The organism is Paenibacillus sp. MAHUQ-63, assembly GCF_028765165.1.
In the GTDB taxonomy this organism is placed as follows: domain Bacteria; phylum Bacillota; class Bacilli; order Paenibacillales; family NBRC-103111; genus Paenibacillus_E.
In genome coordinates, this window is sequence record NZ_JARADB010000005.1 from 1 (window position 1) to 230,686 (window position 230,686).

Consider the following 230,686-nt stretch of genomic DNA (forward strand, 5'->3'; position numbering starts at 1 on the left):
ACAGGCAGGTTACCTACGTGTTACTCACCCGTCCGCCGCTAAGCACCGAAGTGCTCCGCTCGACTTGCATGTATTAGGCACGCCGCCAGCGTTCGTCCTGAGCCAGGATCAAACTCTCCATAATAGTGGACGATTGCTCGTCCTTATTGAAAGCTGAATAGCTCAATTGACTTGCTAGCGAGATTATCAATCTCATGTTTGAACGATTGCTCGTTCTGTTTACTCACTCGTTGTTCAGTTTTCAAAGATCAATGTCTTGCACTCACTACCGCGTTTCCGAAGCAGCGAAAAGTAATATACCACACTAACAAATCTTTTGCAACTTGTTTTTCTCAAGTTACTCGTTATTCCCGCATGTCTCAGCGGCAACTTTTATAAGATACCACAGATCTCACGAACGAGTCAACCCGCATGAACGAAAAACTTTTACCAGCTAGATCAGCACCAATTTCAACCCGACAAGCAAAAGTACACCCGGGACACCCAAGAACGTCACCGTCCCTAGCGTGGCCGTATTGATCGGCAATTCAACGTGCGTATAGTCGCTTAGCAGATTCAATCCATAGAGAAGAAAGGCGGCCACAACAACATTCAGGCATAATGCCGATAACAGCCTGCCGCCGCTGCGGTTGCGCAGCACGACGATAAGCAGCATTAGCGAAGAAAGGATAAGCACTCCCCATACCGCATATTGCGTATACACAAGCTACACCTCCAATAATCGATCCGTGTCGATCATGCTCAAATTCAGCTTCTTGGCTTGCTTGATGAGCATCTCGAATCTTTTCTCCGCAGCTTCCATTGCATAGATGGCATAGTCGATCTGGTCCTTGTCCAACGCAAATTCAAAATGTGCCTGAGCAGCCACCCAGTTCGCGTGAGCCGCACGAATTTCTTGAAGCAGCAACTGCTTGTCCTTCAGTTGTTCCTCTTTGATACTTTTCGGTTGCAGGTTCTTCCTTCCATGCATACCCAATAAAGCCAGTTTCACAAGCATGCCTCCATTCCTCCCAATTGCGGGTTAATCTATCCCTATGCATATGGGAGAAACGTAGCAAATAGAACCACAAAAAAAGAGAGCCTCACGGCTCCCTTCTCGTATCTATTATAATTCCCTGCGGCCTTCCATGGCTTTGGACAATGTCACTTCATCCGCATATTCCAAATCCCCGCCCACTGGCAGCCCATGCGCAATTCGCGTTACACGCAATCCGAACGGTTTGACAAGTCGGGATAAGTACATGGCCGTCGCTTCCCCTTCGATATTCGGGTTGGTAGCCAAGATTAACTCCTGCACGGTCTCATCGCCCAACCGCTTAAGGAGCTCCGCGATATGAATCTGATCCGGTCCGATTCCCTCCATCGGCGATATCGCGCCGTGGAGCACGTGGTAGTAGCCCTCGAACTCTTTGGTACGCTCCAGAGCGACCAAATCCTTGGGCTCCTGCACGACACATATGACGGACCCGTCCCTGCTCTTATCCTGGCAGATCCGGCAAGGGTCGACGTCCGTAATGTTGCAGCATACGGAGCAGTAGTGCAGGTTTCTTTTCACATTAACAAGCGCCTTCGCGAAATCGATCACGTCTTCTTCCTTCATCCGAAGCACATGAAAAGCGAGCCTTCCCGCCGTCTTGGGACCTACCCCGGGCAGGCGGGAAAAAGCATCGATTAATTTGGAAATCGGTTCAGGGTAATGCATTAGAACAATCCAGGGATATTCATTCCGCCTGTGAATTTGCCCATATCCTTATTGGCAACTTCCTCCGCCTTGGCCATCGCATCATTAACGGCTGTAAGTACCAGGTCTTGCAGCATTTCTACATCGTCCGGATCAACCGCTTCAGGCTTGATGGTGATGCTTTGCACTTTCTTGTGGCCGTTCACGACACAAGTCACAACACCGCCTCCGGCTGTGCCTTCGATGATTTTGGTGCCAAGCTCCTCTTGAGCCTTCATCATTTGCTCCTGCATTTTCTTCACTTGCTTCATCATTTGGTTCATGTTATTCATGGTTTGGTATGCTCCTTTGTATTTAGTCTTCTTTGATGGTCACTAGCTCCTCGCCAAACAGTTGAATGGCTTCGGAAATCCATTCTTCCTTCGGCGGCGCTGCGGCTCCGGGATGCCCCTCATCCGCCACAAGCTCCATGACTTCAGGCGTCGAGCTGGTCGCCTCGTTCTTGGCGTCGTCCCACTCCTTGCGCATAATCGTAAGCAATCGCATGGGCTTACCGAATACGGAGGCCAGCACTTGCTCGATAATGAGCTTGTTTTCCGGCTTCTCGGTCGTGTTACGGTGCATATCATTCTTGAATGCAACGAGAACGACATCATCCAGCACGGAAACCAGATCGCCATTCACGAACCAGGCGTGAACCGTTATCTTCCTTTCCTTCACAAGGCCCAGAACCTGACTCCACTTCATGAGCCCCGCCTTCGTCTCCGGCCCCTCCGAAGCTTTCAAGTAGCCGTCCAGTTTAATTCCGGACTTCTTCGAAGGCGCGGAGGCCGACATAATCTTGGCAGCCGGCTTCGCTTGCGGTACAGCCGCGCCCGTTACTCCCGATTTTACCAGTCCGGCTATCTGCTCTTCAAGTTGTTTGAGCCTCTGGGTCATCTGAGCCATGAGATCGCCCTGCGGCATCCGCTGACCGGCATCCGCCGAGCTGCTGACCGCCGCTTGGCCGCCCCCGCCGCGGTGGCCACCGCACATCTTCATGATGGAGATTTCGAGCAAGGTTTGGGGCTGGACGGAATATTTCATTTCGCTCTGGTAATGATTGAGCGTTTCGATCATGCCCATCATTTCAGCCGGTGTGAAGTGACTGGCAATCTCACTAAGCTCTCGCATATCGAACACACGTTCCGTGATGACCGGTGAATTCGGCACCATGCGGACCATGAGCAAATCGCGGAAGTAGTTAATCAAATTTTCTATGCATTTGTCGGCGCTCTTGCCTTCTTGCATGAATGTATCGATCAATTCGAGCGCAGCTCCGAGATTCTTGTCCTTAATATAAAGCACGAGCTTCTTGAATTGATCGGAAGCTACGCCGCCGGTGATGGACAAGATGTCGGACAGCTGAACCTCGCCGGTGGCGAAGGAGGTCGCCTGATCCAGCAAGCTTAACGCATCGCGCATCCCGCCGTCGGATAGTCGGGCGATATAATGCAGAGCTTCCTCGCTGATCGAGATTCCCTCTTGATCACAAATATATTGCAGCCGCTGCACCTGATCGTCCATGGAAACCCGCCGGAAGTCAAAACGCTGACACCGGGAAATGATGGTCGCCGGAATCTTGTGCGGCTCTGTCGTAGCCAATACAAACATCACATGAGCCGGCGGCTCCTCAAGCGTCTTCAAGAGCGCATTGAAGGCTTCTGTCGTCAGCATGTGCACTTCATCAATAATATAAACCTTCTGCCTGACTTCAGTCGGGGCGTACTTGACCTTATCCCGGATATCGCGAATTTCCTCCACCCCGCGATTGGAGGCGGCATCGATCTCGACGACGTCCATGACAGCGCCTTCCGTAATCCGCTCGCAGGCCGAGCAGGCGTTACAAGGCTCCTCCGCCGGTCCGTTCAGACAGTTCACGGCTTTGGCCAATATTTTGGCAGTACTCGTCTTGCCTGTTCCCCTTGGACCGTTGAATAAATAAGCATGCGTCAGGCGATTTTCCCGCAAAGAATTCTGCAGCGTCTGTGTGATATGCGTCTGACCGACCACATCGCGAAACGTCTGAGACCTCCACGTTCGATATAGAGCAATATGTGCCATAGCGTTCCTCTCCAATAATCCCTCCGTGGAATGACTGAATCCATTATACTATAACCCCTCTGGGGATGAAATAGAGGATCACTCACAAGGGCCATTCGTCCCTCAAAATGGGCAAAATAAAAACGCCTCGTAAGAAGGCGTTCTAGTCATTATCGATATATAAACCGTGCACCTGTTATTGATAAAGTGATACAAGCGAACTCTTATCGTTAGCTCAAGTCAGGCAGCCCTTCGGCACATGGAACCTCTCACTTACGGCTGCTTCCTTCCGGACCTGACCGGGTTCATGAGCATCCATTGCGAAGGACCCAACTCTCAACACCACGTGTAAGAGCCAGACCTCACATCACAGTACCGCTAACAGGAATTCAACCTCGCTACAGCGGATTGCGAGTTACAGGGCACCGCTACCTCCCCGTCTAGCACAGTAAAGTTAGTATAGCCGATTCACATGCAAATAGCAACCGAGGGGCAAAATCTACCTCTTAGGGCGTCATTTTCACCACAATGTCGTAACGCGGCATGTTGGTGTCCAGAGCATTCTGCACGAGAGAGCGAAGCTCCTCTACTTGTGCCGGCGTCAGGTAAGCCTTAGGCTTTACTTTCACCCGTACAGTCGTACCGTTCATAGCGATATTACTCTTCTCAATCTCCGGGAACTGGGCAAGCACGGCTTTCATTAGATTGGAATCATCCTCGTAGTGGTGATACGTAGGGTTGAGCGGATTATTCGGATTGACGCTGGTCAAACCCATGTAGCCGTCCTTCTTGTACTGCTGCGCTTTGTACTGGGCATTGGAGTTATCCGGCGGATTCTTGTCGCCCGCATTCATCGCGCAGCCGGCCAAGCTTGCCGTCAGCAAGATCGCTCCTGTCCATCTAAGCATTCCCCTGAACATAAAAACACCTCCCATTGGACTCTAAGCCTAAGCTTAGGATGACCAAGGGAGGACGTCTTATGCTGATTGGCAGCACAACAAATGATGCCAATTAGATTCCGTATTTCTTTTTGAACTTGTCGACACGGCCGCCTACATCGATAAACTTTTGTTTACCTGTGTAGAAAGGATGGCAATTCGAGCAAATCTCCACGCGAAGATTTTGCTTGATTGAACCCGTTTCGAACACGTTACCACAAGCGCAAGTCACTGTGGTTGCATGATAAGTAGGATGAATACCTGCTTTCATGTTGGTTCACCTCTTTCCGCCCTGAATCATGTGCTGAATCAGAGTTAATGGACGTACTTTTGCATTGTAGCACACTCGCAAGTTCGATTGCAACGGGAAATCTTCTCGATTAGAGGATCATGGCCGCATTGCGATCGCTGGTATAAAACTTCGGCGTATGCGAGTAGGAGCCGAGTACGACATCCGGCAATTCTTGTTCGAAAATCTCGATCATCTGCTTCATGCCCAGCAGCTCGCCGCGAGCTTTGGGAATAATGCCGAGATAACTTTCCGGATCAATATTCAGGTTGCGCAGCTGAATCAATTTCAATCCGGTTCTGCGTACGAATTCGATCATCGCTTCAATCTCTTCCTCCCGGTCGGTAACGCCCGGAAATACGAGATAGTTGATCGAGGTAATAACCCCTTTGTCCGTGGCATAGCGAAGCGACTTCTCTACGTTCTTCAGCGTATAGGCCCGCGGCTTATAGTAGGCGTTGTAGTGATCGTCAAGCGCACTGATCGTGCTTACGCGCATCAGATCAAGTCCGGCGTCTACAATGCCGCGGATATGGTCGGTCAAGCCCGCATTCGTATTGATATTGATGTACCCCATCTTGGTGATCTCGCGCACTTGCTTGATCGCCGGAATAATGAGCGCCGCCTGCGTGCTCGGCTCTCCCTCGCAGCCTTGGCCGAACGAGATGATACTATCCGGCGTACGCAGATGCTCCAGCATAATTTGCGTGATCTCGTCGACCCGCGGCTTGAAATTCATCCGGGTCTGCGGAGCCACGAAGCCACTCTCATCCGGTTGTTCCGAGATACAGCCGAAGCATCCGGCATTGCAGGAATAGGATACCGGTACGGCTCCCTCCCACCGCTGCAGGAACGTATTCGAAGCTGTCAGACACTCGTAGCCGAGAGCACAGTTGGACAGATGCGCATACAAGCGGTTCTCCGGGTATTTGGCGGTTAACGACTTGACTTGGGATTCCAGCTCATTGACATCGCAATGAATGGGATTCCAGAAGTACGGGTTATCCGTCAAACGGGCGGCGACGTAGAAGGCGTCGTCCTTCCATACAACGGCCGTGTAACCAAAAAGCGGCAATGCCTTGCTCTTGTCCGATTTCACATAGCCCGGCAGCAGCAGCCGTGTGAACCCCTGCGGGAGCAGCGCTCCAACAGCATGATAATCGCCGGGGACCAGCTTCATCTCTCCCGTCTCGGCATCAATGCCGACCGGCCGTGTGAACGGCAGACTGACGAGCGTTGCCCCCTCGGGCAGAGGGATCAGCTCGTCCTCCATAATTTCGGTGATCATTTCGGCATTCCGGCCAAGCGCCAGGAAATCCGGATGATCAAAGACGTTTCCTTGTGAGTCTGAATAAACCAAATTCATAACGGTACTCCTCTTTATGCGTTAAGACATCTTCGGCAGCCGCTTAGGATGCTGAGTTTTTCACTTTCCCTTTGCTGGCTCCTGACGGACCGCCCGCGGATGGTGAAGCCAAAGAGTCCAAGAACTCTTGATTCGTTTTTGCTTCGGCAAGCTTCTTGATGAAGGATTCCGTATATTCATGGGAATCGTTCATGCCTTTGCGCAGCGCCCATATTTTCTCAAGCTCATCCTTGCTCAAGAGAGCCTCTTCGCGGCGCGTTCCGGACCGGCGAATGTCGATGGCCGGGAATATGCGGCGTTCCGCCATTCTACGGTCAAGGTGAAGCTCGAGATTCCCCGTACCTTTAAATTCTTCATAAATGACGTCATCCATACGCGAACCCGTCTCCACGAGCGCCGTCGCCAGAATGGTCAGGCTGCCGCCTTCTTCGATGTTGCGGGCAGCTCCAAAGAAACGCTTGGGACGATGGAAGGCCCCCGGGTCGATCCCCCCGGATAATGTCCGTCCGGTAGGAGGCACCACGAGGTTGTACGCCCTGGCCAAACGGGTAATGCTATCTAACAGGATGACAACATCCTTCTTGTGTTCAACGAGACGCATCGCGCGCTCCAGCACAAGCTCAGCGACTTTGATATGATTCTCAGGCAATTCATCGAAGGTGGATGCAACGACTTCCCCTTTGACGGAGCGCTGCATGTCCGTGACCTCCTCCGGACGCTCATCGATCAGCAGAACGAAAAGCTCGATATCCGGATAGTTCGTAGAAATACTGTTCGCTATTTCCTTAAGCAGCAGCGTTTTCCCCGCTTTGGGCGGAGCTACGATCAGACCGCGCTGTCCAAGACCGACAGGGGCCAGCAGATCCATGATCCGCATGGAGATCTTCTGGGGCTCGGTTTCAAGTGTAATGCGCTTGTCCGGATACAGCGGCGTCAGCGCAGGGAAATGCAGCCGTTCCGCGGCTGTTTCCGGCTTCTCGCCGTTGACGGCTTCAACCTGAAGCAGTCCGAAATAGCGCTCGTTCTCCTTCGGCGGACGGCACTTGCCCGATACGATGTCCCCTGAGCGCAAATCGAATTTGCGAATCTGGGAAGCGGAAATATAAATGTCTTCAGAACTTGGAAGATAGTTAATGGGACGCAAGAATCCGAAGCCCTCTTGCAGGATCTCCAGAACGCCTTGCATGAACAATAAGCCACTTTCGGCAGCTTGTGCACGTAAAATTGCAAAGATGAGTTCTTTTTTCTTCAGCGTACCGTAGTATGGAATCTGATGTTTCTTAGCTAGTTTATATAATTCAGTAAGCTTGAGTACTTCAAGCTCAGCAAGCTGCATGCTCATGTTTCAACCACCAAACTATTAAATTTTCAATTGGATTCTAGCATTGCCTGTTGTTTGGAACTTTATTCCTCTAGTCTTCGCTCTCCCGCCAAACCTCGGCGCCCAGCGAAGAAAGATTAAACACAAGGTTCTCATACCCACGGTCAATAAATTCGACCCCAGATACTTCCGTGACGCCGCCCGTTCTTACGCTAAGTCCGGCAAGCACAAGCGAGGCTCCGGCACGCAAATCGGTTGCGCGCACTTTGGCCGAGCTAAGCTGCGAACCTTCGATAATCGCGGAGCGTCCTTCGACTTTCATCTTGGCTCCCATCCGCACAAGCTCCGGAATGTGCTTGAAACGGTTGCTGTACACATGATCCGTCAAAATGCTGACGCCTCTTGCCTGGCACAGGAGACTGGCCATCGGAGACTGTAAATCCGTTGCAAAGCCGGGATAAATCAACGCTTTGACATCCACGCTCGAATATTCCGGCTGGCCGACAACCCGAATGGACTCATCCATTTCGTAAATATGTACGCCCATCTCTTGAAGCTTCGCTGTCAAGGCCTCCAAATGCTTCGGAATGACGTTATCGACGGTAACATCGCCTCGCGTAGCCGCGGCTGCGATCATATAGGTACCGGCCTGAATCCGGTCAGGAATGATGGAATGCCGGCAGCCGTGCATTTCCTGAACCCCTTCGATCCGAATGGTATCGGTGCCTGCTCCTTTAATTTTCGCCCCCATCGAGTTTAACAAGGTTGCTACATCTATAATTTCAGGCTCTTTCGCCGCATTTTCGATAATTGTGTTGCCCTTGGCCCGTGAGGCCGCCAGCATGATGTTGATAGTCGCACCTACGCTCGCCATATCCAAGTAAATTTTCGCCCCGCGCAGCTCTTTGGCACGGATTCTCAATGCGCCGTTCTCATTGCTCACTTCAGCGCCCAGCGCTTCGAAGCCTTTGATATGCAAATCAATCGGACGCGGCTCGAAATTGCAACCTCCAGGCAGACCGATCGTCGCCTCGCCGAATCTTCCAAGCAGCGCTCCCATCAAATAGTAGGACGCCCTTAACTTCTTAACTTTCCCGTTAGGCATCGGAAGCGACTTCATTCGACTGGGGTCGATCGTCATCCGGTCTTCGTTCCAATCAATGCTGGCTCCTAAATCCGTTAAAATTTCTGTATATGTAGCCACATCGCTAAGATGCGGCAGATTATCCAACGTTACCGGCGTTTCAGCAAGAATCGCAGCCGGAATGAGTGCAACCGCACTATTCTTAGCTCCGCTAATTTGAACCGTCCCCCGCAGCGGACGTCCCCCGACCACCATTAATTTCTCCAATATGATTCTCCCCCTAAATCCAGGTGCCTTCCTGCAAGCGCAATCCTTCTACCGCCAACCAAATCATAAATAGATTTATGAAAACGACAACATCTCATGAAAATGCATCACGAATAATCTTCCTGCGCCTTCTGAGCGCATAAGATTAAGAAATAGAAAGAGGAAACGCCCGCAAGAACACAAACGGGCGACATCTTCCGTCATCCGTTTGCGCCTTGCCGCATTTCCTGCCTTGTCTATACAATTGTTATTAAGCTTGGTTGCTGCTTCCGAACAATTCAATTTTGGATTTTACTACTTCGACCATTGCGTTGCGAGCTGGGGTGAGATATTTACGAGGATCATAAATTTTAGCGTCCTTGTTCAGAACCGCGCGGATCGTGTCTGTGCAAGCAACTTGGTTCTCTGTGTTCACGTTGATTTTGCCAACGCCTGCTGCGATCGATTTACGAATCATTTCGTCCGGTACGCCGGATCCACCATGCAATACAACCGGTACTGGGATCGCTTTGGACACTGCTTCGATGATGTCGAAGTGAATGTTAGGCTCACCAGCGTACATACCGTGTGCCGTACCTACAGCGATTGCCAAGCAGTCAACGCCTGTTTCTTCGTAGAAACGGATTGCTTCTTCCGGCTTAGCCAGGTTAGCGTGCTCTTCGTCAACGGAGATATCGTCTTCCACGCCGCCGATTGTTCCGAGCTCACCTTCAACGGATACGCCCATTGCGCGAGCGGCTTTCACAACTTCTTTCGTCAAACGGATGTTTTCTTCGAAAGAGTAGTGGGAACCGTCGAACATAACGGAGCTGAATCCTGCACGGATACATTTCATTGCCACTTCGAAGGAACTGCCGTGATCCAGGTGCAATGCGATCGGCAGACCGGATTTCTTCGCTGCCGCTTCTGCGATAGCTACTGTGAATTCAATACCCATATATTTCAGTGCGCCTTCGCTAACACCATAAATGAACGGGGATTTCAGTTCCATTGCCGCTTCCACAATCGCTTGAGCGAACTCAAGGTTGTTCATGTTAAATTGACCCACCGCGTATTTGTTCGCTTTTGCCTTAGGTAAAAACTCATTCATTGAAACCAATGCCATGTTTCTCTTCCTCCTAGAACCTGTAGTTTTGCGTAGACCGCTCTTGTCATACCTGAGTTATTATAGCACATATATATTCAAATGATAACCAAGCCCTCTATTCTCTGCCACAAAAAAAAAGACCCTAATTCTAGGATCCTATTGCATAGCCACTGCTTGATTCATTGTTTAACTGCATATTGACTGCCATGCGCAGTTCGTCAATATCAAACGGCTTCGTGAAATGCATGATCGCACCCAGATCCGTCGCTTCTTTGATCATGTCAAGCTCGCCATAAGCGGTCATCATAATGACTTTGATAGATGCATCGATCGCTTTCACATGCTTTAAAATATCGAGGCCGTCCATACCGGGAATTTTCATATCCAGCAATAAAAGGTCAGGCGAAGAATTTCTGACGATCTCTAAAGCCAATTTACCATTAGAGGCTTGATAAGTATCGTATCCTTCGTTACTGAAAACCTCCATTAGCAGTACGCGAATCCCATTTTGATCATCGACAATCAGTACCTTTTTCTTCATCAGCCTAGCTCCCTCCCGAAAACGAATAACAAATTCCCTATACTTCAGAATACATAGGTATTCGCTATTCGTTTCCATTTTCCTTCCGAGGTCAGGGGCTAATTGAAAACTTTTACAAAAAAGATGTTTGTCAGGAAGCAACCTTACATGAAACGTTAACGTTCGATCCCTTGCGCCGCTTTCACGAACTCACGGAACAACGGCTGCGGACGGTTCGGACGGGACGTGAATTCCGGATGGAATTGCACTGCCAAGAACCAAGGATGGCTTGGAAGCTCAACCATCTCGACCAAACGGCCGTCCGGCGATGTACCGGAAATACGCAATCCTGCGGACTCGATCAGCTCGCGGTACTCATTGTTGAACTCATACCGGTGACGGTGTCTCTCATACACCAGCTCATCGTTGTAGCATTTCTCCGCCAGGGAGCCCGGCACGACTTTGCAAGGATACAGGCCGAGACGCATGGTACCGCCCAGGTTCTCGATATCCTTCTGCTCCGGCAACAAATCGATAACCGGATAAGCCGTCGTCGGATTAATCTCGGAGGAGTTCGCTCCATCCAAACCGCAAACGGAACGCGCATACTCGATAACCGCTACCTGCATGCCCAAGCAAATGCCGAAGAACGGAATTTTCTTCTCGCGGGCATAGCGAATGGCGGATACTTTCCCTTCGATACCGCGGTCCCCGAATCCGCCCGGCACAAGAATCCCCTGCACGCCGGAAAGCAGCTCGTCGACGTTATTGTCATAAATATCTTCGGCATTAACCCAGCGAATCTCGATTTCGGAATCGTTATCGATACCGGCATGTCCGAGGGCTTCTACAATACTCAAATAAGCATCGTGCAGCGCTACATATTTACCGACAATTGCGATCTCCGTCTTCTTCGTCAAGGACTTCACTTTGCGGACCAGATTCTCCCACTCGGTCATGTCCGGTTCGCTCGTTTTCAGCTTCAGGTGATTACAAACGTAATCATCCAATCCCTGCTCGCGCAGCATCATCGGCACTTCATACAGCGTTTCCGCGTCTTTGCATTCGATAACCGCAGCCGGATCGATGTCGCAGAACAAGGCAAGCTTGCGCTTCATGTCTTCGGTCAAGGAATGCTCCGTACGGCATACGATCACGCTCGGTTGAATGCCCAGGCCGCGCAATTCTTTGACGCTGTGCTGAGTCGGCTTCGTCTTGACTTCGCCGGCCGCTTTGATATAAGGAATCAGCGTAACGTGAATGTACATGACGTTCTCGCGGCCGATATCATTTTTCATTTGACGGATCGCTTCCAAGAAAGGCAAGCTCTCGATGTCACCCACCGTACCGCCGATTTCCGTGATGACCACGTCGGATTGCGCCTCGCGGCCCGCACGCAGAACACGGTCTTTGATCTCATTCGTAATATGCGGAATAACTTGAACCGTTCCTCCGAGGTATTCGCCTCTGCGCTCCTTTGTAATAACCGAGGAGTACACTTTGCCGGACGTAACGTTCGAAGCTTTGGACAAATTAATGTCGATGAAGCGCTCGTAATGGCCTAAGTCCAGATCCGTCTCCGCCCCGTCATCGGTTACGAAAACTTCACCGTGCTGATAAGGACTCATCGTCCCCGGATCCACGTTAATATATGGATCGAACTTTTGAATTGTAACTTTCAGCCCTCTGTTCTTCAACAGTCTACCTAAGGAAGCTGCCGTTATTCCTTTGCCAAGGGAAGATACTACGCCTCCCGTAACGAAAATATATTTTGTCACTATGTACGCCTCCTATTGGTTATTTGGTTTGAAAAACGCAGCTCGTACATTTACGCTTCGTTTCCCGCCAGGCTCGCTGGCCTCGGTCTTTCTATGCAAAAGGCTTACACCGTAAGCATTCGCTATCAGGGTCGTTGCTGTCACTGCTCTAATTGTAGTGTCTACCAAACAAGGCTTTTCATGAAACCCATAGTGAAAAACAGTCCAAAAAAACAAAAAAAGTGACACCCGCAGTGACGGGGCACTTTTTGAACGCTTGCGCGATTTGTTAAGATTCTTTTAAAGCCCATGCAATAGTTTACTCTGAACGGACAGTGGCTGTCAAGACAAGTTATTTGTCGTCGTCGTCCTCTTCATCCAATGAATCCTCATCGTCATCCAGATCCTCATCTTCGTCCAGGCTGTCTTCTTCGTCTTCGTCCGTCTCGTCGATACCTTCTTCGCCGAGATCCTCTTCGATCTCCTCATCCTCGAAGAACTCCGTATCTTCATCCGACTCTTCTTCTTCGGCATCTGTACCGAATGCATCGTAGTCGTCTTCTTCTGCGTATGTATCTTCTTCCTCCGCGTAAATGTCCTCATCCAGATCATCGTCTTCATCGTTGATGATTCTAGGACGCTTTGCATTTCCAACCGCATCGTCCGACTTCTCGACCGGATACCAGCGTTTCAGCCCCCAAAGGTTCGTGCCAACGCAAGCAAAACGCCCGTCGATGTTGATTTCCGTATATAGTTGGGCAATCACTTGCATGACGTGCTGCTCAGATAACCCCTTAATTTTTGCAATTTCCGCCATCAGGTCACGGTAATAAAACGGCGTATTCGCCGACTTCAATAATTCAAACGCCAAATCCACCATCGGCATTTCGCGAGCTTGTTCTGTGGTGATTTTGAGAGTGTATTCGCTACTCATTCAGGCACATCCCTTTCGACCGTCTTCTTCACTTCTGTACTTCTTCTATCTACCTTATCCAATATCTTAGTTAAGTAAAACCTATTTTTTCTAAAAATGCAACTACCCCGCCCCCAAAATGAATACAAGCGAAGGTCCCCCTCCGCTTGCGACTGTATCCAGAGGAAACGGTATGAGCGAATCAATGCCGCTTCCTGAACCTGAGGAAGAGACACTCCTGCCTGCGCCTCTCTATTTATCCTATGTAAAACCTGCACATCTGACACGGGTTCGCACCCAATTATTTCTATAAAGGCAATCACACGGTCATCAGGGGTGACCTGTACATATGATAGGGGAGACTCGATTCTAAGCTGTCATGGGGGGATGGCACGTATGGACATAGCCACCTTTCTTTATTTGCTTCATGAGGAAATCGCACTCACCAAGCACTCTGGCAAGAAGCATATGATTCGCTTCTCATCGGCTAAAGACTATTACGCCTACAAGGCTGAGCTTAGGCGGCTGCGCCCCCGCCTCGCGAATCTCGCTAAAGTCCGCGTTCTAGACATCATTCATGCCTTCTCCTGCACGCTTCGCCCCGATTCAAAACTCAAGTACGCCGCTGGCGGCCCGACGATCGTCGAAGACTCCAAAATAACCGTCCATCAGATCATCGGGAACAAAACCATCGCCAAACGCGCAACCACTTTATCCGGTTCCGGCTCCCATGCAATCCCATGGGGTGTCGATCAGATCGGCGCTCCCGAAGTTTGGAACAAGTCGTTAGGCCAAAACATCCGGATTGGGGTCATTGACACCGGCATTGATTACAATCACCCGGACTTGCGAAACTCCATCTCGCGGGGAATCAACTTATTGAACCACAGCATGCTGCCCTATGACGACAACGGCCATGGCACGCATATTGCGGGAACGATCGCAGCTACAGGACGCAACTCCGGCATCATCGGCGTAGCGCCGAGGGCCATCATCCATCCGGTCAAAGCTTTCGACCATAGCGGAAGCGCCTATGTGTCGGATATTATCGCCGGGATCGATTGGTGTGTGAGTAACGATCTCGACATTATCAATATGAGCTTCGGCATGAAATCGTACAACCGAGCGCTCGAGCAAGCGGTTCTGAACGCCTATTATCGCGGGAAGGTCATCGTGGCCTCATCCGGCAATGACGGCAAAAGGAAGACGGTCGATTACCCCGCCCGCTTCCCGCAGGTCGTCTCCGTCGGCGCTACGACCCGGCAGGGACGGATCGCCCCCTTCAGCAACCGCGGCAAGCAAATCGATATCTATGCGCCAGGGGAACGGGTCTACTCTTCCTGGCTGCACGGCAAATACAACGAGCTCAGCGGCACCTCGATGGCTACCGCGCATGTCAGCGGCGTCATTGCGCTGATGCTGGCTATTAAGCCGATGGCGCCGCAGCAGATCAAAACGGCTATCCGCCGCTGCGCCATCAGCCTGAACAGGCGTGAGAACACGCGCTGGCAGCCTGGGCATCTCAATGCCCGGCGGGCCTTGCGCGCGGCGAAGCAGCTCTGATAACAGCAACAAGGGCTGTCCCGAAAGGCGGGTAAAGACCTTTCGGGACAGCCCTTGTGTGTATGGATCGAGGCTTACATGCGCTCCGGAGCGGATACGCCGACCACGCGCAGCGTATTGGCCAGCGTCGTGCGGAGCGCGCCGAGCAGCGCAAGGCGCGCTTGGGTCAAAGCCGCGTCATCCGTGATGACGTAGTGGCCTCTGTAGTAGCTATGGAACTGGCTCGCCAGTTCGTAGACATAGCGGATCATGCGGTGCGGCGCATACTGGTCGGCCGCAATGGCGATCTCCTCCGGGAGCTCGCCGATCTTGCGCAGCAAGTCGAACTCAGCTTCCGACGAGAGCTGGTTCAGATCGACCTGCTCCAGCGGCAGCACCTGGATGCCCTGCTCTTCCGCCTGGCGGAAGATGGAGCAGATGCGGGCATGCGCGTACTGTACGTAGTACACGGGATTCTCATTGGACTGGGAAACCGCCAGATCCATGTCGAAATCCAGATGCGAGTCCATGCTGCGCATCGCGAAGAAATATCGGATCGGGTCCACGCCGACCTCGTCCATCAAATCCTCCATCGTGACCGCTTTGCCGGTCCGCTTGGACATCTTCACCTTTTCCCCGTTCTGGAAAAGGCTCACCATCTGGGCGATCAGCACGACAAGGCGGTCCGCCTCGAAGCCCAGCGCCGTCATGGCCGCCTTCATCCGCGGGATGTAGCCGTGGTGGTCGGCGCCCCAGATGTTGATCAGGCGATCGAAACCGCGCCCGAATTTGTTGCGGTGGTAGGCGATATCCGGCGTCAGATACGTAAAGGATCCGTCATTCTTGATCAGCACGCGATTCTTGTCGTCGCCAAGAGGCGTGGTATTCAGCCAAGTTGCGCCATCTTCCTCATAAATATGGCCGTTATCGCGCAGTTCCTGCAGAACCGGCGGAATCAGGTTATCTTCATAAATCGACGTTTCGGAGAACCAGTTGTCGAACCGAACCCCGAAGCGGCCGAGGTCGCGCTTGATTTTGTCGAGCTCCTTCTTAAGCCCGTAAGAACGGAAATACGCCCGTCGCTCATCCTCCGGCAAGCTCAGCAGGCGATCTCCCTCTTCCGCTGCCAGCTCTGCCGCGAAGCCCTTGATATCATCGCCGAAGTACCCATCTTCCGGCATGACGGCATCTTGGCCGAGCGCTTGCAAATAGCGGGCCTCGATGGACTTGGCCAGGTTCACGACCTGGTTGCCCGCGTCATTAATGTAATACTCCCGGGATACGTCATAGCCGGCCAGATCAAGCACGTTGCACAGCACGTCGCCTACGGCAGCTCCGCGGGCATGTCCCAAATGCAGGGAGCCTGTCGGATTCGCGCTTACGAACTCCACTTGCACTTTCAGCCCTTGACCTACGTTTCTAGCCCCGTAACGTTCGCCTTGCTTCTGCACGTCCGCAATGACGGCGTAGAGGTACACTCTGTTCATTCGGAAATTAATGAAGCCCGGGCCGGCAATTTCCGCCTCGGCGATATTCGCCTTCTCCTTCTGGAGGTTCGCGATGATCTTCTCAGCAATCTGCCTTGGGTTCGTCTTCGCAATCCGGGTTAGCTGCATCGCGATGTTCGTGGCGAAATCGCCATGCGACTTCTCCTTCGGCACCTCCAGAATAATCTCCGGCACCTGCTCGGCCTCCACGATGCCCGCAGCCGCAACGGCTTCTGCGATGGCTTGTTTGACGATGATTTTGACTTCGTTTAGTACGTCCATTCCTCTTACTCCTCCTGAATTAGCAACTTAATTCTGTATGTTCCCGCGTGCGTGCCTGATGCGTACAAATCATATTTCCATCTCGTGATGCCGATGCCGTGCACAGCCTCGCTCTTCAGCTCGTGCGTGTCGACTTCCAGCTCCAGACGGCCTTGCGGCGTATGATAAAATCCGATGCGTTTCTCGCCGGGCACAAACGTTTGCTCCGCTTGCACGTCTCCCTGGCGGACGATGCGGATCTGATTCTCTTCCAGCTTGATGAGCGTCACTGTGCGTCCAAGCTCATTCGGTTCTTCTTCATAGCGGATGTAGGTGTGATCGCCTTTGCGGTACAGATCTCCCCGCGCCTTCTGCACGTTCGTCTCACTCCCGCTCCGGCTCTCAATGCGAATGCGCACTCGCGTTTTATCCGTCATGATTCGTCATTCTCCTATTCTCCATGTCCTAATGCGCCTCATGCCAAGATCAGGCAAATAAGGCAAGTCAGCTATTAGTTTATATGAAAGAACCAATGAATTCAATGTATGTCGTCGATCTCTGTCGGTAAAGACCCCTTTAGGTGCTGTATATAAGCAGCACCGATAGGAAGACGGCGATGCATGACCGGTTGGTCTGCCTGCCGGGGTCCTCCGCAGATGGGAAGCAGAAAGAGGATGTCCCTGCCATCCATGGCTAAGAACATCCTCTAGATCGATCAAGCTAAATCGCCGGTATCGGCATTCCGATGCTTGCCCACTGTTCTTTCGCGGGGCCGTAGGCGCCGATCACGGGTACACCGGCCTGGCGCATAAGAATCGTGAGCTGGCCCCGATGGTGGATCTCATGCTTCAGATAGGCGAACAGTGTCTCGCCGATCGTCCACTGCTGGCCGAACATATTCACCTGTTCCTGCAGCTTCGCATCTGTCAGCTGCGTTCGGACAGCTTCCAAGATCCCTTTCGTCGTGGCGCGATACGCATCCGCGATAGCCGCCGCTTGTTTCGGCGGTGTGGCAGCGGCTGACGGGGCCTCGAACTTCAGGCCGGCTCCGAGCAGCATGCCCCGATCGTTATGGACCAGGTGCCACGCTATGAAACCTAGCGGTCTGTAGCCTTCGGCTTGCGGCTGCTGCAAAGACGCATCGCTCAGTGCGTCCAGCAGCTGCTGGGTTGTTGCGGATTCTTGCCCGTATCCGGTAAGAAAGCTTTGTACGGTAGTAAACATTGTTCTTTTCCCTCCGAGGTTTCGTTTCTGCACAGCTCTTGGAATTAGTGTAACACGGGACAACTGACAGCAGTATGGCAGTGTGGGGAAAATTTCATGCTGGCGAAGAGCGGCCCAGCCCCCGGCTCCGGCTAACGGACACAGCGGCGCTTATTCGCCGTTTTGGGCCCGCCTCGCGGCGCCAACGGACACACATGACGCTATTTGCGCATTTCAAGCGAGATTTCGCCTGGAAATCGGCAAATAAGCGCGCTGGTGTCCGTTAGATTGCCGACGGGGCCGTAGCCGCCGAAATAACGGCCGTGGTGTCCGTTAGCGAGCCCGCGCCCGGCGAGACACGGCGGCGGCGAAGCGCCGACTCGGCCGAGTCGCATGCTGGCGGCGCCACGGCGAAGACCGGCCGGAGTCCAGGAGCCTCGGCCGAGCCCCCGGCTCCGGCTAACGGACACAGCGGCGCTTATTCGCCGTTTTGGGCCCGCCTCGCGGCGCTAACGGACACATGTGACGCTATTTGCGCATTTTCGGCGAGATTTCGCCTGGAAATCGGCAAATAAGCGCGCTGGTGTCCGTTAGATTGCCGACGGGGCCGTAGCCGCCGAAATAACGGCCGTGGTGTCCGTTAGCGAGCCCGCGCCCGGCGAGTCCCGTCTCCGACCATGCCGCCTGCACGGCCGAGTCGCACGCTGGCGGCGCCAACGCCAGCCGCGCATGCGGTCCACGGCGGACGCACTCGCCAATGCGCCAACCGCCGACGCCTTGCCGGCGAGCGCAAAAAAACCGCCAATTCCCCTTGTCTCCAAGAAGGCGCTGGCGGCTTAATCTTTTTATTTGATCAAATCTTCGACAAATTTAGGAAGAACGAACGCTGCTTTGTGCAGGCGTGCCGTGTAATACTTCGTCGGGAACTCCGGAATGGAAGCTTCCTCGACTTGCAGCGGATCGTGCTTTTTGCTGCCCATGGTGAACGTCCACAGCCCGCTTGGGTAGGTAGGAATGTTCGCGCTGTATACGCGTACGATCGGGAAGATTTCCTTCACATCGCGGTTCACCGTTTGGATCAGGTCCGCTTTGAACCAAGGGTTGTCCGTTTGGGCAACGAAAATGCCGTCTTCTTTCAACGCATCATAAATGCCTTGGTAGAAGCCTTTGGTGAACAGCTCGACCGCCGGACCAACCGGCTCCGTGGAGTCGACCATGATGACGTCGTATGTATTCTTGTGGTCATGAATGTGCATATAGCCGTCGTTCACGATAACTTCGACGCGCGGATTGTCCAACTCACCGGCAATCGTCGGCAAATATTTCTTGGAGTACTCGATAACTTTGCCGTCGATATCGACCAGCACCGCTTTCTTCACCTTCGGATGCTTCATGATTTCACGAATCACGCCGCCGTCGCCGCCGCCCACAACAAGCACTTGCTCAGGGTTCGGGTGCGTCACGAGCGCAGGGTGCGCAACCATTTCATGGTACACGAACTCGTCTCTGACCGTTGTCATAACCATGCCGTCCAGCGTCAGCATCGTGCCCCACTCTTCGGTTTCAATCATAGCCAGATCCTGGAAATCCGTTTGTTCTCTTACATAAGTCTCTTTCACTTTGGCTGTAATGCCGAAGCTGTCCGTTTGTTTCTCTGTGTACCACAAATCCATGTTCATTCCTTCTTTCGCCTCTATATTGGATGAATAATGACTGACATTCGTTATCTCTAATCAGTGTTCCACCGGCCTCAAAAGTCATGCAAAATCCGCTCAACTTTCCCGACCCTTCATACGCACAAATTGTATTATAGTTCATTACCCCCAAAATGCAATATTTTCCTAGGTCTTTTACCGATTTCACAAAAAATATTTACAATTTGTTGAATACGGACTGCCATGCTTTTCCATACTGGTTAATACGGCCTAAACCGGCATGAAAGGAGGCAGGATACGATGTCCGATAACGAAAACAACCGTCAACCCGATACAGGCACACCCCCGAAAGCAAGGGAGAAAGAGGTCCCCGCGTCCATGCGCTGGATGCGCCGCATTAAGAAAATGTTTTCCTTCTTCTTCACCTCCTGCGTGCTTCTGCTCATCGCTGCGGCCGTCTTCTTCGTTTATTTGCGCGCTCAGACCCTCCCTGTCACCAAGATGCTGCAAACCTCCCAAATGTTCGATACGCATGGCGAGCTGATCGATACGTTTTATTCGGGGCAGAACCGGCAGGTCGTCACGTTGAACGACATTTCGCCGTACCTCATTAAAGCTACGCTCGCTGTGGAGGACCAGCATTTCTACGATCACTTCGGCGTTGATGTGAAAGCGGTGGCCCGCGCGGCGATCGTGAACGTGCAGGCGATGGCCAAGGTTCAAGGTGCAGGCACGATCACCCAACAGCTGGCCCGGAATTTATATTTGAATCATGACCGAACATGGACGCGGAAAATCAAAGAAACGATCTATGCGGTTCAATTGGAAATGCAGCTGAGCAAGGATGAAATTCTCGCCGATTATTTAAATCAAATATACTACGGTCATTCGACCTACGGCATCGAGACGGCTTCCGAGCTGTTCTTCGGCAAGCACGCCAGCGAGCTGACATTGGCCGAAAGCGCCATGATCGCCGGTGTTCCGAAAGGACCGCGATACTACTCGCCATACTATGATTTGCAAAATGCGATGGACCGGCAGAAGGTCGTTCTGCAAACGATGGTGCGCAGCGGCTTCATCACGCAGGAGGCAGCGGACGCCGCCGCCAAAGAGAAGCTGACAATTCAGCCGTTAACGAAGAAGAAGCCCGCAGCAGCCCCCTATTTCCGGGATTATGTGCGGACGCTCGCAACAGAACAGCTGGGCATTTCGGAGGAGCAATTCGACGAAGGCGGCATTCGCATCTATACCACGCTCGATAAGAAAGCGCAGGATATCGCCGAGAACGTGGTGGCCAAGCAATTGAACGGCAAAACCGAGCTGCAAGCAGCCCTCGTCGCCATTGACCCGCGATCCGGAGAAATCAAGGCGATGGTAGGCGGACGAGACTACTCGGAGAACCAGTTCAACCGGGCGCTCTCGAATACGAGACAGCCTGGGTCATCGTTCAAACCGATCGTTTATATGGTCGCTTTGGAGAATGGGTATACCCCTGTCACACAGGTGAAAAGCGAACCGACGGTCTTCACCTACGACGAGGGCCGGCAGCGCTATACGCCGAGGAACTTCAACGACCAATACGCTAACGCCAACATTGATATGCGGCAGGCGATCTCGAAGTCGGACAATATTTATGCCGTGCATACGATTCTGGATGTCGGACCCCAGAAGGTCATTGATCTGGCCCGCAAGCTGGGCATCGATTCACCGATGAAGCCACTGCCGTCGCTGGCGCTCGGCTCCTTCCCGGTCAGCCCGCTCGAGATGGCTTCCGCCTTCGGCACGATTGCGAACCAAGGCATTCATAAGGAAACGACGGCGATTGTGCGGATTGAGGATGCCGGCGGCAAGATTTTATATGAAGCGAAGCCGAAGGAAGAGCAAGTGCTCAATCCGGCCGTCGCCTATGTGATGACGAATCTGATGGAGAGCGTATTCGAGGAAGGCGGTACGGGCAATCGGGTTGCCGGGACAATCAAGCGGCCGATTGCGGGCAAAACCGGAACGACCGACACTGACGCATGGCTCGTCGGCTTCACGCCTGAGCTCGCTACCGCCGTATGGGTCGGCTATGATAAAAGCCGGGACATCTCAACCGTCGAGTCCCACCTGGCCTCGCCGATCTTCGCGGAATTTACGGAGCAGACGCTGGAGGCGATACCGCCGAAGCTGTTCCCAACTCCGGAAGGCGTCACCAGCGTCTATATCGACCCCGCGAGCGGCAAGCTGTCCAATGAGGACTGCCCGAATGCCCATCTGGAAGCTTTCCTTGCCGGCACGGAGCCGACGACGTACTGCACGGGCAAGCCCGCCAAGCCGGCCGCCGGCGAGGACGGCAAGAACCCGGCCAAGGGCCAAAACGGTTCTTGGTGGAACGACCTCAAGCGCTGGTGGAACGACTGACCGCGCGGTTTCGGAAAACACAAAAAGGCAGAACTAAGCGCGTCTTAGTCTGCCTTTTTGCTGTCCTAGTATATGAGGTAACATACACTAGGGTCTAGTATACCCGGTTCACAAGTGCGTAACAATGGATGACACATAATGTTCATAATCTCTATGAAGCCTTGCTGCGATTAGGAAAGGGCATCTTTCAACGCTTGGTCCGAGCGGTTCCACCATTCCACATTATGGGCGATAAGCCGATCTTTGAGCAGGGCGCGCTCGTTATCGGACAAGCCTTCGAGGATGAATTTGCGCTTCATGGCCGCATCCATTTTGTTCACGTGGTCGGCAAGAATTTTCCATCCTTTGCGCGCTTCCGTATCCACCAGCATTTCGCAGGCCGACATGCCGGCATAGTAAGCACCCTCCTCGGTGCGGTCTACCGCCACCCACACGATCCAGGCTTTACGACCGTTCGGCACGTCGTCCTTGTTCGTCGAGAATTTGATCCCTTTCTCGATTTTACTCTTCGCATGAAGCGTCCCCTCATCCAGATACGCCTCATCGCCGTCAATAATAATTCCCGAAACGTTGCTAAGATCGATCGCTCCGGCACCGAAGCCTTTGTGATTCACTTTGGAGCTTACTATATTCAAGGCCAGCTTCTTTTTGTCCGCTTCCATGAGAACACCTTCCACTCTTCGTAATGTTAAAATGACGCTTTGCTTTCATTGTAGCTAAAGTCCATCTCCAGAACAAGAGCCGTGCATCCTGCCCCCGCCAGGCCGTGCCGGCATGCTTGCCAACAATTCTTTTCAGCTCATAGAAATAATCCCCAGGTTGTCTACATATACATGCTGTAGATGCTTGTTAGGCGGGGTGAATCTATTGAGTGTTCTGTTCAAAAACCGCAAGGTACAATGGTTCGTGGTTATGCTCCTTGCAGCAGGCGCCGTCCTGCTGTCTGAAACTTTGCTCCCATCCGCAAGTAAACCGGTACTGCCCGTCGTCTCGCGGGACGAACCTTCAGCTCCGGCACCGGACATGCAGCCCGCGGATCGCGGCAAGCCCCCGGAGAAGCAAACGCCGGAACCGCTCAGTTACCGGATTGCGGAATATCACATGAACGTTGCCTATACGCCGGAGACAAGGCAGCTCCAAGGGCAGCAGACCTTTACATGGGAGAACCCCGGCACCGTTCCTGTGCAGGAAATTTACCTTCATTTGTATCCGAACGCTTTCGCTTCTAAGAAAACGACATTTATGCGCGAATCCGGCGGCAAGCTGCGCCAAGATGAAGCAACGGACGATAGCACCGGACGAATGGACTTGCTTTCCGTGAAATCGTCCGAAGGTGAGGATCTGACGCCGCGTATGGCGTTCGTGCAGCCCGATGACGGCAATAAAGACGACCAGACGCTGCTCAAAATCCCGCTGTCGAAACCGGTTGGAGCCGGAGAACGCGTCACCCTCAAGACGGAGTTCCTCGTCAAGCTGCCCGCAGCTTTCGCCAGAATGGGCTATGTGGATGACTTCGTCATGGCCGGGCAGTGGTTCCCGAAAGTGGCGGCTTATGAGCGCGCAGGCACAAGGGGCCGTGCCGAGCCGGGCTGGAATCTCCATCAATACCACGGAAATTCCGAGTTTTACGCCAATTTCGGCCTTTATGATGTGAAGATTCAAGTACCGGCCAATTACACCGTAGCGGCTACCGGATTCCCGGTGAAGCCTGCCGTGACGGAGAACGGTACGAAGACGTACCAATTCTACGCCGATGACGTGCATGATTTCGCCTGGTCGGCATCGCCGCATTTCGTGTATGTGGAAGAGCCCTTCTCTACACCGCAAATCCCCGGCGTCAAGATTAAGCTTTACCTCGATCCGAATCATCAAGAATTGAAGGACCGCTATATGATCGCCGCCAAAAAGGCGCTGTCCCGGTACAGCCAGTGGTACGGAACTTATCCCTACTCCACGCTCTCGATCGTCGTTCCCCCTCCGGGCGGCAACGGCGCAGGCGGTATGGAGTATCCGACCTTGATAACCGCATGGGGAGCCAGCGATAAGAATCCGGACCTCGATCTGGAACGCGTCGTCGTTCATGAGATCGGACATCAATACTTCTATGGACTCGTAGCCACCAATGAATTCGAGGAGGCGTGGCTGGACGAAGGATTCACCTCCTATGCCGAGGACAAAGTAATGGAAGCTGACTTCGGGCAAGCCCCTAATCTGCCTGTGGAATCAAGCTACATCACTTCCCCCCTTGCCCTGCAAAAAAATGCGTGGACGTACGGAGGCCACGATCAATATGCGGAAAATGTTTATACGAGAGGCAAGCTTGTGCTGAAAGCAATTGAAAAGCAGGTTGGCGCGAAGACGATGGACCGCATCATGCGCACTTATTTCCAGCGATGGGAATTCAAGCATCCATCCACCCGCGACTTCCAGGCGGTCGTCGAAGAAGTGACGAAGACGAAGTGGGACGAATTCTTCAACGCTTACGTCTACGGTTCGATGATGATGGACTACACCGTCGAGAGCATTCGTGTGAAAGCCACCGGCAGCAAAGGAACGGGACCTTATGAGAGCTCCGTCCTCATCTCCAAGCGCGGCGGCAACTCGCCCGAGGTGCCGATTCAATTCCATTTCGCCGACGGGACGATGCTGGACAAAACGTGGGACGGCAAGGAGAGCAGCATCGAGTTCAAATTAACGCACACCACGCCGGTCGACTGGGTCCGCATAGACCCGAACTATACGCTCATCCTGGAGAACAAACATATCAATAATTTCATGCAAACTGAAGTGGACACCAAGTGGAAAATCCGCTGGAACCTCGGCATCATCCAATTCCTGCAGGCTATCTTTGGGTGGGTCGCCTGGTAGGCGCCCCACTCTCAATTAACGCTTACGAGGCAAGTTTTCCTTAGGAGGGAACCCCGTGAAAACCTATCTCAACTATGGCTTCAGGGAGGCATTGCGGCAGCCCTTCGCCACCATTGTCTTGTTCATCTATCAGATGGGCTGGGGCATCCTGCTCTATAAGCTGGTGCAGGGGGTGCTCGTCCCGCTTATGCACCGCTATCCCGGCGGCGACCAGCCGAAGGAATCGCTGCACCTCTTTCTCGCGGAGAGCCAGTTCCAGCTGATCAAAACTGACCTCAGCCACTCCTACCTCTGGTGGCTAGCCGTGCTGCTCCTGATTCGCATGCTGCTCACCCCTGTGCTGAACAGCGGCGTCTACTATTCGCTCACGCATACGGATCAAAACGCCGGTTACCGCTTCTTTCGCGGCATCAAGGAGCTGACCTTGCCCTTCTTCATCGCCTATTTGACTCGCCTGGCGCTGTCCCTGCTCCCGCTGATCTGGCTGCTGCCCAAAGCGCAGCGCCTATTCGCGCACAGCACCTCCTACGAAGAGGCCGTCCTCCACTTGCTGCCTTGGCTTGCAGGCATGCTCGTTTACGGCTTCCTCCTGCATCTGCTGTTTATGTATGTCCAGTTCGCCATCGCAGCCCATATGGGCATTATATCCACCTTAATGACCTTCATGCGGCATTCGCTGCCGATTATCGGTTTGTCGCTCATTCTTCTGCTGAGCTCAGGGCTTCTGACGGGGATTACCGTCACGGCAACCTATCTGTGGGCAGGGCTTGCGGCGCTGATGATCTACCAGCTCTTCCCGTTATTCAACATCTTCCTGCAAATGTGGGCGATTTCGTCACAATACCAGCTGCTTACAGCGAAAAGCGAAGGGTGAAGCTCCCCGCTGGTATGCAAGGTTATCCGCCAGGTCCGTTCGGATCTTGGCAGATAACCTTTTTCCACTTTTTTCGCTTCTTTTCTTGCTTCCTCTCCCTCTCCGGCATTCCTCCGGCGCATGGATATCATGAACAAGACACTCATCTCCATGCACAAAGCCGCATAAACCCAATACACGCTTTAAAATATGACACGAATCGACGGAATATGCGCGATCCAACCCCACAGCAAACCACGAACCCTCTATTTTTTCGGTTTAATTCGCCGATGAAATCGTTTACTTCCTTGAAAATTTGGTTTTATTTGTCTGGAAAACGAACGAATTCACTTTTTTTGCCCAAAAATGCCCCGAATAAGGAGGAATTTCGATATTTATGACGAATTACAGTGACTAGCATCATAAAACCAAATATTTCATGCCGAATTCCCCGTCCTTATTGGGGAAACGGGGGAACCATTCCGGGTGAATTGATCTTGCAAGACAGGGATCATAGGGAACCTTCAACCGAACCCTCCAGCTAACCTCGTAGGCACCGGAAGGAGACAAGCAGTTGAAAAAGGTTGTTGCTCTTGCTTTCAGTCTTGTTTTGTTTTTGAGTGTAGCTTTAGGAAGCGCGTCTGCGTCAGAATCCACATTGGACTCAACGGTTGACGGATTGCTTGGAACACCGTACAAAGATGCCGGTACGACAACCAGAGGTTTTGATTGCTCCGGGTTCACCGCATACGTGTTCAACCAATTCGGCATTGACCTTCCTCATAGTTCGGCTGCTCAAAATAAAGAAGGCTACTGGATTGACAAAAGTGATCTTCGCAAAGGCGATCTTGTGTTCTTCAACACAGGAGGCCAAGGTGTTTCTCACGTAGGCATTTACCTTGGAAACGGTGAATTCGTTCATTCGGCATCCAACGAGGGCGTCGTGATTAATAAGCTTAGCCAATCCTATTACGCGAAGAGATATGTATCCGCCAGACGCGTTCTGTGGGATGATATCTACAATCAGCTAACTGCTGAATCCAAGTAATTCTCTAGCTTTACACGAATAAAGCCCGGATAGCTTCAGCTCCCTAGAGCCGCTTTCAGGGCTTTTATTCATTTCGGACCTTAAGAAAGGATACCCGCCATGTCGCAAACAAGCTACTCCGGCAACCCGCCTTTCCCCGGTATCATCCAGTCTCTTGAAGAGCTAAGACCGCGTGTAGGCGAACCACACCTGGCCGTGCAGCACAAGGTCGTCTCGAGCATGGATGATCACATTCGTGCCTTCGTGGCCAAATCACCGTTATTCTTCCTGTCCACTTCCAACCAGTCCGGTCTGTGCGACGTCTCTCCGCGCGGGGATGAGCCCGGTTTCGTCCGCATCCTCGATGATAAGCGCCTGATCTATCCGGAAAGACTCGGGAACCGGCGCATTGACTCCTTGCAAAATCTGCTCACTAATCCGCAAGTCGGCATGGTGTTCCTTATTCCTGGCGTGGAAACCGTCCTGCGGATTAACGGCCGGGCATGGCTGACGCAGGACGAGGAGCTGCTTGCCGGTATGCAGCTTAACGGCAAGCAGCCTGTTGTCGGCGTCGGCGTCGAAGTGCAGGAATGCTTCATTCACTGCAGCCGGGCTCTCAAGCTGGCCCGCGTCTGGCAGCAGGATACGTGGCTGCCTGAGCAGGAGCATCCGGATTCGATGTCCATGTTCCGCGCTCACGTGGCGCGCAACGGCATCGAGCTGAAAGAATAACTTGACATAGCATGTAAGCCGTCCTATAATAGCGGCATCGGTTTTCTAGGGTTCCGTGACGCTGCAGCGCCAGTCTGGTCCGAGAGAAAACACACAGCGAATACGCTGTGAACACGGAGGGAGAAAAGCCCGGGAGTCATATCGCGCAGCGATAGTGCTTCCAGGCTTTTTTCTTTGTGTCCGGGTTAGGATGACCCGCAATGAAGGAGGGATTCAACATGGCATGGCTGTATCTTGTCATAGCAGGCGTTTTCGAGGTGGTATGGGCCATCTCCTTGAAATTTTCCAACGGTTTCACGCGTTTGGTGCCGTCCGTTATCACGGTTACCGGCATGATCATCAGCTTTTATTTCCTGGCCGTCGCCACCAAGACGCTCCCCATCGGCACCGCCTATGCGGCATGGACAGGGATCGGCGCCGTAGGGGCGATCATTGTCGGCACCCTTTTCCTGAACGAGCCGGCCAGTTTGACGCGTATTTTGTTCATGATCCTTATTCTTGTCGGGGTTCTCGGACTGAAGTTCACATCCGGACACTGATCGATCCCCAAGCGGGCCGATGAGATAAGGGGTTAGGCCACCGTATAACTCACATACCAGAAGGAGCTGCCGACATAGATCCGCAAGTTCTCGGACAGAGGCTTAAAGATCTCGTTCAATTCCTCATACGTGTAGTAATTTTTGAGGATTTCATGCTTGGAGCCGTCGGCCAGCTCCCTTCTTTTGTACGTATCCTCGCTGTGCTCGCTCGCGATCAGCTCCCCGCCCCTGCCGGGAACGTATACATTATCGGCGATCAAGACGTGCGCTCCTTGGCCTAGACGTTCATGGAAGCCTTGCAGGAAGGCGTCCAGGCGGTTTTTGGGAATATGCGAGAACCAGAAATTGGCCAGTCCGCAATCGAAGTCCCCTTCGATATCCCCAAGCCGGTAAGCATCCCCTTGAACAAAGGCTGCGTTGCGCTTCGGCCACGGCTTGGACTTCGCAATCTGCAAGACCTCGGGCCGAATGTCCACGCCCACGATGCGCTCAGCCGCTTCGGCGGCATACTGCGTCCAGTACCCGGTGCCGCAAGCAATCTCCAGAACGCTCCTCCCCGCTGTCAGCTTCCTTACCACAGCCGCAATGAGCTCAAGCTCCTGCCGGTAATCCGCATCCTCCCGCGCATAGATATGCTCATACTCCGCCGCTCGCGCCCCATAGTATTCCTGCATGCTTGCCTTCTCATCATGAAGCTGCTGCTGCTTCTCCTTCACCTCGTGCAGCATTCTTCCTCTGGATGCCAGCAAGTCGCCGAAAATAGCTCCGCCCTGTTCCGCATAATTGGCGAGCAAACCATGCGTTGCCATCACAATAAGCTGTGTCATCGACAAGCCCGTTTCTTCCGCCATGCGCTCCAGATCTTCCTTGACCTTCTCCGGCAGGTAGACGGAGAGCCTCTTTGTTTTATCGGCTTTATCCTCCATTGGTCATTACCCCCTCATTTTTATTGTTATTTTAACATATATTATGTGTTATAAAAATATATATTTTGTGCTTTCCACTCACGAAATTAAATTAGGCTTCCTGAAATAACCTTCCCTAGCCATTAACCCTCGCAGTTCGCTCTATCAGACATAGAATACTAAGCAAGTATATTCATATGTTGATAGGAGATGGCGACATGATGCAAAAACGTATTGCCGGCAAGCCGAGCCGTATTGTCCGGCTCCCCAAGAGCGCAGGGCTGCCTAGAGCCAAAGCGATGCAGCTCTACCGTACCCAACTGAGAAAGTTTCATAAACCTGGATCAGGGCGCTTTATTAGCCAAACGACGGTATCGATCGGTACCGACAACTCATGGTTCAATGCCCAGATTATCCCCCGCGATCCTGCATGGGTGCAGGTACCCAACGCCAATTATGTTTGGTATTCCGGCAATCTGAACAGTGAGAATGCAATCATCTCAACGCGTTTCACACTTTCGCAGCGCAGAGCTATCCTCAGCGCTTCACTCTTCCTGTCCGTCGACAACTACGCGGTCGTTATCATTAACGGGGTACCGCTGCTCTTTGACGGCCCGCAGAATACACCTTCGTTCTACAACCCGGGACGCACGTTCGACGTTCGGCGTTTCCTGCGCCGCGGGCGCAACGATGTCGTCATCATCGCCTTCAACTTCGGCGGACCGCGCAGCGCCACCATGCCGGCCGGTGTCGCCGCCAGATTCGACATCCGTCTGAGCTCCTTGCAGTAGCACCACAAAAAAACCGGGCCTCCATCCGTCGGATGGGTCCCGGTTTCTTTATGCCAGCGGCATTTTACATCAGCTGTCTCTCGCGGCCATAGCGCTTTTTGAGCATGTTCAGGAAAAATTGCAGCGACAGGAACAGCAGCGCGAAGCTCGTGCCTGCACTCAAAATAATCCACGGATGCAGCCTGATATACCTGGATCCGTAAGCGATCATGGACAGCCATTCGCCCGAAGTGGTGATGGTGATCGAATAGCCCGCGTCGCTGTCGCCGATCGTTTCCGTACCGCCCAGTACGAGATTGAACACCGCAAGCTGTCCCAGCAAGAAGAGGACCTGCATGAACTCGCTAAGGAAGATGAACATCATTTCGCTTCTCATACAAGGAATCAAGTGCCGGACCGTCCGATGCACGACGGAGCCGCCCATCAAGCGTGAAGCTTCTATAAATAGCTTGTCATTATAGTAGCGAGCCCGCTCTGCGATTTGATGAGCTAGAGGGAATATGCCGATGAAGGTGACCAGAAGAATGAACGTTGCCGAGAAAAGCAGCCTGTAGTCCGGATCGGCTTTCGCCCATTGATCCAACCGAAGACCGAAGTACATACCGGCCAGCGGAGGAAACAGGAAAACAAATGCAGGCACCGCTGCGACAACCCACTGCATCGCATGGAGCACGCCGCGGCCTCTTCCGGTCGTCCCGCTCCACATGCCCCAAGGCAGCGCGAAGGCGAACCGCAGCAGCGTTAGAGCCAGCGCGGTACCCAGCGTGTATTTAAGCCCGTTGAGCAGCAGACTCAGCACATCGAAGCCCCGGTGGTCCGTCCCCAGCAGGAACGTACCGTTCGGGGAGAACGGCGGAATGCTGTAGCGCGTCTTGCCGTCCTGCTCATATTGAATCATGTTGATTTTATCCTCGGGCGATATCCCGTGCGGCTTCAGCCACGTCCCGAAGACCGCGAGAAGAAGGATCAGGACGATCAAGCCGGCCGAGAGGTAGAACGCAGCGGATGAACGCTTCATCATGAGGACGGCACCTCCCCCGTGCGTACGAGCCATCTCTTGCGGAGCAGCGCATACAGCGCATGGAATGCCAGCGCAACGAGAGCCAGCGCGATGCAGATGACGGACATGGAGGAGACATTTTGCAGGGCAGGCGAGATAATGAAGCCCCCCAGGCCAAGGATTCCGCAGATCGCCTCGGCAACCGCCATGCTGGCCAGTGCCAAGGTCGTCGCCTTCGGCAGAATGCCCAGCAAATCAGCCATCACATTGCGCACCACGTGGCTGAACAGCACCTCGCCGCGGGTCAGCCCCTTGGCTTGCGCCGTGACGACGTAGTCCTGCGCCAGCTCCCGGGCGATCGCGATGCGAAGCGTACCGTAAATCGTAACCGACGGGATGAGCGCGATGGTGAGGAACGGGATCATGAACGGCGTTTTGTCGCCGACCTGGACGATCAGCAGCACGAAATGCCCCAGAAATTTCGTGGCATAGACCGCGCCTAATTGTATGAGTACGATTAGGAAGAAGTCGGGCAAGCCCACAAGCAGGGCATGCACACCGTCAAGCACTGCGCCTAACCGGCGCCACATCGAGGCCGCCAGCGCCGTAAGCATGCTTAGGGCAATAGCCAAGAGCAAGCCCGGAATGAAATAGGTGCATGTGCGAAGCAGCATGACGGGCAGCTCCCCCAGCACGGACAATTCCTTGCGGTTGTATGGATTGCGGAACTTGCCGAGATCGCCATGCAGGAAGCCTTGGAGCTGGTCTTTCACCGTATACGCGTAGTACTTCCAGGAGATCACGGGCGTCTCCAATGGCACGCTGCTTGCGCGAAAAATCCCTTTAATCGCCGCTGTCTTGCCGATATAGTCCCACGTCGTGCCGTAGGGGACCGACAGCAGACCGGCCTTCTCGTTCAGCACCCGGCTGCCCGGCAGTTGGCTGCTGATCGCGTGGATGCTCGTATCGGGGCCGATCGCAATCCGAATCTGATCCGGCTCCGTAGACATGAACGCGTTTCGAATGTTGCTTAGGAAGAAGATACACAGGAGCGTAAACAGCCCCAGCAACAGCCACCGAATGATCGACTTCAACTCTGGTCACCTCGTCCTATTATTTACCGCTGGTAGATAACTATTTTCATAGTTTACCACGATTCATTTGGGAGTACTATCCATTTATTGATGGCAAAAAGTGGCCCCGCAAGGAGAAGCTGCCGACGCCCGTAGTTAGGTTGGCGTCTGTCAGCAGCGATGCGCTTGATCAAGCGCGCACAATGCCAAAAAAACCTGGCGCAAGATCCAATGATCCTGCGCCAGGTCCCCTTTAAGAGCTAAACTGCGCTTGATGCAGCCGGCTGTATACACCGCCCACCGCAATAAGCTCCTCATGTCCGCCTTGCTCGGTAATGCCCTGCTCCGTCACGACGACGATACGGTCGGCGTTCTTGATCGTCGCCAAGCGGTGAGCGATGACCAGCGTCGTCCGGCCCTGCGACAGCTCAGCCAGCGACTGCTGGATGGCCGCCTCCGTCTCCGTATCCAGCGCCGATGTCGCCTCATCGAGGATGAGGATCGGCGGATTCTTCAAAAACATCCGCGCGATCGCAAGCCGCTGCTTCTGCCCCCCGGACAGCTTGACGCCGCGATCGCCGACAACGGTATCCAGCCCCTTCGGCTGGGACTGGATGTAGCCCTCAAGCTGCGCCCGTCGAGCCGCCTCCCAGATCTCGGCGTCCGTCGCATTCAGCTTGCCGTAGGCGATGTTCTCCCGCAAGGTGCCGGAGAACAAGAACACATCCTGCTGCACGATGCCGATCTGGCGGCGCAGCGATTGAAGCTCGATGTCGCGGATGTCCATGCCATCGATCGAGATGCTGCCTTCGTTCACGTCGTAGAATCTCGGCAGCAAGCTGCAGATCGTCGTCTTCCCCGCTCCGGACGGACCGACGAACGCGACCGTCTCCCCTGCCCGTATGGTCAGGGAGATATCGTTCAGCACGCGCGCTTCGCCGCCATACCCGAAGGCAACGGAGTCGAACGTGATCTGGCCCTGGAGATGGTCTACCTTCACGGCGTCAGGCCGATCCGACACCTCCGGCTCCGTGTCCATCACTTCGCAATACCGTTTGAATCCGGCAATCCCTTTGGGATAGCTCTCGATAACGTTATTAATCTTCTGAATCGGCCCCAGGAACACATTCGTGAGCAGGACGAAGGCGATAAATTCCCCGTAGGAAATTTGTTTGTCGATCACGAACCAGGTGCCGCAAATCAAGACGAACACGGTCACAAGACGCATGAGAATATAGCTAAGGGAGATGTTCCACGCCATGATTTTATAGGATAGCAGCTTCGTGATTCGGAAACGCCCGTTATTGTCCTCGAACAGCTTCTTCTCGTAGGACTCATTGGCGAAAGCCTGCACGACTCGAATACCGCCGATGTTGTCTTCGACACGGGCATTAATATCCGCTAAGTCCCCCATCATCCGGCGGAACGTCTTCGTCATTTTCTGATTGAAGTACACCGCAATCCAGAGCAGCACAGGCACAATAACGAAGGTTAACAGCGCCAGCTTCACATTAATGCTCATCATCAGTATGAATGCGCCGATCAGCGTCATTACGGCGATGAACAAATCCTCGGGACCATGGTGGGCCACTTCGCCGATCTCCAGCAAATCGTTGGCCATGCGCGACATCAATTGACCGGTCTTGTTATTGTCGTAGAACCGGAACGATAGCTTCTGGAGATGATCGAACATTTTCTTGCGCATGTCCGTCTCGATGTTAATCCCCAGCTTATGCCCCCAATATGTAACTACGAAGTTCAGCACGGTGTTGAGTCCATAAACGGCAAGCAGGCCGGCGCAAGCCCACAGAATCCAGCTCCAGTTCCCGGCAGGCAGCAATTTGTCGACAACCTGATTCACGGCGAGCGGGAAGCCCAGCTCCAACAATCCGGCCACAACAGCGCAGGTAAAATCCAAAATAAATAGATGCTTATAAGGCCTATAGTATGAGAAAAACCGCTTTAACACGAAATTCCACCTCCTTCGCCTAGTATACATGAAACCAAAATGAAAGACCAAAAATAGGCAATTGCCCGAGGACAGCTGTCCACTATTCTCATATATATAGTTCAAAGGCAATCTGTGCGCGGAGGGACTGACATGCTTATCAACTCGTTGGATACGCGAACCGCTATTTTCCTGGCAGCGATGTGCAGCCAGAGTTATGAACTGTTTCAACATGGTCCGGACAGCGTTATTTTACCGCAAAATTACCAAATGGTCTCCTCCTTCACAGCCACCTCCTTTCTTAGTGACAAAGAAGCCTACGGCTTCATCGCCCAGTCCGACGGACAGATTATAATTGTATTTCGGGGAACGAATACAGCCTCCGATTGGGTATCCGATGTTATCGCGAGGCAAAGTACTTACCCGTACGCCAAGGACGGCGGACTTGTGCACAAAGGCTTCCTCGACATCTATAACAGCGCCCGCAGGCAGATTATGGCCACGATCGTCAAGCTGAATCCCCGCAAGACGCTTTACCTGACAGGCCACAGCCTCGGAGGGGCGCTCGCTGCGCTATGCGCCGTCGATCTCGCAACGGTTACCAAATTCAGAGAGCCTTCCATCTATACGTATGGTTCGCCGAGAGTCGGTAATCCCGCTTTCGCCAGCTTGTTCAACCGCAGAACCGGGCCTCACTACCGGATTTATAACACGAATGATATCGTTCCGGAACTTCCGCCTTTCCTCTACAAATCGCCGCGAACCGATCAAACCTACCACTATCTGCATGTCAAGAAAGGGGTCGAACTCACCTACCAGGCAGGGTCCGTCTCCGCGAATCACGCCATCAGCGGCTATTATCACGAGCTGGCGAAGCTGGATCCCCGTTACGCGGAGCAGCTGCAAAGCCGAACGCCCGGATTCTGCCCCTAAGGAGGCTGGTGGATGGTTGAAACCACCTGATAAAGGCAAAGATAAAGGTTGATATGTATTTCATACGGAAAGGGAGCTCGACCTTGGTCCTCGTCATTAACCTCATGTTCGTCTGGCTCAGCATCCATGTATTAGCAGGGCTTCCCAACAAGCTGCCGCTTGTCTTCAATGTCCTGCTGTACATGCTGCTTTCAATCGTAGATATCAATAAATTAACGTTTATGAGTGACGTCTGGGACCTGTTCCTCATCAGCAATGAAGTTCCGGCGCATTTGTCCGTCATTGGTTATCGGGACTTCACCTTCTCACTTACGCTGCTTGCGTATGCCAACGTCTTTTTCACAGCCGTTAAGCCCCTTACGAAACTCGGGATCTCTCTGTACACGTTCCTTTTTTTGTATCTGAGCGCCTCAGCCTTGAGGTGGACCGGCGCCATTACCGATTTGTCCTGGAATGGCTTCTATGAAACCGCCTGCCTGGCGATCATGATGCTGCTCACCTATGGGTTCTCCCGTTTGCTGCTCCGGCTCATGCGGAAGGAGATGTCCCCATGAGTGACGTCATCATCTATGATTCCTCCTTCGATGCCAACGAATGGTTTGTCCTTGCCATCCTTGCCGCAGGAGTGGTTGCCATTTGGCTCCTGCCCAGGAGGTTCACGATGGAGCAAGCCCTGTTCAACTTACTGACAGGGATCGTACTGGGCCTTATGCTCGATCATACACTGGCTCTACCTCCCTTCGATCTCTACGATGTCGGGGATGAATCTACTTACTCCCTGTTCGATATGTTCTCCTATGCCATGTATGCTCCTTATGGCTATCTATTTATTTATATATATAAAAGGTGGCGGATTAAAGGCCTCTACACCATCCCTTATATTCTGGTTTGGAGCCTCGTAAGTGTCGGCATCGAGTGGCTGAGCGTGAAGGTCGGCGTCTTTCATTACAAGAACGGGTACCATTTAAACTTTTCCTTCCCGATTTACTTGTTTTTGCAGTCCATGCACGTCCTGCTGTTCCGATCCTTTTTCCCCGATAGCTTTAAAAAAAAAATGAAGAACGCACCGTAACCCTGACAATCTCTTGTCAGGGTTGTTTGTTTATAATTCGGATATATCCTGCAATCGAACAAAGAAAGGAAATGATAACATGAAACGAAAAAACCAAACCGGCTTTGTCATTGCCGGACTTTTACTGGCCATTCTTATGGCCTCCATGGACAATACCATCGTTGCCACGGCGATGGGCTCCATTATCGCAGACCTCGGAGGACTGGATAAATTCGTTTGGGTGACCTCGGCCTATATGGTTGCCGAAATGGCAGGGATGCCGATCTTCGGCAAGCTCTCGGATATGTATGGACGCAAGCGCTTCTTCGTCTTCGGCATTCTCGTCTTCATGCTGGGCTCCGCCTTGTGCGGAACGGCAACTTCGATCGTACAGTTGAGCATTTACCGCGCCATCCAAGGGATCGGCGGCGGAGCTCTGGTCCCCGTCGCTTTCACAATCATGTTCGATGCCGTCGCACCGGAAAGCCGCGGCAAGCTGATGGGACTGTTCGGCGCCGTTTTCGGCATGTCCAGCATTTTCGGACCGCTGCTTGGCGCTTATATGACCGATTATGTGAAGTGGGAATGGATTTTCTACATTAACCTTCCGTTAGGCCTCATTGCCTTCCTCATGGTGGCGGCAGGCTATAAGGAATCGCTGCAGCATGCCAAACAGCGGATCGACTGGGCCGGCGCGCTGACGCTGGTAGGCGCGATCGTCTGTCTCATGTTTGCTCTGGAGCTTGGCGGCAAGCAGTTCGCATGGAACTCCGCTCCTATCAGCGGATTATTCGCCGGCTTTATCTTGCTAGCTGCTGCTTTCATCTACGCGGAGACGAAAGCCGAAGAACCGATTATCTCTTTCCGCATGTTCCGTGACCGCCTCTATGCTTCCAGCAATGCGATCGCCATGTTAAGCGGTGCCGCTTTCATCACAGCATCGGTTTATATACCAATCTTCATTCAGGGTGTGCTCGGCGGCAGCGCTACAAATTCCGGCCTTGTCCTGCTTCCCATGATGCTCGGTACGGTCGTTACGGCAACCGCCGGGGGCTTTCTGATCAGCAAATTTACGTACCGCGCGATTCTCATCCCGACGCTGATCCTGCTTGTCGCGGGGATGGCCCTCCTGCTGACATTAACGCCGGATTCCTCCCGTCTGCAGGTCACACTGTTCATGATTCTAGTCGGTCTTGGCATCGGCGCATCCTTCTCCGTGCTCAGCAACGCAGCCATTCATTCCGTACCGGCCAACCGCCGCGGAGCCGCCTCTTCGACGCTGAACTTTCTACGTTCGCTCGGCATGACGATCGGCATCACGATCTTCGGTATTATCCAAAGCCACTCGCTGACCAGGCACTTGACAGATGCCTTCAACGTAAGCGGCAGCTCCGCACTGCCGCAGGGGCTGGATTTTAAAGATCCGCATGCGCTCCTCGATCCGGTCACCCGCGCGCAAATACCAGAAGGAGTACTGAGTCAGACATCAGCAAGTCTCTCCTCGTCCATCGTGGCAACCTTCGCCTGGGGACTTATCCCAGCCGTTCTTGCTCTGGCGGCCGCATGCGTCATGAGCAGAGAGAAGTTCGACATTCCCACCGATTCGGAAACCGCACTCGCCGCTGCTTCGCATTAATATCAACGTCCTTTTCCATGACGCCGACATGGAAAAGGGCGTTTTTCATTTCCCGCTGATTTTGCCAAAGGTTTACAAAAATCCCGTTTTAACTTACAATTTTCAACAGGAACAATGATCGTTCGACAATATCCTACAGTTGATAGACTTTGATAGGGGCTTACAGTATGGATCTCTTAATAAGCGAGAACCGCGGTCAGTGCAATGGCACCGCGCTGCGGATGCTGCTGCTTAACTTCACAATAGTCACGATGGGTCTATCTTTCTCTTATACTCGTCTAGGGCTAAGCACTCCCCATTTTCTGTATATGATGACGGCCAATATCATCATGGTTACCGCCTATGTCTGGTTGTATTGCTATCGCAAGGATGCGGGCTGGATCGGTTATATCCCGATATTCGGGCAGTTTCTGAACACACTGTTGCTGATTAGCTTTATACCCACCTTCATGAATGCGCTCAGCAGCCTATATATCGTTATCCTAGCAGCCATCTTCATGCGCAAGAGCGTGATGATGATCGCGATTTGCCTCGCTGTATTGGCGAATGTGTATTTTATCGCCGTCACGTATACGAGCCGTGTCGCGCCGACGCCGCAAATGCTGATCAGCCTCCTGACTTGGTCGCTGCTGATCGTCATCAGCATGCTCTTGCTGACTCGCAACAACCGGGAGCTCATGGCCCGCTTCTATACGCTGCAGAAGGAAACGGTAGATAAAGCCGAGCAAATCAAGCATTTGGCGACCACCGATCCGTTAACTCATTTGCCTAACCGGGTATCCGCGTATGAGCATCTGGATAATGCCATTCAGAAAGCGGCCGCTTGGAACAGCCGTGTCTGCGTACTATGGGTCAATGTGGATAACTTCCAAATGATCAATGATTCGGTTGGGTATGCAACAGGGGATCAATATCTGCGCTCTTTTGCCCGTAAGATGGTGCATACCTTCTCGCCTGACATGCATATCTCCCGCTCTGGTGGCGATGAATTCAATCTCATTGTAGAGATCGGTTCTGATGACGAATCCTTCACGAACACCGTGCATGAGATCTGGGAGGCGTGCCATTCGCCATTCCATGTCGCAGGCGTTTCTTATCCGCTCCGGGTGAGTATGGGGGTTGCCTTATACCCGGATCATGCCCAGACGGCCGAGCAGCTGCTCATTTGCGCAGATGTCGCGATGCGGAAGGCGAAGGCGGAAGGCAAGCATCAATTCCGCATTTTCGATGAAACGATGAGACTCGATCTGCTGCAGAAGCGCAAGCTGGAAGATGCCCTGCAGGACGCCCTGGCGCAGAATCAGTTCACGCTGCACTTCCAGAAGCAAGTCCATGTGCCCAGCGGCAATGTCAAAGGGTACGAAGCCTTGCTGCGTTGGCAGCAGCCGGAGGGCACCTACATCCCGCCGGGCGAATGGATCCAGCTTGCCGAAGAGACAGGGCTCATCGTGCCGATCGGCCACTGGGTGCTGCGAACGGCGTGCCGCACGGCTAAGAAGTGGCAGGACGCCACGCGCTCGCAATTTTCGATATCGGTCAATATTTCCGCTCTTCAGTTAATGCAGCATGATTTCGCCGATCAGGTTCTCGCCGTATTGGCCGAGACGGGGCTGGATCCCCGCCACTTAGTGCTGGAGCTGACCGAGACTCTGCTCATTCAATCGATCGAAACTTCGACGACTCACTTGAATTACTTGAGAAACCAAGGGGTGAGAATTGCCCTGGACGATTTCGGGAAAGGGTTCTCATCACTCAGCTATATCAAGCAGCTGCCTGCGGACATTATTAAAATTGATAAATCATTCATCGATCACATTGACGACAGCTCCGTAGACCGGGTCATTATGGAATCCATCATCTCGCTGGTGCAGCGAATCCATATGGAAGTTATCGCCGAAGGCGTCGAGAAGCAGGAACAGCTTCGAATCCTGCAGGGAATCGGCTGCGAATATGTTCAGGGCTACTATTTCAGCAAGCCGCTGCCTGAAAATCTCGCTTTCCCGGTACCGGTTCATACATAAAGAAACCGCTCCTCTTTGAAATAATCCCAGTCGTTCGTGCAGCTAACACGCGGGATGAAGTTCATTTGGGGGCGGTTTTCGCATTTATTCGTCAAAAAGCGGCGTAGACAAGTAACGCTCGCCGGTATCCGGCAGGATGACGACGATCGTCTTCCCTTTGTTCTCCGGTCTTCTCGCCAATAGCGTCGCGGCGTAGGCTGCCGCTCCCGACGAAATGCCGACGAGCAGCCCTTCCGTCCTGGCCAGTTCGCGGGCTGTCGCAAACGCATCCTCATCGGATACGGCAATAATCTCATCGACGACGGAACGGTGGAAATTATCCGGCTCGAACCCGGCGCCGATGCCTTGGATCTGGTGCGCGCCCCGCGTGCCGCCCGAGAGGATTGCGGAGTTCGCCGGCTCGACGGCGATCACTTGCGCAGACGGGTTTCTTCGCTTTAGAATCTCTCCCACCCCAGTGATCGTGCCCCCTGTGCCCACGCCTGCTACGAAGAGGTCGACATTCCCATCCGTATCCCGCCATATTTCTTCCGCCGTCGTTCTCCGGTGCACCTCCGGGTTGGCCGGGTTGCTGAATTGCTGCGGAATGAAGCTGTCCGGCAGCCCGGCTGCCAGCTCCTGCGCCTTCTTGATCGCCCCCATCATCCCATCGGCGGCAGGGGTCAGCACAATCTCCGCCCCCAATGCCTTAAGCAGCTTTCTCCGCTCGATGCTGAACGATTCCGGTATCGTAATGATAAGCTTATATCCTAACGCCGCAGCGGCAAAGGCAAGTCCGATGCCGGTATTGCCGCTGGTAGGCTCAATGATGACAGTGTCTTTCGTTATTTTGCCGGCTTTCTCCGCCTCTTGAATCATGGCGAAACCGATACGGTCTTTGACACTGCCGGCCGGATTGAAATACTCCAGTTTCGCCATCACTTTCGCCTGCAGCCCCTGCCGTGTATTGTAATTCCATAGCTCGAGCAGCGGCGTATTGCCGATTAACTCCGTCAGATTATTGTAAATGGTCGCCATCCCGTATGACCTCGCTCTCCTCTTCATTAAACCCATTAACTTACTGGGTTATGTTGAGTATAGCTTGATTCTACGGAAAACTGAAATCAATATTCCTGATAAGAGGGGGTGATTTTCTTATATATGGAGGATCAAACTTGTGCCGCATAAGCGCACTTATGTTACACTGGGATGAGAAAATTATTGTGATAAGCAAGGAGAATGGGAAGAATGAAACTGGTTTCGTGGAATGTGAACGGGTTAAGGGCCTGTGTGAATAAAGGCTTCCTGAGCTACGTCGAGCAGACGGACGCCGACATCGTGTGTGTGCAGGAGACGAAATTGCAGGAAGGACAAATTAGCCTGGCGTTGGACGAGTCCTACCGGCAATATTGGAACTACGCCGTCAAGAAAGGCTACTCCGGCACCGCCGTATTCTCCAGAATCGAGCCGCTTTCCGTCCGGTACGGCATCGAAGAAAATGAAGAGCCCGAAGGCCGGATCATTACGCTCGAGTTCGAGGACTTTTATCTGGTGACGGTGTATACGCCGAACGCCAAGCGGGATCTCTCCAGACTGGAGTACCGCCTGGAATGGGAGGACCGCTTCCGCAGCTATCTCCTGCAGCTCGACGCGCAGAAGCCGGTGATCGCCTGCGGAGATTTGAACGTCGCTCACCAGGAGATCGACTTGAAGAATGCCAAAGGCAACCACGGCAACTCCGGATTCACGGCCGAGGAGCGCGGGAAAATGACAGAGCTGCTCGATGCCGGCTTCCTCGATACGTTCCGGCACCTGTATCCCGACCGTACGGATGTCTACAGCTGGTGGTCGAATATGCCCGGCGTGCGGGCCCGGAATGTCGGGTGGCGCATCGACTACTTCATCGCCTCGGCCCGGATCGCACCTAACATCGTTAGCGCCGATATCGATTGCGAAATCCTGGGCAGCGATCATTGCCCGGTTCGATTGGAAGTGGACTTGAGCCGGGAGAACGGCTAAACCGGCTAGAAGCTAGAACCTGCTAAAGCAGCAGTCCCAAAAGCAGGAGCAGGTTGGAACCGCCCTAAAAAGCCTACCGGACCCTCCTGCTCCAATTATCTCAATAAACTTAGTAAGGCTTCGCTAAACGGTTTATAGATGACAATGACGGCTTCCAGCGGATTAGGGATGTCGATTCGCAGGAATAGCGCGATGTTCAGTCCCGCGCCAAGGAGCAGCAGCACACTGAAGCTCCATGCTTCCTTATGCATTCGTTCACGCGTTAACGTCCGCAGTTCAAATACAGCTATACAAGCGGATACGACCCCTATTGTTGCAATTGCCCACCACATTGGTTTACTCCTTAATTTCCTGTAGGAACGAATTTCCCGTGGTGCCAAGGCGCCTAATTTTAATTTCCGCCTTTACGTCCAAATCGAGATCGGCTAAGTGCTGCTCCCAATCGTCCTTTACCTCCGCCCAGCCCTTCGGATCGTTCCGGTGAATGACATCGCCGAACCCGAATATGTCGAATTTCACCTTCTCCTGCATCCTGCCGGCCGAATCCATTATCGTCTCTTCCATCTGCTTGCTTGCCGCTTTCTCTAACATGTCTATCGTTGCTAGATCCAGTAAATCGAGATCACATTCTACGTTTCCGACATTCGCTTCGGTGTGAATCTCAACTTGGATTTGCGGCTTCCCCTTCACCACTCTCCCTTGCAGTTCGGTCTTGGAGCGAACAACCTCCAAAGCGATCTGTCCGCCTCCCGGGCAGCTTATGGTGCCAACGGTGTTTTTGACGTTATCCCTCAAATAGTTGTACACCTTGCTCTCGTCTTCGTTCATCCAGCCAACCAACTTATCTCTATGGAAATAAGCCAAACCCGCATAATGCAATTTCGAAGGCGGATCTATGTAGTCCGTATTTGCTTTGTTTTCCTCGATCTCTTCGCGTCCCTTCAATTCGATAGCGGTTAAGGCGAGACTCTTCCCTTCCGTGATAAGATCCTGAATGACTTCATCCAACGTGACCATACTCGTAGGTGCCCACACACGCTCAGAAGTATATAGCGAGAAATACATTCGGTTTGCGGGAATTTTTTCGAGCGAGGTTATTACCTTCAGCACATCTTCTGCATGCAGATGTTTGGCGACAACGATGAAGAAATCGGTCCGTGGCTCATGATCCCTCGAGAGGAATTCAATAGGACCCGTGACCCCTTCCTTCGCCAATTCCTCTCCCAATACCAACACGCGCAAATGAGCCAAATATATTTTCCGCGGAGAGGAAGTTGTCATACGCCGGAGAGCCTCAAACACCGTTTTCCCTTCCGCTTTAAACATCGTGACGGCAACGCCCTCCCCTTTGCTGCTGCTCGCTACATTACTCGGCACAACCACTTGGGCGGAGACCAGATACCGGTCACCTACTTTATCGATACCCAAGCCAACCGCCAACGCCAAACTGTTTAATTCCCGGCTGTTCCAACAACCGGTTAACAGAACGAGCAGCAGGATGGGAAGCACGCACCCAATCAGCTTTCTAGGCATAATGATTTCACCCCTTTAATGAAGGCTTTCCGATTCCGGGAAGTCATGCGGCCTGACCTTGCGGTTTACCGCATTGGTGCGGGGTGACATGATCCAGCGGGGAAGTCTGAACAACGTATCTTTTTGCTCAGGAAGATGAAATGGTGCTAACGAACTCATGTATGGAACCCCGAACGACTTCAAACCGCATAAATGAAGCACGATGGCAATCATCCCTACGATGATACCGAACAACCCGAACGTGGCCCCCAGCGCCATCAAAGGAAAACGAAGCATGCGAATGGAGATGGACATATTGTAGTAAGGAGAAACGAAGCTGGCCATGGCGGTAATGGACACGACAATAACCATCGCTGCAGAGACAATACCGGCTTCAACCGCCGCTTGCCCGATTACGAGGGTCCCGACGATTGAAATGGCGGAGCCTACAGCTCTAGGCATTCGAATACCGGCCTCCCGCAAAATTTCGAAGGTAACCTCCATCATCAGCGCCTCGAAAAAGGCCGGAAAAGGCACGCCTTCCCGTTGGGCTACCAAGCTAATCAACAAGTTGGTCGGAATCATTTCTTGATGAAACGTAGTGATCGCGACATACAGGGAAGGTCCGCTCAACGCAATGAAGAAGCATAAATAGCGGATTAAACGAATCAGTGTGCTAATATCCCAACGGTGGTAATAATCCTCCGCCGATTGGAAGTATTGAACGAACAGCGCGGGCACCATGAGGACAAATGGCGTACCGTCAACTAGTATCGCAACCCGCCCTTCCAGCAACCCCGCCGCAATGGTATCCGGTCTTTCGGAATTTATGACTGTTGGAAAAGGGCTCCATGTGGCATCTTGAATATATTCTTCGATATAACCGCTTTCCAGGATGCCGTCAATATTAATGCGGTCCAAACGCTGCCGCACTTCGGCAACGACACTGTCATCCGCAATTCCTTCGAGATACATGAACGCTACTTGCGTTCGCGTTACACTGCCGATTTCTCTAGACTCCAGCCATAGGCGGGGATCTTTGATTTTACGGCGGATCATCGCCGTGTTCACCTTTAGTGATTCCGTGAACCCTTCGCGAGGGCCGCGGATCAGCGATTGAGCAGACGGCTCTTCAACGCTCCTGTGCTCCCAACCGCGCGTGGAGGCAACCATTGCCCGATCCATATTGTCCATGAGAATAACGCTATCTCCGGACAGAATGGCCAATAGTAACGTTTCGAAATCATGTGCATCGGATAGACTTTTAACCGTCAGCACGCTTTCTTGCAAGAAGCTAATCGGATCGGGGTGAGTACGCAGCTTAGCGGTGAGCTCGGTCGATTCCCGGACTCCCACCATCAGCGGGATCAGCACAGCATCATCCAACACCTTCTTATCCGTCAAACCATCCGTATACACAACCGCCATCCGGATGGAATCTTCTGCAATTCGGAATTGCTTGATAACCAGATCGCTGCTATTTCCGACGATCTCTTTTATTTTATTTATATTTTGCTGCAAGTCGTTGGTCAAGGTTACTCGAACTTGCTGGATTTCTTTTATTGGGGCCGCCTTTTTCCCTTTTTCCCCATGATGTACGGATAATAATCTTTTTATAAACCTCAATGGACTCCCCCCTTTCGCGATCCCGTCAACCGTTCTCTCCCTGTAATTCGTCTTGCATAGGCTACTACCAAAAGGACTAACGGGATCACGAACCCGATAGGCAGGAAATGAGCAAATGCCGTTTGAACAATGGCAATCGTGAAAGCGACTGACGGGTAAATAATGATAGCTAATACGACCAGGATGAGCCCCAACGGAAGGAGTAAGGGTTTGGCCTCCGTTATTTTGAAGGTATTGGCATAAAATCGAATAGATGCGTAAAAGCATAGGGACAGCTTGAAGAAAATGCACAAGAGCCAAAGAATGGCCATCATGGACTCCACCCTTTGAAAGATCTCGCCGATATGAATTTGCATCGCTAGCGCATAACTGGGATATGCTTTGGAGGCTGTAAGTCCCACCCCCATAACCAACAGGCAGAAGGTTGTAAAAAGAACCAGAAACAAAGCGCCCGATAACGTTCCAAGCACTAAGGCTCTCCCCGCTTCCTTCGCTTGGGTCACGGCCGGCATGATAACCAGGAAAACGGATAATTGCAAAAAAGGTACGGCTATAAACGGGAGAGATGCCCTCACGATCGGCTTGTACCCGAATTCCAGTACAGGCAATATATGTTCGATGTGCATTTTGGGTAAAAGTCCCACGAAAAGCACGAGTACCAGTAAGACTAATAGAGGGAAAAAGACTTCCACCGCCCGGGCAATCGTTTCCAGTCCCGAATGTATAGCAAGTAGGACAACGGCTAGAAAAAGAAGAAGAATAGCATACAGAGGTGTTTCCGGCATGATTTGAGCTAACATGAAGTCCCCGACATCCCGAAGCAATTGAGCGGATAATAGGAAAAAGTATAAAAAGAAGATGGCGGAAACGGCTCTCCCCAACCATATGCCTAGAATCTTCTCGCTATATTCGGGCAGTGATAGATTCGGGAATCTTGCAGCCAATGTCTTGAGTAAGAAAGCGATCAGTACGCCAACTCCCGATCCGAATAACGCCGATAGCCAAGCATCCTGCTTAGCCTCGCCCGCCAGCAGACCGGGAACGTAAAGTATGGCACTGCCCACTGTAAACAGGACGACAAGCAGCGTAAATTGCCTAACCGTTATTTTGGAAAATTCCATCATAAATAGGACCCCTGTTACGAGTTGATAAATATAGTATTTCCAACCCGTGATAGGGAAATACTAGTGGAATGATATTTTAATAGAGAGGGCACCTTGCATCGCCAACGGGATACACAGCGCCACGGCCTGCTCCAGTTCAAGAGGAAATTCCGTTTGCAGATCAATGGTTCCAACTAGATCTTGCCCTCCCCCGCCATGTTGTGCCACAATATGGATGTCAAACAAATAGCAGCCAAGCGGCAAAGAATGCCCCGCTTCCTTTCCAAAACCGGAATGGAGTCGGGGTTTTTTATGTTGTTTGGCCCATGATGATAGGGAGGAATGGTGTAAGGAGAATGAGTTATCAAATGGAGCACGATAATGGATAAGCGTTCATTTTAGTCGAAGGAGGGGAGGGCGACTCGATGCCCTAAAACGCGGACATGGTTACGGCAACCGGAAGTTCGTTGAAGAAATCTGGTGGCCGCTTGTCGGACATTTTTGCGGGCTGCATCCAGAATACGAAGTGAAGGACTGGCGAGGGAGATCATACTTTGTCGATTTCATGTGGATTGTAGGAGCCGTACGGATTGGTTTTGAGATCATGGACTTTGGCTCGCATGGCACGGACCGTACCAAGTACCGGATGGATTTGAACCGTGGACTTTTTCTTCAGGCCCAAGACTGTACACTCTTCTATATCTCTCTGGATGAGTTGAAAGAGAATCCTGCATTCATCCTCTCCGCCTTGCGAAGCAGCCTGTCCTCGTACCTGCCGGCTGGGGAGGGCGTTCAAATTAAAGCCGCAAATCACTATTCAAGGATCGAACGAGACTTGATGCGTTCGGCTATTCGTCATAACCGGATTATTCGTCCGACTCAGGCGGCCAAGGAATTGGAGCTGCATACAATGACCGTTATCAAATACTGCCGCAAGTTAGTGGAAAAAGGGAAATTCCGAGCTGTGGCAAGAGGCATGTCCGGACGAGTCATCTACTATGAGCACATGGGTCCAATCCAAAGTCCGGATTTGGTTTGACAGCTGGATTATCGAATCTGTATGAAAAATCATATAGAATTTATCCCATGATGGTGAAAATCGTTAAATCTATATGAAAAATCGTATACAATTTGGATTTTCGCGCTTATTTTCGCTATTGTATTCGAAATATCATATAGATTACTGAATTACGCGGGTGAACCAGCCGTATCCAGGCATTAGATCAAAACGAAGCAAAAAAAGCCGCAACAAGCCGCCTTGCAGCAGCTGTCACAGCCCTCTCCTCTGCATCTAACGCAGGATCCAGCCTATTCTTCCTTCCCCGTCGCAATTGGGTTGTCTCCCCAAGAGATCCAGTCGCTCCAGCTTCCGCTATAGAGCTTCACATTGTCAAATCCCGCTTCGCTCAAGCCAAGCACGTTCGGGCATGCCGTCACGCCGGAGCCGCAATAGACGATAATTTCGTCGGCATTGCGCAAGCCGGCGAAATGCTGCTCCTGCTTCGCCGCAGGCAGCCAAGCGCCGGTCTCATCGAGGACGCCTTTCCAGAAGTAGTTCCGCGCACCGGGAATGTGGCCCGCCACCCGGTCGATCGGCTCCTCGAGCCCCAGATAGCGGCGCTCCTCGCGCGAGTCGACCAACACGACGCCGGGACGGCCGAGCTTGTCCTTGACCTCGTCCATAGAAGCGAGCATGGTGCGCTGCACTTTCGGCGAGAACGTCCGCGGCTGAACAGCAGGCACTTCCGCCGTTACCGGGTAACCCGCTGATTGCCATGCGGCGTATCCCTGATCCAGTACATACACCTCGGAATGACCGAGGAATTTCAGCATCCACCATAGCCGCGAAGCCATGGCTCCGCCTTGGTCGTCATAGGCGACGACGGTCTTGGTGCTGTCGATCCCCAGACTGCCCACGCGGATAGAGAATGCCCCGAGGTCGGGGAGCGGATGTCTGCCGCCGTGCGCCATGAGCGCACCGGACAAATCCTTTTCCAAATCCACATAGACGGCTCCCGGTATATGGTCTTGCTCATAGCTTTGCCGGCCTGACTCAGGCTTGCCAAGCGCAAAACGACAATCAGCGATCACAATGTTCGCATCGCCCAGCCGTTCGAGCAGCCAAGCTTGACTTACGATATTTTCCATGGATGATGCCACCTTCCTTGCCTGCAATGAATAGCCCCCCGATGAGAGGAGCAGGTTATGTTTGCCAAGCTGTATGATCTTCCCCCATTTTATCGCAAAAGCGCCGCGTTCGCTATGGCGGGCTCATGTAAACTCCGCACAGGCCGAGTGCACAAAGACCGTCCCAACCTATTGGCCGAGACGGTCTGTACTATTAACCCCGCTTCGCTGCAGGCGCACGTGCCGCCGATAGCGCAGAAGCTTCATCAGCCGCATCCTCCTGCGGCTTCACCTTGCGGATGAAGAAAGCCAATACCAGCGCCGCAACGCTTAGCCATGTAGCGATCACGAAGGAATGGTTAATTCCATAGATCGTAGCCGCTTGCGTGACCTCCGCCATTTGGGCTTTGTTGCTCGGATCGACTTTGCCTGAAATAATAAGCTCCTTCGCGTGGGAAGCCGCTTTGTTGGTCATGAACGTCACCAGCAGAGCGGTTCCGAGTGCACCGGAGACGTTCCGCAGCGTCTGCGACATCCCGGAGCCATGAGCATTCAAGCGCCGCGGCAGCTGATTCATCCCGGCCGTTTGAATCGGCATCATGAGCATCGACATCCCGAACATCCGCAGCGTATACACCAGCATCAGATGGTTGTATGTCGAATCCGCGGTAAGCTGACTGAATTGGTATGTCGTAAGTGTCGTAATCAGCAGGCCGATGACAGCCAGCCAGCGAGCCCCGACCTTATCGAAAATCATGCCCGTGATCGGGGACATGATCCCCATCAAGATCGCACCCGGCAGCAGCAGCAAGCCGGACTCCAGCGGTGTGAAACCGCGGATGTTCTGCAGGAAGATCGGCAGCAGAATCATGCCTGAGAACATGGCCATCGTAATAATCGCATTGATCAATGTCGTTAGCGAGAACATGGAATATTTGAACACCCGGAACTCCAGCAGCGGTGTTGCTACCATGAGGGAACGGATCACGAAGATCAGCAGCGCGCCCCCCCCTACAATGAGACAGGTCAGAACGTCTACGCTTCCCCAACCGTCCGTACCGGCGTCGCTGAATCCGTACAAAATTCCGCCGAAGCCGATCGTGGACAGGATAACGCCTAGAACGTCAAGGTTAGGCTTGGATGTCTGGATCACATCCTTCATGGCATAAGCGCCAAAAACGACGGCGAAGACCGCTAGAGGCAGAACAATATAAAACAGCACATGCCAATGGTAGTGCTCGACGATCCAACCGGACATCGTCGGCCCGATGGCCGGAGCGAAGATCATGGCGATCCCCATCATGCCCATCGCTTTGCCGCGCTCAGCCACAGGGAAGATCGTCAGCACGACGACCGACATCAGCGGCATCAGAATGCCGGCGCCCACCGCCTGCACGAGACGACCGCTCAGCAGCAAGCCGAAAGTGCTGGAAATGGCGCAAATGACCGTGCCGACGGCGAATAAAGACGAGGCGACCAGGAACAATTTGCGGGTGGTGAACCTGTTGATTAGGTAGGCGGAGATCGGCACGAGAACCCCGTTCACGAGCATATATCCGTTGGACAGCCACTGAATCGTGCTTTCGTTCACGTTCAGGTCGGTCATCATTTTGGGCAGGGCGACATTCAATACGGTCTGACTTAATAGTGCCACGAATGCGGCAATCAGCAGGGAAGCCATGATGGGCCCTTTGCGCATCGCTGTATGAACCATGCTAGTCATGAAGATCATCCTCACTTATGTTCTTTAGAATCTGAATCATCCGATGCTGAATGCGAAGCAAATGCTCTTGATCCTCATCGGACAAACTCATCAAAGGCCGAAGCAGCTTCGTTCGTGTCATATTCGATTCCTCCCATAGCGCCAATCCCTTCTCTGAGAGTCTAAGCATCATAGCACGTCGATCGTTCTCGGCCCGCTCCCGTATAACGAGACCTGCTTTGGTCATCCGGTCCACAATACCGCTAGCGGTACTGTTTCCCAGATTCAGCTTCTCGGAAAGTTCAGCCAGCCGAATGTCCGGAAACTCCTCCAAAATACGGAGCACAATAAGCTGGAGCGGGGTAAGACCATGCCGCTGAGCAACTTTGGCCACAACATGATAGAAAGCTTGGTTCACTTCCCGATAAGTATAAAAAATTTGCAAAAAGCGTTGTTCTCTATCCAAATGGAGCCCCCTAAATTATTTCGCATACGAAACAATATTATGTTCCTTTCTCGCTGATATGTCAATATTTATATATAGTTTACTAGAGCCCTCTATAGTATTTGTGATTACGCCAGCATTATGATAATGATTTAAAACTTGGCTGCTCCAACTCGTACAGGCAAATGCAAAAACCCCCAATCCCGCTTAGTCGGCAAGATTGGAGGTTGAATTGAAATGGCGGGCGGCGGCTCCCGCTACAGCTCGTCCATCTCCTTACGGTATAGAAGATAAAGCATCCACGCCAACATGATGCAGAACCCCGCAGCCCAGTAGAAAATGGACGTCAAGTGCTTGGATACCCCATAATAAGCGGAAGAGTACATGAAGAATGCCGTCACAAAGACGGGGTATATCCGCTGATTTCGGCGCTGATGCAAGCTCTTGTTCCCCAGCACCAAACGAAGCGTAAAGCCTAGCCGATTCCGCTGTAAGTACAGAGCAAAGTACAACGTGATTATGGCGGCTGCAATTTTCAAAAGCCGATACGAGACATCGGGACTATCGAAATAAATGTACATCGGAACGCTCGTGATCACCGCCACCACGAACAATACGACGGCTAGAAGCATGGTATACCCCACTGCGCCAAGAAGCACGATCATAAGCGCATGCAGCTTCCGCAAACGAAACATATAGTGAATCCCCAGGGCTTCGATGATAATAGCCAGCATAGGGGATAACGATTTGGTTCCCAAAACATAAATGAATAATTCGGATAAACAAGCGGTCAAGATGCTGAGGATTACCGTGAGAGGCCATTTTCTTTTCGTGGAGATTCGAAAGGCGTGCAGTCCTAATAAAAGCATCGAAAATAAAATACATGTACCAACCGAGATATGTAAAAGCGAAGCCATGCCAACCTCCAGCCACAAATGAAAGGGTGATCAACATGCAGAATGTCAGCTTACAATGGAAAATCGTCCCCTTAACTGACGCACATTGCATAACGTTATGTACTTGGAAATACCCTGAACCTTACGAATTGTACAACTGGCCTCCGTGGGAAACCATGCTTCAAGAGCAGGCTGAATTCGCGGACGCATCCATTCGGGCCGAACAATACCGGGCTGTCGTGGACGCTGAGGGCATCCTCGTCGGCTTTGTTCAGTTTTTCCCCATCGTCGGGGTCACCCGCTTAGGCCTCGGCCTGCGCCCGGACCTCTGCGGACAAGGCAGCGGACTCGGCACGCAGTTCGTCCGGCTCCTGACACAAGCCGCGCTGCTCCAGACTCCCGGGAACGAAGTCGATCTCGAAGTGCTTGTCTGGAACGAGCGGGCCATCCGCACCTATCAGCGTGCCGGCTTCGTCATCACGGATACGTATGAACGGCTGACGCCCTCCGGTCCCGCCATGTTCCACTGCATGGTGTACGAAGAAACCGCGCCTGACCAGGACTAGACGCCGGTTTCCCCGGCCGTCACAGCCGTATAAGCCTCATCGTATTTGGCCGCCGAGCGGAAATCGAGCTCGGTCAAGCCGCCCGCATGCCAAGAGGTCAGGCGCAAAGTCACCATTTTGTAATCGACGGCGATCATCGGGTGATGGTTGTCCGCTTCGGCAATACCGGCAATCCGGTTGACAAAGTCTATCCCCTGCATGAATGCCGCAAATCGGTATTTACGCATCATCCATTTGTGATCATCCGTCGTCCAGCCGGAGAGCCGCTCCAACCTCTCGGTAATCTCAGTTTGCCCAAGCTTCATGCGTCAGCACTCTCCTTCCGGCATCACTCATATTCGTAAACGGGCTCATGGGCTTCATTGTCTCCCGCATAGGTGCGAAGAAGCTCCAGGAAAGGCTTCCCGTAGTTGCGGTATTTGACCTCACCGACACCTTTGATCCGCAGCATCGCCGCCTCCGTCGTCGGACAGCTCTCGCTCATCTCACGAAGCGTACTGTCGGAGAAAATGATATACGGCGGCACCTTCTCCCGCGCCGCCATTTCCCGGCGCAGCAGCCGCAGCTGCTCGAACAGCGTATTGTCGATCGCCGCTGCCGCTCTGACCTGCTGCCGGCGCACCTTCTGGAATACTTGCTGCTTGCCTTGAAGCACTTCAGCCGCCGGCTGCATAAGCCGAACCACCGGATACTGGCCGTCGGACAACTGCAGGTACCCCTCCGAAATCAGCACATTGATGAGATCCGATATCTCTTTCTCCGGCAAATCCCGCATGATGCCGTGCGTCGGCAGGCGGTCGAACCGGTAATCGACGATTTTCTTGGCCTTGGAGCCTTTGAGCACGGAGGCCACCATCGAAATCCCGAAGCGCTCGCCCATCCGCCGGATGCAGGAGAAAATTTTCTGCGCTTCGACGGTAATATCCACCGTATCCCGGTCATCCTTACAGGAGCTGCAGTTGCCGCATGTATCTTTGATATTCCGTTCGTCAAAGTAATGCAGGATCACGTTGCGCAAACAGCGCGGCGAGTAGCAGTAATCGATCATCGTCTGCAGCTTCTTGTATTCGTTCGCTTTGCGCTCCGGCGTCAGCTGGTTCTGCTCGATGAGAAACTTCTGCGTCATAATATCCTGCGCGCTGAACAGCAGAATGCATTCGCTCGGCTCCCCGTCACGCCCTGCACGGCCCGCCTCCTGGTAATAGGCTTCCATATTTTTGGGCATGTTGTAGTGGATCACGTAGCGCACATTCGATTTATCGATGCCCATCCCGAACGCATTCGTCGCGATCATGACGCGAATGTCGTCATAAATAAACGCTTCCTGCATATAGGAGCGCTCATCGTCCGTTAAACCGGCGTGGTACTTGCCCGCGGCATAGCCTTTTTTGCGCAGCTGCTCGTACAGGTCCTCTACATCTTTGCGCGTTGCGGCATAAATAATGCCCGGCTGATGCGTATGCTCTTTCACATAATTCATAATGTAATCCCGCTTATTCTCTCCCCGAAGAATCGTCAGTTCGAGATTGTCCCGCGAGAAGCCGTTCACGAAAATGCCCGCATCCGTCAGCTCCAGCAATCTGGCGATGTCCGCCGTTACCTCCGCTGTCGCCGTAGCGGTGAAGGCCGCCACGATCGGCCGGTTGGGGAGCTCGCGAATGAACGGAGCAATCCCGACGTAGCTGGGCCGGAAATCATGCCCCCACTGGGAGACGCAGTGCGCCTCATCGATCGCCACGAACGGCAGATTCAGCGCTGCCATTCGCGCGCGAAAGCGCTCCGATTCCAGCCGCTCGGGCGCAATATACAGCAGCTTGTATTTGCCCTGCATCGCGCCCTGCATCCGCTGCTCGACTTCCCTGGCTTCCAGCGTGCTGTTAATGAATGTGGACGGAACGCCCAGCGCATTCAGAGCATCCACCTGGTCTTTCATCAAAGAGATCAGCGGAGAAATGACGAGGGTTACCCCCTCCATCAGCAGCGCGGGAACTTGATAGCAGATGGATTTCCCTCCGCCCGTCGGCATAATGCCGAGCGTATCATTTCCTTGGAGCAGGTTGGAAATAATATTTTTCTGCCCTTCGCGAAACTCCGGGTACCCGTAGACTTGTTGTAAAACTTTCCTTGCCCCATCCAGCATAGCTTATATACACCTTTCTTTAATTCAGTCCAAACTCACGAGCCCGAAGCCTATCAGACTAGATAGATGACGGATACCAGCTTCTCCCCATCGTGAACCTTCAGAACGTGATTGCCCGGATCATGACGGACCGAACCTACGCCGATCTGCATGACGGGGCTGCTCCCTAATCCATAGAAAATATCGTCAGCCAACGTACGCAGGCATTCTTCCTGCTCATTGGGCTCCAGCTGCTCCCAATCGTCCGCGCTCATATCCAGCAGCTCGTAAAACCCATTCACCATCTCAATGCCGCGCACGAAATCAGTCACAATATCCTTGTACTCTCTTCCGAATTTAATACCCATCCTTCAGTCTCCCTTCGGTAGCTATCCTTCTAGCTTCACTTTATCATATTATTAGATGGAATGCAGGGTTAACCGCTTACGACCCCGGATAAAAAATTCCCCTTTGGCATACACTGTGGAAATGGGCAATTTCGGAAAAAATCTGTTACTATGGAAGAAGGAATGTACCGCTCGGAGGGTAGGAAAGCACACATGCTGAAACTGCAGATTCCCAAAAATCGAATGAACTACCTAATCAAGCAAATCCCGCTGCATTTCGACGCTGCCGTTCTGGAGCAAGGGTGGGAGTATTATCACAAAGGCCGTGTGGCCGATGTCGATCTGAAGGGCACCAGCATTCAATCGACTGTAGCGGGCAAGAGACTGCACCAGACGACGGTCAATCTGGAACATTTTCCGGACAGCTCGTGCAGCTGCTCGTATGACGGCTTCTGCCAACATATCGGCGCTACCTTCTTCAGCCTGTATGCCCCTTATGGTCGGCCTGAGCTTTTGCTGCAGCAGTTGAAACAACAAATACACGCACGGAAAAAGCCCTTGCGCGGCGCCGCTCCGGCACAGGAGCGCAAAGAAGCGGCCAAGGCGAATACGCCGGTCGAAGAGGCGATGCCTGCCGACTGGCACCGTTTCTTCGAAGGGCGGTTTCACGGGTTTTCGATTTCGCACCAGCATTCGATCGAAACCTTCTATGAGTCCGCCCTGGAGTCGCTGCCCGGCTTCGCCGCCGAATGGAGAAGCACGGTGCGCGGCATCTACATGCTTCACATCGTGCTGTTCATGATGCGCAAAATCGAACAATTTTATCAGGATACGAAGAGCTCCTACTTGTCTTATTATCATGAGAACGGGTGCAAAATCGCCGCCAAAAATTGCGAGGATAAGCTCGTTGCCTTCGTCGAGGACATGGATCTGAACGCCGCCTTCGAGGCGGAACCCAAGCATCTGCTGGCAACGCTCAGGATGCTCGGCGAATTCGCGCTGCAAGGCAAGGACAGTCCCATTGACTGGCTGTTCGTCTACCGGTTCATCTGGTGGAAGCTGGCCGGCCAGACCGCAGCGCAGCAGGAGGAGAGCGAGCGGCTAGACACTCTTCTGGCCAAGAAAGAGCAGGTATCACGGAAGAAGGATACGCTGCTGACGGCCCGGGCGCATTTCCATATGATTCAGGGGGATCCCGAGAGCGCCTTCCAGCTGCTCAACCAGCTTGCCCACCCGCAAGCGAAGGATTATTTCTTATACCTGAATCATTACTACAACAACCGGGACTGGGATCTCATGCTGGTCTGGCTCCGCTGGTTATTCAAGTCCATTGCGCAGGCGAATCACGATGATTTCCGGACATTTTGCCAGTATTGGCTGGATACGACCAAGCATTTGGACTCCGACAGTGAATGGGTGCAGGTGATGGAGTCCCTGCTGCCCCGGTCTTACTACTATTACACGGCGTATTTGCTGCAGACGAAGAGGTACCGCCAATGGGTGGACTTGCAGCTGGCGAACCGCATTTCACCGCTGAATTTGTACGCCTTGGAGCTCAAGGCCATCGAAGAGCACGATGCGGCCCTGCTTCTTCCTCTGTATCACCAAGCCGCCGAACGGGCGGTTTTGGAGAAGAACCGTGCTTCCTATAAGACGGCGGTCCGGCTTCTGAAGAAGCTTCATGCCCTATACAAGCAATTAGGCCAGAACGATCGCTGGGAGCACTATGTGTATCGTTTGGCGGATAAATTCTCGCGCCTGCGTGCCTTCCAGGAAGAGCTGAAGAAAGGAAAATGGATTCGATGATCGAAACCAGCACGCTAACGGTACATGTAAGCTCCCTCCCCGCCGGTTCCCTGTTTCTGTGGGGTTCCCGTGCCAATGGGGGCATCTGGGATGCGCTCGATTTGAAAAATATGCTGTTCGCCTGGCATCGCGCCTCCTTCTACGGCACCTTCATGGAGCCGAGCGAATGGCAGAACCGCGAAGGCATCGAGCTGCAGCCGCTGGAGGCGCTCGACTATTTCAGCGATCCGCAGCCTGTCCAGCATCTGCAGCTTAACTGGCATCAGGACTGTGCGGATTTCATCCGCCTGGCCCCTGCGGTTCGCGAGGCGCTGGCCTCCGGCAGCTTCATGCCGGACTACGAGAAGTGGAAAGCCGGCGAAATCGGCTGGAAGCTGCAGCTGCCGGAAGAGCTGCAAGCGCTGGAGTCCCCCGCCGTCTCCCGCTGGATTCATGCGCTCATTCCCGAGTGGGTGGAGGCGGACGGCCTCATGAAGGATACGCTGCGCAAGCTCGAATCCGCATACCCGCTCATGCGCCGGGGCGAGCTCGCCGCCGATCTCTGGCTCGACGAGGAGGATTGGCTCGTCGCCATCGGCTGGCGCCAGGACCGGTCGCCGATGCGCACGTGCCTGCAGCTCGCGGAGCCCGATCTGGCGCACGGCGCAGGCTGGCAGCTGCGCGTGCTGCTGCAGGACCGGCTTACGCCGGAGGTGCTGCGCACCGTGACGCCGGCCGGCGAGCCGGTGCCGGGCGAGCTGCCGCTGCCGGAGGCGTGGCAGGCCGAGCTGAGCCGCGTCACCCGCGACGCGGCCAAATGGGTCCGCATCCTGCCATGGCTGGATGCGGGGGAAGGCGTCCTCCGCCAGACGCTCACGGAGGAGGAGGCTTGGCGCTTCCTCGCAGAGGGAAGCGTGCGGCTTGTGGAGGCCGGGACGAGCGTATTCCTCCCGGCCTGGTGGGAGCGCATCCGCAAGATGAAGCCGAAGCTGCGCGCGAAGATCAAATCTTCCGTCGGTTCGGGACGGGAGACGATGTTCGGGCTGACCCAGCTGATGCAGTTCGACTGGAAGCTGGCTGTGGGGGATCTGGAGCTGACGGAAGAGGAGTTCCGTTTGCTGCTGGAAGAGAAACGCAAGCTGATCCAGATTCGCGGCAACTGGATTCAGCTCGACCCGCAATTCATGGCCCAGGTCGAACAGATTATGAAGCAGGTGCAGAAGAAGCAAGGCTTGTCCTTCCGCGACGTGCTGGAGCTGCACTTCGCCGGCGACGCCGGCGGGCTGCTGCCTGCGGAGGATGACCCCGATGCGATGCGCTACATCGAGATGGAGGTCGAGCTGAACGAGCAGCTGCGCCACATGGTCGATCAGCTGACGCAGACTGCAGCGATACCTACGGTGGAGCCGCCGGCGAGCTTCCATGGCTCGCTGCGCCACTATCAGGTGGACGGCATCTCATGGCTGCTCTTCCTGCGGCGCTTCGGCCTTGGCGGCTGTCTGGCCGACGATATGGGACTGGGGAAGACGATCCAGTGGATTACCTACTTGCTCACAGTCAAGGAGAACGAACAGCCGGAGGCTCCCTCCCTGCTGATCTGCCCGACCTCCGTGCTCGGGAACTGGCAGATGGAGCTGAAGCGTTTCGCCCCTTCGCTCAAGGTGCATTTGCATTACGGTCCGCAGCGGCTGAAAGGCCCGGCTTTTGAGGACGCCGTAAGTAAAGTCGATTTGGTGCTTACCTCTTATACACTTTCGCATCTGGACGAAACGGAGCTGGGCAGTGTCGCCTGGAACTCCATCTGTCTGGACGAAGCGCAAAATATTAAGAACGCTTATACGAAGCAAGCCTCGGCAATCCGCCGGTTGAACGGCTATCATCGCATTGCCCTGACGGGTACCCCGATTGAGAACCGGCTCACGGAGCTGTGGTCGATCTTCGATTTCGTGAACCCGGGGTATTTGGGTACCGTGCGCGAATTTACGCACCGGTACGTGAATGCGATCGAGAAGACGCGCGACAGCGAGATGATCGGCAAGGTGCAGAAGCTGATTCGACCGTTCCTGCTGCGCCGCGAGAAGAAGGACCCTGCGATTCAGTTGGATTTGCCGGAGAAGAACGAGTCCAAAACGTTCATCTCGTTAACCGCCGAGCAGGGCTCGCTATACGAGAACTATATTCAAGACATGTTCGACCGGCTGGATAAGCTCTCGGCGATGGAGCGCCGCGGGCTCATACTCGCCGCGCTGACGAAGCTCAAGCAGGTGTGCAACCACCCGGCCTTGCTGCTCAAGGAAGGGCTGTCCGCCCCTTGGAGCGGACGTTCGAACAAGCTGGAACGGTTGCTGGAGATGGTGCAGGAGCTGCGCCAGGAAGGGGACAAATGCTTGATTTTCACGCAGTTTGTGGAGACGGGCAACCTGCTGCAGCACGTGCTGCAGCAGGAGCTTGGCGAACCCGTATTGTTCCTGCACGGCGGCACATCCAAGGCCGGGCGCGATGAGATGATCGCGCATTTCCAAGACGCCAGCGTGCCGGCTGCGGAACAGCGCAATGTGTTTATTTTATCGCTGAAGGCCGGGGGCATCGGACTGAATCTGACGGCGGCGAATCATGTGTTCCATTATGATCGCTGGTGGAATCCCGCCGTCGAGAATCAGGCGACGGACCGGGCTTTCCGCATCGGGCAGACGCGCCATGTGCAGGTGCACAAGTTCGTCACGCTCGGCACGCTGGAGGAACGGATCGACGAGATGATCGAGCGCAAGCTCGGCCTAAGCCAGCAGATCGTCGGCTCCGGCGAGAACTGGATCACCGAGCTGTCGACCGACGAGCTGCGCGACTTGTTCTCGCTGCGCCGCGAGTGGGTCGAGGCTTAGACGGATGCTTGAACGGCGCCGCCGTACATGCCTTTCCGCGTGCCGGGCACGCGGGTTGCTCCGCCATACTCTGAAGACCTGCGTATTCTGCAGGTCTTTTCTTATATAAAAAACCTGCAGAGCGCACAGGAATTTACCCGGAATGGGCTGAATGGTCCCATTTCTACCGAATTTCCTGTCCGTCTTGCAGGTTATCCCGTCCCAAGCTCCCTCTAAATCAGCAAATCCAAAAACAAATAAAAGCCTTCCCCCAACGCACAAGAGTAGGTCTGAATCTGCTGCGACGTATCCAAGTCCGTATACACTTGGGATAGCATCCCTTGCTTCTGCAAGTTCATCATGAGAATGTTGGAGATGAAATAGGGACGCCACGTCCAATTGGCCCCCCGGTAGCTGACATCCTTGCTCCAGATCTCGGCTTTGCGGATGTAGTTGGAGGAGATTTGATAGCCGTCCTCCCGGCATATGTACATACGGATACAATTATCCGTCACGGATTGCAGGGTACGCTCAATAACCTGATCCGCATCTTCAGCCGTAGCAATGGAGACTGCTGTATGGATCAACGCATCCAAACGATGGTGAACGGCCAACAGACGGCTGTAGCGATCGAACTCCTCTTGGCCGAAGAGGCTCATTTCCTCCTTCAGCAGCGGCTTGAATGCATCCTTGTGCTGGAAGTAAGGCTCCGCCTTCGAGAATAAATACCCTTGCACATAACGGGCTCCGGTTTGCAGCGCATGGTGCAGCTCCTGCTTCGTTTCCACCCCTTCGACAAGCAAGGACGCGCCTATCTGCCCGGCCAGAATGGAAAACGACTGCATCAACGCTTTGTATCCGGCATGAACGGCGCTTTTCTTCAACAGGTTAAGGTCGATTTTCAATATTTTCGGCTCGAGACTGGCGATGCGGTCGAAATTGCTAAACCCGCTTCCGACATCGTCAATCGCAACGGTACAACCGAATTCCCGGTACAATTCCACAATTTGCGTAAGCTCCTGCAGCTTCCCCGTGAATTCCTCCTCGGTAATTTCGATCACAATCTGTGCAGGATCGATGCGATATTTCCGCAGAAGTTCAAGGGTCGGCAGCACACCTGTGCGCTTGTAGGTCCTGTAGATCCACGAAGGCTTCAAGTTGATAAACAAGGCACTTGGGACGTTCGCAGCGTTAAGCTGTTCGATCGCCCGCTCTCTGAGGTGCCGGTCAACGAGCAGATGCATATCTTCGGGGATGTCCGGATCATTGAAGAAAGGTCCCAAACTTTCGATCTGCCCGTCCCTCATCCGCCTGCCCAACGTTTCGTAACCGATGATTTCCTGCGTCTGAAGCGAAAGGATAGGCTGAAAGAATGGACGGACTTCATGCCGCAGCGGAATCCTGCTGTCTTTAACCCTCACGGTCTGCGCCCCCTCAAAATTAGCCTCCATGTTCTCATACATAACACGGGAATAAGTATGAATAGTATTTTAAACGACATTGTCGGATCTTGCAACGAATTCATGACAGGAAACTTGACACGATTGTTTTTTGAAGGAATTTTGTTGGGCGTTGTCGAATTTTATGTAAATTCAATTTATTCTATGTAGAATTTAGGTGACCCATGGCCATAAAAGCATTCACGCGATCGCGAATATCCATGCTGTATGTCATTCTGATCGTCGCACTGCTCGCTACTGTCGGCATATCGAACTACATCGCGTCCCGCCATATGGAGCACGAAAACGACGCCATCGTGAACGATTCGATTCCGATCTCCAAGACGACGAACAGTTTGCTGACCGATCTGATCAATCAGGAAACGGGGATTCGCGGTTTTGAACTCACCGGCAACGACCAATATTTGGAACCTTATCTCACGGGCAAAAAGCAATTGGAAGCGGATCTCCAAGCTATCCGTGTATATGATGCCAAATACCCGACCCTGCAGCTGGTTATGGATACGCAGGCTATTCCGGCTATAACGAACTTGCAGCGGTTTTTCGATACGCAGCTGGAGCTGATCCGTGCGGGCAAAATCGAAGAAGCCCGAACCCGGGTCGCCTCCGGCAAAACGATGATGGACCGTTACCGGGTCATCCATACCAGTATTGAGAAGACCATTAATCAAATCACCTCGGACGCTTACAACGCTTCTTCGCGAGCGGGCAAAACCTCCCGGTTGATCACGCTGATTGGCGGAATCATCGCTTTGGCGGCAGGGGCCATGTCGCTCTTCATCTCCTTTCGGGCGATCCATGCGGAAGAGGAGCTTCGCAAGAGCGAGGAAACGTACCGCTACATGGCCGAGAGCCTGGAGACGCAGAACGAGGAAATCATTGCCCAGCAGGAAGAGCAGCAGATTACTTTAGCCAAGCTATCCGAACGGGAGCGCGACTTGGAATTGATCTCCTCCTATCAGGAGAAACTGACGGGCTATGTGGAGCTGAAGGATTTCCTCAAACACACGCTGCCTGCGCTCCTTAATTCTCTCATGCAGGATGCGGCGCTTGTCGTTATGAGAAGGGAGTCGGCGCATGGCGATACCTTCTATGAGGTGATTCATTCCATCGGCTACCCGAAAGAACATATTCGGGAGCACCAAACGGAATTATTCGGCCCGGCCAAGCGCGTTTTCGACGAAAACACGTCCATCATCCACACTCGTGATGTTGCCGGACACGAAAAGGGCATTCATAGCGGCATGACGCACGCCGTCGATCATTACGTGCCGCTCATAGACGACAAGCAAGAGGTCATCGGCTTCCTGCTGCTAACGAGCTATCAGAGCTCCGTATTCCACGACAACGATCAGCGCCTGACCAAGGGCTTGGTCCATCAGTTCGGCTTAGCGTTCTACGCTCAAGTTATGAATGACGAGCGAGTGAAGCAAGCGGCTCACTTGGCCGAGTTGAACGATGAACTGATCGCCGAGAAGCAGCTGATCGAAGGCCAACGCGACCTGATTCAAAATATTTTGGAATCGGCGCATGAAGGTATGATGATGTGCGACTCCGAGGGCATCATCCTCTTCTCGAATCACCGGATGAGCCGTTACTTCGGCTTGGATGCGCATATCGGCGACAATTTGGCGGAACGCTGTCACGCGATCGCCAGAGAAACGCCGAGCTTCATAAGCGCAGCGTCCTCCATAGAAGCGTTAATTAACGGCACGCATAATCATTTGACACAGCGCTTCGGCTTCCTCCTCGACGATCAGCCGCAGCATGCGGAACTCTATGCGACCGTCGTCAGCGAAGATACGGAGCAGAAAGGCTATTTATTCGTATTCCGTGACCGGACCGAAGAAGAGCGCGTCGACGAGATGAAGAACGAATTCATTTCGATTGTTTCCCACGAGCTGCGCACTCCGCTGGCCAGCGTACTTGGCTTCATTGAAATTCTGCTGCACCGGGAGCTCCCGCAGGATAAGCAGAAGAAATACATGGAAACGATCTATAAAGAAGCGCATCGCTTATCGAATTTGATCAACGATTTCCTCGACCTGCAGCGGATGGAGTCCGGCCGGCAGTTATACCACTTCTCGCCGATCAACCTGCTGCCAACCGTGCAGGATATCGTGGACCAGTGGCAGGACAAGCAAAATCATAGCATCGTCGTACACTATCAAGAGCCCGAATTATGGATAAGAGCTGACGCAGACCGCATCCGTCAAGTGCTGCACAACCTGATCTCCAACGCGATCAAATATTCACCGGGCACAGACCGCGTCGACATCTACCTGTCGCAAGCGAATGGCCGCATTATCGCCGATGTGCAGGATTACGGTCTTGGCATTCCCGAGGAAGCTCATGACCAAATGTTCTCGAAGTTTTTCCGAGTCGACAATTCCGACCGCCGCCAAATCGGGGGTACCGGCCTCGGGCTCGCCATTGTGAAGGAAATTGTCGAAGGGCACAACGGACACATATCCTATCAATCGCAAATGGGCGTTGGCACCACCTTCCGCATCGAATTCGACCAGTACAAGCTTTCCTCGATGGACGGCAAAATTGTCATTTTCGAAGATGACGACGATCTGGCCAAGCTGATTCAAATTGCGTTGAACAAGCTCGATCTGCCATCCATTCAGCTTCGCTCCGCCGAAGAGGGCATTATTGCATTGAGCCGCTGCAAAGGCGAGCCGGTCCTGTTCATCGTCGACATTTTGCTCGAAGGCGTCAAGACGGGCTGGGACTTCATCGCCGACTTGTCCAGGCATCCGATGTACTACCAGACGCCGGTCATCGTCTCGACAGCGCTCGACCAGCCGCATGATTTCCATGAAAGGGATATTCAGAAGTATCTCAAAAAGCCGTTCACCATGGAACGCCTCGTTCAAGTGGCTAAGAATCTGGTTGATAACAAGAAGAACAATGCCTATGTTTTCCCGGCCCAAGACAAGGATTCGCTCTCTGACACGCTGCAGCGCAACGGCATCGATGTGGTGGAGATGAAAGAGAATCAGGATATGATCGAGGTCGAGATCAAAAGGCCGAATGCAGGCGCATAATGCAGCCTTCTCTCCTTCCCATGACTTGTGGAGGGAGAGATTTTTTTATTGTAAACCGCAGGGATTTCCTTGCCCGGCAGCCAATATACTAGAGAAAAACCATTTCATATGTTAGAGAGGGTGACCCCGGTGGCAAAGCTTGAATCCGCTTCCAACCCGATACCTGCACGCCGAATGTGGACCTTGTTCTTCTCCTTGCCGATCTTCGCATGGGCGATGTACGACTTCGCGAATACAATTTTCTCCTCCAATATCGTGACTGTCTTTTATCCTTTTTATTTAAAAGAAACCCTCGGAAAAAGCGAAGAGCTCAATCAGATCGCCAGCACCTTCATCACTTATTCCAATGCGGTCTCCAGCTTCTTTCTCGTCCTTCTCTCTCCCCTGTTCGGGGTGTGGATCGACCGTACAGGACGGAAGAAAGCCTACCTCGTCCCCTTCACCTTGGTGGCGATCCTGTCCACGCTGCTCATGGGCGCTTCGGCGCTGTGGGATACGGATAAGCAATGGCTCGGGCTTAACGCCTCGCTGCTGGGCGTCATTTTCTTCTTCATGGTCGCCAAATTCTTTTACAATTCCAGCTTGGTCTTCTACGATTCCATGATCTCGGATCTGGGCAGCGCACGAGAAATTCCGATTATTTCCGGGATCGGCGTAGCCGTCGGCTACGTTGGCACATTAGTCGGTCTGATTGTATATCCTTTAATTAATGGCAATCATTTCGAGAATACATTCATTCCCAGCGCGCTGATGTTCCTGTTGTTCTCTCTGCCTATCCTGTTCCTCTACAAGGAAAAACCGGCGAAGCCCGTTAGCGGGAAGAAATCCCTGTGGAGCGGTTACCGGGAGATATGGGATACGTTCAAGGAAGCGCGCAAGTACCGCCCGGCCTTCCTGTTCATGATCGCCTACTTTTTCTTCAATGACGCTATCGCTACTGCCATTGCGGTTATGGCGGTCTACGCGAATACGGTGATGGGCTTCACGACAGGGCAATTCATTCTCCTGTACCTTGTCTCAACGGTATCGAGCATCATCGGCTCCTTCATCTTCGGCTATGTGGCCCGAAACATCGGCGCTAAGCATGCCGTGACCATCGTTGCCTGTATCCTTATCTTGGCAATTGCCACCGCATCGCTTACGACCAGCCAAAGCTTGTTCTGGGTTGCCGGCTCCCTGTACGGCGTCTCCATGGGTGCGATGTGGGTCACATCCCGGACTCTGATCGTCCAATTGACGCCCGAGGAGAAACGCGGCCAATTTTTCGGTTTATTCGCTTTCTCCGGCAAAGTCTCCTCTATTGTCGGGCCTGCGCTGTACGGATCGATTACTTTGGCGCTCGCTTCCGCCGGCAACACGGCCAGCCGCGTCGCGCTGGGCTCCCTGCTGCTGCTCGTCGTCGTCGGATTGATCGTGCATATGCGGTTGCCGCAGAAATTGCAATCAGCTTCCTAGTTCGTGTACAATAATTTTTAATCATAAGCGAAAGGTGTGAGAAGGATGAAGAGAGTTCGGATCGGACAGACCGGGAAGAAGCGTCTTTTCCTATTTCTCATTCACATGAAACACTAAAGCATTCATTGCTTTAGTGTTTTTTTTCGCACATATACACACACTCATTCTTTCAGGGACCGTCAAACTTTGTGAAAACCGAGAGGAGAGATCGATATGCGATATAAACGGGTACTCATTAAATTAAGCGGCGGTGCCGTAGCCGGGGAAAGCGAGTTCGGGTTCGACCCCAAGCAGTTGGATCATATTGCGAACGAAATCATGACCGTCGTAGCGTTGGGGGTCGAAGTGTGCCTAGTTATCGGCGGAGGCAATATTTTCCGCGGGAATATGGGGGAAAGCTGGGGCATCGAGAAAGCCGAAGCCGATAATATCGGGACGCTCGCTACGGTGATTAACAGCTTAATGCTGCGCGGCGTGCTGAAAGCGAAGACGGATGCGGAGGTGCGCGTCATGACCGCCATTCCGATCGCCTCGGTAGCGGAGCCTTTCATTCGGCTGCGGGCCATTCATCATCTGGAGAAAGGCTATATCGTCATTTTCGCCGGCGGCAACGGGCAGCCTTTCGTCACGACCGATTATCCGTCGGTCCAGCGCGCAATTGAAGTGAACTGCGAAGCGATTCTCGTTGCCAAGCAAGGGGTTGACGGCGTGTTCGACAAGGACCCCAAACACCACGAAGAGGCGATGCAGTACAAATCGCTTCACTATAACGACGTGATCCGGAACAATTTGAAGGTGTTGGATCAGTCCGCCTTTATTTTGGCCCGGGATTATCATATTCCGATTCACGTTTTCAATTTCGACAAGCCCGGCTCCATGAAGGACATCTGCGCAGGGCATAATACGGGCACGATTATCAGCTCCTCATCCAATCTGGTGTATCATTAAGCCCAGCCAATAAAGAGGCTGCCGCCGGCAGCCTCTCTCCTATGAGCTATTGCTTCATCAGTTTGCGAATCTCGGCAACCGGAACCTCAATGGTCTCGGCCACTTTTTCCGGGGAGAAGCCTTTTTGCAGAAATTTGCGTATGACTTCTTCCTTGCCTTTTTCAATCCCTTTCTCGATACCTTTCTCTAATCCCTCTTCCATTCCTTCCTCATACCCCCACCGTTTCCAAGCGGGCATGAAATCCATAATCGCTTCACCTTCCTCCGGATATTGTTCGCTTAGTTCTTTCAGTATCGCTTCTTCCTCTTCTTCATTATTGGGTTTGAAATATAAATCAGTATTATATGCCATTTTGGCCAGCAACGCAGCAGCGACCGGATTATCGGATTCGATAAATGTCCGCCAAGGCTTGCTCCGCAGTTCAACTTTGAGAAACTGAAACCGTAAAATATCGTACTCCGGAATCGCCATCGCTAAGAAGTCAGGCTCTATGTCCAGCAGCTGATCCAAGCGGGGGAAGAACAATTCGATAAACTCTTTGAAGAATGATTCCAGAAGCTTCTTAAAAGCCTCATCGTGGGGTACCGCCGCCCTTTTGTCCGGGCCGGATATTTCAACTTCCTCCATCATTTCATCCTCTCTATGTTAAAATTTGTGTGTTACACCTATAAGTATACAACAAAAAACCAGCCTGAGGGCTAGTTTATCTGCACGGGTAACCCGCGATTAAATCATCATCACATAGTAATCGTTCGCATTCTTCGTTCTGAAACCGCAGGATTCGTACAAGCCCAAAGCCCGTTCATTCTCGACGGCAACCTCCAGCCGGATGTCGCCCGCTCCCTTCTGCTGCTTGAGCTTATCGATGGTTTGGCTTAAAATCTGGCGTCCGTACCCTTTGCCGCGATGTTCCGGCAGCACGCAGAAGCCGTAGATGAAGCCGCCGCCATCCGTTCCTACCATAGCGCCTGTCTTACCGATCGGCTCTCTCTGGTCACCGAGCTCGGCTATCCATGTCCGCTCCTTCTCGCCGTTCATCGTTTGCGTCACATAACTTCTCGCCTCGTCCTCCGGCATGGAGAAGCCTGTCACATTCAGCTTCACGAGCAGCTCCGTATCCTGGGCACCGGCCGGGCGAATCGATATCGACTCGGCATCCAACGTCTTGGCAGCATCCTCCTGCAGCTCCATGACGTATTCCGAGAAGCTGTATACCGCCCCAAGCTGCAGTAAGAAAGCTTTGCCGCTTGCCGATCCCCGCTCATTGATGAAAATCACTTTCGGCACTTCCCTGCGCTTGCATTCGTTCAGAGCGGTTTGCACCAACTGGCCGAATATCCCCCGATTGCGCGCCTCCGGATGCACCATCCCGCTGATTTCCACTTCCGTAGACAGAAAGCTGTATATCGCCAAGAAACCGACAACCCGGTCATCTTGATAAAATAAAAAGTCATTCGTCACACCGGCCGGGCGGTCCGCAAGGGTGCTCCAGTTCAGCTTGATGTCAATATGGTCATGGCGGTTGCAAGTTTCCCAGAGCTTGCGAACGTCCTCCAGCTCCTGCGGCGACAGTCCTGCGCGTGATACAATTCCCTGTTTCACAATGTTGTCCTCCATATGATATAAAAGTAATTGCCTGAATTCGATTATACCTGCACAAGCTAAGACCTGGTTAGTTAATAAATCATTTTACATAAAGTTTCGTCAGTCTTTGAACGATTATTAGCATCCGGTCGTACTATTTAGGAATTCACACAGAGAGGGTGTCCGCCTTATTGTGGAAGAGCACGAATCGATTCGTCTGGCTATGCGGGGAGATCGCACCGCTCTGTCCCGGCTGCTGCAGCAGCATTATGACTTCGTTTACAAGTATTTGCTGAAAATAACGCTGAATCCGACCCGGGCGGAAGACCTCACGCAGGATACGATGATCCGCTGTATCGAGAAAATAAAACTGTATAACGGCACCTCCAAATTCTCCTCCTGGCTTATCACAATGGCTACGCGGCTGATGATCGACCAGAGCAGGCGCAGCAAGCGCGAGAAGCTGTGGCAGGAAGAGCAGCAAGCGCTGTCCCTGCGCCAGGTGCAGTGGCAAGCCGCAAGCCGGAACGAGGCGTGGCCCGATGTGCTGAACGCCTTGGCCGAGTTGCCCCAGGACAGCCGGATTCCAGTCATTCTCAAGCATTATTATGGCTACACGTATGAGGAAATCGGCGAGATGCTCGACATTGCGGAGGGCACCGCCAAATCGCGCGTGCATCACGCCTTGAAACAATTGCGAAAGGAGCTGACGTAGATGGACGACAAACACATAATGCCGCATAAGAGCGGCCAGAACTTGGACATGGACGACCGTCTTGACAAGGAGGCCGTTCAGCGGCTCCAAGAAGGACTTGACGCACTGGATCATCTGTTTCCAGCCCATCAGCCTCATGCCGCATGGTTTGACGAGCAGATTGCAGCAACACAGTCGAAGCAGCGTTCACAGCTGCTTGGCGATCTGCTCAAGCTGTGGGTCGCTGCGCTCGTGCTGCTTGCTCTGCTGTTCCTGACCGCAGCCTCGCTGCCGGCAGCCTTCCTTACCATTCAGCTGCTCGCAGTAGTCGTGCCCGTCGCATGGCTGATCCTCCGAAAGCGGGTGAGCTCGCATGAAGCATGAAGAATGGGATAAGCTGCCCCTATGGGCTTGGATCGGCATCGCTCTGATTCTGCTCACGCAGAGCACCTGGCTGTTCGTCGATGCGCGCAGGCGCGGCGCCCGCTATCCGTGGTTTTGGGGCATCTGGGGCATCCTTCAAGCGCCGACGCCGCTGATCGTTTATTTATTTGCGGTGCGGAAGATTCACCGCTGGTTCAAGCGCACGGGACGATGAGGAACCTTCGCCAATAACGATGCAAAGCCAGCCCCTACAACGGAGCTGGCTTTTATCATAGCGCATGACGGGCATATTCTTCGGGTGTCTGGCCGATGATGGATTTGAAATCTTTGATGAAATGCGATTGGTCATGATAGCCTAGATCCGTCGAAAGCTGAGCCCAGTTCGGCTTCTCCCTCGTATCGCTCGTCTCGGCTGCATTCTGAATGCGAGCCAGCTTAATGACCCACTTGGGGCTGACCCCCACATAGTGATCGAATAGACGCTGCAGCGTCCTTTTATTCACTTGGAAGCGATCGCACAGCGTGTCCACCTTGGTGACATCGGGCTCTTGATTAATATAATCAATCACCTCGTTGATGAACGCCACCTGCACATCCCGCTCGGGAAGCTTCGGACGAATTACACGCTCCACCAGTGCAGCCATCCGCCTCTCGTCCTCTTGAGCGAAAACCTTCTCCTCCAGCGCAAACGGATCTGCACCGAATACCTCTTGCACGCTCAGCGGGCTGAGCTGCATACCGGAAACCGGCCGCTTCACGAACGGATAGAAACCGCCAGGCTTGAATTTGACGCCAATTACACACCCTTGTCCCTGCAGGACATGTCCGTACTTCTCTTTGCCCGGGCCGTAAATGGCGGATCGCCCTGGCTCCACGATCATATTGACGCAGGGGTTGGGAATCACATGCTGCGTATAGGGGTCTTCGCCTCTTAAATCCCAACGCACAATCCAGAAGTGGCGAATAAAATAAGCCAAATCGTCCGCGGGCTCCAGCCGGGAAAGCTGGAATTTGCGCACGCCTTGCTGCAGATTCATAATCCCAAGACTGGGCTTAATGAGATCCGACATAGTGCCATCCCTCCTTGTCGCGTTTTTACAATACAGGGGAACATACAATCCTATATGATAAGTACATTACCTCCATTACCTCATGAAGGAGTGACTTTCAGTTGGAACTGAGATATGAATTTTATATTGGCGCAACATGCAAAGAAGTATGGGATATTCTAATAACACCGGAGGGAACACGGAAAACTCTCTTCGGCAGCGTACTGGAGTCGACCTTCGAGATCGGTTCCGATTACCGCTATGTAGGGCCTGGCAATGACGGCGACGAAACCGTCCATGTCTACGGCAAGGTTCTGGCCTATGAGCCTGAGAAGCTGCTGTCCTGTACGGAGCACGCGGGTCCGTCCTACAATCCGAATCATGCGGATTTCCAGTCCCGGATCACCTTTACGCTCGAGACTGTCGGAACCTGCACGAAGATGACGCTCGTGAACGATGAATGGACGCCGAATCACCCAAGCTTCGAAAGTACGAAAGCAAGCTGGTGGATGATTCTGAGCAATATTAAGACGCTTGCGGAGACAGGGAAGACGTTAGACTTCGGTTGGTAAAAGGGGCAGTCCTTCGGTCAGCAGATCTGACTCGAAGGACTGTCCTTTCGCTATTATAACGGCAATAGAGCGAGCGAAGCTTTTCCTTCTAGCCCCTCCACCATCGCGTGCCAAGCCTGCGGCTTGTTCTCCAATACGGAATAATAGCGCTTCAGGAATTTCACGACAAGCGCCGCATCCAGCTCGGTCATCTCCTCATCGGTCGGCAGGAAACAAAGATCGAGCTCTTCGACCGCTTCGCCGTTGTTCTCCCAGGACGGGTGCACATACGGGAAGTCGATCCGCTTATAGCCCAAATGCGACAAGACCTCGCGCCGCACGTAAGGATCCATCGTTTTCACGCCGCCAAATTCATGGCCCTCGATCCGGTATGGATCATAGATTTCGGCGAACATGCCCACCATCCGCTTGCCGGATTCGGCAGCCAGCGCCTCCAGATCGCTCCAGCGCTTGCGCGCCAGGAAACGGCCGATCCCAAGCCCGGCTTGGCCGATGATCGTGAAATCCGTCATCGCGACCTGGAAATCGTCATAGTACCGATACTCCGTCGTGCCGACGACCTTCCCTTCGTGCACCGCAACGAACACCCGGATGCCGGGGTCTTCCAGCGGTTCTTTCCACAGGCTGAATTCCAGCACCTCTTCGGGCGGAAAAACTTCCTTCATCAAATTGTGCATCTCGCGAAATAAAGGGTTATCGATACTTGTTATCCGTATGTAGTCCATTGACGTGCTCAATCTCCTTCGATTTCAAATTTTCAATTTCAAAAACAGACGATCACTGCCAAAAAGGGTTTCGCCACTCCATCAGCAGCGCATAGTTCAGCGACTCCGCATCCTCCAAATAATCAGGTACCACCCGGACCGGCGTGCGGCCGCAGCGCAGGAGGAACGTAATGACTGGGTCCTTATACACCCCAGCTATGACAGCGTCGGCGTAGTCTTCCGCACTCATCGCCGCGGCATACCGGTGATATCCCGGCATCCGTCCGCCGCCGAGCAGCCTGCGCAGCCCCAGATGAACGACGACTTCGTACATGGACTGCATCATCCATTTCCCAAGACCGAATTTGCGGTACGCGGGCATGACACCAATATCGACGATATATAGCGTGTCCCCGTCCGGGCGGTGCGTGCGGATATAGCCGTCATCGGTCAGCGCCGACCAGCTGTGGTCGGCCGCATGCTCCTCATGGTAATCGACCAGCAGCCCTGTCAGCGAGCCGACGATCTGCCCCCCGACCTCCACGCAAAGCGCACCTTGGGGGAATCGGGTAATATGCTCCGTCAGCTGCTCCTCGTTCCACCACAGCTCGGACGGAAAGGGAGGGGGAAAGCTTTCCTGCTGCACCCGAATCAGCGCCTCGAAATCCGTTCGGCCGTAATGCCGGATGACCGCCTCGACCGGCCTGCTGCCGTCGAAAACGAACAGCTTTTTATAATACAGATTAGCGTCTTTCTCACCTGCTCCTGCATCCATCGCATGACACCTCCTTCTGACCCACTCATAGCCTGCCTATGCCCAGTCGGTGTATAGGTCCGTTCTGCGGTCGCGCCATGTCGTTACGGAGCCTCTCTCGCGGACAACGGTCAACAGGTCCAAATCCAAATCGGCCGTGACCACCATATCATTATTGATCTCGCCTTCGACCAGAATGCCCCGCGGAGGGAAAGGCACATCATTCGGGGTAATGACAGCGGCTTGTCCGAAATTCGCCCGCATGAAATCGACCGTCGGCAGCGCACCGACCGTGCCCGTCGTGACGACATAAATCTGGTTCTCAATCGTCCTCGCATGGCAAGTGTAACGAACCCTGTGGAAGCCGTGGCGATCGTCCGTGCAGGACGGTGCGAACAGCACGTCGGCCCCGCGCGCGCGGGCCATGCGGACAATTTCCGGGAATTCGACGTCGTAGCAGACGAGGATCGCAATGCGCCCTTTGTCCGTGTCGAACACCTGCAGCGAGTCCCCTGCCCCCATGTTCCATTCCTTCACCTCAGTCGGGGTGATATGCAGCTTCTTCTGCTCCGCGATGCGCCCGTCGGGATAAAAGAGGAAGGCCGTGTTATACAGCTTCCCCTCTTCGGAAGTAATGTGCGTACCGCCGATAATATGCATGCCGGACTGCTTCGCCAGCCCCTGGAACAGCTCCCGGTATTGCTCCGTGAACGCAGGCAGCGCCTCGATCGGCAGCGCCTGGCCCTGCTCATCGCCAATCGACATCAGCTGTGTCGTGAACAGCTCTGGGAACAGCACGAAGTCCGCCTCAAACTCCTGAGCCACTTTCACATAATGCTCTACCTGCGCCGCAAACTCATGAAAACTATGGATGGTATGTAAATGGTACTGAACCGCCGAAACGCGCATTTTCATCTCTTCATTCTCCTTCACTTGTGAACTTGTCACCGCCTTCCCGCTTAGGGCTGTAAGCGGATAAGTATTCTCCCGCGGACTTTCCCTGCCAGAACTTCCTGTGCTGCTCCGACAGCCTCGTCTAAGCCCACTTCCTTATAGACCATCCGCTCCAGCATAGCCGGTTTCAGACCGCCAGCTAGACGCTGCCAGATCGGTCCGCGAATTTCAGCCGGACAATAAGCCGAGTCGATACCTAATAAATTCACGCCGCGCAATATAAAAGGGTATACCGTGGCGCTGAAGTCGCCGCCTCCCGTTAACCCGCTGAGGGCAACGGAGCCGCCGTATTTCATCCGGCTCAGCACATAAGCCAGCGATTCGCCGCCGACGGGGTCGACACAGCCGGCCCAATATTCCTTGCCGATCGGCTTGACTACGGAAGGCGACAGATCTTCGCGCGGCACGACCCGCTTCGCCCCCAGATCCAGCAAGTACGCGTGATCGGCCGCCTTCCCTGTGCTTGCCTCCACCTCGTAGCCAAGCGCAGCCAGCATCGATACGCTGTTGCTGCCCACACCGCCGGTCGCTCCGCGAACGAGCACAGGTCCCTTCTCCTTGCTCAGCCCGTTCTCTTCCATGCGATGGATGGAGAGCGCAGCCGTAAAGCCTGCCGTTCCGAGGATCATCGCCTCCCGATGAGACAGGCCCTGCGGCAGAGGGACCACCCAATCGGCCGGAACGCGCGCATACTCGCTGAACCCGCCGAAGTGCCCCGTACCTAGCTCATAGCTGGTCACCAGCACCTCATCGCCCTCGCGGTAGCGCGGATCCGCCGAAGCGGCGACCGTCCCCGCCAGGTCAATGCCCGGCACCATCGGGTAGGTGCGTATGACGCGTCCGTTCGGACTGCAGGCCAGCGCATCTTTATAATTAATTCCTGAATATCGTACACGTATCGTCACTTCACCCTGCGGCAAATCCTCCATCCGCAGTTGTTTCACTTCGGCAGCAAACCGCTCCTCTGCCCGTTCCAGCATCAATGCCTTAAAGCTGTCCATCCGGCTTAGCCTCCCTGTTCATGAAGGATTGCATCAAGTGACTTGATTTTCCAACTTCCACCTAATTTAGTTTACTAGAATCGGGGTCGGGATTCAAAGGTGCGATTCGTTTAAATCCAAAAAAAGCCCCCGGCCCAAACCCGGACCGGGAGCTCCTTACTATTGCTGCTGCGCAAAGCCCGCAGCCGCCAAAAACCGTCCGAACGCCGCTTGACCGGCTTCGTCGCGTTTGAACACGCCGGCGTCGAGCAGCACGTCCATGAACTTGCTGCCGACCTCCGCCTGCAGTACCGCCTTGGCGGCGTCCGCCGTCAGCGAGGCGCCATACTGCGCGAGCATCGCCTCGATCCACGCCGCATGCTTATGCAGCGGATGCGCGGCATCGCTCTGAATCGCGCTGCCGTAATCGGCTGCGCCGGTGAGGATCTGCGCGATATCCGCCAGCTCCTCTTGCAGTCGGCCTGGCAGCACCGCCAGCCCCATAACCTCAATCAAGCCGATGTTCTCCTTCTTGATGTGGTGCAAGTGCTGATGCGGATGGAAGATGCCATCCGGGTGCTCTTCCGAGGTGCGGTTGTTCCGCAGCACCAGATCCAGCTCGTATTCGCCCCGCGCGTTATTGCGGGCGATTGGAGTGATCGTGTTATGCGGAACAGACTGTCCATCCTTCTCGCTGAAGGCGAGGATGTCCGCTTCCGCATCGCTGTACGCGCGCCAGTCGTCAAGCAGCTTGCTGGCCAGCTTGTAGATCGACTGCTTGCTGTGCCCGCTCAAGCGGATAACCGACATCGGCCACTTCACGATGGCAGCCTTCACGCCGGCATAATCCGCGTGTGTGAAGGTTTGCTCGCTCGGCGCCTTCTCCATCGGGAACTGATGGCGGCCGCCTTGGAAATGATCGTGATTCAGGATGGAGCCGCCTACGATCGGCAGATCCGCGTTGGAACCGATAAAGTAATGCGGGAACTGGTCGATGAAATCCAGCAGCCGGTAGAACGTGTTCGCTGTCGTTTTCATCGGGATATGCTTCTCATGGAAAATGATGCTGTGCTCGTTGTAATACACGTACGGCGAGTACTGGAAGTACCACTTCTCATTGTCGAGCTCCAGCGGGATAATCCGCAGGTTCTGCCTTGCCGGGTGATTCACCCGGCCTGCGTAGCCCAAGTTGTCCGCGCAGAGCAGACAAGCCGGGTAGCTGCTTTGGGGCAGCGTCTTGAGCAGGGCGATTTCCTTCGGATCCTTCTCCGGCTTGGACAGGTTCACCGTAATTTCGAGTTCGCCGTAAGCGGTACCCGCTAACCAGTACTCGTTCTTCTGAATACGATCCATTCGAATGTAATTGGAATCGATCGATTGTTTATAGAAGTAATCCGTCGCCGCCTCGACGCTGACCGTCTTGGCGGTATGCCAGAATTGATTGACGACTTCGGAAGGGCGCGGCATGAGCATCCCCATGATGCGGGCGTCCAGCAGATCGCGGTACGTCGTCGTGTTCTCTTCCAGCAGCCCTGCTTCGAAGGCAGCGTCGAGCAGTTCTTCCAGCAGCGCCACAGGGCTGCTTAGCCGCTCCTCCGGCACTTCCCCGGCATAAGGCTCTGCCAGTCTGAATAGATCGAGCAACGCATTGCGTGAAGTATAGACATCCAGCCCTTGAATCAACTCATTCTGGATCGCGAATTGAAGAAGTCTTTCGATCGTCAGCGCCGTGTGCGCTGGCGCTTTCACTGTCCGTTCCATGTGTCACTTTCCTTTCCTAAACCGGGCTATTCCGCATAACCATTCGGGTTATTCTGGTGCCACTGCCATGCGCTTGCGATGATCTCCTCCAAGGAATCGCGGGTCGGCTTCCAGCCAAGCTCCGCTCTCGCCCGCTCGGAAGAGGCAATCAGCGTAGCCGGATCGCCTGCCCGGCGCGGCTCAACGACGGCCGGAATCGGATGTCCCGTCACCTTGCGGGCGATGTCGATCACTTGCTTCACCGAGAAGCCAGTGCCATTACCGAGATTGTAAATGCTGCTGGGAGCTCCGCCGCGCAGCTTCTCCACCGCAAGCACGTGTGCGCTGGCCAAGTCGCTGACGTGAATATAGTCGCGCACACAGGTGCCGTCTTCCGTCGCGTAGTCATCGCCGTAGATAGAGATGTGAGCTCTTTGGCCCAACGCGACTTGCAAAATGATCGGAATAAGGTGCGTTTCCGGACTGTGATCTTCGCCGATTTTACCGCCCGCATGCGCGCCGGCCGCATTAAAGTAACGAAGGGAGACATATTTGATGTCATGGGCCGTGTCGAACCATTTCATCATTTTCTCCATCGCCAGCTTCGTCTCGCCATACGTGTTCGTCGGCAGCGTGCGGTCGCTCTCGAGGATCGGAATATTCTCAGGCTCGCCGTACGTGGCGGCCGTCGAGGAGAAGACGATATTCTTCACGCCGTATTGATTCATTTTCTCCAGCAGGCACAGCGTACCATACACATTGTTATGATAGTATTTACCCGGGTTCGTCATACTTTCACCGACTAACGAATTCGCGGCGAAATGGATGATCGCGTTGATGCTATTCTCTGTAAACACGCGGTCTAGAAATTCACCGTCACGCAGATCTCCAACATACAGCTTGCCGCCAAGAACGGCCTCCTTGTGCCCCTGCTGCAGATTATCGACAATTACGACTTCTTCTCCTTTATCCAACAGCTCAGCTACTGCATGCGAACCGATATACCCCGCTCCACCTGTGACTAGAATCGCCATTTACAACGCCTCCCCAATTTGTTCGACACCATTGCCAATATCGCAAACGTAGAAGCTCGGCGTCAAACCTGTAATTTCCGTATATTCCTTGCCGACTTGCTCGATAAATGTTTGAACGCTGTCTTCGTGAACCAACGAAACCGTACATCCGCCGAAGCCTGCACCTGTCATGCGAGCTCCGAGCACACCCGGAACCTTCAGCGCAGCCGCAACCATCGTATCCAGCTCCAAGCCGGTGACTTCATAAAGATCGCGCAGAGAATCATGCGAACCGATCATCAGCTTGCCGAAGGATTCGAGATCGTTCTTCTCCAGCACCTCGATCGATTTGAGCACACGATCGATTTCTTCGACAACGTGCTGCGCTCTGCGGCGAACCGTCTCGTCGGGGATCAGGTGCTTGTATTCGTTGAACTGTGCAAGGTTCAGTTGTCCCAGCAGGGTGATAGACGGGAACTGCTTCTGCAGATAAGCGACCGCCTGCTCGCATTGGCTTCTTCTCTCATTATAAGCGGAGTCCACAAGACCTCTGCGTTTGTTCGTGTTGCCGATCACCAGCTTGTAGCTGCCGCTCTGGAACGGCACGTGGCGGTATTCCAGCGTGTCGCACATCAGCAGGATCGCATGATCCTTCTTGCCGTTCGCTACAGCGAATTGGTCCATGATCCCGCAGTTGACGCCAACGAACTGGTTCTCTGTTTTTTGCGCCAACAGGGCTATTTTGACCGTATCAACCGGGTACTTCTCCAGCGTTTCCAAGGCGAAGGCTGTAACAACCTCGATTGAAGCCGAGGAGGACAGGCCGGCGCCGTTCGGGATTTCACCGTGGAACAACAGATCGTAGCCTTTCGTTACCGGAAAGCCCTCTTGAGCCAAGTGGACGAAGATGCCTTTCGGATAGTTGATCCAGTCGTCTTCTTCCCGATAAGCGAAATCGTCTATGGAAATTTGTTTGCGAAGTGCCAGATTGGTCGATGCAAATTGGACAACGCGGTCTTGTCTCGGACGAATGAGCAGGGTCGTTCCGAACGTTAACGCCGCCGGAAACACATAGCCGCCATTATAATCCGTGTGCTCGCCGATCAGATTGACCCGGCCCGGAGCATGAAACGCTGAAATTGCCGCCCCGGAATCTCCGTAAATTTCAATAAACGTGTCTTTTAATGCTTGCAAATCTGCCATTCGGGCACCGCCTTTAGTATTTAATAGGATTGCTGCAGGAGCAAGTTTGTAACTTCAGTATAAGAGAAACTGCAGCTATTGGCTATGGAGGCATGTAATTTCCACATGGATAAATGTGATTTCACACATGGTCCCTGTACGCCAAATATGGTACATTGAAAGGAAACCGAGGACCTCGCGATAGGAGTTGTGAGAAGCCATGCCTAACAAGGAAAGCTATTATGTCGTTTCCAATCCGCTGCCGCCCGGGGAAGGCGCTTTGACCGTCCTTTTTGCCGGAGAAAGCCAAACGAAGCCCGTCCACCGTCTGGGACCCAAAGTGTATGACTACTACCTGATCCATTATGTCATCTCGGGAAGAGGCGTCTTCTCCTCGCGGGGGGAGGAGTACGAGCTTGGTCCCGGGGACAGCTTCGTGATCGAGCCCGAGCAGCTGATCAGTTATGTATCGGACGAGCACGACCCGTGGCACTACTGCTGGATTGCCTTTACGGGCGAGCAAGCGTCCGAGCTGATCGCATCGGCAGGCATCAATCCCCTGCGGCCTATCATTCATAACACCCGCAATCGGCATATCCCCGTTATTTTCCGGCACATTCAGCGGGCGCTGCGCACTAGGCATACGAATGCGCAACTTAAGTCGATAGGTTACTTATACCAACTGCTAGGCGAATATTGTGAGGCTTTATCGGCCTCAACTGCCGCAGGATTTGTTGCTGAAGCCGAAAGCGACCGCGTTGTCCAACAAGCAATCCACTATCTCTCCACCCAGTACGCCGAACCGATCACCATCGAGATGATGGCCGAGAGCTTGGGCTATAACCGCGCCTACCTGTCCCGTCTCTTCAAACGGCATACGAAGGTGACCCCGGTGACGTTCCTGCTGAAGCTGCGGGTCGATAAAGCGCGCCAGCTGCTGCGCGAGCGGCTGGAATTGACGATTGAACAAATTTCATCGTCTGTCGGTTTTTATGATCCGCTATATTTCTCCAAACAATTCCGCCGCTTATACGGCGTCTCACCAAGCGAATATCGCAATCAAATCAAATCGCTGTAAGAACGGCAAAAAGAGCTGCTTCAGGATCGTCTTGATCCTGGGCAGCCCTTTCCTTTATTTCAGTTTAAACCGGCTGATCTGTTCTTGAAGGTCCACAGCCATAACGCTGAGCGACTCCGAAGATGCGGAAATCTCCTCCATCGACTGCAATTGCCCGCTTGAAAGCTTCGCTATCTCCTGCAGCTCCTGCAGCGCTTGCTTCACGACGCCTGCCGTTTCTTGCGCAGAGGCCGCCACTTCCTCCGTCCCTGCCGATATTTCCTCGGAGGCTGCCGACACCTCCTGAATCTCATCATTGACACTGCGAACCGATGTCAGAATGGATTGGAACACTCCGCCCGCCGTCCGCACCAGCTCCGCACCTTTCTCCACTTCGTCCAGTCCGGCGCGCATGGAGCCGGATGCTTCCTTGGTCGCCGCAATCGTCTCGCTAATAATTGCGGTGATGTTCACCGTCGCTGCGCTGGTCTGCTCCGCCAGCTTCTTCACCTCGTTGGCGACGACGGCGAAGCCGCGGCCATGCTCTCCAGCCCGTGCCGCTTCGATGGAAGCGTTCAAGGCTAGCAGGTTCGTTTGCCCGGCAATCCCCGCAATGAAGCCGGCAATTTGGCGAATTTGCTCGGATTTCTCCTCCAGGCCGAGCACCAAGGCTGCCGTATGCTCGACGACATGGCTGACCTCCTGCATTTGAACGATAGCCTGCTGAATGTCCCCGTTGCCTCTGTCTGCTTGCTGCACAACACCTTGCACCGTTTCCGACACGCCGGTTGAAGATTCCGCTATTTTTTGCACGCCGGACGACATTTCAACCATCGCCGTCGAAATTTGTTCGGAAGCCTGGTAATTCGCTTCCGAGCCTCCGACTACTTGCTTGACGGCAAGCGTGATATGCTCGGAGGATTTCGTCGACTCGTTCGCGATCGCCGTCAGCTCTTCGGAAGACGCCGCGGTATGGGCGACGGCATCCGATATTTTCCCGATGATTTGCGAGAACGAGTCGAGCATGACATTAATATTTTTGCGCATGGAAGCCAGCTCGTCTTCTCCGCGAACCGTCAATCGCCCGGACAAATCACCTCCCCCTACTTGCTGCATCAGCGAAGAGATCGTTGTAATCGGACGGACGACCGCTCTAGCGACGACGATGGCAAGTACAGTAACGAGAATGGCGGAAATCACCAGCATGATGAGCGCATTGTTCTGAAGCTGATCCACTTTCTGATACACTTCGGACTGCTCGCCTGTCAGAACGAGCTTCCACCCTGTAGCGCCAATCGTCTGATAGGCTGCGGACTTTAAGGTGCCGTCCGGCTCCTTGTACAAAATGTATCCGTTTGCCTCCTTAAGAACGGTGTTTTTGTATAGCTCCATTTTCTCAGATGTAGAGGACTCCTCCAGCTTTTGGCCTGATTTCGTAGGGTGTACGAGATAAGTACCGCCAGCCGATAACAGATAACCATAACCCGTTTCGCCGAACTTGGTGTGATTGATGATCGACAAGATCTGCTCAGGCAGGAGGAACGATTGGATGACGCCGCGGAATTCACCCTTAATATCAACGATCGGCAAATCGATAATAATGATGTTTTTTCCGCTGCTGGCCTCCGTAACAATTTCGGAAACCGCCAGCTTCTTATCGGTGGCAGCCTTCTTGAAATTGTCGAATTTCGATGCGTCCACCTTGCCTCCGCCAGTGTCCGTCGATTGGCCCTGCGGGTCCACGTACGCCATTTTGTAAATCTCCGGATCGCTCTCCGCCATCACCTTCAAGATCGGCATAATCGTACTTGATTTGGCATTGACGAAGTCAGGATGCGCTTTGACCACAGACTGCAGCGAAGTAATTTTCCCATTCAGCCATGCATTCACCTCATTGGCCGTTAAATCGGCGATGTGGATCTGCTGTTCTTTTGTTCCCGTTTCCACCATTTTCGAGGATTGGTTCGTAAGAATCTGCATAGAGACCAGCAGTGGAATCAGCGAGACAGTGAGGAGCAGCAGCAGCATTTTGACCCTAAGCGACTTCGCTCCCGTTAACGTTTTGAATATAGACATCTATAACTTTCTCCCCTTTTCATCTATTTCTATGCCGCAGCATGAGATAACTGAAGCAGTATTTTCGTCATCGTTCGACACAATTCCTCTTTTATTCGACATTCCGGGAACTTAGGTGGTTTTGTGAGAAATCTCGTGCTATACGCGTACATAACAAAGAGACCACATCACAACGTGTTGCGGTCTCTTTGGGCTTCAGCCCCCGATATCCTTCCTACTATGCAGCAAAAGAAGCCAACGCCCTGTAATCAGGGGGTTGGCTTCTTCCCAAGGTGGTGCTGATTTTACCGTTTGCCCGGATCGTAAGGCTCGCCAAGCGCCGACGGCGCTTTTGCCCGGCCTACAGCTCCCGCCAACACCAAGATCGTCAGCACGTACGGCAGCATGTAGAGAAACTCCTGCGGGATATTCTTGGAGAAATCGAACAGCCGCATGAAGTTATTCAGCGCCTGCGCCATCCCGAAGAAGACGGCTGCGCCAAGTGCGCCGAACGGATGCCATTTGCCGAAGATCATCGCGGCCATCGCGATAAAGCCCTGGCCGGAGATCGTGTTATGCGAGAACGCGCTCGTCGTCGTCAGCGTAATCGTCGCACCGCCAAGCCCGCCGAGCAGACCGCTGATGAGAACTGCGATATAACGAACGCGCTTAACTTTAATCCCCACCGTATCCGCAGCGCTCGGATGCTCGCCGACGGAGCGTAGGCGCAGACCGAAAGGTGTTTTGAACAGCACGTAGTACGTTAAAGCAACAAGAATTAAAGCGATATACGTTGTCGGATAAGCCGTGAAGATCGCGTACCCGATATACGGAATTTTCGATAATAGCGGGAATTCCCACTTGGTGAACACATCGTTCAACGTTTCCGTCTGACCGGCGCCTTCGAACAGCACCTTCACCAGAAACAGCGTAACGCCGGCGGCCAGGAAGTTGATGACTACGCCGCTGATGACTTGATTCGCCTTGAAGGTAATCGTCGCTACGGCATGAATGAGCGCGAAGATGAGCGCAAAGACCATAGCCGTCAGCAAGCCGATCCATGGCGACCATACGCCCATATTCGCTTCTTCGGCGTAATATGCCCCTACGGCGGAAGCGAAGGCGCCCGATACCATGAGCCCCTCGATCCCGATGTTGACCACACCGGAACGCTCTGAGAAGATACCGGCCATCGCGCCGAAGATCAGAGCCGTCGAATAAACGAGTGTCGTATTAATTAGTTCACTGAATTTCGTGAAAAACGCGTCAAGCATTGTGAGCAGGTCCATGTTACGACGCCCTCTCTTTCTTGCGTTTGCTATAGAACGGGATGAGCACCCATTTGACGATGCCTTGCGTAGCTACGAAGAATATAACCGAACCGATGACGATACGGATAATCTCCGGCGGCACATCGGCACCAAAGCTCATCCCCGCTGATCCGTAAGATAAACCGCCGAACAGCGCGGCTCCGAGGACAATCCCGAGCGGATTGTTAGCGCCTAACAAGGACACAGCGATGCCGTCAAACCCATAACCCGGGGAACCCGCGGCAACGACCTGATAGTGGAACACGCCGAGAATTTCGAAGACGCCGCCCAGCCCGGCGAAAATACCGGAAATGAACATCGCTTTGATAATGTTGCGATTCACGTTCATCCCCGCATACTTCGCGGCGTCGATGTTATGGCCGACGGCGCGCAGCTCGTAGCCCTGCTTCGTTTTCCATAGAATCACATAGAATACGACTGCTGCGAGGAGCGCCACCAGGATGCCCCAGTGAATCCGCGCATGATTCATCAAATCGGACAACCAACCGATGCTGAGTGAAGCCGTCTCTTGAATCATATAAGAGCGCTGCTGCTTAGGCTCTAATAGGAACGTATTCACGATATAATTGGACAGGAACAGTGCGATCCAGTTGAGCATAATCGTGGTAATAACTTCGTTAACGCCGCGTTTGGCTTTCAAATAGCCGGCGATAGCTCCCCAGAGACCACCAAGCAATGCACCCGCGATGACCGCTAACGGAGCATGAATGATCCAAGGAAGACCCGTCACTTTCACACCGATGAGGGTAGCCCCTGTCATGCCCATCACGAACTGCCCCTCGGCACCGATATTGAACAAGCCCGTTCGGAAAGCAAAGGCGACGGACAGCCCCGTCAGAATGAGCGGTGTAATCGCCCGGATCGTTTCCCCGATGTCGTACGAGTTGCCGAATACACGTGCGAACAGCGCCCCGTAAGCCGCTATCGGATTGTAGCCGCCGGCCAGCATGACGAGCGCTCCGAACAGGAGCCCGAGCACAATCGCAACGATCGGATTCACAGCGGATTCACTTGTAAAAATACGAGCAACCTTATTCATGAGCCGCTCCTTTCCCCGTGCGCTTGCTGCCGGCCATGAGAAGTCCGATTTCCTGATCGTTCGTCTCCTGCGGAAGCACCTCGCCCACAATCTGTCCTTCATAAATAACGGCAATGCGGTCCGATACGTTCATAATCTCATCCAGCTCGAAAGAAATCAGCAGCACCGCCTTGCCTTTGTTCCGCTGCTCGATCAACTGGCGATGCACGAATTCGATCGCACCGACATCCAATCCGCGCGTAGGCTGTGCGGCGATGAGCAGATTTGGATTCTTGTGTATTTCCCTGGCAATAATTGCTTTCTGTTGGTTGCCCCCCGATAAAGAACGGGCTTTATTGTAAATGCTCGGCGTCCGCACGTCGAACTGCTTGATCAGCGTTTCCGCATGGCGGTCAATCGCCTCATAATTGAGGAATCCTCCCTTGTTGTAAGCAGGGTGGAAGTACGTCTCCAATACCATGTTCTCGCTCATGGAGAAATCAAGGACAAGCCCGTGCTTGTGCCGATCCTCCGGAATATGCGACAAACCTGCCTCCGAGATTTGTCTCGGCGTCATATTCGTAATGTCGCTTCCGGCGAGCAGCACTTGTCCACGATCAACCGGGCGCAATCCCGTCAACGCTTCGATCAGCTCGCTCTGTCCATTGCCGTCCACGCCGGCGATGCCCAGCACTTCCCCTGCACGCACTTCGAAGTTAAGCTCCTTGAGCGCAGCCAGTCCCTGCTGATTCCGCACAACCAAGTTCTTGACCTGAAGAACGGGCTCTCCAACCTTGACCTCTTTCTTATCCACCTTGAAAGAGACATCCCGGCCGACCATTTTCTCGGCCAGAATTTGCGGATTCGCGGTGGCGCTAGCGATGGAATCAATCACTTTGCCCCGTCTGATAATCGTCACCGTATCTGCAATTTCCATAATTTCTTTCAGCTTATGTGTAATGAGAATGATGGATTTGCCCTCTTTCACGAGATTGCGCATAATCACCATCAATTCGCTAATTTCTTGCGGCGTCAGTACTGCTGTCGGTTCGTCAAAAATGAGAATATCGGCGCCGCGATACAGCGTTTTCAAGATTTCAACGCGCTGCTGCATGCCGACGGAAATGTCTTCGATCTTGGCTTTCGGATCCACGCGAAGCCCATACTGCTCAGAGAGCTTGCGCACTTTCTCTTGCGCAGTCTTGTAATCGACATTCAGCCCTTTTTTGGGCTCCATGCCCAAAATGATATTCTCCGTTACGGTAAACGGCTGAACTAATTTGAAATGCTGATGCACCATCCCGATGCCCAGCTCAATCGCCCGATTCGGGCTGTCAATCGCAACTTCCTTGCCTTGCACTTTAATGTGACCTTCGTCCGGCTGATACAGCCCGAACAAAATATTCATCAGCGTGGATTTACCCGCGCCGTTCTCACCAAGCAGAGCGTGAATCTCACCCTTCATCAGCTTCAGCGAGATGGCGTCATTCGCCACAATGCCCGGGAACCGCTTGGTTATGCCGTTAAGTTCAACAACAGGGACTACTTCACTCATCAGATCACCCTAGGATCAATTTTTTATTACCTTAAACTAAGAACAAGGCTAGTTAGTATAACTAGCCTTGTTTGAACATAAGCAAACCTATCGTTCGTAACCGTTATGCCTTGTATGCACCTATTATGGTTTCTCAGGAACTTTAATTTCGCCACTGATGATTTTTGCTTTGTACTCGTCAACTTTTTTCAAGATTTCGGCGGATACGTTTTTCTTGGAAGTTTCCGGAAGACCTACGCCGTCATCTTTCAGACCCAATGTCACGACTTTGCCGCCTTGGAATTTGTTGTCGATCAGGTCCTTGGACACACGTGCAACCGCATTGTCGACACGCTTCAACATGGACGTCAATGTCACTTCGTCGCCGAATTCAAGGGACTGGTCTTTATCTACACCGATAACCCATACTTTTTTACCGGATTTCACACGGTCTTTGGCTTCGTTAAATACGCCGTTACCTGTGGAGCCTGCAGCATGGAAAATGATATCCGCGCCGTCGTTGTAGATCGTAGCTGCCGCCGCTTTCCCAAGGTCAGGCTTGTCGAATGCGCCTGTGTAGTTGATTTTGATCGTGGCACTAGGGTTAACGGCCTTCACGCCGGCAACGAAACCAGCTTCGAAGCGTTTGATAACCGGAATGTCGATACCGCCGACGAAACCGATTTTGTTGGATTTTGTCGTAAGACCGGCTACAACCCCTACGAGGTAGGAACCTTCTTGCTCGGAGAACGTAACGGATTCCACGTTAGGAGCTTCCACAACGTTATCGATGATCGCCAACTTCGCGTTCGGATTTTGCGTTGCAACCGTTTTAAGCGCATCGCCCATCAAGAAGCCGATTCCCCAAGTCAAGTTGTAGTTATCCTTCACGAATTGGTTCAAGTTCGGCACATAATCCGCGTCGCTCTTACTTTCCAGGTTTTTCACTTTTGCGCCTGTTTGTTTCTCAAGCCCTTTCAGGCCTTCCCATGCGCTTTGGTTAAAAGATTTATCGTTTACGCCGCCGATGTCAGTAACCATGCCGATTTTGAAATCTTTACCGCTGTTGTTGCTCGGTGCTGCGGATGCCGCACTGCTAGCTGCCGGAGTCGCAGAGGCCGCCGGTTGCGTTTCTTCTTTTTTGCCGCAACCCGCCAAAGCAAGCGCGGAAACCGTTACTGCCATAAGCGCCGTTGTGAGTACTTTTTTCATCAATGTTACCCCCAAAAGATAAATTTAAAATTGTACCTTGAATCCCAAATTATAGTATGGCCAGATCAAGTTCAATTATGTAATGCTTACGATAGATTGAGTGTATCATTTTGGATGATGGGAGAAAAGAAATCCACGCGTAATTAAACATAATTCGTTATGTAAAACAAGTTGACATGATCTTTTTGTAAAGCCCCACAATATAGGTTCAAAGCCCCAATTACTGATTATACAACCATCGGTTAATAAAATCTAGATGACCCATTATAAAATCTAATCGGCCATTAAACGTAGGAAATCGCGCGGGGATAAAGGGGGATTGAACAACTGTCCTTGCACTTCCGAACACCGCAAAAACTTCAAATATTCGAGCTGCTCCTCGGTTTCGACACCTTTCGCAATCAGCTTCAGTCCCAAGCGCTCAGCCATGCGCGTGATGGCGACAGCCAGCTGCTTGTTCTCGTCGTCTTCGACCAAATCCCTGATCAACGTGCTGTCCAGCTTCACACTGTCGAATGGCAAGCCTTCCATACCGCTTCGCGTTAACAGCCCCGTGCTCAAGTCATCCATGGCGATGCGCACGCCCAGCCTCTTCAGCAGAATCAGCTTCTCGCTGGCTTCCTGCACGTTGGAAGATGTGATGCTCTCCGTCAGATCCAGCTCGACCAGCCCAGGATCAATGCCCGTTTCTTGCAGCAGCTGTGCGACTTCCATCGTGAAGCCTGCATCTCTGAACTGCGAAGCCGTAATCGGATGCGTCATTCTCAAGGGCTTATGCCCAGCATCCTGCCACGCTTGCAGCTGTCTGCACGCCGTCCGAATCGCCCATGTGCCGATCGGGACCATAAGGCCCAGCTCTTCGGCCGCCTTCCTCCAGTCCACCGGCGAGGAGAGCCGCTTGCCTGCTTGGTCCCAATGCAAGATGACTTCCATCCCGATGAGCCGGCGGCTCGCGATCTCATACTGCGGCTGATACAACAGTTCGAACTGCTGGCGCTCCAACGCAGTGCGCAGCTCACTTTCCATGTGAGCTTTACTTTTTACCATGACATCGATTTCGGAGGCGTAGAATTGGAAGCGGTTGTTACCAAGACTTTTGGCTGTATACATGGCATCGTCCGCATATTGCAGAAGCTGCTCGGGCTGGGTGCCGTCCAGCGGGTACAGGGCAATGCCCATGCTAGCCGTGATGATAACCGGCTTCCCGTCCAGTATGAACGGCTCATCCAATACCGCCTGGATACGCGAGGCCACCACTCTGACATCCTCCGGCTTGGCGAAAGCTTCAAGCAATATAATAAATTCGTCCCCGCCCTGCCGGTAGACCGTATCCGAACCGCGCAGACAGCCTAGCAATCTATCGGCTGCCTGACGAATCAGACGGTCCCCATAGGCGTGACCTAAGGAATCGTTCACTTCTTTGAACCGGTCCATATCCAGGAAGACGACCGCAGCCAGCTCTTCATTGCGCTGCGCATGCAGCAAGGCCCGCTTCAACCGGTCATCGAACAACCGGCGGTTAGGCAAACCCGTCAACGTATCATGATAGGCCAAATACGCAAGCTGTTTGCTCTTCTCTTCCTCTTGCCTCTGCGTCAGCCGCAGTTGGCGGATCCATATGGCAACCAAGAGGCAGACCAAGGCTTGAACCAGCAACCACAGTAACAGCAGCGGCGTAAATCTGAAAGAAGCGGCTGCAAGCAGATTGACGGTCAGTACAAAGAAGGCCAGAATGCCCACATAGCGCTGTTCCTGCACCTGTATCCGTTCAATCCACTTCAAGAGTAAGCTTCTCATCGGGGAACCTCCATTCAATCATCAAAAAAGGCTATTCCACTTGGAATAGCCGTAGGCGCACCTGTATCGGTAAACTGCATCCTCTCGGCAGCTCAGCCGTCATCGTTGCAAGGCAACCTAAGACCTGGAGCTTTGCGTCCTTACCTTTCGGCAAGTTTGCCTTTAACCATATTCAGGTAAAAAACGGGACTATATAACTATATCACAGAGGCTTTCATTTTGGCTATTTTTACTTAAATTAGTAAATTAAATAGTTTCGGGTCCTTATTGATTTCGATGTATCCATAGTCCTTGCGGGACAAGCGCTCAATGAGCCCCTCGTAGTCATCTTTGTTTTTCAGCTCAATGCCGACCAGAGCCGGCGCATCGTCACGGTTGTTCTTCTTCGTATACTCGAACCGGGTAATATCGTCCGTAGGTCCCAGTACCTCCTCCAGAAATTCGCGCAAGGCGCCTGCACGCTGCGGGAAGTTGAGGATAAAGTAATGCTTTAGGCCTTCATAGATAAGCGAACGCTCTTTGATTTGCTGCATCCGGTCAATATCGTTATTACCGCCGCTAATGATGCAGACGACGTTCTTGCCGCGAATTTGCTCCCGGTATGCATCAAGCGCCGCAACGGGCAGCGCACCCGCCGGCTCGATCACGATCGCATTGTTATTGTACAGCTCAAGGATTGTCGTGCACTCCTTACCGGACGGAATAATCACGATGTCATCCAGCTTCTCCTTGCAGATCTCGAACGTCAGTTCACCGACTTGTTTCACGGCCGCGCCGTCCACGAATTTCTCGATGGAATTCAAGGTCACAACCTTGCCTTGCTTCAGTGCCTCCTGCATGCTGGCAGCGCCCTCCGGCTCAACGCCGATAATCTTCGTGTACGGCGAAACGCTGTCCACATAAGTTGCAACGCCTGCCACAAGCCCGCCTCCGCCGATTGTTGCAAAGATAAAGTCCGGCGTATCCGACATTTGGTTCATAATTTCGAGACCGACCGTTCCTTGCCCCGCAATCGTGCGAATATCATCGAACGGATGAATGAACACCTTGTTCTCTTTCTCACAATAGGCCTTGGCCTGCGCCGAGGAATCGTCGAAGGAGTCCCCCGTCAGAATCACCTCGACGAAAGCCCCGCCGAACAGCTTCACCTGCGAAATCTTCTGTCGGGGCGTCGTTGTCGGCATGAAAATTTTGCCTTCGATGCCGAGCTGCTTGCAGGAGTACGCCACTCCCTGCGCGTGGTTGCCCGCGCTGGCGCACACGACACCCGCCTCGCGTTCCTCAGGCGTCAAGCTTTGAATGACATTGTACGCGCCGCGAATTTTGAACGACCGGACGACCTGCATATCTTCACGTTTCAAATAAACGTTGCATTCATACAAGTTAGAGAGCAGCTCATTGCGTTGTAAAGGCGACGGTTCGATCACCTTGCTGAGCATATGATTGGCCCTAATAATTTCTTCCAAACCTACTTTTCCGGAAACAACCATTCTTCTCTTACTTCCTTTCTCTCCAAAATATGCGAATGAAAAATTTAAAGATTATTGTAGCATATCTCAGAGCGGCTGTACGAGAATATTATTGGAAAGGTTCCGCAAGCTTCATAAAAGTCTCTGTTTCAGATCCCATCCCTGAGGGTATTAAAGAAACAAGAACCTGCAAAGGAGTGATCGCTATGTCGACTCAGCCATCACGCAACTATGAAATCGAAGAACGCCATGTGGAGAAGAAATCGGATTCCAGCTTAGTAGCATCGACTTTCATCAAGTATGCGGCTTACATCGTCATCACCTTCGGCATTCTGTACTTCCTCGTTCAATATGTATTTCCTTTGTTCTAAGATCGTTATACGGCAATAGAAAGGGGCTGCCTTAAGTAGTTACGACTACTTCCGGCAGCCCTCTTCACTTGCAGCGAATCGTTATCCTAGTAGTAGTAGCGAGGAGGCTCTTGCAGCTCGGCACGCTTCTGAAGGAAGCGATAGAAGGCGCTGGCTGCCTGCGCTTTGGAGACTTCTTGCTGCGGTGCGAACTTCCCGTCCGTAAGCGTCATAATGTTCAGCCCTAGCACGATGGCCGCCACGCCCACATCCTTAAGCTCTGCGGCGTCAGCGAACTGCGAATTGAACACGCCGTCGTATTGCGACAGGCTCTTGTAACCGAGCGCCTTCACGATCAGCTGCGCCATCTCTTCACGGTCGAGCGTCGCTTCCGGGTTGAACTCCGTACCCGCCTCGAGCAAGCCACGGTCCACGGCATTCTCCACATAAGCGAAATACGGCGAAGCGTTGCTCACATCGGCGAAGGACGCCTTGCGTTCAGCTCCGTAATAGATGCCGCCGTTGCCGCCGTTCATGGCAATGACCAGCATTTTGACCAGCTCGCCACGCTTAATCAGTTGATCCGGGGTCACTTTGCCATCCTGCACATCCAAAGCTTGATAATCGAGCATTAGCTGCAGCTCGTTCTTAGCCCAGTGATTATCAATATCGCTTACCGTCACTTTATCCAAGGACACCGTTTCGCCGGTTTGGCTGTTCCGCCATACGCCGGTTTGCGCATCCAACAGGAAGGGCTCGCGGTTGAATTTGGGGTTGAGCGTGTAGACCAGCTTAGCCTGCAGCTTCTCGTCCTTGTTCGCTGCAGCAGCGGTCGGAGGCATCTCTCCGGCTGCCACCATCACATTGTATTTCTCCAACGGGATCGGGCCATTGTAGCCGCCATCCTCCAGAACATAATTAAGTTTGATGTCAAATTGGGAGAGCCACAGATCCTTGGCTTTATCCAGCGCCAACACCTCTGGTTTCTGCTTCGGATACGGCATGTTGCTCAAACCGAACTGATAGCTGACCATCTCACCGGTCACGCGGTCAATGCTGACCGATACAGCTTCTTGGCCGGCGATCACGCCATCGATGACCCGGTTGAAGCTGATGTTCCAATTCCGCATATGCTTCAGCTGCTCAGCGGGAATATCTTTCTCCGCTTGAACGCTCAGCACCAGTTGATCGGTGTAAGCCGGAATCTGCTTTTTGACGAACTCCACGCTCTTCGCTACCGCATCGTCCAGGGAAATCTTCCCAACAATTTCCTTATCCCCCTCCGGTCCATATGGCATGTAGCTGTTGAAGCTCGTAATTGCTCCGGTTGTACTGTTCACTCCCGCCCATGCGCCTCTCGAACCGAGCTTGCCGGAAGGGTCCTTCTCGGAGGTGACCGTCCAGTTCAAATTCCAGTACGAGTCGGTCTGTCCGGTTTCCGGATTCGTCGATTCATTATAGCTAGCTTCCTGCAGCTTGTAGTCTGCCGGGAGGTTGAATGCTGCCGCTACCTTCTTCGCCGCTTCTTCCTTCGTTAGATTGAGCGTGGCTGCAGGCAGCTCAGCGAGCGGTTTGTCGGTGAGGGGCTTCCCTACCGCCAGCTGGGGACCCGGATTCCACGGCTCGCCTGTTTCCGCGTTCAGCGAGAATCCGCCCATTATATACGACAGAATGGGCAGCTTCTTCCCCTTGGCCCCGTATGGAATCTGATACAGCAGCGACATTGCCGCCTTGTCATGGAACAACTGCGCCGCCTTCTCCTGGGCAATCGGTTTCACGCCGGTCGGGAACGTGACGTTATCCATCCAATTGTAGTTATAATTCGTGACTTCGCCATCCCCGTTCACGCTTACCGAAACCCCGTTCATGGCGAAGAGGACCCCGTCTACGGAACGGTCGAACCGGATATTGTATTGATAATTGCCATTCAACGGCGTACGGAACGCCTTCTCTTCCGAATCGTTATACACAAGCTCATGCTGCTTGTCTGGATTTACTTTGGCAATGAAGGCGGAAGCGACAGCTTTGGCCCCTTGGAAATCTACCTTCGGCGGGTAGCTGGGCTTGCGGTCCGGGTCGTTGTCGTTCATGGAATAGGCGGTCAGCGAGCCGTCCAAACCGTTAATGGACACGTTCATGTACCCGTAGTTCTTCTCTTTCACTTTCTTCACATAGCTGATGTTCCACGTTGGGAAATTACGGCCGCCCATCCCCCAGTAAGCGTTCAGACTGATCGATTGCATCGTGTAGCCTTCGGGCAGGGCGATGTACGACTTCGCACGTTCCAGCGCTTGTTCCTTGGTGATTTTGGCATCGAGCACTTGGCCTTCGCCGCCGCCTGGATATGCCGGGATGCTGATAGTCTTGGCGTCGACGCTGACTTCATTAGCCCAGACAGCCGGAGCAGCCGTAAGCAGCAAGCTTGAAGCGAGCATAAGCGTACCTGCTTGTTTGACGATTTTCAAAGAAATCTTCCTCCTTCAGAGCGCAAATATTTCCATAATACTCCTTGACGCTGCGAACTGGAAAAAGGTTGCTGCAAATTCACAAAAAATAAAAATAAAAAAGCACATCCCCGCCCCCGGATCAACCGAAGTACGGACATGTGCCGTTATCACTTAGAGCGGCCTGGCGTTTCGCCTTGCCGGGAGCCTTCCTGACTGAGCGTTTGCATCAGTTCCTTCATTTCCCCCTGTGTCAAATCGCGCCACCGGCCCACCTTCAAATTGCCCAAATGGATATGCATAATCCGGACGCGCTGCAGCCGCACAACCCGGTATCCGAACGCTTCGCACATACGGCGAATTTGCCGGTTCAACCCCTGAGTCAGAATAATGCGGAACACCCGCTCACCAACCGGATAGATCTCACAAGGCTTCGTTACCGTACCGAGAATGCGGACACCGCCGGCCATCCCCTTCAGAAACATCGGAGTGATCGGACGGTTCACCGTCACGATATACTCTTTGTCATGATTATTTTCCGCGCGTAAAATCTGATTCACAATGTCTCCGTTATTCGTCAGGAGAATAAGCCCTTCGGAATCCTTGTCCAGCCGGCCGATAGGGAAGATCCGTTCTTTATGACCGACAAAATCAACGATGTTTCCTTTCACGTGGGCTTCCGTCGTGCTTGTAATCCCCACAGGCTTGTTCAGCGCTATGTAAACGTGCTCCTTCTTCTCGCCGATCGGCTTGCCGTCAACCCGAACCTCATCGCCCGGTCCTACCACGCTTCCGAGCGAGGCGACTTCACCGTTGATCGTAACGCGCTTCGCTTCCACCCACTTGTCCGCTTCCCGCCTGGAGCAGACGCCTGTTTCACTAATATACTTATTGATTCTCATCCTTGGGAGATCCCTTCTTTGCCGTAATCCTATTCGATAGATAACTCCTATTATGCTGGATTCGTTACTTCGGTTCAAGTTCGCTTGCTCTAAAAAAGAAAACCGCCCACAATCCGATGGATGAGGCGGTTCCTGCCGACCTATGACTTGGGCACAGCTTTAACGACGCGCACGTATTTGCGTTGTGCAGGCGTCAATGGCCGGACATATGAATAATTGCCACCAGGCGCAGGATTAATCGCCGCACCCGCTTTGTATGTGCCTGTTCTCGCCAGAACCGCAACGCGGATATTGAACGTATTCATCACACTGGCAATCGGCGTGGAGATGGAGCGCGGACCGCTTCCTGCAAAGTTGAGCGCTGCGGCGAACTGTCCTCGCATCCAGACGGAGCCGGAGTCCCCGGGCAGGGAGATGTTGGTCGAAGACGTAAGGACCGTCTGGTTGCGGAATTGCAAGTTAGCGCCTCCCAGTTCAGGGTACGGCCCAATTGTCGTTGTGACGCCGATACTTTCGACGGTACCGGTAACCAGACCTGTGGTGCGCCCCGACTTGAAGAAGCGGTCGCCTACTCGGTAGCTGAGCAAATGGCCGCGCGGGTTCACGAATTGGCCAGTACTGCTTACCAAATATCGCGGTGTCAGCAAGCCGTTGTTGAATGGAATAGCCGTTGCGGCATCCATAAAGTTAGGGCCTGTCAAATTAAACGGGACGAACCGGAACGTCGTGCCGACACGATCCGTTCCATTGACGCCTCCGTCCAGATTCCCCGGCTGAATAATGTTAGCGCCGAAACGGTTCTCCGTAATCAGCACGTGATTATTGCTGAGCATCAGGAGTTGGCCGTTCTGGATAACGATCAGTCCGCAGGTCCCCGTGCCCCGGTTTTCTCTGCCGATACTGACGCCGCCTGGAACCGGACGATGCTTGCCCCTGAACTGCGCCGCCCGGAACCGCTTCGCAGGCGACTTCATCGACCGGGCGATTTTCTTAGGCTCTACAACGGTATTCGGTTTGAAAAGACCGGATGCAATGAAACGCACGGGAATGCTGGGGCCGACCATCCTGGCGATGCTCTTGCCGATTGCCGTCGTTGCCGCGCCTTTGCGCGTGTAGACGATAATCGCCGCACCGCGCCCGGGGTTGCCCGGGTCCGCGAAGCCTACGCCTGTGCCGGTAACGTCCGGCATGCTCAACATAGGGTAAAGCCTCTCATTGTGCCTTAAAGCCTCGTAAAAAGTCGCCATATGCATTCTCCTTTTATAAGGGGATGTATCAGCGTATGACGCCTAGCGGCAGTTTGTCTCCTCTATTAACCTAGCACTGCAACAAATAGATGAATAGCCACGGTTGCTTGTACCTGTCATTTGGGCTGCAGCCGTAAGAAGCGTATAATAGAGTACAATGATAAGAATAAGGAGATTATATATGCATGTACTTATTTTGGGGGCTACCGGCCGAGTAGGAGCCCGCGTTCTGGAATTGGCCCTGGCGGATCGCCATCAGGTTACGGCGCTCGTTCGCAGCCCGGGCAGCGTGCGGCAGACCTCGGACGGGCTTACCTTGCTGCAAGGCGACGCCCGCAGCGCTGCGGACATCCGGCGATCCTTGCAGGGCGCAGACGCCGTTATCAGCTGCCTCAGCACCGATGGCGGCACAGTTCTCACGGAGGCGATCCCGCTGCTCATCGATGCGATGAAAGAGCGCGGCGTGAACCGCATCGTCTCCGTCGGCACAGCCGGTATTCTGCAGAGCGCCACGCATCCCGGGCTGCTCCGCTACGAGGCGCCGGACGCCAGACGCTCCTCCACGCGGGCCGCAGAGGAGCACCGCCGGGCGTGGGAGCGGCTCGCCGCATCCGGACTGGCATGGACGGTCGTCTGTCCGACCTATCTGCCGGACGGCGAGGCGCTCGGCACGTACCGCGCAGCACGCGATGTGCTGCCGGAGGGCGGCACGTCGATCTCGGTCGGCGATACGGCAGCTTTCACGTACAGGGTCGCCTGCCATGGGGAGTATGTCGGATGCCGGGTCGGCATCGCGTATTAAAAAAGGATGGAAGCCTGTAGAAGGCTTCCATCCTTTTTTAATAGCGTCTCGCTCTTTCCTTCGATAAGGCAGCGAGATTCAGCCCCGAAATGACGATACCTGCGATCCGGAACAAGTAGCCCACGACCGGAATGAAGCTTAAGAAAGACATGACGATATTAATAGCCGTCTTCATCGTGGTGCCGTTGTGAGTCAGAATCGCAAAGACCAGATTGGCGAACACGAGCGGAATGACCCATGCGCATGACCACAGGTACACGAATGGGATCAGTCCCAGCAAATACCCGACGGCAATAGCAATTTCGGACAGCAGCTGCAGCAGATTAAGCAAACGAATCGTATCTGAACGCATATAGCCCCTCCATTCTGCAAAGGAAATGATTTCTACCTTCATATTGTAGCATGCGCGAAAAAGGAAAAGTACCTTCTTTTCCGTCCATTTGCGTATGACGCGAAGCAACGAGCTTCGATGTGCGTAAGGGGAATATCTCCCACAAACGAGGCCCTGAATGCCCTTATCGCCGGCTCCGGTTCTATTTTCCGTTAATGGGACATACATTATTGGGATTATTCTGTGCTAAGGAGAAATCGCCCATGAGAAAATATGCGCCGTCATCGGATTTATTGAATCGCTGGGTTGAACTGGCAGTGACGACAGACCACGTGTTCAAATTTTTTCTTACGTACATGAATCCCTATTATTTGGGCGGTCATCTATCGCGGAGCTCCCTGCTTACGAACGATGCTTCCTCTCCGCCTCTTCGTTACAATCAGTGGAACTTCATCAAACTGCACAGCGGAGCCTCCGTCAACTTCTTTCTGACCGAAATCAACGATCACGATATAGCCGGACACCTCGTGCGCTCCGAAATTGCGAACATCGACTTCACGATCATCCGGTATCAGCAATTTTTCGAAGCGTATGCCTGCCGGTTCCGCCCTGCTCTAGCGGCCAATATCAGCCGCATCCCGCCGGAAGAAAGGCGCCGGCTGTGCGACCTCGTTCAGCGGGCCGAACAGACGCTGCAGGCCCGGGTTGCGCTGCGGGAGCTGGCTGCCAGATCGAAGCGCATTCCGCAGGCAGGCGAGCTGCCCGCCTTGGATGATCAGGATTTGAGGTACTTGTCGGACGCACAATTGGAGCTTTACTCGGAATTTCACGACCATGACGGGCAGCTGGATTATGAAGCCGTACAAACCGGCTTCGAGCTGTATGGAAACGGGGAGCTGCGCAGCAGCAAATATCCCGGACATTTGGAGCCGGATCCCGCCGTAGACTTCCTGTTCGCCGAATTTGCGCTGCACGCCATCGAGCGAGAGATTTCGCCGGATATCTGGTCCAAGCTGCTGATCCCGCTCGTGGAATTCCAGGAATTGTTCATCCAGACCTGCGCACCGACCGGCAAGAAGGACACGCAGCAGCCCGATCCCGGACGGATCGAGCATCTGCGCCGGAAATATGACGCAATGTCCGTACAGGAGCTGCAGCGCGCCTACGCCGATAATTTACTGAAAGCGTGCAGCCTCACCGTATGTCGGCGCGATAACGAGCAGCCTTGATCGGCAGCATGCGCCCAAAAAAAGACCGTCAAGCCCTCCTGAACCGCACCTCCAAGGTTAGACTCTGTCTAACAATTGGGGGACGGTTCATTCGGCCTGACGGTCTTTATGCTACAACCGCACTTCGCTATCGGCGGCTGTAGCGGTATCCGAATGTCCCTGCTGCAGCTGGTACATTTGATAATACCGGCCGTGGAGCGCCATCAGCTCCTCGTGGTTGCCCCGCTCGACGATCTCCCCGTGGTCGAGCACGAGAATTTGGTCGGCGCTCTTGATCGTCGACAGGCGGTGCGCGATGATGAAGGTGGTCCGACCCTTCGACAGCACCTCGAGCGCGGCCTGAATGACCGCCTCGGTTTCCGTGTCGATGGAGGCCGTCGCCTCATCGAGGATCAGGATCGCCGGGTCGAACGCCAGCGCCCTGGCGAACGAGATCAGCTGCCGCTGCCCGGCCGACAGCGTGCTGCCCTTCTCGATCACGGGCTCGTCGAAGCCGTGCGGCAGGCTTTGAAACATCTCCGCTGCGCCAACCTCGCGCAGCGCCTGCTCCACCCGTTCCCGGGTGATGGACGGATCGTCCAACGATACGTTGGAAGCGATCGTCCCTGTGAACAGGAACGGGTCTTGAAGCACGATGCCCATGTGCTGCCGGAGCAGCTGTTTGGGCATCTCGCGGACATCGCGGCCGTCGACGGTGATGCGGCCTTCATTCACATCGTAGAAGCGGAACAGCAGATTCAGGATGGAGCTTTTGCCTGACCCGGTATGCCCGACAAGCGCTACGGTCTGCCCCTGTTTCGCCTCGAAGGAGATGTTCTTCAGCACGTCTTCCCCTTCTTTGTAAGCGAACCGGACGCCCTCGAACTTCACGTTGCCCTGATAACGCTCCGCCTTCCCTTCTGCTACGGCCAAGCCGCGCTCATCCAGCAGCTCGAACACCCGGTCCGCCGATACGATGGCTCTCTCCAGGTTCGGCAGCTGGTTGACAATCCCGACCATGGGGTGGAACATGCGGTTCAAGTAATCCACGAATGCGTACAGCACGCCCACCGTGATCAGCGAGTGCAGCGAGCTGCCCCCGACGTACCAAATCAAGCCAAAGAAGAACAGATTCCGCACCACGTTCATCAGGTTATGTGACGTGAGCGAGTTCAAGCTCAGCAATTTGTTTTGATACTTCGTATACTCGTCGTTCAGCTGTTCGAATTCCTGCGTCGTTTCCTTCTGCCTGCGGAACGTCTGGATAATCGTCATCCCTTGGATCGCCTCATTGATCATTCCGTTAATGGACCCGATCCGTTCGCGAATCTCGTGATTATAGTGAGACGCGTACTTGCGGTACACAATGATCCAAGCATACAGCAGAGGAAGGATCGGCAGCGTAAATAACGCCAGGCGGTAGTCTAGAATAAATAAAGCAATAATGATGCCGACAATATAGATCGTACCCGTAAAAAAGTTCGCCAACACTTGCACGTATAGGTCCTTCACCGACTCGGTGTCGTTCGTAATCCGCGACACGATTTTACCCGCCGGCTGGTTGTCGAAATAGTTGATCGGCAGCCGCTGAATTTGGGCGAATACGTCGCTGCGCATGCGCTGGATAATCCGGTTCGCCGCCGATTGCAGCAGATACCGCTGGCCATACGTGAAACCCGCTCCGATCACGATAAGCCCAAAATAAAGGCCGGCGAGCTTCATCAAGCTAATAAATTCCGGCTTGTAGAACGTGTACAGCTCGGCAACGCTCAGCTTCTGGACATCGTACTTAGCCTGTTCCGTCCCTTGCCTGATCGCCAGCTTGCCATCTCCGGTCAGCGTTCGCGCTCCGTCGAAGGCAATCGGCCCGTTCACCCATACGAATTGGGTGCCCACTTGAAGAATGCGAACCTCCTGCCCGCGCAGCTCCCCTGCCGCGAAGTGGTCGCTCCGCTTATAGAAGCCTCCGCCTCTCGGCACCGCATGCTCCGTCTGCACCGCCGATGTCGTCTCGTACCACGGCTTCTCGATGCCGAGAATATGCGTATCGATCATTTTCTTAGCGATGAAGGGCCCCGCCAGCTCGGTCGCAACAGCGACGGATAAGCACAGCAGCGCGATGAGCAGCGGCTTCTTGAAGATCGCGGCGTATTGAAATAATCGTAATCCTGTTTGTTTCATTCCGGTTCTCACCTTCTTTTCCCCAGATATCTATCATCTAATCAAGCATAAAGTTATACCTTTGTTTGCTCCTCTAGCTGCTGACGGTCATACTGCTCATTATACCAGCCGCCGAGCGCCAGAAGCTGCTCATGCGTCCCTTCCTCGACGATATACCCCTCATCGAGCACAATAATCCAATCCGCATGCTGCACCGCCGACAAGCGATGCGTAGTAATCAAGGTCGTCTTGCCTGCGCGTTCCGAACGAATGCCGCGGATAATTTCCGCCTCTGTCTTGGCATCCACCGCGGAGAGCGCATCGTCCAGCATGAGAATCTCCGGATCGACATACAGCGCCCGCGCAATGGAGACCCGCTGCTTCTGACCGCCGGACAGGGCTACGCCCTTCTCCCCGACCATCGTCTCCAGCCCCTCCGGCAGGAATTCGACGTCCTTGCGGAAGGCGGCAAGCTCCAATGCTTGAATAAGCTGCTCCTCCGTACCTTCGCTGCGGCCGAACATGATGTTTTCTTTCACCGTTTTGGAGAAAAGTATCGGCTCCTGCGGCACATACCCGATCCAACCGTGGACGGTTTCGATGCTCAACTGCTCGACCGGCGTATCCGAGATCGTAATGGATCCCTGGCCTAGCGGATACTCGCGCAGCAGCTGCTTAAGCAGCGTCGTCTTCCCGCTGCCTGTGCGGCCCACGATGCCCAGCGTCTGCCCCCGCTCAAGATGGAAGGAGATCCGCACGAGATTATCGATGGACGATGACGGGTAGCGGAACGTTACATCTGTGAAGCGAATGGAGTTCGGCAGCAGCAGCGTCGTCGCATTCGGGGCGTCTTGAACGTCCGGCTTGTAGCCCAGCGTTTCATTCACCCGGTCAAGCGAGGCATTCCCGCGCTGCATAATGTTCATCAGCTCGCCGATCGCGAACATCGGCCAGATCAGCATGCCAAGGAACGTATTGAAGGAGACCAGCTCCCCAAGCGTTAATTCACTGTGAAAAACCATATACCCGCCATAGCAAAGCCCGATCAAATAGGAAATACCGACGAGAATTTTGACCGTTGGTTCAAAAAGAGCGTCGATCAGCGCCACCGCGATATTTTTGCGGAATACGTCGTCCGTCATCGCCTTGAAGCTTTGCTCACTGGCCTTCTCCTGAACGAAAGCGCGGATCACCCGCACCCCGGCGATCGTCTCCAGCACCCGGTCATTCATTTGGCCGAAAGCATCCTGAGCGCGAATGAATCTCTCATGAATGCGCCCCCCGTAAATCGTAATCGCGGCCGCCATGAAAGGCAGCGGCAGAATCGAGGCGAACGTCAGCTTCCAAGAGATGAAGAAGCCCATCATACTCAGAATAGTCAGCATGAACAGCGTAGAATCCACGAACGTCAGAATCCCGAACCCCGCTGTCGTCGAGACCGCCTGCAGGTCATTCGTCGCTCTGGCCATCAGATCGCCAGTGCGGTTGCGCTCATAGAAGGTTGGCGTCATGCGCAGCAAATGTCTCATCAGCCGGGAACGCAGCACGCGTTCCAGCACGAAGGCTCCTCCGAACAGCTGATACAACCAGATGTAGGACAACCCGTAACCGGCTACGATGAGCGCGCCCCAGAAAGCCAGCAGCTGGAACAGCTTGCTGCCGGTCAGCGTTCCCATGTGAATGCCGTCGATCGCGTAGCCGATCAGCTTCGGCGGGATAACATCGATGATGCCGACGATGATCAATAATCCGATGGCGATCGTGTATCTTTTCCAATTCATGCGGAAGAACCACGCTAATTTTTTCAATACCGTAAACATCGGGACAATCACTCCTTTACTTGATTATTCGCACAAAAAAAGGCATACCGCACGCAGCGATATGCCTTTTCCCAATAAAAAAGCGCTCGTTACGAACTTCTTCGTAACCCGCGCTCCATCAGCGTATATGAAGGGTGGCAGCAGCCGAACGAACTCCTTCAAGGCGCTTTCGTTCCGGCAGACAGGCGGGTTACTTCGTATGAAATTAGTTGGTGAGTTGCTTGGCGATTCAACTGTACATGCCCGTCTGTAAACAACACAATCATCTTGAAACCCTCCTTCTTGACCGCAACCGCTTGCGTCCTCATCATTTCCAAAAGTTGTATAACTGCGCTTACAGAGGTGATCTTAACACCCTAATCAAGCCTGTGTCAATCGGAGAAAAAGACTATAACCAACTATCCGAATTGTCACACATGTTTCAAATTCGCGCGGCATATTTATAGAATGTGGCGGTACACCTGGCATACAAGGGAGTGAATGTGCATGGTCGACCAAGTGTTTGAATTGATAGGCTGGATATTCGCGTTCGGGGTCATCATCGGGGGTGTCGTTGCGCTTATCGCCCGGTTTATTAAGCGGGATTCGACACAGTACGATATCGTTTTCCTGTGGGAGAATCGTTACACGTTGGAAGAAATGGAGCTGGACGAGCCTGCTTGATCTATCGACATACGCACATCACAAAAAGGGGTATCTCCAGGTCCGAAGATCTGGTAGATACCCCTTTTGGCAGGTGTGCCAGGACTCTAGATGAGTCCCATCAGCAGGATAAACATACATATCGAGATCGCAAGCCGTACGAACGGCAAGGGCAAGGGCAAATTCGTTTGCGGATCCAGAAGATGCTGGATCCGGAGGTTCATGGACGTTTCCGCGAAGGAGGCGTGGGATAAAGATAAGTGCATTCTTGGCGTTTGCTTCAGCAGCTTGAGCAGCGCGCTGCCCAAATCCGTAGTCTGGCTCATTTGACCGATGGCATACTGATCGGCACGGAGCTCGATCATAATCGGGTATTTGCGCTCCAGCCACGCGAAGATCGGGATATACCACATCGCTTTGGAGATGACCGAAAGCAGGAAAATCGCCAGCGGGTCGCGATGCTTCAGATGGCTTTTCTCATGCTCGATCACCGCTTGAAGCTCGCCGGGCTCCAGCATGCTGAGCAGTCCGGTCGAAAGGATGATCCGCGGCTTCCGCAAGCCGATCGTCATCGCGATCGGCTTCTTGGCCGAGATGACTTGCAGCTGGTGCTTAGCCAAGAGATGATCGACGCGATAACGCAGCGTCAAGGCCGCATCTTGATGCTTCTCAACCAGTTTCATCGCTTTCCATGCCTGGAACATTTGCCGAGCCGTTAAGAAGACGACGGCACTCAGCGTATAGAGGACAAGCGCATTCACAATCTGGAAGGCAATCGGGGCAGGCACATGAAGCTTTTCAAATAAAATCACGCACAAATCAAAGATGTTATAAGGCGATCTCCATCCCAAGAGGTGCTGGCACGCATAAAGCAGCATCTGTACCAGCGCAACCCCTGACACGGCCAAAGAAGCAGCAAACAGCCATTTCAATCGCTTTTCCATCATCATGGTTACCGGTCCTTTTTCATTTCTTTGATTTTTTGTTCCAACTGGTCGAGCAGCCCGGGATCCACTTTATCCAGCGCATCCACCATGTGGGTCACGGCCAAAGAGCCGAATTCCTCGATCAGGTCAAGCGTAAGCTCCTTCGACTGCGTTTCCATGAACGCTTCTTTGGTCACGACAGGCCGGTACAGCGAAGAGCGGGCAACCGACTTTTTCTGTAAAATGCCTTTGTCCACCAAGCGGTTCATCACGGTCATCACCGTGTTGAAATTGTTCGACTTCGCATCGTTGTCCAGCTTCAACTGGACGTCCTTGATCGTGAGTTCTCCGGCTTCGTTCCAGAGAATTTCCATTATTTTGGCCTCCAGAGGGCCGAAAAAGCGGTTAAGCCCGCTTCCTTCATATTTAAAGTTATGCATTTTCATAAGAGGCTCACTCCTTACACTACAAATTGTAGTAGGTACAGCGCCTGAAAGTCAAGACATATCGCCGGGAAGCAGGCATGACCAGCCCCTCCTGTCTGCCTCCTTTACATAAGGCGAAAAACAAGGTATAATACTTACATAAAATAAGTAATTAAATATTTTAAAGTAAGGGAGCGATGGCTATGCATATACAAACTTTTTCCGCGGACCAACAAGGTACAGGGGCTTTTGACGGAGGCAAATTCCTGGAACAGCGCGCTATCAGCTTTCCCGGCGAGAAAACGGCCGTTGACCGCGTCGGCCCCCTATTTTACTGGGCATGGGGCCATGCGACCGATGTGGCGGAGATTGGCATGCATCCCCACAAAGCGTTCGAGATCGTCACCTATGTCATTGAAGGCCTTGTGGAACACCGGGATTCGCTGGGCTCATTGGAAACGGTGACGAACGGCGGGGCCCAAGTGATTCAGGCCGGATCCGGGGTCTTCCACTCCGAAGCGTTCCGGAGCGCAGGCACAGAGGGCATGCAGATCTGGTTCGAGCCCCACCTCAGCGAGACGGTGAAGAAGCCTGCGACCTACAATCAGTACGACCACGGCCAATTCCCGGTAAGCCGCCAAGAGGGCGTCACCGCGAAGGCTGTCATCGGCGGCAGTGCGCCTATTCAACTGGATACCGATGTGAACATGTACGATTGGCTTCTTGAGCCGGGCTCAGCGTTCGCTTACTCCCTCGATCCGAACCGCCAACTGGCCTTCCTCGTGATTAGAGGACAAGGCACAGCGGCGGACGGCAGCTCGCCGCGAGCGTTGACTCATAAGGAGTTCGTCATTGCAGGGACGGATCTTCCCGGCGGAGAAACCCTTCGCTTACAGGCCGATGCGGATCAAGGCATGCGTCTCATCGCCATCGACGTCCCGAAGGATCCGGGGTACGCGCTATACCGGAAATAAGAATAAAGGGCTATTCCGCCAGCAGTCAGCTGCTGAGGAATAGCCCTTCTTCTTATTCCAGGGATTGCAGTCTCGCTTCATCCTCATTCAAGGATTCGATCGCTTGCTGCACAGCCGGCGCATCGGATTGATCAGCCGCTTGGTCCAGCGAGTTCTCCGCTTTGCCTATGGCATTGCGGGCCTCCTGCAGCGTTTGCGGCGTAGGGTGCGACATGGCATGATTAACGGCTTGATGGACATTATCGACGGAATTTTGTGCGGATGAGATCGGATTCTGTGACTGCAGGCTAGAATCTTGCTTGGTCATAGTTGATGAGCCTCCTCAGAGTTGAAATCGTTACAAGGGCTTTACTTAGCTTGAGGCATTTCCACCCCTTTTATACCCTTCGTTTCGCTCACTTCACTTCAACCCGCTTGACCGCCCAGCGCCGGTCGGAGACTTTCCAGACGATATACGCGCTGCTTGCTCCAAGCACATTCAGTATCACATCGTCAACGTCCAGACTGCCCACCCGCAGCACCATCTGCAGAAGCTCCAAGCCCGCCAGCGGACCGGTAAAAAGCAGCAGAAACCCGCGGTACTCCCGAGCCCTTCTGAACAGGAGGGGAAGCAATAGCCCAAATGGCATGAACACGCCGATATTACCGAGCACGTTGATGGTCCAGGTGCGTATCGGAAACGAGTCGAAGTGCCGGATGTACAGACCGATGGTCTGCAGCGGAATGACATTGTAGGCTAGCGATCCCTCCATCCTCACACTTCGCCCAAAGCCGAGAAACATCCAATACACCAAACAACTCGTGTAACCGGTGAAAATCAGCCATAAGAGCAAACGGGCTTGGCTCCTTCTCATTTGGAAGCTTCCAAGAGTCGAAAGGAAGCGAAAGCCTTGGCAAGTCTGGCTTCGTTCGCCTCCGTGCTCACAGCCTCATCCATCCGCAGCGTCGCGGTATACGTAATTTGATTTTGATTAAAAATATAAATGGTTTCCTGGTAAGGAATCTTCGAAGTTACGTAGTTGATCTCATATTTCTTCGCTTTCAGACCGCCAAGGATCGTCGTCTCCGAACCCGTATATCTGTACTCGCTATCGTTCTCCTGACTCTTCTTCTGCTCATCGTCCGCGTCCTTCACGGCTTCTTCATAGGAAGTTTGGTTATCCGCGTCAATGGTCATATACCCTCCGGTGAAGAGGAACGATTGCCTCGCCTGATCTTTGTTGTCATAGGACTTACTGCTTGTCCAAATTTCCGGAATCTGCAGTGCGTATTTATATTTCGCGTTCTTGTACGTGACGGTACGATCCGGGTCCATCAGCTCATCGAGATCCTGAATGAAGCCCAATTCCGGATCCATGCTGTTTTTATCCACATCGATTGTCGAGACCAGCGTCTGCAAGAGCTCTTGGAGACCGGCATCAGCTTCCTCCTGCGGGTAATTCAGCTGAACTTCGTACTTATACTTATCTTTCATGAAAAAGAGAGAATATCCCGCTTTCCACTTATTTCCCAGCGAGGCGGCGAAGGCTACCTTCAGTGCAGGCACGCCGGCCAAAGTCAGCTCTTCGGGCTTCTCAACCTTGCGGTACTCCGGCACATACTGCGCTTCGAATTGCTCGCGCTCCCGCTGCACCCATGCGGCCAGCGTATCCCCGGAGGAAGCTGAAGTCACTTCCACTTGGAGCATTTGCGAATAATCGTCGCTGAAGAACGTAGAACCGCCGGTATAGCCGGCTCTCTGCCAGGTGGAAGGCAGATCGAACGATAAGCCGTACTCATTCGTATAAGTCGTATTCTCATCCGAGTAGACGGAGATATCCCGGAGCGATTCGTCCTTTGCATTGAACGCGAGCTTGAAAGAATCTAGCAGATCGTTGAAGCTATTTTGCTTAAAATTGTTATTATAGGCATCTTTGGATACAAATAGCTGCACTGTGTACAGCTTCCCTTCGTGAAGATACCCGCGGGTCTGGATGTAGCCGTCGTCGCCGGAACGGCCGACAATTTTGGCGAAAGGAGCCTCTCCCCGCTTCACGTATTGTCGCTCCAGAATCGTCGATGGCGTTCCATAATCGTCATAGTCGTACTCGTCTTCCCCGCCGCCCGTCAGCTTCGCCAGCAGTGCCGGAGGAGACAGCTCGTCACTCTCCGTTTCCACCTGAATGGACAGCGAGAATTCCCCTTTCGCATCCGCGAAGTTGACGGAATCGCCGTCTTCGGACTGCCGCCCCTTCACAAGGCCGGCCGGATATTTCATGGACCAGCCGAAGTGGCTGTCCCCGATTTTCGTTTTGCCGCGGTCCGCATCGAGGTCCTCCCCGTCCGCTTGCTGCGTCCACTTCGTCTCCGTATGGAGCGCCTCGCCAAGCGTTACGGACTTCGTAACGACGGAGCCTCCGGACTGAATGGACACGTCCACCTTCTCATCCGGCAAATACTTCTTGATCGCCTCGTTATAATCAACGAGCGTCTTCACTTTGCTGGGTCCGATAGATACGACAAGATCGTCCTGCTCGATCCCTGCCGCGGCAGCCGGCGAATCCGGATCGACATACGCAACGCGCAGACCCGTTGAGCTCGGCAAACCGACGACGGCCTCCCAACTTTCTTCCAGCTCCAATCCCAAATAAGGGCGCTTCACCTTGCCGTACAGCTGGAAATGCTTCAATACATACTGAACCGTATCGACCGGAATGGCGAAGCCGAGGTTCTCAACGCCGAAATCGGCATATTTCATCGTATTAATGCCGATGACCTCGCCTTTCATGTTGATCAGCGCCCCACCGCTATTGCCGGGATTAATGGCGGCATCGGTCTGAATAAGCTGGTACTGCGAGCTCACCGAACGGTCAAGTCCGCTGACGATGCCGACCGTGACGGAGTTCCGTAAGGCGAAGGAAATCGGCGTTCCGATCGCCGCTACGGTCTCCCCGACGTGAATATCGGAGGAAGAGGCGAATGTCGCCGGCGATAGGCCGGTAGCTTCGATTTTGACCAAAGCCAGGTCGCTCTCCTCGTCCACATTCGTGGCATGCCCGTTATAGGTTGTTCCGTCTGAGGTGACGACCACAATGTTCTTCATATCCTTAACGACGTGCGCATTGGTCACAATGACCCCATCGGATGCGACAATGACGCCGGTACCGTGCGCAAGATTGAACCGGTTCTTCTCCAGCGCTTTATCCGCATCATAAGAAGGCTTGCCGATAATGGCCACGACGGACGGCGTGGTCTTCTCGATGACCTTCGGAATCTCCGCATTCACTTCGGCTGCAGACGCGGGCGCCGGACCTTGCCAAGTAACGATCATGAAAGCCGCTAGCAGCGCTGCGAATCCCTTTTTCTTAAAAACGTTCCAATTCCCCATGGTTTGTGGTCTTCCCCTCTTAACAAAATATGACAGTAGCTAGAATCTAGCATATTTAACATAGAGAGACAACACAAATTTTCCCACAAGAAACAGGATTTATCGACATTCGGATATACGCTGCGGGTGCGTGTACACCGCCAATTGGTCCCGGCGAATGAAGCCGACGACTGTAATGCCCAGATCCTCAGCCAGCTTCAGCGCCAAATCCGTAGGTGCGGATTTCGACAGCAGGATGCCGGCACCGATCTTGGCCGCTTTCAGCGCCACTTCGGAGGAGATTCTTCCGCTGAAGGCAATCGCTTTGTCGCGGGCAGGAATGCGCTGCCTCAGCATGTTGCCGAATATTTTATCCAGAGCATTGTGCCGTCCGATATCCGACCTGCTCAGGAGCAGCTCATCCGCCGTACAGAGCGCCGCATTGTGCAATCCGCCCGTTGCCTGGAAATCCAGCGACTGCTCCTGCATAAGGTTCATGAGATGGAAACACTGCCGGACCGTGAGCTGGAGCTGGGAACGGACGGTTTTGGCCGTGCGGGCATCGTTGTGGAAATAAAATTGGCGGCTTTTGCCGCAGCAGGAGCCGATGAACCGCTTGGAAACCATCTCCCGGCTCAATTGATGGAGATGGCGCAGCTTCACGTCGGCGAAGCCGCGCTCTTCGTCCAGCTTCAGCGACTCGATCTGGTCGACGAAGCGAATCAACCCCTCGGAAGCCAGGAAGCCCGTGACGAGATCGACCGTCTCGGTCGGCGTGTGGACTAGCGTGGCGAATTCCTCGCCATCGAGCTTGATCGTGAGCGGCGCCTCTACGGCAATCGTGTCCTCTTGAGGAACGATACGGGTTCCGTCGTAGCGGTACAAGGGCCACACTGCGGTTGGGGAGGGCCGATCTTGCCGCCGGACTTGGTCCTTATCATGGTCGTTATCGTTGTCCATCACTCCACCTCCAACTCCAGCTCTTCGATCCGTTTCTCCACGTACCGCGTATCCTTATGCGCATGGTACGTTTCCGCTTTCTCCACGATAACGGCCGTATTGTATTCGGGGATACCCGCATATTGCTCATAAACCCCTTTGGGAATCAAGCTGTTCCCCTCGGGCCAATGCACTTCGATGTTGCCGGGCTTGACCTCGGCATATTTGACCCGGCCGTGCATGCTGCCGTACCGGTTGTAGACCACAATGGCTTCCCCCTCGCTTAATCCTAAGGGAGCCGCATCCTTCGGATGAATCAGCACATCGTAGCGATCCGCTTCATTGAAGGGATCGACGTCGCTGTAGATCATCGAGTTGAACTGCTTGCCGCGGCGCGTCGTGACGGCGAAATGCCCCTCCGGCTTCCGCAACTGCGGAAGCTCGATCGGCAGCAGCGATGCGCGCCCATCCGGCGTCGGACAGACACCGTCCTCGCACAGCCATGCGCCGCCGTATTGAAACACATCGCCGCGCTTCTGCAGGTGCTGGATGCCGTCATAGCTCGGCGCGGCCTTGGCGATTTCCGCGCGGATCGCTTCGGCGCTCTCGCAGCCGAGATGCCGGGCCGCGGCCTCGGGCTTCACGCGGCGGGCGAGATCCGCATAGATCGCCCACTCCGCGCGGGCCTCGCCGATGCGCGGGCCGGCGATCTCCGGCGAGAAGTACACCATCCGCTCCGTCGAGGTGGACGTGCCTCCCCCGGGCTGCTCGTAGCGCGTCATCGCGGGCAGGACCACCACGGCCTCACGGGCGTCCAACAGCGTGGAGGTGTTCAGCAGGATGTCCTGATGGACGCGAACATCGACGCTCGTCAGCGCTTCGCGGACGAAGGCCGGATCCGGCATCGTCTCCAGGAAGTTGCCGCCGGATGTGTAGAACAGCCGGAGCTTCCGCTCCTGCTCCTCGGGCAGGAGCGCGTTCTCGAGGGTGACGCCGACGATGTCACCCTGCCAGCTAGGCAGCTCGAAGCCCCATAGCTGCTCGATGCGGCTGCGGTCGGCTGCGCTGCTCATGTCGCCGCCGGGCAGGGAGAAGGGGTCCGCGCCCATCTCGCCGGAGCCCTGCACGCCGCTGTGGCCGCGGATCGGCATCAAGCCGCAGTGCTCGCGGCCGAGAAAGCCCCGCAGGAGGGCGAGATTCGCCACCTGCGAGATGTTGTCCGTGCCGAAGCGGTGCTGTGTGAGCCCCATGCTCCACACGAAAACCGCGCTGCCGGCACGCGCCAGCAGCTCCGCGAACTCGCGCATGCGTTCGCGGGACAGGCCGGACGACTGCGTGAGCGTCGTCCAGTCCTGCTGCGCGATGTGGGCGCGCAGCTGCTCGAAGCCGTTCGTGTGCGCCTGCACGAACGCATGGTCGATGGCGGAGCCGGGCTCGCGCTCCTCCATCTCGAACCAGACCTTCATGACGCCGTTCATGAAGGCGATGTCGCCGCCGATGTTCACCTGGTACACATCGTCGGCAAGCTTCGTCCCGAACAGCGCCGATTCGGGAATGGAGGGGATCCAGTACTTCTCCATGGACGGCTCGTAGTACGGGTTAATGACAATGATCTTCGTCCCCCGGCGCTTGGCCGCATACATATACTTCGTCGAGACCGGCTGGTTATTGGCAGCCACGCTGCCCCAGAACACCAGGACGTCCGTGCCGATCCAGTCCTTGTAATTGCATGTCGAAGCGCCGACGCCGACGGAACGCTTCAGCGCCGTCTTCGACGGCGAATGACAGATGCGCGAGGCGTTGTCGATGTTGTTCGTGCCGAGCAGCCTCGCCGCCTTCGCCGCCATATAATACGACTCGTTCGTGATTCCCCGGGCCGTCAGATAGAAGGCCATCCCCTTCGGATCGATCGCCCGGGCTTTCGCCGCGACCGTGTCCAGCGCCTCGTCCCAGGTGACGCGGCGGAAATTCCGCTCCCCCTTGCGGCGAATGAGCGGATACGGAATGCGCCCGAGCTGCCTCAGCTCGGTGCTGTTCATCCGGCGCAGCTCCTTGATATCGGCGTGCAGCACGTCCTCGCGAATCGCGGGCATCGTGTTCAGCCGAAGTACGTTCAGCCGCGTCGTGCAGAGATGCGGTCCGGCCAGCGTCTGGTCGTACAGCCCGGACACCCCAAGCGCGCAGCCGTCGCAGACGCCCTGCGTCAGAATTCGGTAGGCATATGGAAGGTTATCCCGATTTTGCCAAGCGATTTTCGCCGTTTCGCGGATGTGCTGCGGCTTTACCTTGCCGAGTCCGAACGGCATTTTGCTGACCCACAGCTGCGGATCCGGCTTTGCGGGCAGCTTGATCGGCCCGGTGTGTTTGGTTTTCCCCATGTTATGCAGCTCCTCTTATGCACGATTAGGTGTATTTATGCAAAAAACCACCGCAAAGCTAGCTCCAGCCCTCCTCTATGCGAGGAAGTCTGCAAGCACGCTTCACAGTGGTTAGTCTCCGGCAGGTTCGCTACCAAGTGCCAAGCACTATGCTTATGTATATGCGGGACACGCCCGAACTTGCCCAATAAGGGCTTCCTGGACGGCGGGCCATCATTTCCTAACGGCCTCTGCCGCCAAATTTCTTCTCCAGATCCTGATCGAATACGAACACCGACATCCCCAAATCCTGCTCAATATCGATATCGACGAACAGCTGAACGAACTTCGCTCCGAGCAGCTCCTCCATCTCGACAGGAGGATGATCCCGGTAAATTTCTTTGACCATTTCCGTGCGAGCCGTGCGGAGCATTTGTCTGCCATCGCCCGTCTTCGCCATGAACTTCTCCACCGGGGACAAATTGCCGGCCATTTCGCAGATCGCCCAACATTTGCAGAAGGTTGTCGTCACGCGTTCAGGCCCTTTGCCCATATGCTTCTTGCGATATGCTTTCACCAGGTTACTGAATTCGGCCTCCATTCGGTTCATCGGGCCAGCCACCTTTATATTTACTGCCTCAATCATAGCAAGAAAGCGTATAACTGGCTAGAGGCATGAACGGCAGTTTGCCGGCTAGATGTCTGGCTGATGCCTGTTCTGCCCGTCTGGATGCCTGTCTAATGCCTGATAGACGCTTCTTTCCATCTTCTCAATCGTGCTCCTCTTCGTCCCATCTGCGGGAGTACGCTTTGCGCGTCACCCAGAACGTAGCTCCTAGTATGATGACAAGGGCGATAACGCCCAAAATGATGGCACCTGTCATGCCTTTCACTCTCCTTTCGCAGCAGCTTGTCCCTGTTGTAACGGACTAGAGAGCCGCTATTGGGCATATTCGCACAGCTTATAGAGCTAACGGACTACATAGCCGTTATTTGCTCATTTTGGCGCCATTTGGGGGTCCATTTCGGCCTATTAGCGGCATGTGTGTCCGTTAGATTTCGTTTTCCTTAAAATCGGCCAACTAACGTCCGCTGTGTCCGTTAGATGATTTGGCTCTGCGCTTCTATCCGTTCTGCAGCCTACAGTCTTCCAGTCTCCAGCTGGGAAACGCGGGGCAGCAGAAGTCGCAGACGGGCACTCCGGCACCTCCAGGAGGTCCTAACAATCCGACTAGTCGGCACTTGCTTACGGCGTCACTCGAATTGAAACGAGCGCTACCCGTAACCGTCCGTTTCCTTTATTTCGCGCCTTATCCTATACAATACCCGATAAACGCGGAGCCGCGCAAAGGCGAATTTCAGATGCGCTCGACAGTGCACGGGTATGCCACCGGATTCGTTGGCGCTTTGGATGCACGAGGAGCTGCTTGCGCTCCGTAGACGTTATTACGAATTGTAGGATAACCAATTCAGTCAGGTCAGCTCGCTTTGAGCTGCCCGCTCCGGCTAACGGACACAGCTGCCCTTATTCAATGAATATGGAGCGTTTCGCATTTCTAACGGACACCACCGCCGCTATTTGCCACTTTGTACTCGAATTCCCTATCAAAATCGGCAAATAAGCGCTCTGGTGTCCGTTCGATTCGCAGCGGCGTCATTTCTATTGATATAACGGCCGTGGTGTCCGTTAGCCAGGTCCGTGGCTTTGGGAAATACGTTTTGGAAAAGATAAACAGGGAAAGCTAACATAGTTCAATTACCTTCAGCCGTAGTTATACATCTTAAATCTTAGTTATATAACCGGAAAGCGGAATGGGGTACTCTTAGACATGTAAGCACATACATTCCAGCGTACACGGGAGGTCACATATTAGATGAAGAAATCACTCAAACAATGGATTGGCGTAGGTACGACGGCTGTCATGGCCGCAACGTTCGTTGCAGGCTGCGGAAGCACGACGAATACCCCGCAATCATCCGCACAACCAAGCGCAGGCGCGGCGGCAACCGCTAACGCCAAGCCATACGCAGGCAAAACGATCTCGCTGGTCACAGCCAACCACCCTTGGGCGGAAGCCATCAAGCCTTTGCTGCCAGACTTCGAGAAAGAAACGGGTATTAAAGTGAATGTGGAGAGCTTCTTCGAGGATCAGCTGACGCAGAAGCTAACGGTTCAATTCACCTCCGGCTCTGCAACACCTGACGTGTTCATGTATCGTCCGCTTCAGGAAGGCAAGCTGTTCTACAAGAACGGCTGGGTACAGCCTCTGGACGATTACGCGCAGAAAGCCAAGGACTACGATTTTAATGATTTCTCCAAATCGGCGATCGGCTCCACCACGGTAGATTCCAAGCTGGCCGGTATTCCGATCATTACGGAGCAAGAGATTCTGTACTACCGTAAGGATTTGCTGCAAAAGGCCGGCATCGCCGTACCGAAGACGCTCGATGAGCTGAACGCTGCGGTGAAGAAGCTGCACGATCCGAAGAACGAAATGTACGGCTTCGTTGCCAGGGGCCAGCGATCCCCGCTCGTCACCCAAGTCTCTTCCTACCTCTACTCGGAAGGCGCTGACTTCACGACAGGCGACAAGGCTAGCATCAATACGCCGGAAGCGATCAAAGCTTTCACCACGTACGGCACATTACTGAAAGACTACGCACCTCCAGGCGTGCTCAACATGTCCTGGCCGCAAGCCTTCGGTATTTTCGCACAAGGCAAGGTTGCGTTCTTGACCGACGCGAACTCCTTGTACCAGAACGCGACGGATCCGGCGAAATCCAAAGTAGCCGATCAAGTTGGTTTCGCGCTGTTCCCTGGGGGCAAAGCAGGCTCCAAGCCATACAGCATCACATCTTGGGGTCTGGCGATGAACGCCAAGTCCGGTAACAAAGATGCGACGTGGGCATTCATCCAATGGGCTACAAGCAAAGATGTCGTGTTGAAAACCCAGCAAAAAGGCAACCCGGGCGCCCGCGCATCCGTATGGGATAAACCGGAGGGTACAACCGGCTTCCCGGCCGAGCTCGTTCCGATCATCAAGGAAAGCGCCAAAACAGGCGTCGACCACGACCGTCCGACCGTTATCAGCGTAGGCGAAGCTCGCGATGCTGTCGGTGAAATCGTGCAAAAGGTTATGTCCGGCGAAACGAACATCCAACCGGTTGCGGACAAAGCGAACCAAGCGCTGCAAACGATCATGGATAAAGATAAAACGAGATAACGAAAGTTCAGGGGTGAAAAGGGTCATCTGATGACCCTTTTTCCTTTCATTCTTGGTAAAATCCCGTTGGCCAGCAAGGAATGGATTTTACCCGGGGTGATATTCCTTAGATAAGGGATTCCCCCCATTAACATCAGGAAGGGTGACTGCAGATGCAATACAGCTGGTTTAACCGCAACTTAAAATGGATTTATACACTCCCGGCCGTCATCTTCGTCATGCTGATGATGCTGTTTCCGATCATATATACCGTTCGTATCTCCTTCTACGAGTGGAGCATGTCGGCGACTACGCCTCCCGCGTGGGTCGGTCTCGCCAACTATGCGGCGCTGCTGAAAGACGAGCGCTTCTGGCATGCCGCAGGGTCCACGTTTTATTTCACCATCGCCGCACTGTCGTTGGAAGTAATTCTCGGCATCGCCATCGCGCTGCTGCTGTCCAGGGAATTTCGCGGCAAAAATCTCGTCAAGACGGTGTTCCTGCTCCCCATGGTTGCAACCCCGGTAGCGATGGGCCTCGTCTGGATGCTGATTTATGAGCCGACGATCGGCGTCGCCAACATGATGCTCAAATCGCTGGGCTTCGAGCCGCTGCTGTGGCTCGCTTCCCCGAATCAGGTCATTCCGTCCCTCGTCATCGTAGACGTGTGGGAGTGGACGCCGATGATTGCGCTCATTATTATGGCCGGCTTGGCTACATTGCCGACGGATCCTTATGAAGCTGCCGACGTAGACGGCGCGAGCACATGGAGGAAGTTCGTTTCCATCACGCTTCCCCTGCTGAGACCAACGATTATCGTTGCCGCTATGCTGCGTTTAATCGACGTTTTGAAAACATTTGACATCATCTATGCCACGACACAGGGCGGACCGAACTTCGCTTCGGAGACGCTGAACCTGTACGGCTATGTACTTGGCTTCCAATACTTCAAGCTCGGCATGGCCTCGTCGCTGCTGGTTATTTTCTTCGCGCTGGTCATGGGTCTTACCTTATTCATGATTTGGATGCGTAAACGAATGGAGGGTGCGGCATCATGAAGAAGCAAAAAAGGTTCCCCCGCATTATGCAAACGCTGCTCACCTTCGTTGTGCTGATCGTCTTTGCATTCCCGTTCGTCTGGATGCTGCTTGCCTCCTTCAAGACGCAATCGCAAATTTTATCGACAGGCGATTTGTTTATTTTCAAGCCGACATTTCATAACTATGTCTCCGTGTTTCAGGAGTACGATTTCCTGAAATTCGTCTGGAACAGCTTCGTCGTTGCCTTCGGCTCCACCCTGTTGTCCTTGATTCTAGGACTCCCTGCGGCTTATGCGATTGCCAGGCACCATCTGCAGAAGCTTGGCCTGCTCATTCTCGTCGCCCGGATTATACCGGGGATTACGTTCCTGATTCCGTGGTTTATTCTGTTCTCCAAAATTCATCTGGTAGACACGTATACCGCACTTATTCTAAGCCATATGCTCGTCGGTCTGCCTTTCATCATCTGGATCATGATCTCCTTCTTCGAAGCGCTGCCGACAGAAATCGAAGAATCGGGCCTGATTGACGGCTGTACGCACCATCAGGTTTTCCTGCGGATCATTCTGCCGATCTCCGGTCCCGGTGTCATTACGGCTTCGCTGCTTTCTTTCATCTTCTCGTGGAACAACTTCATGTTCTCGGTCATTCTGGCCGGAGACAAGACGAAAACACTGCCGATCGCCGTCTTTAACTTTATGTCTTACTCCGAAATCAACTGGGGCGCCTTGATGGCCGCCGCCTGCATCATCACCTTGCCGGTCCTTGTGATCGCGCTAGTGTCCCAACGCTATGTCGTCAGCGGACTTTCCGCAGGCGCCGTCAAAGGCTGATGCTTGCCGAAGGATGCAACTGCGAGAGAGGTTGTCCATGTATTTGGATGACTTCTCTCGTAGGCGTATACTCTAAGTACTAACGCTTAGCGGATATTCGGAAGGTGAGTCAGCATGCCCTATAAACTAAACATTTTCAGCAAAATATTGATTCTGCTCGTCCTGCTCCTTATTCCGATCGTGCTGCTGTACAGCTATACGAACCGGATTACGAACCATGTGGTACAGGATCAAATCCAGTCATCGAACTTGAACCAGCTTTCCTTCTTCATGCATCAGCTGGATGCGGATGTGGAGCGTCTGTCCATGTCCCCCGTCATTCTCGGCAGCGATCCTTATATGAGAGAGTATATCAACCTCAGCGATTCGCCGGATTATGACGTGCTGAAGGAGCAATCCCGATTAATTCAGAAGCTCAGTCTCCAAAGCGTATCCAGCGGCTGGGTCAATGAGCTTACGGTCGCCATCCCGAAGGGGAAGCAGGTGCTGTCGTCCAGCATTTTCGTCAATGGTACCGATGTATGGCCCTGGCAGCAGGAAATCCGCCGCACCTGGACATATGAAGTCCGAGAAAGCGATAAAGGCGTCGGATCGTTCATCCGGGAGATCAGCGAGCCGATTCGCGCCCAGACGGTGGATCAAGCTAACGTGCTGTATCAGGTCAGATTCAGCGTGCAGAACATGATGCATCTCATGGATGTGTACAAGCAGGATAAGCGCAGCGATCCTTTCCTGGTGAACGGCCGAACGGGCCTCATCTTGAACAGCTCCTCCAACCGGGAGATTGCCGGCGAGATCCAAGCGCAGTTGGCCGCGAAAGCGGACCTGCCCGCCTCCGGTCAAGTGCAATTCGAAATCGACCGCCAGCAATATTTGATTTCCTATGTGAAATCCGCACAGCTAGGCTGGTACTTAGTCGATTACGTGCCTGTGGAGAAAATACTGTCGCCTATTACGATGACGCGCAACCTATTTTACATCACCATCGGGTTGCTGCTCATCATGAGTGTGTTGGCTTCCTTCCTGCTGTACCGGAACGTCCAGATCCCTCTAGGGAAAATGATTCAAAGCGTGCAAAAAGTAAAACGCGGCGATCTGTCCGCCCGGATCGAATATACAGCCAAGAATGAATTCGACTTCCTTATTCAGCGCTTCAATGAAATGGCGGAGCGCATTCAGGTGCTGGTCGAGGACGTCTTTGCGGAGAAAATACGCTCCCGGGAAGCTACCTTGAAGCAGCTGCAATCGCAGATTCATCCGCATTTCCTGTATAACTCCTTGTTCTTCATCATTAACTCGGCCGAGATGGAGGATAAGGAATCCGTCGTGGCGATGGCGCAAAATTTGGCCGAATTTTACCGGTATACGACACGGGTGGAGAAGCAGGCCGTCAGGCTCCGGGATGAGCTCGACCTCGTCGGCCACTACCTGAACATTCAGCATCTTCGCATTCACCGGCTGAAATATGATATTACCGTCCCTGAGGCGATGCTGGACGAGCCCGTACCCCGGCTCATTCTCCAACCGCTGGTCGAGAACGCCATTCTTCATGGCATCGAGCGCAGCGTGGAGGGCGACCGCATCGCCATCACGGGCGAGCAGGATGAGAACTGGAACCGCATCATAGTCGAAGATAACGGCACAGGGCTCGACGAGGCGGGACTGGCCGCCCTTCACGCCCAGCTGCAATCGCCGATGTCCGACGATATCGGCTGCGGCACGTGGAACGTGCACCACCGCTTGTTTTATCAATTCGGGGAAGGATCGGGACTGACGTTCCAACCCGGTAACCAAGGAGGCTTGAAGGCTGTGTTAACCTGGAAACGCGAAGCGCACAAGTCCCTTCCGGCTGCCGACGGGGGGATCCGGCTATGATCCAACTACTCATTGTCGATGACGAAGCGCATGTGGTCGACCGTCTTCATACGACTATCGATTGGGCATCCATAGGAATCGAGCAGGTGTTCAAAGCGTATTCCGGCCAGGAAGCGCTGGAGCTGCTGGAACAGTTCTCCATTGATATCGTCCTTACCGACATCCAGATGCCGGGCATCTCCGGCTTGCAGCTTATTGCCGAAATTAACCGCAGATGGACGAAAACCAAATGCATTCTATTGTCGGGTTACTCCGACTTCAATTACGCCAAAGAAGCGATCCTGCAAGGCACCGAGGATTATTTGCTGAAGCCCGTCACCGAGCAGGACCTATTGGCTGCTGTCGGCAGGGTCAAGGGCAAGCTCGAGCAAGAGTGGCAGGAGGTCATCTCCAAGCAGCGTCTTGCTTACACCGTCAAGGAGAACCTGCCTCTGCTCCGCGGTAACCTGCTGAACGATCTCCTGCAAGGGCGCAAACTGAGCGAACAGTCGCTGCGGGATAAAATGCAAATGCTGGAGCTTCCCGACTTCCATGAGCAGACCTGCGTGCTGATGATGATCCGGCTGGAATCGGATTTCCTTGAGTACGACATGAGCAGGCTGTCCTTGATGGAATATGCCATCAGCAATATGGTCGAGGAATTGTTCGCGGAGAAATTCGATAGCTGGCATACGAAGGATGCGCATGATTATTTGATTTTTGTGATGAAAAAGAAGCCGTTGGACGCGGATCAAGAAGATCCGGCTTGGCTCGAGCGAACCGCCTCCGGACTGCAATCGGCCGTGAATAACTACCTGAAAGGCAAAATCTCCATATTGCTCAGCCGTTGGGGGGCCTTCCCGGTGGATGTTACGGCGCTGTATAACGCTTCATTGAACGCGTTCCGCAAACAGATCGGCAGCGAGCATGAGCTGTTGATCCGGCTTGGCGACGAGGCTGTCCAACCTGCGTTGTCCGCCTTGCAGCGACTGTATGAGCCGCCTACGCTCAATCATCTGCTGGAGGCCGCGCGTTGGGAGGACACGGAGGAGAAGCTGAGCCTGATTTTCGATGAAATGGAAGCGCGGTTCTCCGAGTCACAGGAGCATTTGCTCGAGGTTTACTTCTCGGTGGCGTCGGCTTTCGCCTACATTGCCCATAAGAACGGCAGACCTCTCCACCAGTTGATCGGCGGCGAGTATAACCGGATGACGGAGGGGATCCCCTTTCGTACCGTGAATCAATTGAGGGACTGGTCCATTCGTTCCCTGCACCTTATGAGAGAAGATATGGACCAGGAGCGCAAAGACAGCCGCGTCACGCTGATTAAGGATATTCGCACCTTTATCGACCAGAACTTGGCCAGCGATGTCTCGCTCCAGTCGATTGCAGATCACGTCTTCCTGCATCCGGTCTACGTCTCCAAAATTTATAAGCTCGAAACAGGCGATAACCTGAGCGATTATGTGAACCGGGTGCGTATGGATAAAGCGGCTTACTTGCTGAAGAACGGCCAAGACAAAATATATGAAATTGCCACCCAACTGGGCTATCAACGGCCGCATTCGTTCAACCACGCATTCAAGAAGCACTACGGCATGACGCCGCAGGAATATCGCGATCAATATTCGTAGAAAGGAGGATGACCCTATGAGCAGCGATGAAGCCGTTGTAGTTGCGGCCAAGCTGAAGTCCGCCAAAGTCATTGCCATCATCCGGGGGATCTCGCCCGCTCAGGCTCAGCCTCTGTTCGAGGCGCTGGCCGCAGGCGGGATCGAGCTGGCCGAGGTAACGCTCAATACGCCGAGCGCACTGCCAATCATCCAGATGATGCGCAAGCAATACGAAGGCCGCATGATGATCGGCGCCGGTACGGTGCTGAATGCCAAGTTAGCCGGGGAAGCCATACAGGCCGGCGCACAGTTCCTGATCTCCCCCAATGTCGATGGCGGCATGATCGAACAGGCTTTGGCGAGCGGGGTGCTCCCGATTCCCGGTGCGCTTACGCCTACCGAAATCGTGCAGGCGATGAATTACGGCGCATCCGTCGTGAAGCTTTTCCCCTGCTCCAGCCTGGGGCCGTCTTATGTGCGAGAAGTGCGGGCACCGCTGAGCGATGTCAATCTTCTTGCTGTCGGCGGAATCACGAAGGATAATGCAGCGGATTATTTGGCTGCGGGCGCTTTTTCCGTAGGGGTGGGAGGAAGTCTGGTTTCGCTTAGCGAAATTGAAAAAGGGAATTATAAAGCGATTACAACTTACGCCGAGCAGCTGATGGCGGCCGTGAACCAGTAAGACATTCTAAGTTATGGGAGAGGACGTTAACCATGAAAATTACGAAGTTAGAGCTGTTTAAAGTGCCGCCAAGATGGCTGTTTCTAAAGGTGGAGACCGATGAAGGCATTACCGGCTGGGGAGAGCCGATCGTGGAAGGGAAAGCGGATACCGTCGCCGCTGCCGTGATGGAGATGAGCGAGCATATTATCGGCACCGATCCGATGCGCATCGAGGATCTGTTCCAGGTGCTGTACCGCGGCGGGTTCTATCGCGGAGGACCGGTGTTGACGAGCGCAATCTCCGGTATCGAGCAAGCGCTGTGGGACATTAAGGGCAAGTTCTACAACGCCCCGATCTATGACCTGCTAGGCGGCGCCTGCCGTGACCGCACACGTGTGTACTGCTGGATCGGCGGGGACCGTCCGAGCGATGTCGGACAGGCCGCCAAGCAGCAGGTCGCTGCGGGCTTCACGGCGGTGAAGATGAACGCTACCGAGGAGATGCACTATATCGACTCGCTCAGCAAGGTCGACGCGGCCATCGCCCGGATCGCAGCCGTTCGCGAAGCCGTCGGCAAAGACATCGGCATCGGCATCGATTTCCACGGACGCATCCACAAATCGATGGCCAAGATTTTGGTGAAAGAGCTGGAGCCGTACCGGCCGATGTTCATCGAGGAGCCCGTGCTGCCGGAGAACAATGAGGCGCTTCGCGAGATCGCCCGGTATACCTCCTGCCCGATCGCTACCGGCGAGCGCATGTATACGCGCTGGGGCTTCAAAGATCTGCTGGCCCAAGGCTATGTGGACATTATCCAGCCGGATCTGTCCCACGCCGGCGGCATCCTGGAAACTCGCAAAATTGCCGCTATGGCCGAAGCGTACGACGTTGCCGTGGCCCCGCACTGTCCGTTAGGACCGATCGCTTTGGCCGCGTGCCTGCAGCTCGACACTTGCTCCCCGAATGCGTTCATTCAGGAGCAAAGCCTCGGCATCCACTACAATCAAGGCAGCGACCTGCTTGATTATTTGAAAGACCCGACCGTGTTCCAATACGAAGCAGGCTTCGTCAGGAACCTCACGGCGCCGGGCCTCGGCATCGAAATCAACGAGGACAAAGTCCGTGAAATGGCGGCTATCGGGCATAACTGGAAGAACCCGGTATGGCGCCAAGAGGACGGTACTGTAGCGGAGTGGTAAGTTGATTCTAGGGACTGTCTTAAGGTCTAGTGACCTTGGGGCAGTCTTTTTGTTCGTTTTGATGCGGATGCGGACAGAAATTAATAGGTATAAATAAAAATGAAAATACATAAAGAAGATGAAGTTGGCAAAATCGTTAAAAGCAAACGAATTCGACTCTTCATCTTCTTCTCTTTTTCCAATTCATTCAAACATATCCAGTTGCTCCGGAGGTAGGTGCTTCTGTTCAAATCCCAGGAGATCGGAAAGCCTCATAGCATTAGAAGCAGCATCCCCTCCCGAGTTATTATTAAAGATCACACAAACCTCATCGGTTTCCTCTTCAAGCTTCAACAACTGTTTCTTCCACTCAAGCAGCTCTTCATCATTGTAACGGTAAAGATAGCGCACCTCCCGCCAGTTTGCGTTGCTGCTCGAAGTCCAGCCTGATACATTCCTCCCATGAAAACGAACAACGGTTAGGGTCTTGTTAGTCGGGGTTAAGACCGTCGGAACTGATCCCGGAAACACCTGAGGTTCATCACATATACTGTGGATCCAGCCTTCCTTCATCATGAAAGATAATGTCTTTTCTTTCATTTCCGAACTAAACCAGCTCTGGTGGCGGAATTCCAGGGCTACAGGGATATCGCCCATTCTTTCTTTTGTTAACCGTAATAAATGTACATTGTCCCTGTTACAATCGAACCAAGGCGGGTATTGAAAGAGAACCGCTTTTAGCTTGCCTGCACGAATGACAGGCTCAATTGACTCGATAAAACTATGAAACATTGCATCTGTCTCTTCAGCTGTATAAGGCTGCCGCGTATGTCCTGTTAAGCCTTGATAGGCCTTTATTAAAAACGTAAATTCATTGGATGTGTCCATCGCCCATTTGGAAAACAAACTTTCCTTGTGAATGGCGTAGTAGGAACTGTCTACTTCAACAACGGAAAAGTATTTGTTATATACTTTCAATTTATCTTGAGGCTTGGTTCCAATCTCATATAAGTCATCGTGATCTCCCCATCCAGCAAGTCCAATTGTTATCATGTTCCCACCACTTTATAAGAAGATAGCTACTCCGGTCATCCTACTTGCCTTCTTTTACGAATTGTTCAATGCGGTTCTTAATGGATTCACGCACTTCACGGAATTTCGCCGTGATTTCTTCTTCAGTGCCCGTTGCTTTGGCAGGATCGTCGAATCCCCAATGCCATCTTTCCGCTTTATCATTGCGAACAACGGGGCAGTTATCGTTAGCATGGCCGCACAAAGTAATGATATAGTCAGCTTGAGCCAAAATGCCAGGATCAATGACATCGGAAGTATGGTTCGAAATGTCGATACCCGCTTCCTTCATCGTTGCCACGGCTCGCGGATTTAATCCGTGCGCTTCCAAGCCCGCGCTCTTTACTTCGTATTTGTCCCCGCCTAGAGCTTTTAAATAGCCATCAGCGATTTGGCTGCGGCATGAGTTTCCTGTGCAAAGAAAATAGACTAACGGTTTCTTGTTCTCCATGGTTTCATTTCTCCTTTTGTGTAGATCATATCAAGCTTAAGCGCCTTAGTGCCCTTTTTTCAATTGTTTTGTGCCTAAAATTGCCTTTATGACCAGCGCAGCGACTACCGCAACCACTGCAATCGCAACAATGAACAACCAAATGTTCACACTAGAAGTATGGATAACATAGAGCCACAAATAAAGCCCTATAAGGGTAACGAGAAGCGTCGGAACAGTAAGGATAATACCGGTTTTAAAATAATGCCCCCAAGTGATTTTGACACCTTTTGTAGATAAAACATGTAACCACAATAGGGTTGCGAGTGACCCAATCGGTGTAATCTTCGGTCCAAGGTCGCTTCCAACAACGTTGGCATAAATCAATGCTTCTCGAATCATGCCCTCTGTATTCGTCCCCTTAATGGCAAGCGCATCAATCATAACCGTCGGCATGTTATTCATGATGGAGGACAAAACAGCCGACAAGAAGCCCATTCCGACTGTTGCAGCCAATAAGCCTTGTCCCGCCAGGTTTTCAATCACGTTACCAAGGGCATCGGTGAGACCCACATTTTTAAGGCCATACACCACCACATACATGCCAATGGAGAAGATAACAACCGCCCATGGGGCATCTTTAATCACTCGTTTTGTTTCGATCACTTTGCTAGACCTCGCCATGATTATAAAGAGCAAGGCTACGACACCCGCGATGATGGAAACAGGAATTTTGATAAATCCGCTGCTCACATAGGCGACAAGAAGGATACCGAGGATAACCCACGACATGCGGAATAACTTAAGATCTTTGATAGCGTCGACGGGGCGTTTTAACTGTTTGATATCGTAACTCATTGGAATGTCTTTTTTGAAGAACAGATACAAGACCACAAGGCTTGCCGCTAATGAAAAGAGGCTCGTGACAATCATGCGGCTTGCATAGGTGACAAAGTCGATGCCGAAGAAGTCAGCCGATACGATGTTCACTAAGTTGCTGACAACCAAGGGCAGAGAAGTTGTATCCGCAATGAAACCGCTCGCCATGATGAAAGGCAAAATCATAGGGTCCGGAAGCTTCAACGCTCGAACCATGGCCAATACAATGGGCGTTAGAATTAACGCTGCACCATCATTTGCGAAGAAGGCAGCAACGGCCGCACCTAATAAAATGACGTAAACAAACATGAGCCGTCCGTTCCCTTTGGCAATTCGCGCCATATGCAAGGCAGCCCATTCAAAGAATCCGATATTGTCTAAGATTAAAGAAATGAGAATAATCGCGACAAAAGCGAGCGTAGCATTCCAAACGATGGAGGTGACCGTCAGGACATCTTGGAAAGACACGACTTGGAAAATAAGCGCAAGGATGGCGCCGCCAGAAGCAGACCATCCGATGTTAAGACCTTTGGGCTGCCAAATAACGAATGTTAATGTAAGCAGAAAAATAAATACCGCAATGTAAGTCATGCTTCCTCCTAATCACAACAATTGAGATCTGCGCAAGATACCGCATCCACTTTCTCTTTTTGGGATGGCAGGTGCTGAAAAAACTCATGCAGATAGGGCTTATCCTCAATGTTTAACGAATAAAACACCCATTGCCCCTTTTTGGCTTCCTTCACTAAACCGCCGGCTTTCAGCTTACGCATATGCTGGCTCACATTAGGCTGACTGGTTTGTAAGAGTTCAACAATCTCATATACGCACAGCTCACGTTCTTTGAGCAAAGAGAGGATTGTTAATCTCATTTTGTCCCCAAGCAGCTTACACATGTCGGATAATTGTTCAATATCGGTCAAAATTACACGCTCCTTTACATCGGCACATTCAAACCTCTTAAGAGTTCCTATAGCCTTCTCACCATTTATTCGTAAATGATTATATAATTATTCAGTTATATATAAAAGTTAAGGTTTTGTAAACCTTCAAATGATCAAATATTTTTGATTTAGTATTGCAATATGGCTTATTATGGTATATATTATCGTTAAATCAATAATTTTTGATTAATTGATCAGGTAAAAACATTATAACCTTTTCGACGCAGATCGTGTATGCGCATTTAAACAGGTCATCATTTTTTTAATTAATAAATCAAAATTATTTGATCAAAGGAGTGTAGTCGCATGCTGCTTCACGATGTAAATCCACAGCTTATGTATGTCAATCAGTATCAGTTAGAAAACCCTGTTAACCAACAGGAGTCCATGGAACCACAACCACAACGCCACAAGCCATTTAGTAATATCTTCGAAAGAACTGCTGCCTTATTTAAATCAAAACAAACTCAAGTCGCTTGCTGTGAACCTGCTTGCTGCTAATTCAATAAGTCATCCATAACTCCTAAGGCCCCTCCCCGCCGTTTGGGACGGCGGGAGAAGCCTTCAAAACACTTTACTCCAAAACAGTTACAAAATACATATCTTGAACCTCATATGTTTGGCCCTTCAAACTGTGCTTGAATCCCCCAAAACCTTATCTGGCAGAACCCGTGCCCATTTGGCTTCCTTGCAGACTCCTACTTCAATCGCTCATCCTAGAAATGGAACATGAAACAGCTTCATCCAAAATGCGGTCAAACAAACCGAAATCCCGTAAGCCAACAACGGTTTAACCGAGAACAGCTTGAGCATGGGAAACATAATGCAGTCAAATAGGACGGACCAGCCCAGCGACCAGCCGTAATCGTAATCAATGCGGTTCGTCAGAGAGTAGATGTATTCCATGCCGCCATAGATCAGGATCCATTGCACGTAGTGGAACACAATTTTCTTCCGGCCTTCCGGGTAATTGGTCAGAAATAAGAGGGCCGTGGCCGGGAATATAATGAAGGTGTACAGCATTTCCGTAAACCCGTTATTATAGAGGTCGGGCGTCAACGACCACAGCATATGGTCGGCACAAAGAAAGTTGTACAGTAGATTGCCTAACGAGAAATACATCATCGTCGGGTGATACTTCTGCCAATTCCGCCAATCTCCCCAACGATACGATGCCCAAATCGTAAAAAATGCCATAAATAAGTGCATATGCAGCCATATCCCCTCGTCACGTTGTATATATTATACAGATAACTTACAATATTATACAATTAACTTGAAGAAATATACAGCTGCAGAGACAAGGAATACAATTTCCTCTTCATCACTGACAAACAGCTGTCAGGATGCATGTTCTACAATGGAAATGAATGAACCGCTGGAGGCATTTGTACATGACCAACCAACCGAATCAAATCGTCAGCCGCCGCGATCTCAACCGCGCCCTCCTGGCCCGGCAGCTGCTTCTCGCGCGTTCGGACATGCCCGTCCTCGCAGCGGTTAAGCATCTGGTCGGCCTGCAGGCGCAAGCCCCCAATCCGCCCTACATAGGCTTGTGGACCCGCCTGCGGAACTTCCACCAGGATCAGCTCTCTCAGCTCATCCTGGACAAACATATCGTGCGCATCGCCCTCATGCGCTCTACCATCCACCTCGTCACGTCAGACGACTGCGTGACGCTTCGTCCGCTCCTGCAGCCTGTGCAGGAGCGCGGCTTGCAAGGCGCGTTCGGCAAGAAGCTCGCCGAACTGGACCTGGACGCGCTCGCCTCCGCGGGGCGAGCGCTGCTGGAGGCGCAGCCGCTCACGTTCAGTGAGCTCGGCAAGCGCCTCCAAGAGCTGTGGCCGCATGGCGAGGCCACGGCTATGGCGCAAGCGGCGCGCTGCCGCTTGCCGCTGGTTCAAGTGCCCCCGCGAGGCATCTGGGGCACATCGGGACAGGCCGTCCATACGACGGCGGAGGCATGGCTCGGGCGTCCGCTGGCGGAGGCGGCCAGCTTGGAAGCCATGGTGCTGCGCTACTTGGCGGCCTTCGGACCTGCATCTGTGAAGGATATGCAGGTATGGTCGGGGCTTACCCGGCTGCGCGAGGTCGTGGAACGGCTGCGCCCCAGCCTGCTCACATTCCGCGATGAGCAGGGGACGGAGCTCTTCGACCTGCCGGAGGCGCCCAGACCGGACGCCTCCCTCCCTGCTCCGCCCCGGTTCCTGGGGGAGTTCGATAATATGCTCCTATCCTATGAGAACCGCGCGCGCATCATGGATGATGAGCTGAAGCATCGCGTATTCACAGACAATGGGATCATCCGCGCCACCCTATTAGTCAACGGATTTGTCCGCGGCATCTGGTCCTTCGCGGAGAAACGCAAGGCGGGCGTCTTGACCGTCACCCTATTCAGTCCCATGCCGGATAACGAACTCCAAGCAGTAGAAGCCGAAGCCAATCGTCTCCTTACCTTTCTCGCACCGAATGCGGATTCGAGGGAATTCCATATTTTGAATGCATAAAACCAGTCCCGGCAAAGTGATGAACGTCAAAAAGGGACAATCTCCACCATCCAGATTGTCCCTTTTTGATCCAGCGGCCTATTTTGCTGCTTTTGCCCATTTCGCTTTCAGTGCGCTTTCCACCTCAGCGAAGATTTGGTCCGCCGTTTTGCCATCCGTCGAGATCCCCAGCTTCTGGGCTCTTTGGTTCAACGCGGCCGATCTTTTCGCGTCTTTGCTTGCTTTCAGAGCTTCTTTCAGCTCCTTCGCGGTTTTGCCATCGGTCGAGATGCCGGCGGCGGCCGCTTTCTCCTTCAGCTTCGTCAAGGCTGCCGCTTTCAGCGCCTCTTTGATCTCCTTGCTCGTTTTGCCATCCGTGGAGATCCCGGCCTTCGCCGCTCTCTCTTGTAGTTTCGCCTGCGCAGCCGCCTTAATATCTGCTTTGAGCTGCTCGGCAGTTTTGCCATCCGTGGAGACGCCCAGCTTCGCTGCAGCTTTGTTCAAGCGCTCGGTTTGCTTAGCCGTGAGAGCGGCTTTCAGCTCATCCTTAAGCTGTTTGTTCGTTTTGCCGTCCACCGATATGCCGAAAGCCTGCGCTTTATCCTGCAGTAATTGGTGAAACGGATGTGACGCCGAACCCTGCGAGTCCGCAGCAAAAGCCGCCACCGGAACAGCTAACGCAATCGCTCCCGCTAATGCAAATCCTGTCAATTTCTTCAGCATAAGTATCGCTCCTCGATTCGAATTTGGTTATGCTCGCCTTACGAACCTATCATAGCGAATAGTTATGTCATAAGTTTGTCATGTGTCCGCCCCCGTCGCAGCTTCCGGCAGAAACAGTTTAAACACCGTCCCCGATCCCAGCCTGGACTCCACTCGAATCGAACCGCCATGAGCCTCCATGATATGCTTGCAGATCGTGAGTCCGAGCCCGGCTCCCGAACGGTTGCGGCTTTCATCCGCTTTGTAGAAGCGGTCGAACAGATAGGGCAGCTTCTCCGGTGCAATCCCCGGACCGTTGTCCCAGACCTCGATCCAACGCTCGCTCTTGACCGTTCTCACACGAATCCCCGCTTCGCTGCCTTCCGGAATGTGATTAATGGCATTGTCCAGCAAATTGATGAAAACTTGCCTCAGCCTGTCGGCGTCCGCAGACACCCTATAAGGCACCGGGGCGTCCGCATGCAGTTCGATCCCTTTGGACTTGGCTTTCATCTTCAACTGCGTCACGACAAGCCCGATGACCTCGGACACATCTGTCCGCTGAAAGCTCAGCCTCACTTGCTTCTCTTCAAAAGACGACAGCTCCAGCAAATCATCCACCAATGCGCTCAGCCGCAGCGTTTCCTGCAGCGAAACCTGGATGAACTCCTTCGCATCCTCCGGCTCTACAACGCCATCCGTGATCCCTTGCAGCGAAGCCCGAATCGTCGTCAGCGGCGTCCTCAGCTCGTGGGAGATTTCGGAGAGGAATCGTTTGCGCCCCTCTTCCACCTTCTGCAGCTTGCCCGCCATCCGATTGAGCGAGCCGGATAGCGAGGCGATCTCATCCTTCCCCCGGACGGGCACCCTGCCGCTGAAATCTCCCAGAGCAAGCGCCTCCGCCGTCTTGCTCATCAGCTGAATCGGCCTCACAAAATGGCGCGACACAAAATACAGCACCGCTATCGCCAGCAGCGCCACCGAAATGGCCGAGACGAAGATCGCCCGGTTGATATCGTTAATGGTGCCTTGGATATTGATGATCGGCGTATAGAGGAATATCGCTCCCGCCACGCGGTTCTCCAGCGTTACCGGACGGCCGACGATGAGCATTTTGACCGTGCTGTTCGGGGCGAAGTTGCCCCGCGCCGTCACTTGGTTCCCGGCAAGCACCTTCTCCAGCCACTCCTTACGGGCAGGGGTCTCGCCGATCGTTTGGATTTTATCGTTAATGGCCTTCGGATGCTTAATGACAGCAACGCGCACGTTGGAAGACTTCTCGATGGCGCTAATCTGCTTGCGGAAATCCTTCTGCAGCGTAGAACCGTCGAACAGCGCCTTCGCCAGCTCATCGACCTGGTCGGCCTTCTCCAGCAGCACCTTTTCGCTGCGGTCGTACGTCTTCTGTTTCATGGAATAACCGATCGTCCCGGAAATCGCCATAATCGACACGATTGTGATGGACATATAGATGAACAGCATTTTACGGTAAAAAGAGTTCAGCATGACTCCGGCCCCTCAAACTTGTAGCCGATGCCCCAGACCGTGCGGATACTCCAGTCCGCTTTGCTTTGGCCAGGCGCCGTCAGCTTCTGCCTCAGCCGCTTGATGTACAGATCGACGACGCGATCCTCGCCCTCGAAGTCCCACCCCCAAATCTTCGTGATCAAATCTTCCCGGGTGAACACTTGATTCGGATTACGTACGAAAAACAGCAGCAGCTCGTACTCTTTCTTGGGCAGAGCGACCAGCTGGCCATCCACGGTGACGTCGTGGGACAGCGCGTCCACCCGCAGGCTGCCGGCTTCATAAATGTGAGACGGCACCGCAGCTTCGGGCCGGGCGAGCGTCCGGCGAAGGATCGTCCCCACGCGGGCGACCAACTCGTTCGGATCGAAGGGCTTCACCAAATAATCGTCCGCTCCCATTTGCAAGCCTTCGATCCGCTCGTCCACGTGGCCCCGGGCTGTCAGCATCAGGATGGGCACATCGCTCATGGTGCGAATGTTGCGGCATACCGACCAGCCGTCCTTCTTCGGCAGCATGATATCCAGCACGATGAAGTCGGGCTGAAGGAGCTCGAACTGCACGAGCGCCTGCTCCCCGTCATGCGCCGTCACTACCGTATAGCCGCTTTTCTCCAGATACAGCTTCGTTATGCGGCAAATATTAAGATCGTCGTCTACCACCAGTACGGTTTTCACACGTCACACTCCCCTGAACATTGGATCTATGACTCCATCATACCGGATATTTGTGAATAAAAAATTAATATCTCAAGGATGCGCCGCGTCCGCCGTCCGGCTAACGGACACAGATGCGCTTATTCGGCGATTTCCCGCCGATTTATAACGCTAACGGACTGCTGCGACGCTATTCCGCCAATTTGACCCGATTTCGCCCTCGTAATCGGCAAATAGGGTCCTCCGTGTCCGTTAGACCCGCAACACGGCGGTTCCACATTAACGGCCGTGGAGTCCGTTAGATCTGCTCGCCGCAGCCGCTCCCGGCTAACGGACACAGATGCGCTTATTCGGCGATTCTCCGCCGATTTATAACGCTAACGGACTGCTGCGACGCTATTCCGCCATTTCAACCCGATTTCGCCCTCGCAATCGGCAAATAGGGTCCTCCGTGTCCATTAGACCCGCAACACGGCGGTTTTCTCCACATTAACGGCCGTGGAGTCCGTTAGATCTGCTCGCCGCAGCCGCTCCCGGCTAACGGACACAGATGCGCTTATTCGGCGATTCCCCGCAGATTTATAACACTAACGGACTGCTGCGACGCTATTCCGCCAATTTGACCCGATTTCACCCTCGCAATCGGCAAATAGGAGCCCCCGTGTCCGTTAGACCCACGACACAGCGGTTTTCTCCACATTAACGGCCGTGGAGTCCGTTAGATCTGCTCGCCGCAGCCACGCCACCTCCCGGCTAACGCCGCTCCGCTCCGCCTCGTCCCGTCTAACCCCGCAAAAAAAGATGCCCCAGACGCTCAAACGGCGTCCGGGACATCCTCTCATTTTACACTTCAAAGGAACTCTTCAGCGAAACGATCAAATTAAACACCAGTTTATCGCTGGTCGTATGCTTCGGATCCACGTTGAAATAACCGTGGCGGAAAAATTGGAACTTATCGTGCGGCTTCGCATCCTTCATATTCGCTTCCACGAAACCTTGCACGATCGTCAGCGAGTTCGGGTTGAGATTCTCCAGGAAAGATGCGTTCTCATCCTCTTCATCGTCCAGAATGAGCGGCTCGTAGAGACGGAACTCCGCCGGCACAGCCGTTTTCGCATCGACCCAGTGGATCGTGCCCTTCACTTTACGGCCTGTAAAGCCGCTGCCGCTCTTCGTCTCGACATCGTACGTACAGTGCAGCTCCACCACTTTGCCGCTGGCATCTTTGACGAAGTCGTTGCACTTGATGAAGTACGCGTTCTTCAGGCGCACTTCGTTGCCGGGAAATAACCGGAAATATTTGTTCGGCGGGTTTTCCATGAAATCATCTTGCTCGATGTAGATCTCACGGGAGAACGGAATTTGGCGGTGCCCCATCTCCGGGTTCTCCGAGTTGTTCTCCGCATCCAAATACTCCACGCCATCCTCCGGATAGTTCGTGATGATAACCTTGAGCGGGTTCAGAATGCCCATCGTGCGCAGAGCCTTCAGCTTCAAATCCTCGCGGATGAAATGATCGAGCATCTTCGCATCGACGGTGCTGTTGCTGCGGGCCACGCCGATCTCACGGGCGAAGTTGCGAATGGATTCCGGCGTGAAGCCTCTGCGGCGCAGTCCGGAAATGGTCGGCATCCGCGGATCGTCCCAACCGTCAACGGCTTTCTCGTCTACGAGCTGCTTCAGCTTTCTTTTGCTCATCACGGTATTGGTCAGGTTCAGGCGGGCGAACTCGTATTGTCTAGGCACATTCGGCATCTCGCACTCGCGGATGACCCAGTCGTAGAACGGGCGTTGGTCCTCGAACTCCAGCGTACAGATGGAATGCGTAACGCCTTCGATTGCGTCTTCAATCGGATGCGCATAAGCGTACATCGGGTAGATGCACCATTTGTCCCCGGTGTTGTGATGGTGCGCATGAACGACACGATAAATGACCGGATCGCGGAAGTTGATATTCGGAGAAGACATATCGATCTTCGCGCGAAGCACGCGCTCGCCGTCCTTGAACTCTCCTGCGCGCATCCGTTCGAACAAAGCCAAGTTCTCATCCACGCTGCGGTCGCGATGCGGGCTGTTCGTTCCGGGCTGTGTCAGCGTCCCGCGCGTCTCGCGGATTTGATCGGCCGTTTGGTCGTCGACGTAGGCCAGGCCTTTGCGGATTAACAGCACCGCACGGTTGTACATTTCCTCGAAATAATTCGATGCAAAAAAGAGGCCGTCCCATTGGAATCCCAGCCAAGCGACGTCGGCTTTGATGGATTCTACATACTCGGTATCTTCCTTAACGGGATTCGTATCATCAAAACGGAGGTTCGTCAGTCCTTTGAACTCATCCGCCAATTCGAAATTGAGAACAATCGACTTCGCATGTCCTATATGAAGGTATCCGTTCGGTTCTGGGGGGAATCGGGTAACGATCTGGCTGACTTTGCCTGAATTTAAATCTTCGATTACAATGTTCTTAATGAAATTGGACGTCGTGCTCGTAGGAGTCTTCGTTTCCATATTGTGCCAGCCTTTCTCCCAATGGTTAAAGTTTTATTTTCTATCATACACTAAAACTTACTAAAATATAAAGGAGCCCGAGCGATGGAGACTTTCGAACACTATCTGGATAAATACGCCGAACTGGCCATCCGTGTAGGATTAAATGTACAAAAAGACCAAACGGTCGTTATTATGACCCCGATTGCTTGTGCCGATTTCGTGCGAAAGCTGGCCAAGAAAGCCTATGAGGCTGGTGCCAAAGACGTGGTCGTCGACTGGGATGACGATGAAGTGAAGGCGCTGCGCCTCAAACATGCGCCGGAGTCCACACTGCGCGAGTACCCGATGTGGCGGGCGAAAGGGCTGGAAGAGATGGCGAAGAACGACGCCGCTTTCTTGCAAATCTACGCCCCCAACTCCGATCTGCTGAAAGATGTAGATCCGGAACGGGTTGCCGTCTCCTCCAAAACCGCGGCTACGGCGCGCGAAGGCTTCCTCAACTATATGAGGAACAATCAAGTAAGCTGGTTGATGGTTTCTTACCCGACGGCGGAATGGTCCGCCAAAGTATTCCCGAATTTGAGCGAAGAGGAGCGCGTTCGGAAGCTGTGGGAGCAGATTTTCAAGCTGACCCGCGTAGACAACGACGATCCGGTCGCCGCATGGAACCGGCATGTCGCCACGTTAACCGGCAAAATGAATATGCTGAACGATAAAAGATATAAGCAGCTCCATTTCAAATCCGAGGGAACCGACTTGTATATCGAGCTTGCGCCCAAGCATCTGTGGGTTGCCGCGGGAAGCGAAACGGAGAAGGGCACTTTCTTCATCCCGAACATCCCGACGGAGGAAGTGTTCACCATGCCGGCCAAAACCGGCACGAACGGGACCGTACGCAGCACCCTGCCGCTTAGCTACCAAGGATCCTTGATCGACGGATTCACCCTCACCTTCGAGAACGGCAAAGTGGTGAATGCCACCGCGGAAGTGGGGCAAGAAGTGCTGAACAAAATGCTGGACATGGATGAAGGCGCCCGATATTTGGGCGAGGTTGCTCTCGTGCCTTACGATTCGCCGATCTCCAAATCCGGATTGATCTACTATAATACCCTATTCGATGAAAATGCTTCCTGCCACATCGCGTTGGGCAACTCCTACCCGTTCACTATTGAAGGCGGTACTGGGATGAAGCCTGAGGAGCTGGCGCAGAACGGATTCAATAAGAGCTTAATCCACGTCGATTTCATGATTGGCTCCGCCGACATGGACATTGACGGACTCTTGGAAGACGGCACCCGGGAGCCGCTGTTCCGCAAGGGCAACTGGGTGTAAAACAGGATCACCCCAAAAGGAAAACCGCCGCGTCATGAACGACACCCCAATGATTAGATTCGATCTAACATTGAATGTGCCCCTCACCATGACATGGCGGTTTTTTTTATCGTGCGAGGCTGGGCGGCAGACTTGGGACTACTGCGGATTTTTTCAGCACCCATCCGCCTTTCTTCCACTGCCATTCGGAGGTCACATAGCCGAGCGTATCTGCGTTCGAGATGCCGGTAATCCGCTGAACGCCTCTCAACTCACAGCGGCCGCTGCCTTCCTTGTCCACAGGCTTCAACAGGCTGTAGGCATCTACAGTGACAATGATCGGCTTAACGGGCTTCCCATCCTTGTAGACGCCGAACTGCTCATAGTCGTCCTTGCGGTCCTTAATGTCAATTTTGAACGAATTGCCGGTTTCCTGAATCTTCATGAGCACGACATAATTTTTCTTGAACGTGGCGGAGACGCGGAGCGGCACAGGCAGCGGGATCGCCGTCGGGACATTATTTTTTAGCGAGTACATATAAAAGCTGGACAATCCGCCACTGCCCCCGTTTTCGGCAGAGACATAAATCTGCGGCAGCTTGTCGCCGATGAAATCGCAGAACTGCATATTCGGGTTGTAGCCGCCCTGCAGCGGAATGACGACTCGGGTCTGCCCAGGGCTGGTCACCACGACGAACAGCTTATCGTAGTAGGGACTGCCCATGTCCAGCTTCGAACCGACGAGAGAGACGTTGTCGGGCTTGCCGTCTCCGGTTACATCGATGTCGCGGGTTTGGATCAACTGCCCCTGTTGTGCCGGTTCAGGCTGCTGGACCGGCGGAGGGAGCTCCTCATAGCCTGCCGCTCGGACCGCGCCCGCTCCTCCGAAGGAAAGGCAGCATGCCAGTAAGCCGGCCGTTACCGCACACAGAGCGGTTTTCACGCTTTTGGTCAACATATCCATCATCTAACTCCCTTGAACCTTAATTTGAATTCGGGCTTATTATTTCAAATTTTTCCAAGGGGTATTCCACTATGCCATCATCGGAGGACGTCGGACCTTGGTCGCCTGCTCGAAAGCGTAGGCCAAACCCAGCAGCTTCCCTTCACTGTAGGCTCCCGCTGCGAACATGACGCCCATCGGACCGTCCTTGGTGTAGCCGGCAGGCACGATAAGCAGCGGATACCCGGCCCGCGCCGCGATGTCGTAACCTTCGTCGCCGGGAAACAGCAGCGCATCCAGACTGTGCTCGGCCAGCACATGATCGATGCCTCCCGCCCGGGTCAGCTCCTGATATTTGGCCAAATTAGCGAGATACGCTTCTTCGGTGAGCGTACCGCTTGTCTCCTCCGACCAAATCAGCGTATTCTGCCCATAGACTAATGCCCGTGCGGCATGCTCTTCATTGAAGGCGATGACCTCCTGCAAGGAATGCACGGGTACGGAGGCGTCCAGCTTCGATAAGTAGTCGTTGAGGTCTTTTTTGAACTCGTAGCGCAGCACTTCGTAATTCCATTCCGCTTGCTCGCATGGCAGCGACACCGGGTCAATCACGATCGCCCCTTGCTCCCGCAGCACGTTCACGGCACTCTCGGCAATACGCCGCGCCTCACCGGACAAATCTTGGTAGAACCATCGTGGGATGCCGATTCTTGCGCCTCGCAAGCTGTCCGCATCCAGGAAGGCCGTGTAATCCTGATGATACCGCCCTTCACTGGCCCGGCTTAAAGGGTCCCGTGCATCCACGCCTGTCATTGCGCCTAGCAGCAGCGCAGCATCCGTCACCGTCCGCGTCATCGGTCCGGGCGTATCCTGAGAGTGGGAAATCGGAATGATGCCGCTCCGGCTAAGCAAGCCCACCGTTGGCTTGAGGCCGACCAAGCTGTTATGGTGAGCCGGATTCACAATGGAGCCGGACGTTTCCGTGCCGACCGCCGCAGCGGCGAAGCTGGCCGCCGTCGCTGCCCCCGAGCCGGAGCTCGATCCGCCCACCTCAAATGTCCCGGGACCATAAGGGTTCAATACTTGGCCTCCCCTGGAGCTGTAACCGGAAGGCATCGGCCCGGACATGAAATTCGCCCATTCCGTCATGTTGACCTTCCCGAGCAGCACAGCCCCTGCCTCTCGCAGCTTCGCGGCGATGAAGGCGTCCTCGGCGGCGCAGGATTCCGCAAGCGCCAAAGAGCCCGCACTCGTATGCATGCTGTCGCCCGTGTCGATATTATCCTTGAGCAGGATCGGAATGCCGTGCATAGGCCCGCGGCTGCCCTGCTTCCGCCGCTCCTCATCGAGCTGCTGTGCGATGTACAGCGCATCCGGATTAATTTCCAACACCGCGTTAATGCGGTTATTGAGCTTCTCTATTCTTTCTACATACATAGCGACCAGTTCGGCCGAGGAGATCTCCCCCGCTTCCATCGCTTGTTGCAGAGAGGTGATGTCAGTATCAACGATCCAATCTTTGTTCTCTTTCCCAATCAATTGCAATCCCTCCTCCAAGTTTCGAGACATGGCTACCTGAGTTATACTATACTCTGTGTATGGGTATTTATGGAATACACGTTCAGCGAGGGGGATCCTATTGCAGCTTATCAAACGAATCAAAGACAGCGATATCCTCGGCGGCGAGCCTGCATACTTAGATGTCGTATCGCGCTACGCGTCGAGAGGTGTTCTGGTGGATCGCGAGATGAACGTCGCGATGATGTATATGTCGGAAACAGATCTATATAAGCTGCCAGGCGGAGGCATCGAGAACGGCGAGCTTCCGGAGGATGCTTTTCTACGCGAGATTATGGAAGAAACCGGCTATGAGGCCGAAATCACACACGTCCTGGGGCGCATTGAAGAGCATAAGAACCGCAACGGCTTCATGCAGCTCTCCTACTGCTACATCGCTCAAGCCCAACATCTTGCCACAGCTCCCGCATTGACCAAAAAAGAAAGGCAGCTCGGCATGTACGTAACGTGGATGAACTTAAGCCAAGCCTTGGAAGTCATGAGCGAATCCCTGGCCAAATGCCGCCAGTACTCCCCTTCTTTCATGCTGTTGCGAGATAAAACCATCCTGGAACAGGCCTTCGGCATCATCGCCGGACAGCGGAGTCCTGAATAGATCTAATGCAAATCAGTGAGGTGCTTCTTTTTGAAAATCGATCGTCTGCTTGCCATTACCATGCTGCTGCTGAATCGCCGCCGAATAAGCGCGAAGGAGCTCGCAGAGCGCTTCGAGGTATCGCTGCGCACCGTGTACCGGGATGTAGAAGCCATTAATCAGGCGGGGATTCCCATCGTGTCCTATGCCGGCTTAAGCGGCGGTTATGAAATCATGGACCAGTACCGGCTGGAACGCCAATTCCTGTCCCTGGAAGAGTTGCAATCGATCATTGTCGGGCTCAAAGGGATCCGGTCCACCGTCGGCGAACAGGAAATCGGCAATCTGCTCGATAAAGTCGGCGCGCTCGTCGCCAAATCGGAGATGAATACCGCAAGCCGGCTCGACAATCAACTTATTATCGATATGAATCCATGGCGTCAAGACAGCCAAGACCAAGAGAAGCTGGGCAGGCTGCGCACAGCCATCAAGGAATCCAAACAAATTACCTTCCAGTATATTTCATCCCAGAGCGAACAGTCCGTTCGCACGGCGGAGCCGATGAGCATCGTCGCCAAGGGCTTCGGCTGGTATCTATACGGCTACTGCCTGCTGCGCCAGGATTACCGTACCTTCCGGCTATCCCGGATGAAAGAAATCGAAGTGCTGGACCAAACCTTCGAACGAAGAGCCGACGTCGCCCAGCCCCTCCAGCATGGCTGGGGCCAATGGGACTCTAGGGCTCTGATCACCATGGTGCTCCATGCACAACCCAGCATCCGAGCCCAGATCGAGGATTATTTCCAAACCAAGCAGATTGCCTATCAGCCTGACGGCTCCATGATCGTTACCGCCCAACAACCGAACGAGCCCTGGCTGCACAACATGCTGCTCGGCTTCGGACCTGGCGTACGCATTCTCGAGCCCTCGCATCTGGCGGCCGTGATCAAAGAGAAAGCCGAAAAAATTGTAGCGCTCTATTCCTAACACTGACAGGATGTTGTCAGTCAGGGTGCCTATAATGAGGATATATCCCATTCAAGGAGGCTTCTCTTATGTTTACTACGATTCAAGATTTCGTTAACGAGTGGAACCATGAATCCAAAACGACTCAGCGCGTACTAGATACTTTGACCGACGCGTCCCTTGCCCAGCGCATTGCGCCGGATTTCCGTTCGCTCGGCCAATTGGCTTGGCATATCGCCACGACGATCCACGAGTTCACGACCCGTACCGGCCTATCGTTCGAAGCGCCTGAAGGCGGCGAGCTTGCGCCGGCCTCGGCCAGCGTGATTGCCGATACATATCGGTCGCAAGTTGCAGCGGTAACCGGCGCGATCCAATCCCAATGGACGGATGCCAAGCTTACGGAATCCAGCGACATGTACGGCGAGATGTGGCCTAATTCACTGGCGCTGCGCATGCTGATCTCGCACGAAATTCATCACCGTGGCGAGATGATCGTGTTGATGCGCCAAGCCGGACTGCGCGTGCCGGATGTGTACGGCCCGACCCGCGAGGATTGGCTGGAACGGGGCATGCAGCCGCTCGTGTAATCGGGCGGTACGGACCTTCACGGGGATTGGGATAAATTTGGAAGAGTGGGGGAAGAGTAAGGGAGCTTAAGATTCTAAGCTCGGAGCGTGACTCGATTGCTCGACTTTATTCACACACAGGAAACTTTGACAGCCGCCGAATGGGCCATGCGGGCCATCGTAGGCTACATCTTCCTGCTCATCGTAGCCAAATTGCTGGGGCAGCGTTCCATCTCCCAGCTCCGATTTCTAGATTTCATAATTGCGCTTATTCTGGGCAATATTATTGCCCACCCCTTGTCCGACGAGCGCTTGTCGTTAACAGGCTCCATGATAACCACCACTGTGCTCGTGGCTCTGTATATCATCACCTCATGGCTCGGATTAAAATGGAACTTCCTGAAGCATTACCTCGATCCGGCGCCTCTGAAGCTGATCCAGCACGGTCAGATCATCATGCGAAACTTGGGCAAAGCCCGTATTTCGGTCGACCATCTCTTCTCGGAGCTGCGCAAACAGCAAATCGAAGATATCCAGAAGGTCGCTCTCGCCCTGTGGGAACCCGGGGGCACTATCTCCTTCTTCCTGGAGTCCCAGTATCAGGCCGTTACGCCGAAGGATTTGAATATCCCTACCGCCTCCTTCTCACTGGTCAAGCCTGTTGTGGTAGAAGGAACGACGAATGCCGCCATGCTGACCGAGCAGGGGAAGAACCAGGCGTGGCTGGAGGAACAAGTTCATCATGCACAACTTGACCTCCAAGATGTCGTTCTGGCCACCATCGACGACCAGCACCAAGTGCGCTTCTACACCGAAGCGGATACGAACGGACAGGACGAGCTCCCTCCTTCTTGAGGGGCTCGTCTGGCCGGTATCCCCGTGTCCGGGCCGTCTTGACCGGCATGAGCCGCTTGAGCAGCATCGCCGCCTTCCTTGCTCAGGCAGCGCAAAAGGCATCAGCATGCCCACCGTCACGCGCTGAGACAATACCGGCATGGCATCCCCCAAAGCGAGCTGCAGACCGACGGTGTAACGGAATCGGGTACCCGGTGATGTTTCTCCCGGATCGGGACATTTTGAACGCGGCTTCGAGCTTCTCCTTCCTTAACGAACAAACCGCCCAGCTGCGGCGCTGTACTCGAAGCTTCAGCTTCAAGTATCCAGCGACTAAGGCTAAGCGGCTTAACGCCAAAATAAACTTACGTATGGCTGAAGCGCTTCTCGATCTGTTTGCTGATCACCATCGAAACGCCGATAAATAACACCACATAAACGAGCCGTGCGGGGCTCTCGATAAACCGGTGAATATCGTAACCGATGAAAGACACCGACATTACCATCACCGCTTTGCCGGCAAGAACAGCCACCAGGAACGACCGAAACCTCATCCCGACCAACCCGGCCGCCATATTAATGACGACGAACGGCCCCACCGGAAACAAACTGAGCAGGAACACATAATTGAAAGCCTGTCTGCGCGCCCAGACGAGGCTTTTTTGCACCTTTGGCTTCTGCGACCAACGCACCAGATAGGGGTGGCCCGCCACTTTTTTCACAATTGCAAACGTCACCAGGCATCCGCTAACAATGCCGATCCACGAGTACAGAAAGCCGAGCCACAGCCCGTATACGGCAGCGTTGACGCTAATGATAACAAGCGTGGGCAGCGGGGGAACGAACGACTTCATAAATGGAAGTAAGAGACCTGGCAACGGACCTAATGAGCGGTACTTTTCGAGCAGCAACGCCAAATTCTCCTCCGTCATGTAGGACAATAACTCTGAAATACCCATGAGGGACCAACACCCACCTTGCTGAACTATAAAACTCGGCGGACACACCGCCTTCTATAGGCATGATAGCATATTTTGCTGGAGCGCGGCAGTTTCTGCCGGTGCAGCCGGGACGGTGCGGTGCGGAACGGCTTGAGCAGTTGCTGACACTGGCTCTAAGGCGGGCAGAGGATGCTCGGATGGGAGATGGGGTTGCTAAAGGTGCAGGCTGCACTTGATGCGCGGGAGCGAGCTTGGCGCGAAAGCTGGTTGCGGCCAAGCGGCGGGTTGCAGCCCAGAGGCGGCGAAAGCAGACTAGGGTGACTGGTTGCGGTCCAGCGACGGCAGTATGGGGGCTGACTTCTTGGGCTGCGCGAAAGCAGATTACGACAGGATGGCTGGTTACGGCTCAGCGGCGGCAGTATGGAGGCTAACTTCTGGGGCTGCGCGAAAGCAGATTACGACAGGATGGCTGGTCACGGCTCAGCGGCGGCAGTATGGAGGCTAACTTCTGGGGCTGCGCGAAAGCAGATTACGACAGGATGGCTGGTTACGGCTCAGCGGCGGCAGTATGGAGGCTAACTTCTGGGGCTGCGCGAAAGCAGACTACGACAGGATGGATGGTCACGGCTCAGCGGCGGCAGTATGGAGGCTAACTTCTGGGCTGCGCGAAAGCAGACTATGGCAGGATGGCTGGTCACGGCTCAGCGGCGGCAGTATGGAGGCTAACTTCTGGGGCTGCGCGAAAGCAGGTTACGACAGGATGGATGGTCACGGCTCAGCGGCGGCAGTATGGAGGCTAACTTCTGGGGCTGCGCGAAAGCAGACTACGACAGGATGGCTGGTTACGGCTCAGCGGCGGCAGTATGGAGGCTAACTTCTGGGGCTGCGCGAAAGCAGGTTACGACAGGATGGATGGTCACGGCTCAGCGGCGGCAGTATGGAGGCTAACTTCTGGGGCTGCGCGAAAGCAGACTATGGCAAGGCGAGTTGAGTCACGCTAGGGAAATTGAATCCTCTATTTCCGGCGGAAACGGTATTTTAGCAGGCTAAGCGGAAATACGGTTCGCTATTATACAGTTCAACACCATTTCCCGCCTATCCAGAGGCGAATAAGGTATTGTATTTCCGCTAGACGGTCGGAATACGCCCATTTTGCCCGAATAGGGGATTAGATTTCCCTTTCAAACTGAAACCTCCCCGCTGCAGCCGCTTACGAGCCCAGTTCACCGTGTGTAGATACCTCAGGATAGGCTTGAAACGATGTAGGGGACCCTCGGACTTCCACCTGCACCACCTCCCCTCCTCTCATGATTGTTCGCGGGCAGCTAGATTGACGTTTGTAGATACCTCAGGATAGGCTTGAAACGATGTAGGGGACCCTCGGACTTCCACCTGCACCTCCTCCCCTCCTCTCATGATTGTTCGCGGGCAGCTAGTTTAACGTTTGTAGATACCACAGGATAAGCGTGAAACGATCTACGGGACCTTGGACTTCCACCTGCACCTCCTCCCCTCCTCTCATGAATGTTCGCGGGCAGCTAGTTTGACGTTTGTAGATACCTCAGGATAGGCTTGAAACGATGTAGGGGACCCTCGGACTTCCACCTGCACCACCTCCCCTCCTCTATGAATGTTCGCGCGCAGCTAGTTTGACGTTTGTAGATACCTCAGGATAGGCGTGAAACGATGTATGCGACCCTCGGACTTCCAACTGCACCTCCTCGCCTCCTCTCATGAATGTTCGCGGGCAGCTAGTTTAACGTTTGTAGATACCACAGGATAGGCGTGAAACGATGTATGGGACCCTCGGACTTCCAACTGCACCTCCTCGCCTCCTCTCATGAATGTTCGCGGGCAGCTAATTTGGCGTATGTAGATACCACAGGATAGGCGTGAAACGATGTATGGGACCCTCGGACTTCCAACTGCACCTCCTCGCCTCCTCTCATGAATGTTCGCGGGCAGCTAATTTGGCGTATGTAGATACCTCAGATAGGCGTGAAACGATCTATGGGACCTTCGCGGGTTGGGGAGCACACGAGACACGGACCCCTATAAACAAAGAAAAATCCTGCAATTCGTGCATTAAATCCCACAGCATGAGCACTAACGGCTCGATACACCGGAATTTAAGGCACTTATTACAGGATTTTTTCAATTCATGCATTCAGCCTTATTATGATGCCTACTGCATGCTACTGTACTTGTAATGCAAGCTTAGTTTCGCAGGCGGCACCAACGACCAGCAGCCTACAGCAGCAGCCGGCCTGGAAGCCATCACGCTTCCAACGGGTTGACCGCCTCATGGAGCAGCTGCTCCAGCTCGGCGGTGTAAGCCGCCCGCTGCGCTTCGATCCAACCGAAGCGCTCGGCCATGAAGGCGATCACCGGAGCCTTCCACTGCCTTGCCCACGCGATATCGAAGAAGAGGGCTCCCGTACGTCGGATGAAGAAATCCGACGGCTTCACAGCCATCTCGTGCTCGATCGCGTACACGAGCGCAGCGAGCACAGCAGCGGGCATGCCCCGCTTCGCCGCCTCATCCCGGTACTGCTCCACAAGCGCAAACACGGCGTCCACGTTGGACCCGTAGCGGTGCGCCAGCAGAGCAGCCTCAGACCGCGCCAGCCCCAGCTGCTGCCCCTGGCTGGCCTTGCGCTGCACGAACGGTTCCAGCTGCGCGGAGCCGCCCACATCGCCGCCGGAAATCGGCAGCGTGCGCGTACGGCTCGGGGGCAGTCCAGCCCCCGGCGCTGTTCCCTCCGCCACCAGCATGGCGGCGATTTTGTCCACGACCGTCTCCGCCATTTTGCGGTAGCCGGTCAGCTTGCCCCCGGCCATCGAAATAAGGCCGGAGTCGGAGACGAAGATTTCATCGCGGCGCGAAATCTCCGAAGGATCTTTGCCCTCTTGATGGATCAGCGGGCGCAGCCCGGTCCAGCTCGACTCGACGTCCGCTTCCGTCAGGCCGAGGGTCGGGAACATCTCGTTCGCGGCACGCAGCACGTAGGCGCGATCCGCCACCGTAATCCGGGGATTCACGATATCCCCTTTGTAGTTCGTGTCTGTCGTGCCCACGTAGGTTTTGCCGTCACGAGGGATGGCGAATACCATCCGTCCGTCCGGCGTATCGAAATAAATCGCCTGCCGCAGCGGAAACTTGCTCTGGTCGAAGACTAGGTGCACGCCTTTGGTCAGATGGAGGGTTTTGCCTTTCTTCGAACGGTCCATCTCACGAAGCGTATCGACCCAAGGTCCCGCCGCATTGACAATCTTGCTTGCATACAGCGAGTAAGACGCTTTCTTCCCTTCGCCGCCAAGCTGATCCACCACACGCACGCCGATCAGCTTGCCGTTGTCCATCAGCAGCTCTTCCACTTTGGCGTAGTTCACCGCTTGAGCGCCGAGCTCCACCGCTTTTTTCATCACTTCAATCGTCAGCCTCGCGTCATCCGTGCGGTATTCCACGTAATAGCCTCCGCCACGCAGATCCTGCTTTTTCAACAGCGGCTCATGACTTAGCGTTTGCTCGGGACGAAACATTTTTCTGCGCTCCGACCGTTTGACCCCGGCCAAGAAGTCGTAGACGCGCAAACCAAGCGACGTAGAGAACTTGCCGAACGTACCGCCTTTATAAAAAGGCAGCAGCATCCACTCCGGCGTCGTCACATGCGGCCCATTCTCATACACGATCGCCCGTTCCTTGCCGACTTCGGCTACAACCTTCACGTCCAACTGCTTCAAGTAGCGCAGCCCCCCGTGAACAAGCTTGGTCGAACGGCTCGATGTCCCCGCAGCAAAATCCTGCATATCAATCAGCGCCGTGCGCAGCCCTCTGCTCTGCGCATCCAACGCGATACCCGCACCTGTGATGCCTCCTCCGATGACGATCAGGTCAAACTTCTGCCCAGACATGGCCTGCAGTCTTTCCGTTCTTGATAATCCGCTAAATGGTTGTGTCATTCCAATCTCTCCCCTCGAATATGAAAGCGAAAAAAGCCACAACAAACCCGGCACGCTCTCGCGTACAGGTTGTTCTGGCTTCTCCTAGTCTCCTACCATCGTATTAACTTGTTATCATAAGTATATCATTGCCCTGAATTATTTGAAAGCCATAGCAGCCCGTATTGCTTTTTTCCAGCCGCTGTACAACTTATCCTGCTGCTCCGCGTCCATGCGAGGCTGAAACACTTCGTCAATCTGCCACTGAGCCGCAATTTCCGCTTGGTCCTTCCAGAAACCGACCGCCAGCCCTGCCAAGTAAGCAGCTCCGAGCGCCGTCGTTTCGCTCACGACCGGCCGCTCTACACAAGCGCCCAGCATATCGCTCTGGAACTGCATGAGGAAATTGTTCTTCACCGCTCCGCCGTCAACCCGCAGCTTCGTCAGCCCAATCCCGGAATCGTCCTCCATCGCCTGCAGCACGTCCTTGGTCTGATAAGCAAGAGACTCCAGCGTTGCCCGGATGAAATGCTCCTTCGACGTCCCCCGCGTCACTCCGAAAATCGCGCCGCGAACATCGCTATCCCAGTACGGCGTACCTAAGCCGACAAAGGCCGGCACGACATAGACGCCGTCCGACGAGTCCACGCGCTGCGCGTACATCTCGCTGTCCTGCGCTGTTCGAAGCAGCCGCAGCCCGTCGCGGAGCCATTGGATCGCCGAGCCCGCTACGAAAATGCTGCCCTCCAGCGCATACTCCACCTTGCCGTTCAACCCCCAGGCTATGGTGGTCAGCAGCCCTTTGTGGGACGTGATCGCTTCGCTGCCCGTGTTCATCAGCATAAAACAGCCGGTGCCGTAGGTGTTCTTGGCCATCCCTTTCTCGAAGCATGCCTGCCCGAACAGTGCCGCCTGCTGATCACCGGCCGCGCCTGCAATCGGAACCGCTGCGCCGAAGAACAGGCTTTCCTCCGTGTATCCGTAGATTTCGGAAGACGATCGAACCTCCGGCAGCAGCGAAGCCGGGACGTCCAGATGGCCTAACAGCTCCACATCCCATTGGAGCTCATGGATATTGTAGAGCAGCGTTCGCGAAGCGTTGGAATAATCCGTGACATGCGCTCGACCGCCAGTCAGCTTCCAAATGAGCCACGTGTCCATCGTGCCGAACAGCAAATCCCCCTGCTCAGCCTTCGCTCTCGCGCCTTCCACGTGGTCGAGAATCCATTTGATTTTGGTTCCGGAGAAATATGGGTCAATCAAGAGGCCCGTACGCTCCCGAAAAAGGTTATTAAGCCCCTTCGTCTTCAGGGCGTCGCAAATATCGGCGGTTTGCCGCGACTGCCACACAATGGCATGATAGACCGGCTCCCCGGTATGCCGGTCCCAGACTACCGCCGTTTCCCGTTGGTTGGTGATGCCGATGCCCGCAACTTCCGCCGGCTGCACCCCCGACTCCAACATCACGGCCGTCATTACCGCCTGGATCGACTGCCATATTTCAATCGCATCATGCTCCACCCAACCCGGCTTCGGGAAATGCTGCTTGAACTCCTGCTGCGCCGTGCGCACGATGCTCCCTTGTGCATCAAACAAAATCGCTCGGGAACTGGTCGTTCCTTGATCGAGCGCAAGAATATAGGAAGCGGCTGCTGCCATACTAGTTACCCCCACGTGATTAGGATCGTTGATGATAATGCTGCCACAGCTCGGTATTCGAGGTTGTAACGGCTGTCGCCCCGGCTCCCAGCGCCTGTTCCACATCCCCTGAGGTACGAATGAGGCCACCGGCAAAAATCGGGATGCCCGAACGCTCTTTCACCTCGGTAATGATGTGCGGAATAATGCCGGGAAGCACCTCGATATAATCAGGCTGGGTCCTCTCCAGAAGGGTGTAGCTTTTCTCAAGGGCACTGCTGTCCAGGAGAAAAAGCCGCTGAATGGCTAGAAGGCCGTTCTGCTTGGTCTTCGTAATGACCGTTCCCCGCGTGGAAATGATGCCGGCGGGACGAATGCTTTGGCACAGAAACTCCGCCGCATACTCGTCGTTCTTCAGGCCTTCGATTAAGTCGGCGTGAAGCAGCAGCTTTTTGCCGTTGGCACGCCCCAGATCTACAATGCTTTTGAGCTGTCCGATATGGCTGTCCAGCAGCACAATGTAGGTATAGTGGGACTTCAGCAGCTTCTCCAGATCTTTCATCTTACGAATCGCCGGTAAAATTCGCTGCTCCTGCAAAGACAAGCTCATCATCTCCGTTCATGTGCCCCCTTGCGGTGGGAAGAACACCAAAAAACTCACGAAAGATATACCAATGCTATGCAATTGGCAATCCCCGTGAGTTCTCCAGTTCTCCGTCACATGTTATTAACTTACTCCCATTGTACTTACACCCGCCCCGCCTGTCAATGAGAATAAACGTCTAGGATGTCGACAAAGCTTTACGCACGGCTAAAATGTACTTGGACTGGTCCAGCGGATTCACACCGCGCCGCTTCCGTTCGGCATGCACATCCGGCGGACTCGGCTGATACCCGCCGAACGAGGAGGTGATGACGCCTCTGCCCCCGGACATGGCGCTGAGCTTCACGGGGTAGTCCAGCGACGTGGCGACGGGGAGCCGCCCTTCGACGACGAACCTGTCGCCGCTCACTTGCGGCGGATCGAAGGTCGCCCGCATCTGCACCAGATCGCTGAGCACCTTGCCGCCGTAAACCTCAGGCACAGTAATCCGCACCTGCAGCATCGGCTCAAGCAGCGTCGTTCCGGTTTGGGCAAGGCCCTGCATGAGCCCCATCGGCGTGGCGACGGCGAAGTCAAGCGGGTGGGTGTGCCACACGTGGTGCTCGCCGTAGGTGAGCGTCACCTTCAGATCAGTCACCTCCCAGCCGAACAGCCCTTGCTGCAGCGCCTCCGGCACGCGGCGCTCCACCTCGCTCTGGTACTGAGCCAGCAGTTGATCGGCTCGCACTTGCGACGCATAGACGAGCCCGCTGCCCGGTGCGCCGGGCTCAATGCGAAAGCGCAGAATCGCCCAGCACGGCTTGGGCATCGTATAAGCGATGTAGCCTTCGCCAGGCTGCGATGGCGTTTCCTTGTAAATCACGGAAGGCTGATCGAATCTTGCCTTCAGCCCGAAACGCGAAGCCAGCAGGCTCGTTAGAATCTCCAGCTGGATCGCGCCCATCACCTTCACGTGCAGCTCGCGCTCCTCCTGCAGCCATTGCAGGTCGAGCAGCGGATCCTCATCCGTCAGCTCCTGCAGGGCGGCGACAAGCGCCGGATACTGCGCGTCGTTCTCCGCATGCACCTGTACGGTCAGCAGCGGCACCGCCAGCCGAGGCGCCGGGGGAACGGCGTCAGGCCGCCCCAGCACGTCGCCGATGCGCACCTGCGCTAAGCCGCACACGGCGGCTATATCGCCAGCCCCGACAAACCCGATATCTTCGGCCCGGCGGCCGTCGATCTTGCGAATCTGGGTCACCTTCTCCTCCACGCCCCGCGTGGCATTGAACACGGTGTCCCGGTTGCGGATCGTCCCCTCGTAGAGGCGGACGTAAGCCATTCTCCCCATGGTCTTGTCGCGCTCGACCTTGAAGACGACGGCCGACAGCGGCTGCTCCGCGCTGCCGCTCGGCCCTGGCAAATAATCGAGGATCGCCTCCAGCAGCTCCTCGATACCTACTCCTTTGCTCGATGCTCCGGCAAGCAAAGGAAACGCTTGCCCCTGCCGGGCGTACCGCCGCAGGGCTGCTTTCACGTCGTGCGCCGGGACGGGCACGCCTTCGACGTAGCTCGCGAGCATCGCTTCATCGAGCTCGGAGAGCTTCTCGACCGCTGCCGCCAGGTCGAAGCCGGGCGCGGAGGCGCCCTCTTGGAACACGCTCGCTACGCCGCGGAACGTGTCCTCCGCCCCTAGCGGCGCCTGGATCGGCACCGCCATCGGCGTGAGCTGCGTCTCGATTTCGTGCAGCACTTTGGCCGCGTCTGCACCTACGCGGTCCATTTTGTTCACGTACAGAAGCGTAGGGATGCCTAGCGATTGCAGCGCGTGCCAAATCATTTCCGTCTGCGACTGCACGCCTTCAACCGCCGAAACGATAAGAATTGCGCCGTCCATCACTCTCAGGGAGCGCTCGACTTCCGACAGGAAGTCCACGTGCCCTGGGGTATCTACCAGATTGATGAAGGTATCTTTCCAGATCAAAGCGGTCGTCGCGCTGCGTACCGAGATCCCCCGCTCCCGCTCCACATCCATAGAGTCCGTCTGCGCGGTGCCGCTATCCACGCTGCCGAGGCTGCGAATACGGCCGCTGTGGTACAGCAGATGCTCGGTTGTCGTCGTTTTACCCGCATCGACATGGGCGAAAATGCCCACATTTCTTCGCTTAGTCGAGAGATGATTGTTGCCCTTGCCCTTGTCCTTGTCCTCAGTCATGAGAAAGCTCCGCTCCTTCTGTTTACCAGCCATAGTCCTCCTATTATACTAGATCTATGAATATTTAAGGAGGTAGGCTGACTTGCCTGACATCGACGCCGGTTCCGATATCCCAGAAGAGCATTCATCCGTATCACCGCTGCGCCCGATCCTGCTTCATTCCGAGCATCCCGCCATCCTGGCGCTGTCCGAAACGGACAGCCGGTTGGCGCGCCTCATTCGCCTTGTGGGCGAACTGACGCTGACGCCGAGCGCCCAGCCTTTTGAGTCGCTGGCCATGTCGATTATTTCCCAGCAGCTTTCGGCCAAGGCGGCAGCCACGATCAAGGCCAGAGTCAAGCTGGCCGTGCCGGAATTTACGCCGGAGCAAGTGCTGGCTGTCGATGAGGCCGCCATTCGGCAATGCGGCGTGTCCTTTCCCAAGATCCGCTACATCCGCGATCTTAGCAGCAAAGTTATCGCCGGCGAACTGCGCCTCGACAACTTGCGCGAGCTCGACAACGAAGAGCTGCTCCGGCAGCTGACCGGCGTCAAGGGCATCGGCGTTTGGACGGCCGAGATGTTTATGATTTTCGCGCTCGGCCGGGCGGATGTCATGTCCGTCGGCGATGCCGGGCTCCAGCGCGCAGCCCGTTGGCTGCACCAGCTGGACGAGCGCAAGGACGGCAACTATTTGGGCCAAATCGCCCCGGCGTGGGCGCCTTACCGCAGTTTCGCTTCTCTGTACCTGTGGCAGGCGGTGGACCAAGGCTTCGTCGACTCCGGCCTGCCGATAGAGCAGCTGACTTGACGCTAGGCGGGTTCGGCCGCTGCAAGGCAGTGGTCGCCCGCTTCGTGCTGCGTCATGCTACTTCATGCTGCATCCAGGCTCCCGCAGCCTCGTCAGCCCGGCGTCTAGCATGCTAGCGCGGCTGTTTACTGCTAACGCTCCACGGCAGCTATACCCCTCATCATTGTCCCGTATGCAATCTAACGGACACCGGAGACCCTATTAGCCTCTGTGTCCGTTAGCACAGAATCTTTGCCTTATGTTTCATGCAGCGGAACCCGCAGCCCCCGCAAATACGTCTGCAGCAGCCTCCGCAAGCTCTCATCCCGCTCCAAATCCATCCGGAACCCGTTCTGTCCCTCCAGCGAGGCGAAGCCGTGCACCATACTGCGGAAGCCGCGCACCACATGCAGCGCGTCCTCTTCGCTCAATCCGTACGGCTCCAGGATGCGCAGCAGGAAAAGCACGACGTCCTGCCCCGCTTCCTTTAGCTCGGAATCCTCGTAATCGGGCAGCATTGAAATGGCTTCGTAGAGACCCGGATGCTTCCTGGCGAAATTGACGTAGGCGAAGCCTGCCGCCAGCAAGGCGCTATCCTCCGCTTTGCCGATCACCGCTTCGACCATCGCAGCCTTAATGAGCAGCAGCCCGCGCCGGGAGAGCTGCTTCCGAAGATCGGGAAGCCCCTTGATATGATTATAAAGAGACGGTGTTTTCACGTTCAGCTTGGCAGCCAAAGCCGCCAAAGTCAGCCCCTCCACGCCCGTCTCATCCGCTATTTCTACCGCTGCCTGCAGCACATTCGCTGCGTCCAGTCCTTGTCGCTGTGCCATAATCCCACTCTTCCTTTACTCTAAATGTTAGCTGTCTCCAGGCGAAACTTTCTAGCCGCTTCTTCAATAGCCCGGTCCATCACGGTAAGCGGCTGCTCAATCATTTTGCCGTGTCCTACCGCGAGGACCGAAGGCGCCAGCGCCCTCAGCTTCCGCGCACTGTCCAGCGACACCTCACGGTTCCAAGTCGCCATCGCCGGGAAAGGGAACCACAACTTCATCAGCCCGGACACCGCCACTCCGCCGCGGACTTGAAAGGCGTCGCCCGCAACCAACGCACGGCTGCGCACATCAAGGAAGGCCATCGAACCCGGCGTATGCCCCGGTGCGGCAACGGCTTGCAGCGAGCCGATCCGGTCGCCGTCCGCCAACAGCACATCCGGCTTCGTCCGGATTGCCTTCGGCACATCGCCTTTAATCGGCGATTGTCCTTCCCCGGCTTCCAGCTCCTTGCTGCCCGCCAGCAGCTTCGCATCTCGGTGCGAGATGTAGACTTTCACCTGCGGAAGCTCCAGCTTCAACCGGTCCAACGCCCCGACATGATCTCCATGCGCATGGGTAAGCACGATACGGGTGATAGGCTTGCCGATGCGCCGAGATGCCTCAAGAATGCCTTTGACACTGAATGGCAGCGCCGCATCGATGAGCGTCAGCTCACTCTCCTCTTCCACCAAATAACAATTCACTGGGAAAAAATTAGGCATGAAAGCCACCTGATGTAAAAACCCGATTTGTGTTAATTTCATCTTCGAACGCCTCCCGTTTACTATTTATATTAGTATAATAACTAATTGCATTAGTTTTGTAAAGGGGGATTGCTCCCAACCCTCAATTATTTTTTCCGTTATGGTAAAATAAAGCTATCTCTACTTCTAATCTTGCTAAAGTGAGGATTCCTTATGAATACTGAAACGTTAGAACTTTTCCGGACATTGACCGAGCTTCAGGCAGCGCCTGGCTTCGAGCGTGAAATACGCAGCTTCGTCCGCGGGGAAATGGCCAAATACACGGACGAATTCGTCCAAGACGGCCTCGGCAGTCTATTCGGCGTCCTGCGCGGCGATGAGGCCGGTCCGCGGATTATGGTGGCCGGCCATTTCGACGAAGTCGGCTTCATGGTGAGCGGCATCACCGAGCACGGTACGATCAAATTCCAGCCCCTTGGCGGCTGGTTCAGCCAAGTGCTGCCCGCGCAGCGCGTGCAGATCATGACCGCGCAGGGACCGGTCACCGGCGTGATCGGCTCGGTGCCCGTGCACTTGCTGGACGAGGCGGCACGCAGCAAGCCCGCAGACATCAAGACGATGTACATTGACATCGGCGCGGAAGACAAAGCCGATGTGCAGCGCATCGGCGTCAAGCTCGGGCAGCAGATCGTGCCGATCTGCCCGTTCACGCCCTTGGCCAATCCGAAACGGATTATGGCCAAGGCATGGGACAATCGCTACGGCGTCGGCCTGGCGATTGAACTGATGAAGGAGCTTCACGGCGGGCCGAAGCTCCCGAATGTGCTGTACGCCGGCGCGACCGTACAGGAAGAAGTCGGCGTGCGCGGCGGACGCACGGCCGCGAACCTCATCCAGCCCGACTTGTTCTACGCGCTGGATTGCAGTGCCGCCGGGGATATGACCGGCGACCGCAGCGCCTACGGGCAGCTCGGGCGCGGGGCGCTGCTGCGCATCTTCGATCCGACGATGATTACCCATCGCGGGATGGTCGAGTTCATTCTGGATACGGCGGAGACGCATCAGATTCCGTATCAGTATTTTATCTCCGGCGGAGGCACCGACGCCGGACTCGTGCATGTGTCCGGTACGGGCGTTCCGTCAGCAGTCATCGGCGTCTGCGCGCGCTACATTCATACGTCCGCATCGATTCTGCACGTAGACGACTACGCCGCTGCCAAGGAGCTTCTCATCAAGTTAGTGCGAGCGAGCGACCGCACAACATTGAATACCATTCATGCTCAAGCGTAACCATGAAATACAGCCCGCCGGTTGGCGGGCTTTTTTACGTGTTTGGCAATCGCCTCGTAATGTTTATATACAAATGTAGAACTCATGTTCCAATATATGGTATAATTAGTAGAATCATAGGCCGTAAGAAAGAAGGAAGAGCATGACGTACATTATTCGACAAGCAACAACCCAGGATACCGAGGAGATCAGCAGCTTCGTCTCCCAGCGAACGGGCAAGCTGATTTCACCGTTACACATCGAGAACCGGCTGCATTTCATGCGCGAGAACCCCGATGAATCTCTTTATGTATATGAAGAGGAGAACCGGATTCTGGGCACGCTGGGGTTTCGCATTCGCCATTCTGAGGATGACATTATTAAATTCAGCGAAATCTCCGTCATATCCATAGAGGAAGATGAATCGAACAGTCCGCAGGTAGCCGGTAACAAGTTGAAGAGTTATGCCGAGCAGCTTGCTCTGAAGCACGCCTGCTCGGGCATGTGGTGGATCACTGGCGCAGAGAACCATACCGACAACCGGAAAGTATGCGGCTTTCACGAAACGGGGTATCGCTTCGTTAAGAGATTCCTCTAGCAGCCGCAGCAGTACCATCAATATTTAAGGGGTGAATGCCATGTCAACCGGATTAAACTCAGGCCCCTTCCCTACGGATGGCACCGGAGGCCTTTTTATACTTATTTTTACGATTCTGTGCGTGCTGATTGGCGGTTTCATCATCGTCCTGATCATCAAGAGTGTCCTGCAATGGTCCGCTAATAACGCTTCCCCGATCGAAAGCCTCAGCTGCAAAGTCGTAGCCAGGCGCATGCATGTCAGCGGAGGTTCTGGTGATTCCAGTACGAATACGCGCTACTACGCGACATTCGAATTCGAAGACCGGAGGCGGTTGGAGCTGCGCGTAGGGCGCGACCAATTCGGTTATATCGTCGAAGGAGATCAGGGCATACTGATGTATCAGGGAACCCGGTTCAAAAGCTTTACACGCAATTTATCCCATCTATCCTAAGGAGGATACGTTCATGACTTACAAATTCGAGACCGCCGAAAGTTTGGCCTGGGTCGCGAAGGTACGGGATTTCTGCCGGCAGCTGCCCGAAGTCGAAGAGAAAGTAGATGGCTTCGGCCATATCACCTTTCGGGTGAAGGATAAACCGTTCATCATGATGGGCGAATCGGACGGACAGCCCTCGACAGCCATCAAAACCCAGATGACGACTCAAGAGTTCCTCCTCCAGCAAGAGGACACCGCTTATCGCAGAACCCCCTATATCGGCCAGCACGGATGGGTTTCCGTCATCGGTACGGACCGGGTACCTTGGGAGGAAATAACGGATCTCATCAGAGAGGGCTATGCCCGAACCGCTCCGAAGAAGCTGCTTGCGCTGCTCCAGGCCAAAGTCACGTAACCAAACCACTAAAAACCATGTAATCGAGAGATTTTTGAAGAATACGTCCAAAAAGTCAGCATAAATCACTTTTTATCGAATATTCTGAATATTTACAAAATTTTAATAATGGGCTATATTGGTATCAGGCTCACTTGACGGACAAGCCTTACAGCGGTAAGGACTCCCGAAAGCAGCCGGCACTCTCTGAGAGAGGGGATAGTCCAATGGACAACGTTAGCGAAACATGCCCACTTTATCTTCAAGCGACGGGAGAAAAGGTGCGGGAACGGGTAACGTTCATCGGGCATGTGGGAATCCAGAGACGGTAAATGTGCTACGCGTTTATTCCGAGGAAAGGATTCGTAATCACCTAGTCGTAATTTGCAACGTCAGTTGGTTGATTGGAGTGTGTGAAAGAACAATTGAATACCTTTAGCGAAACTTAGAAACCTCCGGTTATCATCGATAAGCGGAGGTTTCTATTTGTTCTTGTGCTGACAGCCGAACCGTGAACGACGTCTTCCCGGAATCGCTCTCCGCAGCTATTGTCCCGCTATGCATGTCGATAATTTTCTTCACGATCGACAGCCCCAGCCCATTCCCGCCGGCAGCGCGGTTCCTGGATTTATCCGCTTTATAGAAGCGTTCGAAAATGTGCGGCAAATCCTCTTCCGAGATAGGCTCCCCGTTGTTGGAGATTCGGATGACGGCCTCCTGGCCGTTACCCGCAGCATGGACGCTGATTGTGCCATTCGGCGGCGCGAATTTGACGGCATTATGAATCAAATTCGTCCATACTTGACTGAGCAAATCCTCATCGGCCGTTACGGTGACCGGCTCCAGCTCGATGTCCATATCGATATGCTTCTCCACCCATTGCGGCTCGCAAGCCAAAATATGACTGCGGATCTGCTTATCCAGCCGGTAGCTCTTCGGCTCGAAAGGGTGGTGCTGAGACTCCAGCGACGACAGTTTCAGCAGGTTATCGCTTAGCTTGGAGAGGCGTGTGCTCTCCGCTTCAATGATCTCCAAATAATGCTTGCGTTCCTCCTGCGTTAACCGCTCATTCTGCAATGCGCGGGAGAATCCGCTTATCGAGGTGAGAGGCGATTGAATTTCATGGGAAACGTTCGAAATGAATTCCTGCCTCATTCGCTCCAGCTGCCCTAGCTCTACGGCCATGTTGTTGATGGAATCGACCAGCTCGACGAAAGGCCCGTTGTGCGGATTATTGTCTACGGACACATTGAAATTCCCCCTGGACATGCTCTGGATGGCGGCAATCATCGTTTGAAAGAACTTCATCTGCTCACTGCGGAAAAAGCGCCCCAAGCAAGCCATCGTGAAGCCCCATAGCACCATGCCGCCGACACAATTAATCAGCTGCGCGACGACGTCAGGAGGACGTTTCTTCAAGCAGTCATACAGCCACCCGGTCCCATAAAAAGCTCCCAACCAATACAAGATGATGAGCAGAATGATGCCGAACGTGAAAAGCGTATTGCGAACCCGCTGCCGACGGGTCATGTTGCTTCGTGCGGACTTCCCCCGCCTTCTGCTCATGGTCGCAGCACCTCCATCCGGTAGCCGAGCCCGCGGATCGTCGCAATGCGAAAGGCATGAGCCTCCTCCGGAAAACGTTCCCGCAGCCGGTTGATATGGACATCGACGGTGCGCTCGTTGCCCTCATAGTCGAACCCCCAGATCTGCTCGATGAGCTGGTCCCGCGAAAAGGTTTTGCCCGGATAACTCGCAAGCTTGTAGAGCAGCTCGAATTCCTTAAGCGGCAGCGTTATGCTCTCCGAGCCTGCGGTGACTTCGTACGTTTTGCGGTTCATGGTGAGGTCTCCGACTTGAACCGTTTGGGACGAAGCGATTTTGTAGCGCTTCAGCAGCGCTTTCACCCGCATGGCGAGCTCAACAGGCTCGAAGGGCTTGACGAGATAATCGTCAGTGCCCAGCTCGAAGCCCTTGACCTTCTGCGCCGTCTCCCCTTTGGCGGTGAGCATGAGCAGCGGGATGTCATAGTGCTCGCGGAGCTCCTTGCACAGCTCCCAACCGTCCATATTCGGCATCATGATATCCATGATCACCATGTCCGCCTGGACGGTTTCCAGCTGCTTGAGCGCTTCTTCGCCGTCAGAGGCTTCCACGACATCGAAGCCCTCGTTCAGCATGAACACGCGAACCAACTCGCGAATATAAGGATCATCGTCTACGATGAGAATTGTAGCCATCTTGTACCACTCCCTTGTATTTGCCGCGCTTCTCTATGGGCATAATATCACCAATTATCGTCATCGCTACATACCGAAACATGAGGCCGGCGAATTTTAGTAATTCATAAGATGAAAGTAGCTTAAGCGATTTTTATAAACTGAATGTAAACCATGAGGGAGATTTCGAGAATGTAAAGGCTTTTTTTGGCAAAATATTTATGATACATTTTGGAGAAAGTATCGTTTCTGGGGGGACCGCACCGTATGCTACATGATACATATGCCGAGTTTTCCAGTTTAGAGAGCGCCGAGGCCGAAGCTGCTTATCAGCAAGAGGTGCATGCCGAGGGTTACGCCGGTTTCCGCCGTCTGCTTGACGGCCTGACCGAAGCTATCAAAGCTGCCTCCGACAGGGACATCCCTGAGCTGGAGAAGGTATTGGCCAAAGCTGCCCGCCTGTTTCCCGAGCCGGTTCGGTTCAGCCCGTCGTGGGAATGCATCTGGGCGGAGCTGGGCGCCAATCTGGCCGCGAAGAAGCATGTTCTCTCTTCCATCGCTGCTAATGAGCGAACAGGCGAATGGCAGGTCATTATGGACAACCCGAATGTCGTGCGGGAAGTCGTTTGTTATCCGGGTCTGGAGTTCCAAGATGCCGCATGGTTGTATGCTTATTTCCGCCCGCAGCTGGAGAAGTCGGAGTATATACGTCTGCAGAAGATCCAGACGGTCATTCAAGAGCTGGGCAGCTAGAGGGAAAATTGCCAAGAGGCCTGCCCCTTGCGGACAAGCTGTATTTTGACCGAAGTAGAACAAGAGATTGAAGGGAGTATCTAATTCAGACGCAGGAGAACTTGAATAGCTGCTCTGGTGTCCGTTAGCCAGAGCCTGCGCACCATTTTACCCCCGCCATACGACTGCCTACGACTGCCTATTTCAGCTTCGATTTCATCCACTCGCACCAATTCAGATCCGCATCCAATTTATGCAGCGCTTTGCGCAACAGCACGTAGTTGCCGAATAAAGGCTCATCCATCTCCAATTCCTCCAAAGGCTTCTCGCTTAGCTTGACGAGCTTCTCGAAGCTTTGCGTGTAATGCACTTTCCTCTTTATATAGTAGTCCTCGCGCTCAACGAGCATTTTCATCGCCTCAGCTTTGCTGACAAGACCGATGCAATACACCTTCAAGGCAAACTCATCGCGAGTCGCCGGTGCGTCAGTCGGCATGCCGATCCATTCCTGAAGTGCCTTTAGACCCGTGTCGGTCAAAGAATATACCTTCTTGTCCGGTTTATCGGATTGGGGTACATGAACAAACTCAACACACCCCTTCTGCTCGAGCTGAGCGAGAAGCGGATAAATTTGACTGTGTTTCGCGGGCCAGAAAGGCTGTATGTGCTGCATGAGCTCATAGCCGGTTCGGGAGTTTTTGGATAACAGGCTTAGCAAGCCATAAGAAAGGGTATTCATACGAAACTCCTTGTTATGTCATAATTGACATATGTCTACTTTGGTAGTATGATGATTTTCATTCAAAATTATAGAGAATCCGGCGAATAAGTTCAATCATAGACATTCAATGGATGGAGTGGAGGATGAAAGTGAGCAAGGACGATTTGCAGCAAGTCCGTTTCTGGCCAATCATGATTGCTATCTTCTTCGGATCGTTCGTTTCGATCCTGAGTATGAGCACCATTAATATTGCTATACCCATTCTTAGCGAGCATTTCCATAGTGATTTGAGCAAAATCCAGTGGACGATCACAGGCTTCATGCTTGCCAGCGGTACGATCGCGCCGATCACCGGTTACTTGGGCGAGAGGTTCAGTTATAAGCGGCTGTACGCTCTGGCGCTCGTCGGTTTCACCGTCTTTTCGTTGTTATGCGCGATTGCGTGGGATGCCCCGTCACTCATCGCTTTCCGTATTATTCAAGGGGCTTTCAGCGGTCTCATCATGCCGGCGACGATGACTATCGTGTACCAAGTGATTCCGCGCGAGAAGCAGCCGATTGCGATTTCCCTATGGTCCCTGTCCGCCATGATGGCCCCTGCCATCGGCCCTACGCTTAGCGGCTGGCTTCTCCAGAACTGGAGCTGGCACTGGCTGTTCCTGTTAAATGTTCCTGTCGGCCTTATTGCTACTTATCTCGTTATCCGATTGATTCCGTTCTACCGTCTTTCCGTACCGAAGAGGTTCGACGCCATCGGCTTAATCACCGTTGTGATCGGCAGTCTTACCTTGCTTGTCGCGTTCTCCGAAGGCCATGCCTGGGGCTGGACTTCCGGCCGTATTATCGGGCTGTTCGCAACAGGCGTCGTCGTGCTCGGACTTTTCATCTGGAGAGAGCTGCGCGCGGAAACCCCGTTGTTGAACGTTCGCGTTCTGACGAATGCGCGTTTCTCGCTGACGCTGATTATTTCCAGTATCGTTACGATCAGCTTATACTCGGGTACGTTCCTAACCCCTATTTTCCTGCAAAATATTCAACATGTTACGCCGCTTGATACCGGCTTGATTCTGCTCCCGGCCTCCCTGGCTATGGCGCTGTGTATGCCGCTTGTCGGGAAATTGTACAGTGTGGTCGGTCCGCGCATCCTGATCTTCGTAGGGATCGCCCTTATCGCCGTAGGTACGCTAACGCTTAGCTGGCTTAGCGTCGACGTCTCCCGCGGCTACATCCTGTTCTGGATGATCGTGCGGAATGTCGGGATCGCCTTCGCCACGATGCCTGCCAGCAATGCGGGTATGGAACAAATTCCGCGGACGCTGTCCGGCCATGCCACTTCCATGAGCAACTGGGTGCGCAACGTGTTCGGCTCTTTCGCCATCGCCTTGTTCACCTCGGTGCTGGCGGCCCAATCGACGAAACACGCCACGGATCTTGCCGCCGGCGGGATTCAAGATAAAGCGGTCATCGGGATGCAATCCTTCACAATGAGCGTCAATGACGTGTATTTGCTCGCTACTTTCATCGTGCTGGTCGCTCTGCCGCTGAGTTTGTTCGTCGGCAAACGCTCGGCCGAGAAGGAAGCTTCCGCTCCCGCTGCAGTTGCAGTCAAAGCTGAAATTGCCAAATAATAAGGACGGTTGCGTATTACCATTACCATTGCCTCTGCCTAGGCTGCACATTCAGCCGGGAAGGGGCTTTTCTTTTTTCTCAGCAATTGCTCAGCGAAGCTTCAGATGCTTTTCAGCGATAGCCTCTATACTCCCTTTATATAACAAACTAATTGGAAAAAGGCGGGAGCATATGAAGAGAACGCGACAACTGCATTTATGGATCGGGATGATCTGCTCGGTATTTATTCTCATTCAATCGGTAACGGGGTTACTGTTATCCGAGAAGTGGTTAACCGGCGCTTCCGAGGAACCGCCTCAGGGCATGATGCAAACTATGAATGCCGGAAATCAGGCTGGACTAGCCCAGGGGCCGAACCAAAACCAGGATCAGTCTCAGGGACAAGGGACATCGCAGGGACAGACGCAGGGTCAAATGCAGGGCCAAATGCAAGGTCAACGGCCGTTTCCTGGCGGCGGTGCCGGTCCGGGAGGACAGGCCGGGGTTACCGGTTTCATTAAGAACCTGCACGAAGGCAGAATCGGCAATACGAATGTGAAATGGCTTGTCGATCTCACCGCGATCAGTATGATCGTCCTCACTGTCACAGGGATCACCCTGTCGATCAAAACCCTTCGCGCACAAAGCATGCAAAGAAAAAGACGCCGATCCGCGGCACAAGAAGCTTGATCATATGCATCGCCGTCAGGGCGCTTACTTACACAAAAAGCCTTCAACCAAGGAACCATTTCCTCTGGTTGAAGGCTTTACTACTTATCCCAGCACTACGCGGTCATCCGACAGCTTGCTGCCGCTGATCTGTTCGAATTCCCCGAGCAGCTGCTCGACGGTCAAGTTCTTCTTCCGTTCTTCGCTCACATCCAGAATGATGCGGCCCTTATCCATCATGATCAGGCGGTTGCCGAGCCTGATCGCCTGCTCCATGTTATGCGTGACCATCAGCGTGGTCAGCTTCATCTCGCGCACGATCTCCTCGGTCAATCGTGTAATCAGCTCCGCCCGCGCAGGATCCAGCGCGGCGGTATGCTCGTCCAGCAGCAGAATCTGCGGCTGGGTGAACGTGGCCATCAGCAAGCTGAGGGCTTGCCGCTCTCCCCCGGAGAGCAGGCCGACCTTGGCGCGCAGACGGCCCTCCAGGCCGATGCCGAGACGCTGCAGCTGCTCCAGGAACACCGCACGGCGGCGCGCTCCCGTGCCGAAGCTTAGCCCGCGCTTCTTCCCGCGGGTATAGGCCATGGCGAGATTCTCCTCGATGGTCATACGAGGGGCTGTCCCCGCCATGGGATCTTGGAAGACGCGGCCGATCCAACGGCTGCGCTCGTACTCCGGCAAATGGTGGATCTTCTCACCATTGATCGCCACTTCACCGGCATCGGGCGTCATCACGCCGGAGATGATGTTCATCAGCGTCGATTTGCCGGCGCCGTTACTGCCGATGACCGTGACGAAGTCGCCGGGCTTCAAGGTTAAGTTGATGCCGATCAGCGCAATTTTCTCATCGGCGGAACCCGGGTTAAACAGCTTGGATACATTGGAAAGCTGAAGCATCAGCGGCCACCTCCCTTGTTCAATTGCACGGCCCGCGCCGTCAGTTCAGCCGAACGCCGCTTGGCGGTTGCTTTCTGGCGGATGGAACGCTGCACCGATGGCAGGACTAGCGCGATGATAACGATGATCGCCGTAATCAGCTTTAAGTCGGAAGCGTCGAGCCACTCCACGCGCAGCGCCAACGCTACGACGATTCTGTACACAATCGAGCCCAGAACAGCGGCCAGCGTCGCCCGGAATACGGACCTAGCGCCGAAGATCGCTTCCCCGATAATGACGGAAGCCAGACCGATGACGATCATCCCGATTCCCATGGAGATGTCCGCAAATCCGGAATGCTGGGCAATCAGCGCGCCGGACAAAGCCACTAAACCGTTCGACAAGCTAATGCCCAGAATGGTCGTATTATCCGTATTCGCCCCGAAACTGCGAATCATCCGGGCATTATCCCCAGTCGCTCGCAGGGATAGTCCCAGATCCGTGTGAAGGAAGCCGTCCAACAGCAGCTTGAACAGAATGACAACGATGAAACCGACGGCAATAGGAGAAATCGACGTGAACATCGTGTCCGCACCCAGCAGCGAAATGTTCGGTTTCCCCATAATCCGCATATTAATGGAATAGAGCGCGATCATCATCAAAATACCGGATAAAAGTCCGTTAACTTTCCCTTTGGTATGCAGCAAGCCCGTACAAGCACCGGCAGCAAGGCCGCCGGCAAAGGCCGCCACGCAAGCCAGCAGCGGCGAGTATCCGTTAGCAATCATAATGGCAGCTATCGCGCCGCCGGTTGTAAAGCTCCCGTCCACCGTCAAATCAGGGAAGTCGAGAATTCGGAATGTAATATAAACGCCCAGCGCCATCAACGCATAGAGAAGCCCCAGCTCAACGGCGCCGTTCATGGATTCCATCATAGGTGAACAACCTCCTTATTATTTTCACAGATGCGTCCGACGAGAGAAAAAAAGGGGCGGACGAAAGTGTCGTCCACCCCTCTTATCCTATCCATTACTGAATGATGTTTTTCTCTTTGTCTTTGACGGCATTTTTCATGGCATCCGTCACTTCGATACCTTGCGCTTTAGCCGCTTTCAGGTTCAGGATCAAATCCAGCTTGTCTGGAACCGTCACTTTCATGTCGGCAGGCTTTTTGCCGTTTTTCAAAATTTCGACAGCCATTTGCCCTACTTGGTAGCCGTGATCGTAATATTTGAAGCCAACCGTTGCGAATGCTCCTTTTTCCACGGTATCGCGGTCACTGGAGAAGAACGGAATTTTCTTTTCGTTGGCCACTTGAATGATGCCGTCCACACCGCTAACAACGGTGTTGTCCAGCGTGATCAAGAACGCGTCCGCACGTCCTACAAGCGATTGAGCGGCTTGCTTCACTTCGGATGTATTGGTTACTGGCGCTTTCACCAGTTTAATGTTATGCTTCGTCAGCGCTTCCTCTGCATTTTTGGCCATAATTACTGCGTTCGGCTCGCCTTCGTTGATGACAAGACCAACCGTTTTCACCTTCGGCATGTTAGCTGCTACGAAATCCATCAATTGAGCGACAGCCATCGGGTTCGTATCCGATGCTCCGGAAACCGTACCTCCCGGTTTATCTACATTCGTGACGATCTTCGCTGCCAGCGGATCCGTTACGGCTGCGAAAAGGATCGGGGCTTTCTTCACTTGCTGTACGACCGCTTGAGCGGATGGCGTAGCGATTCCAAGCACCAAATCATTGTCAGCGGAAGCGATCTTTTGCGCGATGGACAAGTTGTTCGTTTGATCGCCTTGCGCGTTATTAAAGTCGACTTTCAAATTCGTGCCTTCCACGATACCGGCATCTTTCAGCGCGGCCAGGAAGCCTTGGCGAGTAGCATCCAACGAAGGGTGCTCGACGATTTGTGAAATTGCTACTTTGTACGTCTTCGATGCGGCTGCCGTCGCTGCCGGAGCTGCTGATGCGCCTCCTGCCGCCGGCGTTGTTGCCGCCTTTTGGCCACAACCGGCCACGACCATAAGAGCTGCTGATAATACAAGTGATGCAAGTGCTTTCTTTTTCAACCTCATTACCCCTCTCTTTTGTACCCATTTGGCCAGCTTGAACCCGTCGTCCACTCATCACTTTAACGCTTTTGTTCATCAAAGTGCCGTGGTATACCGATATAGGCCAAGCCCATTTTCTAATTAACCACAGTTTAATTGGTACGCGTGTTTCCGTCAATTGTTTTATGCACCATGTCATAATTTGGCGCAGTCTTTCCGCTATCCCTATTTATAAAAACCGCGAAGCAGCTCGTCCATCACCCGGTTCGTCCGCACCCCCGTAACGCCGGTACTCGGGCTTGTGCCCAGACCTCTCAGTTCGTCCACAACCATCCCGATCAGAGGCTGCTGTACATGCGCCGGATTCGGAATCGTATATGTCTGCACTTCGCCGTCCGCCGTCTCCACGCGAAGATCGTCGCCGAATGTCGAGAACGCCACTTTCCCGCGGGAACCTACAATCTCGTTCACATCGCTGCGCTTGTAGCTGTTGAAGCTCCAAATGCCCGTGCCCATCACGCCGGACTCGAACGCGTAGGCGGTTGTTACGATATCCTCCACTTGATGCTGTCCGCTCTGATTTTTGGCAAAGCCCTTCACTTCGCCGATCGGTCCGAGCAAATAATCCAGAATATCGAGCGTATGGCTGGCCAAATCCACGAACAGACCGCCTCCCGACAGCTCGGGCTGAATGCGCCACGGAAGCTCTTGCCCCTCGTCCTCTCGCAGCATCTGGAGATAGGTCGTATGGACGAAGCGGATCTCGCCTATCACGCCGCTGTCCAGCAGGCTTTTGATCTGCAGAAACTTTGGCAGCCCCCTGCGGTAATAAGCCACGAATAACGGCACACCCGCTGCTTCGCAAGCGGCGATCATTTCGAGGCACTCCTCATGATTACGGGCCATCGGCTTCTCGACATAGACCGGCTTTCCCGCTTTCGCTGCCATCACGGCATAATCCCGATGGAAACCAGGAGGCGTCGCCACGTAAACTGCGTTCACATCAGGATCATTCACCAACGCTTCCGCATCGTCGTACCATTTGGCTACCCCGTGCCTTCTGGCATAGTCCTCCGCTAACGCGCCATTGCGCCGCATAACGGCAACAAGCTCAGACCCGTTCACTTTCTGAAAAGCAGGCCCGCTTTTCACTTCCGTCACGTCGCCGCAGCCGATAATCCCCCATCGAACCTTATCCATACATCGATTCCCTCCAGCTCTATGCAATTTGTTACTTCATAACATTCGACACACGCGCCTCTCCTCCTCCGAACCTATTTCAATTGGTACAAAAGATATCGCTGCAATTGGCACTATGTCTATCCCACCCATGTTGCTATAATGTCGGAAAATCTAACGAAACAGGTGAGCCAACGCATGTATGTCCCTGCCCATTTCGAAATACAGGATGTTCGTCTGATGTACGATATCATGGAACAAAACGGCTTCGCCACGCTGGTCTCCCAGCATCAAGGCCGTCCGTTCGCTACGCATCTCCCCCTTACGCTCGATAGGGAGAACGGCTGTCTTCTCGGCCACTTCGCGCGTCCTAACCCGCAATGGACCGATCTGGAGGGTCAGGAGGCGCTCGTTATTTTCCAAGGACCTCATTGCTACATCTCCCCTTCCTGGTACGAGACCGGCACCTCGGTTCCAACGTGGAACTATGTAGCTGTCCATGTCTATGGGCGGGTCCAGATGGTTCATGACACCGAAGAAACCCTCTCTGCCATGCAGGACTTGGTCGTCAAATACGAGGCGTCCGATAGCCCGTATAAGCTGGCCGACGTGGACGCCGCCTATTTGGCCGGGTTAAGCAAGGGGGTTCAAAGCTTCCGGATCGGCATCACCCGCATGGAAGGCAAGGCGAAGCTGAGCCAAAACCATCCTGCCGAGCGTCAGGAGCTCGTCATTCGACGGTTGGAGCAGCTTAACCGGGAAAATGAGAATCAGATCGCGGCGCTGATGAGGCAGAACCTTGCGGCTCGCGGCGGACAGTGAGACTGGCGGGAGGATGTGGGTTGCGACGGATAGGGAGGCTAGCGGGGCATGCGCAGATTGTGACGGACAGTGAGGCTGGCGGGAGGATGTGGGTTGCGACGGATAGGGAGGCTAGCGGGGCATGCGCAGATTGTGACGGACAGTGAGGCTGGCGGGAGGATGTGGGTTGCGACGGACAGGGAGGCTGGCAGAGCATGCGGGTTGCCTGCAGAGCGGTGCCCGCTCCGGTTGAGACTCTCCGTTGAGGAGCTCCTCGAGCCGTGGCGTAACTGGAATTTCTCCCGTTATTTCGGCGGTTATTGGCCCAGTTGTGCGAATAGAGGGAATTCCTCCCGTTATTTCATCCACTTTTCGCGTAAAGACAGCAAGTTGAGGGAAATTAACAGGAGTTTTTCCTGTTATCCATCGTTTGTGGATCGATCAGACTTCATTTAACAGGAGAAATTCCCGTTATGGGCGAGACTCTTGTTGAGGGAGGCCTGCTCCGGTATAGGTGAGACTCTTGTCGAGGGATGCCCGCTCCCTGTATGAGACTCTCCTTGAGGAGGGCCGCTTTCTTATCCTCGGGCCGTGGCGTAACTGGAATTTCTCCCGTTATTTCCGAGGTTATTGGCCCAGTTGCGCGAATAGAGGGAATTCCTCCCGTTATTTCATCCACTTTTCGCGAAATGACAGCAAGTTGAGGGAGATTAACGGGAGTTTTTCCTGTTATCCATCGTTTGGGTGTTCATCAGCTGCATTTAACAGGAGAATTTCCCGTTATGGGCGAGACTCTTGTCGAGGGATGCTTGCTCCCTGTATGAGACTCTCATTGAGGAGGGCTGTTTTCTTATCCTCGGGCCGTGGCGTAACTGGAATTTCTCCCGTTATTTCCGAGGTTATTGGCCCAGTTGTGCGAATAGAGGGAATTCCTCCCGTTATTTCATCCACTTTTCGCGAAAAGACAGCAAGTTGGGGGAAATTAACAGGAGTTTTTCCTGTTATCCATCGTTTGTGGATCGATCAGACTTCATTTAACAGGAGAAATCCCCGTTATGAGCGAGACTTTCGTTAAGGCAGCCCCACCTGCCTCATCACGCCTCCAACAAAAAAGCGGCCGAACAGATCAACTGTCCAGCCACTCTATCCACCCCAAAAACCATGCCTCCCGCAGCGCTAATGAATCTCGCGCTGCAGCGACCCCGCGGCAGCGGGTCCCTTGCCTGCCTCAGCCAACACAGGCGAAGCGTCCGCAGCCAGCTGCTCCTGAATCTGCAGCTGCTGCGTGGCGAACTCGCGATACATCTCATGCGTCTCCAGCAGCTCCTGATGGGTACCGCTTCCTGTGACGACGCCTTTGTCCAGGAAGATGATCTGGTCGGCATCGACGACCGTCGAGAGGCGGTGAGCGATGACGAGCGTCGTACGTCCCTGCATGAGGTTCTGCAGCGCTTGCTGCACGACAACCTCGGACTTGCTGTCCAGACTCGATGTCGCTTCGTCGAGCATAAGAATTTTCGGATCGCGCAGCAAAGCCCGCGCAATCGCAATCCGCTGCCGCTGTCCGCCCGACAGCTTGATGCCGCGCTCGCCGACCTCGGTGTCATACTGCTGCGGCAGCTCCTCAATGAACGCGTCCGCATAAGCCATCTGCGAAGCCTGCTTGATCTCCTCCAGCGTCACTTCCCGCTGCAGGCCGTAGCACAGATTATCCCGAATCGTACCCGCGATAAGCGGACTTTCCTGGGATACGTACCCGATCTGACTCCGCCAGGAGACGAGTGAGAACCGGTCAATGGCATCCGCGCCTAACGTGATGGAGCCCGCCTGCGGCGAATAGAACCGTTCGAGCAGCGAGAATGTCGTCGTCTTCCCGCTTCCGCTCGGACCGACGATGGCCGTCACTTTGCCCGCTTCCATCGTGAAGGAGACATCTTTCAGCACGGACTCTCCCTCTTTGTAGCCGTAAGTGACTCCGTCGAAACGGATCGACTGTGAAGCATTCGTGACATTGGCGCCGGCATACGGATTCTCCTCTTCATAATCCAGCACCTTCAGGATCGTATCGGTCGCTCCCATCGCTTTTTGCGCTTGATTGAAGAATTGGGTGATTTGCGTAATCGGCATCACGATCTGGAATAAGTACAACATGAAAGCGACTAATTGACCCGCCGATATCGCCCCGGACGCCACACGCATCCCACCGTAACCGAACAGCACGACAAACAGCATGAGCATGACAAAGGTAACGAGCGGGGCCATCAGCGCTTGGATTTTGCCTTCGCGCAGGCCGAATTGGAACAGCTTTTGAATGCCGGAGCTGCCTTCTTTATACTCCACAGGCTCCGCGTTCGCCGCCTTCACCAAGCGGATCTCGGAGAGAACGCGATTCAGTACCGATGTGAAGCTGGCGGTCTCGGCCTGCATACCTTTGGAGATTTTGAACATTTGCCGCCCCAGCGGAAAGAGGATTAGGAAGGCGATCGGGAACACGCTGAACATAATGAGCGTCATTTTCCAATCCATATATAACAGTACGACGATTGAACCAACTATAGAAATAAGACCTGTAACAAAGCCTGACGTATGCTCGGCGATCAACCCTTTGATCACCGCAGTATCGTTCGTCATTCGGGAGATCGTATCCCCCGTTTGGTGATTGTCGTAGTAACCGACAGGCAGCACCAGCAGCTTCTTCCACAACCGGTCCCGAATGCCCGCCACGACTTTCTGCCCCGCATAATTCAGCAGATAGACGGAAACCCCGGATGCGACGGCCGAACCGACGAAGGCGACCGCCATACCGCCGATCTGCATCCAGTTCAAGGCGTCGATCGAGAAGCTGTCGACGACATTCTTCGTAAACAGCGGGATCACCAAACTCACCAACGTTGACATAATGCTTAATCCTAATGCTATGCTTAACAACAGCTTCGGAGGCTCAGCCTGCAGGATCAAGCGGAAAAACCCCCGCCAATTGCCCGCTCCCTGAGCCGCCGCGTTCCTTGCTTCTCTCACAGTTCATCTACTCCTTTACCCGACCGGATATGGATCCGTCTCGTCTATATGTTCTTTTCAGTTTCTCTTGGCAAAAAGAACTATACACCTGTATTTTAAACGGAATATAAACAGGATCGAATCGGTCCGGCGATGTAGAGGAGTTAAAGGCTAAGTCTCCGTTGTGATCTGCCATACGATGCCGAACGGATCTTCCAGACGCCCGAACATCGTCCCCCAGAACATACGCTCGAACGGCATGATCACCCTGCCGCCCTCGGATAAAGCCGCGAAAATTCGGCGCCCCTCCGCTTCACTCGCAAATTCCAGCGACAAGTCCATGCCTTGTCCCCGGTTCACCGCGTCGGTGCCCGAGTCCGCCATGAAGAAACGAAGCCCTAACGCATGCAGCTCCAAATGCATCACACGGTTGCGGTCCGCCTCATCGGCACCCGGCATATCTGCGAACGTGCGCAGCGAAACGATTTCGCCGCCCAGCGCCTTGACGTAGAAATCCGCCTGCGCCCTAGCGCTGCTGCTGTATATATAGGGAGTCAGTTTTGCCATCGTAAAAATCCTCCTAAAGTTTCATTATATTTTCCTCAATGTACTCAAAATATAGGATATCCGTAAAGGCCTATCCCCAGACGACACGGTCTCTTCCTTGCTCTTTGGCCGCATAGAGCAGCATATCCGCCGCGGCTACAAGCTCCTCCGATTTCTGATCCTTCTTGCGAACTGTCGCGCCGAAGCTCATCGACACGCCAAACTTGTCATCGTCAGAGCCGAATTCAAGCTTCTTGAGCTCCGCGATGAACCGCTGCAGCAATGCGATGGCCGGCTGGCGGTCCGGTGTGAACAAAATAATCGTAAACTCCTCGCCTCCATAACGAAAAGCACGGCCCTGATCCTCCGGAATGACGGTTTCCAGCAGATGGCCGATCGCTATAAGGACCGCATCGCCGACTTGATGGCCATAGCGATCATTTATTTTTTTGAAATAATCGATATCGCACATCACAAGCGTAAAATGCTTGCGCTGCGTAATCGTTTCCCGGATTTGCTCCTGAAAGCTGCGATGATTGTAGAGTCCTGTGAGATAGTCCTTTTTCGCCAGATTCTCAAAGATCCCCTTCTCTACGAAATGCTTGCGCTCGCGGGCCACGATGATCCCGCCGATAACCCCGATCATGACGGTGAAGGCGAAATTAAATAAATGCCGCGGCAGATCGGCCGCCATGAATCCGCCGTCCACTACGAAAACGACCCCGATATAGCCGATGAGGACCATATACGTTGCCACCATAGCGCCTGTGAAGCTCCAGTAGAGCGAGGCGTGCAGAAGAATCAAATATGAAATCGGTTGCAATGGGCTTTTCGTACCGCCGGTCAGGGAGATAATCATGATGAAGGCGACGTAATCCATGACCACGCCTAGCCTTGTCATATAACGGTATAAAGCGGAATTAATCGGTGACCGGTGCAAAATATACTCCGTAACTCCCATATAACAAACGGCAACGGAAAAAAGGACGGCAAATAGAATGAGGTCCATCTTCCCGTGCTGATAATATTTCAGATATAAAAGCGTAGAGGTCGGTACGAAAAACCACCTTACACAACTATAGGCAATCTCTAAAATGTGGTCGGACCTTCTTGTTTTGAACATACTGCCTTCACTTCCCTGGAAATGGAGTCCTTCGTGACATGGAATTCTAGGACCGTTCCAGGAACTCCTTCATTAAGCAATCCAGCATAGATTCCTGTCGTCGTCAGCACATCGTTCAATTTTGTTTTTTGCAGTTTCAATCTATACAATGGAAGGGTAAGACATCCTATAGCTAATCGACGAGGAGGTATTTCGATGAATACTTTTACATTCTATAATCCGACTACTCTTCATTTCGGACAAGGTCAATTGGAGAAGCTGACAACGGAGATTCCGAAGTATGGCAAAAACGTGCTCCTCGTGTACGGGGGCGGCAGCATCAAACAGAACGGCCTATACACCAAGGTAGTTCACATCTTGAAGGGATTGGATGCTGCGATTTTCGAGCTGCCCGGCGTCGAGCCCAATCCAAGATTATCGACTGTGCAGCGCGGGGTGGAGCTATGCCGCAGCCAGCAGATCGACCTGATTCTGGCCGTCGGCGGCGGCAGCGTCATCGACTGTGCCAAAGCGGTTGCCGTTGGCGCCAAGTATGAAGGGAACTTCTGGGATATAGTCACGCGCAAAGCATCCGCTACAGGTGCGCTTCCGCTCGGTACCGTGCTGACGATTGCCGCTACAGGCTCGGAAATGAACTCAGGCTCCGTCATTACAAACTGGGAGACCAAGGAGAAGCTCGGCTGGGGCAGCCCGTACGCATTCCCGAAGTTCTCCATTCTCGATCCGGCTCACACCGTTTCCCTGCCTGCCAACCAAACCGTCTACGGAATGGTCGACATCATGTCCCACGTGTTCGAGCAGTACTTCCATCATGGCACCAACACGCCGGTACAAGACGGCTTCTGCGAAACCATCCTGCGGACGGTCATCGATACGGCGCCTCGCTTGCTGGAAGACTTGACGGACCTGGAGCATCGCGGAACCATTCTATATACCGGCACGATGGCGCTCAACGGCACGCTCAGCATGGGCGTACGCGGCGATTGGGCGACGCATAATCTGGAGCATGCGGTATCCGCCGTTCACGATATCCCGCATGGCGGAGGTCTTGCGATCCTGTTCCCGAACTGGATGACCTACACGCTGGATGCCAACGAAGCGCGGTTCAAGCAGTTCGCGCAGCGTGTCTTCGGCGTCCAGGACGCCGGCAGAACGGACCGCCAGATCGCCGAGGAAGGCATCGCACAGCTTCGCGCGTTCTTCACCTCGATCGGCGCGCCAGGCCGGCTCGCGGATTACAATATCGATGACTCCACCATCGAGGAAATGGCCGATAAAGCGATGGTGTACGGCGATTTCGGCCACTTCAAGAAGCTGACGCGCGAAGACGTCGTCAACATCTACAAGATGTCGCTATAAGCGCAAAGAGGGGCTATCTTCCAGCAGATTCATCTGCATGGGGATAGTCCCTCTGTTCTATGGGTATGAGCAGCCGAAACCCTGCGTGTGTAACCACTATTCACGCCTCCCAAAGGGAAATAGAGTGCGCTATTCCCGCCAGTACCACCCTATTCATGAGCCATGTGGAAATACAGGGCCTTATTTGCCCCAGAGTTACTCAATTTCAGCCAAAATTCGGGAATAAGGCATCCTATTTCCTCTTGAGCCGCGAAACGGGCGCTTACCAGGTAAATAGCGGATCGTATTTCCCTATCGGGCAAACTTGCGCGGTGCAGCCCCCCTCACCGCTCCCGCTCACCGCAGCACCGTGTACCCCCGCCACTCCTCCGGCAGCAACCGCTGGTACAAGGGCTGCAGATAGCGGTCGTCAATCAGCAGCAGCACGCCCCGGTCCGTTTCGGAACGTATCAACCGACCGCCGGCCTGTTGAACCTTGTTCATGCCGGGGAAGACGTACGCATACTCGTAGCCGTTCTTCCCCGTCTCATCCAGATAGGACCGGATCAGATTGCGCTCCGGCCCCAGCTGCGGCAGACCGACACCGACGATGGCCACGCCGGTCAACCGCTCGCCGACCAGATCGATCCCTTCGGAGAAGATACCGCCCATGACGGCGAAGCCGACGAGCGTTCCCTCCCGGCCTGCCTGATACTCGGCCAAGAAGTTCTCCCGCTCCTCTTCCGGCATCTGCGCCGTCTGAACCAATATCCGCAGTCCGCTATCCCCTCCCTGTTCAGCCATAAGCTCCATGAACGCTTCCTGCACGCTGCTCATATAAGCATAAGAAGGGAAGAACACCAAATGGTTGCCCTGCCCATGACGAGTCACCATGTCATAAATCGAACGGGCGATGGGCTCCCTGCTGCGCTCTCGGTCCTGATACCGCGTGGATAACGGCTGCACATACACCTCCAACTGCTCTTGGGCGAATGGCGAGGGTACGCTGACGGAGTAATCCTCCTCGCCGGCTCCCAGTGTGTCCATATAGTAGGACAAAGGCGACAGCGTCGCCGAGAAGAACACGTGCGACCGGTACCCTTTGCCCATCTGGCGGAGCAGATGGGACGGGTCCAGACAGATGAGCTTCACGCCGGTCTCGTTCCGTTCGGACGTATACAGCGTCATGTACCGCTCGTCATACAGCTTCGCGATGCGGACGAAGTTATGCGCTTCGAAGTACGTCTCCAGCAGCTGCGGACTCGCGGGACTGCCTCCCCCTGCCGCAAGCTCTTTCTCCGCGCTAGCAAGGAAAACATCGAGCAGCCCCAGGAGAGCCTCCGGAAGCTCCGGCTCCGCCATCATGTGCCGTTCGCCGATCCGCTTGCGGAGTGCGATGAAATACTGATTAACGGCTTTGACCGCATCATGGAGATCGGCGCGCACACCTTTGAACTCCCTCTGCAGTGCAAGGAACGGCGACTTGGTCAACGTACTGCTGTACATCTCTCTGGCCCGGTCAATCAGATTATGGGCCTCGTCCACCAGCAGCGCCGTTTGCTTTTTCTGCTCGTCGAACAGCCTCTTCAAATTAATGCGCGGATCGAAAATATAGTTATAGTCGCATATGACGGCATCGGCGGCGTAGGCGACATCCAGAGAAAATTCAAAAGGGCAGACGCGGTGCTTCCGCGCATAAGTCTCCATGACACTTCGCGTCATGATCGTCTCCGACCCAAGGAGGTCCAGCACCGCTTCGTTGATCCGGTCATAGTAGCCGTCCGCGAATTCGCAATGCTCCTTCGTACACCGGACTTCCTCCTTCAGGCAGACCTTCTCCTTGGCCGTAATCGTCACGACATGCAGTTCGAGACCTCGTGCCTGAAGCAATGCGTAGGCTTCTTCCGCTGCCGTACGTGTAATCGTCTTCGCCGTTAAATAGAAAATCCGCTGCAGCAGCCCCTCCCCAATCGCTTTGACGGAAGGGAACAGCGTCGACATCGTCTTACCGATCCCGGTCGGCGCCTTGGCGAACAGCTTGCGTCCTTCGCCGATCGATTTATAGACCGCAGCCGCAAGCTTGCGCTGGCCCTCCCGGTAGGCGGGAAACGGGAAGGCCAGCTCCTTCACGCTCCGGTCCCTTCGCTGCACATGCTCATAACGCGCATGCGCATAAGGGTAATAACGCTCCACCACATCCTGCACGAACAGCTCCAGTTCAGAGAAGGAGGCTTCCCGTATAAACCGGCGCGTCTCTTCCGTATCCACCTGCATATACGTAAGCCTGATACGCATCTGATGAAGTCCGCGGTCTTTGGCCACCATATAGGCATAGCACATCGCTTGCGCCCAATGGACGGGATACGAATTCTCCTCGATCAAGCCGATGTCCGAAGAGGTGGATTTGATCTCGTCTACCGTTACCGAGCTGCTGTCCGCCTCCTGCAGAAGCCCGTCGCACCGGCCGTCAATGACGAATAACAGCTCCCGGCAAGGGATCTCCGCCGATACGTACACCTCATGCTCGTCCGATTCACGGTATTGCTTTTGCAATTTCTGGTGCGCCTTGGTCCCCTCGGTCAGCGCGACACTGGTCCGGAAGCTGGAATCGATACTGCCGCTGCTGAATACATATTCCACCAGGGAGCGCACAGAAATGCTGATCATTTGGGTCATTAGCCATTCTCCGTCTTAGAACATTTGTTCCTTATTGTAGCATGCGGCAAAGCCAAATATCCACCTCCCCTCAGGAAGTGGAACTGTGCTACAATAGCATTGACTTTTCAAATATTTTCCAACCCATTCAGGAAAGGAAGTTCCTATGTTCTTTTTCAGTAAACTCTTCCTTAAACTGCTTCGCTTGGACAACAAATTCACATTCACACTTGCCCTGCTCTTCATTCTGTTATCCGCGATCGGCGCCTATCTCCTGGAGAAGGAAACGTTCGGCAGCATTTTCAACGGGTTGTGGTGGGTGATGACGACCGTGACGACGACGGGATACGGGGACTTCGCGCCCAAAACCGTGGCCGGCAAATGCCTCGGCATCTTTCTGTACATCTTCGGCATCGGTCTTATATCCGTCACCATCAGCAAAGTAATTGACTCACTATTCGTCTATAGACAGCGAAAGGAAGAGGGTAAATTGCGATTTCAAGGCGAACAGCATTTTGTCATCATTGACTGGAGCAAAAATGCCGAATTGGCCATTCAGGAAATATTGAATACGGACACGACAACGGAAGTCGTCTTGATCGATACGCTGGATAAGACACCGATCGTACATAACCGGGTCCATTATATCCGCGGCAATCCCACCCACCTCGAAACGCTCGAAATGGCCAATATGGAGAAGGCCCGCTCCGTCTTCATTTTCGCCAATGAAATCACCGAAGATCAAGCGATGCTTCGCGACCCGTCGTTCGTCGACGGCAAGACGCTGCTCGTAGCCACCACCATTGAGCGCAATTTCCGCAACGTCCACTCCATCGTCGAAATCAAAAACAGTGAAAACATGCAAAATTTCCAGCACGTCAATGTCAACGAATTCATCCTCGGCTCCGAGACCATCTCGCAGTTAGCCGTCCGCTCCGCCTTCTCGCCCGGGTCGTCCCGCGTCGTATCGCAGCTTCTGACCAGGCGATCCAGCAGCAATCTTCATGTGTTGGGCAAAAGAAGCGAATGGCGCACGTACCGCGACGCTTTCGAGCGGCTGCTGGAGGAAGGCGCCACCCTGATCGCCGACCGCGATCAGTTGAACATCAACCGCAAGCTGGACCAGTTGATTCCAGAAGACGCGCAGCTCTTCGTCATTTGCGACGCGGACACGTTCCAGCGCATTTCTGCGCGGGCATAACGAAACAGGACACCGAACTCTCGTTGGCAGAGAGCCGGCGTCCTTCTTATTTATCCTTTGGGTGCAGTCCAACGAAACGGCGTCGTATTCCAAAACAAATCGGGATTGACCTGCACGTTATGCGCCCAGAAAGTGAAATGCAGATGCGGCCCGGTGGAGAATCCGGTCGTCCCGACCAAACCGATGATGTCCCCTTGTTTCACCCGGTCGCCTGTCTTCACCTTCAGCTCCGACATGTGAGCGTACTGGGAGAACAGCCCCATCCCATGATCGAGATAGATGGAATTACCGGTCAAGTACAGGCTGTCGGCCAGCGCCACGACCCCGTCGTTGGTCGCTTTGATCGGCGTGCCCTCCTTCGCGGCCAAATCCACCGCCATATGCGCGCTGTCGTATTTCCCGTTCACATAACGGGTATAGCCATACGGCGTCGTCAAAATCCCCTCGATCGGCTTCACGAACGGACCGCTGAACAAGAACTCCGGCTCGGACTTGCTGCGAGCCAGATCGATCTTCTTCTGATCGGCGGCGATTCGCGCCGTATCCTGCTTCATACTCTCCATCTGAGCCGTAACCTTCAGATACTGGGTCTCGAACTTCTTCGGCACGATGGTCAGCGTCTGATCGCCGATCGGGTATTTGCCGGGCTTGACCGCCATCGGAATCGGCAAATACGTGAAATACCCCGCTCCGTACGGCTGAAGCGTGTAGGTTTTGTTCTGCCAGGCGATGGTCCCCGGCTTGTTATGCCGCACCAGCACCGCATCCCCCGGTGCCGCCGTGTCCGGCACGAGCTTCCAATCGGCGCTCATGATGCCCTGAGCAGCTTCCTTCGTCGGATAAAGCGGAAGCTCCTTCGCCAGCAGCTGAAGCCGGTCCTGCTCCTTCCGGATGGCGGTTTTGACCTCCTCGGCCATACCGTCCGACCACGTCTGTCCGCCATCGGCCGTAACGAGCAGCGGGCTCTTCGCATCCTTGGAGCTGACAGGCAGCGCCCAGCCGATTCGCGGCGTCAGGAACTGCGTCATCTTCACGGGAACCTCGGCCGCCCCCAACATAACGGTCTGCGGAGATGGGAAGGCTCCTGTATCTCCCTCCAGGCGCAGCAGCTCCTCGAGCTTCAGTGCTCCCGTTGCAGTGGCAGCGCTTCCAGTCGGTGTTGGCAATGCACCGGCCGCTACGTTCTCTGTCCCTTCCCGCCACTGCGCTCCCCCGTCTTCTGTCACGACGAGGCCGTCCGCGTACCGCACCCAGCCATGTTCCAAATCCTCCATGCGGAATGTCTCGGCTACTCTGGGCGGCGGCGTAGGGGCCGGAGTCGCTGAAGCAGGAGCCGGGTCCGCTCTCGTCCAGGAGGAGACCGGACCGAACGGCGATTTGCCGATCAAGATCACAACACAAGCGGCAAGCAGACAAGCGCCTGCCAATAAAGGCCACTGCCGGCGGCGTTTTGCACGTTTCACAGCATTTATTCCCCCCTGTCCTGCAATGGGCTATGGGTTTCATTCATATGGATATGTGTCCATCATAACATAAAAAGCCCGAAGACAGCATCGTCTCCGGGCTTCGTTTAAATCTGTACGCTTTTCTTTGGTTCTTTCTGATCAATGCTCGTGTTGTTCACGAGAGGAAGCAACTTGACGCTTCGAACCATGGCAGACTGGCATAAATGGCAAGTCGGTTCGTGCTCGAAAGTGAAATTATCCCGCATCCAGCCTTTACAGCCTTCTTGTACACAAGACCATACCGTCACATTTTCTAGAGGCATCTCTTCAAAGGACTTTTTTCTGGAATACATGGTGATCCTCCTCCGTGTATGAACATTTAGTTAAATTGAAAAAGACTGCCATTACGCAAGGTAAGGCAGTCTTTTTAATTATATTACAGTTTTACAACGTTCTCAGCTTGCGGTCCGCGGTTGCCTTGAACAACGTTGAACTCAACTTGTTGACCTTCGTCCAAAGTTTTGAAGCCTTCGCCTTGGATTGCAGAGAAGTGAACGAATACATCGTTGCCGCCTTCAACTTCGATGAAACCGAAACCTTTTTCTGCGTTAAACCATTTCACTGTACCAGTAGCCATGAGTAATACCTCCAAAAAATTATTAACATGTTTTTTATTCTTCAAAGAGAAAAAATTCACACATTATAAAAGGTTCTAACAAAAATGAAAACCCTTTACAATATGTGAATTCAGGTTCTTTTTGTCGATTACGACCATCATATCATATCGCATTTGAAAACGCAAACTATTTCCAGTTCTTACATAGTGATGTAATCGCCCTCCACAGCACAGAAAAACTCCCATACGGGAGTTAGTCGTGGTGGTCTTCACCAAACAAGACGCCTTGAATTTCATTGTTCGCCTCTACGTTAAGCCTCGTTTTGAAATAGTCAACGACGGCCTCGACGGCTTTCTCCGCTTGAAACTCCGAAATGCCCGCTTCCTTGGCGACGTGATCCCGAACGATGTGCTTCATACAGTTTGCCTCCTTTCATGAGGGTTGTTTTCCGACATTTATGTTTTGCAATTAAGGGGAAGTTATGCAGGCCGCCCCAACTTTGGTCTAGGTTTCAATTAGCCTCAAGACCGTTTGCCGGCTTAAGCGAGGTCCCTATACTGAAGGTAATGAAGTTTACTGGGAGGGTCATTCAACGTGTACAGCATAAGTATAGGAGCCATCTTGCTCGGATCGTTATTCTATTTCATTTTCGCCTGGATCGGGAGTGTCAAAGCTTCGCGACTTCTATATAGCGGGAGCCCGGAGCGCATGCATCGCAAAGCGCGCAAGCTGCTCTTCTGGTCGTGGTTCCCCATCATCCCGGCTGCCGCTGTCATCGGCGCTACGGTTTGGATGCAGCAGACGATGCAGGCTGCTTTCTGGATCGACCGCATGCTGGTCGGGGTGCCGCTGATCGTGCTGCCGCTTCTGACGGTCTGGTTCGTATCGGTGCCGAAGCTGATCAAGCTGCGCGCGCTCACGAAGCCCCTGTCCGGGGAAGGGGAGCCGGCTATTCCCGCGGACCCGGCTATCTATCCAAGAGCGGCGAGTCCCGCTCTCATTCTTCCTTTTCAGATGACGGCGCTGGCCGCATTAACGTCCTTCTATTTCGCCCTTGTGCCGCCGTTCCCGTTCCAGTGGCAGGACATTGCCGTACCGCTGGCCGTTGGCGCAGTAGCGACGGCAGCGCTTTGGTGGAGACACCGGGTGCGGTTCATGCAGGTTAGCAAAACGGAATCCTACACGGCTCCCGCTTTCTGGAGACGGGGCTTGGCCATGCTCGGCGTACTTGCCGTGCTGGCTGCTTCAGGCTACTACCTATTCACGTATGCCATGGAGCGAAGCGAGCTGCCTGCCGAAATCGATATGGCGAGCGGAACGCATGATTATGGCGGGGGCATGCCCGCAGGCACGAACCCGCATAACCACCACAGCGGAATGGCCGCCATGAACGCCTCATCAAGCGGCACGATCTCCGTTGACGAGTTGACCGGTCCCCGCGAAGGGACGCCGGATCGCCGATTCACGCTGACAGCCCAGAAGAAAACGGTCACGCTCAGCTCCGGCAAATCCGTGGAAGCCTGGACGTATAACGGACAAATTCCGGGTCCCGAGCTTCGCATCAAAGAAGGCGAGTTGGTCGAAATCACGCTCGTTAATCAGGATATCGAGCAGGGTGTGACAGCTCATTGGCATGGCCTGGATGTCCCTAACGCGGAGGACGGTGTTGCCGGTGCAACGCAGAATGCCGTTATGCCGGGCGAAACCTACACCTACCGGTTCCGCGCCGAGCAAACGGGCACATTCTGGTACCACTCGCATCAGGACTCTAAGGAAGCCGTCAGCAAGGGGCTGTTCGGAGCGCTGGTCGTAGAGCCCAAGCTCGACCCTTTACAGCCTGTGAAGGACATCACCGTAATGACACATCGTTGGAGCGGCGCTTCGATCGCCATCGGAGCTAACGACGGTCTCGAGCGGATGGCGATTGCTCCGGGAACTCCTGTGCGGATGAGACTGATCAACACCGACGATTGGGTGAATCAGAAGTATACGTTGACCGGCACGCATTACGAGGTTGCCGCCATTGACGGTACGGATTTAAATAAGCCGGATGTGCTGACGAACACCCATATCATTGTGCCTACCGGCGGCCGCTACGACATCACCTTCATCATGCCGGAACGCCCGGTATATCTCGGGGCAGGGGCGAATGGCGCAGGGATTCTGATGTCTGCAGACGGCAGCGGCGACATCCCGGCGATCGCGCCAACCGTTGCCTTCGACCCGATCGCTTACGGCAGCCCGACATCAACGCCTTTTGACGCAAGCAGCCGGTTCGACAGAGCGTTTACGCTTGTTCTGGACAATAAGCTCGGATTCTTCAACCGCAGCTTCGATTTCCTTTACACGCTCAATGGCGAAGTATTCCCCAATACGCCGATGTTCATGGTGAAGGAGGGCGATCTCGTCAAAACGACGATCATCAACCGCGGCAATGTCGAGCATCCGATGCATCTGCACGGGCATCACGTGCTCGTTCTCTCCCACAACGGCAAGCCCTCCACCGGCAGTCCCTGGTGGTCGGACACGTTGGATGTGCAGCCGGGCGATACCTATGAAGTCGCCTTCGTCGCCAATAACCCAGGGCTATGGATGGATCACTGTCACAACCTTGTGCACGCCGCTGCCGGCATGACCATGCATCTGATGTATGAAGGCGTAACGTCGCCTTATACCGTAGGCAGCGGAACAAACAATCATCCCGAGTAAAAAGAGGGAGGGGATGTGCGGTCCATGTCACTATATATAACACATCATTGACAAATCGGTACCGGAGCCGTTACGCTAGAGAAAGCAGGAACATTCGATTGAAACGGAAAAACCGAATACTCTTTTTCGTATAACCTTAATAATCGGATTAAGGGTCTCTACTTAGAAACCGTAAATTTCTAGCTACGAAGAATGTGCGCATTTGCATATTTTTCGTGGCTAGTTTTTTTATGTTCCTGGCGTCATACAATAAACAGAAGCAGGAGGTTTATGCCCATGGCGACTATTCTAATTAAAAACGCGGAGATCGTCACGATGAACCGTGACGGGGATATTTATACCGGAGATATTCTCATTGAGGATGACAAAATTAAGGAAATCGGACCCTATGTGAACGCAGATCCGTCCAAAGCGGATAAAGTGATCGATGCCAGGAACCGCACGGTCATTCCAGGCTTCGTTCAAACGCATATTCATTTATGCCAAACGCTGTTCCGCGGCAAGGGAGATGACCTTGAATTGATGGATTGGCTGAAGCAGCGGATATGGCCGCTTGAAGCGTCCCATGACGAGGAGTCGATCTATTATTCCGCCTTGCTGGGCATCGGCGAGCTGATCCAAAGCGGAACAACGACCATAGTCGATATGGAGACCGTGCACCATACCGATTACGCCTTCCAAGCGATTGCCTCCAGCGGCATCCGCGCGTTGTCCGGGAAAGTCATGATGGACAAAGGCGACGAAGTGCCGTTCCCGCTGCAGGAGAATACGGTCGATTCACTTCAACAAAGCGTCGACTTGTTGGAGAAATGGAACGGACATGACGGCGGCCGCATCCAGTATGCCTTCTCACCGCGATTCGTCATCTCATGTACGGAAGAGCTGCTGCGCGAGGTCCGCAGCCTGTCCGAGCAGTACCAAGTAAAGGTGCATACGCACGCTTCCGAGAATCAGGGCGAGATTGCGATCGTGCAAGCGGAGACCGGCATGCGGAATGTGGTTTATCTCGACCATCTCGGCTTGGCGAATGACCGCCTCATTCTCGCACACTGTATTTGGCTTGACGAGGAGGAGAAGCGGATCATCCGTGAGCGCGGCGTTCATGTCAGCCATTGTCCCGGCTCCAACCTGAAGCTGGCCTCCGGGATCGCGGAGACGCCCGATATGCTGAAGCTCGATATCTCCGTCTCGCTTGGCGCGGATGGGGCGCCGTGCAACAACAATCTCGACATGTTCAACGAGATGCGCCTGGCCGCGCTGATCCAGAAGCCGGTACACGGACCGACGTCGATGAATGCGCAAACGGTCTTCCGCATGGCGACCATCGGCGGAGCCCGCGCCGTCGGTATGGAGCACGAGATCGGCTCCCTCGAGGTCGGCAAGAAGGCCGATCTGGCCATTCTCGATCTGTGCAATTTCCACACGTATCCGTCCTTCGACGTGGATCCGATCTCACGCATCGTTTACTCCGCGACGCGCGCCGACGTGGAGACGACGATTATCGGCGGGCGGATCGTCATGGAGAACCGGATCATGCGGACGATCGATAAGGAGATCGTCCTTCCGGAAGCGAACCGCTCCATTCAGCGCTTGCTGAAGCGCGCTAATCTGCGTTAGACGTTCATTAGGCCTACTGTCCGACAGCCTTTCCGGTTGCGGACAGCAGGCTTTTTTGATTAATGGGCATAGAGCAGCTTTCCCGCCTCCAGCTTACTCAGATTGGCCACATCGCGCGACGGGTCCTTCTTGAGGATGGCTTCCTTCTGCGTCTTCGTAGCAGGCTCTTTGCGGATGATGTCATTCAAGTTATCGTAAGCGACTTTCTTGATGATGACCGGATCACCGATCGCATCCAAAACGCGATACATCGCTTCGATCGCAGCATGCTCCGACGCTAGACCGTATCCGGAGTCGGTGCTGAGCATGAATTTGTCCGGGTACTGCTTAATGACCGGAAGGAAATCCTCCAGCTTGTTGCCGCTATCCGGATTCAACAGGGTGAAGCCTGCGAAAAAATCCATGTAGATGTTATCATATTTCTCCAACAAAGATTTGATATTTTGCGGCGAATTGTAGGCGTTGGCATGTCCGAAGATAAACGTCGTCTTCGGGTGCGCCTTCAAAGCTTCCTCCAATTTATCGATAACAAAGCCGTTCGGAGGATCGATGTGCAGCAGAATCGGAGCTTGATACTCCGCACAAAGCTCATAGATTTGCGGGAGATAACCGTCCATCGGATCCATCGCCTTCCATTCCACCGTGGATACGACCGGTGAGTTGTAGGAGGCTCCCGCCACCTCGCCGAGCCCGAAGTAACCCCGCTCCAGATTGTTCCGAACCATCTCCAGGCTGGAGGGAGCATGCAAATCGAAGCCGGAGAAGTACGGGATATAGAAATCAGGCTTCGCCAGGTAGGCATCCCACGCGTAGGCGTCGGTTCGAAAGGCGCTGAACTCCGAGACATCTCCGAAAATCACAACACGATCCACGGCATCGCGTTTCCACGTATTTCCCATACTTGTATATTTGGAATCACTGGCATCATGATTGTGAGCATCGGCAAGCGGCAATGAGCCGTATTTCTGTAGAAGTTCGTCGAAGCTTCCGACTGCCGGGGATGCGGAAGGCGTTCCTGTTGTAACGTTCTCCGGTGTTGCCGGTTGGCTTGCCCCTCCCCGAGCAGGGAACGAACGGAATCCCCATACACCAAATCCGACACAGACGATCGCTATACTTACAATTACGAGTGAGCTGCCTTTCCATTTAGACCCGGACATCACTACCCCTCATTTCAGGACGATTGTAGAAATTCCCCTTTTATCAAACGTTTCAGGGATTGCCCAATATTTTCCACATACAAGTTCCCAATCCTTCTTTTCACCATATACTATTGCAATTAATCGTAACGGGAAGGGGACCCCTATGACGAACTTCTCAAGGCCTCTTATCCAGCAAATGGCTCAAGTCAGGCAGGTTAAACCAGAAGTGCTTATGAAGCAGACCTTACCACAGGTCATCAAAATCGTACCCGTAGCCGGTCAAGTCGGCGACATCCGTGTCAACTCCGCAACTGGCCGCGTCTATTTCGTTCATAGCGAGAACCAGATAGGCGTGTTGGACGGTACGACCAACCGAGTCATCCGGAATATAACAGCTGGGGACGGCACCACGTTCTTGGCCGTCAACGCCTTCACCAATCGGATTTATGCTACGAATTTCCGCTCGAATACCGTCACAGTCATTGACGGCGGCAGCAATAACGTCGTGACTAGCGTGCCGGTTGGCGTTCGTCCATTCGGCATCGCCGTTCATACCGGGCGCAACCGCATCTATGTCGCCAATACGAACGGATCCATTAGTGTTATTGACGGCAAGACCAACCGCATCCTCAAGACGTTCCGCGTAGGAGGATCACCCGCCCTCATCGCCGTTAACGAACGAACCAACCGGATCTACGTCACGAATACGGGCATGGACTCCGTCCATGTGATCAACGGATCGACACTGGCATTGGTGAAGACGATCAAAGTCGGACGAAATCCGATCATTACTCCCGGCATCGTCCCCCAGACGAACCGGATTTATGTGGCCAATAACTTGAGCCGTTATGCCTCGGTCATTTCCGGTTCAACCTTGGGCGCAAGCGTTCCGGTTCAACTCGGAAGACTGCAGAGCGAGCTTGCCGTCAACAGCGCCTTAAACCGCATTTATATCACTAGCGCGCAGCAGGTGAGCAAGGGCAAGCTATTCGTCATCAACGGACAGTCCAATGCTGTTGCACGAAAGTTAACCATCCCGACCTACGCCTCACTTCTTGTCAATCCATTGACGAATCGATTCTATGTCGGGGACACGGAAACAAGGGATTTGTTCGTCTACAACGGACTCACGAATTCGCTGGCGGTGAAGCTGCGAACCGGCCAATCCGCCGGGAACATGGCTTTGAACACACAAAACAACCGGATCTATGTCGGCAATGAACAATCCATTACCGTCGTGCAGGATCGTTAATGAGCAAAGCCTCCGAACATTCGCGCAAGCGAATTTGGAGGCTTTTGTCCATCGTCGCATAGGGTCGACTAGGATGCCGATACGACGTGGGTGCGCGTTCAGGCAGCATGCTCTGTACTGGCGGTTGGCGTGCAGATTGGTTTTTATTTTTAATTTACAGAAAATACGAAACATTCGTATTTATCTAATTTTAAAAGTTTCTGCTTCAGTAGCAACCAGAAGCATGATCGGGGTAATCGAGAGGTTGGATCCGAGAAATAGAGAACTATTTGTATATACAGTGTTGGATTATAGCGATTATTTAATAGTTAGAAAATACCAAAAATTTATTTTGTGGAAATAAAAGATAAAACCATCGACATTTTTTTGAAGTTCATTTGACAAGAAGTCTTAATATTCCTAAATTTTTTTAATGGAAAAATTCGTAAGGAAATCGGCTGCGCAAACGTATCAAAGAAGCAATTCCAATTTTCGGAGCAAAAAGAGGGAGGAACCGCTCCGACATACACGGGGTCTCCTGACAGAGGCCAGAAATCGGGCACAAGCAGACAGCAAAAAACCTCCATACTACGAATTTCGCATCGTTGTTGGAGGCATTTGTGAAACCTATTGTCAGGAGAGAAGCCCTAGCCATTGCCAGTAGGGGATACATAATATCGCGAGCAGCAAAACAGCCGCAGCGTAACCAAGCGCGATGATCTGGCCCTGCCGATGGCTGAACGCTTTGCCTTCCGAACTGTAATAGGCTGTCAGATAGGTAGGCGATTGATACGCGAAGAAGAACGGATCCGTTGACAGCAGCACGACGAAAACGAGAATCCACGGATGGACCCCGGCCTGCTCGGCAAGAGGGAGCAGCGCTGTCACGAGCAGGATAACCGCCGGATCATCCCTTACGATCAATGTGACTGCGAACGACAGTACGATCGCGGCGGGCAGGAAGTAGATCGGCGATGAGACGAAAACCCCCATATGACCTCCCAGGAAGGCCGAGAGCGCCTCAACCAGCCCCAGTTCGCTCGCTGCCGTAGAGAAGCTGAAGGCTACGCCTAGGAAGAGCAGGAACGTCCAGTCAATGCCCGTGGAGATTGTCCGCCGGTCCAGCACGCCGCTGATGACTAACACGGCGAAACCGATCAGCATGACCCAGGCGCTGTCCACGCCGTGCAGCGGCTGAAGAACGAGCGCCGCGATGCTGCCAAGTACGGTGCATAGCGCGATGCGCTCTTCGCGGGACAGCGGTCCCAGCAACCGCAGCTGTTCGTCCAGCACTTCGCCCGAAACCGGCTTCGCCGACTCCGTTTTGCGGAACATGAAGAACAGGAGCGCGAGCAGCACTCCGCCGAATATCAGAAAAGCAGGGAGCGCATACATGAGCCATTGGATCCAGTTGACCGGCGAGCCCGACGAGACGAGGCCGTAAGCCATCACGTTCGTGTACGAGCCTGTGAGCACGAATGGCGCCGTAAAGCCGTAGAAGAGCATTGCGGTTAATCCTAGCCCCGCTGCGCCTCGGCTCCCCGCCTTGAAGCCCATGGATTCCGACAGCGTCTGCGCAATAGGGACGCCAAGCGAGACTTTCGCCGACGAAGAGGGGATCAGCGGGTTGAGCATGACGCCGCCGGCGACAATCCCCCACAGCTGCCCCCGATAATGAGCAGGAAACCGCTTCAAGGCATGTAGGGAGAAGCGGTACAGGAAGCCTGACTTCGTAATGACGGCGCTCATCGCCATGATGAAAATCATGTACAGCCACGTTGGCGTCGCGAAGCCCGACAAGGCCACCTCGGGCTCGACCTCACCGCCGAGCACCCACAGCATGGCCATGCCCAGGGCTACGATGTAATCCGGCATGATCCCCGAGATCCAGAGAATGACGGCGGCCAGCCCGATGCCGATGAAGTCCATGCTTTGCTGTGACAGACCCGCCACCGGATCGGCCAGATGGAAGCCGAGCACGGACAGCACGGCAAGAACGACCGCCGCAATGCCCAACAGGCGGCTGCGGCCCGCAAGCCGGCGTGCGCTCTCGGCGAGAAACTCGCTCTTGCTCCTGGCCAGCATCTGCTTAGCCAGCCCATAGATCCGGTCCTCGCTGATCTTGGACCGATCCCGCTGCCCTTGCCCCTGCTGCCGGGTCTCTGCCAGCTGCAAATATTCCAGCGCAAGCTGCTTTCTTCCCAGCTTGCGGCACAGCTCGGCTCCCCGCTCGTAGAGCGTAATGAGCTGCTGCGCCGAATAGGCGGCCCCTTGCTTGTCCAGTGCCGCCTCGACGATGGACAAGCCCGCCTCCGGCGCGTGCTCCGCGCAATAGCGGAGGTGCTCCAGCATGACCGTATACAGCTCGGTCAACCTCTCATGCGGGCAGCGCCGGAGCGCTTGCCCGATCGCCTCCCGCTGCGGATCCGACTCCGCCAGCGCAGCCCCGGCAGCCGCGGCCACCTCCAGCGCGAGCTCCCACTCGCCTCGCTCCGTATAAATCTCTATCGCGGCAGCCCATTCCCTCTCGGCCAGGTAGAAGGACGCAGCCTGTTCCGCCCACAGCTGCTGTAGGCTGCTGCTGCAGTTCTGCGGCACGAGATCCAGCATCGTGCGTATCATTTCCTCGCGTACGTGAAGGAAACCGTCCGCTCTTCGCACCAAATGCTCCAAGCCATGCGGGACCTCGCCATTTGCAGGCAGCTCCTGCTGAAAGACATGCACAGCCAGCTTCTCGCTCATCCCTCTCAAGCAGGCGCATGCGAAGAGAAAGTCCCGCGTAGGCTCCGCCAGCTGCGCAAGCTCCTGCGTCAGCCAGGCGGCCTTCGCTTCCTTAGAAGCCTGCAAGCGGTCATTGGTCGACACCAGCCGCTGGGAAAGCAAGCGAATAAAATATGACGATATCTGCGGCTGATCGATAATTAATCGCTCGAACGTCTCCCTGTCGATTTCATACAACACACTGTCTACAGCCATGACGGCAGTTGCCGACCGGGGCTCATTGGTCAATAAAGCCATCTCTCCAAGCGCATCGCCGGGATGCAGCTGCGCTAGCGATTGCCGGGCGCCGTCCGGCTTCTGGGAGAAAAGCTCGATTCTCCCGCTCTCGATCAGATACATCCGGTCTCCGGGATCGCCTTGTTCGAACAGCACGGACCCCGCTTCCCGCTCCAGCTTCTCCAGCTTACCCAAGAGCTTGGCTAATTCTATGTTGGAGAAATTTTTGAACATCTCCATATGTTTAATTGCCATGCACAATCTACACTCCTGACTGAACTTATGTACAACTGTAAAGCTTACAAAGATTACTGTACTCTCGATACGCATGGTCTGTAAACCAGAACATGAAAGGCAGCCCCTGCTCGTGGAAGGGAGAGATGGAGGTGGAGGTTGAAGTTGAAGCAGTTGCAGTTGCAGTTGCAGTTGCAGTTGCAGTTGCAGTTGCAGTAACTGTGGCAGTAGCAGTAGAGAAGCAGTAGCAGTTAGCAGTTAACAGTAACAGTTAGCAGTAGTAGTAGCAGAGCAGTTAGCATGTAGCAGTCAGCAGTAGTAGTAGCAGAGCAGTTAGCATGTAGCAGTCAGCAGTAGCAGCAGTTGAAGTAGCAGAGGTAAAGGTAAAGGTTGAGGTTGAGAGGTGGAAGTAAATGTAGATGTGAGTCAGGAAGAGGAAGAGGTACAGGCAGAGCTAGGTAGAATAAGTTCGCGCCGAGGAGGTGTTGGCGTAATAAGACGTTTACCGAACGAGATGAAGAAGATGCTGCTCAACTTCGATGTGATGGATCCATCCTAACGTTGTACTAGGTGGTCCAGGCGTGACCATGGCGCCACTGAGTGGCGCAAATGGAATTTCTCCTGTTAAATGGACGAGTTGGGGCGCGATTTGGTCAAATTACTGGAAAAGCTCCCGTTATTTCATACGATCTTCCCAATAATTCGCCTTCAATGGGCAGATTAACTGGAGGAATTCCAGTTACGGGGCATGCGAGAGGCTCTTGTGGAAAATATAGCAGGAGAAATTCCAGCTAAGCACCTCCAGCGGTTACGGTTAGGACGATTCAACCCGTCTGATGGATCCATCCTAACGTTGTACTTGGTGGTCCAGGCGTGACCATGGCGCCTCAGAGTGGCGTAAACGGAGTTTCTCCTGTTAAATGGACGAGTTGGGGCGCGATCTGGTCAAATTACTGGAAAAGCTCCCGTTATTTCATACGATCTTCCCAATAATTCGCCTTCAATGGGCAGATTAACTGGAGGAATTCCAGCTACGGGGCATGCGAGAGGCTCTTCTGAAGCATTTAGCAGGAGAAATTCCAGCTAAGCTTAAAAACCTCCAACGGTTAGAACGACTCCTCACCCGCATCCACATCCACATCCAGAAGAAGCAATGCTGCACAACCCAGACGCCTGATAGATCTCCACAGAAAGAAATATGCGCAAAAAAAGAACAACTCTTAACTTATCGTTAAGAGTTGTTCTCCGAACTGCTATCTATGCAAGCTAAAGCTTACAGCTTCACAACGTTCTCAGCTTGTGGTCCGCGGTTGCCTTGAACAACGTTGAACTCAACTTGTTGACCTTCGTCCAAAGTTTTGAAGCCTTCGCCTTGAATTGCGGAGAAATGTACGAATACATCGTTGCCGCCTTCAACTTCGATAAAGCCAAAACCTTTCTCTGCGTTAAACCATTTAACTGTTCCTACTGCCATGGGTAATACCTCCAAAAGTTTAATTAACATGTCTTTTTTCTTGTTTCGAACAAAAAAATTACACATTGGAAAAGGCTTCACCGTTTTAAAATGATAACCCTTTGCAATACGCAATTAGGTTTTACCCTTCAAGACTAATATTACTGTACCACACATAATTGGGTAATGCAATTATCCATCGGAGGCATTTGCTGCCAAAGAAATTAGCTCGTCTTTATCCTCCAATTTCAGCGCAATTGCCAGCGCCAATGCGACATCTTTCGACGGCTGCATTCGACCGTTTTCGATGGAGTTAAGGAGGGAATAGCTGACGCCCGCTTTCTCTCCAAGTTTGCGAAGCGTTAAATTTTGCGCTTGTCTCAACGCTTTCAGCTTCATATGAAAAGCCACGCCCGTCCCTCCTCGTTTACTTGCTCATCTGTCTGCGAATTTCTGCTCTAATTTTGTCGAAAGGGTCCTGCCATCCGGGGGGCTTAATGGTTTTACCAAATTCGTTCTTATGGACTAGACCGTCCGGCCAAACTTTGGCCATATTCGCTCCGTGTACGATGTCAAAAATCGGCCCCGGCTCGACCCCTAATTCGACCAAGGTGCCAAGTACGAAGTACAATTCGTCGATCATGGCATCCACTTCGTCTTCCAGCGTCGCCGCCTCCTTAAACTCATTCAGCTCCTCTTGCATCCAAGCCAAACGGGCTGCCTTACGGCTCTCCGTCAAACGCTGGGGGGTCGCTCCTACCGGGTGCTCAAAGGTTTCATGAAACTTTTTGACATCTTCATACGCTTTGTTCAAGTTCATCTCGATTGTCCTGCTCCCTTACGTCGGTTTACTTAGATATACCACTAATGGGACGCATCGGTCAATTACAACGGCGGCCTGTGATGGACCAGTCCTCTGCCATCCCTCTTGGTACGCATCATACAGGATTGGTCGAGTGTTCCTGCCGGTATTCGGAAGGCGTCATGCCGTACTTCTTGCGGAATACCTGAGAGAAGTGGCGCATGTCTTGGTAACCGATCCGCTCAGCCACGTCCGCTAGCTTCAGCTTCGGATTCATGAGCAGCTGTTTCGCTTGCTCCAGGCGGAGATGAATGACGTACTCCTTGAACCCTTGACCCGTCTTCTGCTTGAACAGCTGGCTGAAGTAAACCGGGTTCAAATACACGATCGCAGCGACCTTCTCCAGTGACAGCTCTTCCTGATAATGCGTGCGGATATATTGCAGGACGACGTCGACGGACCGGTCGCTGCCGCTCGCATGGTGTTCGTAGACCTGTGTCGTAGAAGCTTGACGCATGCGCTGCACCTCCGCCGGCACTGTCTCCAAGCGGTCAATGAGTCCGGTGCTCATGATTTGAAACGGCACCTTCAAATATTTCACAAGATGACTTCGCAGCTCATCCACCAGCGCTGTCAGGTGCCCCGTCTCCGGCAATGTGACGAGCCCGAGCAGGCTTTTGCTGTCGTGAACCGTCACGAAGCCTTTGCCGTAGCGCTCGATCAGCTCCAGCAGGACGTTCTCGATGATGAAGTTTTCGAGGAAGACGGCCTTGTCGCTCTCCATTTTGACCATAATCAGGTGGAAAGACGGGTACTGCTCAAGGAAAGGCGCCATGTCGATGCGCCCGGTGTCCAAGCCCTGCACGAAACGTTGGAAGACGGCTTCCTGCAAATATTTGCGGTTCGTCTTCAGCTGCTCGGCCTCCTCGGTCAATTCGTTCTCGCGGGCAATCTCCTCGCTTAGCTTACGGATCATCTCGCTCAACACCTCTTTGCCGATCGGCTTCAGCAGATAGTCCTTCGCCCCGAGCCGCACGGCTTCCTGTGCATACGAGAATTCGGAGTAGGCCGAAATGACGACCCATTTCACATGCGGGTGCTTGCTTCTGGATAGATTCATCATCTCCAGCCCTGTCATGCCCGGCATGAGAATGTCCGTTAGGACGATATGAATATGGTGGCTTCGCAGCAGCGCTATCGCTTGTTCTGCATTAGCAGCAAGATGTATCCTATACTCCGGAAAGCGGTTATGCAGCGTGCGTTGAATGCCCTCGCGAATGACGGTTTCATCATCCACAATGAGAATGTCCATGATGATTACTCTCCTCTCCGGGGAGGCGGCATCGCAATGATAACGGTTGTACCTTCCCCCTGTTTGCTATGAATGCGCAGGCCGTAGCGGTCGCCGAACATGAGCACGATGCGGCGGTGCACGTTCGTCAGCCCGATGCCGCGCCTTGTGTGGTCGTGCGCTACTGACATCACGGAAGCGCCTACCGCGTCGTCGTCCCGCAAGGAAGCCATCGCTCCGTCAATATCCGTAGCATCCTTCTTCAACTGCTCCTGCATGCTCTGCAAGGCGCTTTCCTCGATACCGACGCCATTGTCCGCAATGACGATTCGGAACTCCTGGTCGCCGATCTCCGTCGAGACGCGCAGCAGTCCGGGACGATCCAGGCTCAGCGGCTCGAGCCCGTATTTCACTGCGTTCTCAATGATGGGCTGCAGCGTCATCTTCGGCAGGACCACATCCAGGCAATCGGGGTCGACCTCCAACTCGGTGCTAACCCTGCCCTCCAGCCTGTTCTCGATAATCGTCATATAATGCCGCATCTGATCCAGTTCCTGGCGCAGCGTCGTCTTGGACGCCTCCTGCCAATCGCTGCTATATCTGAACATATGGGACAAAGCCAGAATCACCTTGCCCAACCGGTCGTTCTCGCGTTCATCCAGCATCCAATAAATCATATCCAAGGTATTGTAGAGAAAATGCGGATTAACCTGGGATTGCAGCGCTTGCAGCTCCGCGTTCTTCTCGCTTACCGTCGCGAGGGTAATACGCTCGATCAACTCATCCATCCGGTGCACCATTCGGTTGAACGATGACACCAACGAGTTGATTTCCTCGAATGATTTGACCGTCACCGAGCCTTTGAAATTCCCCATCTCGACCTGCTTCATCTCGCGAATGAGCAGCTTAAGCGGCGAGGAGATATTCCGGGAAATAATCGTGGCCAGCACCAGAGACAGGAATACGAGCGCCAAAACGACGAAGTAGAGATACTCTCTCGTTTTCACAATTTCGGCATTAATATCTTCCTTCGGCGTCAGACCGTATACGGTCCAATCCGACATCTTCGCCTTGGCGGCGACAATCAATTGATCGGTCCGGTCATCGACGATAATTTCATTGGTTTGCGGCCGCGGCAGTCCTCCGAACAAAGGTAGGCTGCTTTTCTCCTCGGCAGTGGAAGCAATCAGATGGTCTTCTTTATCGACGATATACACCTGACTGTTCGGGGAGATCGTTACGTTCGAGAGCGCGGCAAGAATAGGCTGCGGGTTCGTTTCTATCACGAGGACACCAATCAACCTGTGGTCAGTTAAATCATAGAGCTTGCGTCCGAAGACGAACACGGAATCCGTCTGAAACCGGTTGATGATGGAGCCTCTGGCAAGCCCGAGCCAGACCATTTCTCCGGAAGAATCCTGCAGCTTATGGTACCAGGCCGTGTTGGCATAATCGGTTTCAATCACACTGTCAAAGCCCCGTGCATAGTTATAGTTTTTGCCTGCGTTCGTAATGACATGAATCCCGATAATATCATCCCGGGAGTAATATGCGGCTCCCAAAATGTTCGTAATCGTCCGTTCGTTAATAATATTGACTGCTTCATCCTTACTGATATCCCGGTCATGAATCAACCGAAGCATCTCGTAGTTGCTGTTCAGCGACTTCGTCATGCTGTCGTAGCCCTGAAGCAGCAGATCGAAGAGGCCGACGGTTTGGGAAATATTTTTCTCGGCCAAGTCGCTGATTTTGCTATGAATGATATCCGTCGTCTTCTTGTAGTAGAGTACACTGACAAGCGTTAGCAGAATCAGCATACAGGAGATGAAAAGCAAAAACAGCCGGTTATGAATGGAATGAAGGCCCCGTGTCACGTGAGAATCCGGTCCCCTTTCGTCGTCTTTACTCGCTATCATATCACAGGCCTTCTCTAAAATAGCAAAAAGCGAGGGGTGAAGTTAACCCTTCACCGCTCCCGCTACCATGCCTTTTGTAATTTTGTCCGCTAATAAGAAGTAGATGATTATGACCGGCAGCGCACCCAGCACCAGGAAAGCGCCGATGGCCCCGTAATTGACCGAATACTGGCTGACGAAGCTGTTGACGCCGAATGGCAGCGTTTTGAGCCGTTCGGACGAAATGAACGTCGCCGCTAGAATGTACTCGTTCCAGATATTGATGAAGGTAAGAATACAGACGGTCATCATCGGAGGAATAGAAATCGGAATAATGATACTGCGGAATATCCGCAAAACCCCTGCGCCATCCATAATCGCAGATTCTTCAATTTCAGCTGGAATCGAACGCATGAATCCGCTCATAATGAAGACGGCTATCGGTGTTTGGAAGGCGATATAAGGCAATATGATCGAAATATGCGTGTTCAGCGCATGCAGATTTTTGAAGATCAGCATGAGCGGCAGCAGCGTCGCTTGCAGTGGCACCATCATTCCGATCAGGAAGATGACCATGACGACTTGCCCATATTTCCAGCGGAACCTGGCGATCGCGAACGATGCTAGCGAGGCCAGAAGCAGAACGCAGACCATCGTGACGGAGGTGACGAACAAACTATTTTTCAAATATTGAAAATAGTGTCCCGCATCGATCGCATCGGTAAAGTTCTTCCACTGCAGCGTTTGCGGCAGAGCGAAAAATTTACCCGACAAAATTTCCTCATTGCTTTTGAGTGAATAAATGAACAGCCAAAGCAGCGGATAGACTTGCGTTACAACAAGTAAGGACAAGAATCCTACGACAATGATTTTCGTAATAGAGAGGCTTTTGCGTCTCCGTACGGCTGCAGGCCTAGCCGCGGCTATTTGACTTGCATGATTCATGGTGACCCCTCTCCTTTACGTAAATCTTCTTTCCAGACGGTTGAAGATAAAGTTGATAACAACAGTTGCAAGTAAACATAGAGCGACTAAGAATGCGGCAATCGCGCTTCCGTAACCATATTTCATGGAGAGGAAGGACATGTTGTACATGTGAGTTGAGATGACGTCTGTCGCGTGCGCCGGGCCGCCTGCGGTCATGACCATGATCATGTCGAACGCTTGCAGCGAGCCGATGAAGGCGAGGACGATCGATATTTTGAAAATCGGAATATTCATAGGGAAAGTAATATGCCAGTCGGCTTTCAGCCCCTCGGCCCCGTCAATTCGCGCCGCTTCGTAAACATCGGCCGGGATGTTCTGGATGCCGGTGAACTGGATCAAGGTGTGGTACCCCAAGTACTGCCACAGGGCCACAAAATAAAGGGAATACATCGCAATCTTCGGATCCGTCAACCAGGATTTCGACCAGCTATGCAAATTCAACATATCGAGGACTTGGTTCAGCATGCCCCCCATCGCGGCAGGGTTATAGATGGTTTTCCACAATTGGCCGATAATGACGACCGATAAAATAACAGGCAGGAAGTAGGCTGAAACGAGAAAGTTCGGTTTTTTGATAAAACGGTTGAGCAGAATAGCTACACCCAAAGCAACCGGAATCTCCGCCATGGAGAATACGGCAAACATTAACGTCCGTTTCACGGATGGCCAGAAAACAGGATCTTCAAATAGCAACGTGTGAAAATTTTTCAATCCGACAAATGTCGATTCCCCGATGCCGTTCCAATCAAGCAGTCCGCTGTACAGAGATACGAGAATCGGAACGAAAACAAGTCCGACATAGATCAGCAAACACGGCAGTACAAACATGGCAATCGTCCACTTGGAGACTCTTAACACATTCACTTGGCTCGCCTCCTTCATGGGATATGCCAAGCGGAACTTACCCTTCGCGGGCCCTTAGGCGCTAGGGATAAATTCCGACTTGGCTTTATTTCATCTTATTTCTTGTTGGACTCGTAAGCTGTTTGATGCTCTTTCGCCACTTCAGCAGGATCTTTCTTCTGTACGAAGAGGTTTTGAATGCTTGTTAAGTGGCCTTGAGCTGTTCCAGGGTTCATCGTGTTATCGAACGCAAGGTCGCCGCCTTTAACTGTTTTGAACATACCCAGTACTTCCATGGCCATATCGGAGTATCCGGCAGCTTTGAAGTCGCCTTCCACTTTCTGTGCGATACCTACTGCGCCTTTCACGGCGAAAGCTTCTTTCGGGAAGTTCAGCATGAAGTAGTTCAAGAAATCCTTAGTCTCTTTCAAATGCTTGCTGTTAGCAGATACGGCGAACGCGCTTCCCGGTGCAAGCATGAACTCATCCGGGTTACCTTTGCCTTTGACCGTTGGGAACTTGAAGACGCCGACTTTACCGTTAACGGAAGAAGTTTCGATTCCGCCTGTTGCCCAGGAGCCCATGTAGTACATAGCCGCTTTACCTGTTTTGAACAAGTTCTCGCCTGCGTTGTAGTCGAAGGACGTTGCCCCCTCTTGGAATGCGCCTGCTTGAACAAGATCTTGGAAGGAGCTTACCGCATCCGTGAATGCCGGGTCATTGAACGTCTTTTTGCCGTCAACCACCGCTTGCAGGAAGCCAGGGCCGCCGTTTGTGCGAAGCAGGACGTTCATGAACAAGAAGGAACCCGTCCAGGAATCTTTCTCACCGATCGCCATTGGCTGAATGCCTTTGCCTTTCAGCGTTTTGACCGCTGCGACCATTTCTTCGAATGTTTTCGGAACTTCTACGCCCGCTTGTTTGAACAAGTCTTTGTTGTAGTAAACGAGACCGATGTTGTTACCGTCAGGCAATGCATAGATGTTGTTATTGAATGTATACCAGTTCAAAATGCCTTCTTGGAATGTTCCTTTCAAGCCGTTTTGCTCAACCATGTCGTTCAGCGGGGCGAACAGGCCTGCATCAACGAATGGCTTCATTTGAGCCGCTGGATTCACGATGGTGATATCCGGAACTTCTTTGGAAGCGGCTTGCGTTTTGAGCTTCAGCTTTTGTTGATCCGTGTTCAGGGAGTCCAGCTCGATTTTGATGTTCGGATTTTTAGTTTGGTAGTCGTTGACGATTTTCTTCAACATACCGTTCTTTGGATCTGTCGGATCCGGATATATGTTTTGGAACGTGATGGTGATGTTTTCCTTCTTCTCCGTTGTGCTGCCGCCGCTAGGTGCCGCGGATGCGCCCGGTGCCGGAGTGCTCGTGCTCGCGCCGGAGCCGCAAGCAGTCAAGGAAATAGCCAGCAAGCTAGCTGCCGCTACTTGTAGAGCTTTATATTTTTTAACCATTGGTAAATCCCCCTCGTTTGTTGGTGATCTTGATGTCCCTATTATCCCTTGAAAGCGGCATCTTCTACAATGTGCGAACTTTAGGATTCATGTTAACTTTTTATAGGTTATCAAGTACCGACCTGAAGTTTACACACATGCGGGGTATGCCTGCCGGGGGCATGTTAGCGTCTGGTTACCGCCTAGAATTCCCTTGCGGTGTGGCTATTAGCGGCGATGGAAGGAGGGAATGTGTGGGATGGCCGATGGGGCGGGGCTGGATGGGAAGATGTTGAGACGCGGCGGAGCACGGTGGAGCACGGTGGAGCACGGTGGAGCACGGTGGAGCACGGCGAAGTGCGCCTAAGCGTTGCGGAGCTCTGTGAAGGACGGTGAAACACAGCGCGAAGCACAGCGCAGCGTGATGGAGCGCGGCGAAATGCGCCTAAGCGTTGCGGAGCTCTGTGAAGGACAGTGAAACACAGCGCGAAGCACAGCGCAGCGTGATGGAGCGCGGCGATGCACAGCATAGAATGCGAAGTGCGCATTGCGCGGGCAAAATACAAAATGCGAGTTGTGCCGAAGGTAACCCTCGGCCAGCTAACGGACACAGCGGCCGTTATTCCGCAGTTTCGGGCGGCAGAAGGATGATAACGGACACCAGCGCCGCTATTTGCTTCAAAATGGACGATTTCGAAGGAAAAGCGGCAAATAGCGGCCCTCCAGTCCGTTAGCGCCGGATCCGCTCACGGATCGCCGATTAACGGCCGTGGTGTCCGTTAGAGCGGCGCACGGGCCGACCTTGTGCCAAATGTGACTGCACTGCACGATCTCCATGCCGCCCCAAAGTAAAAACCACCCGCCAAAACGGCAGGTGGAGTAAATTAATATGCCTTAGGCACCTCAACACGGTGTGTGACACCATCTTCGGTGAAGTAAATGTGCGTATCGAACCCTTGATCGTCCATGAAATAGGACACATACTTCGGCTCGCCATGCTTGATCGGCACGAGCAGCGTCGCAATACGGTGGCTGCGCGCCGGCTTCGTCGTGGCTCGGAGATGCCAATGCAGCGGCAGGCCCTCAATCTCCGACGGCTCGACATCCGGGAAGCCTTCTTGCTGCCTTAGCTCCAAGTCTCCCGAGGAGCAATAAACGAAACGGCCGTCCATATCGGCCTTGCGGCCTTGGACTCTGAACGTCTGTCCGTTCAGCTTCATCTCATAAAGCGTTTGGAACAGCCAATCGACCGTGCCCGTCTGCGTCAAATCGATATGATCGACAACGACCACATAAGTGCCGAAGAAGTACAGTTCGCGAACATACCGCTCCAGATATGGAACGTACTCCTTATAAGCTGCAGTCGCGTTGCTGCGGGAGTAGCCGTAGCCTTTGCGCTGTTCTGCCACTTCGACGACCCCGCTCGCCGCCATGTTCAGCACTTTGTTCTTTTCCGCGTATTGACCAAGCCCGTCGATCAAAATGTTGTTCGTCGAGCGCGTCTGTCTGCGCCAGTTCATGTGCATCGTTGAGCCGAAAGCGATATAGTACCCGCTCTCGATCGCCAGCGGCTCTCCGTAAGCGTGCAGCAGGAAGCCGTTCTGGTCGCCGTGGCTGTGGCTGACGGAGCCGTACTTGCTGCTCTTCGTCAGCAGCATGATATGGCGCTCGGGATCCGCCATGTTCGAGTGGAAGGCGACCCAGCCGATGTCGCGGAACCATTTGACCCCTTCGATATTCGCATCTGTCGGCGCCAGAGCCTCTACCTGCGGATAGTCGTGGCGGTACACCATTTCATCGAAGCGGAAGTCCCACCAGCCGTAATTGTAAAACTTCATTTCCGAATCGGTATCGATTTCCCGCACTCGCTCGAAGTACCATTGGTACAAGCCGTTTCCGGTGACGCCCGCGAACTGGCGGATATTGAAGCCGGTCTTCAAACTGACAGGATCGCCCAAGGTCGACTGATCGCCGAAGCTTGCGCGCAGTGTATCCGGGCTGAAAGCATAGAGCGGGAAATCCCCTGTTTTCGTAAAAAACGGCCGCTTATAAAAGTTAATGCCGGTATATTTCTTAAGCAAATTCATCGCTTCTGTGACGAAAGCCATCCCGGTGGTCCAATACATCGGACCTTCCGCCCAACCGCCATCCGCTCCGCCCCAAGGGGAATAGAGGCACGCATAATATTCCAGCGTGTAATCCAGCCACTCTTTCGCTTCCGGCTCCTCGTTCAACAGCACTATACAGCTGGGCACAAGCACGCTCGAAAGTGAGCGAACCGCATGGCTATCGAACGGCACGTGATGAATTTTGGAATGATCGATCACATGCGTTGCAATTTGACGCGTACGAGCCAGCAGCACCCCTCGGACCAGCTCCCGCTCCGCATCCGACAGCTGCCCGTATAACCAATCGTACCCCCAGGCAACCGCGCCGGTCATCCGGAAGGACGCTTCGTCATTATAGTCGCGGCTCGTCGTGCCGTTCACGTCCCAGTTACAAACGTGCAGGAGCCAGGCTTTGGCCCGGTCCAGCAATCCGGCGTCATTCAGAATCGTGCCGGCCACAGCCAAATGACGGATCGCATACAGCACTTCCTGCGTATCCATGTACATCTGGCGCCATAGCTTAGCAACACGCTTATTGCCCGGATACGGCAGCGGCTCCGCGATCAGCTCGCGGTCGATCCAGGGCTTGACGGATTTCTCATAGAACACGTCGAAGCCGCAATAAGCAGGATCGTCAGCCAGCTGCTTGCGGAAAGCCTCCAGCTCCGCTGATTGCAGCCACAAGCGCGGATGCTGCGCCGAAGCTTCGGCATAGCGGCGCTCCCGGCTAGGCAGCGGTGTAGCCGGCAAGCCCGCCTGCACCTCGAATCGTCTCACAACGCTCCAAGCCGTTGGCTCGCCGCTTTCTTGAATCAGCGCATAACGCCAATAATACGTTCCAGGCTCCAGCACATCATCAGGTGTATATAAGTTGTACGGAATTGGTCCGATCGTCTGCGTTTCCCCTCCCGCAAAGTCAGAAGACGGCGAAATTTGCAGCAGATAACGGTCGTTCTCTAATTGCGCCGGAATCCATGTGAAACGAGGCGGATTTTCCAGCAGGACGGTGTGCTCGTTCGGTTCGTATTGTACGGTTAAAACACCGCTCTGCGGTTCATATAATGGCGACAGGGTTGTCATTTCCAATCTCCTCCCGATAAGTCCTAATGTGGCTCCTAACCCAAACTCTCTATATGAAAATTAAACCTTGATCTTCCGTTAGTCGAAGGCGTGCCTCGGAGCCCGGCTGTCCGGGAACCGCCACCGTAATCTCCTGCGGGGACACGCGCCGGATTTCCACAGGGCTGCCCGCACGGTAGACATGCACAAAATCGGCGCTGCGGTCATGCCGGCGATGCAGAATAGCCGTAAGCGGCTGGCTCGGGTCGATCGAGTCTCCCGGCGTGCTTACCGCCAGCAGCTCATCACCCGCCTGAACCAAAGCCGTATGGCTGACGACAGAGCCGGCAGCAAGCCGGTATGCCACAGTCAGCTGGGATTGCTCCGGTGCGAACTGTCCGGTGATCGGCAGTTCGCGCTCGGATACCGCCACATCTTTGTCCCGGATTCGCAGCGTATATGAATCTCCCCGCTCCGCCATCCCATCCGAGGCAGGTTGAACGGCAGGATGCATCCACCACTCGATGCTTTGCGGCGCTTCAGCTCCCAGCTCGACCTGGAACCAATCCAGCATCCACTCCCCCGTTAGGAGCAGATGACGATTCATCGTGCAGCCCTCGTAGGCTCCTGTCGTTTGCAGCCATGCGTATACCGCACCTTCTTCCGCCGCATAGCGGACGCAGCGCCCTTCATGCGGCGCTTGGGAGAAACCGTTCAGCGATACGGTGTTGTGGCTGGACGTTTCGGCGAACCACGATTTCCGCATCGACGAGCCGTAAGGCACCATCCCGAAATCGGGGGTCAGGGTTTGCTCTGCGTGCATCAGCGTCAGATGCAGCTTGTCGTAATGGCCATGGGAACCCCCGTGCTCGCCGAAGTCGGCGAGGAAGGACAACGGGTTCCCCTGCACGCGGCCGATGACGAAGCCGGCATCCGGCCAGAGCCGTGAACCGCGCGGCGCAGGAGCCGCTTCCGCTGTGCCGCCGTATAGCAGCGCCTCGAGCTGTTCGCCTCCGCCGAGCTGGCGATAGGCCTCGCGAAGCACCGGCGCGAGGCCGGCAATGCCATAGATCGCGAGCCCCTGCTCCGCGATCTCGGCGATTTCGCGGGCATAGGGAGCCCGCGCGAGCGGGCCGTCATGCAGCGCAGGCAGCATGCCCTGGCCGTCGGCCAGGTCGGCGAGCGCCTCCAGCATGCCGCGCATGGATTGGCCGTCTGTGCCAGTGACGGCGTAGAGGTCAATGCCGAAGCGCTGTGCCATCTCGGCAGCGATCAAATAGGCACGAAGCACGAAAACGTGATAATACGTGCTTCCCTCGAATTCGAACTGATCGGGCTTGACGCCGATTGACAGATGATGCTTGAAGCCGCCTTGGCCTTCAATCAGCGCTTCCAGTGCCGATTGCTCGCCGCGCGCGGCATAGACGCAGGACAATGACGCGTTCAGCCAGGCGGTGTAATTGTTCTCCGCATTGTTGCGCTCATGAATAAGAATGTGCCGGTACTCTTCCATACTGCCGGCCAGCAGACCCAAGAAGACGTCGATCGCCTCCTGCTCCTTCGCCTCGAACACTACGCCCTTATCACGCAGCAGCAGATAGGCGCGAATGAGCGTCGTGGACCAGATCGCCTCCGTCAGCGCCTGGTGGAAGGCACGCCCCTTGAGCATCCAGCTCTGCGCTTCCGGATGCACCGGATAAAGCGGGAACTGCTCGGCATATTCAACGAGCAGTCTCTTGCTTAGCTGCGCATAGGCCGATTCGCCCAATGCCGCAAAGACAGCTGCGGCTTGCAAGGCTACGCGTGCCAGCGACTGGTGCTTGAACACGAGCCATGCGCCGTGATAGGCTTCGCCTTCGATGGTGCAGCCGTGAGGGCAGGCGAATGCGGTAGCGTCCGCTTGCACGTCATCGAACGCCAGTTCGGTATGATGGTGCGGACAAACATACTGGTGCCACCAGCCCCCAGGTTCTTTAGGAATGGACAGGCTGCCCGCTTGCTGCAGCCTGTCGATCTCCTCCTTCAATACTTGTACAGTACGGTCCTGTCTCAGCGCGGTACTCATCGCATCATCATCCCGCCGTTAATTTCGATCGTTTCGCCCGTTACATAAGACGCCAAATCGGAAACAAGGTAGAGTACGGCGCCGGCTACGTCTTCCGGTGTGCCTTCGCGTCCGAGCGGAATGCCGTTAATCGTTGCCGCACGAGCCGCGTCAGTTGTGAATGTGGCGTGGAACATCGTGTTGCCGATGAAACCAGGCGATACGTTATTGACGGTAATACCGCTTGCCGCCACTTCCTTCGCCAAGCCTTTGGAATAGGCCAGTACCGCCGCTTTGCTCGCTGCATACACGCTGGATCCCGGCCCGCCGCCATTATGTGCTGCAACGGACGTCATGTTGACGATTCGGCCGCCGCCTTTGGCTTTCATGCCGGCCAATACTCTTTTGCACATGAAGACGGTGCTTTTCAGGTTCACATCCATGATTCTGTTATACATATCCTCAAACATTTCGGAATTCGGAACGCGCTGCACCAGATGGCCCGCGTTATTCACCAGAATATCGATCGTGCCGCCAAGCGCTTGCTCCACTTCGTTAACGAGTCTGTCGATTTGCTCCAAATCAGTAACATCCGCTTGTACCAGCACGGCTTCCCCGCCCGCAGCTTGAATGGCCGCTACGACTTCTTGCCCTTGCGCTACGTTGTTCAGGCAGTTCACGCCCACTTTAGCCCCGTTGCTGGCGAGCGCCAAGGCGATCGCGCGTCCGATCCCCGCGTTGGATCCTGTTACCAGTGCAATTTTCCCCGTCAAATCGATATTCATATGAATTCCTCCCATGTGTGTTTGTTTTATTCGTCTATGCATCATCCCTCTGCCATCACGCAAAGCTCTAACGGACAGGAGAGACGCTAAATCATCAAATTAAGCGTCAATTTACTTCCAACGGACTGGAGTGCCGCTATTTCCCGTTGGAAGCGCTTCTTTATTAGCAAATGAAGCAAATAAGGGCCGTGGTGTCCGTTACAATTTCAACGGCGATCATTTCCCCCAATAAGGGCTCCTGTGTCCGTTAGCGCCAGCGGATGGCCCTCTCAATGGGCTAATCCGGACTCAGTGTCCCTGGACCGAAGAGGCTTGCTGCCTCGGACCAAGGACCCTTATGTCAGCTCCTGTGGCCGTTAGCGTCAACGATGGCGTCTCACCAGGGCCAATCTAGACCCAGTGTCTCATGTGTAGAGAGGCCTCCTGCTACGGTTCAATGGCTCCTGTGGCCGTTAGCGTCAACGATGGCGTCTCACCGGCCCCGCCTCTGCCCGTCAGCGTGAGCGACGGAGCGGCACAACGAGCCAAGCCGCCCCGGTCATCCCCGCATCCGCGGACGCGTCGTCTCCGGCATCGTCATCGTCAAGCACGTTCCGCGCCCCCACTCGCTGTCAACGGACAGCCCGTAGGCTTCGCCGAACACCATCTGGATGCGCCGGTGGACGTTCATCAGCCCGATGCCGCCGCGCCGCTGCGTGCCTGTCTCTTCCGGCTCCGCCAGGCGGTTCTGTTCCAGCTTCTCCCGCAGTTCCGCAAGCCGGTCCGGCTTCATGCCCACGCCGTTATCCTCGACGAACACCTGGAACAAACCGTTTTCTTTCTTGGCGTTGATGCGAATGTAGTGGTGCGGCTCCACGCCGTCCGCAAATGCATGCTGGAAAATATTTTCGATCAGCGGCTGCAATGTCAACCGAACCATTTTCTCCAACAGCAGGCTTGGCGGAATCGCCACGTCGATTTCGAACTCTTTGCCTGTGCGGTGCTGCAGCACGATCATGTAGTTCCTTACATGATTCAGCTCATTGGCAACCGTGATTTCTTCCAAGTTGGTCTGTACCGAATAGCGAAGCATGAATGCCATCGCCTCTACCATTTCGGTAATTTCCCTCGAGTCCTGCACAATGGCATAGCAATTGATCGTCTCGAGCGTGTTATATAAAAAGTGCGGATTAATCTGCAGCTGCAGCGACTGGAACTCCGCCCGCTGCCGCTCCAGCTTCGTTTCCCCAAGCTCCAGCGCGTTCTTCTGCTGCTCCAGCTCCGCTTCATACACCCGCTCGATCATATCGGATAAGCGCGTTACCATCAGGTTATAGCTGTGGATGAGACCGCCGATCTCATCGGCACGGCCGGTATCGTCAATGTACTGCCAGTTCCCCTTCTCAGTCTCCCGCATACTGTCTTTGAGCCACCGGATCGGCGCAATAATGGAGCGGCCGAAACGGAAGGCCAGCCACAGCGCTATCCCCAGCGTAAGGAGACCGACAATGATCGTGGTCGTGCGAATCGTGTTCGCCGGGCGGCGCAGCTCGTCAACCGGCAGGGACGCCACGAGATTCCAGTCGGAATACGCAGACTTACGGGAAACGAACATGCGCTCCTCCTCGTCATACTTAAACGTGAACGGCTGATTGCCGCTGGCGAGCACGCGCGAAGCCAGTTCATCCTGCGGCTGCCGCCGGCTCATCGACACCGGGTAGATGTAGTTACCGGCATCATCCACGATGAAGAAGAAGCCTTTCTTCCCCAAGTTCGCCCGATCCCAAGTCTTGGCCAGTTCATCGAGTTTGATCTCGATCGCTACGACCCCGCGGTTCAGGCCGTATGAGGGTCCCCTCACTTTAACGGCCATAGTTACAACCGAACCCTTATCGACCTCTCGGATGCTCATATTCAAGAGCGCGATTTTACCGGTATCCGGTGTCATTTTCATCAAATAATCGTACTTCTCTTTCACCAACACGGGGTCGAAGTTCAGCAAATTCTGATTCTCGTAGATGACGGAACGCCCATGCTGGCCGACAGCATAAATCATGTTCAGCTGCTTATACAAGGTGATGACCGACGTAACCGATTTACTGGCAAAATCTTTAATCTTCTCGTTATACATATAATACTCATACGAATCGTCCGGCTTAATCTCCATGAACGCGCGCACGTCCGAATTAGACGAGAAGGCGCCGCTGAGCAGCTCATAAGCCTGCAGATAACTGTCCGTTTGATAGTTGGCGCTCTCGATCATTTGCTCCATGTACTGCTTCACTTGACCGTCCAGCGCTCTGGAAGACTGTACATAGGAGAAAGCCCCTACAGAGACAAGAGACAGAATGATCACGATCAGAAAGTAGGAATAAATTTGGCGTGACAGCGTCTTGCCCCTCATGAACGAATCCCCATCTGCTGACGGTATTCCGAAGGAAGACACCCTTCATATTTCTTGAACGTTTTCGTAAAATGCGGATGATCGGCGTATCCGACTTCACCCGAAATGTCCGTGATGCGCCACTGCGGCTGTTCAAGTAATTTCTTCGCCTTTTCCATACGTCTGCGCGTGCGGTACTGCACGAACGTCTCCCCTGTGCTCTGCTTAAATAATTGGCTGAAATAAGAGGGGTTGAGTCCGATAAAGTCCGCCACTTCCTCCAAGGAAACCTCCTCGGCAAGATGTGTCTCAATGTACTGTTTCGCTTCCTCTACAGGGTCCTTAAGCTTACCTTTGCGTTTGTTCTTCAGTTCTTCCAAATGGCCGTACACCGCAGCCGTGAAACGATGCCACGCTTCCTCTTCGCTTGCGGCGCCGGTTAATGCCAGCTCTCCTTGCATCAGGTAGACATCCCGCACATTTAAGCGCTGGTACAGCAGCGTATGAAGCTCCTGCAGAATATCGTGAACCCGATTGAGCTTCAGCTTATATTCCTTGAGCTCTCCGTGAATTTCATCCAGTAACTCGGCTAACTCCGCTTGCTGCAGCATCCAGACCGCTTGTTCCATGCGGCTTGCCCACTGCTCCAGCTTCGTTACCGCGACGAACGTCTCGGAGCTTACTTTGGTTTTCGTACGGATCAGCTTCTCCAGCACGCCCTGAAAGCCCTTGATGTTCACAGGCTTCAGCAGGTACTCTTTGACGCCATAAGATACGCATTTCTGAGCATATTCGAAATCGCCATAACCGGAAATAACCACGACCTGAATGTCCGCATCCATCTCGGCCACGCGGGCGCATAGCTCCAAGCCGTCCATTTTGGGCATTCGAATATCCGTGAACAGGAAGTCAGGCCGGTCCTCTTGAATCCGCTGCAGTGCGACAACGCCGTTCTCTGCCGTTCTCAGGCTTTCGATCGGCAGCCCCGATTGTTCCACCAGTTTCTGTAATCCTTTGCGTATCATCGGTTCGTCATCGACAATCAGTATGCGGTACATGAGGCGCCGCTCCTTTCTTACCCTTATGAAATGCCCGCTCCCCACGCGCTTTAAGCTCGTGAGGAGTCGGTCATGCTCATACCCTGAGCTTATTTACGAGGCATTGAAATCGTTGTGCCAGGATCTTTGCCATTGAATTTGTCTGTCGCTTCTTTGATTACATCGTTACCGCCCTTGGACTTCCACTCTTCCAGCACTTTCGGCCAATCGGAGATCGGCTCTTTGCCGTAAACCATTTTGACCATATGCTGCAGAATCACTGGAGGCGCTTGGTCGGAAGCCGGGGAAATATCCGGGTTTTTCATCAAGGATTCCAGACGCGGCTCGAAATTGATGCCGTCACGTCCTTCATTTTTCAACGTTGTATCATAGATGTTCATTAACTTCTTGCCTTCGTCCGTCAAACTAAGTGTGCCCTTATTATAAGTTGTATCTTGAACCAACCACAAGAACGATTGACGATAACGCTCTTCATCTACACCCGCTGTATCCGTAGGCGCTTTGTATTCGATTTTGCCGTCAACGGTCTTGTACGTGTCGCCTTCGATACCGAATGTGAAGAATTTCTCCGCTTCATCGGACATCATCCAATCGTAGAACTTGATAATTTGCGCAGCATTTTTCACATTCTTGTTAATGAAGTACGCGCGCGGCGCAGGTCCGTACAAGTAGTGACCGCCTTTGCCGTCAGGTCCGGTCGGAGCAGCGATGATCTCGATGTCGCCTGTCGGTACAGTCGTTTTGAGCTGTGTTTCCCATTGCAGCATTTCGTTCGCATTCATGGACCACATGCCCGCTTTACCGGAAAGAATCGTGTTCTTGAACACCGTTGCATTAATCGTCGCAAATTCTTTGTTGATCAAGCCCTCGTCAAACATCGTTTTGTACGTTTGCAGCGCTTTGGTCATATTCTCGGTGTCGAAGAATTTCGGCAGCACTTGATCGCCAACCTTCTCGAACATGGACAGGTAAGGGTACACGTCATAAGCGCCGAAGAAGGAATCCGCGTATTTGAAGTTCTCACGTCCCATGAACGGGTTCTCTACGCCCATTTCTTTGAACTTGCGAAGCACCGCCATGTACTCGTCAACCGTTTTCGGTACGCCAAGGCCTGCTTTATCCAGCAAATCCTTACGCACGAAGATCGCGCGGCGGGACGGGTTGGACAGGAACTCTGGAATCGCGTAGATTTTGCCGTTATAAGTTACGTTATCCCAAGCGTCTTTCGGCACTTTTTTCAACAAGTTCGGACCGTACTGCTTCAGCAAATCGTCCAGCGGCATGAAGACGCCCGCTTTCACGGAACCCGCCATTTCTTTCCCGTTCACACCGCCGCTTCCTTGTACGACGTCAGGAATGTCGTTGGTTGCGAACATTTGAATCATTTTTTGTTCATATTCTTTGTGCGGAACGAGCACGATATTCAAATCGGTATTCGTTAACTCTTCGAGTTTCTTCACCCATTTATCTTGATTAATATCAGGCGATTTCTCAACGTGACCGAATGCCAGTGTACGCAGGGAGATGGAGAACTTCGTTTTCTCCGCCGGCTTGGAGCTATCCGTGCCTGCTGCCGCGCTGGATGCCGGTTGTTCAGCTGGTTTCGAAGAGCAAGCGGCCAACATGCTGGCGAGCATTACGGCAGCCATCGTTGTGGGAATCCATTTTTTCATTTCTACCCCTCTTTTCGTTTCGATTAAATATGACGCTTTCACACTCTCATTGTAAAAGCGTTTACAATTCGTCGATATGGGCTGGCTTTAGTTTGAATTGTCTTTTTTTTAGAATGGTGTCAAAACAAGACATACCATACAATCTTTTTATGATTTCACGGATCCTACCATCATCCCTTTAACGAAGTGACGCTGCAGGAACGGGTAAATCAGAATAATCGGAATCGTTGCGATAATAATCGTCGCCATTTTGATCCCTTCCGGGTCCATATTCGCCAGTCCGCTGAACTGTGCGGAATTCGGATCGATAGAGATGTCGTCAGAGACAATGAGCTGGCGCAGCTTAACCTGAAGCGGCCATAGCGCCGGTTTATTGATGTAGTACAGTGCGCTTTGGTACGTATTCCAATGGCTCACGGCATAGAAAATACCTAGGGAAGCCATGACCGGCTTGGATAGCGGCAGCACGATGCTCCAGATCATTCTCAGCTCGGAGCAGCCATCGATGCGGCCGGAGTCAATCAGCTCGCTCGGAATTTGCAGGAAGAACGACCTCATGACGAAGAAGTTGAAGGCGCTGATCGCACCTGGAATCATGAGAGCCCAAAGCGAGTTCGTCAAATGCAGGTTTTTCATAAGAATAAAGTTCGGAATGAGCGGCGCCGTGAACACCATCGTAATCAGAACCATGATGACGACAACGTTGCGTCCGGCATACTCAGGCCGCGATACCGGATAGGCCAGCGAAGCGGTGGCAACCAAGTTGATGAGCGTACCTACTATCGTAATATACACAGTTACGCCGAAGGAACGCCAGATTGCCGCGTCGCTAAATACGTATTGGTAGTTAATCGCCGTGAATTGAACCGGCCAGAATAATACCTTGCCATTCACAATGGCTTGGGAAGAACTGAACGATTGAGCCAGCACGTTCAAGAACGGCAGGAGCATCGCCAGTGAAAGGAGCGTCAGAAACAGGACGTTAAATAAATTAAAAACTTTCCAGCCCGCTGTCGGCTTGCGATTCATAAAGCGTTCACCTCCGTCTTAGTACAAGCTTTCACCCGTTGTTTTTTTGCTGAAAATATTACCCGCGACGATGAAGATAACCCCGACCAACGCTTTGAACAGCCCGATCGCTGTCGTATAACTGAACTGTTGGCCCAGCAAGCCTGCGGTATAAATGTAGGTGTCGAGAATTTCACCGTTTTCTTTATTCAGCGGATTCAGGAACACGTAAACGCGTTCGAAGCCGAAATCGAGGAATTTACCAATGTGCAGCAGGAACAAAATCATAATCGTCGGCAGCAGGGCTGGAATGGTGATGGAAATCGTTTGTCTCCAACGATTCGCGCCGTCCACTTCCGAAGCTTCATAGAGATCCGGATTGATACCCGCAAGCGCTGCCAAATAAATGATCGTCCCGTAACCGGAATCCCGCCAAATCCCCGAGGTGATCAGCACCGTACGGATCCAGGATTCTTCCCCCAAGAAATAAATCTCCTTAAAGCCCAGCCACGTGATAAATTGGTTCACGGCGCCTGTTGAAGGCGAGAGAATGCCGATTGCGATCCCGCTCACGATAACCCAGGACAAGAAGTGCGGCATGTACACGACCGTCTGGAGCAGACGCTTGTACACAACGACCCGCAGCTCGTTCAGCAGTAGGGCCAAAATGATGGGCGCCGGGAAGGCCAGCACGAGATCGTAAACCCCGATGAGGACAGTGTTTTTCAAGATTTTAAGAAAGTCATAATGGGCGAACATGCGGGTAAAGTGCTCGAACCCTACCCATTTGCTTCCCGTAAAGCCGTCAAAAATGTTGTAATCCTGAAAGGCAATGACGGATCCTAACAGCGGTACATATTTGAATACTATAAAATAAATAATCCCTGGCAACGATATCAGATACAATGCCTTATACTTCCAAAACGTTCGCAGAAAGGAATTGCCCTTTTTCACTTGCGCACGTTTATCCATTTGTTCTACTGCTTGCGCGCCTACTGCCATCTTCTGGCCCCCCTCACTATTCTTCGTTGATGATATAGCCTTATGGTACCTTCCTAAAGCGCTTGCAACAATGGAATGTCTTTTCACTGACTTGTGTTTTTTTTAGATGCGAAGTGACCGTATGGCATTGCATCAAAGAGCCGGCCGTCAGCACCCCTAAGCACAAAGACCAAGCAAAGCTAACGGACACAGCAGCCGTTATACTCACAAAAGACGTCCTGTTTCGATGCTAACGGACTCCAGAGACCCTATTCGCATGAATTTCGGAATAATCGTACCCCAACCAAGCAATTAGCGGCGCGTGTGTCCGTTACATCTTCAAAGCTGCCTTTCTTCATCGAATAAGGGCTCCTGTGTCCGTAAGCACGATGCCTCATAACCAAAAAAGCCGCCAGCCAAAGCAGATTTCCCGCTTCAACTAACAGCTCCCTATCACTCACTCAATCAACTTCCACTGCTTTAATAAGACCTCTTCTCGCACGGAAAGCCTTCAAATCCTTAAACCGAATAAACTTCTTCTTCTCCTCGCACCACACGCGGAACTTCAGCGACTCCAAGCTGCTTAAGAGCGTAATCGTCTGAACGTTGCGCAGCACCTCATTCTTGTTATGAACCTTCTCCAAATGATAATTCGGGACACGCGGACTTAGATGATGAATATGGTGGAAACCGATGTTGCCGGTAATCCAATGCAGCACTCGCGGCAATTTGTAAAAAGAACTGCCATGCATTGCGGCTTTCACATAATCCCATTCTTCTTCATTCTCATAGTAGGTCTCTTCATAATTATGCTGAACATAGAACAGCCAAATGCCCATCATGCCCGACAGGAAAAATATGGGTCCTTGGACAAGCAGTACGGACTGCCAACCGATTCCCCAGCAAAGTAAAGCCAAGCTCCCCACGATACTGATGTTCGTGATGTACGTATTCATGCGTTCTTTCATCCCCGCGCGCTTACGGTTAAAGCGATAGTCGATCAGGAAGATGAAGATAGGCCCAATAATAAACATAATGAACGGATTGCGGTATAACCGGTAGTACATCCTTCTGATCCAAGAAGAAGCCAAGTACTCTTCAACCGTTAGCGTCCAGATGTCACCGACGCCTCTGCGGTCCAAATTACCGCTGGAAGCATGGTGAATCGAATGCGTATAACGCCATTGATGATAAGGAACAAATGTCAGAATCCCTGTCACGGTACCCACGATCTCATTCGCCCATTTATTTCTGAAAAATGATTTATGACAGCAGTCGTGGAAAATAATGAAAATGCGAACCAAAAACCCTGCGGCGATCAGGTCGATCACAAACGTAAGCCATATCGAGACCGAAAGACTTAAAAACGCGAAATACCAAAGTGCAAAAAATGGAACTACCGTATTAATAATTTGCCAAACGCTGTGCTTCATCTGCGGTCTTTCGTAGGGCGCAATGTCGGAACGCCACCCACCCTTGTCTTCATGCTTCATTCAGTTGGAACTCCTTCTCTCCGCGTTATGTCGGAATCTCTGATTTGATTGTCACTGTTGTACTACGTTGCGAATGAAATAAAGTTCCCTACTGCGGCAAGAAAGATTACACCGCACCTCCATCATAAGGTTGAAACTGATTTTTGTAAAAGCCAATATAAGTCATCGGTCCTAGAATTCATTTGCCCCTTCCCGTTTGTTGTGTAAAATGAATACTCAAGAGCTCCGGTGCAGGAGTTCCGCCAATCGTATACGGAAAGGAACTTGTTCTATGCACATCCTGATCATCGAAGACGATTCCAGCATTCAAATGCTGCTCAAATTAAGTCTGGAAGTCGAGGGCTTCCAACCGACCGTGGCCGGCACGATCGCTGCCGGTCTCGATGTGCTCGCCTCGCAGCCCGTAGATCTCATTCTGCTGGATCTGATGCTGCCCGACCAGTCCGGCTTCGAGCTGCTGAAGACGCTTCAGCAGTGCTACAAAGAAATTCCTGTGATCGTCCTTACCGCGAAGAATGAGATGAACGATAAAATCCTGGGCTTTCAGCTCGGCGCCGACGATTACCTGACGAAGCCCTTCGAGACGCGCGAGCTGATTATGCGCATTCGCGCCGTCATGCGGCGCGTGGCAACCGATTCGCCGGGACCATCCTCCGACGTGCTGCAAGCAGGCATTATCGAGATGGACCGAAACGAGAGGTCATTGAAGGTGGCCGGCAAACCGGTCAAAACGACGAGCAAAGAATTCGATTTTCTCTGGCTGTTGGCCAAAAATCCGAAGAAGGTGTTCACGCGGGAGCACATTCTCGATCAGGTCTGGGGATTCGAATATTATGGACAAACCAGGTCCGTCGACATGCTCGTCAACCGGCTTAGGGAAAAAATCAAACCCCACGATCATGTGTTGGCCACCGTTCACGGCATGGGCTACAAGCTGGAGGTTTAACCATGAAGCTTCGGAACAAGCTGTTCGTTCAGCATACCATAACGATCGTCATGCTGCTTGCCGCGATGTATGTGGTAGTAGGTTACATCCTGAGTAAAAGCATGATCGAGCGCGATACCCAGACGCTAAGCCAATATTACGACCTGCACCGCATCGAGGCGTTGAAAATCGTAAACGATAAGAAAATCAGCATCGAGCAGCTGTTCTCCGGGACGTATGCTCCACTCATCGCCTCGCATCTCGCCGCCAACAGCAATTTCCAGGTGCAGCTGTTCGATACCGAGGGCACGATTATCGGAGACAGCGGGAACAAGGAGGATCTGGTGAAGCGCAGCGATATCGATGCCGCGCTGGCGGGACAAACCGCGAGCCTCCTTACAGAAGGCGAGAACAGTAAAATGCTGATTTATGCCTCGCCTTTTGTTTATGAGGGCAAGATCGTAGGCGGGTTCCGCTATCTGCTGGATTTGAATAACCATGAAGAAACCTTGTCCGCCATGCGAACCTGGTTTATTGGCGTCGCGCTCGGCTGTCTTCTCCTTGCCCTGCTGGCTAGCTACTCCTTCTCCTTCTTCATTATGAAGCCGCTGCACGCCCTTCAGCAGGCGCTGAAACGCGTGACGGTCGGGGACTTCAGCCGCAAAATCACGGTCCGCAGCCAAGATGAAGTGCGCGAACTGGCGGACGATTTCAACCGCATGTCCGAAGCGCTGCAGGAGCATATTGCGCTGCTGCATGTCGAGCAGAGCAAGCAGAAGAAATTTTACGACAACGTGACCCATGAGCTCAAAACGCCGCTTACCTCCATCATGGGCTTCTCCGATCTCATTGACAAAATGGAGCGCACTGACGATATCCGAATATGTAATACGTATATACGCAAAGAAAGCGCGAGGCTCCTCCAAATGGTCGAGGAACTGCTGCAATCCTCGCTCAAAGGCGATGAAGCTTGGCGCGTACATATCGAGCGGGTGGACCTGGCAGCCATCCTGGCCGATAGTCTGCGCATTCTGGAGCCTACGCTGCAGAAGTCCAATATAACCACAGCCGTGCAGATGGAGCCGTGCGACGTATATATCGATCCGAAGCGGACGCAGCAGGTCTTGTTCAATGTGATCGAGAATGCGATCAAGCACAGCGAATGCACGCAGCTGACAGTACGTCTGGAGCAGCAGGAATATCAGTGCCTTGTCCGCATCGCGGATAACGGCAAGGGCATGAGCGCATCAGAGGCCAGTACGCTGCTCCTGCCCTCCGGCCGGAGGCCGGACCGACCTGTATCCGCCCAATCGCACGGGCTCGGATTGCTGCTATGCAAACAATTCATGGAGCTGCAAAGCGGCGATATTGCGGTGCACAGCCGCGAGGGAAGCGGCACGGAAGTGGTCTTGACCTTCCAGATGGAGCCTGTGCGGGCGCAAAGTCTGTTACAAAATTGATACAAATCGATGATTTTTCTGAGATAAAAGGAGAGTAATCTACATGCAAGAGGAGAAGAAAGGGCTTTCATGGCTGCGTCTCATCTTATTGCAAATTGTTATCGGTTGTACGTTGATCGGTATTTTCGCCTATGTATTCCGGATTGGCGTCGACGAAGTCCGGCTGATCCCGCTGGATCCGAACAACCGCGACATGTTCGACGGCGTTCCCATGCGTATGAATGTCACATACCCGGGCATCGGCACCATCGCCATTGACGATCCCAAAGAATTGATCGCTTGGAAAGCGGCGTTCGCCCGAGTATTGAATGGCGGCGGGCAGCCCGCCCGTGCAAACGCTTCCCGGCTGCTGCTGACAGGCTCGATCGCTTACTTGGATCAAGAGGATGTGCCGTTCCAGATCGGAACCAGCGGCTTCCGCTTCGGCAGCGATATTGCGGGGTCGCTGGACATCAGTGCAGAGATCCGCAAGCTGCAAAATATGCTGATCGACAAAACGCTCTCCGCCGAAACGATCGGCAGTGTGATCGCCAACCGGAATCATCAAGTATTCCGGCTGCAGGACGGCCTCCTCACTGTGCTGCCCGATGCCGAACGCACGGCTTTGACGGCGCAGATGACGACGGCGGTCCGCCTGATCGACTTCAGCCATTTCGACTTCATGGCCGAGCAGCCCAGCACCCATTATGTCGTACAGCTTAAGGACGAAACCGTCAGCGGGAAGCATTGGCTTCATATCGATCTATACAAAAATGCGTATTTTATCGTTTTCGATTTGCTGGATGAAACGAACCACAAGGCCTATTTCAAGTTAAGCGACGCCTCCTAACCTATCGAGGGGATGGTTGATGAAATGGCTAGAAAGAAAAATAACAGCTCTATTATGATTTTATCCGTCATTGTTGTCGTGCTGGTCGCCGGATTCTTCCTGTACAAATCCGGTGTATTCGGCGGGAAAGCGAAAGGCAAAATTACCGTGTATTCCATTTTCCAAGAGGAAGAAGCGCGTAAGATTCTGGATAAGTTCAAGGCGGAGACGGGGATCGACTACGATGTTCTGCGTCTGCCCAGCGGGGAAGCGGTAACACGCGTGCAGAATGAAATGGGCAAACCGCAGGCCGACTTCTTGATGGGCGGACCTGCAGACTCGCACGAGGTATTGAAGAAAGCGGGCGCCCTGGAGAGCTACATCTCCCCCAACGCCAAAGACATTGCGGACAATATGAAGGACAAAGAAGGCTTCTGGACCGGATTCTACTTGAATCCGATTGCGATTGGCATCAACGAGCAGCGCTGGAAAGAGAAGTACGCCTCCGCTCCTTACCCGCAGACGTTCCAGGAGCTGCTTGACCCGAAATTCAAAGGTGAAATCGGCATGTCCGACCCGGCAACCTCCGGCACTGCCTATACGGCCGTCGCATCCCTGGCGCAAGTCTGGGGCAAAGACAAGATGCTGGATTACGTCGGCAAGCTGCTGCCGAACCTGAAGGAAAGACCGAAATCCGGTATCGAGCCGATCCAAAAAGCGGCGAAAGGCGAGTATACGATCGGGATTACATTCCTCGGCGACCAATTGAAAATGAAAAATCAAGGCAGTCCGATCGTCTCCATCGTTCCTGAAGCCGCAGGCTACGAAGTGGGCGGGCTCGCGATCGTCAAAGGCGGAGCGAACACCGAAGGCGCCAAGAAACTGATGGACTTCATGCTGACCAACGAGCCAGGGCTGCTCTATACAGAGTCTGCTTTTGCAAGCTCCGTGAAACCTACGGTACCGATTCCTAAAGGCGGCATCGATATCAAAACAACGAAATACAACACGACCTACAGCCTGTGGAAAGCTGCCGAACAGCGGAAGGAACTGCAGGACGCGTTGAAAAACCTCAAATAAGAAAGCGTTATCAATCCGGGCATTGGATTCGCATATTGGCGCCAATGCCCGACTAAACCATGAATGTGGAAGGCGGTCGTAAGCCCCTTATGATCATAGAAAAAAAAGGCATGGGCACCTCGATCAGCAAGCTGGTGAAAGATCCTTCCTCGCTGATACTCGTTCTCATCAGTTTCGCCGTACTCTGTCTCTTCGTCGTTTATCCGCTTATTTATGTAATAGCGCTCCCGGGAGCGACGGATTGGACGACTTTCTTCAGCAAAAGCCGTTATGGCACAGCTCTGCTGAATACGGTCGTTAGCTCCTCCCTCTCCGCACTGACAGCAACCGTATGCGGATTTATTTATGCCTATTCGATTCATTACAGCAACATTGCGGGGAAAAAGTTTTTCCGCTTCATCGCGTTTCTTCCGATTCTTGCGCCGTCTGTCATGACGGGTCTGGCGTTTCTGCTGCTGTTCGGACGCGGCGGCATGGTGTCGCAGACGCTCAAAGCCTGGTTTAACGTCGAGCTCGACTTATACGGCTTGCCGGGGCTGTGGATCGTGCAGACGATCTCCTATTTCCCGCTGGCGTATATGACCATAACCGGTGTACTGCGCTCCATCTCGCCGAATCTGGAAATCGCCGCTCAGAACCTGGGGGCTCGTGGCTTCAAGCTGTTCCGTACGATCACGTTGAAGCTGGCGCTGCCTGGGGTCATCAACGCCTTCCTGCTGGTCGCCATCAACTGCTTCGCGGATTTCGGGAATCCGAAGCTGATCGGGGGCAACTATTCCCTCCTGGCCGTTGAAATTTACGGGGAAATCATTAATAACGAGCCCGGACTCGCGTCCGTCATGGGGGTTGTTCTGGTCATCCCTGCACTCATCGTATTCGTCGTTCAGAACAAGCTGCTGTCCAAAGGTTCTTATTCCACCATTACGGGGAAGCCTGTCTCTGGCCTTAACCGGGTGAAAACATCCCGCAAAATGGATATCGTTCTATTTATTTTCAATAGTGTGATGGCACTTTTCATTCTGGCCATGTTCGCGATCACGATCTTGTTCGCATTTACCAAAAATTTCGGCCGCGACAACACCTTTACCCTTAGTCATATCACCAAAATGGTGTTCAACCCGTCAAGCCCCGCTGTCCTCAACAGTCTGGTGCTGTCGCTCATTTCCTCCATTCTGGCCGTCGCCTTCGCGCTCGTTCTGGCTTATGTCGTTGTTCGCAAGCCATTCCCGGGCAAAAGGTGGCTGGATTTCACCGCCGTTCTGCCGATCGCGCTGCCGGGTACATTCGTGGGCTTGGCGCTAATCGTCGCTTTCAGCAACGGACCGATTATGCTGCAGGGCTCGGCCATCCTGATTATCGTAGCCATGCTGCTTAAGCAGATGCCGGTCGGATACCGGGGACTCACCGCTTCCTTCAAGCAGGTGGACAAATCGATCGAGGAAGCCGCCACGAATCTTGGTGCGGACAGCCGCCGCACCCTGACGACGATCGTTTTTCCGATGCTGCAGAAAACGATTGTCGCCAACTTCGTGTACGCTTTTATGAAAAATATGAATACGTTAAGCACCATCGTCTTTCTGATTACACCCAAATGGGTCGTCGCCGCCGTATCGATCTTCAACTATGCAGAGACCGGAACTTACTACTGGGCTGCCGCCGTTGCCGTCGGTTTGATGGGGACTACGCTCGCTACGCTCGGTATTATGAAGCTCATTTTCCGCTCGAAGGTTAAAATATTTGATTTCTAGCACGTTCTAAGGAGTGAGATTGCATGAGTTCATCCATATTGTTGGACTTAAAAAATGTCAGTAAGGTGTTCGGGAGCAACCACGTTCTCAAACAGATCGATCTGCAGATTGAACGCGGGAAATTCATTACGTTCCTCGGGCCCAGCGGCTGCGGGAAAACGACGCTGCTCCGCTCAATTGCCGGCTTCTATACCATAGATGACGGTGAAATCCGCATCGACGGCCAGGTTGTCAACGATCTGCCGCCATATAAACGGGGAACGCCGATGGTGTTCCAAGAGTACGCCCTGTTCCCGCACATGACGGTTTTCGATAATATCGCTTACGGTCTGGATATTCAGAAGCGCCCTGAAGATGAAGTGCAGGAGCGCGTTAAAACGGCGATGGCCAAAGTGAAGCTGACCGGCCTGGAAGAGCGTTACCCGCACGAGATGTCCGGAGGCCAGCAGCAGCGGGTCGCCATGGCCCGCGCGCTGGTCATGAACTCGCCGATCATCCTGCTGGATGAGCCGCTGAGCAACCTCGACGCCAAGCTGCGGGAGGAAGTTCGCGTCGAGCTGCGCACCATTCAGCAGGAGCTCGGCCTTACGGTCATCTATGTGACTCATGACCAGCTCGAAGCTTTATCGATGTCGGATCACATCGTCGTATTCAATAAGGGAGCGATTGATCAATACGGCACTCCCCACGAAATCTACTATAAGCCCCGCACCGCTTATGTCGCCGATTTCATCGGGACGACCAACTTTGTGGACGCGGTTGTCCGCGATTTATCCGGCGGCAAGGCGACAGTCGAGTATGGCGCGAGTGGCCGCCAAGTGAGCGTCATCACCGATGAAGCGGTGAAGCCCGGCGAGAGCGTGCTGCTCTGTGTGCGCCCGGAATCGATGCGGCTCGGCGCTGCGGAAGAAGGCGATCTGCTCCTTAGCGGCTTCGTGAAATCGTCCATGTTCTTGGGCGAGAAGGAACGTTATTTCATTTTGGACGATAATATGAAAGAATGGATTGTCGATGCCTACGACATTGGACTGACTCGCTTCCAGGGCAACGTGACGATATCCGCTGCGAATGATAAAATTCATTTAATCAAGAAGAACGTATAGGACATAACAGACATAGCATGGGCTGAAAAGGGGAACTTTGGTTTCCTTTTTTGGCTGTTCGGGAGGTATTGCATCATGTGGAAAAAAGGCTTGCTCGTGCTCCTGGCGGGGATCTGCGTGTTCTTCGGCTTGCGCCTGTTCGGGGAAAAGAAAAGCAATCAGCCGCTCAAAGTTTACGTCATCTTCCAAGAAGACGCCGGCCGCATTCTGCTGGAAACCTTCAAGGAGAAAACGGGACAACCTTACGACATCATCCGGATGTCGAGCGGGGAAGCCAGCTATCATCTGCTGACGCTCGGCAAGACCGGAATCGACGTGGTGCTTGGCGGCCCGGCCGACCTGCATGAACAGCTGAAGCTCCAAAGCAAGTCGCTGCGGTACACCCCCGCCGGCGCCGGCTCCATCGCCGCCAAATACAAAGACGCCGCCGGCTACTGGACCGGCATCTATATGGGCGCGCTCGCCATTGGCGTCAACCAGACCGTCTGGCAGCAGGATCCCTTGCTTCGGGATCTGCCGCTGCCGCAGCGGTACGAAGATCTGCTCCGCCCCGAGCTCAAGGGCAAAATCGAAATTCCCGACCCCGAAACGTCGGGAACCGGCTATACGCTGCTGGCTTCGCTTGCCCAGCAGCGCGGGGACAGCGAAGCGATCGCCCTCATGCAGGCGCTCAAGAAGCAAAGCGCCGCCATGACGTTCGCGGGCAATACGAGCGCGCAGCATTTGGCCGAAGGCGAGATGGCCGCGGCCGTCTCCTTCTTAAGCGATCAGCTCCGCTTCAAGAATTCGGGCTACAGCATCTCCTCCTTCATCCCGCCGCAGGCGGGATGGGAGATCGGCGCCGTATCCATCCTGAAGGGCGGGAACAGCAGTGCAGCGGCGAAGCAGCTGGTCGATTTCATGCTGTCCCGCGAGGTGCAGACCGACTATATGAATACGGCGTTCTCCTTCCCCGTTGCGCCCGACATCCCGGTGAACCCGCTGCTTGAGCCCGTGAAGCTGGAGAATCTGCTGGCTTCGTACCGCTTCGACCTTGCGGCGCAGCAGCATGAGAAGCTGCTTGCGGCTTGGCGGACAGCGGAGTAGGCCATCACGTGGGGTGCTGTGCTAGGATCCGTTAGCCCGGTGCAGCACCCAGCTTTCTAACGGACTGTACGTCCGCTATTGCCCTGAACAACGCCGCGTTCCGATTCTAACGGACACAGCGGACCCTATTTGCCTATTTCAGGCTAATAAGTCTCTCGGAAGGAGCAAATAACAGCTCCCTTGTCCGTTAAATGTTCGAGGAGGCCCTTTTCCATCGAATAAGAGCAGCTGGGTCCGTTAGAGTGTCGCGCTCCACTCCCGAAATAACAAAAAGCTGTCAGCTCAGCAGAATGACTGCCTGAGACTAACAGCTTTTTTGCTTCGCGTGTTACGCCCTCTTACGCATGCACAGGACTAACGTCCTGCTGCCGCTTAGCCGCTTGAAGCCGGCTCGAGCCCACGAACATCGCCGTAACGAACCCGATCACGCCTACACAGATACTGAGAATGAACCCGTGGTTGATCGCCGTGGCCAGCGCTCCTTGCAGGAACTCCCGGATCTCCGGCGGAATCGTTCCGCCCGCCCGCATCAGCAGCTCGGGATTGGCCAAGGTGCCGATTTGGTCGGCCGGAATGCCGACCTTGCCCGCGCCGTCAGCGATAAGATGGCCGAGATTGTTATTCACAATCGTCGCCATAATCGACGCCCCCATAATGCCGCCGATGCTGCGCCAGAAGCCCACGATCGAGGAGCTGACGCCCATATATTTGGGGTCGACATTCGCGGCAACGGCGTTCTGCGCCACACTCATGAGCGGTCCCACCGCGCCGACGCCGAGCAGAATCATAAGGCCGATCATATAGCCTCCGGAAGCATGAGAGCTTACGAGCGTTAACAGCAGCGACACGATAACCGTCATGATCATGCTGACCATAAGCAGCGGCCGGAAGGCGAATTTCGACTGCAGGAAGCCGAACAGAATGGCGCCGCAAATGAGCGAAGCCATCATCGGCGTCAGCACGCCGTTGGAGTTGGGATGGCCAAGCACAGCTACAGTGAAAATAGGCAAATAAGTAATGGCCGAGAACATGAGCACGCCTTGGCAGAACACGATGATGCTGGTTCCGAGCACCATGCGGTTCTTAAATATCGTGAGCGGAAGAACCGGCTCCGCCGCCCGTCGCTCTACGAGAATAAACACCGTGCCGAAGAGCGCCGCTGCGGCAAACAAGCCGATTTCCTGCCAGGAGCTCCAGGCGTAATCTTTGCCTCCCCATTCCAGCGCCAGCATGAGAGACACCGTTGTCACGATAAGGAATAATGTGCCGAGATAATCGATTGTCGGCTTACGCTCCGAGCGTGTCTCCTTGAGTGCAACCATCAGGACAAGCATAGAAGCCAGGCCGATAGGGACATTGATGTAGAAATTCCATCTCCATCCCAAGTGCTCGGCGATGAAGCTGCCCAGCTGGGGGCCGGCTACGGACGAGAGCCCGAAGATAGCGCCGAATACGCCGGACATTTTGGCCGCATCCTTCGGATCGCTGAAGATCGTATAAATGATCGTAAAACTAATAGGAAACAGCGCACCGGAACCGATACCTTGAATGACCCGGAACCAGATCAGCTGATCGACGTTTTGAGCGATTCCACACAGGGCGGAGCCGATGAGGAACAGCGCGATCCCGATCAGATAGAACATTTTTCTGCCGAATAAATCCGACATTTTCCCGAAGACCAGCATCGTGCTCGTCGAAGCCAGCATGTAGGCGGTGAACACCCAGCTGATTTTATCGAATACGTTGAAGTCCTCGCTTAATTTATTGATGCAGGAGGCCACGATCGTATTATCCAAAGACGACATCAGCAGGCCGAGCGCCATGGCCAAAATAATCAAATTTTTATTCGAACCGGATTGGTTCATGTTAATCCCTCTCTTCATCCTTAACTTGTTTCATAAGGGCAAGCCCCTCCTGAATCGCATCCAGCTTGGCTTGGTACTCTTTCATTCCGATTTGAATGCATATAACCTGCGACGGCTGCATGTCATCCTTAAAGCGCAACCGCATATCTTTCAGCTGCTGCAGCTGTTCCTCGACATGAAGGTACGCCTTCTCCAGCCACGCGATCACCGTGTCCTTACTGACAAACTCGCCGAAAAACAATCGCATCAGGAAATCCGACTTCACGCTGTCCGATTCAATCGGACTGTCCAGATATCCGTTGAATTGCTCCTTTCCTCTCTCGGTAATGGTATACACATTCTTGTTCGGCTTCCCATCCTGCGCAACGCTTTCCTTCGTCAGCAGCCCCTCCTTCTCCATCCGGTGAAGCATGGGGTAAATCGTTCCGTAACTGGAGCTGTAGAAGTAGGAAAATAAAGTCTCAAATAGTTGTTTAATTTCATATCCGGTTAACGACCGATTCATAAGTGTGCCTAGAATGACGTCCTGACTGTTCATGTTGGAAAGCTCCTCCGTTTGTTTCGTTGTTATATAACGATCCTTACTATATCATACCGATATATATCATGTCTATATATTTGAAATGAAAAAGTGAGTATGTTACAATCGCACTATCACTTAACGATTGGAGTTGAAGAGGATAATGTAATATTTCTTGCGACCGATTTAAAGAATAAAGCAGCTAGGCTTTTATTCTTTATCAGAGCAAGGAAGTTACCTTATTCTTTTCACTCAAAATATATCCGGTACCGGCCCTGCTGCAGGCAGGCTTTGCCGTATCTTTTTGAGCTGTGAGAAAGGTAACTTTCTTGCAGCTCATTTTTTATTTCCATCAAAGGAGGTTTCGGCTATGTCATTAATCAAAGTAACGAACCTGACGTTTGCCTATGACGGCAGTTACGACAACATCTTCGAGGATGTAAGCTTTCAAATCGATACCAATTGGAAATTAGGCTTCACCGGAAGAAACGGCCGGGGGAAGACCACGTTCCTTAACCTGCTGCTCGGTAAATACGACTACAGCGGAACCATTTCGGCCGGCGTAAGTTTCGACTATTTCCCTTTCCATGTAGCGGATAAGGAGAACAATACCATCGATATCATCACCGATCTCTACCCGGATTATGAGCACTGGCAGCTTATGCGCGAGCTTTCGCTCCTGAAAGTGTCGGAGGACGTGCTCTACCGGCCTTTCGAGTCGTTATCCAACGGGGAACAAACGAAGGTACTGTTGGCTGCTCTATTTTTGAAGGAAAACAGCTTTCTGCTCATCGACGAGCCGACCAACCATCTGGACATCCACGCCCGGAAGCTTGTCAGCGAATATTTGCGGGGCAAGAGCGGGTTTATTCTTGTTTCGCATGACCGGTCATTTCTCGATAACTGCGTAGACCACATTCTTTCGATCAACAAAACCAATATCGAGATCCAACGAGGGAATTTCTCCGATTGGTGGGAGAACAAACAGCGGCAGGACAACTGGGAACTGGCCGAGAATGAGAAGCTGAAGAAGGACATTAAGCGTCTGTCCGATGCAGCCAAGCGAACGAACGACTGGTCGCACGAAGTGGAGAAAACGAAGAACGGCACCCGCAACTCGGGCTCTAAGGTTGACAAAGGCTACATCGGGCACAAAGCTGCCAAAATGATGAAGCGGTCCAAGTCCATCGAACAGAGACAGCAATCTTCGATTGACGAAAGATCCCAGCTTCTGAAGAACGTCGAGAGCTCGGAAAGCCTGAAAATCACACAGCTTGCGTATCATAAGCACCAATTAGCCGAGCTTGACCATGTTGCCATCCGGTATGGCGAGAAAAGCGTTTGCCGCGATGTCAGCTTCACGATCGAGCAAGGGGACCGCATCGCACTGACAGGTCCGAACGGTTCCGGCAAATCCAGCTTACTCAAGCTGATTTGCGGCGAGGATATTCCCCATTCCGGCGTGTTTCGCAAAGGGAGCCAATTGAAAATTTCCTACGTTTCGCAGGATACTTCTCATTTGCGCGGGAATCTGACGGACTTCGCCCGAAGCAGCGAGATTGACGAAAGCTTGTTCAAGGCCATTTTGAGAAAGCTTGATTTCTCACGCTTGCAATTCGAGAAGGATATTGCGTCTTATAGCGGAGGCCAGAAGAAGAAGGTGTTGATTGCGAAGAGCCTCTGCGAACGCGTCCATTTGCATGTCTGGGACGAACCGCTCAATTTCATCGATGTCATTTCCCGGATCCAAATCGAAGAACTGCTGCTGGAGCATTCGCCTACCATCCTGTTCGTGGAGCATGACAGCGAGTTCAGCAAGCGTATTGCAACCAAAACAGTGGAATTAAAGGGATAATTAAGACTTAGGAGGATGAAAGCGATGATTGAGATTGAGGTTGTAGATGATTCCGTGAACCGGTTCTTGTTGTCGGTCAACCCGGTTCACGAGCAAACAAACCGACGGGCTGAGACATACGTATCCATTGATAGACGCACTTAGCGATGCTGTGGGCGGGTGAAGAATAAGGCTCTGTCAAGCACACGAAAAAAGCCGCCCAAGGTCATCTCTGACCCTAGACAGCTTCCCCATCCCCTTTACCAGAACAACTCTCCGTGCCCTAACAGGCGCGACAGTCCTTCCACGAAATAATAGTCGCCATAAATGAGCGGCACATCCACATTCTTGCCTTCCGGATAGTGGCTCGTGCCGTGCAGAATGAGCCCTTCCTCCGTCTCCGAATCCCACGCGCCGTAGTTCGCGTAGAGCGATTGCAGAATACGCTCGCCCGCCTGGCGATACAGGGTGCTCTCCTGGCCGCCGACCTGTTCGGCGATCAGCAGCAGACCGCAAGCCGCACAAGCGCCGGCCGATGTGTCCCGATAAGCCGTGATGCCTTCCGGCAAGCGGAAATCCCAATGCGGCACGCTATCCTCCGGCAAGTTCGCGAGGAAGAAGTGCGCGGCGCGCTTCGCCCCGTGCAGATACCGCTCATCCCCCGTGTGGAGATGGCTGAGCGCCATGCCGTATACCGCCCAAGCGGTGCCGCGGGACCAAGCGGACTCGGGAGCGAAGCCTTGCCCGCCCTTCACTTCCAGCTTCTCGCCCGTATGCGGATCGAATACCACGATATGGTTCACGGAACCGTCCGGGCGAAGGAAGTGCTCGAGCGCCATATCGGCGTGCCGGATGGCGATCTGCTTGTACCGCGGGTCTCCGGTCGTCCGGGAGGCCCAATACAGCAGCGGCAGGTTCATCATGCAATCGATGATGGCCCAGCCGGCATTGTCTTCCCCTTCACGCCACGGATTCCAGGCGCGAATGTAGTTCCCCTGCACGTTGAAGCGTGCAGCAAGCAGATTCGCCGCGAGCAGCGCGCGGCGTTTGGAATCCTCCGCGCCGAGCAGCTTGTAGCGCGCAACACTGGTCAGCGTCCACATGAAGCCGATATCGTGGTCCAATCGGTAATAATCCGCGATGACCTGGTCGAGCTGACGCTCGCAGGACTCCGCCAGCAGCTTCAGCTGCTCGTCTTGCGTGTCGCGGTACAGCAGCCACAGCAGCCCCGGCCAGAAGCCGGCCGTCCACCAGGAAGCAGGCTCCAGCTGATATTCACCCTTCACGCTGGCGTGCGGGAAGCCGTCGCCGATCCGTTTGCTCGTTCTTGCTACTTTGGCCGTCGTCTTATCCCAAGCTTCCTGAGCCCAATCCAATGTCGTACTCATCTCCACCACTCCTGATCGAAAGATTTGTTATTGAAATTCAAAACGAAACGCCGCTTCCAGCGAAAGTCCCTGAGCTGCGCCGGATGCTCCGACACCTGGTTTCAACGTGAAATCGAGTGCGTAACACGTCTGGGGCTTGTCGAAATGATCCACATGATGCAGAGCTTCTACCTGCCAATCGAACAGGCTCCGGTCATAAGAAACATAAACCTGCGCCTCGCCGGATGCCGCGATAATAATTCGCCCATCCTCCGCGAGCTGCGGACGGTGCCAAGCGATAAAGCGCTCCACGAGTGACGCGGGCGCTTGTCCGAACGCGTAGCGGTCCGCCACCTCAAGGACCGGAGGCTCGCTCTTGCGCCAAGTGAAGCGCCGCACCAGCTCTGTCAGCTTCTCCGTGCCGTAGGCGCTGGAGATTTCCAGAGCAAAAACGTCCTGCTCAGCGCTGCTCTCGAATGCAACGACCTCGGCCCGATGCTCCTCTCCGGCCTGCTGGTACAGGCCGTCAACGATCGGGACGGAATGGCTCTGCGAGCCGTTGCAGAGGATCTCATACCGCTCCGGTCCGAAATATTTCCGCGAATATTGCCCGCTTCCCAGATCCGGGAGCAATGTCTCGCCCTGCGCATACAGGATGAAATGCCCGATGTCGTTATGGTTGTGCGGTTCGTTATTATGTCCGCCTTTGGCCGCCAGTACATAGGCGCCTTGCTCTTGTAATTGCCGGGAAATCAACCACTCCGCGTCCGGCAAATAGTAGGTCGCCGTGTGCCATGCAGTCCCTTCCGCATCTTCCAGCGACCACAGCAAATTGCGGAGCGCCGGCGCCCAGCGGCTGCAGTGGTCGTCCCGGAACCCTGCGCGAAGCGCAAGCTCCGGATGCTCCATCTCGGGATAGAGCCGCTTCAAGTAGCCGCTCAAGCCCATGAAGATGCCCGCTTCCCCTTGCGAATCGGAGAAGTTGGCCAGCTTCCTGTCGTGGAGGAAGCATTTCTGCTGGAACAAGGCGACCTGCCGCACCTTGTCCGATTGGAACCAGTTCACGGCGCCGCCGGTACGCCGCATAATCAGATCCGCGGCATACGTAAAGTAGCCGAAGCCGTACTGCCAATACATGTACCCTTCGGTGCATGCTCCGTCAGCGGCGAACCCGCTCAGGTACGAAGCTAGAGCGGGGAAAGCTCGCGCCAGCACCGCGGCGAGCTCGTCCTCATCCTGCAGCGTATAGATCGCTGCAGCGGCAATGGAGCCGCCGCAGACGGATGCCCAGTTGTGAGTCGCGGTCTCCCAGTGGCTGGGAGGCTGCGTCACGAAGGGGCGCAGGATGCGGCGAAGCACCTCTTCGCGGATGCGGACGCTAAGCAGCTGGGGCAGCGAATCGCCGACCAGCGCGCTGATTTCGCTCAGCGCGAAAGCCGTCTCCGCGGCGAAGAGATCGATCGTGAACCTTTCCTGCGAATGGTTCATAAGCCCTTGCCCCTGCGTGTCTGCGTCAGACCGCATCTCAGGGCCCTGCAAGACATGGGCGGGCAAGCACCAAGTATATTCATCCAGGATGGACATGATGGTATCCGAAAGCGCATCCATATAGACGCTGTCTGCACCTTCCAGCCAAGCAAGCAGACCGAATGTCGTCAATCGGTTGCGCCGGCGGAAATAAACAAGTTCGTATTCTCTCCGAGAGCCCGTCGTGGAAAACAAATGAAATAACGAATACGTAAGCTCCGGCATCGTTTCCTGCAGCAATTTGGCGCCTTCGCTTTGTATTTCCGCGATCAGCTTCCCGGTTTCCTTTCCTTGCAGCAAACGGGTTTTCGCTTGTTCCGCCGTCTCTCCGGGAAACAGCAGGCTAGTCGGTACATCGGGGGCAGCGAGAAGCGCTGCTTTGATCTGTTTGAGGTCCCATTTATCCACCATAACACTCACCGTCATCCGACCTACTTTCTCATAGATTATGAAGGCGGCTGCCTTCCGTTGCTCGCGGACTTGCGTGATTGCACGGCCTGCCAAAAAAGCCTGTCTTTCTTATTATAAAGAAATCGGGCACCGGCGAAATCATGTTATTTTGACTTTTTTGACTCATATCTTGACCAATTGGGCGGAATGCCGCAACATGGGATGATGGTAGAGAGAGCAATATATAGAGACCATTACTTTATCGGAGAGGTTGGAACACTGTTATGAGTCATGAAGCCGTACTGGGCAGCCACGGGAAAGAGGTGCCCAAGGGGCGGTTTCCCGTTTCCCTGCTTTCATTAACCGCAGGCGCTTTCGCTATCGGCATGACAGAATTCGTGATTATGGGCTTATTGCCCAATGTGGCCGAAGATCTGCATGTAACAATTTCACAAGCCGGACAGCTCATCACGAGCTATGCCATGGGCGTCGCGATCGGAGCGCCGATTCTTGCTTTATTCACGAACAAGCTGCCGCAAAAGCTGCTGCTGTGCTTGCTGATGGGCGTATTCATCCTTGGCAATGCCATCAGCGTCATTGCCCCCAACTACACCATATTGATGGGCGCACGCATCGTGACCGCTCTGGCGCATGGGACGTTCTTCGGGGTAGGCGGCGTGATTGCCGTCCATCTCGTTCGGCCCGATCGCAGAGCGGGGGCCATCTCCGTCATGATGGCCGGCCTGACGATCGCCAATATTATGGGCGTGCCGTTCGGCACCTTCATCGGACAGCAGCTCGGCTGGCGGGCATCCTTCGGTGCGATTGTCCTCATGGGGATCGTCTCGCTGATCGGTATTATCGGCTTGATACCGCGCATTCAGCAGGAGAAGAGCGCCGGCATTATCCAGCAATTCCGTGCACTAACCAGACCTAGGCTGCTGCTCATGCTGCTGATGGGCGCGTTGGGCAGCGGCAGCTTGTTCACCGTGTTCACCTACATTACACCGCTGTTGGAACAAGTGACCGGCTTCTCGGAGCATCATGTCGCGTGGATTCTCGTTCTCTTCGGCTTCGGTGTCACCTTCGGCAACATCATCGGGGGCAAGCTGGCGGATTGGAAGCTGATGCCCGCTCTGCTTGGCAATTATGCGGCCTTGGCGCTCATTCTTATTTTGTTTCAATTTACCGTCCACATCCCCGTGGCCGCCGTTATAACCATATTCATCTGGGGCGCCGCCGCATTCGGCATTTTGCCGGGGCTTCAGCTGCGCATCATGAGCATGGCCAAAGACGCACCGATGCTCGCTTCGACTTCGAACCATTCGGCGAACAATTTGGGCAATGCCAGCGGCGCTTTCATCGGCGGATGGATCATCACGCACATGGGGCTTACTTATCTGCCTTGGGCAGGGGCGCTTCTGCCTGTGCTCGGCCTACTGCTTGGGCTTGTCAGCTACCGCTTGGACAAGAAGAAAGCTTCGTAAAACATCAAAAGCCTGCCCTTGCATAAGGGCAGGCTTTTGTATGCCGGGGAGGCGATACTATCTATTCACTCCCGAAACCGGTTCGATCAGCTTCAACAGCTCGATCAAATCCGCCTTATCGAACGTGCGATTACCATCCATGTCATAGCGGAATGGCATCGCAGCCAGGACACTGGAAATATCCCATCTCGTCTGTTGATAGAATAGAGACACAATGTGCTCCGCCGATGCCGTGCCGTCCGCGCTCCGCACTTGGATCCAGAACCGGTTAATTCCTTCCGTCAGTTGAATCGGCGAACCCAGGTCTACGACGGTTCCCGCCTCACCGCTGACCGGCTCGATCCGTTTCACTTGAACGGCGTTCCCCGCCTCGGCTGAAACCGGATGAAGGTTCCATGGGGAACTGCCGCCATGAACGACTGCTGAGAGCCAGGATTCACCGGCTGCGAGCGTTAGCCTGTATTCGCCGTTCGCAAGAACAAGCTGTGTAAGCGCCGGTTGAACGACCACAACCACCTCTTGCGACTCCGTCCCGTTCGTCATCCCTTCTCGCACATACAGCGCCTTATAGCGGTGCGTGCCCGAGCTGGCCCCCGTTATTCTGAGGTTCGCGTTGCCGTACACATCGGTTGTCACTCTCGCTACTTCCGCCCCGTTCTCCCTCAGCGAGATATGTCCCGTTACGGTCGGATCACCGACAATCCCGCCGACGGACGCGGACAACAGAACCGGTTCATCTAACCGGAGCACCCCGCTCGGGTGGTTCAGTATGAGCGTCGTTCCCTGCGTATTCGGCATCACGACCTGTGTTACGGCATCCGAGACTTGAGCCTCATGCAGCGCATCGGGCACATAAGCGGCCTGCACGGTATAGGTGCCGGGCAGCAGCGCCGCCGTCTTCAGCTCGGCGTAGCCTGCGGCGTCCAACACGACCGGTTCCGCAGATATATTACCGCCGCTGAACACGATCGCACCTGCAGGCAGCTGCGGCTCTTCTCCGGTGTTGGTCACATGCGCGGTAAATGTAACGGGAGTCCCGTAATACACGGCTTCTGTAACCGATGACGTAATCTCCACTGCAACCGGGATCGGTTTGACTTGCAGACTGATGCCGGCGGAAGTGCCTGCGTGATGATCGGCATCACCCAGATAATTGACGGAAATCGTATGCGTACCGATCCCGAGCTGATCCGTCTGCCAGGTTGCTGTCCCGTTCGTTAATGTCAGTTCATTCGGCCAACCGTTAAACCCGCCCGTACTCGATAAAGCAACCATACCCTCCGGAACGGAACTCCCGCTCCCTGTATTCGTCACCTGCACGGTAATCGTCACAAGATGCCCGTAGACGGTTTCTCCTGTTTGCGGTGTATAGCTTAACTGGACATGAACCGGCGCTTTGGTTACCGGCTGTGTGACAGCTGCGGCCGTGCTGGCCAAATGATTCGCATCGCCGGCATATTCCGCCTCGATGGACCGGTCACCGGCCGGCAAGCCCATTAAGGTGATCGCAGCCTCCCAGCTCCCGTCCAAAGCCGCGGCCGGAGTTATCGCTTGCCCGTCTTGTTTGAACGTCACGGTGCCGGTTGGAATCAAGCTATTGTTCACGGTATTTACAACCCGGACCGTCCAAGACACCGATTCCCCCGCTTCAATCGGGCTTGGCTCCGCTATTGTAATCACAGTGCCGGCTTTATTCACCGTATGCGGTACAGCCGTAGACGAGGATACGCCATGCTTAGCGTCACCGCTGTATTCCGCTTTGAACGAGTGAACGCCTGCTGCTAATTGGGGAACCGTCATGACCGCTCTCCCTGCGCCTAAAGCGGCCGTACCCAGGATCGTTCCCCCATCCTTGAACGTAACCGTACCGCCCGGAGCAAGGGCGCTGCCGTTCGTATTCGCTACGGTTGCCGTGAATGTCAACGAAGTGCCGTAGGGTGAAGCGTCTCCCTCGTCTCCCTCGCCTCCCGTCACCGATAAAGTGGATGCCGTAGGAATGAGCTGAATGACAACCGGCGTAGAGCTCGAGCTGTTGGAAAGGTGTGTAAGACTGCCGCCGTATTGCGCAGTCATCTGGTGAGAGCCTATATCTAGATCCGGCACCGTTATGGAGGTCACTCCGAAACTGAGCGTCCCTGTGCCGAGAAGATTCGCTCCGTCATAGAACGCAACCGTCCCCGTCGGCCCCAGCAAACTAATGGCGCTATTCGCCACCGAGGCGGTCAACGTCACGGCATTCCCGTACGTCGCCGAGCCTGGACTCGCGCTGATGGACACGGTCGTTGGGATACCCAGAACGGATTGTGTCAAACTGCTTGACGTGCTGGAATGGTGCTGGCTGTCTCCGTTGTAGGACGCTGTGACGGAATAACCGTTAACCGGCAGCGAGGAGGTCGATAACACCGCGACACCGCTTCCGTTAACGCCGGACGTTCCCAGCACATGGGCTCCTTCCTTGAAGGTTACTGTTCCTCCGGGCACAACCGGACTGCCGTTCGAATTGGCGACGGTTGCCGTGAACGTAATCTCTTCGCCGACGTAGATGAGACCGGCATTCGAGGTTAACGATGTATTCGTTTGAATTTGATCAACCGTATGTATGAGAGAAGAGGATTGTTCCTCGTGATTGCCATCCCCTGCGTATATGGCTGTAATGGTATGCAAGCCGGCCGGCAGATTGCCGATCGAGATGGAGGCATACGCGTTAAAATTTTCAAGCTCTGCCCATGTGCGCGTCGTGGTGCCGCTCTGACCGTTCAAGGCGACCGTCCGGGAGGCGGAATTATCGACGGTGATGCTGTTCACATAGCGGTTGCCGCCGATTTGCCACGATTTGACCAAGCTGTTATTCGCATCATAGGCATACAAATACACGTAATAATTGTTATCCGTATCATCGTAAGCCCAATACGTCAAACCGCCCCATTGGATGACGGGACAGTTCGCGCCGCAGGAAAGCTTCTTCCCAGGCTGTGCCGGGGCGAGCGCTCCGTTCTTATACGTAACGGTTGGCTCTGTCGCCGCTAACGTCTGGACACCGCCAATCGGTGTTCCCCCGTCATAAAATGTGACGGTGCCTGTCGGGGTCGAACCGCCGGATGCGGCATCCGTGATGACGGCTGTAAACTGTACCGACTCCCCGTAAGTGGACGCAGCCGGTCCCGTCAACACGTTCCCGACAGGCATTATTGCGAATGCCGCAGGCTGCCAAAGGTTCACCAGCAGCGCAATTAGCAAAACCGCACTTATCCAGCGCAGCTTCGATGTTTCCACCCTTGTACTTTTCATATACATCCCCCGCCCTGATGTGAATCTCTCTAGTTAGTATACTAGATATATCGGAATTTGGGCTTTTAAATATAATAGAAAAACCATTCGCTCCGCATGACCTGCAGGTGCAAATGGTTTCTCTATTACGCCTCAAAGGGGGCGTTCCATCACGAATTGTTCGCCTAGCTTCGCATAAGAGCTGCCTGCGAGCCGGCTGACCGGCTTCAGCTCCCGGGCATTAATATGGCCTCCGTCGTACAATCTATCGGCTATATGAAACTGAACGACCCTGCCGATGAGCAGATCGGCGGTCGGAGTGCCTTCCGTTCCGCCAAGCGGTATCGCCTGCTCGAGGACGCATTCCATGCGAATATTGGCCTCGGCGATGCCGGGTACGGCAATTTTGACGCTCGCGACTGGCGTTAAACCCGTTGCCGCCACCTCGCTTTGATCCGGGGGCAGCGGCGCCGCCGCTTGATTGATTTGGCCGATGTACGATTCGTCAGAAATATGGACAACGAACTCGCCCTTCTCGATCGCATTGCGCGAAGTGTCTTTGCGCTCTCCTTGCTTTCGCTGTACGGATACAGCGATCATCGGCGGATCCGCCGTTACGATCGTGAAGTAGCTGTAGGGAGCCGCGTTGAGCACGCCCTCGGAAGAGAGGGTTGTGACGAATGCGACCGGCCTTGGAATGATGCTGCCGATCAGCAGCTTGTAGTTCTCCCTTTCCGTCTGGCTTGAAGGGTCAATGGCTCTCATTGTGTACCACCTGCTTTACGCGGATTAACTGGCGAAATTCGCCTTGAACCAAGTTCTTGCCGCCTCGACTTCCGTACGTGTCAATTGGTGTCCGGCATTCTCCCAATGAACCTCAATCTCAGCCCCTGCGTCGCCGAGCAGCTTCTGCAGCTCTTCGGTCTCCTGCGGCGAGCAGATCGGATCGTTACGGCCTGCACCGATGAAGACCGGCGTGTCCGTCAAATCCGGAAGCTGGACACCCCGCCGCGGCACCATCGGATGATGGAGAACCGCGCCGCGCAGTGCATCCGGGTAGTGGAACAAGAGGCTGCCCGCGATGTTGGCGCCGTTGGAGTAGCCGACGGCCACCATATTCCGGCGGTCAAAGCCGTACTCCTTGGCTGCCGCGTCGAGGAAATCGTTCAACTCCTTCGTGCGGTAGATGAGGTCCTCCTCATCGAAGACGCCCTCCGCCAGCCGGCGGAAGAAGCGCGGCATCCCGTTCTCCAACACGTTGCCGCGAACGCTCAACACCGACGACTCCGGGGAAATGGCCTGCGCCAGTGGCAGCAGGTCCTTCTCCGTTCCCCCGGTCCCGTGCAAGAGCACGAGAACCGGGGCTTTAGCATCTGTTCCTTGTTGATACAGGTGTCGCATTGTCATTGCTGATTCGCCTCCAATTCTCTGACCGCGATAGGCGGAAGATTGCTTTCAATTTGAGCCCGGTTTTCTTCGAACCATTCCGGCAGCATGATTTTTTCGCCAAGCGCTTCAGGCGCTTCGTCTCTGGCGAAGCCTGGAGGATCTGTCGCGATTTCGAACAGGATGCCGCCTTCTTCGCGGAAGTAGATCGCATTGAAATATTGACGGTCTACAATCGGTGTTGGATGGTAGCCGCTGTTCTGCACATGGCTTCTCCAAAGCTCGTGCTCTGCATCGTCTTTTGCCCGCCATGCAATATGGTGGACCGTACCGGCACCGCCCGCACCGTAAGCCATCGGTGTCACTTGGAGATCAATGATGTTGCCGATCTCGCCGTAAGATTTGAATCTTGCGAACGCGCCTTCTTGGCCGATTTTCTCAAGCCCCATCACTTGCTGAAGCAGTTGAGCCGTTTTATCCGGAGCTGTACTGTAAAGGATGGCGCCGCCGAAACCTTTGATCGCTTTATCGGTTGGGATACCGCCGAAAGACCATGTGCTTGGCGCTCCTTGCTCACGTTCGACAATTTCAAGTTTCAGGCCGTCGCGGTCTTCGAACTGCAGGTAGGTTTCATGGAATCTTACGGTTTTCTCGTACGAGATGCCGAAACGGGTCAGACGCTCTTCCCAGAAAGCAAGGCTGCCTGTCGGAACCGCATAGGTGGTGATGCCCACTTGACCGCCGCCGATACGTCCTTTGCGGGAGTGAGGCCATGGGAAGAAGGTGATGATCGTTCCCGGACTGCCTTGCTCATCGCCGAAGTACAGATGGTACACTTCCGGAGCATCGAAGTTAATTGTTTTTTTCACGAGACGCAGACCAAGGATACCGGAGTAGAAATCGACAGTCCCTTGTGCGTTTTGAACGAAAGCGGTGATATGGTGGATGCCTGCAGTTTGTTGTTTTGTCATTTGAAAACACTCCTTTAGATAGTTAGTTTAGTTTTTCCT

The 230,686-nt window shown here is 53.8% G+C and carries 198 protein-coding genes, 1 rRNA gene, 1 other RNA gene and 4 riboswitches; of the genes, 69 read left to right on the forward strand and 131 right to left on the reverse strand.

Annotation, left to right across the window (positions count from 1 at the left end; translation table 11 throughout):
- The 16 genes from PUT07_RS25955 to rpoE form a co-directional block, all read right to left on the reverse strand.
- Window positions 1-124, reverse strand: a 16S ribosomal RNA gene (locus PUT07_RS25955); the annotation flags it as partial.
- 309 nt (window positions 125-433) lie between these two features.
- On the reverse strand, window positions 434-703 hold the full coding sequence (locus PUT07_RS25960; protein WP_274471680.1) for a pro-sigmaK processing inhibitor BofA family protein: 270 nt from the start codon (window positions 701-703) through the stop codon (window positions 434-436).
- Window positions 704-706: 3 nt separating this feature from the next.
- Window positions 707-997, reverse strand: a complete 291-nt coding sequence (locus PUT07_RS25965; protein WP_274471681.1) for a DUF2508 family protein — start codon at window positions 995-997, stop codon at window positions 707-709.
- Between the two features lie 108 nt (window positions 998-1,105).
- Window positions 1,106-1,702: a recombination mediator RecR gene (gene recR / locus PUT07_RS25970; protein WP_274471682.1), complete on the reverse strand. Its 597-nt coding sequence runs from the start codon at window positions 1,700-1,702 to the stop codon at window positions 1,106-1,108.
- Window positions 1,702-2,013 (reverse strand): YbaB/EbfC family nucleoid-associated protein, encoded by a 312-nt coding sequence (locus tag PUT07_RS25975; protein ID WP_274471683.1) that lies wholly within the window; start codon window positions 2,011-2,013, stop codon window positions 1,702-1,704. Before PUT07_RS25975 ends, recR begins: the two co-directional genes overlap by 1 nt.
- A gap of 22 nt (window positions 2,014-2,035) precedes the next feature.
- Window positions 2,036-3,784, reverse strand: coding sequence for a DNA polymerase III subunit gamma/tau (gene dnaX / locus PUT07_RS25980; RefSeq protein ID WP_274471684.1), 1,749 nt, complete (start codon window positions 3,782-3,784; stop codon window positions 2,036-2,038).
- 164 nt (window positions 3,785-3,948) lie between these two features.
- Window positions 3,949-4,212: signal recognition particle sRNA large type (gene ffs, locus PUT07_RS25985), an RNA gene on the reverse strand.
- Window positions 4,213-4,269: 57 nt separating this feature from the next.
- Window positions 4,270-4,683: a hypothetical protein gene (locus tag PUT07_RS25990; protein ID WP_274471685.1), complete on the reverse strand. Its 414-nt coding sequence runs from the start codon at window positions 4,681-4,683 to the stop codon at window positions 4,270-4,272.
- Between the two features lie 91 nt (window positions 4,684-4,774).
- Window positions 4,775-4,972: a 50S ribosomal protein L31 gene (gene rpmE, locus PUT07_RS25995; protein ID WP_029197218.1), complete on the reverse strand. Its 198-nt coding sequence runs from the start codon at window positions 4,970-4,972 to the stop codon at window positions 4,775-4,777.
- A gap of 109 nt (window positions 4,973-5,081) precedes the next feature.
- Window positions 5,082-6,356 (reverse strand): radical SAM protein, encoded by a 1,275-nt coding sequence (locus PUT07_RS26000; RefSeq protein ID WP_274471687.1) that lies wholly within the window; start codon window positions 6,354-6,356, stop codon window positions 5,082-5,084.
- A 43-nt stretch (window positions 6,357-6,399) separates the two neighbouring features.
- On the reverse strand, window positions 6,400-7,698 hold the full coding sequence (gene rho, locus PUT07_RS26005) for a transcription termination factor Rho (protein ID WP_274471688.1): 1,299 nt from the start codon (window positions 7,696-7,698) through the stop codon (window positions 6,400-6,402).
- 70 nt (window positions 7,699-7,768) lie between these two features.
- Window positions 7,769-9,028, reverse strand: a complete 1,260-nt coding sequence (locus tag PUT07_RS26010; RefSeq protein WP_274471689.1) for a UDP-N-acetylglucosamine 1-carboxyvinyltransferase — start codon at window positions 9,026-9,028, stop codon at window positions 7,769-7,771.
- Between the two features lie 250 nt (window positions 9,029-9,278).
- Complete coding sequence (gene fba, locus PUT07_RS26015) at window positions 9,279-10,133, reverse strand: class II fructose-1,6-bisphosphate aldolase (protein WP_274471690.1); 855 nt, start codon at window positions 10,131-10,133, stop codon at window positions 9,279-9,281.
- Window positions 10,134-10,263: 130 nt separating this feature from the next.
- Entirely contained in the window at window positions 10,264-10,656 is a 393-nt protein-coding gene (locus PUT07_RS26020) for a response regulator (protein WP_274471691.1), read from the reverse strand.
- A gap of 155 nt (window positions 10,657-10,811) precedes the next feature.
- Window positions 10,812-12,413 carry a CTP synthase gene (locus PUT07_RS26025; RefSeq protein WP_274471692.1) on the reverse strand — a complete coding sequence of 534 codons (1,602 nt, stop codon included), beginning with the start codon at window positions 12,411-12,413 and terminating at the stop codon, window positions 10,812-10,814.
- A 331-nt stretch (window positions 12,414-12,744) separates the two neighbouring features.
- Complete coding sequence (gene rpoE, locus PUT07_RS26030) at window positions 12,745-13,326, reverse strand: DNA-directed RNA polymerase subunit delta (protein WP_274471693.1); 582 nt, start codon at window positions 13,324-13,326, stop codon at window positions 12,745-12,747.
- Between the two features lie 375 nt (window positions 13,327-13,701).
- On the opposite strand from rpoE, the gene PUT07_RS26035 reads away from it, so the two are divergent.
- On the forward strand, window positions 13,702-14,868 hold the full coding sequence (locus PUT07_RS26035) for a S8 family peptidase (protein WP_274471694.1): 1,167 nt from the start codon (window positions 13,702-13,704) through the stop codon (window positions 14,866-14,868).
- Between the two features lie 74 nt (window positions 14,869-14,942).
- Here the strand turns inward: PUT07_RS26035 and argS are convergent, their stop codons facing one another.
- From argS to speE, 6 genes are all read right to left on the reverse strand, one after another.
- Window positions 14,943-16,616, reverse strand: coding sequence for an arginine--tRNA ligase (argS, locus tag PUT07_RS26040; protein WP_274471695.1), 1,674 nt, complete (start codon window positions 16,614-16,616; stop codon window positions 14,943-14,945).
- A 5-nt stretch (window positions 16,617-16,621) separates the two neighbouring features.
- Entirely contained in the window at window positions 16,622-17,032 is a 411-nt protein-coding gene (locus PUT07_RS26045; protein ID WP_274471696.1) for a DUF1934 domain-containing protein, read from the reverse strand.
- A gap of 283 nt (window positions 17,033-17,315) precedes the next feature.
- Window positions 17,316-17,819 carry a DinB family protein gene (locus tag PUT07_RS26050; protein WP_274471697.1) on the reverse strand — a complete coding sequence of 168 codons (504 nt, stop codon included), beginning with the start codon at window positions 17,817-17,819 and terminating at the stop codon, window positions 17,316-17,318.
- A 200-nt stretch (window positions 17,820-18,019) separates the two neighbouring features.
- The gene (locus PUT07_RS26055) at window positions 18,020-18,268 is read right to left on the reverse strand and encodes a hypothetical protein (RefSeq protein WP_274471698.1); all 249 of its coding nucleotides are present in this window, start codon (window positions 18,266-18,268) and stop codon (window positions 18,020-18,022) included.
- 58 nt (window positions 18,269-18,326) lie between these two features.
- On the reverse strand, window positions 18,327-18,515 hold the full coding sequence (locus tag PUT07_RS26060; RefSeq protein WP_274471699.1) for a hypothetical protein: 189 nt from the start codon (window positions 18,513-18,515) through the stop codon (window positions 18,327-18,329).
- Window positions 18,516-18,643: 128 nt separating this feature from the next.
- Complete coding sequence (gene speE, locus PUT07_RS26065; protein WP_274471700.1) at window positions 18,644-19,471, reverse strand: polyamine aminopropyltransferase; 828 nt, start codon at window positions 19,469-19,471, stop codon at window positions 18,644-18,646.
- Window positions 19,472-19,753: 282 nt separating this feature from the next.
- Here speE and PUT07_RS26070 point away from each other — a divergent pair, with 282 nt between their 5' ends.
- Window positions 19,754-21,856 carry a transglycosylase domain-containing protein gene (locus tag PUT07_RS26070; RefSeq protein ID WP_379240657.1) on the forward strand — a complete coding sequence of 701 codons (2,103 nt, stop codon included), beginning with the start codon at window positions 19,754-19,756 and terminating at the stop codon, window positions 21,854-21,856.
- A 170-nt stretch (window positions 21,857-22,026) separates the two neighbouring features.
- On the opposite strand, the gene PUT07_RS26075 is transcribed toward PUT07_RS26070, so the two are convergent.
- Window positions 22,027-22,518: a YwhD family protein gene (locus PUT07_RS26075; RefSeq protein WP_274471701.1), complete on the reverse strand. Its 492-nt coding sequence runs from the start codon at window positions 22,516-22,518 to the stop codon at window positions 22,027-22,029.
- A gap of 250 nt (window positions 22,519-22,768) precedes the next feature.
- On the opposite strand from PUT07_RS26075, the gene PUT07_RS26080 reads away from it, so the two are divergent.
- From PUT07_RS26080 to sugE, 5 genes are all read left to right on the forward strand, one after another.
- The gene (locus tag PUT07_RS26080; RefSeq protein ID WP_274471992.1) at window positions 22,769-24,724 is read left to right on the forward strand and encodes a M1 family metallopeptidase; all 1,956 of its coding nucleotides are present in this window, start codon (window positions 22,769-22,771) and stop codon (window positions 24,722-24,724) included.
- A 55-nt stretch (window positions 24,725-24,779) separates the two neighbouring features.
- Complete coding sequence (locus PUT07_RS26085; RefSeq protein ID WP_274471702.1) at window positions 24,780-25,598, forward strand: hypothetical protein; 819 nt, start codon at window positions 24,780-24,782, stop codon at window positions 25,596-25,598.
- 409 nt (window positions 25,599-26,007) lie between these two features.
- A riboswitch (cyclic di-AMP (ydaO/yuaA leader) is annotated at window positions 26,008-26,148 on the forward strand.
- A 3-nt stretch (window positions 26,149-26,151) separates the two neighbouring features.
- On the forward strand, window positions 26,152-26,625 hold the full coding sequence (locus tag PUT07_RS26090; protein ID WP_274471703.1) for a C40 family peptidase: 474 nt from the start codon (window positions 26,152-26,154) through the stop codon (window positions 26,623-26,625).
- 99 nt (window positions 26,626-26,724) lie between these two features.
- Window positions 26,725-27,336, forward strand: a complete 612-nt coding sequence (locus PUT07_RS26095; protein WP_274471704.1) for an MSMEG_1061 family FMN-dependent PPOX-type flavoprotein — start codon at window positions 26,725-26,727, stop codon at window positions 27,334-27,336.
- A gap of 34 nt (window positions 27,337-27,370) precedes the next feature.
- Window positions 27,371-27,474: riboswitch (guanidine-I (ykkC/yxkD leader) on the forward strand.
- An 80-nt stretch (window positions 27,475-27,554) separates the two neighbouring features.
- Window positions 27,555-27,875: a quaternary ammonium compound efflux SMR transporter SugE gene (gene sugE / locus PUT07_RS26100; protein WP_274471705.1), complete on the forward strand. Its 321-nt coding sequence runs from the start codon at window positions 27,555-27,557 to the stop codon at window positions 27,873-27,875.
- A 32-nt stretch (window positions 27,876-27,907) separates the two neighbouring features.
- On the opposite strand, the gene PUT07_RS26105 is transcribed toward sugE, so the two are convergent.
- Window positions 27,908-28,801 carry a methyltransferase domain-containing protein gene (locus PUT07_RS26105; RefSeq protein ID WP_274471706.1) on the reverse strand — a complete coding sequence of 298 codons (894 nt, stop codon included), beginning with the start codon at window positions 28,799-28,801 and terminating at the stop codon, window positions 27,908-27,910.
- Between the two features lie 197 nt (window positions 28,802-28,998).
- Here PUT07_RS26105 and PUT07_RS26110 point away from each other — a divergent pair, with 197 nt between their 5' ends.
- Window positions 28,999-29,571 (forward strand): hypothetical protein, encoded by a 573-nt coding sequence (locus PUT07_RS26110; RefSeq protein WP_274471707.1) that lies wholly within the window; start codon window positions 28,999-29,001, stop codon window positions 29,569-29,571.
- Window positions 29,572-29,635: 64 nt separating this feature from the next.
- Here the strand turns inward: PUT07_RS26110 and PUT07_RS26115 are convergent, their stop codons facing one another.
- From PUT07_RS26115 to PUT07_RS26125, 3 genes are all read right to left on the reverse strand, one after another.
- Window positions 29,636-30,592 carry an ABC transporter permease subunit gene (locus tag PUT07_RS26115; RefSeq protein ID WP_274471708.1) on the reverse strand — a complete coding sequence of 319 codons (957 nt, stop codon included), beginning with the start codon at window positions 30,590-30,592 and terminating at the stop codon, window positions 29,636-29,638.
- Complete coding sequence (locus PUT07_RS26120; protein ID WP_274471709.1) at window positions 30,589-31,665, reverse strand: ABC transporter permease subunit; 1,077 nt, start codon at window positions 31,663-31,665, stop codon at window positions 30,589-30,591. Before PUT07_RS26120 ends, PUT07_RS26115 begins: the two co-directional genes overlap by 4 nt.
- Window positions 31,666-31,897: 232 nt before the next feature.
- On the reverse strand, window positions 31,898-33,613 hold the full coding sequence (locus tag PUT07_RS26125; protein WP_274471710.1) for an ABC transporter ATP-binding protein: 1,716 nt from the start codon (window positions 33,611-33,613) through the stop codon (window positions 31,898-31,900).
- 132 nt (window positions 33,614-33,745) lie between these two features.
- On the opposite strand from PUT07_RS26125, the gene PUT07_RS26130 reads away from it, so the two are divergent.
- The 5 genes from PUT07_RS26130 to PUT07_RS26150 all read left to right on the forward strand — a co-directional run bounded on the left by PUT07_RS26130 (window position 33,746) and on the right by PUT07_RS26150 (window position 39,233).
- Window positions 33,746-34,525: a lipase family protein gene (locus PUT07_RS26130; RefSeq protein WP_274471711.1), complete on the forward strand. Its 780-nt coding sequence runs from the start codon at window positions 33,746-33,748 to the stop codon at window positions 34,523-34,525.
- Between the two features lie 53 nt (window positions 34,526-34,578).
- Window positions 34,579-35,079 (forward strand): hypothetical protein, encoded by a 501-nt coding sequence (locus tag PUT07_RS26135; RefSeq protein ID WP_274471712.1) that lies wholly within the window; start codon window positions 34,579-34,581, stop codon window positions 35,077-35,079.
- Window positions 35,076-35,597 (forward strand): hypothetical protein, encoded by a 522-nt coding sequence (locus tag PUT07_RS26140; RefSeq protein ID WP_274471713.1) that lies wholly within the window; start codon window positions 35,076-35,078, stop codon window positions 35,595-35,597. The genes PUT07_RS26135 and PUT07_RS26140 overlap by 4 nt, the downstream gene beginning before the upstream one ends.
- 79 nt (window positions 35,598-35,676) lie before the next feature.
- Entirely contained in the window at window positions 35,677-37,212 is a 1,536-nt protein-coding gene (locus tag PUT07_RS26145; protein WP_274471714.1) for an MDR family MFS transporter, read from the forward strand.
- A gap of 167 nt (window positions 37,213-37,379) precedes the next feature.
- Complete coding sequence (locus PUT07_RS26150) at window positions 37,380-39,233, forward strand: putative bifunctional diguanylate cyclase/phosphodiesterase (RefSeq protein ID WP_274471715.1); 1,854 nt, start codon at window positions 37,380-37,382, stop codon at window positions 39,231-39,233.
- 84 nt (window positions 39,234-39,317) lie between these two features.
- On the opposite strand, the gene cysK is transcribed toward PUT07_RS26150, so the two are convergent.
- Window positions 39,318-40,250, reverse strand: a complete 933-nt coding sequence (cysK, locus tag PUT07_RS26155; RefSeq protein WP_274471716.1) for a cysteine synthase A — start codon at window positions 40,248-40,250, stop codon at window positions 39,318-39,320.
- A 210-nt stretch (window positions 40,251-40,460) separates the two neighbouring features.
- Here cysK and PUT07_RS26160 point away from each other — a divergent pair, with 210 nt between their 5' ends.
- Complete coding sequence (locus PUT07_RS26160; RefSeq protein ID WP_274471717.1) at window positions 40,461-41,231, forward strand: exodeoxyribonuclease III; 771 nt, start codon at window positions 40,461-40,463, stop codon at window positions 41,229-41,231.
- A gap of 95 nt (window positions 41,232-41,326) precedes the next feature.
- Here PUT07_RS26160 and PUT07_RS26165 read toward each other — a convergent pair whose 3' ends face one another.
- Genes PUT07_RS26165 through PUT07_RS26180 form a run of 4 tightly spaced genes read right to left on the reverse strand, consistent with a single transcriptional unit; the run spans window position 41,327 to window position 45,493 of the window.
- A complete protein-coding gene (locus PUT07_RS26165) occupies window positions 41,327-41,563 on the reverse strand; it encodes a hypothetical protein (protein WP_274471718.1) in 237 nt (78 codons plus the stop codon).
- Window positions 41,564-41,567: 4 nt separating this feature from the next.
- Window positions 41,568-42,764: a Ger(x)C family spore germination protein gene (locus PUT07_RS26170; protein WP_274471719.1), complete on the reverse strand. Its 1,197-nt coding sequence runs from the start codon at window positions 42,762-42,764 to the stop codon at window positions 41,568-41,570.
- Between the two features lie 15 nt (window positions 42,765-42,779).
- Window positions 42,780-44,369, reverse strand: a complete 1,590-nt coding sequence (locus PUT07_RS26175; protein WP_274471720.1) for a spore germination protein — start codon at window positions 44,367-44,369, stop codon at window positions 42,780-42,782.
- Window positions 44,366-45,493 (reverse strand): GerAB/ArcD/ProY family transporter, encoded by a 1,128-nt coding sequence (locus PUT07_RS26180; RefSeq protein WP_274471721.1) that lies wholly within the window; start codon window positions 45,491-45,493, stop codon window positions 44,366-44,368. The genes PUT07_RS26175 and PUT07_RS26180 overlap by 4 nt, the downstream gene beginning before the upstream one ends.
- A gap of 583 nt (window positions 45,494-46,076) precedes the next feature.
- On the opposite strand from PUT07_RS26180, the gene PUT07_RS26185 reads away from it, so the two are divergent.
- Window positions 46,077-46,511 carry a hypothetical protein gene (locus PUT07_RS26185; RefSeq protein ID WP_274471722.1) on the forward strand — a complete coding sequence of 145 codons (435 nt, stop codon included), beginning with the start codon at window positions 46,077-46,079 and terminating at the stop codon, window positions 46,509-46,511.
- Window positions 46,512-46,780: 269 nt separating this feature from the next.
- Here the strand turns inward: PUT07_RS26185 and PUT07_RS26190 are convergent, their stop codons facing one another.
- The 4 genes from PUT07_RS26190 to PUT07_RS26205 all read right to left on the reverse strand — a co-directional run bounded on the left by PUT07_RS26190 (window position 46,781) and on the right by PUT07_RS26205 (window position 50,441).
- Window positions 46,781-47,620: a sulfurtransferase gene (locus PUT07_RS26190; RefSeq protein ID WP_274471723.1), complete on the reverse strand. Its 840-nt coding sequence runs from the start codon at window positions 47,618-47,620 to the stop codon at window positions 46,781-46,783.
- A gap of 193 nt (window positions 47,621-47,813) precedes the next feature.
- Complete coding sequence (locus PUT07_RS26195) at window positions 47,814-49,322, reverse strand: DHA2 family efflux MFS transporter permease subunit (protein ID WP_274471724.1); 1,509 nt, start codon at window positions 49,320-49,322, stop codon at window positions 47,814-47,816.
- Window positions 49,315-49,767, reverse strand: a complete 453-nt coding sequence (locus tag PUT07_RS26200; protein WP_274471725.1) for a MarR family winged helix-turn-helix transcriptional regulator — start codon at window positions 49,765-49,767, stop codon at window positions 49,315-49,317. Before PUT07_RS26200 ends, PUT07_RS26195 begins: the two co-directional genes overlap by 8 nt.
- A 236-nt stretch (window positions 49,768-50,003) precedes the next feature.
- On the reverse strand, window positions 50,004-50,441 hold the full coding sequence (locus PUT07_RS26205; RefSeq protein ID WP_274471726.1) for a hypothetical protein: 438 nt from the start codon (window positions 50,439-50,441) through the stop codon (window positions 50,004-50,006).
- 257 nt (window positions 50,442-50,698) lie between these two features.
- Between PUT07_RS26205 and PUT07_RS26210 the strand changes: the two genes are divergently transcribed.
- A complete protein-coding gene (locus PUT07_RS26210) occupies window positions 50,699-51,208 on the forward strand; it encodes a GNAT family N-acetyltransferase (RefSeq protein ID WP_274471727.1) in 510 nt (169 codons plus the stop codon).
- On the opposite strand, the gene PUT07_RS26215 is transcribed toward PUT07_RS26210, so the two are convergent.
- From PUT07_RS26215 to PUT07_RS26225, 3 genes are read right to left on the reverse strand one after another with little or no spacing between them, the layout of a single operon-like run.
- Window positions 51,205-51,513: a 4a-hydroxytetrahydrobiopterin dehydratase gene (locus tag PUT07_RS26215; RefSeq protein ID WP_274471728.1), complete on the reverse strand. Its 309-nt coding sequence runs from the start codon at window positions 51,511-51,513 to the stop codon at window positions 51,205-51,207. The two genes, PUT07_RS26210 and PUT07_RS26215, sit on opposite strands and share 4 nt — an antisense overlap.
- Before the next feature lie 23 nt (window positions 51,514-51,536).
- On the reverse strand, window positions 51,537-53,348 hold the full coding sequence (gene recQ / locus PUT07_RS26220; RefSeq protein WP_274471729.1) for a DNA helicase RecQ: 1,812 nt from the start codon (window positions 53,346-53,348) through the stop codon (window positions 51,537-51,539).
- Between the two features lie 53 nt (window positions 53,349-53,401).
- Window positions 53,402-53,695, reverse strand: coding sequence for a hypothetical protein (locus PUT07_RS26225; RefSeq protein ID WP_274471730.1), 294 nt, complete (start codon window positions 53,693-53,695; stop codon window positions 53,402-53,404).
- A 192-nt stretch (window positions 53,696-53,887) separates the two neighbouring features.
- Here PUT07_RS26225 and PUT07_RS26230 point away from each other — a divergent pair, with 192 nt between their 5' ends.
- Together PUT07_RS26230 and PUT07_RS26235 are read left to right on the forward strand one after the other, a co-directional pair.
- The gene (locus PUT07_RS26230; protein WP_274471731.1) at window positions 53,888-55,480 is read left to right on the forward strand and encodes an SWIM zinc finger family protein; all 1,593 of its coding nucleotides are present in this window, start codon (window positions 53,888-53,890) and stop codon (window positions 55,478-55,480) included.
- Window positions 55,477-58,338 carry a DEAD/DEAH box helicase gene (locus PUT07_RS26235; protein WP_274471732.1) on the forward strand — a complete coding sequence of 954 codons (2,862 nt, stop codon included), beginning with the start codon at window positions 55,477-55,479 and terminating at the stop codon, window positions 58,336-58,338. Before PUT07_RS26230 ends, PUT07_RS26235 begins: the two co-directional genes overlap by 4 nt.
- A gap of 212 nt (window positions 58,339-58,550) precedes the next feature.
- Here the strand turns inward: PUT07_RS26235 and PUT07_RS26240 are convergent, their stop codons facing one another.
- Window positions 58,551-59,738: an EAL domain-containing protein gene (locus PUT07_RS26240; protein ID WP_274471733.1), complete on the reverse strand. Its 1,188-nt coding sequence runs from the start codon at window positions 59,736-59,738 to the stop codon at window positions 58,551-58,553.
- A 203-nt stretch (window positions 59,739-59,941) separates the two neighbouring features.
- Here PUT07_RS26240 and PUT07_RS26245 point away from each other — a divergent pair, with 203 nt between their 5' ends.
- The 3 genes from PUT07_RS26245 to pyrH all read left to right on the forward strand — a co-directional run bounded on the left by PUT07_RS26245 (window position 59,942) and on the right by pyrH (window position 65,233).
- Window positions 59,942-62,830, forward strand: a complete 2,889-nt coding sequence (locus PUT07_RS26245) for an ATP-binding protein (RefSeq protein ID WP_274471734.1) — start codon at window positions 59,942-59,944, stop codon at window positions 62,828-62,830.
- A gap of 174 nt (window positions 62,831-63,004) precedes the next feature.
- Window positions 63,005-64,285 (forward strand): MFS transporter, encoded by a 1,281-nt coding sequence (locus tag PUT07_RS26250; protein WP_274471993.1) that lies wholly within the window; start codon window positions 63,005-63,007, stop codon window positions 64,283-64,285.
- 213 nt (window positions 64,286-64,498) lie between these two features.
- Window positions 64,499-65,233 (forward strand): UMP kinase, encoded by a 735-nt coding sequence (gene pyrH / locus PUT07_RS26255; protein ID WP_274471735.1) that lies wholly within the window; start codon window positions 64,499-64,501, stop codon window positions 65,231-65,233.
- A 46-nt stretch (window positions 65,234-65,279) separates the two neighbouring features.
- On the opposite strand, the gene PUT07_RS26260 is transcribed toward pyrH, so the two are convergent.
- Both PUT07_RS26260 and PUT07_RS26265 read right to left on the reverse strand, forming a co-directional pair.
- Window positions 65,280-65,864: a hypothetical protein gene (locus tag PUT07_RS26260; RefSeq protein ID WP_274471736.1), complete on the reverse strand. Its 585-nt coding sequence runs from the start codon at window positions 65,862-65,864 to the stop codon at window positions 65,280-65,282.
- A gap of 96 nt (window positions 65,865-65,960) precedes the next feature.
- Window positions 65,961-66,836: a GNAT family N-acetyltransferase gene (locus PUT07_RS26265; RefSeq protein ID WP_274471737.1), complete on the reverse strand. Its 876-nt coding sequence runs from the start codon at window positions 66,834-66,836 to the stop codon at window positions 65,961-65,963.
- A gap of 175 nt (window positions 66,837-67,011) precedes the next feature.
- On the opposite strand from PUT07_RS26265, the gene sigY reads away from it, so the two are divergent.
- Genes sigY through PUT07_RS26280 form a run of 3 tightly spaced genes read left to right on the forward strand, consistent with a single transcriptional unit; the run spans window position 67,012 to window position 68,110 of the window.
- On the forward strand, window positions 67,012-67,533 hold the full coding sequence (gene sigY, locus PUT07_RS26270; protein WP_274471738.1) for an RNA polymerase sigma factor SigY: 522 nt from the start codon (window positions 67,012-67,014) through the stop codon (window positions 67,531-67,533).
- Window positions 67,534-67,896: a DUF5345 family protein gene (locus tag PUT07_RS26275; RefSeq protein ID WP_274471739.1), complete on the forward strand. Its 363-nt coding sequence runs from the start codon at window positions 67,534-67,536 to the stop codon at window positions 67,894-67,896. It abuts the gene before it with no gap.
- Window positions 67,886-68,110 (forward strand): sigmaY antisigma factor component, encoded by a 225-nt coding sequence (locus PUT07_RS26280; RefSeq protein ID WP_274471740.1) that lies wholly within the window; start codon window positions 67,886-67,888, stop codon window positions 68,108-68,110. Before PUT07_RS26275 ends, PUT07_RS26280 begins: the two co-directional genes overlap by 11 nt.
- A gap of 55 nt (window positions 68,111-68,165) precedes the next feature.
- Here the strand turns inward: PUT07_RS26280 and PUT07_RS26285 are convergent, their stop codons facing one another.
- Window positions 68,166-68,966: a helix-turn-helix domain-containing protein gene (locus tag PUT07_RS26285; protein WP_274471741.1), complete on the reverse strand. Its 801-nt coding sequence runs from the start codon at window positions 68,964-68,966 to the stop codon at window positions 68,166-68,168.
- A gap of 101 nt (window positions 68,967-69,067) precedes the next feature.
- Here PUT07_RS26285 and PUT07_RS26290 point away from each other — a divergent pair, with 101 nt between their 5' ends.
- Window positions 69,068-69,517, forward strand: coding sequence for an SRPBCC domain-containing protein (locus PUT07_RS26290; RefSeq protein WP_274471742.1), 450 nt, complete (start codon window positions 69,068-69,070; stop codon window positions 69,515-69,517).
- Between the two features lie 53 nt (window positions 69,518-69,570).
- On the opposite strand, the gene PUT07_RS26295 is transcribed toward PUT07_RS26290, so the two are convergent.
- The 7 genes from PUT07_RS26295 to PUT07_RS26325 all read right to left on the reverse strand — a co-directional run bounded on the left by PUT07_RS26295 (window position 69,571) and on the right by PUT07_RS26325 (window position 76,865).
- Window positions 69,571-70,242, reverse strand: coding sequence for a GNAT family N-acetyltransferase (locus tag PUT07_RS26295; protein ID WP_274471743.1), 672 nt, complete (start codon window positions 70,240-70,242; stop codon window positions 69,571-69,573).
- A 52-nt stretch (window positions 70,243-70,294) separates the two neighbouring features.
- Entirely contained in the window at window positions 70,295-70,963 is a 669-nt protein-coding gene (locus PUT07_RS26300) for a GNAT family N-acetyltransferase (RefSeq protein WP_274471994.1), read from the reverse strand.
- Window positions 70,964-71,032: 69 nt separating this feature from the next.
- Window positions 71,033-71,890, reverse strand: coding sequence for a carbon-nitrogen hydrolase family protein (locus PUT07_RS26305; RefSeq protein ID WP_274471744.1), 858 nt, complete (start codon window positions 71,888-71,890; stop codon window positions 71,033-71,035).
- A 44-nt stretch (window positions 71,891-71,934) separates the two neighbouring features.
- Complete coding sequence (locus PUT07_RS26310; RefSeq protein ID WP_274471745.1) at window positions 71,935-72,930, reverse strand: acrylyl-CoA reductase family protein; 996 nt, start codon at window positions 72,928-72,930, stop codon at window positions 71,935-71,937.
- Between the two features lie 159 nt (window positions 72,931-73,089).
- Window positions 73,090-74,670, reverse strand: a complete 1,581-nt coding sequence (locus PUT07_RS26315) for a UDP-glucose--hexose-1-phosphate uridylyltransferase (RefSeq protein WP_274471746.1) — start codon at window positions 74,668-74,670, stop codon at window positions 73,090-73,092.
- A gap of 26 nt (window positions 74,671-74,696) precedes the next feature.
- Window positions 74,697-75,683 carry a UDP-glucose 4-epimerase GalE gene (gene galE, locus PUT07_RS26320; protein WP_274471747.1) on the reverse strand — a complete coding sequence of 329 codons (987 nt, stop codon included), beginning with the start codon at window positions 75,681-75,683 and terminating at the stop codon, window positions 74,697-74,699.
- Window positions 75,684-76,865, reverse strand: a complete 1,182-nt coding sequence (locus PUT07_RS26325) for a galactokinase (protein ID WP_274471748.1) — start codon at window positions 76,863-76,865, stop codon at window positions 75,684-75,686. It abuts the gene before it with no gap.
- Between the two features lie 199 nt (window positions 76,866-77,064).
- Here PUT07_RS26325 and PUT07_RS26330 point away from each other — a divergent pair, with 199 nt between their 5' ends.
- Complete coding sequence (locus PUT07_RS26330; RefSeq protein WP_274471749.1) at window positions 77,065-77,922, forward strand: AraC family transcriptional regulator; 858 nt, start codon at window positions 77,065-77,067, stop codon at window positions 77,920-77,922.
- Between the two features lie 54 nt (window positions 77,923-77,976).
- Here PUT07_RS26330 and PUT07_RS26335 read toward each other — a convergent pair whose 3' ends face one another.
- The 7 genes from PUT07_RS26335 to ilvA all read right to left on the reverse strand — a co-directional run bounded on the left by PUT07_RS26335 (window position 77,977) and on the right by ilvA (window position 88,338).
- Window positions 77,977-79,977, reverse strand: a complete 2,001-nt coding sequence (locus PUT07_RS26335; protein ID WP_274471750.1) for a methyl-accepting chemotaxis protein — start codon at window positions 79,975-79,977, stop codon at window positions 77,977-77,979.
- Between the two features lie 284 nt (window positions 79,978-80,261).
- The gene (locus PUT07_RS26340) at window positions 80,262-81,245 is read right to left on the reverse strand and encodes an ABC transporter permease (RefSeq protein ID WP_274471751.1); all 984 of its coding nucleotides are present in this window, start codon (window positions 81,243-81,245) and stop codon (window positions 80,262-80,264) included.
- A gap of 1 nt (window position 81,246) precedes the next feature.
- A complete protein-coding gene (locus tag PUT07_RS26345; protein WP_274471752.1) occupies window positions 81,247-82,326 on the reverse strand; it encodes an ABC transporter permease in 1,080 nt (359 codons plus the stop codon).
- Complete coding sequence (locus tag PUT07_RS26350) at window positions 82,319-83,860, reverse strand: ABC transporter ATP-binding protein (RefSeq protein WP_274471753.1); 1,542 nt, start codon at window positions 83,858-83,860, stop codon at window positions 82,319-82,321. Before PUT07_RS26350 ends, PUT07_RS26345 begins: the two co-directional genes overlap by 8 nt.
- Before the next feature lie 123 nt (window positions 83,861-83,983).
- Window positions 83,984-85,051, reverse strand: a complete 1,068-nt coding sequence (locus PUT07_RS26355; RefSeq protein ID WP_274471754.1) for a BMP family lipoprotein — start codon at window positions 85,049-85,051, stop codon at window positions 83,984-83,986.
- Window positions 85,052-85,324: 273 nt separating this feature from the next.
- Window positions 85,325-86,848, reverse strand: a complete 1,524-nt coding sequence (locus PUT07_RS26360; RefSeq protein WP_274471755.1) for a putative bifunctional diguanylate cyclase/phosphodiesterase — start codon at window positions 86,846-86,848, stop codon at window positions 85,325-85,327.
- A gap of 83 nt (window positions 86,849-86,931) precedes the next feature.
- A riboswitch (cyclic di-GMP riboswitch) is annotated at window positions 86,932-87,019 on the reverse strand.
- Between the two features lie 62 nt (window positions 87,020-87,081).
- Entirely contained in the window at window positions 87,082-88,338 is a 1,257-nt protein-coding gene (gene ilvA / locus PUT07_RS26365) for a threonine ammonia-lyase IlvA (protein ID WP_274471756.1), read from the reverse strand.
- Between the two features lie 185 nt (window positions 88,339-88,523).
- Between ilvA and PUT07_RS26370 the strand changes: the two genes are divergently transcribed.
- The gene (locus tag PUT07_RS26370; protein WP_274471757.1) at window positions 88,524-88,688 is read left to right on the forward strand and encodes a hypothetical protein; all 165 of its coding nucleotides are present in this window, start codon (window positions 88,524-88,526) and stop codon (window positions 88,686-88,688) included.
- Between the two features lie 86 nt (window positions 88,689-88,774).
- Here PUT07_RS26370 and PUT07_RS26375 read toward each other — a convergent pair whose 3' ends face one another.
- The 3 genes from PUT07_RS26375 to PUT07_RS26385 form a co-directional block, all read right to left on the reverse strand.
- Window positions 88,775-91,132 carry an S-layer homology domain-containing protein gene (locus PUT07_RS26375; RefSeq protein ID WP_274471758.1) on the reverse strand — a complete coding sequence of 786 codons (2,358 nt, stop codon included), beginning with the start codon at window positions 91,130-91,132 and terminating at the stop codon, window positions 88,775-88,777.
- Between the two features lie 149 nt (window positions 91,133-91,281).
- Window positions 91,282-92,013 (reverse strand): 23S rRNA pseudouridine(2604) synthase RluF, encoded by a 732-nt coding sequence (gene rluF, locus PUT07_RS26380; RefSeq protein ID WP_274471759.1) that lies wholly within the window; start codon window positions 92,011-92,013, stop codon window positions 91,282-91,284.
- A gap of 140 nt (window positions 92,014-92,153) precedes the next feature.
- On the reverse strand, window positions 92,154-93,212 hold the full coding sequence (locus PUT07_RS26385; protein ID WP_274471760.1) for a hypothetical protein: 1,059 nt from the start codon (window positions 93,210-93,212) through the stop codon (window positions 92,154-92,156).
- A 229-nt stretch (window positions 93,213-93,441) separates the two neighbouring features.
- Here PUT07_RS26385 and PUT07_RS26390 point away from each other — a divergent pair, with 229 nt between their 5' ends.
- A complete protein-coding gene (locus PUT07_RS26390; RefSeq protein ID WP_274471995.1) occupies window positions 93,442-94,062 on the forward strand; it encodes an NAD(P)-dependent oxidoreductase in 621 nt (206 codons plus the stop codon).
- Between the two features lie 37 nt (window positions 94,063-94,099).
- On the opposite strand, the gene PUT07_RS26395 is transcribed toward PUT07_RS26390, so the two are convergent.
- A complete protein-coding gene (locus tag PUT07_RS26395; RefSeq protein WP_274471761.1) occupies window positions 94,100-94,414 on the reverse strand; it encodes a hypothetical protein in 315 nt (104 codons plus the stop codon).
- Between the two features lie 242 nt (window positions 94,415-94,656).
- On the opposite strand from PUT07_RS26395, the gene PUT07_RS26400 reads away from it, so the two are divergent.
- A complete protein-coding gene (locus PUT07_RS26400; RefSeq protein ID WP_274471762.1) occupies window positions 94,657-95,622 on the forward strand; it encodes a hypothetical protein in 966 nt (321 codons plus the stop codon).
- A 111-nt stretch (window positions 95,623-95,733) separates the two neighbouring features.
- On the opposite strand, the gene PUT07_RS26405 is transcribed toward PUT07_RS26400, so the two are convergent.
- Entirely contained in the window at window positions 95,734-97,782 is a 2,049-nt protein-coding gene (locus tag PUT07_RS26405) for an ABC transporter ATP-binding protein (RefSeq protein WP_274471763.1), read from the reverse strand.
- A 53-nt stretch (window positions 97,783-97,835) separates the two neighbouring features.
- Window positions 97,836-99,581: an ABC transporter ATP-binding protein gene (locus PUT07_RS26410; protein ID WP_274471764.1), complete on the reverse strand. Its 1,746-nt coding sequence runs from the start codon at window positions 99,579-99,581 to the stop codon at window positions 97,836-97,838.
- A 486-nt stretch (window positions 99,582-100,067) separates the two neighbouring features.
- Between PUT07_RS26410 and PUT07_RS26415 the strand changes: the two genes are divergently transcribed.
- Window positions 100,068-100,244: a hypothetical protein gene (locus PUT07_RS26415; protein WP_274471765.1), complete on the forward strand. Its 177-nt coding sequence runs from the start codon at window positions 100,068-100,070 to the stop codon at window positions 100,242-100,244.
- An 86-nt stretch (window positions 100,245-100,330) separates the two neighbouring features.
- On the opposite strand, the gene PUT07_RS26420 is transcribed toward PUT07_RS26415, so the two are convergent.
- Together PUT07_RS26420 and PUT07_RS26425 are read right to left on the reverse strand one after the other, a co-directional pair.
- Window positions 100,331-101,173 (reverse strand): M56 family metallopeptidase, encoded by an 843-nt coding sequence (locus PUT07_RS26420; protein WP_274471766.1) that lies wholly within the window; start codon window positions 101,171-101,173, stop codon window positions 100,331-100,333.
- A gap of 2 nt (window positions 101,174-101,175) precedes the next feature.
- The gene (locus tag PUT07_RS26425) at window positions 101,176-101,595 is read right to left on the reverse strand and encodes a BlaI/MecI/CopY family transcriptional regulator (RefSeq protein WP_274471767.1); all 420 of its coding nucleotides are present in this window, start codon (window positions 101,593-101,595) and stop codon (window positions 101,176-101,178) included.
- Between the two features lie 182 nt (window positions 101,596-101,777).
- On the opposite strand from PUT07_RS26425, the gene PUT07_RS26430 reads away from it, so the two are divergent.
- A complete protein-coding gene (locus PUT07_RS26430; RefSeq protein ID WP_274471768.1) occupies window positions 101,778-102,548 on the forward strand; it encodes a pirin family protein in 771 nt (256 codons plus the stop codon).
- A 52-nt stretch (window positions 102,549-102,600) separates the two neighbouring features.
- Here the strand turns inward: PUT07_RS26430 and PUT07_RS26435 are convergent, their stop codons facing one another.
- The 6 genes from PUT07_RS26435 to PUT07_RS26460 form a co-directional block, all read right to left on the reverse strand.
- Entirely contained in the window at window positions 102,601-102,855 is a 255-nt protein-coding gene (locus PUT07_RS26435) for a hypothetical protein (protein WP_274471769.1), read from the reverse strand.
- Window positions 102,856-102,943: 88 nt separating this feature from the next.
- Window positions 102,944-103,402, reverse strand: coding sequence for a VanZ family protein (locus tag PUT07_RS26440; RefSeq protein WP_274471770.1), 459 nt, complete (start codon window positions 103,400-103,402; stop codon window positions 102,944-102,946).
- Entirely contained in the window at window positions 103,399-105,915 is a 2,517-nt protein-coding gene (locus tag PUT07_RS26445; protein WP_274471771.1) for a S1C family serine protease, read from the reverse strand. Before PUT07_RS26445 ends, PUT07_RS26440 begins: the two co-directional genes overlap by 4 nt.
- A 99-nt stretch (window positions 105,916-106,014) precedes the next feature.
- Window positions 106,015-106,854 (reverse strand): formate dehydrogenase accessory sulfurtransferase FdhD, encoded by an 840-nt coding sequence (gene fdhD, locus PUT07_RS26450; RefSeq protein ID WP_274471772.1) that lies wholly within the window; start codon window positions 106,852-106,854, stop codon window positions 106,015-106,017.
- Window positions 106,854-109,211 (reverse strand): FdhF/YdeP family oxidoreductase, encoded by a 2,358-nt coding sequence (locus PUT07_RS26455; RefSeq protein WP_274471773.1) that lies wholly within the window; start codon window positions 109,209-109,211, stop codon window positions 106,854-106,856. The genes fdhD and PUT07_RS26455 overlap by 1 nt, the downstream gene beginning before the upstream one ends.
- A 220-nt stretch (window positions 109,212-109,431) precedes the next feature.
- The gene (locus PUT07_RS26460; RefSeq protein ID WP_274471774.1) at window positions 109,432-109,800 is read right to left on the reverse strand and encodes a DUF2294 domain-containing protein; all 369 of its coding nucleotides are present in this window, start codon (window positions 109,798-109,800) and stop codon (window positions 109,432-109,434) included.
- Window positions 109,801-111,064: 1,264 nt separating this feature from the next.
- Here PUT07_RS26460 and PUT07_RS26465 point away from each other — a divergent pair.
- The 7 genes from PUT07_RS26465 to dgoD all read left to right on the forward strand — a co-directional run bounded on the left by PUT07_RS26465 (window position 111,065) and on the right by dgoD (window position 119,596).
- Window positions 111,065-112,414 carry an ABC transporter substrate-binding protein gene (locus PUT07_RS26465; protein ID WP_274471775.1) on the forward strand — a complete coding sequence of 450 codons (1,350 nt, stop codon included), beginning with the start codon at window positions 111,065-111,067 and terminating at the stop codon, window positions 112,412-112,414.
- A 152-nt stretch (window positions 112,415-112,566) separates the two neighbouring features.
- Window positions 112,567-113,451, forward strand: a complete 885-nt coding sequence (locus tag PUT07_RS26470) for a carbohydrate ABC transporter permease (protein WP_274471776.1) — start codon at window positions 112,567-112,569, stop codon at window positions 113,449-113,451.
- The gene (locus PUT07_RS26475) at window positions 113,448-114,266 is read left to right on the forward strand and encodes a carbohydrate ABC transporter permease (RefSeq protein WP_274471777.1); all 819 of its coding nucleotides are present in this window, start codon (window positions 113,448-113,450) and stop codon (window positions 114,264-114,266) included. Before PUT07_RS26470 ends, PUT07_RS26475 begins: the two co-directional genes overlap by 4 nt.
- A 114-nt stretch (window positions 114,267-114,380) precedes the next feature.
- Complete coding sequence (locus PUT07_RS26480) at window positions 114,381-116,141, forward strand: sensor histidine kinase (RefSeq protein ID WP_274471778.1); 1,761 nt, start codon at window positions 114,381-114,383, stop codon at window positions 116,139-116,141.
- Complete coding sequence (locus tag PUT07_RS26485) at window positions 116,138-117,754, forward strand: response regulator (RefSeq protein WP_274471779.1); 1,617 nt, start codon at window positions 116,138-116,140, stop codon at window positions 117,752-117,754. The genes PUT07_RS26480 and PUT07_RS26485 overlap by 4 nt, the downstream gene beginning before the upstream one ends.
- 16 nt (window positions 117,755-117,770) lie before the next feature.
- Entirely contained in the window at window positions 117,771-118,415 is a 645-nt protein-coding gene (locus PUT07_RS26490) for a bifunctional 4-hydroxy-2-oxoglutarate aldolase/2-dehydro-3-deoxy-phosphogluconate aldolase (RefSeq protein ID WP_274471780.1), read from the forward strand.
- A gap of 32 nt (window positions 118,416-118,447) precedes the next feature.
- Window positions 118,448-119,596, forward strand: coding sequence for a galactonate dehydratase (dgoD, locus tag PUT07_RS26495; RefSeq protein WP_274471781.1), 1,149 nt, complete (start codon window positions 118,448-118,450; stop codon window positions 119,594-119,596).
- 183 nt (window positions 119,597-119,779) lie between these two features.
- Here the strand turns inward: dgoD and PUT07_RS26500 are convergent, their stop codons facing one another.
- The 4 genes from PUT07_RS26500 to PUT07_RS26515 are packed head-to-tail and all read right to left on the reverse strand — an operon-like array spanning window position 119,780 to window position 122,878.
- Window positions 119,780-120,628, reverse strand: a complete 849-nt coding sequence (locus PUT07_RS26500) for a DUF72 domain-containing protein (protein WP_274471782.1) — start codon at window positions 120,626-120,628, stop codon at window positions 119,780-119,782.
- Between the two features lie 40 nt (window positions 120,629-120,668).
- Window positions 120,669-121,097, reverse strand: a complete 429-nt coding sequence (gene arsC / locus PUT07_RS26505) for an arsenate reductase (thioredoxin) (RefSeq protein WP_274471783.1) — start codon at window positions 121,095-121,097, stop codon at window positions 120,669-120,671.
- Window positions 121,098-121,142: 45 nt separating this feature from the next.
- Window positions 121,143-122,546: an arsenic transporter gene (locus tag PUT07_RS26510; RefSeq protein WP_274471784.1), complete on the reverse strand. Its 1,404-nt coding sequence runs from the start codon at window positions 122,544-122,546 to the stop codon at window positions 121,143-121,145.
- Between the two features lie 8 nt (window positions 122,547-122,554).
- Window positions 122,555-122,878 (reverse strand): ArsR/SmtB family transcription factor, encoded by a 324-nt coding sequence (locus PUT07_RS26515; RefSeq protein WP_274471785.1) that lies wholly within the window; start codon window positions 122,876-122,878, stop codon window positions 122,555-122,557.
- Between the two features lie 327 nt (window positions 122,879-123,205).
- Between PUT07_RS26515 and PUT07_RS26520 the strand changes: the two genes are divergently transcribed.
- Window positions 123,206-123,400 carry a hypothetical protein gene (locus tag PUT07_RS26520; protein ID WP_274471786.1) on the forward strand — a complete coding sequence of 65 codons (195 nt, stop codon included), beginning with the start codon at window positions 123,206-123,208 and terminating at the stop codon, window positions 123,398-123,400.
- Between the two features lie 210 nt (window positions 123,401-123,610).
- Here PUT07_RS26520 and PUT07_RS26525 read toward each other — a convergent pair whose 3' ends face one another.
- Window positions 123,611-124,108 carry a CBO0543 family protein gene (locus PUT07_RS26525; RefSeq protein WP_274471787.1) on the reverse strand — a complete coding sequence of 166 codons (498 nt, stop codon included), beginning with the start codon at window positions 124,106-124,108 and terminating at the stop codon, window positions 123,611-123,613.
- A 161-nt stretch (window positions 124,109-124,269) separates the two neighbouring features.
- On the opposite strand from PUT07_RS26525, the gene PUT07_RS26530 reads away from it, so the two are divergent.
- The gene (locus tag PUT07_RS26530; protein ID WP_274471788.1) at window positions 124,270-125,406 is read left to right on the forward strand and encodes a winged helix DNA-binding domain-containing protein; all 1,137 of its coding nucleotides are present in this window, start codon (window positions 124,270-124,272) and stop codon (window positions 125,404-125,406) included.
- Between the two features lie 78 nt (window positions 125,407-125,484).
- On the opposite strand, the gene PUT07_RS26535 is transcribed toward PUT07_RS26530, so the two are convergent.
- The 4 genes from PUT07_RS26535 to PUT07_RS26550 form a co-directional block, all read right to left on the reverse strand.
- Window positions 125,485-126,108 (reverse strand): hypothetical protein, encoded by a 624-nt coding sequence (locus PUT07_RS26535; RefSeq protein ID WP_274471789.1) that lies wholly within the window; start codon window positions 126,106-126,108, stop codon window positions 125,485-125,487.
- A 78-nt stretch (window positions 126,109-126,186) separates the two neighbouring features.
- Entirely contained in the window at window positions 126,187-127,593 is a 1,407-nt protein-coding gene (locus tag PUT07_RS26540; RefSeq protein ID WP_274471790.1) for a sensor histidine kinase, read from the reverse strand.
- Entirely contained in the window at window positions 127,587-128,291 is a 705-nt protein-coding gene (locus tag PUT07_RS26545) for a response regulator transcription factor (protein ID WP_274471791.1), read from the reverse strand. The genes PUT07_RS26540 and PUT07_RS26545 overlap by 7 nt, the downstream gene beginning before the upstream one ends.
- 822 nt (window positions 128,292-129,113) lie before the next feature.
- Window positions 129,114-130,775, reverse strand: a complete 1,662-nt coding sequence (locus PUT07_RS26550; RefSeq protein ID WP_274471792.1) for a glutamine--tRNA ligase/YqeY domain fusion protein — start codon at window positions 130,773-130,775, stop codon at window positions 129,114-129,116.
- A gap of 84 nt (window positions 130,776-130,859) precedes the next feature.
- On the opposite strand from PUT07_RS26550, the gene PUT07_RS26555 reads away from it, so the two are divergent.
- The gene (locus PUT07_RS26555) at window positions 130,860-132,089 is read left to right on the forward strand and encodes an aminopeptidase (RefSeq protein ID WP_274471793.1); all 1,230 of its coding nucleotides are present in this window, start codon (window positions 130,860-130,862) and stop codon (window positions 132,087-132,089) included.
- A 106-nt stretch (window positions 132,090-132,195) separates the two neighbouring features.
- On the opposite strand, the gene PUT07_RS26560 is transcribed toward PUT07_RS26555, so the two are convergent.
- Window positions 132,196-133,026: a hypothetical protein gene (locus PUT07_RS26560; RefSeq protein ID WP_274471795.1), complete on the reverse strand. Its 831-nt coding sequence runs from the start codon at window positions 133,024-133,026 to the stop codon at window positions 132,196-132,198.
- 75 nt (window positions 133,027-133,101) lie between these two features.
- The gene (locus PUT07_RS26565; protein ID WP_274471996.1) at window positions 133,102-134,547 is read right to left on the reverse strand and encodes an amidase family protein; all 1,446 of its coding nucleotides are present in this window, start codon (window positions 134,545-134,547) and stop codon (window positions 133,102-133,104) included.
- Between the two features lie 103 nt (window positions 134,548-134,650).
- Here PUT07_RS26565 and PUT07_RS26570 point away from each other — a divergent pair, with 103 nt between their 5' ends.
- The 4 genes from PUT07_RS26570 (at window position 134,651) to PUT07_RS26585 (ending at window position 137,553) form a co-directional block, all read left to right on the forward strand.
- On the forward strand, window positions 134,651-135,184 hold the full coding sequence (locus PUT07_RS26570; RefSeq protein WP_274471796.1) for an NUDIX hydrolase: 534 nt from the start codon (window positions 134,651-134,653) through the stop codon (window positions 135,182-135,184).
- Window positions 135,185-135,214: 30 nt separating this feature from the next.
- Window positions 135,215-136,150, forward strand: a complete 936-nt coding sequence (locus PUT07_RS26575) for a helix-turn-helix transcriptional regulator (protein ID WP_274471797.1) — start codon at window positions 135,215-135,217, stop codon at window positions 136,148-136,150.
- Window positions 136,151-136,218: 68 nt separating this feature from the next.
- Window positions 136,219-136,719, forward strand: coding sequence for a DinB family protein (locus PUT07_RS26580; RefSeq protein WP_274471798.1), 501 nt, complete (start codon window positions 136,219-136,221; stop codon window positions 136,717-136,719).
- A 96-nt stretch (window positions 136,720-136,815) separates the two neighbouring features.
- Complete coding sequence (locus PUT07_RS26585; protein ID WP_274471799.1) at window positions 136,816-137,553, forward strand: DUF421 domain-containing protein; 738 nt, start codon at window positions 136,816-136,818, stop codon at window positions 137,551-137,553.
- Between the two features lie 344 nt (window positions 137,554-137,897).
- Here PUT07_RS26585 and PUT07_RS26590 read toward each other — a convergent pair whose 3' ends face one another.
- Complete coding sequence (locus PUT07_RS26590; protein ID WP_274471800.1) at window positions 137,898-138,491, reverse strand: TVP38/TMEM64 family protein; 594 nt, start codon at window positions 138,489-138,491, stop codon at window positions 137,898-137,900.
- A gap of 550 nt (window positions 138,492-139,041) precedes the next feature.
- Here PUT07_RS26590 and PUT07_RS26595 point away from each other — a divergent pair.
- A complete protein-coding gene (locus PUT07_RS26595) occupies window positions 139,042-139,347 on the forward strand; it encodes a hypothetical protein (RefSeq protein WP_274471801.1) in 306 nt (101 codons plus the stop codon).
- A 1,403-nt stretch (window positions 139,348-140,750) separates the two neighbouring features.
- On the opposite strand, the gene PUT07_RS26600 is transcribed toward PUT07_RS26595, so the two are convergent.
- The 4 genes from PUT07_RS26600 to PUT07_RS26615 all read right to left on the reverse strand — a co-directional run bounded on the left by PUT07_RS26600 (window position 140,751) and on the right by PUT07_RS26615 (window position 146,884).
- Window positions 140,751-142,436, reverse strand: coding sequence for a glycerol-3-phosphate dehydrogenase/oxidase (locus tag PUT07_RS26600; RefSeq protein ID WP_274471802.1), 1,686 nt, complete (start codon window positions 142,434-142,436; stop codon window positions 140,751-140,753).
- Between the two features lie 138 nt (window positions 142,437-142,574).
- Window positions 142,575-144,074, reverse strand: a complete 1,500-nt coding sequence (glpK, locus tag PUT07_RS26605; RefSeq protein WP_274471803.1) for a glycerol kinase GlpK — start codon at window positions 144,072-144,074, stop codon at window positions 142,575-142,577.
- Window positions 144,075-144,093: 19 nt separating this feature from the next.
- Window positions 144,094-144,666: a glycerol-3-phosphate responsive antiterminator gene (locus PUT07_RS26610; protein WP_379240699.1), complete on the reverse strand. Its 573-nt coding sequence runs from the start codon at window positions 144,664-144,666 to the stop codon at window positions 144,094-144,096.
- A gap of 169 nt (window positions 144,667-144,835) precedes the next feature.
- Window positions 144,836-146,884 (reverse strand): translation factor GTPase family protein, encoded by a 2,049-nt coding sequence (locus tag PUT07_RS26615; protein WP_338000775.1) that lies wholly within the window; start codon window positions 146,882-146,884, stop codon window positions 144,836-144,838.
- A gap of 244 nt (window positions 146,885-147,128) precedes the next feature.
- Here PUT07_RS26615 and PUT07_RS26620 point away from each other — a divergent pair, with 244 nt between their 5' ends.
- The gene (locus tag PUT07_RS26620) at window positions 147,129-147,641 is read left to right on the forward strand and encodes a DNA-3-methyladenine glycosylase family protein (RefSeq protein WP_274471804.1); all 513 of its coding nucleotides are present in this window, start codon (window positions 147,129-147,131) and stop codon (window positions 147,639-147,641) included.
- Between the two features lie 236 nt (window positions 147,642-147,877).
- Here PUT07_RS26620 and PUT07_RS26625 read toward each other — a convergent pair whose 3' ends face one another.
- Window positions 147,878-148,453 (reverse strand): TetR/AcrR family transcriptional regulator, encoded by a 576-nt coding sequence (locus PUT07_RS26625; protein WP_274471805.1) that lies wholly within the window; start codon window positions 148,451-148,453, stop codon window positions 147,878-147,880.
- Window positions 148,454-148,473: 20 nt separating this feature from the next.
- A complete protein-coding gene (locus PUT07_RS26630; RefSeq protein WP_274471806.1) occupies window positions 148,474-149,199 on the reverse strand; it encodes an MBL fold metallo-hydrolase in 726 nt (241 codons plus the stop codon).
- Window positions 149,200-149,352: 153 nt separating this feature from the next.
- Here PUT07_RS26630 and PUT07_RS26635 point away from each other — a divergent pair, with 153 nt between their 5' ends.
- From PUT07_RS26635 to PUT07_RS26650, 4 genes are all read left to right on the forward strand, one after another.
- Window positions 149,353-150,429 (forward strand): M42 family metallopeptidase, encoded by a 1,077-nt coding sequence (locus PUT07_RS26635; protein WP_274471808.1) that lies wholly within the window; start codon window positions 149,353-149,355, stop codon window positions 150,427-150,429.
- 142 nt (window positions 150,430-150,571) lie between these two features.
- Window positions 150,572-151,006, forward strand: a complete 435-nt coding sequence (locus PUT07_RS26640; RefSeq protein WP_274471809.1) for a GNAT family N-acetyltransferase — start codon at window positions 150,572-150,574, stop codon at window positions 151,004-151,006.
- Between the two features lie 40 nt (window positions 151,007-151,046).
- Window positions 151,047-151,439 carry a DUF2500 domain-containing protein gene (locus PUT07_RS26645; RefSeq protein WP_274471810.1) on the forward strand — a complete coding sequence of 131 codons (393 nt, stop codon included), beginning with the start codon at window positions 151,047-151,049 and terminating at the stop codon, window positions 151,437-151,439.
- A 13-nt stretch (window positions 151,440-151,452) separates the two neighbouring features.
- A complete protein-coding gene (locus tag PUT07_RS26650) occupies window positions 151,453-151,839 on the forward strand; it encodes an MmcQ/YjbR family DNA-binding protein (RefSeq protein ID WP_274471811.1) in 387 nt (128 codons plus the stop codon).
- Window positions 151,840-152,280: 441 nt separating this feature from the next.
- Here the strand turns inward: PUT07_RS26650 and PUT07_RS26655 are convergent, their stop codons facing one another.
- Window positions 152,281-153,384 (reverse strand): sensor histidine kinase, encoded by a 1,104-nt coding sequence (locus PUT07_RS26655; RefSeq protein ID WP_338000776.1) that lies wholly within the window; start codon window positions 153,382-153,384, stop codon window positions 152,281-152,283.
- Window positions 153,381-154,058 (reverse strand): response regulator transcription factor, encoded by a 678-nt coding sequence (locus PUT07_RS26660; RefSeq protein ID WP_274471812.1) that lies wholly within the window; start codon window positions 154,056-154,058, stop codon window positions 153,381-153,383. Before PUT07_RS26660 ends, PUT07_RS26655 begins: the two co-directional genes overlap by 4 nt.
- A 246-nt stretch (window positions 154,059-154,304) precedes the next feature.
- Between PUT07_RS26660 and PUT07_RS26665 the strand changes: the two genes are divergently transcribed.
- The gene (locus PUT07_RS26665) at window positions 154,305-154,790 is read left to right on the forward strand and encodes a hypothetical protein (protein ID WP_274471813.1); all 486 of its coding nucleotides are present in this window, start codon (window positions 154,305-154,307) and stop codon (window positions 154,788-154,790) included.
- A 178-nt stretch (window positions 154,791-154,968) separates the two neighbouring features.
- On the opposite strand, the gene PUT07_RS26670 is transcribed toward PUT07_RS26665, so the two are convergent.
- Window positions 154,969-155,508 (reverse strand): PadR family transcriptional regulator, encoded by a 540-nt coding sequence (locus PUT07_RS26670; protein ID WP_274471814.1) that lies wholly within the window; start codon window positions 155,506-155,508, stop codon window positions 154,969-154,971.
- Window positions 155,509-155,633: 125 nt separating this feature from the next.
- On the opposite strand from PUT07_RS26670, the gene PUT07_RS26675 reads away from it, so the two are divergent.
- Both PUT07_RS26675 and PUT07_RS26680 read left to right on the forward strand, forming a co-directional pair.
- Entirely contained in the window at window positions 155,634-157,118 is a 1,485-nt protein-coding gene (locus PUT07_RS26675; RefSeq protein ID WP_274471815.1) for a DHA2 family efflux MFS transporter permease subunit, read from the forward strand.
- 172 nt (window positions 157,119-157,290) lie between these two features.
- A complete protein-coding gene (locus tag PUT07_RS26680; RefSeq protein ID WP_274471816.1) occupies window positions 157,291-157,788 on the forward strand; it encodes a PepSY-associated TM helix domain-containing protein in 498 nt (165 codons plus the stop codon).
- An 84-nt stretch (window positions 157,789-157,872) separates the two neighbouring features.
- On the opposite strand, the gene PUT07_RS26685 is transcribed toward PUT07_RS26680, so the two are convergent.
- From PUT07_RS26685 to PUT07_RS26700, 4 genes are all read right to left on the reverse strand, one after another.
- Window positions 157,873-158,667: an ABC transporter ATP-binding protein gene (locus PUT07_RS26685; RefSeq protein WP_274471817.1), complete on the reverse strand. Its 795-nt coding sequence runs from the start codon at window positions 158,665-158,667 to the stop codon at window positions 157,873-157,875.
- Complete coding sequence (locus PUT07_RS26690) at window positions 158,667-159,581, reverse strand: ABC transporter permease (RefSeq protein ID WP_274471818.1); 915 nt, start codon at window positions 159,579-159,581, stop codon at window positions 158,667-158,669. The genes PUT07_RS26685 and PUT07_RS26690 overlap by 1 nt, the downstream gene beginning before the upstream one ends.
- A gap of 94 nt (window positions 159,582-159,675) precedes the next feature.
- Window positions 159,676-160,725: an ABC transporter substrate-binding protein gene (locus PUT07_RS26695; protein WP_274471819.1), complete on the reverse strand. Its 1,050-nt coding sequence runs from the start codon at window positions 160,723-160,725 to the stop codon at window positions 159,676-159,678.
- 207 nt (window positions 160,726-160,932) lie between these two features.
- Complete coding sequence (locus tag PUT07_RS26700; protein WP_274471820.1) at window positions 160,933-161,907, reverse strand: Gfo/Idh/MocA family protein; 975 nt, start codon at window positions 161,905-161,907, stop codon at window positions 160,933-160,935.
- Window positions 161,908-162,084: 177 nt separating this feature from the next.
- Between PUT07_RS26700 and PUT07_RS26705 the strand changes: the two genes are divergently transcribed.
- The gene (locus PUT07_RS26705; RefSeq protein ID WP_274471821.1) at window positions 162,085-162,708 is read left to right on the forward strand and encodes an FMN-binding negative transcriptional regulator; all 624 of its coding nucleotides are present in this window, start codon (window positions 162,085-162,087) and stop codon (window positions 162,706-162,708) included.
- Between the two features lie 1,155 nt (window positions 162,709-163,863).
- On the opposite strand, the gene PUT07_RS26710 is transcribed toward PUT07_RS26705, so the two are convergent.
- The 3 genes from PUT07_RS26710 to PUT07_RS26720 form a co-directional block, all read right to left on the reverse strand.
- Entirely contained in the window at window positions 163,864-165,705 is a 1,842-nt protein-coding gene (locus tag PUT07_RS26710; protein WP_274471822.1) for an ABC transporter ATP-binding protein, read from the reverse strand.
- A gap of 150 nt (window positions 165,706-165,855) precedes the next feature.
- On the reverse strand, window positions 165,856-166,251 hold the full coding sequence (locus PUT07_RS26715; RefSeq protein WP_274471823.1) for a VOC family protein: 396 nt from the start codon (window positions 166,249-166,251) through the stop codon (window positions 165,856-165,858).
- A gap of 70 nt (window positions 166,252-166,321) precedes the next feature.
- On the reverse strand, window positions 166,322-167,353 hold the full coding sequence (locus tag PUT07_RS26720; RefSeq protein WP_274471824.1) for a GGDEF domain-containing protein: 1,032 nt from the start codon (window positions 167,351-167,353) through the stop codon (window positions 166,322-166,324).
- 195 nt (window positions 167,354-167,548) lie between these two features.
- On the opposite strand from PUT07_RS26720, the gene PUT07_RS26725 reads away from it, so the two are divergent.
- Entirely contained in the window at window positions 167,549-168,712 is a 1,164-nt protein-coding gene (locus PUT07_RS26725) for an iron-containing alcohol dehydrogenase (RefSeq protein WP_274471825.1), read from the forward strand.
- 336 nt (window positions 168,713-169,048) lie between these two features.
- On the opposite strand, the gene PUT07_RS26730 is transcribed toward PUT07_RS26725, so the two are convergent.
- Window positions 169,049-171,367, reverse strand: a complete 2,319-nt coding sequence (locus PUT07_RS26730) for an ATP-dependent DNA helicase (RefSeq protein ID WP_274471826.1) — start codon at window positions 171,365-171,367, stop codon at window positions 169,049-169,051.
- A gap of 145 nt (window positions 171,368-171,512) precedes the next feature.
- Between PUT07_RS26730 and PUT07_RS26735 the strand changes: the two genes are divergently transcribed.
- Window positions 171,513-172,547: a potassium channel family protein gene (locus PUT07_RS26735; protein WP_274471827.1), complete on the forward strand. Its 1,035-nt coding sequence runs from the start codon at window positions 171,513-171,515 to the stop codon at window positions 172,545-172,547.
- Between the two features lie 50 nt (window positions 172,548-172,597).
- Here PUT07_RS26735 and PUT07_RS26740 read toward each other — a convergent pair whose 3' ends face one another.
- The 4 genes from PUT07_RS26740 to PUT07_RS26755 all read right to left on the reverse strand — a co-directional run bounded on the left by PUT07_RS26740 (window position 172,598) and on the right by PUT07_RS26755 (window position 175,026).
- On the reverse strand, window positions 172,598-174,010 hold the full coding sequence (locus PUT07_RS26740) for a M23 family metallopeptidase (protein WP_274471828.1): 1,413 nt from the start codon (window positions 174,008-174,010) through the stop codon (window positions 172,598-172,600).
- Window positions 174,011-174,117: 107 nt separating this feature from the next.
- On the reverse strand, window positions 174,118-174,345 hold the full coding sequence (locus tag PUT07_RS26745) for a cold-shock protein (protein ID WP_274471829.1): 228 nt from the start codon (window positions 174,343-174,345) through the stop codon (window positions 174,118-174,120).
- A gap of 83 nt (window positions 174,346-174,428) precedes the next feature.
- Window positions 174,429-174,629 carry a cold-shock protein gene (locus tag PUT07_RS26750; protein WP_274471830.1) on the reverse strand — a complete coding sequence of 67 codons (201 nt, stop codon included), beginning with the start codon at window positions 174,627-174,629 and terminating at the stop codon, window positions 174,429-174,431.
- A gap of 232 nt (window positions 174,630-174,861) precedes the next feature.
- A complete protein-coding gene (locus tag PUT07_RS26755) occupies window positions 174,862-175,026 on the reverse strand; it encodes a hypothetical protein (RefSeq protein ID WP_274471831.1) in 165 nt (54 codons plus the stop codon).
- 177 nt (window positions 175,027-175,203) lie between these two features.
- Between PUT07_RS26755 and PUT07_RS26760 the strand changes: the two genes are divergently transcribed.
- A complete protein-coding gene (locus tag PUT07_RS26760; RefSeq protein ID WP_274471832.1) occupies window positions 175,204-177,318 on the forward strand; it encodes a multicopper oxidase family protein in 2,115 nt (704 codons plus the stop codon).
- A gap of 106 nt (window positions 177,319-177,424) precedes the next feature.
- A riboswitch (purine riboswitch) is annotated at window positions 177,425-177,524 on the forward strand.
- Window positions 177,525-177,594: 70 nt separating this feature from the next.
- Complete coding sequence (locus PUT07_RS26765; protein ID WP_274471833.1) at window positions 177,595-178,935, forward strand: 5'-deoxyadenosine deaminase; 1,341 nt, start codon at window positions 177,595-177,597, stop codon at window positions 178,933-178,935.
- Between the two features lie 59 nt (window positions 178,936-178,994).
- Here PUT07_RS26765 and PUT07_RS26770 read toward each other — a convergent pair whose 3' ends face one another.
- On the reverse strand, window positions 178,995-180,095 hold the full coding sequence (locus tag PUT07_RS26770) for an amidohydrolase family protein (RefSeq protein WP_274471834.1): 1,101 nt from the start codon (window positions 180,093-180,095) through the stop codon (window positions 178,995-178,997).
- 145 nt (window positions 180,096-180,240) lie between these two features.
- On the opposite strand from PUT07_RS26770, the gene PUT07_RS26775 reads away from it, so the two are divergent.
- Complete coding sequence (locus PUT07_RS26775; protein WP_274471835.1) at window positions 180,241-181,329, forward strand: YncE family protein; 1,089 nt, start codon at window positions 180,241-180,243, stop codon at window positions 181,327-181,329.
- A 612-nt stretch (window positions 181,330-181,941) separates the two neighbouring features.
- Here PUT07_RS26775 and PUT07_RS26780 read toward each other — a convergent pair.
- The 18 genes from PUT07_RS26780 to PUT07_RS26865 form a co-directional block, all read right to left on the reverse strand.
- Window positions 181,942-184,560 carry an SLC13 family permease gene (locus tag PUT07_RS26780; protein ID WP_274471836.1) on the reverse strand — a complete coding sequence of 873 codons (2,619 nt, stop codon included), beginning with the start codon at window positions 184,558-184,560 and terminating at the stop codon, window positions 181,942-181,944.
- Window positions 184,561-185,812: 1,252 nt separating this feature from the next.
- Entirely contained in the window at window positions 185,813-186,013 is a 201-nt protein-coding gene (locus tag PUT07_RS26785) for a cold-shock protein (protein WP_126140957.1), read from the reverse strand.
- 171 nt (window positions 186,014-186,184) lie between these two features.
- On the reverse strand, window positions 186,185-186,403 hold the full coding sequence (locus tag PUT07_RS26790; RefSeq protein ID WP_274471837.1) for a helix-turn-helix domain-containing protein: 219 nt from the start codon (window positions 186,401-186,403) through the stop codon (window positions 186,185-186,187).
- A 16-nt stretch (window positions 186,404-186,419) separates the two neighbouring features.
- Window positions 186,420-186,812, reverse strand: a complete 393-nt coding sequence (locus PUT07_RS26795; protein ID WP_274471838.1) for an HAD family hydrolase — start codon at window positions 186,810-186,812, stop codon at window positions 186,420-186,422.
- 118 nt (window positions 186,813-186,930) lie between these two features.
- A complete protein-coding gene (locus PUT07_RS26800; RefSeq protein ID WP_274471839.1) occupies window positions 186,931-188,106 on the reverse strand; it encodes a response regulator in 1,176 nt (391 codons plus the stop codon).
- A 5-nt stretch (window positions 188,107-188,111) separates the two neighbouring features.
- Window positions 188,112-190,001 carry a sensor histidine kinase gene (locus PUT07_RS26805; protein ID WP_274471840.1) on the reverse strand — a complete coding sequence of 630 codons (1,890 nt, stop codon included), beginning with the start codon at window positions 189,999-190,001 and terminating at the stop codon, window positions 188,112-188,114.
- Window positions 190,002-190,043: 42 nt separating this feature from the next.
- Window positions 190,044-190,925 carry a carbohydrate ABC transporter permease gene (locus tag PUT07_RS26810; protein WP_274471841.1) on the reverse strand — a complete coding sequence of 294 codons (882 nt, stop codon included), beginning with the start codon at window positions 190,923-190,925 and terminating at the stop codon, window positions 190,044-190,046.
- A gap of 15 nt (window positions 190,926-190,940) precedes the next feature.
- Window positions 190,941-191,831: a carbohydrate ABC transporter permease gene (locus tag PUT07_RS26815; RefSeq protein WP_274471842.1), complete on the reverse strand. Its 891-nt coding sequence runs from the start codon at window positions 191,829-191,831 to the stop codon at window positions 190,941-190,943.
- 95 nt (window positions 191,832-191,926) lie between these two features.
- Window positions 191,927-193,273: an extracellular solute-binding protein gene (locus tag PUT07_RS26820; protein ID WP_274471843.1), complete on the reverse strand. Its 1,347-nt coding sequence runs from the start codon at window positions 193,271-193,273 to the stop codon at window positions 191,927-191,929.
- Between the two features lie 863 nt (window positions 193,274-194,136).
- The gene (locus tag PUT07_RS26825; protein WP_274471844.1) at window positions 194,137-196,440 is read right to left on the reverse strand and encodes a DUF4962 domain-containing protein; all 2,304 of its coding nucleotides are present in this window, start codon (window positions 196,438-196,440) and stop codon (window positions 194,137-194,139) included.
- 49 nt (window positions 196,441-196,489) lie between these two features.
- Complete coding sequence (locus tag PUT07_RS26830) at window positions 196,490-198,484, reverse strand: heparinase II/III domain-containing protein (RefSeq protein WP_274471845.1); 1,995 nt, start codon at window positions 198,482-198,484, stop codon at window positions 196,490-196,492.
- Window positions 198,481-199,248 (reverse strand): SDR family NAD(P)-dependent oxidoreductase, encoded by a 768-nt coding sequence (locus PUT07_RS26835; protein WP_274471846.1) that lies wholly within the window; start codon window positions 199,246-199,248, stop codon window positions 198,481-198,483. Before PUT07_RS26835 ends, PUT07_RS26830 begins: the two co-directional genes overlap by 4 nt.
- A gap of 538 nt (window positions 199,249-199,786) precedes the next feature.
- Window positions 199,787-201,631 carry a cache domain-containing sensor histidine kinase gene (locus tag PUT07_RS26840; RefSeq protein ID WP_274471847.1) on the reverse strand — a complete coding sequence of 615 codons (1,845 nt, stop codon included), beginning with the start codon at window positions 201,629-201,631 and terminating at the stop codon, window positions 199,787-199,789.
- Window positions 201,628-202,668 carry a response regulator transcription factor gene (locus tag PUT07_RS26845; RefSeq protein WP_274471848.1) on the reverse strand — a complete coding sequence of 347 codons (1,041 nt, stop codon included), beginning with the start codon at window positions 202,666-202,668 and terminating at the stop codon, window positions 201,628-201,630. Before PUT07_RS26845 ends, PUT07_RS26840 begins: the two co-directional genes overlap by 4 nt.
- 89 nt (window positions 202,669-202,757) lie before the next feature.
- Window positions 202,758-204,341 (reverse strand): extracellular solute-binding protein, encoded by a 1,584-nt coding sequence (locus PUT07_RS26850; RefSeq protein ID WP_274471849.1) that lies wholly within the window; start codon window positions 204,339-204,341, stop codon window positions 202,758-202,760.
- Window positions 204,342-204,488: 147 nt separating this feature from the next.
- The gene (locus PUT07_RS26855; protein WP_274471851.1) at window positions 204,489-205,370 is read right to left on the reverse strand and encodes a carbohydrate ABC transporter permease; all 882 of its coding nucleotides are present in this window, start codon (window positions 205,368-205,370) and stop codon (window positions 204,489-204,491) included.
- 18 nt (window positions 205,371-205,388) lie between these two features.
- Window positions 205,389-206,321 carry an ABC transporter permease gene (locus PUT07_RS26860; protein ID WP_274472000.1) on the reverse strand — a complete coding sequence of 311 codons (933 nt, stop codon included), beginning with the start codon at window positions 206,319-206,321 and terminating at the stop codon, window positions 205,389-205,391.
- Between the two features lie 470 nt (window positions 206,322-206,791).
- Complete coding sequence (locus PUT07_RS26865) at window positions 206,792-207,823, reverse strand: fatty acid desaturase (protein ID WP_274471852.1); 1,032 nt, start codon at window positions 207,821-207,823, stop codon at window positions 206,792-206,794.
- 271 nt (window positions 207,824-208,094) lie between these two features.
- Between PUT07_RS26865 and PUT07_RS26870 the strand changes: the two genes are divergently transcribed.
- From PUT07_RS26870 to PUT07_RS26900, 7 genes are all read left to right on the forward strand, one after another.
- Entirely contained in the window at window positions 208,095-208,769 is a 675-nt protein-coding gene (locus tag PUT07_RS26870) for a response regulator transcription factor (protein ID WP_274471853.1), read from the forward strand.
- A 2-nt stretch (window positions 208,770-208,771) separates the two neighbouring features.
- Complete coding sequence (locus PUT07_RS26875) at window positions 208,772-210,208, forward strand: HAMP domain-containing sensor histidine kinase (RefSeq protein ID WP_274471855.1); 1,437 nt, start codon at window positions 208,772-208,774, stop codon at window positions 210,206-210,208.
- 43 nt (window positions 210,209-210,251) lie between these two features.
- Window positions 210,252-211,037 (forward strand): DUF3919 family protein, encoded by a 786-nt coding sequence (locus tag PUT07_RS26880; RefSeq protein WP_274471856.1) that lies wholly within the window; start codon window positions 210,252-210,254, stop codon window positions 211,035-211,037.
- Between the two features lie 24 nt (window positions 211,038-211,061).
- The gene (locus PUT07_RS26885) at window positions 211,062-212,096 is read left to right on the forward strand and encodes an ABC transporter substrate-binding protein (protein ID WP_274471857.1); all 1,035 of its coding nucleotides are present in this window, start codon (window positions 211,062-211,064) and stop codon (window positions 212,094-212,096) included.
- Between the two features lie 89 nt (window positions 212,097-212,185).
- Window positions 212,186-213,844 carry an ABC transporter permease gene (locus tag PUT07_RS26890; RefSeq protein WP_274471858.1) on the forward strand — a complete coding sequence of 553 codons (1,659 nt, stop codon included), beginning with the start codon at window positions 212,186-212,188 and terminating at the stop codon, window positions 213,842-213,844.
- 23 nt (window positions 213,845-213,867) lie between these two features.
- On the forward strand, window positions 213,868-214,947 hold the full coding sequence (locus PUT07_RS26895) for an ABC transporter ATP-binding protein (protein WP_274471859.1): 1,080 nt from the start codon (window positions 213,868-213,870) through the stop codon (window positions 214,945-214,947).
- Window positions 214,948-215,022: 75 nt separating this feature from the next.
- Window positions 215,023-216,033: an extracellular solute-binding protein gene (locus PUT07_RS26900; RefSeq protein WP_274471860.1), complete on the forward strand. Its 1,011-nt coding sequence runs from the start codon at window positions 215,023-215,025 to the stop codon at window positions 216,031-216,033.
- Window positions 216,034-216,371: 338 nt separating this feature from the next.
- Here PUT07_RS26900 and PUT07_RS26905 read toward each other — a convergent pair whose 3' ends face one another.
- Together PUT07_RS26905 and PUT07_RS26910 are read right to left on the reverse strand one after the other, a co-directional pair.
- A complete protein-coding gene (locus PUT07_RS26905) occupies window positions 216,372-217,898 on the reverse strand; it encodes an MFS transporter (protein ID WP_274471861.1) in 1,527 nt (508 codons plus the stop codon).
- A gap of 1 nt (window position 217,899) precedes the next feature.
- The gene (locus PUT07_RS26910) at window positions 217,900-218,436 is read right to left on the reverse strand and encodes a PadR family transcriptional regulator (RefSeq protein ID WP_274471862.1); all 537 of its coding nucleotides are present in this window, start codon (window positions 218,434-218,436) and stop codon (window positions 217,900-217,902) included.
- A gap of 352 nt (window positions 218,437-218,788) precedes the next feature.
- On the opposite strand from PUT07_RS26910, the gene PUT07_RS26915 reads away from it, so the two are divergent.
- A complete protein-coding gene (locus PUT07_RS26915; RefSeq protein WP_274471864.1) occupies window positions 218,789-220,273 on the forward strand; it encodes an Lsa family ABC-F type ribosomal protection protein in 1,485 nt (494 codons plus the stop codon).
- 239 nt (window positions 220,274-220,512) lie between these two features.
- Here the strand turns inward: PUT07_RS26915 and PUT07_RS26920 are convergent, their stop codons facing one another.
- Both PUT07_RS26920 and PUT07_RS26925 read right to left on the reverse strand, forming a co-directional pair.
- Window positions 220,513-221,640 carry a glycoside hydrolase family 88 protein gene (locus PUT07_RS26920; protein ID WP_274471865.1) on the reverse strand — a complete coding sequence of 376 codons (1,128 nt, stop codon included), beginning with the start codon at window positions 221,638-221,640 and terminating at the stop codon, window positions 220,513-220,515.
- A 27-nt stretch (window positions 221,641-221,667) separates the two neighbouring features.
- Window positions 221,668-223,572: a heparinase II/III domain-containing protein gene (locus PUT07_RS26925; RefSeq protein ID WP_274471866.1), complete on the reverse strand. Its 1,905-nt coding sequence runs from the start codon at window positions 223,570-223,572 to the stop codon at window positions 221,668-221,670.
- A 248-nt stretch (window positions 223,573-223,820) separates the two neighbouring features.
- On the opposite strand from PUT07_RS26925, the gene PUT07_RS26930 reads away from it, so the two are divergent.
- Window positions 223,821-225,023, forward strand: a complete 1,203-nt coding sequence (locus PUT07_RS26930) for an MFS transporter (protein WP_274471868.1) — start codon at window positions 223,821-223,823, stop codon at window positions 225,021-225,023.
- 57 nt (window positions 225,024-225,080) lie between these two features.
- Here PUT07_RS26930 and PUT07_RS26935 read toward each other — a convergent pair whose 3' ends face one another.
- From PUT07_RS26935 to PUT07_RS26950, 4 genes are all read right to left on the reverse strand, one after another.
- Window positions 225,081-228,311 carry an Ig-like domain-containing protein gene (locus tag PUT07_RS26935; RefSeq protein ID WP_274471869.1) on the reverse strand — a complete coding sequence of 1,077 codons (3,231 nt, stop codon included), beginning with the start codon at window positions 228,309-228,311 and terminating at the stop codon, window positions 225,081-225,083.
- A gap of 132 nt (window positions 228,312-228,443) precedes the next feature.
- Window positions 228,444-229,055, reverse strand: coding sequence for a flavin reductase family protein (locus PUT07_RS26940; RefSeq protein WP_274471870.1), 612 nt, complete (start codon window positions 229,053-229,055; stop codon window positions 228,444-228,446).
- 24 nt (window positions 229,056-229,079) lie between these two features.
- Complete coding sequence (locus tag PUT07_RS26945; RefSeq protein WP_274472001.1) at window positions 229,080-229,691, reverse strand: alpha/beta hydrolase; 612 nt, start codon at window positions 229,689-229,691, stop codon at window positions 229,080-229,082.
- A gap of 2 nt (window positions 229,692-229,693) precedes the next feature.
- Window positions 229,694-230,647, reverse strand: coding sequence for a ring-cleaving dioxygenase (locus tag PUT07_RS26950; protein WP_274471871.1), 954 nt, complete (start codon window positions 230,645-230,647; stop codon window positions 229,694-229,696).
- Window positions 230,648-230,686 lie beyond the last annotated feature (39 nt).

What these genes read in the sequence shown, in the direction of transcription:
- PUT07_RS26665 (WP_274471813.1), top strand. Translation starts at nt 154,305, where the DNA reads ATGCTACATGATACATATGCCGAGTTTTCCAGTTTAGAGAGCGCCGAG.
- PUT07_RS26405 (WP_274471763.1), bottom strand. Translation starts at nt 97,782, where the DNA reads ATGAAACAAACAGGATTACGATTATTTCAATACGCCGCGATCTTCAAG.
- PUT07_RS26050 (WP_274471697.1), bottom strand. Translation starts at nt 17,819, where the DNA reads ATGTTTACTACCGTACAAAGCTTTCTTACCGGATACGGGCAAGAATCC.
- recR (WP_274471682.1), bottom strand. Translation starts at nt 1,702, where the DNA reads ATGCATTACCCTGAACCGATTTCCAAATTAATCGATGCTTTTTCCCGC.
- PUT07_RS26020 (WP_274471691.1), bottom strand. Translation starts at nt 10,656, where the DNA reads ATGAAGAAAAAGGTACTGATTGTCGATGATCAAAATGGGATTCGCGTA.
- PUT07_RS26205 (WP_274471726.1), bottom strand. Translation starts at nt 50,441, where the DNA reads ATGTTTCGTTTGCGGAAGCTGCATGCGCTTATGATCGTGCTTCTTGGC.
- PUT07_RS26690 (WP_274471818.1), bottom strand. Translation starts at nt 159,581, where the DNA reads ATGATGGAATCCATGAACGGCGCCGTTGAGCTGGGGCTTCTCTATGCG.
- pyrH (WP_274471735.1), top strand. Translation starts at nt 64,499, where the DNA reads ATGCGATATAAACGGGTACTCATTAAATTAAGCGGCGGTGCCGTAGCC.
- PUT07_RS26135 (WP_274471712.1), top strand. Translation starts at nt 34,579, where the DNA reads ATGTATTTCATACGGAAAGGGAGCTCGACCTTGGTCCTCGTCATTAAC.
- PUT07_RS26610 (WP_379240699.1), bottom strand. Translation starts at nt 144,666, where the DNA reads ATGATGAGCTTGTCTTTGCAGGAGCAGCGAATTTTACCGGCGATTCGT.
- PUT07_RS26540 (WP_274471790.1), bottom strand. Translation starts at nt 127,593, where the DNA reads ATGCTGAACTCTTTTTACCGTAAAATGCTGTTCATCTATATGTCCATC.
- PUT07_RS26465 (WP_274471775.1), top strand. Translation starts at nt 111,065, where the DNA reads ATGAAGAAATCACTCAAACAATGGATTGGCGTAGGTACGACGGCTGTC.
- PUT07_RS26880 (WP_274471856.1), top strand. Translation starts at nt 210,252, where the DNA reads ATGCAAGAGGAGAAGAAAGGGCTTTCATGGCTGCGTCTCATCTTATTG.
- PUT07_RS26820 (WP_274471843.1), bottom strand. Translation starts at nt 193,273, where the DNA reads ATGGTTAAAAAATATAAAGCTCTACAAGTAGCGGCAGCTAGCTTGCTG.
- PUT07_RS26000 (WP_274471687.1), bottom strand. Translation starts at nt 6,356, where the DNA reads ATGAATTTGGTTTATTCAGACTCACAAGGAAACGTCTTTGATCATCCG.
- PUT07_RS26355 (WP_274471754.1), bottom strand. Translation starts at nt 85,051, where the DNA reads ATGAAAAAAGTACTCACAACGGCGCTTATGGCAGTAACGGTTTCCGCG.
- PUT07_RS26835 (WP_274471846.1), bottom strand. Translation starts at nt 199,248, where the DNA reads ATGAATATCGATTTGACGGGGAAAATTGCACTGGTAACAGGATCCAAC.
- PUT07_RS26625 (WP_274471805.1), bottom strand. Translation starts at nt 148,453, where the DNA reads ATGGCACAGCGACAAGGACTGGACGCAGCGAATGTGCTGCAGGCAGCG.
- PUT07_RS26245 (WP_274471734.1), top strand. Translation starts at nt 59,942, where the DNA reads ATGGCCATAAAAGCATTCACGCGATCGCGAATATCCATGCTGTATGTC.
- PUT07_RS26640 (WP_274471809.1), top strand. Translation starts at nt 150,572, where the DNA reads ATGACGTACATTATTCGACAAGCAACAACCCAGGATACCGAGGAGATC.
- PUT07_RS26915 (WP_274471864.1), top strand. Translation starts at nt 218,789, where the DNA reads ATGTCATTAATCAAAGTAACGAACCTGACGTTTGCCTATGACGGCAGT.
- PUT07_RS26325 (WP_274471748.1), bottom strand. Translation starts at nt 76,865, where the DNA reads ATGGCAGATTTGCAAGCATTAAAAGACACGTTTATTGAAATTTACGGA.
- PUT07_RS26555 (WP_274471793.1), top strand. Translation starts at nt 130,860, where the DNA reads ATGGAGACTTTCGAACACTATCTGGATAAATACGCCGAACTGGCCATC.
- PUT07_RS26715 (WP_274471823.1), bottom strand. Translation starts at nt 166,251, where the DNA reads ATGGCAAAACTGACTCCCTATATATACAGCAGCAGCGCTAGGGCGCAG.
- PUT07_RS26080 (WP_274471992.1), top strand. Translation starts at nt 22,769, where the DNA reads ATGCTCCTTGCAGCAGGCGCCGTCCTGCTGTCTGAAACTTTGCTCCCA.
- PUT07_RS26530 (WP_274471788.1), top strand. Translation starts at nt 124,270, where the DNA reads ATGAACCGCTGGAGGCATTTGTACATGACCAACCAACCGAATCAAATC.
- PUT07_RS26410 (WP_274471764.1), bottom strand. Translation starts at nt 99,581, where the DNA reads ATGTTTACGGTATTGAAAAAATTAGCGTGGTTCTTCCGCATGAATTGG.
- PUT07_RS26755 (WP_274471831.1), bottom strand. Translation starts at nt 175,026, where the DNA reads ATGAAGCACATCGTTCGGGATCACGTCGCCAAGGAAGCGGGCATTTCG.
- PUT07_RS26165 (WP_274471718.1), bottom strand. Translation starts at nt 41,563, where the DNA reads ATGTGGTGGGCAATTGCAACAATAGGGGTCGTATCCGCTTGTATAGCT.
- PUT07_RS25990 (WP_274471685.1), bottom strand. Translation starts at nt 4,683, where the DNA reads ATGTTCAGGGGAATGCTTAGATGGACAGGAGCGATCTTGCTGACGGCA.
- PUT07_RS26885 (WP_274471857.1), top strand. Translation starts at nt 211,062, where the DNA reads ATGGCTAGAAAGAAAAATAACAGCTCTATTATGATTTTATCCGTCATT.
- PUT07_RS26720 (WP_274471824.1), bottom strand. Translation starts at nt 167,353, where the DNA reads ATGTTCAAAACAAGAAGGTCCGACCACATTTTAGAGATTGCCTATAGT.
- PUT07_RS26160 (WP_274471717.1), top strand. Translation starts at nt 40,461, where the DNA reads ATGAAACTGGTTTCGTGGAATGTGAACGGGTTAAGGGCCTGTGTGAAT.
- fdhD (WP_274471772.1), bottom strand. Translation starts at nt 106,854, where the DNA reads ATGGACAACGATAACGACCATGATAAGGACCAAGTCCGGCGGCAAGAT.
- PUT07_RS26520 (WP_274471786.1), top strand. Translation starts at nt 123,206, where the DNA reads ATGCTGCTTCACGATGTAAATCCACAGCTTATGTATGTCAATCAGTAT.
- PUT07_RS26045 (WP_274471696.1), bottom strand. Translation starts at nt 17,032, where the DNA reads ATGACGGATAAAACGCGAGTGCGCATTCGCATTGAGAGCCGGAGCGGG.
- PUT07_RS26800 (WP_274471839.1), bottom strand. Translation starts at nt 188,106, where the DNA reads ATGGACATTCTCATTGTGGATGATGAAACCGTCATTCGCGAGGGCATT.
- PUT07_RS26705 (WP_274471821.1), top strand. Translation starts at nt 162,085, where the DNA reads ATGTATGTCCCTGCCCATTTCGAAATACAGGATGTTCGTCTGATGTAC.
- PUT07_RS26560 (WP_274471795.1), bottom strand. Translation starts at nt 133,026, where the DNA reads ATGTTGACCAAAAGCGTGAAAACCGCTCTGTGTGCGGTAACGGCCGGC.
- PUT07_RS26210 (WP_274471727.1), top strand. Translation starts at nt 50,699, where the DNA reads ATGCAGAATGTCAGCTTACAATGGAAAATCGTCCCCTTAACTGACGCA.
- PUT07_RS26850 (WP_274471849.1), bottom strand. Translation starts at nt 204,341, where the DNA reads ATGAAAAAATGGATTCCCACAACGATGGCTGCCGTAATGCTCGCCAGC.
- PUT07_RS26385 (WP_274471760.1), bottom strand. Translation starts at nt 93,212, where the DNA reads ATGTTGAGCATGCCGGACGTTACCGGCACAGGCGTAGGCTTCGCGGAC.
- cysK (WP_274471716.1), bottom strand. Translation starts at nt 40,250, where the DNA reads ATGGCGACCATTTACAATAATCTGACGGAGTTAATCGGCAATACGCCG.
- rho (WP_274471688.1), bottom strand. Translation starts at nt 7,698, where the DNA reads ATGAGCATGCAGCTTGCTGAGCTTGAAGTACTCAAGCTTACTGAATTA.
- PUT07_RS26110 (WP_274471707.1), top strand. Translation starts at nt 28,999, where the DNA reads ATGATGCAAAAACGTATTGCCGGCAAGCCGAGCCGTATTGTCCGGCTC.
- PUT07_RS26595 (WP_274471801.1), top strand. Translation starts at nt 139,042, where the DNA reads ATGGAGGCTAACTTCTGGGGCTGCGCGAAAGCAGACTACGACAGGATG.
- PUT07_RS26225 (WP_274471730.1), bottom strand. Translation starts at nt 53,695, where the DNA reads ATGGGTATTAAATTCGGAAGAGAGTACAAGGATATTGTGACTGATTTC.
- PUT07_RS26750 (WP_274471830.1), bottom strand. Translation starts at nt 174,629, where the DNA reads ATGGCTACTGGTACAGTGAAATGGTTTAACGCAGAAAAAGGTTTCGGT.
- PUT07_RS26785 (WP_126140957.1), bottom strand. Translation starts at nt 186,013, where the DNA reads ATGGCAGTAGGAACAGTTAAATGGTTTAACGCAGAGAAAGGTTTTGGC.
- PUT07_RS26250 (WP_274471993.1), top strand. Translation starts at nt 63,005, where the DNA reads ATGTGGACCTTGTTCTTCTCCTTGCCGATCTTCGCATGGGCGATGTAC.
- PUT07_RS26920 (WP_274471865.1), bottom strand. Translation starts at nt 221,640, where the DNA reads ATGAGTACGACATTGGATTGGGCTCAGGAAGCTTGGGATAAGACGACG.
- PUT07_RS26035 (WP_274471694.1), top strand. Translation starts at nt 13,702, where the DNA reads ATGGACATAGCCACCTTTCTTTATTTGCTTCATGAGGAAATCGCACTC.
- PUT07_RS26725 (WP_274471825.1), top strand. Translation starts at nt 167,549, where the DNA reads ATGAATACTTTTACATTCTATAATCCGACTACTCTTCATTTCGGACAA.
- glpK (WP_274471803.1), bottom strand. Translation starts at nt 144,074, where the DNA reads ATGGCAGCAGCCGCTTCCTATATTCTTGCGCTCGATCAAGGAACGACC.
- PUT07_RS26775 (WP_274471835.1), top strand. Translation starts at nt 180,241, where the DNA reads ATGACGAACTTCTCAAGGCCTCTTATCCAGCAAATGGCTCAAGTCAGG.
- PUT07_RS26925 (WP_274471866.1), bottom strand. Translation starts at nt 223,572, where the DNA reads ATGACGGTGAGTGTTATGGTGGATAAATGGGACCTCAAACAGATCAAA.
- PUT07_RS26180 (WP_274471721.1), bottom strand. Translation starts at nt 45,493, where the DNA reads ATGATGGAATTTTCCAAAATAACGGTTAGGCAATTTACGCTGCTTGTC.
- PUT07_RS26870 (WP_274471853.1), top strand. Translation starts at nt 208,095, where the DNA reads ATGCACATCCTGATCATCGAAGACGATTCCAGCATTCAAATGCTGCTC.
- PUT07_RS26900 (WP_274471860.1), top strand. Translation starts at nt 215,023, where the DNA reads ATGTGGAAAAAAGGCTTGCTCGTGCTCCTGGCGGGGATCTGCGTGTTC.
- PUT07_RS26360 (WP_274471755.1), bottom strand. Translation starts at nt 86,848, where the DNA reads ATGAGAAGCTTACTCTTGAAGTGGATTGAACGGATACAGGTGCAGGAA.
- PUT07_RS26070 (WP_379240657.1), top strand. Translation starts at nt 19,754, where the DNA reads ATGTCCGATAACGAAAACAACCGTCAACCCGATACAGGCACACCCCCG.
- speE (WP_274471700.1), bottom strand. Translation starts at nt 19,471, where the DNA reads ATGGATTTGTGGTACACAGAGAAACAAACGGACAGCTTCGGCATTACA.
- PUT07_RS26195 (WP_274471724.1), bottom strand. Translation starts at nt 49,322, where the DNA reads ATGACTAGCATGGTTCATACAGCGATGCGCAAAGGGCCCATCATGGCT.
- PUT07_RS26810 (WP_274471841.1), bottom strand. Translation starts at nt 190,925, where the DNA reads ATGAATCATGCAAGTCAAATAGCCGCGGCTAGGCCTGCAGCCGTACGG.
- PUT07_RS26185 (WP_274471722.1), top strand. Translation starts at nt 46,077, where the DNA reads ATGGACTTTGGCTCGCATGGCACGGACCGTACCAAGTACCGGATGGAT.
- ilvA (WP_274471756.1), bottom strand. Translation starts at nt 88,338, where the DNA reads ATGGTTGTTTCCGGAAAAGTAGGTTTGGAAGAAATTATTAGGGCCAAT.
- PUT07_RS26455 (WP_274471773.1), bottom strand. Translation starts at nt 109,211, where the DNA reads ATGGGGAAAACCAAACACACCGGGCCGATCAAGCTGCCCGCAAAGCCG.
- PUT07_RS26475 (WP_274471777.1), top strand. Translation starts at nt 113,448, where the DNA reads ATGAAGAAGCAAAAAAGGTTCCCCCGCATTATGCAAACGCTGCTCACC.
- PUT07_RS26950 (WP_274471871.1), bottom strand. Translation starts at nt 230,647, where the DNA reads ATGACAAAACAACAAACTGCAGGCATCCACCATATCACCGCTTTCGTT.
- PUT07_RS26105 (WP_274471706.1), bottom strand. Translation starts at nt 28,801, where the DNA reads ATGGAGGATAAAGCCGATAAAACAAAGAGGCTCTCCGTCTACCTGCCG.
- PUT07_RS26285 (WP_274471741.1), bottom strand. Translation starts at nt 68,966, where the DNA reads ATGTCGGATCTCATTAAGCCCAGTCTTGGGATTATGAATCTGCAGCAA.
- PUT07_RS26295 (WP_274471743.1), bottom strand. Translation starts at nt 70,242, where the DNA reads ATGGACTACATACGGATAACAAGTATCGATAACCCTTTATTTCGCGAG.
- PUT07_RS26470 (WP_274471776.1), top strand. Translation starts at nt 112,567, where the DNA reads ATGCAATACAGCTGGTTTAACCGCAACTTAAAATGGATTTATACACTC.
- dgoD (WP_274471781.1), top strand. Translation starts at nt 118,448, where the DNA reads ATGAAAATTACGAAGTTAGAGCTGTTTAAAGTGCCGCCAAGATGGCTG.
- PUT07_RS25965 (WP_274471681.1), bottom strand. Translation starts at nt 997, where the DNA reads ATGCTTGTGAAACTGGCTTTATTGGGTATGCATGGAAGGAAGAACCTG.
- PUT07_RS26275 (WP_274471739.1), top strand. Translation starts at nt 67,534, where the DNA reads ATGGACGACAAACACATAATGCCGCATAAGAGCGGCCAGAACTTGGAC.
- PUT07_RS26635 (WP_274471808.1), top strand. Translation starts at nt 149,353, where the DNA reads ATGAATACTGAAACGTTAGAACTTTTCCGGACATTGACCGAGCTTCAG.
- PUT07_RS26550 (WP_274471792.1), bottom strand. Translation starts at nt 130,775, where the DNA reads ATGGAAACGAAGACTCCTACGAGCACGACGTCCAATTTCATTAAGAAC.
- sugE (WP_274471705.1), top strand. Translation starts at nt 27,555, where the DNA reads ATGGCATGGCTGTATCTTGTCATAGCAGGCGTTTTCGAGGTGGTATGG.
- PUT07_RS26460 (WP_274471774.1), bottom strand. Translation starts at nt 109,800, where the DNA reads ATGAACCGAATGGAGGCCGAATTCAGTAACCTGGTGAAAGCATATCGC.
- PUT07_RS26330 (WP_274471749.1), top strand. Translation starts at nt 77,065, where the DNA reads ATGCCTAACAAGGAAAGCTATTATGTCGTTTCCAATCCGCTGCCGCCC.
- PUT07_RS26480 (WP_274471778.1), top strand. Translation starts at nt 114,381, where the DNA reads ATGCCCTATAAACTAAACATTTTCAGCAAAATATTGATTCTGCTCGTC.
- PUT07_RS26335 (WP_274471750.1), bottom strand. Translation starts at nt 79,977, where the DNA reads ATGTCTATATTCAAAACGTTAACGGGAGCGAAGTCGCTTAGGGTCAAA.
- PUT07_RS26430 (WP_274471768.1), top strand. Translation starts at nt 101,778, where the DNA reads ATGCATATACAAACTTTTTCCGCGGACCAACAAGGTACAGGGGCTTTT.
- PUT07_RS26805 (WP_274471840.1), bottom strand. Translation starts at nt 190,001, where the DNA reads ATGATAGCGAGTAAAGACGACGAAAGGGGACCGGATTCTCACGTGACA.
- PUT07_RS26400 (WP_274471762.1), top strand. Translation starts at nt 94,657, where the DNA reads ATGAGAAAATATGCGCCGTCATCGGATTTATTGAATCGCTGGGTTGAA.
- PUT07_RS26935 (WP_274471869.1), bottom strand. Translation starts at nt 228,311, where the DNA reads ATGAAAAGTACAAGGGTGGAAACATCGAAGCTGCGCTGGATAAGTGCG.
- PUT07_RS26345 (WP_274471752.1), bottom strand. Translation starts at nt 82,326, where the DNA reads ATGAATAAGGTTGCTCGTATTTTTACAAGTGAATCCGCTGTGAATCCG.
- PUT07_RS26490 (WP_274471780.1), top strand. Translation starts at nt 117,771, where the DNA reads ATGAGCAGCGATGAAGCCGTTGTAGTTGCGGCCAAGCTGAAGTCCGCC.
- PUT07_RS26770 (WP_274471834.1), bottom strand. Translation starts at nt 180,095, where the DNA reads ATGTCCGGGTCTAAATGGAAAGGCAGCTCACTCGTAATTGTAAGTATA.
- PUT07_RS26590 (WP_274471800.1), bottom strand. Translation starts at nt 138,491, where the DNA reads ATGGGTATTTCAGAGTTATTGTCCTACATGACGGAGGAGAATTTGGCG.
- PUT07_RS26600 (WP_274471802.1), bottom strand. Translation starts at nt 142,436, where the DNA reads ATGACACAACCATTTAGCGGATTATCAAGAACGGAAAGACTGCAGGCC.
- PUT07_RS26930 (WP_274471868.1), top strand. Translation starts at nt 223,821, where the DNA reads ATGAGTCATGAAGCCGTACTGGGCAGCCACGGGAAAGAGGTGCCCAAG.
- PUT07_RS26945 (WP_274472001.1), bottom strand. Translation starts at nt 229,691, where the DNA reads ATGCGACACCTGTATCAACAAGGAACAGATGCTAAAGCCCCGGTTCTC.
- PUT07_RS26390 (WP_274471995.1), top strand. Translation starts at nt 93,442, where the DNA reads ATGCATGTACTTATTTTGGGGGCTACCGGCCGAGTAGGAGCCCGCGTT.
- PUT07_RS26685 (WP_274471817.1), bottom strand. Translation starts at nt 158,667, where the DNA reads ATGCTTCAGCTTTCCAATGTATCCAAGCTGTTTAACCCGGGTTCCGCC.
- PUT07_RS26485 (WP_274471779.1), top strand. Translation starts at nt 116,138, where the DNA reads ATGATCCAACTACTCATTGTCGATGACGAAGCGCATGTGGTCGACCGT.
- PUT07_RS26500 (WP_274471782.1), bottom strand. Translation starts at nt 120,628, where the DNA reads ATGATAACAATTGGACTTGCTGGATGGGGAGATCACGATGACTTATAT.
- PUT07_RS26660 (WP_274471812.1), bottom strand. Translation starts at nt 154,058, where the DNA reads ATGGCTACAATTCTCATCGTAGACGATGATCCTTATATTCGCGAGTTG.
- PUT07_RS26075 (WP_274471701.1), bottom strand. Translation starts at nt 22,518, where the DNA reads ATGGAAGCGGACAAAAAGAAGCTGGCCTTGAATATAGTAAGCTCCAAA.
- PUT07_RS26190 (WP_274471723.1), bottom strand. Translation starts at nt 47,620, where the DNA reads ATGGAAAATATCGTAAGTCAAGCTTGGCTGCTCGAACGGCTGGGCGAT.
- PUT07_RS26350 (WP_274471753.1), bottom strand. Translation starts at nt 83,860, where the DNA reads ATGAGTGAAGTAGTCCCTGTTGTTGAACTTAACGGCATAACCAAGCGG.
- PUT07_RS26140 (WP_274471713.1), top strand. Translation starts at nt 35,076, where the DNA reads ATGAGTGACGTCATCATCTATGATTCCTCCTTCGATGCCAACGAATGG.
- PUT07_RS26525 (WP_274471787.1), bottom strand. Translation starts at nt 124,108, where the DNA reads ATGCACTTATTTATGGCATTTTTTACGATTTGGGCATCGTATCGTTGG.
- rpoE (WP_274471693.1), bottom strand. Translation starts at nt 13,326, where the DNA reads ATGAGTAGCGAATACACTCTCAAAATCACCACAGAACAAGCTCGCGAA.
- PUT07_RS26340 (WP_274471751.1), bottom strand. Translation starts at nt 81,245, where the DNA reads ATGGACCTGCTCACAATGCTTGACGCGTTTTTCACGAAATTCAGTGAA.
- PUT07_RS26235 (WP_274471732.1), top strand. Translation starts at nt 55,477, where the DNA reads ATGATCGAAACCAGCACGCTAACGGTACATGTAAGCTCCCTCCCCGCC.
- PUT07_RS26230 (WP_274471731.1), top strand. Translation starts at nt 53,888, where the DNA reads ATGCTGAAACTGCAGATTCCCAAAAATCGAATGAACTACCTAATCAAG.
- PUT07_RS26150 (WP_274471715.1), top strand. Translation starts at nt 37,380, where the DNA reads ATGGATCTCTTAATAAGCGAGAACCGCGGTCAGTGCAATGGCACCGCG.
- PUT07_RS26435 (WP_274471769.1), bottom strand. Translation starts at nt 102,855, where the DNA reads ATGACCAAGCAAGATTCTAGCCTGCAGTCACAGAATCCGATCTCATCC.
- PUT07_RS26620 (WP_274471804.1), top strand. Translation starts at nt 147,129, where the DNA reads ATGTCGATTATTTCCCAGCAGCTTTCGGCCAAGGCGGCAGCCACGATC.
- PUT07_RS26735 (WP_274471827.1), top strand. Translation starts at nt 171,513, where the DNA reads ATGTTCTTTTTCAGTAAACTCTTCCTTAAACTGCTTCGCTTGGACAAC.
- fba (WP_274471690.1), bottom strand. Translation starts at nt 10,133, where the DNA reads ATGGCATTGGTTTCAATGAATGAGTTTTTACCTAAGGCAAAAGCGAAC.
- PUT07_RS26615 (WP_338000775.1), bottom strand. Translation starts at nt 146,884, where the DNA reads ATGGCTGGTAAACAGAAGGAGCGGAGCTTTCTCATGACTGAGGACAAG.
- PUT07_RS26940 (WP_274471870.1), bottom strand. Translation starts at nt 229,055, where the DNA reads ATGAGAGCCATTGACCCTTCAAGCCAGACGGAAAGGGAGAACTACAAG.
- PUT07_RS26875 (WP_274471855.1), top strand. Translation starts at nt 208,772, where the DNA reads ATGAAGCTTCGGAACAAGCTGTTCGTTCAGCATACCATAACGATCGTC.
- rpmE (WP_029197218.1), bottom strand. Translation starts at nt 4,972, where the DNA reads ATGAAAGCAGGTATTCATCCTACTTATCATGCAACCACAGTGACTTGC.
- PUT07_RS26305 (WP_274471744.1), bottom strand. Translation starts at nt 71,890, where the DNA reads ATGAAAATGCGCGTTTCGGCGGTTCAGTACCATTTACATACCATCCAT.
- PUT07_RS26415 (WP_274471765.1), top strand. Translation starts at nt 100,068, where the DNA reads ATGGTCGACCAAGTGTTTGAATTGATAGGCTGGATATTCGCGTTCGGG.
- PUT07_RS26700 (WP_274471820.1), bottom strand. Translation starts at nt 161,907, where the DNA reads ATGGATAAGGTTCGATGGGGGATTATCGGCTGCGGCGACGTGACGGAA.
- PUT07_RS26315 (WP_274471746.1), bottom strand. Translation starts at nt 74,670, where the DNA reads ATGGAACGGACAGTGAAAGCGCCAGCGCACACGGCGCTGACGATCGAA.
- PUT07_RS26445 (WP_274471771.1), bottom strand. Translation starts at nt 105,915, where the DNA reads ATGGGGAATTGGAACGTTTTTAAGAAAAAGGGATTCGCAGCGCTGCTA.
- PUT07_RS26795 (WP_274471838.1), bottom strand. Translation starts at nt 186,812, where the DNA reads ATGAACTTGAACAAAGCGTATGAAGATGTCAAAAAGTTTCATGAAACC.
- PUT07_RS26895 (WP_274471859.1), top strand. Translation starts at nt 213,868, where the DNA reads ATGAGTTCATCCATATTGTTGGACTTAAAAAATGTCAGTAAGGTGTTC.
- PUT07_RS26855 (WP_274471851.1), bottom strand. Translation starts at nt 205,370, where the DNA reads ATGAATCGCAAGCCGACAGCGGGCTGGAAAGTTTTTAATTTATTTAAC.
- PUT07_RS26645 (WP_274471810.1), top strand. Translation starts at nt 151,047, where the DNA reads ATGTCAACCGGATTAAACTCAGGCCCCTTCCCTACGGATGGCACCGGA.
- PUT07_RS26280 (WP_274471740.1), top strand. Translation starts at nt 67,886, where the DNA reads ATGAAGCATGAAGAATGGGATAAGCTGCCCCTATGGGCTTGGATCGGC.
- PUT07_RS26395 (WP_274471761.1), bottom strand. Translation starts at nt 94,414, where the DNA reads ATGCGTTCAGATACGATTCGTTTGCTTAATCTGCTGCAGCTGCTGTCC.
- PUT07_RS26310 (WP_274471745.1), bottom strand. Translation starts at nt 72,930, where the DNA reads ATGGACAGCTTTAAGGCATTGATGCTGGAACGGGCAGAGGAGCGGTTT.
- PUT07_RS26845 (WP_274471848.1), bottom strand. Translation starts at nt 202,668, where the DNA reads ATGTACCGCATACTGATTGTCGATGACGAACCGATGATACGCAAAGGA.
- PUT07_RS26825 (WP_274471844.1), bottom strand. Translation starts at nt 196,440, where the DNA reads ATGACAACCCTGTCGCCATTATATGAACCGCAGAGCGGTGTTTTAACC.
- PUT07_RS26865 (WP_274471852.1), bottom strand. Translation starts at nt 207,823, where the DNA reads ATGAAGCATGAAGACAAGGGTGGGTGGCGTTCCGACATTGCGCCCTAC.
- PUT07_RS26745 (WP_274471829.1), bottom strand. Translation starts at nt 174,345, where the DNA reads ATGTATTCCAGAAAAAAGTCCTTTGAAGAGATGCCTCTAGAAAATGTG.
- PUT07_RS26215 (WP_274471728.1), bottom strand. Translation starts at nt 51,513, where the DNA reads ATGAAGCTTGGGCAAACTGAGATTACCGAGAGGTTGGAGCGGCTCTCC.
- PUT07_RS26680 (WP_274471816.1), top strand. Translation starts at nt 157,291, where the DNA reads ATGAAGAGAACGCGACAACTGCATTTATGGATCGGGATGATCTGCTCG.
- rluF (WP_274471759.1), bottom strand. Translation starts at nt 92,013, where the DNA reads ATGAGAATCAATAAGTATATTAGTGAAACAGGCGTCTGCTCCAGGCGG.
- PUT07_RS26910 (WP_274471862.1), bottom strand. Translation starts at nt 218,436, where the DNA reads ATGAACAGTCAGGACGTCATTCTAGGCACACTTATGAATCGGTCGTTA.
- PUT07_RS26095 (WP_274471704.1), top strand. Translation starts at nt 26,725, where the DNA reads ATGTCGCAAACAAGCTACTCCGGCAACCCGCCTTTCCCCGGTATCATC.
- PUT07_RS26580 (WP_274471798.1), top strand. Translation starts at nt 136,219, where the DNA reads ATGTTTACTACGATTCAAGATTTCGTTAACGAGTGGAACCATGAATCC.
- recQ (WP_274471729.1), bottom strand. Translation starts at nt 53,348, where the DNA reads ATGCTGGATGGGGCAAGGAAAGTTTTACAACAAGTCTACGGGTACCCG.
- PUT07_RS26670 (WP_274471814.1), bottom strand. Translation starts at nt 155,508, where the DNA reads ATGAATACCCTTTCTTATGGCTTGCTAAGCCTGTTATCCAAAAACTCC.
- arsC (WP_274471783.1), bottom strand. Translation starts at nt 121,097, where the DNA reads ATGGAGAACAAGAAACCGTTAGTCTATTTTCTTTGCACAGGAAACTCA.
- PUT07_RS26170 (WP_274471719.1), bottom strand. Translation starts at nt 42,764, where the DNA reads ATGCCTAGAAAGCTGATTGGGTGCGTGCTTCCCATCCTGCTGCTCGTT.
- PUT07_RS26260 (WP_274471736.1), bottom strand. Translation starts at nt 65,864, where the DNA reads ATGATGGAGGAAGTTGAAATATCCGGCCCGGACAAAAGGGCGGCGGTA.
- PUT07_RS26830 (WP_274471845.1), bottom strand. Translation starts at nt 198,484, where the DNA reads ATGAGTACCGCGCTGAGACAGGACCGTACTGTACAAGTATTGAAGGAG.
- PUT07_RS26440 (WP_274471770.1), bottom strand. Translation starts at nt 103,402, where the DNA reads ATGAGAAGGAGCCAAGCCCGTTTGCTCTTATGGCTGATTTTCACCGGT.
- PUT07_RS26675 (WP_274471815.1), top strand. Translation starts at nt 155,634, where the DNA reads ATGAAAGTGAGCAAGGACGATTTGCAGCAAGTCCGTTTCTGGCCAATC.
- PUT07_RS26510 (WP_274471784.1), bottom strand. Translation starts at nt 122,546, where the DNA reads ATGACTTACATTGCGGTATTTATTTTTCTGCTTACATTAACATTCGTT.
- PUT07_RS26765 (WP_274471833.1), top strand. Translation starts at nt 177,595, where the DNA reads ATGGCGACTATTCTAATTAAAAACGCGGAGATCGTCACGATGAACCGT.
- PUT07_RS26630 (WP_274471806.1), bottom strand. Translation starts at nt 149,199, where the DNA reads ATGAAATTAACACAAATCGGGTTTTTACATCAGGTGGCTTTCATGCCT.
- PUT07_RS26890 (WP_274471858.1), top strand. Translation starts at nt 212,186, where the DNA reads ATGATCATAGAAAAAAAAGGCATGGGCACCTCGATCAGCAAGCTGGTG.
- PUT07_RS26655 (WP_338000776.1), bottom strand. Translation starts at nt 153,384, where the DNA reads ATGAGCAGAAGGCGGGGGAAGTCCGCACGAAGCAACATGACCCGTCGG.
- PUT07_RS25975 (WP_274471683.1), bottom strand. Translation starts at nt 2,013, where the DNA reads ATGAATAACATGAACCAAATGATGAAGCAAGTGAAGAAAATGCAGGAG.
- PUT07_RS26840 (WP_274471847.1), bottom strand. Translation starts at nt 201,631, where the DNA reads ATGAGGGGCAAGACGCTGTCACGCCAAATTTATTCCTACTTTCTGATC.
- dnaX (WP_274471684.1), bottom strand. Translation starts at nt 3,784, where the DNA reads ATGGCACATATTGCTCTATATCGAACGTGGAGGTCTCAGACGTTTCGC.
- PUT07_RS26730 (WP_274471826.1), bottom strand. Translation starts at nt 171,367, where the DNA reads ATGACCCAAATGATCAGCATTTCTGTGCGCTCCCTGGTGGAATATGTA.
- PUT07_RS26905 (WP_274471861.1), bottom strand. Translation starts at nt 217,898, where the DNA reads ATGAACCAATCCGGTTCGAATAAAAATTTGATTATTTTGGCCATGGCG.
- PUT07_RS26130 (WP_274471711.1), top strand. Translation starts at nt 33,746, where the DNA reads ATGCTTATCAACTCGTTGGATACGCGAACCGCTATTTTCCTGGCAGCG.
- PUT07_RS26420 (WP_274471766.1), bottom strand. Translation starts at nt 101,173, where the DNA reads ATGATGATGGAAAAGCGATTGAAATGGCTGTTTGCTGCTTCTTTGGCC.
- PUT07_RS26115 (WP_274471708.1), bottom strand. Translation starts at nt 30,592, where the DNA reads ATGATGAAGCGTTCATCCGCTGCGTTCTACCTCTCGGCCGGCTTGATC.
- PUT07_RS26145 (WP_274471714.1), top strand. Translation starts at nt 35,677, where the DNA reads ATGAAACGAAAAAACCAAACCGGCTTTGTCATTGCCGGACTTTTACTG.
- PUT07_RS26860 (WP_274472000.1), bottom strand. Translation starts at nt 206,321, where the DNA reads ATGGATAAACGTGCGCAAGTGAAAAAGGGCAATTCCTTTCTGCGAACG.
- PUT07_RS26425 (WP_274471767.1), bottom strand. Translation starts at nt 101,595, where the DNA reads ATGAAAATGCATAACTTTAAATATGAAGGAAGCGGGCTTAACCGCTTT.
- galE (WP_274471747.1), bottom strand. Translation starts at nt 75,683, where the DNA reads ATGGCGATTCTAGTCACAGGTGGAGCGGGGTATATCGGTTCGCATGCA.
- PUT07_RS26370 (WP_274471757.1), top strand. Translation starts at nt 88,524, where the DNA reads ATGTCGACTCAGCCATCACGCAACTATGAAATCGAAGAACGCCATGTG.
- PUT07_RS26780 (WP_274471836.1), bottom strand. Translation starts at nt 184,560, where the DNA reads ATGGCAATTAAACATATGGAGATGTTCAAAAATTTCTCCAACATAGAA.
- PUT07_RS26650 (WP_274471811.1), top strand. Translation starts at nt 151,453, where the DNA reads ATGACTTACAAATTCGAGACCGCCGAAAGTTTGGCCTGGGTCGCGAAG.
- PUT07_RS26535 (WP_274471789.1), bottom strand. Translation starts at nt 126,108, where the DNA reads ATGCTGAAGAAATTGACAGGATTTGCATTAGCGGGAGCGATTGCGTTA.
- argS (WP_274471695.1), bottom strand. Translation starts at nt 16,616, where the DNA reads ATGGACGTACTAAACGAAGTCAAAATCATCGTCAAACAAGCCATCGCA.